Origin of the sequence: Halomonas sp. EF61 (assembly GCF_040147045.1) — a bacterium.
GTDB classification, from domain to species: domain Bacteria; phylum Pseudomonadota; class Gammaproteobacteria; order Pseudomonadales; family Halomonadaceae; genus Halomonas; species Halomonas litopenaei.
Window position 1 is genome coordinate 1,205,724 of sequence record NZ_JAMSHM010000001.1, and the last position, 230,686, is coordinate 1,436,409.

Sequence of the window (230,686 nt, forward strand, 5' to 3'; positions counted from 1 at the left end):
CGTACTCGTACATCGACTCCATCGCCAGATTACGGGTGCCAGCGGGAGTTACGTAACTCCCCCACTCGGTCATCGACTCCTGGTCGTCGTCGCCCATGGCGAAGGACCTTTCAGAGCCCTCCTCGTAGTTGACCACGATATTGACCGCCAGGCGGGCGCCGTTGGGCCAGGCCCCGGTGGGGGGAGTATCGGCGTAGCCGACCAGATCACGCTGCGGGAGCATCCCGTTTCTCCTGAGGTCGCCAAGCATGCGACGACCCTGATTGTTGGTGTTGTTATCGACCGTCTGGCGGCCTTGTTAGGATTGCACGCAATTCTGCGTGCGATGTGAACAATAAAGCACAACCGTACTCGCAGCGCAAATGGCAACTAGCCAATGGTGGGGTATGGGCCGGCTATCCAGCAGTAGATCCCGCTTTTCTGCGAGCCAACGTCCTCGCTCCCGCTTGTCGTTTTTCGTCGTGGCCTTTCCGATCACGGACATGGGTTTTGCCCTGTAATTCGCAACGCTTTAGGGTTTTCATGGGCGGAAAATGTATTTTTCGTTCCGATTTTCTCGTCAAAGCAGGAGCTCCCGATGAAAACCACCGAAGCCGCCGCCCGCCAGCACGGCGACAGCGGCGAACGCCGCTTCTTCGGCCATCCCTGGCCTCTCGCCACCCTGTTCGGCATGGAGGTGTGGGAGCGCTTTTCGTTCTATGGCATGCAGGCGATCCTGTTGATCTACCTGTACTACGAGGCCAGCCGCGGGGGCCTGGCGATCGACCAGTCGGTGGCCATCGGTATCGTCGGTGCCTACGGCAGTTCGGTCTATCTGGCCACCATCCTCGGCGGCTGGTTCGCCGACCGGGTGTTCGGCGCCGAACGCACCCTGTTCTATTCGGGCATCGTGGTCATGCTCGGGCATATCGCCCTGGCCATCCTGCCCGGTGTCTACGGCGTCACCGCCGGCCTGATCCTGGTGGCGCTGGGCAGCGGCGGGGTCAAGGCCACCTGCTCGGCGCTGGTGGGGTCCCTGTACGAGCCCGGCAGCCCCCGGCGCGACGCCGGCTTCTCGATCTTCTATCTGGGTATCAATATCGGCGGCTTTGTCGGCCCGCTGCTGACCGGTCTGCTGCAGCAGAACGCCGGCTTCCACTATGGCTTCGGCATCGCCGCCGTGGGCATGGCGATCGGTCTGGCCCAGTACACGGCGGGACGCAAGGGGCTGCCCGATGATCAGAAGGCCGCGCCGGACCCCATCGCGCCGGCGACCCTCAAACGCTACCTGGGTATCGCCCTGGTGGTGCTCGCCCTAGTGGTCGGCGCGGCCCTGGCGGGCTGGATCCGTGCCGACAATCTGTCCGGGGTGATGCTTGGCATCATCGCTGTGGCGGCGCTCTGCTACTTTGCGGTTATCCTGCGCTCCACCCACGTAAGCCCCGAGGAGCGCAGCCGGGTGCTGGCGTTCATTCCGCTGTTCCTGACCAGCGCCGCCTACTGGGCGCTGTACAGCCAGTCCTACACCGTGATCACCGCCTTCTTCGATCAGCGCGTGGATCGCAGCCTGTTCGGCTGGGAGATCCCGGTGGGCTGGCTGGTGTCGGTGCAGGCGCTGACCATCATCCTGTTCTCGGGGGTGTTCGCCTGGCTGTGGACGACGCTGGGCAAGCGCCAGCCGTCGTCGGCCGGCAAGTTCGTGATCGCCATGGCGATCATCGGCGCTACCTTCCTCGGCTACCTGCCGTTTCTCGGCAGCGAAGGGGCGAGCATGCCGCTGGCCATGCTGGTGCTGTTGCTGCTGGGCTTCACCGCCTCGGAGCTGTGCCTGTCGCCGATCGGGCTGTCGGTGACCACCAAGCTCGCGCCGCGGGCCTTCCAGACCCAGATGATGGCGCTGTTCTTTCTCTCGCTGGCGCTCGGCTTCGCCGCCGGCGGCAAGCTCGGCGCCTTCTATACCGAGGACACCGAAGTCGGCTACTTTATTGCCATGGCGGCCATCGGTGGTGTCAGCGCCCTGCTGCTGGCGGCCTGCCTGCCGTTCATTCGCCGGGCCATGCGCGGCGCGGACTGAGCTACCGCCAGGGTCGGCCAGCGCTGGCAACAAGAAGCTGGCCGACCTTGTCTCTTTCGTCACTCTTTCGTCACTCTTTCGACGCTCTTTCGACACAGGATGTAGGCATGCCTTCCGACCACGCCATCCAGGGCCTTTCCATCAGCGACCATCGCCTCGAGGTGCCGCTGGACTGGTCCCACCCGGACAGCGGCGAGACCCTGAGCCTGTTCTACCGCGAGGTCTGCGCGTCAGACCGTGTCGACGAGGAGCTGCCGCTGTTGCTGTTCCTGCAGGGTGGCCCCGGCGGCAAGTCACCACGCCCCACCGCCAATGGACCGGGTTGGCTGCACGAGGCGCTCAAGCACTATCGGGTGATCCTGCCCGACCAGCGTGGCACCGGGCGCAGTTCGCGCATCACCGAGGCCACCATGGCCGCCTTCGACAGTGACGAGGCCGGCGGTGACTACCTGGCCTGCTTCGACGCCCATGCGGTGGTCGCGGACTTCGAGCACCTGCGCAAGACCCGCTACCAGGGCGCCACCTGGACCACGCTGGGCCAGAGCTACGGCGGCTTTCTGACCCTGACCTACCTGTCCTACGCGCCCCAGGGACTGAGCCGCTGCTATATCACCGGCGGCTTGCCGGCGCTCGACGCCGACCCCGACGAGGTCTACCGGCGCACCCACCGTCGGGTGGAGCACAAGCTTGAGGCGTATCTGGCGCGCTTTCCCGATGATCGCGAGCGGATCGACGCTATCGCCGACCATCTGCTGGACCACGATGTCCGCCTGCCCGACGGCGATCGACTGAGCGTGCGCCGCTTCCAGAGCCTGGGACTGATGCTGGGCATGGGTGACGGCGCCGAGCAGCTTCACTGGCTGCTCGAGGAGGCCTTCACCGACGACACGCGAAGCGCGCTCAACCATCACTTCCTGGTGGAGGTGATGACGCTGACCGGCTTCGACGAGAATCCGCTGTTCGGCGCCATCCACGAGAACATCTACGCCAACCCTGAGCGCCTGTGCGACTGGGCCGCCGAGCGCCAGCAGGGGCCACAGTTCGACGAGCGTCATCGCCCGCTCAGGCTGACCGGCGAGATGATCTACCCCTGGATGTTCGACGAGATTCGAGCCCTCAAGCCCTTCCGTGGGGCGGTACACCAGCTGGCCCGGCGACCTCTGGCCAGCCCCTTCTACGACGCCAGACAGCTCGCCGCCAACCGGGTGCCGGTGGCGGCGCTGATCTACTTCGACGACATGTACGTGGACGCCGAGCTGTCGCTGGCCACCGCCGAGGCGATCCCGCGGCTACGCTACTGGATCACCAACGAGTACGAGCACGACGGGCTGCGCCAGGACCCCGGGGTGTTCCGTCGGCTCAAGGCGATGCTGGACGATTGACACTCATCAAGGACGCTGACCATGACCCCTTCCCACTGCGCGGGTGTCCCCGCCGGCAATCCCTTCAAGACCGCCATGGCCAGTGGCCAGGCCAGAATCGGCCTGTGGCTGTCGCTGGGCGATCCCTACTGCGCAGAGATGTGCGCCAGCGCCGGCTTCGACTGGCTGCTGATCGACGGCGAACACGGCCCCAATGATGTGCGCTCCATGCTCGCCCAGCTGCAGGCGGTCGCCGCCTACGACAGCCACCCGGTGGTTCGGGTGGTGAACGGCGAGACGGCGCGGATCAAGCAACTGCTGGACATCGGCGCCCAGACCCTGCTGGTGCCGATGATCGACACCCCGGAGCAGGCCCGCGCCATGGTCGCCGCCACCCGCTACCCACCGGACGGGGTGCGAGGTGAAGCCTCCGCCATCGTCCGGGCGTCACGCTGGAATGCACGGCCTGACTATGTGCATAGGGCCAACGACGAGATCTGCCTGCTGGTCCAGGCGGAGAGCGTGACCGCGCTGGATAACCTCGAGGCGATCTGCGCGGTGGACGGCGTCGACGGGGTCTTTGTCGGGCCCGCCGACCTGGCCGCTTCCATGGGCCACCTCGGTGACGCGGGCCATCCCGAGGTCCAGGCCGCCATCGACGAGGCCATCGCCCGCATCGTTGCCAGCGGCAAGGCCGCCGGCGTGCTCACCGGTGACCCGGAGCTTGCCAGACACTATCTCTCCCTTGGCGCCAGCTTCGTGGCGGTGGGGCTCGACGTCAGCCTGATGATGCAGGCGGTGCGCCAGCGTGCATCGGAGTTTGCGCTTTGCCCGCAGGCGGCCGATTCGCAGGAAGATTCGTCCTCCAGCGCTGGCCCCGGGTCCCAGGGACCCTACTGACCTGATACCGGCCGCCGGCCGGGGGCCCTGATCACACCGACCGGGGGCCCTGCTGCCACCGGCCGGGGACGTCACCACTCGCCGCCGCCGCGCTCCAGAGCGGCGGCGATGGCCTGGGGAATCGGCTGGCCGCTGCGCTCGCTGGCGAACAGGTACTCGCCGGCCGGATTGACCTCGAAGAACACATGACGCCCCTCGGGTGTGACCCTTAGATCGATGGCGCCGTAGGCCAGTCCGAGCTCTCTCATCAGCGCGCGCAGTCCGGTCTCCACCTCATCCGGCAGGGTATAGGGGAAGACCTCGGCGCTGCCCACGCCACTGCGGTAGTCGACCTCGTACTGCGGCTCGCTCCTGAAGGCGGTCGCGAACATCTCGCCGGCCACCGCGGTGACCCGCAGATCCAGCGCCAGCGGGATGTACTCCTGAAAGATCACCGGCGCCAGACGAACCGCCTCGAGCCTGGCCATCTCGTCCTGGCCGACCTTGAGGGTCTCTCGCGGCGCCTCGACGATATTGCGAAAGGCCTTGCGCACCACTCCACCGTCGCCGTGGCGAGCGATAAACTCGGCGGCGGCGTCCGGGCGATTGGTGATCAGGGTATCGGGAATCTCGAGCCCCAGCCGGTGGGCCAGACGATGCTGGGTCAGCTTGCGCTGGGCGCGTTCGTCGGCCAGCGGATGGTTCATCCAGAAGCTATCCAGGGCATACCACAGACCAAGCACCGCCTCCTGGGTCTCGGACCAGGCAAACAGCCGTTCGGTGCCGTCGCCTAGGGCGGGGTCCAGGTCAAAGGAACGGATACGCCGGTTCCATACCGAGCGCACCTCGTCCAGGGCCAGCCGGCGCCCGTCGCCAAGTTCCAGCCACAGGCTGTCACCACTGGCACCTGCGTAGGCCAGGATTCCCAGGCGCCGGGGGAAGTCGGCGACGTCGATCACCTCCACCGGCGAGTGAAGATGGGGCAGTACCCGCTCGACATGGGCATTGTCGGCAAACGACAGGATCAGGATCATGCTCGGCTCCCTCGAAAAAGGCGGGCACCGACAGGGTGCCCGCGGGTCCTGTCATCGCTCACCGTCCACCAAGCTGCACGTAGGCCGCCCAGGCCTGCTGCCAGGCCAGCATCCCCTGCTGATCGAGCATGCCCTGCTGGTAGAGCTGGGCGTACTGCGCCAACAGTTGAGCGTACTCGCCAAGCAACGCCTGGCTCTGATCCTGCTCGCCTCCGCCATCCGCCACCGGCGGCTTGAGCGAGGCGCCCGACGGCGCTTGACCGGTGGCCAGCACAAAGGGCTGCAGCGGCTGGACTGGTTGCATCGGTTGCATGGGCTGGACGGGCTGGTTGCCCCAGCCCCCCGGTAGCGGATTCTCGAAGGCCTGCTTGCCGCCCACGGGGCCTTCCACCAGTTGCTTGGTCGGCACTTCGAAGATCTGCTTGGGAGGCGGGTCAAGCGGCTTCCATTTGCCCGGCTCCAGGCCTGGATCCTTGCCAAAGTCCTTGGGGTTGTCCTTGGGCAACTCCTTGCCGCCGTCCTTGATGCCATCCTTGATCCCGTCTTTGCCGCCGTCCTTGATCCCATCCTTGATGCCATCCTTGATCAGGTCCTTCGGTCCCTCCTTGACGCTCTCCTTGACCGGCTCCTTGACGAACTCCTTGGGGTTATCCTTGGGCCGCTCTTTTGGCGGTTCCTTGATCGGTTCCTTGGTGAACTCCTTGGGGGTGTCCTTCGGCAGCGCCTTGGGGTGCAACGGCGTGCACGACACCATCTCGCCGATGGCGCTGCGGGGGCCATCCAGGCAGGCCTGCATTCGTGCCACCTGGCCCTCGGTGAACATCACCATGGTGTCGTCGTCGACGTAGTCCATGTAGTTCATGAACATGTCGCCATCGGGGCCGTTGTCGCAGGACACCTTGGGAAAGGTCGGCTTGCCCAGGTTGGCGCCGCCCTGGTTGGGGGTGTCGTCGACGAAGTCCGAGCCGGAGCAGCCGGTGCCGTCGTCTCCCCAGATATGAAAGAGATTGAGCCAGTGGCCTATCTCGTGGGTAGTGGTGCGCCCCAGGTCGAACGGCGCCCGGGCGGTGCCCATGTTGCCGAAGCCGGTGTAGGTCACCACCACGCCGTCGGTGGCGGCGGGTCCGCCGGGGAACTGGGCGTAGCCGAGCAGGCCACCGGAAAGCGGGCAGACCCAGATATTGAGGTATTCGTCTGCGGGCCAGGCATCCTTGCCGCCGCTGGCGTCGGCCTTGACCTTGTCGTCATCGACAAAACCGCTGACGTCGGTGCGGGTGCGGGTGATGCCATCGGTGGGGTTGCCGTCGGGATCGCTGGTGGCCAGCGCAAACAATAGCCTGGCATCGGCGGCCACCGGCGCGAAGGGCGCAGGTACCGTCGAGACGTCGGCATTGGCCTTGCGAAAGTCCTCATTGAGGATCTCGATCTGGCTGTCGATCTGCTCCCGCGAGATATTCTGCTCGTCGGTGTTGTAGACCACGTGGACGACCACCGGGATGCGGGTGCACCCCGGACGCTGGACGATGGTGCCACGCATGGCGCGAAAGGCGTGTTCCTCGATGCGCGATCGCCGCCTGGCATAACCGGGGTCCTGGTCCAGCAGTCGCCGGTGAACCGCCATGGTGCCACAACAGCGACACCGTTCCGGATGGGTGGTGTTATCGGACATGCAAGCCTCCCCGCCGGCCAGCCGGTCGGCGTCGTGAGTACAGGTTCAATGGCCAGCAACTGGCCTCAAGTGGCCCCACAACGCACGGTATTGGCGGCGTTGGAGGCCTCAATGACGGGTAATGATCAGAAGATCGTCCTCCAGCGCATCGATATCGTAGTCACCGTCCCAACCGGGCAGTGTCAGGTGCAGTTGATCGCCATCACGCCGCCACTGGCCACGGGCATCGCAGGCAAGGCGGTCGGCGGCGTCTCCGGTGTGGAGCTCGACGGCGCCGTCCTGGTGCAGACACAGGCGCCTTCGCGGCATCCGCGAGGGGGTGACAGCCGGCGAATCCGGGTGCCGCAGCACCGTGCAGTCGCCGATGCCTTCCTCACGCATCTCGATCCAGTCTCCGCACAGGTCCTTTGGCATCACATCCTCCTGATCGGTCTTGTCTTGCTTTACCTGATCTTGTCTTGCCTGTTCTCGTCTCGCCGGGGCGTCACTCGATCACTGGCTGGGTTAATGGCTGGGTGAGTGGCTGGCTGAGTGGCTGGGTGAGCGGCCTTGCCACTGGCTCGTTCAACGGCCTGTTGACCGAGACCGTCGCTCCCATTCCCTGCGCGAGCGCAGCAACTCCAACCGCTGCCAGGCCTGACGCCAGCCGGCGTCCAGCTGTGCCGACCAGACACCTTGTCCCTGCCAGCGACGATACTGGGCCAGCAGTGCTTCATGGTGGGCCTCGAGCTGGCGCCAGGGGTCGCCCAGGTGGTGGCGCTCGTCGCCACGACAGTGGCATTCCGGCAGGGGCGGGGCGTCGACCGCGTGCAGGCCAGCGCTGGTGGCCACAAACCCCAGGTTCATTGCCACGATCTTCATGGCGTAGGACGGATCCACCGTGGCCAGTACATCGTTCGGTCCGTGGATGGCGTCATTGGCGCCGTCGGCCCCTTCGATGGTCAGCACGGCGGGGATGCCGGCGTCGATAAAGGGCACATGATCACTGGCAAAGGGGTTGAGCGAGACCTGCAGTTCGAGATCGGTGAAGCGGCCTCCCGCCGCACTCAGGCCATCTATCATGTCCTGGCTGAGGGGCGCTCCTTCCAGCAGTACCGCCGCAGGTGTGGCGTTGATCGAGCCGATCATGTCCATATTGAGCACCCCGGCGATGCGCCCCCGCTCGGCAGCGGAGAGTCCCGCCACGAACTGGCGGCTACCGTGCAGCCCCTGCTCCTCGCCGCCGAACAGCACAAAGCTCAGGTCATCATCGAAACGCTGCCCGGCCAGCACCTCGGCCATCAGCATCAGCGCCGCCGAGCCACTGGCGTTGTCGTCGGCGCCCGGCGCCGGTGCGGACGGACCGCCCTGATGGTTGACGCTGTCCAGGTGAGCGACCACCAGCCAGTGACGGGGGCTGGCGGCCTGCCCCGGCAGCCGCGCCAGCAGGTTGATGCTGCTGGCGCCGCCGGGCAGCGATACCTGCTGGCGATCCACGGCCAGCCCCGCCGTGGTCAGCTGAGACTCGGCCCAGTCCACCGCCTGGGCGTACTCGGCGCTCGATGATAGGCGCGTCGGATAGGACACCAGCTGACTCAGCAGGGTGACGTAGCGGGCCTGGGAGGCCGACGCGACGACAGCGTCGACGGCCCGGGATCCTGCGGCGTCGCGACGAGGCGCAACCTGGCGAAACAGACGGGTCGATTCGCGTAAAGGGAACAGGCGGAAGCAGGGCGCTTCACTTTGCTCAAGGGGCTTGTTGATCCTGTTGGCCTCGGACCTGGGCAGGTCCACCACCAGATAGCGCCCCGCATCCAGCAGCACCGGGACCTCGGGATGGGCCTGCTGGAACAGCCGACCCTTCTGGCAGACACCGTGCAGCCTTCCCTGGCCCAGGTCCTGGACCATCGCGTCATCGGCGTCATGCAGGCTCGTGGCCTCGCGGACGGCCCGCCAGCGGGCGTTGGCGGCGACCAGCAGCCGTTTGCGTCCAGCCTCCACCAGCCAGCCACCGGCTTTCTCGACGCGCTCGGTCAGCGTCGCGTCGCCGCTCCTTGCCTGATGCAGTTCGACCTTCATGTCGACTCCCTGCCGTCAGCACGTACACCGAACCATCGGTTTCGGCGTCGCCACGACGACCGCCGCTGAACCGAGGAATGGGGCTCAACGGACTTAGTCGGGTGGTACTGAACTACTAAGGTAGTTCGTTCCTCACTCGCCGCCATCACTCGTCACGACAATCACGCGTCGACATCGGCATGATCACTTGCCGGTGAACACATGCCAGGCTATTGATTTTCAATCAAATGTTAAGCGCAGTGGAGAGTTTTGAAGAGATCAGCCTGCTGGTCGTGTCAAAAAAAGAGCACAGAAAAACAGTACACTGCGTATAGGTGAAACTTCTTCAACAGAAATGCGCTAAAGCTGAGCGCTTTTTCACAGTGGTAAAATTAACAACACGATAGCTCGCCGTGGCGTTGGAGAGCGCCCCGGCTCGACGACACATAACCGTCACTTACCCGCATTTTAGCCCTATCTAATCGACAAGATTGACGTTTTCGGCGCTAGAACCCACCTTTCGGATGCCTTATACTTTTGTCGTAAATTTACGATCTCGACACCCGTCGGGATCGTTTTCGTTTTCCAGGAGGCCCGATGGCAATCTCCATCACCCATCTCAGAGCTCGTCATCCTCGCCTGGCGGAGCTCGCCCTGGCCCTCGGTGGCTTTGGCATCGGTACCAGCGAGTTCGTGATCATGGGCTTGATGGAGCGTGTCGCCCAGGACCTGTCGGTCAGCGCCGCCGACGTCGGCTACGCCATCTCCGCCTATGCCCTGGGGGTAGTGGTCGGTGCGCCGCTGATCTCCGCGCTGGCCGCGCGGGTACCTCGGCGCACCCTGCTGATCTGCCTGATGCTGGTGTTCGCCGTGGGCAACATCGCCAGCGCCCTGGCGACCAGCTTCTGGCCCTTTGTCGGTCTGCGTTTTCTTGCCGGCCTGCCCCACGGCGCCTACTTCGGCGTGGCCGCCCTGGTGGCCGCAGCGGCAGTACCGGTGGAAGAACGCGCCCGAGCCATCAGCCGGGTCATGCTGGGGCTGACCAGCGCCATCGTGATCGGCGCGCCACTGGCCACCTGGGCCGGCCAGTGGTTCGGCTGGCAGTTCGCCTTCTTCGCGGTGGGCGTCGTGGCCTTTGTCACCATGGGCCTGATCAAGCTGTTCGTGCCGCGCCAGCCGCATGACGTCAAGGCCAGCCCCAAGCGCGAACTGACCGCCCTGGTCAAACAGCGGGTGCTCTACACCCTGGGCGTGGCCAGCATCGGCTTTGGCGGCATGTTCTCGGTGTTCAGCTATGTGGTACCGACCCTGCGCGCCCAGGCCGACATGCCCGAGATGGTCGGCCCCTGGGTGCTGGCGATCTTCGGCATCGGCGGCATCATCGGCAATCTGGTGGGCGCCCGGGCAGCGGACAAGAACCTGATGAAGGCGGTGCCGCGTATCCTGCTGTGGTGCCTGGTGGTCCAGGGCGCCTTCTACTTTGCCGCCGACAACCTCTACACCGGCATCCTGTTCGTCGGTCTGGTCGGCACCAGCATGGCGCTGGGTCCTGCGCTGCAGACACGCCTGATGGACGTGGCCGGCGACGCCCAGACCATGGCCGCCTCGATGAATCACGCCGCCTTCAACTGCGCCAATGCGCTGGGCGCCTATCTGGCCGGGGTCACCATCAAGGCCGGTGCGCCCTGGTCCTCCAGTGGCCTGGTCGGCGCCGGGCTCGCCCTTGGCGGCCTGGTGGTGTTCTATATCGGCCTGCGCGCCGAGAAGCGCAGCGACAGGCGCCGCGCCGCGGCCACCGACTGCGCCAGCGAGAGCTGATCGTCCGCCCCGGACTCAGGCGCCGCCTTCGTTGAGCGAGAACCGCAATGACAGGCGCCGCGCCGCGTCCCCAGGCTTAGTTACCGCCTTTGGCAAGGAAACGATGCAGACGCCGCGCCCTTGCCCAGGCGATCCAACCGCCCATGGCGACGAAGCCCACCAGTCCATGCATTGCGCTGTGACGCCACCAGGGCCTCATGCCACCGACCAGAAGTAGCGCACCACGTGGAAGAAGATCGGTGCCGAGAAGATCACCGAATCCAGACGATCGATAAAGCCGCCATGTCCCTCGATCAGGTGACCCCAGTCCTTGATCCCGCGATCGCGCTTGATCGCCGACATCACCAGTCCCCCGACGAAGCCGAGCAGCGCGATCATCAGCGCCAGCAGCGCCGCCTGGCCCATGGAAAAGGGGGTCATCCAGGCCAACCCGGCGCCGACCAGGGTGGCACTGGCCACCCCGCCGAGGAAGCCTTCCAGGGTCTTGGAGGGCGATAGCCTAGGGGCGATACGCCGGCGCCCGAGCAGCTTGCCCCAGACGTACTGCAGGACATCGCTGAGCTGCACCACCACGATCAGAAAGGCGATCAGCAGCACGTTGCGCCCCTCATAGCCGGGGATGTCCAGGCTCAACAGCGCAGGCACGTGAGAAACGCAGAAGACGCACACCATCAGCGCCCACTGGACCTCGCTGACCCGCTCGAGAAAGCCCTGACTATCCCCTCTCAGGGCCGCCACCACCGGCAACAGCAGGAACGCGTAGACCGGAATGAAGATCGAGTACATGCCGTAGTACTGGTGCCAGATGAACAGGTACTGCACCGGCAGCACCACAAAGAACACCAGCGCCAGCGCCCAGTGATCGGCCCGTCGTGACGGCACCAGGCCGATGAACTCGCGCAACGCGGAAAACGAGGCGAAGGCAAACAGCAGCACCACCCCGGTCCTGCCGCCTAGCAGGGCGATACCCATCAACAGCGTCATGATCCACCAGGAGCGGATGCGCTGGTTGAGGTTTTCGATCACCTCGTTTTCGCCCTCGGGCGAATAGCGGCGGGCCAGTACGAAGCCAACGCTACTGGCCACCAGCAAGATCCCGACGATGGCGGCGAGCAGGGTGCCGAGACCGGCGGGAATCACGATATCAGTCATTCGGCGCCCCCTCCCTGGGGCCAGATGCCTCGGTGGCGGAGCCTGGAGTGCTGGTAGCTGGGGTGGTGGTGTCTGGGGTGCTGTTAGCTGGGGTGGTAGCGCCAGGGGTGGTAGAACCTGGATGCGCGGTGTCGGGTGGCGCGGTGTCGGGTGACAAGGGGTCGCTGGGAACGCTGGCCCCGGCCGGCGCCAGTGCCTGCAGCGCTCGCTTCGCCCGGGCGAGAAAATCGGCCTTGTCCTCGCCCTCTATCCGAGCCAGCGGCTCGCCGTAGTTGAGCGTGCATAGCAGCGGCAGCGGTACCACCTCGCCCTTGGGCAGCACCCGATTGAGGTTATCGATCCATACCGGCACCAGTTCTACCTCGGGATAGTCGCGGGCCAGGTGGTAGAGCCCCGGCTTGAACGGCAAAAGGCCCTTGTCATCGGTATTGCGGGTGCCCTCGGGAAACAGAATCAGCGAGTCGCCGCCGTCGAGCGCCTCACGCAGCACCGCCAGGGGGTCAGGTTGGCCGGGCTTGCGCTGGCGGTCGACCAGCACCCCCTTGAAGACGTCGTGGATCAGAAAGCGCCGCAGCCGTGACGCTAGCCAGTAGTCGGCGCCCGCCACGGGGCGGGTGCGTGCCCGCAGGCGCGGCGGCAGGGTGGTCCAGATCAGCACGAAGTCGCCATGACTCGAGTGATTGGCAAAGTACAGCCGCTGACGTGCCACCGGCGCGACCCCCGACCAGATCGGCCTGGGCGCCGTCACCAGCCGTGCCACCAGCCGGATCAGCACCCCCGTCAACGCCGCCCGCCAGGCTGTTCCTTTCATGTCTTATGCTCCCTTGCCCATGCTCGGACGTTGTTCCGCCCCGGCTGAATGACGCTCCCCGGATCCACCGCCGCCATCGGCTTGCCTTTTTCCGATCTCGCCGCCCGTCCAGGCGGTCCCGTTTCCCTCTCCACGGCGCTTTTTCACGGGAGTTCAGGGGGAATTCACGGAGAGTCCAGGGGGAGCGATGGCCCCACCGAGCGACGTCGCGGGTCAGCCTGGGCGGATGCAGGCCCAGGCCCAACTGTGCCATACTTCGCCACCTTGTCGCCCGCGAAGTCGCCCGCGAACGGCGCACGATCCCCAAGGCCTCCAAGTGAAGACCCCGCCCATGTCCCAAGGTACGCTGTTTATCGTTTCTGCCCCTTCCGGCGCCGGCAAGACCAGCCTGGTGCGTGAATTGATCGAGGGTCTCGACGGCATTCAGGTCTCGGTCTCCCACACTACCCGCCCCATGCGCCCGGGCGAGGTCGACGGCGTGAACTACCACTTCGTCGACATGGCCACCTTCGAGGCGATGATCGAGCAGGGTGACTTCTTCGAGCACGCTCGGGTCTTCGACAACTGCTACGGCACCTCGCGCAGCGCAGTGGAAACACTGCTGGCCGCCGGTCAGGACGTGATTCTGGAGATCGACTGGCAAGGCGCCCGCCAGGTTCGCGAGCAGATGCCAGAGGCTGTCTCGGTGTTCATCCTGCCGCCTTCGCGGGAAGAGCTTGAACGCCGCCTGTCGAGCCGCGGCACCGACGACCATCAGGTGGTCAGCGCGCGCATGCGTGAGGCGGTCAGCGAAATGTCCCACTACAGCGAATACGACTTCCTGGTCATCAACGACGACTTCACCACCGCACTGGACGAGCTGCGCGCGCTGGTAGTGAGCCAGCGCCTGGCCACACCACGCCTTGGACAGCGCCATGCCCCGCTGCTCGAGGCGCTTCTGTCCGACTAGAACACGCTATCAAAGGCAAGTCGCCGAGGAGCGCGGGCAACCCACGCCCCCCACGGCTCGCTTTTCGGCGCTGCAACCAGACCCCGGCGTCTTGTCACAGGCGGCGTGACTCGAGTAATCTAGCCTGTCACTTCGCAGGTGCAACCCCCGGGCGCAATCGTCGACGGGGGCACAGTCCGTCTCGCCGACCGCGAAAGGCCAGCACCTGCCCGACACACCGTCTGTCAGATCAGGAAGGGCCCAATGGCGCGAGTTACTGTCGAAGATTGTCTGGAACACGTCGAGAACCGTTTCAAGCTGGTGATGATTTCCACCCAGCGCTCCCGGCAGCTGGCCCGTGGCTCACGCGACGCGCTGCTTCCCTGGGAAAACGACAAGCCCACGGTCATGGCTCTGCGCGAGATCGCCGACGGCCTGATCGACCACAGCGTGCTGGACGAGCCGGTCGAAGCGCCCAGCCGCTTCCGTCCCGAGTACCAGGCCTCGCCCTCCGAGGAATGATCGTGCCGAAGGCGGCCGCGGGTCGCCCTTCGGACCTCTCATCACGCAGTCAGGGCACGCCACATGTTCACGATCGACGATCTGTCTGACCGACTCGGAGGCTATCTGCCCGCCGAGGAAATCCAGCAGGTCAGGCGTGCCTTCTATTATGCCGAACAGGCCCACGACGGCCAGCGTCGTCGCTCCGGCGAACCCTATGTGACCCACCCGCTAGCGGTGGCCAACATCCTCGCCAACATGCACATGGACCATCAGAGCCTGATGGCGGCCATGCTGCACGACGTCATCGAGGATACCGGGGTCTCCAAGGATGCCCTCGCCGGGCAGTTCGGCGAAGCCGTGGCCGAACTGGTCGACGGCGTCTCGAAGCTCACCCAGATCACCTTCGAGGACAAGGCCGTCGCCCAGGCGGAAAACTTCCAGAAGATGGTCATGGCGATGTCCCGGGATATTCGGGTAATCATCGTCAAGCTGGCCGACCGGCTGCACAACATGCGTACCCTGGGCGCGCTGCGCCCGGACAAGAAGCGCCGCATCGCTCGGGAGACGCTCGAGATCTATGCCCGGGTGGCCAGCCGCCTCGGCATCAATACCATCAGGGTCGAGCTGGAGGACCTGTCGTTCCAGGCCATCCACCCGATGCGCGCCGAACGCATCAAGCGCGCCGTGGCCAGCGCCAGAGGCAACCGTCGCTCGGCCATCCGTCAGGTGCAGAACGCGCTGCAGACCCGGCTCGACGAGCACGAGCTCAAGGGCACGGTGATCGGGCGCCAGAAGCACCTGCTGTCGATCTATCGCAAGATGCGCGACCAGCGAAAGTCCTTCGCCGAAATCATGGATGTGTTCGGCTTTCGCATCATCGCCGACGACGTCGACAGCTGCTATCGCATCCTCGGCATGGTGCACAATCTCTACAAGCCAGTCCCGGGGCGCTTCAAGGACTACATCGCCATCCCCAAGGCCAACGGCTACCAGAGCCTGCATACCACCCTGTTCGGCAACAGCGGCATGCCCATCGAGGTCCAGATCCGTACCCGGGAAATGGAGGCGATGGCCAACAACGGTATCGCCGCCCACTGGCTGTACAAGGCCGGGCAGACCTCCCACCCGATCGCCGAAGGCAGCCGCGCCAGGGCCCGGGAATGGGTCAAGGGGCTGCTCGAGATGCAGCGCCATGCCGGCGATTCGCTGGAGTTCATCGAACACGTCAAGAACGACCTGTTCCCCGATGATATCTACGTGTTCACGCCGAAAGGCGACATCATGGAGCTGCCGCAGGGCGCCACCGTGATCGACTTCGCCTACGCCGTGCACACCGAGATCGGCAACACCTGCATCGCCTGTCGCATCGACCGCCATCTGGCCCCGCTGTCATCGCGCCTGGAGAGCGGCCAGACGCTGGAGATCATCACCTCTCCGGGGGGCAAGCCGAACCTCGCCTGGCTCAATTTCGTCGTTACCGCCAAGGCGCGTTCGGCCATCCGCCATGCGCTCAAGCATCAGCAGCATACCGAAGCGGTGCAGCTGGGACGCCGCCTGCTGACCAAGGCGCTGGGCGAGTTTGGCGTGCATCTGGAGGACGTCGGCGAAGACGTCATGGCACGGCTGCTCAAGGAGATGGAGCTGCAGAGCGAATCCGCCCTGCTCGAAGCCATTGGCCTTGGCAATCGCATGACCCAGGTGATCGCCCGTCGTCTGGTGGAACTGCACCGTGGCGAGCGAATCTCCCATAGCGAGGCCGCCGAGGACAGCTCCAGGGTCACCATCAGTGGCGTCGAAGGCATGGTGATCAAGTTTGCCCGCTGCTGCCACCCGCTGCCGGGAGACCCGATCATCGGCCATCTGTCGGTGGGCAAGGGCATCGTGGTACACCGCTCCGAGTGCCGCAACCTGCAGGAATTGAAGAGCGACCCGGAGAAGCTGCTGACGCTCAACTGGTCGGACACCATCGACGAGGACTTCCCCGTGGCGCTGCGCCTCGAGGTCGAAAGTCGTCGCGGCCTGGTGGCCGAGCTGGCCGGCCTGATCACCGACGCCGACGCCAATATCGAGCGCATCGGCATCGAGGAGCGTGACGCCCGTCTCTCGATCGTCAATCTGACACTTTCTGTGCGTAATCGGACCCATCTGGCACGCATCATCAAACGACTGCGTAACCTTTCGCATATCGGCAAGATCTCTCGACTTGGCAATTGAGCCCCGACGCCAGGGCCGTCATCCCGATGACGGCCCTGGTGGTGGTGTTGCTATTTGCCGCTGACACGACATCAGGAGTCAACAATGAGCAACAAGGCTGTCATCAACACCGACCAGGCGCCCGCCGCCATCGGCCCCTACGCCCAGGCCATCAAGGCCGGCAACACCGTCTACATGTCTGGCCAGATTCCGCTGGACCCGGCCACCATGGAGCTGGTTTCCGACGACTTCGAGGCCCAGGCGCGCCAGGTCTTCACCAACCTCAAGGCGGTGTGTGAAGAGGCCGCAGGCTCGCTGCAGGACATCGTCAAGCTCAACCTCTACCTGGTCGACCTGGACAACTTCGCCACCGTCAACAAGGTGATGGAAGAGGTCTTCACCAAGCCGTACCCGGCGCGTGCCGCGGTCGGCGTCAAGGCCCTGCCCAAGGGCGCCCAGTTCGAAGCCGAGGCGGTGATGGTCATCGGCGACTGATGGACGGAGCCTGAGGTCAGGGTCCGAGGCGTCTGGATTTCCGGCCTCGCTCCCTGCCTGGGCAACCCGGGGATGCGACTGTTTCTTGCGCTCACGCCGCCGACTGCGCTGCGCCAACACCTCGGCGGGCTGGCCGACCGGCTGCACGCCGAACTGGGCGGGCGCCGCATCCCCGACGACAACCTTCATCTGACGCTGGCCTTCCTCGGTGAGCAGAGCGACACCTCCGCCTTGAAGCTGCGTCGCTGGGTCCAGCGCTACCCCTGTGCGCCCGGTCGGCTGACCCTCGACCACGTAGGCTACTTCCACCGGCCCGGCATCGTCTGGATCGGTCCTTCCTCTCCCCCCGATTCCCTTCTCAAGCTGCAGAGCGACCTGTCGCGACAGCTCACCCGATGGGGCCTGCCCCACCAACCGCAGCAATTTCGTCCCCATGTATCGTTACTGCGTAGTGCGATGACTCAATCAGCACAACCTTTATCAGAAGATTGTTTCTGCTGGCCTTATACTTCAATTCAACTAATACAGTCATCAATTAGTCATGAAGGCAGCCGATATACCACGCTCGCAACCAGTCGATAACTCGGCATAGGTAGCTCTGCCATCTGACCGATAGTGGCACCCTTGAGCGTAGGCTCCGGCCAGGCACAGGAACACCACCTTTCGTACACCCGGAGGGTCTGCCTGTTGACCGATCTACCTGGGGTTGGTCCATCGACAAGAGCTTTTCCGCTGTGCAGAAACCTCACGGCTATGCAGAAGAATGTGACCTGAATCACGAACGATGGTGGGACCCGGGACTAGCGTATTACAGCACAGCAACGTCAACGATATCCGGGCAAGACGCGACAGTGGCACGAGTGCGAATGCCGGTGTCGAAAGCCATTTGCAAAAGACAATAACGAACAGCGCTCGGGCCAGCCGGATCCACGACCCGAGGACACAACAAGGATAGGGGAATCGCCATGACTACCTCACTCGCCCGCCCGCTGGCCTGCTGCCTGCTCATGGGACTCGCCTCTACCGCCACGGCAGGCCCCACCCTCGGCCTCGGCTCCACCAGCGAGGGCACCGGGGCACTGGATCTGGGCTATGACTGGACCTTCGACCTGAGTCGCTACCACCCCTCACTGGACCTGCGCCTGGGCACCGGGGTGATCCTGTTCGAAGGCGACGACCGTAGCGCCAACCAGGCCTTCTACCTGCGTCCTGCGCTGCGCTACAGCTGGGACCACGTCTTCGTGGAAGGCGGCATCGGTGCCTCGGCCTTTATCGATACCCATATCGAGGACCGTGATCTGGGGAGCTCCTTCCAGTTCGAGGATCGTCTCGCCCTGGGTCTACGGATGGGCCCCTACGGCGATCTTTCGATCAGTGCCACCCACTACTCCAACGCCAGTATCAAGGAGCCCAACGATGGCTTCGAGCTGTATGCGCTCAACTGGCGCCTTGCCTACTGAAGCCTTGCGGGATGTGACCGACAAGGGTCAGACCCTGGCGATGCATTCGGCGCACTCGAGACACCAAAGCGAATACGCTTTTATCGGACAAGACGTGCGCTGCACTATCTTGTCATGCCATTTTTAGCGGTGACTCCCGTTCGTCCTGAACAAGACGGGGCAAGCGATCGCCCCCGCGTTGCCACTACCGCAAAAACAGTCCGCAAGAAAAGTCCGCAAGAAAAGTCCGCAAGAAAAAGTCGCTTAGAAAAAGCCCGCAACCTTGTTGCGGGCTTTTCTGCTACCTGGCCGGCAGTTTTCCGTTGCCGGCCTTGCGCTGTCGGACCTTTTGAAACCCTCGTCGATTTGGTGCTCGACACCGGCCTTACTCCACCACGCCGGCCTTGAGAAAACCGCCTTCCTTCAGCACCTGGGTATAGCCGTCGCGGAAGGTCGGGTAACGGAAGCGATACCCGCTGTCGATCAACAAGCTGGAGTCGCAGCGCTTGCTGGCCCTGCGACGCAGCGGTGACTGAATGGTTTCGGTACATTCCACCTTGAGCTGTTTCGCCAGCCAGGTCATTACCTCGTTGAGCGGGGCCGGCTCGGTGTCACTGGCCAGGTACAGGGGCTCGAGGGTGGCTCCCTCCAGCGCCTTGCCGATCAGATGGGCCAGCACCCCGGCGCAGTCATCGCGGTGGATACGGTTGGAGTACATTGTCGGCGACGCCGGCGCGATGCGGCCCTCGCCCACCTGGCGGATCAGGCGATCGCGACCCGGTCCATAGATGCCGGAGAAACGCACCACGCTGCCGGGCAGATCATGTTCGATCAACGCCTGCTCGGCCTCTCGCATCAGCACACCGGAGAAGCCGGTGGGTTCAGCCGGGCTGGTCTCGTCCACCACCTCGCCGTCGCGCTGGGCGTAGACGCTGGTGGAGGACACGAAGAACACGTGGCGAGGCGCCTTGTCACGGATGGCCATGGTCGCCAGTACCGCCTTAAGGCCCTCGGGGTAGGCGGCGCGATAGGCTTCCTCCTCGAAGCGGTCGGCGCTGACCACGTAGACCAGGATGTCGGCATCGGGCAGCTCAGCCAGCGTCTCGGGGTCGGCAAGATCGACCTTGACGCCTTCGATACCCGAATCCGCCAGGCGCTCGGGCCGGCGACGCGCGCCGATCACCCGGTGTCCACTGGCGAGCAGCTCGCGTCCCAGCGTTATGCCAATGTCGCCACAACCAACAATCAGTGTCGTTGTCTTCACCTTTACCGCGTCCCCCTGATATAAAATCCCTATGAGGCTCCGGCCCGGAGACCCGCGCGTCCAGCGTCTGGCGCCTCGATCAATACCCCGGATAGAGGATGCCGATCGGCACCATCATGACTCTAACAGAACTCCGCTATATCGTAACCTTGGCTCAGGAGCGCCACTTTGGCCGCGCCGCCGAGCGCTGTTTCGTCTCCCAGCCGACCCTCTCGGTGGCGGTGAAGAAGCTGGAAGAGGAGCTGGAGGTTGCCCTGTTCGAGCGCTCCAAGTCCACGGTACAGGTCACACCCCTCGGCGAAAAGATCGTCGAACAGGCCCAGCGCGTACTGGAGCAAAGCAGCGCCATCAAGGAACTGGCCACCGCCGGCCGGGACCAGTTGGCAAGCCCCTTGCGTATCGGTGCGATCTATACCATCGGGCCCTATCTGTTCCCGCACCTGATCCCGGAGCTGACCCGCGGCGCGCCCCAGATGCCGCTGTACATCGAGGAAGGCTTTACCGGCGGGCTGCGCCGCAAGCTCAGAAATGGCGAGCTCGACGCCATCATCGTGGCGCTGCCGTTCACCGAGACCGACGTCGTCACCAAGCCGCTCTACAAGGAAGACTTCGAGGTGCTGCTGCCGGCGGAGCATCCCTGGGCCGAGCGCGAGACCATCGCCAAGGAAGACCTCCTCGATGAACGCCTGCTGTTGCTGGGCGAAGGCCACTGCTTCCGCGACCAGATCCTCGAGGCCTGCCCGGCGATCAGCCACAAGCTCAACAGCCCCAACAATACCCTCACCGCCGAAGGCGGATCGCTCGAGACCATCCGCCATATGGTGGCCTCGGGACTCGGCATCACGGTGCTGCCACGCTCGGCCATCGGCACCAGCCACTACGAGAGCGGCATGCTGATCAGCCGCCCCTTCACGGATCCCCCCGGACGTACCGTGGCGATCGCCTGGCGCGCCAGCTTTCCCCGGCCCAAGGCCATCGATGCGGTGACCGAAGCCATCGCGCGCTGCCGCGCCGCCGAATCGGAGACTCCGTGAGCGGGCTGGCGGACCCGGTCACGACGCTCAAGGGGGTCGGCGAGGCGCTGGCCCTGAAGCTGGCCCGGCTCAAGGTGGAGCGAATCGAGGACCTGCTGTTTCACCTGCCGTTGCGCTACCAGGACCGCACCCGGATCACCCCCATCGCCACCCTGCGGGGGGGACACGAGGCGGTGGTCGAGGGCGAGGTATCCGCCGCCGACGTGGTCCGCGGTCGCCGCCGCAGCCTGCTGGTACGACTGCGTGACGGCAGCGGCATCCTCAGCCTGCGCTTCTTCCACTTCTCGCCGGCGCAGCAGCAGCAGTTTCGCCCCGGCGTGCGGGTGCGCGCCTTTGGCGAGGCCCGCGCCGGCGCGACCGGTCTGGAGATCTACCACCCGGAATATCGTCTGATCGGTGGCAGTGAACCGCCGGTGGAAGACCACCTGACACCGATCTACCCCACCACCGAGGGGCTTGCCCAGGCACGTCTGCGGGCGCTGATCGATCAGGCCATGACGCTGCTCGAAGAGACCCCCGAGGCGCTGCCGGACTACCTGCCGGAAAACCTGCGTCAGCGCTTCGGCCTGGCCTCGCTGCACGATAGTCTCGCCACCCTGCACCATCCGCCCCCCGACAGCGACGTCGAGGCGCTAAGCGACGGGCATCACCCGGCCACCCGGCGATTGGCCATGGAAGAGCTGCTGGCCCACCAGTTGAGCCTGCGCGAGGTGCGCCTGCGCATTCAGTCGGACGGCGCGCCGGAGCTGCCCAGCGGTCGCAGCCTGAAGACTCGCTTTCTGGCCCAGCTGCCGTTTTCGTTGACCGGCGCCCAGCGTCGCGTGCTCGACGAGATCGGAGCCGACCTGGCCAGGCCCGCGCCAATGCTGCGTCTGGTCCAGGGCGACGTCGGTTCGGGCAAGACCGTGGTGGCGGCGATGGCGGCACTGACGGCCATTGCCGGCGGCTGCCAGGCCGCCATCATGGCCCCCACCGAACTGCTGGCCGAGCAGCACTACCGCGCCTTCCGCGACTGGTTTGCGCCGCTGGACATCGACGTGGCCTGGCTGTCGGGCAAGCTCAAGGGCAAGGCGCGCCTGGACACCAAGGCCGCCATCGCCGACGGTCGAGCGCGCATGATCGTCGGCACCCACGCCATCTTCCAGGATGATGTGGTGTTTTCTCGTCTGGGCCTGGCGATCATCGACGAACAGCACCGATTTGGCGTGCATCAGCGTCTGGCGCTACGCGAGAAGGGCGAACAGGGCGGGCTAACGCCCCACCAGCTGGTGATGACCGCCACCCCGATTCCTCGCACCCTGGCGATGAGCGCCTACGCCGACCTGGACGTCTCGGTGATCGATGAGCTGCCGCCCGGGCGTACCCCGGTGACCACCGCTGTGGTGCCGGACGAACGCCGGCCCGAGGTGATTCAGCGCATCCGCTCGGCCTGCGACGAGGGCCGCCAGGCCTACTGGGTCTGCACCCTGATCGAGGAGTCCGAGGCGATGACCTGCCAGGCCGCCGAGGTGACCCACGAGGAGCTGACCGAGGCTCTGCCGGGCCTGGCCGTCGGCCTGGTCCACGGGCGCATGAAGGCGGCCGAGAAGGCCGAGACGATGGCCGCCTTCAAGAGCGGCGAGCTGGACCTGCTGGTCGCCACTACGGTCATCGAGGTCGGTGTCGACGTGCCCAACGCCAGCCTGATGATCATCGAGAACCCCGAACGTCTGGGGCTATCGCAGCTGCATCAGCTGCGTGGCCGGGTGGGGCGCGGCAGTACCGAGAGCTACTGCGTGCTGCTCTACCATCCGCCGCTGTCGGAGTCCTCCAAACAGCGCCTGTCGGTCATGCGCGAGACCACCGACGGCTTCCGCATCGCCGAGCGGGACCTCGAGATTCGTGGCCCCGGAGAGGTGCTGGGCACCCGCCAGACGGGGCTGGCCCAGATGAAGATCGCCGACCTGGAGCGCGATGCCGACCTGTTGCCGCGCATCACTCCACTGGCCGATACCCTGCTCGAGCAGGCAGCGGAGGCCAGCAGGCCACTGATCAGGCGCTGGCTGGGCGAGGAAGCCGGCCGCTATGGCCAGGTGTGAACCGGGTGTGAGCCAGGCGTGGGCCGGGTGTGGATCAGGTGTGCCTCACAGGTGCTTGAGCAGACGCTGCAGCCGATCAAGATCCTGGGCGTCGCCCACCAGTCGAAGCTGGCCGGCCATCATGGCATCGAGGAAGGTGCGCTGGGAGGGGCGCCGGAGTACCTTGATCGCGGTCTGACTGTCCTGGAAGCGTAGTTCCAGATCGAGATCCACCGGCAGTCCGCGCTGACTCTCGATCCCCGTGGGACGCATGCGATAGTGGCGCGCGATGGACAGATCTTCGGTGGCGATGCCCCAGTCGAGCCCACCCCGGTCTTGCAGACGTTCGCGGAATCGCGCCTTGCGCTTGAAGGCCCGCTTGAGCATGACGCCCAGCAGCCACAGCATCAGTCTCAGGGTCATGTTGCCTCACCGGTCGACGGGTAGGCGCGGCCCGCTACCGGGCCGCGATATCGATCCACCGCCTGGAGGACAGGCGGTGGTAGTCGTCACCTCAGCGGGCGACTGCGTCCTTGAGCCCCTTGCCGGGCTTGAAGGCGACTGTCTTGCTGGCGGGAATCTTCAGCGGCTGGCCCGTCTGAGGGTTCTTGCCGGTGCGGGCGGCACGCTCGCGCACGGTGAAGGTGCCGAAGCCGATCAACGACACGTCCTGGCCGGAAGACACGCTACCGGTGATTTCGTCGAGGATGACGTTCAACACCTGGCTGGCCTTGTCCTTGGATAGATCGGCACGCTCGGCAATCGCCGCGGCGAGTTCTGGCTTGCGCATACAGCCCTCCTGGTTTGGCTTGATACTCCGGTGCCGTGACACCGGCATCATTGTTATGGAAACACTGTCCGAGTGTCCACACGGGCAGTCCCCGGCCCTGCGCCGTGACAACAGGATCGTTGACCACGACGATGAACATCACGGTGCGCTCAGCGCTTCCTGACTGTCTTTCGACTAGCGAGAGCCACCGCCGACGGGGCCTTGCCTTCCCTATCGGTACGAAACCGGCGATACGACACCGGCCAGCCACACGTCGTGGCGGTCGTCCCCGATAGAATTGCCCTGCCTCGGTGGCACCTTCAACGACGGCTGTATCGCGTACAACCCGCGCCGTTGACGAACCTAGCCTAGCAACGGCGGTGCCGCCCGCGCCAGTTCGACTTTCCGACGAACGCATTTTCCCGTCAACGCAAAGCCCTGCAGACGCCCTTCGTCATCCTCGGCCAGGGCGCTGATATCCTCGCCGTCGGCCTCGATTCGCCAATGCACCCTGTCGGTCATCGGCGGCAGCGCCACCACCGGCAGCAGCGGCGTCTTGACCAGCACCGGCCAGGGGCCGTAGCGCACCTGGGTGGGACGACCGCACAGGGTCGCGGCCAGCGCCTTGGCCGAAGCCTGCAGCGGCTGCACGTACATGGCATTGACACCGTCCACCGAGGCCACATCACCCAGCGCATGAACACAAGGATCGGAGCTTTTAAGGTAGCGATCGACGACGATAGCATCATTATCTGTCGCGATACCGGCCTCTCGCGCCAGCCGAGAGCGCGGCTTCAGACCGGTGGCCACCAGCACCATATCCGCCTCCAGCTCATGGCCGTCGTCGAGGTGCACACCGATGTCACCACCGGCACCTTCGAGCCTGCTCACCAGACGGCCATGGATGACGTCGATGCCGGCCTCGATGAAGGCCTGGCTCAGGGTCTGACCCAGTCGCCGGGGCAGCAATCTGGGCAGCAACGAGGGTTCAGGGCCGACCAGGCAGACGCGATGACCACCGGCGTGCAGATCGTTGGCAAATTCACAGCCGACCAGTCCGAGGCCGACGATGGCCACCCGAGCCGGGCGCCCCAGCGCCTCGAGGCCTGCCGAAAAACGCCGATAGTCGTCGAGATCATTGATCGAGAACACCCGTCCGGCCAGGGCATCGGGAATCTCGAAGGGCGCCACGGGGCTGGCACCGGTGGCAATCACCAGATCCGACCAGGGCAGGCGTTCCTGGCCCAGGCTCAGGGTGCGCGACGCCAGATCGATGGCATCGACCCTGGTGTGGGGACGTACCACCGCGCCCAGTTGATCGGCCAGTTCCAGCGCCGAGCGCGCGGCCAGCCGATCCGCCGCCAGGCCCTTGGCGAAGCCGGTGGACAGCAGCGGTTTGGAATAGTCATCGCCTGAGTCGGCGCTGATCAGGGTGATCGGTCGGTGGGCGTCCAGCGCCCGCACCTGGCGTGCCAGGCCTATGCCCGCCATGCCGGTACCGATGATGGTCAAGGGTCCTTGCATCGCTTCCTTCGACTCTGCCGACGACCGCCGGGCGGTCGCTGTTGAAGCTGGGCCGGCCCGCACGGGGCCACACCAGCGGGTGAGTGCTGGGCCACATGGTACACTATGCGCCGACCGACCGGAGCACCGCCCTCCGGTGACGACAGCCCTGCCGAGGCCGCATGACACAGCTTCCTTCCACATTCCGCTCCCTGGGGGAGCGCTCGGGGTCCGAACCGGGTAATCCCGCGCCAGCCACAGCCGCTTCGCCGAATGCCGACGCGGCCGATATCGTCGACCCCGGCTGGGTGTCGCTGGCCTCCGGTGGCATCGCGGTGCCCGCTGACTGGCACGCCTGGCTGGCCTCGCGGGACTCCCTGACAGAACGCCTGATCAAGGCGGCAGGCGCCGGGCACTTTCGCGTACGCCTGCTGGCGGAGGCCAAGGGCCTGCCGTGGCCTGACGAGGCCCACGTGCTGGGCCTGGCCAGCGACGAGCAGGCCTGGCTGCGCGAGGTCGCCCTGTGCGTGGACGAGGAGCCCTGGGTGGTGGCGCGCAGCGTGGCACCGATCGTCGAGCGTCACGACGCTCCCTTCGAAGGCCTCGGCGAGACCTCTCTCGGCAGCTGGCTGTTTCGCCAGCCCGATCTCGAGCGCAGCGCCATTCAGATCGGCCGTAACACCAGGCCGATCCACGGCTATACCGGACTGTGGCAACGCCGCTCGGTATTTCGTCACAGCGGCTGGGTGCTGCTGGTGCAGGAGAGCTTTATGCCGACCATGGGCCGAGCGTTGTCGCTGTCGGCCTCTGCCACCGGCTGACTAGCTGTCGCTCACCGGCTGTCACCCCGCCATCGCCCTTCCGTCGCCACCTTCGGAGCGAGCCGCCTGGCTGGTCATGGCCGTCGGCTCGCGCTAGGCTGCGCCAAGGCTTCTCGGCGATGTTTCTCCGAGGAGCGACTGTTGCCCGGCTTACGCCTCATTTTCGCCTGACCTGCGCCAGAGCATGAGAGAGACCGATGGATCGTTCGCTGCTGCGTCCCCCTGGATACCTGAACCGAATTCCCGACTTTCTGGCGCTGATGCGTCTGGACCGCCCCATCGGTACCTGGCTGTTGATGTGGCCGACCCTGTGGGCGCTTTGGGTGGCCTCCGAGGGCATTCCGGCCCGTGACACCCTGCTGATCTTCGTCGCCGGCGTCTACCTGATGCGGGCGGCGGGCTGCGTGGTCAACGACTACGCCGATCGCCACTTCGATGGCCACGTCAAACGCACCAAGAACCGACCGCTGGCCACCGGCCGCATCAGTGAGCGGGAGGCCAAGGTGCTGTTCGTGTGCCTGCTGGGATCGGCCTTCGCGCTGGTCTGGCTGACCAACGGCTTTACCGTGTGGCTGTCGTTGATCGGAGCGGTGCTGGCCGCCAGCTATCCCTTCATGAAGCGCTACACCCACTTCCCCCAGGTGGTGCTGGGCGCAGCCTTCTCCTGGGCCATTCCGATGGCCTTCGGCGCGGTGCTCGGCGAAGTCCCGATGGTCGCCTGGCTGCTGTTTACCGCCAACGTGCTGTGGACGGTGGCCTACGACACCGAATACGCCATGGTCGACCGCGACGACGACCTCAAGATCGGCATCAAGTCCACCGCGGTGCTGTTCGGTCGCTGGGATACCCGCATCATTGCGCTATTGCAGCTGGCCACCCTGGGACTGCTGGCCTGGGCCGGCAGCCTGCTGGCGCTGGGCGGCTTCTACTGGCTCGGCTGGCTGGCCATGGGCGCGACCTTTGTCCACCAGCAGCGGCTGATCAAGAGCCGTGACCGCGACCGTTGCTTCCAGGCCTTTCTCAACAACCACTGGTCGGGCCTATTGCTGTTTGCCGGACTCGGACTGAGCCTCTATCCCTCCCTCGGGTGAGGGAAATGCCCGTCTCGGTCGCTCGACAATGGATACAATGTCATCTAATTGTCACATTGACGTGGTGTCATTTGTCACCGTCGAGTGTAAGACCCTGACCAAGAGGCTCCCGGGATGACCGCCAAGACCGTACTGATCGTCGATGACGAAGCCCCGATCCGCGAAATGATCGCGGTGGCGCTGGAAATGGCCGACTACCGGGTGCTCGAGGCGGACAATGCTCAGGCCGCCCACGCCATCATCGTCGATGACCAGCCAGACCTGCTGCTGCTGGACTGGATGATGCCGGGCACCAGCGGCATCGAACTGGCCCGCCGGCTCAAGCGCGAGGAAACCACCGCAGAGCTGCCGATCATCCTGCTCACCGCCAAGGGTGAGGAGGACAACAAGATCCAGGGCCTCGAAGCCGGCGCCGACGACTACATCACCAAGCCATTCTCGCCGCGAGAACTGGTGGCCAGACTCAAGGCAGTTCTGCGACGCGCCACTCCGCGGGGCGTCGAGGACCCGGTGGAGGTGGAAGGCCTCAAGCTCGACCCGGTCAGCCATCGCGTCAGCGTCGACGGCAAGTCACTGGACATGGGCCCCACCGAATATCGCCTGCTGCAGTTCTTCATGACCCACCAGGAGCGCGCCTACACCCGTGGCCAGTTGCTCGATCAGGTCTGGGGTGGCAACGTCTACGTGGAAGAACGTACCGTCGACGTGCATATCCGCCGCCTGCGCAAGGCCCTGGGGGAACCCCATCAGCAACTGATCCAGACCGTACGCGGTACCGGTTATCGCTTTTCGGCCAAGGTCTGAGCGAGCCATCGACGCAACGCAGCACCAGGAGGGATGAGGTGAACGGAGCCGAGAACTGACGTGGGTCGTCTGTGGAGACGAGAAGTCTGGCGCCTGGCCGTGCTGGTGGGTCTCGGCGCCTTGCTGGGCTGGCCCTTCTCGCTGTCCAGCGTAGGCATCGGCCTGGGCCTGGCGCTTGGGCTCAGCTATCACCTGCGCAACCTGCACGCGATGCACGACTGGCTGACCCACCGCCCCCAGCAGGAACCTCCCACCGCCAGTGGCCTGTGGGGCGAGCTGTTCGATCGCCTCTATCGCTACCAGAAAGGCCAGCGGATCACCCAGCGCCGCCTGCGCTCGACCCTCCAGCGCATCCAGGAGTCGTCCGAAGCGATGCGCGACAGCGTGGTGATGCTAGATCGCCACGGCGACCTGGAGTGGTGGAACAGCTCTGCCGAGCGCATGCTCGGCCTGAAGCCGGCGCTGGACCGCGGCCAGCACATCACCAACCTGCTGCGCGACCCGCGCTTCGTCGGCTACTTCAATGCCCGTGACTACCGCGAACCGCTGAGCCTGCCCTCCCCCATCGACGAGAACATGATCCTGCAGTTCCAGATCACCCTGTACGGTGACGATGAACGCCTGGTCATGGCCCGCGATATCACCCGTCTGCATCGCCTGGAACAGATGCGCCGCGACTTCGTCGCCAACGTCTCCCACGAGCTGCGCACGCCGTTGACCGTGCTCACCGGCTACCTGGAGACCTACAGCGACATGGCCGGCATGCTGCCGGAACGCCTGGGCAAGGGGGTCGCCCAGATGCAGAGCCAGACGCGCCGCATGCAGAATCTGGTCAACGACCTGCTGCTGCTGTCACGACTCGAGAACGACCAGGGCGGCAGCGACCACGTTCGCCTCGACCCCACCACCCTGCTGCAGGCGGTCAAGCGCGACGCCGAGGCATTGTCAGGCGGCCGCCAGCAGATCGAGGTCGTCGTCGAAGAATCGCGCAGTCTCACCGGCAGCGAGAAGGAGATGCACAGCGCGGTCTCCAACCTGGCCTTCAATGCGGTGCGCTACGCCGGTGACGGCGCCCATATCACGCTACGCTGGCGTGCCTACGGCGAAGGCGCCTGCCTCGAGGTGGAAGACGACGGCGAAGGCATCGATCCGAGGCACCTGCCACGCCTTACCGAACGCTTCTACCGGGTCGACAAGGGCCGCAGCACCGCCACCGGTGGTACCGGCCTGGGACTGGCCATCGTCAAGCACGTGCTGCTGCGCCACGAGGCACGCCTGGATATCGACTCCCGGCTCGGCGAGGGCGCAACCTTCCGCTGCATCTTTCCCTCGAGCCGGCTGGCAGCGGCCGACCCGGTGGCGCTCGGCCGCGCCGGCGCTGTGCACTAGGCCCCGCCAGAACGAACCGAGCGTGCTCCCATCAGCTCCTGGGCCCCAGCAGGATGACCGCGGCACCCACCAGACACAGCGCGCCCCCGATCAGGTCCCAGCGATCCGGCAGGCGCTGCTCGACCCACCACAGCCAGCCCAGTGACGCCACGATGTAGACGCCCCCGTAAGCGGCAAAGGCACGCCCGGCGTAGTCGGCATCGGTCTGACTAAGCAGCCAGGCGAAGGCCATCAGGCTCGCCATCGCGGGCAGCAGCCACCATGCCGAGGCGTCATCTCGCCACCAGCGCCACACCGCAAAGCAGCCGGCGATCTCGGCCAGCGCCGCCGCGATATAGAGCAAAAGACTTGGCAACAGCGCCGTCATGGCCACTCCCTGCTATCCCCTTTTGACGCCGCACGTTTATCGACAGCGCCGATAGCGGTGCTCAATCCCGTACGTTCACAGGAAGTGCTGCTCAACGCCGTACAACCATCGACAGCGCCGATAGCGGTGCTCAAACTGCTGCTCAACGCCTTACAACCAACAACAGCGCCGATAGCGATGCTCAACCCCGTACGTTCACAGGAAGTGCTGCTCAACGCCGTACAGCCATCGACAACAGCGCCGACAGTGCCTCTCAACGCCGAACCACCGGCAACTGCCGATAGTGCTGATCCCACATCAGCACCGCGCCGGCCACGGCCCCGGGGATCAGAAACAGGTTGGCCAGCGGGATCCAGGTGATCAAGGTCACCAGGCCACCGAAGCTGAGACTCGGCCACCAGCGCGCCGACAGGCGCTTGCGCATATCGGCGAAGCTGACCTTGTTGTTATCCATCGGGTAGTCGAGGTAGGTGATCGCCATGACCCAGGCGCTGAAGGCCGCCCACAACAGCGGCGCGATCAGGTTGACCACCGGAATCCAGCTCAGGATAAACAGCCCGATCATGCGCGGCAGGATATAGGCCAGCTTCAACAGCTCCCTGCCCAGGGCGTCGAGACCGGTCTTGAGCCAGCCCCGGTCGTCGATGGGCTCGCGGCCGGTCAGCTCGACCTCGGCCCGGGCCGCCAGGAAGCCGTAGAAGGGGGCGGCGATCAGGTGGGTAACCAGGGTAAAGCTGAAGAACACGATCAGCACGAGGCTGACCACAAACAACGGCCAGATCAGCCAGTCGAGCCATTCCAGCCAGCTCGGCACCATGGCCATCCAGCTATCGAGCCAGCCACCGAACTCACCGAGCACGTAGCTGAGCATGCCGGCGTAGACCAGCAGGTTGACCAGAATGGGAAGAAACACATAACGACGCAGGCCCTGGCTATAGACCAGGCGGGTTCCGCGGCGGACCGCCTCGAGGGCATTCAGCATGACATCGATCCTTGGCAGTGGCTGAAGATGACAGTGCCCCAACGACATCGGGCCATCGTCTCGACGATGGCCCGATGCTCAGAGTGCAGGCAACGACCCTGACGGGGCCGGCCTATTGACGCCGCTCAGGGCGTCTAGGTCAAGACGTGCTGCTGTCGTCGAGCAGTTCCTGGTTGAGGTCGTCAGGGGCGATGTGACGGATATCAAGGCCCTTGACCAGATAGATGACGTACTCGGCCAGGTTGTTGGCGTGATCGCCGACACGCTCCAGCGCGCGCAGGATCCACATGATGCCCAGTACCGGAGAGATCGAACGCGCATCTTCCATCATGAAGGTCATCAGCGAACGCATGGCGCTCTGGTACTCGCTGTCGACCCGCTCGTCTTCCTGCACCACCTGCATCGCCAGCTCGGTGTCGAAACGCGCGAAGGAGGTCAGGGCGTCACGCATCATGTGGCGCACGTGCTCGCTGATATTGCGCACCTCGACGAAGCCGCGGGTGCCGTTGTTGCCGTCGACCAGTTCGATGGCGTTGCGCGCGATCTTGCTGGCCTCATCACCGATACGCTCGAGATCCGACGCCGCACGAATCACCGCCAGTACCAGTCGCAGGTCAGAGGCCGCCGGCTGACGGCGTGCCAGCACGCGGGTGCACTCGTCGTCGATCTTGACCTGCATGTCATTGACCGCGCGGTCGTTGTCGACCACACGAGAGGCCAGTGCAGAGTCGGCGTCGAGCAACGAACTGACGGCATCCTGCACCTGCTTTTCCACCAGGCCACCCATGGCCATCAGGTGGGTCTTGAGTTCCTCGAGCTCATGATTGAACTGCCTCGAGATGTGCTGGCTGTGGGTATCGCTGGTGATATCCATGAAGGTCTCCTGAAGAAGCATGGGACGGGACGCTAGCCCACCATGCGTCCAGTGATGTAGTTTTCGGTGCGCCTCAGGCGCGGATGCGTGAACAGGGTGTCGGTCGGGCCGTACTCCACCAGCTCACCGTTGTGCAAAAACGCCGTATAGTCCGACACCCGCGCCGCCTGCTGCATGTTGTGGGTCACCAGCACCAGGGTCAGATGCGGCTTGAGTGTGCGAATCAGCTCCTCGATCTTCAGCGTCGAGATCGGATCCAGGGCCGAGGCCGGCTCGTCGAGCAACAGCACCTCGGGTTCCACCGCCAGGGTCCGGGCGATGACCAGACGCTGCTGCTGGCCTCCCGAGAGCGACCAGGCCGACGCCCGTAGACGCCCCTTGACCTCGTCCCACAGCGCCGCCGACTTCAGTGCCCATTCGACCACATCGTCGATGCGGCGCTTGCTCAAGCCTCCCTGCAGACGCAGGCCAAAGGCGACGTTGTCGTAGATAGACATGGGGAAGGGGTTCGGTGCCTGAAACACCATGCCCACCCGACGCCTGAGCTCGGCCACCGCCACCCTGGGGTCATGGATATCGTGGCCGTCCAGATGAATCTGGCCGTGACGACTGACGTCCTCATTAAGGTCGTGCAGACGATTCAAGGCGCGCAACAGCGTCGACTTGCCGCAGCCCGACGGCCCGATAAAGGCCGTGACCCGATGGCGTGGAATGCGCAGGGTCAGATCCTTGAGCGCCGTCTTGCCGCCATAGGCCAGGGTCAAACCCTGGATATCCAGGCAGGTATCGGCCGCGGAAAACTCCATGACCGCCCCGCGTCGATTTCCCAGTCTTGCCTGGGCCAGCTGACGCTTGGGCAGCTCGCCATCGATGGACATTGCCTCTCCCTGCATCATCGGCGCACCGGGGCACCATGACGCTTACGCAAATAGTGACGCATGAATATTGCAGTCAGGTTAAGCACCAGAATCACCGTGACCAGCAATAGCGCTGTGGCATACACCAGCGGCATCGCCGCCTGGACATCGCTGGAGTGAAAGGCCGCGTCATAGATGTGATACCCCAGGTGCATGAACTTCCTTTCAAGGTGGAGGAAGGGGAACTCCCCGTCCAGCGGCACCTGCGGCGCCAGCTTGGCGACCCCGACCAGCATCAGCGGCGCCACCTCGCCGGCGGCCCGGGCCACCGCCAGGATCAGGCCGGTCAGCATCGCCGGCGTGGCCATCGGCAGCACCACCCGCGTCAAGGTCTCGAAGCGCGTGGCCCCAAGCGCCAGGGCGCCTTCACGCTGGTGCAGCGGGATCCGCGACAGACCTTCTTCGGTGGCCACGATCACCACCGGCAAGGTCAACAGCGCCAGGGTCAGCGAGGCCCACAGCAGTCCGCCGGTGCCGAAGGTCGGCGAGGGCAGCGTCGATTCGAAGAACCAGCGATCGATGCTGCCGCCGATGCCATAGACGAAGACCCCCAGGCCGAACACGCCGTAGACGATGGACGGCACCCCGGCCAGATTGCGCACGCCGATCCGGACCAGTCGGGTCAATCGCCCCTGGTGGGCGACCTCATTGAGGTAGACCGCCGCCAGCACCCCAAAGGGCGTTACCAGAATCGACATCAACAGCACCATCAGGATGGTGCCGAAGATCGCCGGCCAGACGCCACCAGCGGTATTGGCGTCGCGTGGCCCCTGGGACAGAAACTGCCACAGCTCCCGCACCCAGTGGCCGAGTTTTTCATGCCAGGCCATGGCGTTGGGGCGCCAGGCCTCGAGTATCTCGGCAAGGGCTTGTTCCTGACGACGCCCCTGACCATTCTCGAGCACCACCAGGTCACCCTGCATGCGCTGCTGAAGCTCACTGGCCCGGCGCTGCAGGTCGGCCAGACGTCGATCCTCCGAGCGGTGGCCATCCTGGTCTTCCATGCTGCGGATCAGCGGTAATATCTCGTCGTGGGTCAGACGCCGACGTTCGTCGCGCAGGGCATTGATCTCCTTCAGCCGGGACTCGAGCACCGTCCAGGCATCCGGACCGGTCAAGCGCTGATCACCTGACTGCAAGGCCACCAGACGCCCCAGAAAGGTGCCCCAGTGGCGCCGCTCCAGCACCACCAGATCCTCCGGCGTGGTGTCTTCGGTGATCTGGTCATTGGCGAGCCACCGCCAGATGCCACCGCCGTCATCACGATTGGCGGTCAGATAGCGCCGCTCCAGCCCCTGCCCGGAGGGTAGTTCGCGGGTCGCCAGGGGAACCCCTATCACCGTCTCACCGCTCTTCAGGGTCAACTGGTGGACCGTCGCTGGCCAGAAATTGGACAGGCCCTTGACGCTCAACAGCACCAGCAAGGCCCCCAGCATGATCAGCGACAGCGCCACCGAGGCCGCTGCCAACCAGGCCCAGGGGCCCTCTCGAGTGCGCCGCTTGCCGGGCATGCCCACCGCGGTGTGGCCGGGAATCTTCATGCGTCCCCCTTACGCCGGGTAAAACGACGCTTCAGGCGGGCACGCACCACCTCGGCCAGGGTGTTGACCAGAAAGGTGAAGGCAAACAGGGCCAGCGCCGCCAGCAGCAGCAGCCGATAGTGGCTGCCCCCGGGTGCGGCTTCCGGCAGTTCGATGGCGATGCTCGAGGCCAGCGACCTCAAGCCATCCAGCGGGCTCGCCGTCATCAGCGCGCTGTTGCCGCTGGCCATCAGCACGATCATGGTCTCGCCCACGGCGCGCCCGGCGCCGATCATGATCGCCGAAAAGACACCGGGCAGCGCCACCGGCAGCATCACCCGGGTGAGCGTCTGCCAGCGGGTCGCACCCATGGCCTGGGCGCCTTCGGCCAACTCCCGAGGCACATCGCTCAGCGCATCCTCGGCAAGCGCGTAGATGCCGGGAATCACGGCAAAACCCATGGCCAGCCCGACGATCAAGGCGTTGCGTGCCTGCACGTCGAGCCCCCAGGACTCCTCGACCCACAGGCGCAGGTCGCCATCGAACCACCATCCTTCCCACATCGGCGCCACGCTCATCGCCAGCCACACCAGCAGCAACAGGCAGGGTATCAACCACAGGGCCGCCCAGCGTAACGTCAGGGCAGCCTTCAGCCGATCGGGCAGCCACCGGTAGCCCAACGCCAGCAGCACCACCGCCGCGGGCAGCACCACCACAATCGACAGCGACTGCGCCAGGTGACGTTCGACCCAGGGCCCCAGCGCCAGACCGGCGATAAACCCCAGCACCACGCTGGGCATCGCCTCCATCAGCTCCAGCGTCGGCTTGAGCCGTGCGCGCAGGCCGGGAGACATGTACAGGCTGGAGTGCGCCGCAGCACCCAGGGCCAGGGGAATCGCCACCACCAACGCCCAGGCGGCCGCTTCCAGGGTGCCCCACAACAGCGGGGCCAGGCTCGCCTGGGGCACCGCGGCGTCATCCAGCCGATGGGGCAGCCAGCGATATTCGGGCTCGCCGCTCACGTCTGGCGATGACCACAGCGCCTCCAGCGGAAAGCTTGCGCCATCCGGCCAGAACAGCGGCAGCACCTCGACCAGCAGAAATACCGCAATGGCGACCACCGCCAACAGCACGCCAACCCCTCCGGCCGTGATCAGCATGGTCGCCAGGCGGTCACGTCGCTGTCTCGTCTGGTGCAGTGAGGTTATCGGAGAAGGGTCAGACATTGATCTTGGGCCATCGGTATATAGCGAAAGATTACGACAACTTCATGACACCCAGATGACAACCCGACCGGGACCTGGCATCTCTCAAGGCCCGTCCCGTGGCAGTTCAGCCAGCCCCAGGGCATGTCGCTGAGCGGCCAGCACAGACGGCGGCAGCGCCACGAAACCAAGCTCCTTGACCACCCGCTGGCCCGAGGGTGACAGCACCATGTCAAGAAAGGCCCGTTCGACGTCGGGAAGCTCGCCCTCGGGGGGGCGATTGACGTAGATCAACAGGTCCCGTGACAACGGATAGCCGCCGCTTCGCAGCGATTGTCGGCGCGGAAGAATCCCGTCTTCGGCGTTGCCGATCGCTACCGCCTTGACGTCCGCATTCAAGTGATTCAGGCCGGCGTAACCGATGCCTGCGGGATCGTCACCGACGGCGGCCACTACGGCGGCAGAGCCTGCCGACACCATGACCGATACCTTGAATTCGCCGTCACACAGGGCGCGGCGACGAAACAATCCATGGGTGCCGGAGACAGCGTTGCGGCCATACAGGTGAATGGTGCCCCCCGGGCGCTCGAGCCCCAGCTGCTGCCAGCGCTCGATGCTCTCGCTGGCACCGCACGCGAGGGTGTCGGAAAAGATCGCATCGAGCTCTGCTCGAGACAGTCGAGACAAGGGGTTGTGGCGATTGACCACCACCACCAGGGCATCCTTGCCGACCACCACCGGTGTTGGCGCGTAGCCATGGCGCTCGATAAAGGCCGCGGACTCGTCCTCCTGCATGGGTCTGGACATGGGGCCCAGCAGGGTGGTGCCGGCGATCAGGGCAGGCGGTGCACTGGCCGAACCAGCCACCTGAAGCTGCAGCCTGACCCCCGGTCGCTGTTCTTCGAACTGCTCGCCCCATCGCAGCATCAACTCCGCCATGGTATCCGAGCCTATCGCATCGAGAGAGCCGGCCACGTCATGGGCGGCAACCTTGGCCGATACCAGCATGGCGGAAAGCACCAGGCCCGAGACAAGCCTCGACAGCGACTTCGACAGAGTGATCGGCCCCCGGCTGGGAGCCAACAGCGTGCGCTTGAGCGCACCTATGCAACGCGACAACCTAGACATGCGCTCCCCTGGGCGTTTCATGACACCAACGGTAGAGAAAGACTGACCCGGGTGGGTACCATGACGACACAACAACATCCACGACCAGGCGCCGCCCACCATGATGACAGAACTCGATGACGTTCCCGTGCCAAAGGGACAGCTGACGCTCCAGCTGGCCGCGACACGACAGCATACCAATGCCCACGGCGATATCCCGGCAGGTTGGCTGGTGGGCCTGATGGATCAGGCCGCGGAATGGACCGCCAGCCGCGAGGCGATGGGACGTACCGCCACCGTCGCCATCGAAGGCATGGACTTTCTGTGCCCGGTACGAGTCGGCTCGCTGGTCTGCGTCTACACCGAGGTGCGCGATATCGGCCACAGTTCCATCAAGATCGACGTGGAGGTCTGGATCCGGTCCCTCCAGGACGCCGAAGACGCCGACCTGCACAAGGTCACCGAGGCCCGCCATGTGATGGTGGCACTGGATGACAACGGTCGCATACGCGGCGTCCGATCCGACGCCTGAGCGAGGCCTTCGAGAGAGACCAGTGAAAGAGAGGCGCGCCCGTGGCGCGCCTGGTTTTCCGTCGCTAGCCTTCATCACCGCGCCAGGCCCGTCACCGCCGGGACTGCGCCACCACTTTTGAGCCTTGCCTGGCGTCAGGACTCGCCTTGGCCAAGCACGCTATCGCGGGCCTTCAGGTAGGCGAACTCACCGACGTCAGAGAACTTGCGTACCTGGCTCTGGAAATTGCGATAGGACTCGTAGATCCGCGCCGACGCCTCGTCGTTGTCGACCTGCTTCTGCAGCACCTGCTGCGAGGAGTCATGCAGGGCCGCCAGTACTTCCTCCGGAAACGAGCGCAGCTTGACGCCATGCTCGTTGACCAAGGCGTCCAGGGCCTCGGCGTTGCGGAAAGCAAATTCGCTGATCATGGCCAGGTTGGAGGCCTTGGCGGCTTCGTTGACCACCGCCTTGAGGTCATCGGGCAGCGCATTCCAGGCATCCAGGTTGACCGTGCCTTCCAGCACCGCGCTGGGTTCATTCCAGGCCGAGGTGTAGTAGTAGTCAGCCACCTGATGCAGACCAAAGGCCAGATCATTGTAGGGCCCCACCCAGTCGGCGGCATCGAGCACGCCGGTCTGCAGGGAGGTGAAGATCTCGCTACCCGGAATGGTCAGGGTGGTCACGCCGATCCCGGCCATCGCCTCGCCGGCGAGCCCTGGCAGACGCAGCTTGAGGCCCTGCATATCCTCAAGCGAGTTGATTTCTTTCTTGAACCAGCCAGCCATCTGGGTGCCGGTGTTACCCACCGCGAAAGGCTTGAGGTTGTGGTCGGCGTAGAGCTCGTCCCACAGCTCCTGGCCGCCGCCGTAGTACAGCCAGGCGTTGGTCTCGGTGGTGGTCATGCCGAAGGGCACGGCGGTAAAGAACTGAGAAGCCGCGACCTTGCCCCGCCAGTAGTAGGAAGCGGAGTGGCCCATCTCGGCGGTTCCCTGGGACACGGCGTCAAAGACCTCCATCGGCGGTACCATCTCGCCGGCACCATGGACCCTGACCTTCATGCGTCCGCCGGACATCCGCTCGATGCGCTCTGCCAGATCGTTGGCTCCGGTGCCGAGGGCCGGAAAGTTCTTGGGCCAGGACGTCACCATGTTCCAGGTGATGGTTTCCTGTGCGCTGGCGGTATTGACGAAGGGGGCGGCGGCCACGCCGGCGGCGCCGAGGCCGGCTGTCCTGAGGAAGGAACGACGTTCCATGGGGCGAGCTCCTGAAGCTTGTAGTGTCGACGCCGGGAGCGCAGGAAGCCGCGCTGAAGCGCCATTCCCCGCGCTCGGCGTGGTGTCCGCCAAGCAGTATGCGGCAAAGCGAAATTCGCCTGCAAGCCACCACCACGCAGGTCGGCCCGGCGATGGCCGGGCCGGTTTCCTGCGTCTTGCTCAACTCACCTCAGGTCGCCTGCTCGCCCACCGGTCGAGCGCTTCCGATCAGGCGGTAGACAAGCGCACCCAGCACACCACCGATCAGCGGCGCCACCCAGAATAACCACAGCTGCGCCAGCGCCCAGTCACCCACGAACACCGCCACCGCCGTGCTGCGCGCCGGATTGACCGAGGTGTTGGTCACCGGGATGCTGATCAGATGGATCAGTGTCAGACACAGGCCTATCGCGATCGGTGCCAGCGTGGCGGCCGACCGCGAATCGGTGGCACCGAGGATCACCACCAGAAACATCGCCGTCATCACCACCTCGGTAATCAGCGCCGCGGTCAAGCTGTAACCTCCGGGAGAATGCTCACCGAAGCCGTTGGCGGCAAAGCCGCCGGACAGGTCAAATCCGGCCTGGCCGGAGGCCACCAGGTAGAGCACCCCTGCCGCCGCCACGCCGCCGGCCACCTGCGCGATCACGTAGCCTGGCAGCTGAGACACGGGAAAGCGTCCCGCAGCGCAGAGCCCCAGTGACACCGCGGGGTTCAGGTGACAGCCAGAAATGTGGCCGATGGCAAAGGCCATGGTCAGCACGGTCAGGCCAAAGGCCAGGGAGACCCCGAGCAGGCCGATACCGACGTCGGGGAAGGCCGCCGCCAGTACCGCACTCCCGCACCCTCCCAGTACCAGCCAGAAGGTCCCGAAAAACTCCGCTCCCAACTTGTTCATGCCTGCTTCTCCTTCTTCAATGCGAGCGCCAGCTCTCGCAACCTTGCCCGGCCCATGCCATTCGTCGCAGACGAGAGGGAGCCGGGGCGAGTTTGCCTGTCACAGCGGCGCGACGCTGTCCTGATTTCGTCGGCCGACGACTTTGAGCAAGCAATGAATGGTGAAAACAGAGTTAAATAACTTCGCGTTGGAAAAACAATTACCTCGAATGGCAGACTCCGGCATCGGCAAAAAAACATCACCTTAGTACAATAATTTTTTATAAAACACTCGTATGGGGAAAGAAAACCCCCTTTTCTGCCCATTTAATTTGTTTTACCACTCCACGCAATAAAATTAAATCGGCAAAGAAAATCAATCACATAACAAAAAACGAAAAGTATTCACCATCAACCTCCCTACACTTCGTTTATCTTCAGCAACATTGGAGATTTAGCAAATGAGCGAGGCATCGCCATCTCGAAAAACCAGTTATGGTTCGTCTGATATGCTTCTTAGTATTTCATAATAGTTACGGCAAACTACTACTCCTGAATGGCAATAGTTCCGCCAAGGATGCCAGCCACGACCTTTCCGACGAATAAAGAAAGGACGTCACGCCGTTCGAACCGACCCGACACGGCATGACTGAGGCATCCATCTGTTGATACGTTGATCAGGCCAGAGGACTGCGATCAGCCCTCCTCCAACGTTGCCTGAGGGGTACCGGCGAACGCCGGTGCCTCGCCGACAGGGCGAGAACCCCGTTACAGCGCTTCCAGCTTGGCGAAGCCCAGCACCAGCCACTTGTCGCCGTGGCCTTCGAAGCTGACCTGGACACGGGCCCGCTCGCCCTCTCCTTCGGCGTTGAGGATGACCCCCTCCCCGAATACCGGATGGCGCACCCGCTGGCCCAGCGACAAGGCAGGTAGATCGCCGCTCGCCTCCACGGTCGTCTGGGCGAAGCGCGACGGCGCTGGCCGGGCGCTGACCGGACGTGACACCTGGCCACGCAGACGCACTTCCTCGAGCAGTGACTCCGGCAGCTCACGCAGAAAGCGTGACGGGCGCTGAAAGGTCTCCTTGCCGTGCATGCGCCGGATCTCGGCGTGGGTGAGGTAGAGCTTCTGCATGGCGCGCGTGACGCCGACGTAGCAGAGCCTGCGCTCCTCCTCCAGGCGCCCGGGTTCTTCCAGCGACATGCGGTGGGGAAACAGGCCTTCCTCGACCCCGGCCACGAACACGATGGGAAATTCGAGTCCCTTGGCCGAGTGCAGCGTCATCAACTGGACGCTGTCCTCGAATTCGTCGGCCTCGTGCTCGCCGGCGTTGAGGGCAGCTTCGGCCAGAAAGGCTTCCAGCGCGGCCATGCCCTCCCCGGCTTCGACGTTGTCCAGCGTCTCACCCTGGGTGAAGGCACGGGCGGCGTTGATCAGCTCTTCCAGGTTCTCGACCCGGGCCTGCCCCTTTTCACCCTTCTCGCTCAGATGATGGTCGATCAGTCCACTGCGCTGATTCACGTGGGCGATGATCTCGTGAAGCGCCATCCCCGAGGTGTCGTTGTCGAGGCCTTCGATCAAATTGGCAAAGGCACCCACGGCGTTGGCCGCACGCCCCTTGAGCGAGCCTTCGGCCAGGGTGTCGTGGATCGCCTGCCACAGCGACACTTCGGTACGACGGGCACGATCGCGCAGTCCCTCCACGGTGCGGGTACCGATACCGCGGGCAGGGACATTGATCACCCGCTCCAGCGAGGCATCGTCGTCGCGGTTGAGCAGCAGCCGCAGGTAGGCCAGGGCGTTCTTGATCTCGAGGCGCTCGTAGAAGCGCTGGCCCCCGTAGATGCGGTAGGGCATGCCCTGGCGGATCAGGGTCTCCTCGATGACGCGGGACTGGGCGTTGGAGCGATAGAGGATGGCCACCTCCTGGCGCTTGAACCCCTCGTCGACCTTTTCCTTGATGGTGTCGACGATGAAGCGCGCCTCCTCCATGTCGTTGAAACCGGCGTAGACCGAAATCGGTTCGCCACGACTGCCGGCGGTCCACAGCTCCTTGCCCATGCGATCCGAGTTCTGCTTGATCAGGGCGTTGGCGGCGTCGAGGATGGCGCTGGTGGAGCGATAATTCTGCTCCAGGCGCACCGTTTTGGTGTCGCTGAACTCCTGCTCGAAGCGACGAATGTTCTCCACCCGCGCCCCGCGCCAGCCGTAGATCGACTGGTCGTCATCGCCGACCACCGTCATCGGCGTGCGCTGTCCGGTCAACAGCTTCAGCCAGGCATACTGCAGGGTGTTGGTATCCTGGAACTCGTCGACCAGTACGTGGGCGAAGCGCTCCTGATAGTGGGCCAGCAGAGCAGGATTGTCGCGCAACAGCTCGAGGCTCCTGAGCAGTAGCTCGCCAAAGTCGACCAGGCCGCCACGTTCGCAGGTCAGCTGGTAGACGTCATACAGCGCCACCATCTGCTCCACGTAGGCGTCACCGTTGATCCGGACCTGGTGAGGACGCAATCCCTCCTCTTTGCAGCCGCTGATAAACGACTGCACCTGACGGGGCGGAAAACGCTCGTCATCGATCTTGTTGTCCTTCAACAGGCGCTTGATCAGACGTAGCTGATCATCGGAGTCGATGATCTGGAAGTGCTGGGGCAGACGAGCGTCCTGCCAGTGGGTACGCAGCAGGCGGTGGGCAATGGAGTGAAAGGTACCCACCCAGACGTGGCGCAGCGAGATCCCCAGCAACGCCTCCAGGCGAGTGCGCATCTCCCTGGCGGCCTTGTTGGTGAAGGTCACCGCCAGCACCGCGTAGGGCGAGAGACCTTCTGCCTGCATCAGCCAGGCGATGCGATGGACCAGCACGCGGGTCTTGCCGGAACCGGCGCCGGCGAGCACCAGCATATTGCCCTGGGGAGCGCAGACCGCCTCATGCTGCGCCGCATTGAGGCCGTCGATGATCGCCGTGACGTCGTCCATGGAGAAGGCACCGCTCGAGATCGAAAATGGGCGCCCAGTCTATCACAGCGATGCTGGATAAATGGACAGGCAGGGCGCCCTCGGTCAGGAAGGATCGGACTCCGGATAGCGCAGTGGGTTGAGGCTGCGCTTTACCGCCTTGAGCTGCTCGGCGAGCTTGGGGCCCCGGGTCTTCGCCACTCCCACCGCCAGCACGTCGACCAGTACCAGATGGGCGATACGGGAACTCATGGGCGTGTATATCTCGGTGTCTTCGGGCACATCGATGTACAACGGCAGGTCGACTTCGCCCGCCAGCGGGGAGCCGCTGGGACAGAGACCGACCACGGTGGCGCCCGCCTCCCGTGCCAGCTTGACGCTGGCCACCAGTGCCCGGGTGCGGCCGGTCTGCGAGATCGCCACCACCACGTCGCCTTCCTTGAGGGTCACCGCCGACATGTTCTGCATGTGCGGATCGGCGTAGGCGGCGGTGGAAATCTGCAGCCTGAAAAACTTGTGCTGAGCGTCGAAGGCCACCGCACCGGAGGCTCCGTAGCCGTAGAACTCGACGCGATTGGCCATGGCCAGGGCGTTGATCGTCTTGTTCAACGCCTCGTTGTCGAGCCGGTCCCTGATCGACAGCAGGGTTCCCACCGTGGAATCGAAGATGCTGTGGGAAAACTCGGCCACGGAGTCGCTGTCATTCATCGAGAACTGCGCGAACTGGCTGCCCGACGCCAGCATCTGCGCCAACTTCAACTTGAAGTCCTGAAAGCCGTTGCAGCCCAGGGCCCGGCAGAAGCGTACCACCGTGGGCTCGCTGACCTTGGCCTCGGTGGCCAGATCGACGATACGCATGTGGATAACTTCGTCGGGGTTGCGCAATACGAAGCGTGCGACCTTCTGCTCCGACCGACGGAAGTGCTCCATGCGACGTCGCATTTCATCAAACAGCGCGCGACTCACCCTCTACTCCTTTGACTGGCTGGGAGGACCCGGAGCTGGCAGGGCGCAATGCCCGTCGCTATCGATCCGGCCTGGTTCCAGTATGCCCCATGACGGCGTCAAATGCGCCCTGTGCTGCGTCATGCATTGAGCCCCCAGGCCGCCCCTGCGCAACCGGATGGATTTTTTTCTAGCGTTGGCAGAACGTTGCAGGATTGACGTCCACACCGTCATCTTTTTGTCAACTGGGGTATAGTAAAAGGGCAGTGTCGCGCAGCGTCCTGGATGCCGGCACATTCACTGCATAGGAGAATCGATCATGCGTAATGTCGAAAGGTTATCCTCCGTCAAGAGTGAACTCCTCGACATCTTCATGAGCATGGAAGTCGCCGAACACGAAAGGCGCTCCCGCACCGCGGCCCAACGCAACCTGCGAGCCCGCCGCGGCATCGAGCTTCATCGGGAATTCAAGCGTCTATCCGAAGACATCGCCGAACTGCCGGAAGACGGCAACGACGACGAAATGCACTGACCCGGTAGACTGAACCAGCACGCGTGGCCGCCGGCCAGACGTGCGCCAGACCGCCAACAACGCGGGTCTGTACCATATTCGGGGCCTGGCCGCTGGCTCGAGCGACGGCCGGCCCATCCCTTGCGAGAATCGCACCGACGAGACTCGCCATCAGGTGTCTGTCGCCTGAAAGCCCCAGGCGCGTCAGAGGCACCGTCAAGCGTCCCTCCTGGCATGCTCTCCCAAATGCATGTCTTTGGCTGCAGGCATCAATGAACAAGCACTGACGGTCGTTGGACTCCCGCTGAGGCCCCACTGCCACCTCGTTGACCTCCGCCTCTGGTCACTCTGTACGGGCAGTCTTGCCCTGCCGCCCGGTTCCGATGGATCGTCTGGCATTGCCTATCAACGCAGAGACCCGGCACAAGGCCGGGTCTCTGGTCTGGCGTGCAGCAATGGCGCCTGTTACAGGCTGGAGATGAACACCACCGCCACACCGATGGGCGCCACGAAGCGGGTCAACAACACCCACAACGTTTCCTTGCCACCGGACAGACCGAGGTCTTCGGCCACGCCTTTGCGGTTGAGGAACCAGCCCGCAAACAGGATGGCACCCAGGCCGGTCAACGGCAGCATGAACTTGCTGGTCAGCTTGTCCAGCAGGTCGAACACCCCGAGGCCAAACAGTACCGGGTCACTCCACACGTTGAAGGACAGCAGAGCGGCGATACCCAGCGCCCAGGCGCCGATGCCGGAGACCACCGCCGACGCGGAACGCGACAGCGGCGTGCGCTCTTCGACAAACTCGACCACCGGCTCGAGCAGCGAAATGGCCGAGGTCAGGGCGGCGAAGGTCAGCAGCAGGAAGAACATCAGGCCCAGTATCAGGCCACCGCCCATATTGCCGAAGGCCAGCGGCAGGGTGACGAAGATCAGGCTCGGGCCGGAGGCCAGGTCGAGCTGGTTGGCAAACACGATCGGGAAGATCGCCAGGCCCGCGCCGAGTGCGATCACGGTATCCATGATCACCACGGTGCGCGCTGTCTTGATCAGGTCGACCTTCTCGCCGAGGTAGGAACCGTAGGCGATCATGATGCCCATGCCCAGTGACAGGGTGAAGAAGGCGTGTCCCAGCGCTGCCAGTACCACCTCACCATTGAGTGCTGACCAGTCCGGGTTGAACAGATAGTTCAACGCCTCACCGAAGTGGCCCGTGGTCATGCCGTAGCCCACCAGCACCACCAGCAGCAGCGCCAGGGCCGGCATCAATACGTTGACCGCGCCTTCCAGGCCCTTGGTCACGCCGCGAGCAACGATACCGATGACCAGCAGCATGAAGATGGAGTGCCACAGCAGCAGCAGACCGGGGCTTGCCAGCATGCCGCTGAACAAGGCGCCGATACCGTCGGCGTCCTGGCCGCTGAAGTCACCGGTCACGCTGCCGAGGGTGTAGTACAGCGACCAGCCACCGATCACGCTGTAGAACGACAGGATCAGGAAGGCACCGATGACCCCGGCGACGCCGACAAGGGCCCAGACCTTGGGCTGACCGGCCTTGGCCGCGACGCTGGCCATGGCATTGACCGGGTTGCTTTGCCCACGCCGACCGATCATCCACTCGGTGACCAGGATCGGCAGGCCGATCAGGCCGATGCACAGCAGGTAGACGAGCACGAAGGCGGCACCACCGCTCTCGCCCACCATGTAGGGAAACTTCCAGATATTACCAAGCCCGACAGCGGAACCGGTGGCGGCGAGGATAAAGGAAAAGCGCGATGACCACTGCGCGTGTGTCGTTTTGGACATAAATCACCCTTCGGATACGTGTCGTCATCGATCGATCGGATGCAATGACGGCGTTGTGTTTGTAGTCGCCACGTCCTCGATGGTCCGGGTCACGGATCCACCGATGTACAAGGGGTCTGACGGATGTCAGCAGGATCACTGCCGGCACACCACTCTTCCCCAGCGCAGGGTTCGCGCTGGTCGAGACCGGTGGGTCCAGGCGAGTCACCAGCCAAGGATAAGGAGGCGACCGTCTCTGGCCCGTGGCAAGTGACGAACAGCCGACAAAACTAGCGTATGACAATAACAAACGCCAGCCAACAATGGTCAAAGCAGCTGATTCTGTCGATCTCCCGGAAACCCGGGCAATGCCTGCCACCCCATTCTATCGGCGACTCTGGCGTACAGGTTTCTGGCCAGTTCCGGGGCCTGGCGATTATCCGCCATATGCACAAAAAGAAAAGGGGTTTTCCCCTGTTTTATCCACAAGGCGAGCTGGTCTATCCAGGGGGTGAAATAGTGCTCGTTGATGGCGCTGTCAAGATGGCCAATGAAACGTATCACAGGAAATTTTGCTGTAGAGATCACGTGTAGTGGGCGTCTTGGCTTTTCCGCACGAGCCTGGATCAATCCCGAATGGGCCTCGGGCGGTCCGGAAAACAACGGCCTGACATCCAGCATCACGCGATCGACGCCATGACTTATCAACAGGGCGTTGATATCTCTCTCGGCGCTCCCCTTGTGGAAAAATTCACTGTGGCGCAGTTCTACTGCGCAGGGTACGTCTTGTGGCCAATCTCGTAGAACCTTCTCCAGAGCAGGCACCTCCTCAGGACCAAAGTCCCTGGGGAGCTGAATCATGACCGGCCCGAGGCGGTCCTTCAGTGGCCACAGGGCCTCGACGAAGTCACCCACATCGGTCTCGACCTGGCGCAATCGTCTTGCATGTGTCAGCGCCTGGGGCAGCTTGAAGCAGAAGCGAAAGCCCGGTGGCGCCTGGCGAGACCAGCCTTCCACCGTCCGTGGCCTGGGCGCCCCGCTGTAGAAGGTGGTATTTCCCTCGACGGCGTTGAATACGGCGGCGTAGTCGTCGAGCCAACCCTCGCGCCCGGCGTGGGGTGGGTAGAGACCACCACGCCAGTCGGGATTGGCCCACATTGGCAGACCAATGTACATGGGTGGTTGCGCTGATCGATCGTTCAAGAAGGCAGACTCGACGGTTTCAGGGGCGCCAGCATAGCATCGCCCCGCCCGGTGTTGCCGAACGGGGCGATGCTGACAAGCTGCAAGCGGCGCCGAGCGCCGGAGCTTGTTGCCCTCAGCCGGGACTCTGTCCGAAAAGCCGACGGACACAGGGGTTTTTCAGCCTCCTAGAAGTCGTACTTGGCGGAGAACTGAACCCTGTCCAGGTCGAAGGTATCGCCGTCCACCTCATCCAGGTCGTAGCGCTGATACTCCGCCGACAGTGTGGTATTGGCAAAGGGCGACCACATCAGGTTGAGAAAGAAGCTGTCGTAGCTGTCGGTGTCATCGCCGGTACCGTTGCTGTCGAGTTCAGTCGCCGAGTAGGCGATGCTCGAGCGCAGCGTGTCGGTCCAGTAGTGACGATAGATGGCCGAGGCGCCCCAGGACTCCACCATCTTGATCTGGCCGTCCTCCACCTTGGCGTTGGGGTAGGCGCCCAGCGCCATGTAGCGTCCCAGGTTGCCATAGTTGGCCTGCAGCATGAGGTCGTCTTTTTCGAACACCGGGAATCGTCCGGTCAGGCTGTAACCCGCCCCCCAGCGACTGTCGTCGTCCTCGGCGTCATCCAGGCTGAAGCGCCTGACAACGGTGGCCGCTGAAACATGCCCCCACTCCTGGTCCCCATTGACCCGGGCCACCATGTCCGGGGTGTCCTGGTCGTCGTCGCCGTCCTCGGGGTTCTCCACCGCGAACTGCAGGCTGCCCCAATCCAGCGGATAGGTATAGCGAAGCTGTGGCTGGCGCACGAAGATCGAGCCGGTATGGGTACTGAAGGCGTCGATCTCGCCAAGCCCCTTGAGATCCATGAAGGTTGACCAGTACTGCCCGGCCAGCCAGTTGCCCCAGCTCAGGTAGGCGTGGCGCAGCCGCGGCGCGTAGGAGTGCGAAACAAATTCGTTGGCTTCGTCGTCGGCGCCATAGAAGTCCGTCTCGATATAGGTCTTCATGGTATCGCCACCCAGCGGTGTACTGGTACCGAAGCTCAGACGCGTTTCCCGCGCACTGAAACTGACGCGGTTGTCGGCGTCGTCGTCGGTGGCGCGCAACAGCCCCGCCGTCACCGTCTCGTTGGCCTTGCCGTCGCTGAGTCCATTGTCGGAGAACGCCGCCTGAGCCTTGATGTAGCCGCCAAAGGACACCGTGGTATCTCCCACCAGGAAGTCGCCACTGTCGGTGCGCTTGACCACGTTCTCGCTGACGTCGGCGACGTCCTGCTGCATGCTGGCCTGCTGGTTGATCAGGTTATCGATCTGGGCCTGCTGCTGTTCAACCAGTTGCATGGCCGCCTGCTGTTGGGCCTTGAGCTGTTCGATCTGGGCCTTCAGCTCATTGAGTTCCTGCATCGACGTCTGCGCCTCTGCCGCGATCGGCATCAGCAGACAAAGGCCGGTTCCCGTCAGCAAGGCGCTTGTGGATCGCAATCCGCTCATCGCCGTCCCCTTCATTATCGTTGTCGTGGCGGTCGTCATGGCGGCTGTCGCTGAACTGAATCACCGACGCCTGCACGCTCGGAGACCCAGGCATGACCGGCAAACCACTCGCAGGAATGGCGACCACGTATAACCAAGCGCTTACTTACGAATATAGGAATAAAGGTTAGAGAACGGTGTTTGATATTGTGCCCAATGAAGCACGAAAAAGAAGCGTCCGAATTAGCAAAACAATAGAAATATATCTTACAAATTCATAATGCTAGAACCGGAAAATATGTGTGGTGTCTCGGATGTTCAATTGACCAAAAGGAGCTATCCTTTGATAGCCGCCCGAGGGCTTCTCCGTCAGTTCATCCAGGAGCATTGCCATGGAGATCAAGCTTCATAAGCAAGCCACTACAACCCCGAAGATTCGCGCTGAGATCCAGGCGGCTCCTGCTCACATTACCGATACGGCGCTGGCGGAGCGTTTTGGTGTCAGTGACATGACGATACGTCGGTGGCGGCACCGCGATGACGTCTATGATCGCCCCCACACCCGTCACAACCTCAAGGCAACGCTCAACCACGAGCAGGAAGAGGTGCTGATTGCGGCACGCGAATTCCTTCGTCTCGGGCTCGACGACCTGCTCGTCGTCGCCCGGGAGTTCTTGCATCCCACGCTATCCAGAGCGGCGCTCCACCGGATGTTGAAACGCCGCCAGGTGCCCACCTTGGCCCAATTGGCTAAGAGGGATCAGGAGGGCAAGAAGGAAACGCCCAAGCCCTTTCGAGACTACGAACCGGGCTACCTCCATATCGATATCAAATATCTGCCGCAGATGCCTGATGAGACGCAGCGCCGCTATCTGTACGTTGCCATCGACCGAGCTACGCGCTGGGTCTATCTGGAGCTGCGCTCCAGCCAGGCGGCAAGCGATGCTGAAGCGTTTTTCCATCGGGTCGTTGAGAAGGCCCCGTTCAAGGTCCAAAAGGTGCTGACGGACAATGGCAAGAGCTTCACGGATCGCTTCACCTCTGGTGGAGAGCGCAAGCCCACCGGACAGCATCCGTTTGACCAGGCATGTGCAGAGCACCAAGTGGAGCACCGCCTGATTCGACCGGGCCACCCTCAAACCAACGGAATGGTCGAACGCTTCAATGGCCGTATCAGTGACGTCTTGGCGACGCGTCGCTATGTCTCCGGAGAAGACCTGGAGCAAACGCTAAAACGATACTGCTGGCTGTACAATCATCACATCCCGCAGAAGGCATTGAAGCACCAAGCCCCCATTTCAGCGATGAAAGACTGGCAGAACAGGCGTCCTGAGCTATTCACCAAGCGTGTAATTAATCATCCGGGACCTGACAAATATGGAAAATTCCGAGCTTTCTTCTTTATCAAGTATCGGTACAGCATATATCGATAGGCAGTAGAAGCGGCGCCTGGCCGATCTCAAGAAAATACCACTGCATCAACGTGCTGTTTTTGTGATCTGGTTCTCGGACCGGCAGCGCGGAGCCTGTCAACACAGATGACACTTGAAATGATTCTGACTCTTTAACACCCTGCCGCCAGGGGCGCCGCATTCCTCTCGGGATTCAGGTGCACTACCTCTGGCAGGCCGAGGTTTCCGATGTCCCAGGACCAACACTCCGGATAAAGCTGCTTTGTCGCCTCAAGACCTCCCGGCGCTGCGCCAGGATACCTTTGGCCTCGCAGCTATGACGCTGACTCGTCGCGCCGTCGGCGATACCTCGCGGCCGATGTCACTCTGGAAAGAGCTCTTCGTCACTTCATGTAGATTTGGGCTGCCGGCACCGAACGCGTCACGCTTCTAGCGCCTATCTAGAAAAACTGTGTTAATTACCATCAATGACTTGAACATTGATCTATCGAGCTAAGGGGAGCCATACCCCGGTAGACGGAATATCGCGTTGTCCTCGACCGCACCTCCTGGATCTGCGGCGACACTTGAGCCTACGCTTCCCTCAGCACTACACAACAGGAAGGGAACAAGCCCGACCTCGTGAGGCCGGGCAAAGTTGGATGCAGCAAAACGGGGTCAGTCGACGTTGTTGTGCCAGCAGATAGAGCATCTACAACCAAAGAAAGCCGACAGATTTCGCATGATGAGAGGACTCAGCCACCCCGGCGGCGCAACTGACGAAGCTCGCCGTTCAGCGCCTTGATGATGGTGTAGCACATCACAATCATCACCACCGAGAAGGGGATCGCGGTGGCCGTGACTCCGGCCTGGAGCGCCGAGAGCCCGCCGCCGATCAGCAGTACGATGGCAATCAGGCCTTCCACCGTGGCCCAGAACATGCGCTGAGGACGCGGTGCATCGATCTTGCCACCGGCGGTGATGGTATCGATCACCAGCGAGCCGGAATCCGACGAGGTGACGAAGAAGATCAGCGCCAGGATGATGCCCAGGGTCGACATCAGGCCCGACAGCGGCAGCTCGTTGAGCATGGCGAACAGCGACAGCTCGGGACTGTAGCTGTCGATCACGTACTCCTTGACCAGGCTGCCGGCCGGATTGGCATATAGCTGGTCGAGGGCGGTGGCGCCGAACACACCCATCCAGATAAAGATGAACAGACTCGGGATCACCAGCACACAGATCACGAACTCACGCACCGTGCGCCCCCGGGAGACGCGGGCGATAAACATGCCGACGAAAGGCGCCCAGCTGATCCACCAGGCCCAGTAGAAGATGGTCCAGGATTGGCGATAGGCGTCGTCCTCGCGGCCGAAGGGGGCCGACAGCGGGATGAACTTCGTCACGTAGGTCTCAAGGCCGGCCCAGAAGCCGGCGAGCGCTGCCAGGGTCGGGCCGGCGAACAGCACGAAGAAGAAGAACAACACGGCCATTCCCATGTTGATCTCGGAAAGCCGCTTCACGCCACCTTCCAGACCGCGCCACACCGAGACCAGCGCCACAGCGGTGACGGCTGCGATCACGACCACCTGAGTGGTGATGCTGACGTCCAGGCCGAAGACGAAGTTCATGCCGGCGTTGGCCTGCTGAGCGCCGAGGCCGAGCGAGGTGGCCAGACCAAACAGGGTCGAGAATACCGCCAGAATGTCGATGACGTGGCCCCACCAGCCCCAGACGCGGTCACCCAGCAGCGGGAAGAACGCCGAACGGATGGAGAAGGGCAGGCCCTTGTTGTAGGTAAAGATGGACAGCGCCAGCGCCATCACCACGTAGACAGCCCAGCCGTGGATGCCCCAGTGCAGATAGGTGCCGGCCAGCCCCATGGCGGTGGCGTCTGCGATGGCCTCAGCGTTCAGTTCCCCGTCGCTGCCGAAGGGCGAGGGCGTGCCTAGCGGCGAGGAGACGTTGGCGTGATAGACCGGTTCCAACACGCCGAAGAACAGCAGGCCGATGCCAATGCCGGCCGCGAACAGCATCGCAAACCAGGACAGGTAGCCATACTCCGGCGTGGCGTCGGGGCCGCCCAGGCGGACCTTGCCGTATGGCAGCACGACCAGTGCCAGGCAGAACAGGATGAAGCCGTCCACCACGATCATGAAGTAGCTGTCGAGGGTGCCGGTGGAGAAGCTGACAATGGACTGAAAGAGATTACCGGCTCGCTCGGGGAACAGCAGCGTCAGCACGATGAAGACAATCGAGGCCAGCGCCGAGATGGCGAAGACCCGGTTATGTATATCGAAGCCGATAGGCCCCAGGCTGCCCTCGAAGTTGTCCTGCCCGACGGTATAGTCCGTCTGCATGTCGTCCGAAACCGGGGTTGGAGCCTGCTCGCTTTGAGTACTCATGAATGATGCTCCTGTGGATGGAAACACACTGGCCGAGTGAGTCTTGCACACGTCAGCTGTTGCGTGTGACAGGACAAGCGATGAGAGCTGAGGCTCCCTTACCAGTAGCGGAAAGATTGAGCCCTCGGCGTCACTATGTGCACCGGAAACAGCAGCCCTCCCCTGAAACCATCTACCCCGTGCAGGTCAGCACAACAGGGGGGGACCGCAAATAACGCGTGGAAATATCAGCGAAAGCGACGCCGCTTTCCGTTCAGCGCCTTGATGACTGTATAGCACATCAGAATCATCACCACCGAGAACGCAACGAGATATCGTCAAATCCGGTGCCGGGCTATTTGGCGGCAGTCCTGTCTGATTGATCGGTGGCTTGCTCTCCATCCTTGAACTGAAGCGGACCCCATTCCCAGGCAAAAAAGAGAGCGGGACACCGGGGTGTCACCGCACTCTCTTTAGCCACCAAGAACAAGAACGGACTGCATCAACACCTTCTCTGGAGTTGATGGGAAGATTTCCCTTCCGTCACGCCGAGTCTGCGACCGCTGCCATACTCTCTCTAGACGGTATGTCTACTCCACCGTCACCGACTTGGCCAGGTTGCGCGGCTGATCGACGTCGGTCCCCTTGAGCACCGCCACGTGGTACGACAATAGCTGCAGCGGCAGGGTGTAGAGGATCGGCGCCAGTGCCTCGTGGACGTGGGGCAGATGCAGCACCTGGATACCCTCGCTGGCGTTCAGGCCGACATTCTCGTCGGCGAACACGTACAGCTCGCCGCCTCGAGCCCTGACCTCCTGCAGGTTGGACTTGAGCTTGTCCAGCAGTTCGTCGTTGGGCGCCACCGAGATCACCGGCATCTCGCTGTCCACCAGCGCCAGGGGGCCGTGCTTGAGCTCGCCCGCCGGGTAGGCCTCGGCGTGAATGTAGGAAATCTCCTTGAGCTTCAAGGCGCCTTCCTGGGCGATGGGGAAGTGGGCGCCACGTCCCAGAAACAGCGCGTGATGCTTCTCGGCGAAGGCCGTAGACAACCGCTCGATGGCCTCGTCCAGCCCCAGCACCTGGCTGCACAGCGCCGGCAGGGTCCGCAGTGCGGCAACAATGTCCGCCTGCTCGTCCTCGTCCATGCCACGCACCCGGCCAAGCGCCAGGGCGAACAGCATCAGCGCGGTCAACTGGGTGGTGAAGGCCTTGGTGGAGGCCACGCCGATCTCGGGGCCGGCCTGGGTCATCAGGCTCAGGTCGGCCTCGCGCACCAGCGAGCTGCCCGGTACGTTGCAGATACCCAGGCTGCCCAGGTAGTTGTCCTGCTCCATGGCAAAACGCAGCGCAGCCAGGGTGTCGGCGGTCTCGCCGGACTGGGACAGGGTCACGAACAGGGTGCCCTGGGGCACCACCACCTGGCGGTAGCGATACTCGGAGGCGACCTCCACCTGCACCGGGATGCCGGTATAGCGCTCGAGCCAGTAGCGCGCCACCATGCCGGCGTGATAGCTGGTGCCGCAGGCCACGATATGGATCTGGCGGACCTGCTGGAACAGACGCTCGGCGTCGGGACCGAAGCTTTCCACCAGCACCGAGCGGTCGCCCAGGCGGCCTTCCAGCGCCGCGGCGATCACCGCCGGCTGTTCGTGGATTTCCTTGAGCATGAAGTGGCGGTACTCGCCCTTGCTGGCGGCGCCGTCACCATGCTCAAAGGTCTGGACCTCACGCTCGACGGCGGTCCCCTCGGCATCAAAGATCTCGATGCGACCATTGGCGGACAGCCGCACCACGTCGCCTTCACGCAGATAGATGAAGCGATCGGTCACCGGCAGCAGCGCCAGCGGGTCAGACGCCAGGAAGGCCTCGCCGATGCCGACGCCGACCACCAGCGGGCTGCCCTTGCGCGCGCCGACCACCACATCGGGCTCGTCCACCGCCATGACCCCCAGGGCGTAGGCGCCGTCGAGGCCGGCGACAACCCGCTGGAAGGCGCTGAGCAGATCACCGTCCAGGCGAGACTCACGCTCCAGCAGGTGGGCGATCACCTCGGTATCGGTCTCGGACTCGAACACATAGCCCTGATCGGTGAGTTCCCGACGCAGCTGCTCGTGATTCTCGATGATGCCGTTATGTACCACCGCCAGGCGATCACGCGACTGGTGGGGATGGGCGTTGGGCTCGCTGGGGCGACCGTGGGTCGCCCAGCGGGTGTGAGCAATACCGCTGAGCCCCAGCAGCGCCGAATCCTCCAGTCGCGCCTCGAGCGCGGCCACCTTGCCTACCGCGCGCTGGCGCACCAGGGTGCCCTTGGGACTACGCACCGCCATGCCGGCACTGTCATAGCCGCGATACTCGAGACGCTTGAGGCCTTCGAGCAGAATGTTCTGTACGTTGCGCTGGGCCACCGCGGCGACGATGCCACACATAGGGGTCACTCCTTGAGAGGTTCGTTATTGGCTACCGCTGACCAGCAATCGAGAGGGGGCCGCAACGGCAGAAACGGGCGGAAGAGTCCGTCAATCCTCGTCCTTGGTCGGCCGCGGCCAGTTGGCCTTGGCGATCTGACGAGACCTCGTCACCGCCAGGCTATGATCGGCGACGTCGCGGCTGATGGTGGAACCGGCACCGACGGTGGCGCCCTCGCCGACACTGACCGGGGCTACCAGCGCCGAATTGGAGCCGATGAAGGCGGCGTCACCGATCTCGGTGCGGTGCTTGTTGGCACCGTCATAGTTGCAGGTGATGGTACCGGCGCCGATGTTGACCTCGCGTCCCAGGCGGGCGTCACCCACGTAGCTCAGGTGGTTGATCTTGCTGCCCTCGCCCACCTCGGCGTTCTTGGTCTCGACGAAGTTGCCGACCTTGGCCTTGACCGCCAGGCGGGAACCGGGACGCAGGCGGGCGAAGGGACCGATCTGGTTCAGCCCGGCCAATACTGCACCATCGACGATGCTGTGGGCCTCGATGACGCTTTCGGCGCCAACATGGCTATTGCGTATCACCGTGTAGGGGCCGATGCGCACGCCTTCGCCGAGCTCCACCTCGCCTTCGAACACGCAACCCACGTCGATGAAGACGTCATGCCCGCAGCTCAGCTTGCCACGCACGTCGAGACGATCAGGGTCGGCCAGGGCCACGCCCTTCTCCATCAGCGCCTCGGCGATGTCACGCTGGTGAGCCCGTTCAAGCCGCGCCATCTGGGCGCGATTGTTGACGCCTTCGACTTCCATCGGCCGCGACGGCTGGGCGGTGGCCACGGCGATGCCCTCGGCGGCGGCCATGGCGATCACATCGGTCAGGTAGTACTCGCCCTGGGCGTTGTCCGACGACAGCTCAGGCAGCCAGCGCTTCAGCTGGGCGCTGGTCATGGCCATGATGCCGGTGTTGCACTCGGTGATCGCAAGCTCGCTTTCAGAGGCATCCTTCTGCTCGACGATGGCCACCACCTCGCCTTGGTCGTCACGCACGATGCGACCGTATCCCGCCGGGTCGTCCAGGGTAACGGTCAGAAGCCCCATATGGCGCTCGTCCACCTGCTCCAGCAAGGCCGCCAGCGTTTGCCGGCGGATCAACGGCACGTCACCGTAGAGCACCAGTACCTTGCCATCGCCGAGCTGGCCCAGCGCCTGGGCGACGGCGTGACCGGTACCCTTCTGCTCGGCCTGATGGGCAAAGCGAACCTCGGTGTCGGCCAGGGCATCGCGAACCCGCTCGCCACCGTGCCCGATGACCACGTGGGTGCGATCCGCATCGAGACCCCGGGCGGTATCGACCACATGACGGACCATCGGCTTGCCCGCCAGGGTATGCAGCACCTTGGGCAGGCTCGAGCGCATGCGGGTGCCCTGTCCGGCGGCGAGAATCACCACATCGAGGCTCATCGTGACTCCTTGTCTAAAACAAAAGATCGAAGCAAATGTCGCAACAGTACCGAACCGACCTACGGTTTCAGCGATCCGTCGTGAGAGAACAGCGCTTCTATTCTAGCGGGGTGTCGTCGTCCGTCACCACCGTCAGCCCCAGGGTATCGACCATCTCCTGCCCGAAACGGGCAACAAAGGCGGGGCTGACCCGACTTTCCCACCCCTCACCCTGACGCACCAGCATCACCACCGGCAACTCCTGGTCGATGGCGGCCTGCATGCCTTCCTCTTCGCCCATCACGCTCAGCGCGGTGGCCCAGGCGTCGGCCCAGGCATTGGACGGATGCACCACCGTGACAGAAGCCAGCCGATGGGTGATCGGTCGCCCGTTTCGAGGATCGATGGTATGCGAGTATCGCTTGCCATCGGCCTCGAAGTAGTGACGGTAGTCACCGGAAGTCGCCACCGAGACGTTATCGAGACCCACCACGTGCTGAGCCTTGGGGGTACCGTTCTCGGGCACCTCGATACCGATGCGCCACAGTCCCTTGCCGCCGTCACGGCGTCCCTTGACCTTGACCTCTCCGCCAAGATTGACCAGGTAGTTGGCGATACCCTGGCGATCCAGATAGGCCGCCACCTCATCGGTGGCGAAACCCTTGGCCACCCCGGACAGGTCAACGTAGACGTCACGCAGGCGACGAGCCTGGGCCTCGGCGGTATCGATCTCGAGCGCGTCCATGCCGACCTGAGACAAGCGCTGCTCGAGTACCTCTTCCTCGGGGATTTCCCGGGGACGGGCCTCGGGGCCAAAGCTCCACAGATTGACCAGGCTACCGACGGTGACGTCGAAGGCGCCGTGGCTCTGCTGGTTGACCGACTGGCTGATGGCCAGCACCTCCATGAATTCGTCGGAGATCGGCTGCCATTGCCCCAGCGGTGACTGGTTGAAGGCGGACAGCTCCGAATCCTCGCGCCAGGTCGACATGGAGGCGTCGACCGCGTGCATCTCGTCGAGCACGCCCTGCTCGATCTCCTCGACCTGCTCTTGCGTCAGCGGGTCGGCCAGGGTGATCTGGTAGAAGGTGCCGAAGATGTCGCCCTCCAGAGTGACCGGCGAGCGAGTGGTGGCCTCGTCGCTGCAGCCGGACACCAGCAGTGCCATCAGGAGGGGCGCCAGCCAGGTTTTCAGCCATCCACGCCGAGCGAACTTGAATCCAGTCATGAGTGGGTCTCTTCAGGTGTTTCAGCCGAACAGCCAGATCAGGGCGATACCGAGCAGCAGGCGATAGACGACGAAGGGCTGCATGCCGATGCGCTTGATGAACGACAGGAAGAAATGGATGCACAGGTAGGCGCTGACGCCGGACAGCAGCGTGCCGAGCGCCATGTCGCCCCAGTGCACATCGACACCCGTCTGAATCAGCTCGCAGGCTTCGAGCCCTCCCGCCAGCACGATCACCGGAATCGACAGCAGAAACGAGAAGCGGGCCGCGGCTTCGCGCCCCATGCCCAGCATCAGCGCCACCGTGATGGTAATGCCGGAGCGCGAAGTGCCGGGGATCAGCGCCAGCGCCTGGCCGATGCCGATCCACAGGGCGTCACTCCAGCGCAACTGATACTCGCTGCGCGAGCCCCTGAAGCGCCAGTCGGCAAGCCCCAGCAGCAGGCCGAAGAAGATCAGACCGAACGCCAGCACCATGGGCGAGCGCGCATACTGCTCGATGATATCCTTGAACAGCAATCCGGCCAGTCCCACCGGAATGGTGGCGAGGATCACCCACCAGGCCAGCCGGGCGTCCTGGTCGGTGCCGCGACCGACAACGCTGGCACACCAACTCGACAGCATGCGCAGGATCTCTTCGCGGAAATAGACGACCACCGCGCCAAGGCTTCCCAGGTGCAAGGCCACGTCGAAGGCCAGTCCCTGGTCCGGCCAGTCGCTGAACACGGGGACCAGTATCAGGTGGGCAGAGCTCGATACCGGAAGAAATTCGGTGATTCCCTGAATCAGGGAGAGAACGACAATCTGTAGCCAATCCATGGAGTGACCCGTAAGCGAGGGGTAACAGGCAAAACGCCCGCAAGAGCATACACTCCACGGGCGTTCTTGTCCGCTGTCCGGGGCACCCTCCAACCGCACCCGCTGCGGTCGATCAAGTTCCCATCAGTACCAGCGTGGCGATGGAAAAGTAGATGACCACCCCGGAGGCGTCGATCAGGGTTGTGACCAGCGGTGCCGAGGCGGTGGCCGGGTCCCAGCCCAGCCGATCGAGCACGAACGGCAGGCACATGCCGAGCAGGCTGCCGAACAAGACGATGCAGATCATGCTGATGGCCACCACCAAGGCCACCGCCTCACCGCCTCGAATGATCCCGATGGGGGCCACCGCCAGGGCCATGGTCAGTCCCAGCGAGCCTGCCACCAGCAGTTCTCGGCCGAGCAGCTTGCTCCAGTCCTTGATGCCGACGTCTCCAGTGGCCATGCCTCGCACCATCAGGGTGGCGGCCTGGGCGCCGGCGTTGCCACCGCTGCCGATCAACAGCGGCAGAAAGAACACCAGGGTCACCTGGGCGGCGATGGTGTCCTCGAAATGGGCGATGCCGGCTCCCGAGAAGAGGTTGCCGAACACCAGCAATACCAGCCAGATCACTCGCTTGCGATACAGGCTCCACAGCGGCACACGTGACACGCCGCCTTCCAGCTGGCCGATCGACATGCCCTTGTGGATGTCCTCGGTGGCCTCGGATTCGACCACGTCCATGGCGTCGTCGTGGGTGACGATGCCGACCAGTCGCTCGTCGGTGTCCGTCACCGGCAACGCCAGCAGGTCGTAGCGCGCCACCACCCGGGCGACCTCTTCCTGCTCGGCGTCCACACCGATGCTGATGACGTCGTGGATCATCAGCTCGTCGATGATCGCCTGGGGCCGTGCCACCATCAGCTGTCTCAGTGACATGGTGCCGGCCAGGCGGCCGTGCTCGTCCACCACGTACAGCTGGTAGACGGTCTCGGCGTCGGGAGCGGTCTGGCGCACCCGCATCATCGCCCGGGACACGGTAAGCCCCATCGGGATCGCCACATAGTCGGCGGTCATCAGGGCGCCGGCGGTGCCCTCCTCGTAGCTCGCCAGGCGCTTGAGCGCCTCTCGCTCGCGCCTTGCCATGCGCCGCAACAGCGCCTCCTTGCGGTCATCCCCCAGCACCTTGAACAGATCGGCACGTTCGTCCGAGCCCATCTTGTCGAGGATTCGCGACAGCCAGGCGTCCTCGATGCGCGACGCCATCGCGTCCTGGGCCTCGAACGGCAGATGACCAAACACGCTGGCCTGGCGCCCCACCGGCAAACAGGCCAACAGCGCCACGGCGCTGTCCAGGCGGTCTTCATCCTCAATCAGTCGCTCGAGGATCTCGGCCAGATCCGCCGAGCGAATCTCGGGCAGGCGGGCTTCCAGCGTCTTGCTGTCGCGGGGATCGAGGGCACGCAGCAGCACCTGCTTGTGCGCATCCAGGCTGGGGGTCAGATTCATGGGCGTCTCCTCATGGCCAGCGTCCTTGCCGCAAATCGCTGAGGCGCAGTGTCCCCAAGAGACGACCTATCGGGGCTGCTCGAAAAGGCGACATGATGCCATGTCTGGATGAACATTAGACACAAGGCAAGCATCGAAGAAGCGTCAGTCGCGGTTCGCTGCCGCCATCACCAACGAAAACGCCCCCCGAATGTCAGCCATTCGGGGGGCGTGGGGCATCGGCGCCAGGGAACTTAGCCCTTGCCGGCCTTCCTGCGCAGCTGCTGGATGGTACGCAGCTGGGCCAGGGCCTCGGAGAGTTCCGCCGCGGCGCGGGTGTAATCCAGCTCCGCCGACTTGTCCTCCATGGCCTTGATGGCCTGCTTGCGGGCCTCTTCGGCGGCCGCTTCATCCAGATCGGATGCGCGAACCGCCGTGTCGGCCAGCACGATCACCTTCTCGGGCTGCACTTCGATAAAGCCGCCGGAGACGTAGAAGTGCTCCTCGCTGCCTTCGTTGAGCACCCGCACAGGGCCCGGAGCCAACTCGGTCAGCAGCGGCGTGTGGCCGGCCAGGATGCCAAGATCCCCCAGGATGCCAGCCGCCACCACCTGCTCGGCACTACCGGAGTAGACCGAGGCTTCGGCACTGACGATCTCGCATTGGATGGTTTTCGTCATGATGACGTCTCCCGGTTAGAGGGATTACTTCATCTGGTTGGCTTTCTCGACGGCCTCGTCGATGGTGCCGACCATGTAGAAGGCCTGCTCGGGCAGCTCGTCGTACTCGCCGTCCAGGATGCCCTGGAAACCACGGATGGTCTCCTTCAGCGACACGTACTTGCCGGGAGAGCCGGTGAACACCTCGGCAACGAAGAACGGCTGTGACAGGAAGCGCTGGATCTTACGCGCACGTGCCACGATCTGCTTGTCTTCGTCGGACAGCTCGTCCATACCCAGGATGGCGATGATGTCCTTGAGCTCCTTGTAGCGCTGGAGCACGCCCTGAACACCGCGCGCGACGTTGTAGTGCTCGTCGCCCACCACCAGCGGATCAAGCTGGCGAGAGGTGGAGTCCAGCGGGTCGATGGCCGGATAGATACCCAGCTCGGCGATGGAACGCGCCAGTACCACGGTGGCGTCCAGGTGCGAGAAGGTGGTCGCCGGAGACGGGTCGGTCAAGTCATCCGCGGGCACGTAGACGGCCTGTACGGAGGTGATCGAGCCGGTCTTGGTGGAGGTGATACGCTCCTGCAGAACGCCCATCTCCTCGGCCAGGGTCGGCTGGTAACCCACCGCGGACGGCATACGGCCCAGCAGTGCGGACACCTCGGTACCGGCCAGGGTGTAACGGTAGATGTTGTCGACGAACAACAGTACGTCACGACCTTCGTCACGGAACTTCTCGGCGATGGTCAGACCGGTCAGGGCCACACGCAGGCGGTTCCCGGGCGGCTCGTTCATCTGGCCGTAGACCAGTGCCACCTTGTCGAGAACGTTGGACTCCTGCATCTCGTGGTAGAAGTCGTTACCTTCACGAGTACGCTCACCGACACCGGCGAACACGGAGTAACCGCTGTGCTCGGTGGCGATGTTACGGATCAGCTCCATCATGTTGACGGTCTTGCCGACACCGGCACCGCCGAACAGACCGACCTTGCCGCCCTTGGCGAACGGGCACACCAGGTCGATGACCTTGATGCCGGTCTCGAGCAGCTCGTTGGTGGCGGCCTGGTCGGCGTAGCCCGGAGCCTCGCGGTGGATCGGCATGCGCTCCTGCTCGCCGATCTCACCGGCTTCGTCGATCGGCTCGCCGAGCACGTTCATGATGCGGCCCAGGGTTTCCTGGCCGACCGGGACGGAGATGGCCGCGCCGGTGTTATCGGTGTTCATGCCGCGCTTGAGCCCTTCGGTCGAGCCCATGGCGATGCAGCGCACCACGCCGTCGCCCAGCTGCTGCTGGACTTCGAGGATGGTCTCCTTTTCGGTGACCTTCAGCGCGTCGTAGACCTTGGGAACATCGTCCCGCGGAAACTCTACGTCAATCACCGCGCCGATGATTTGTACGATACGTCCGCTCATCTTGGTTCCTCTCTAATACCTGCAAATGAAACCTGCATGCCTTAAACAGCGGCGGCACCGCCAACGATCTCGGAGATTTCCTGGGTAATGGCCGCCTGACGGGCCTTGTTGTACACCAGCTCCAGATCGTCGATCAGATTGCCCGCGTTGTCGGTCGCGCTCTTCATGGCAACCATGCGTGCCGCCTGCTCGCACGCTGTGTTCTCGACCACCGCCTGATACACCTGCGCTTCAACGTAGCGCACGAGCAGGCTGTCGAGCAGCGCCTTGGCATCCGGCTCATACAGGTAGTCCCAGCTGCTGGGACGCTTGTTCTCGTCGTCTTCCTCGACCTGGGCGGTGTCCTCGGTCAGCGGTAGCAGCTGACGGACGACCGGCTTCTGGGTCATGGTATTGACGAATTCGTTGTGCACCACGTAAAGACGATCCAGCTTGCCTTCATCGTAGGCATCCAGCATCACCTTCACGCTGCCGATCAGATCATCAAGACTCGGCGTTTCCCCCAGGCCACTCTTGGCGGCGACCAGGCTTCCCCCATACTTGCGGAAGAAGCTGCTGGCCTTGCTGCCGAGGGCACAGAAGTCGAGCTCGGCGCCCTTCTCGTGCCACGCCTGAGCGTCCTTGACCGTCGCCTTGAACAGGTTGACGTTCAAGCCGCCACAGAGACCACGATCGCTGGAGACGACGATGTAACCGACGCGCTTGGCCTCACGCTCTTCCATCCACGGATGCTTGTATTCCGGGTTGGCCTGGGCGAGATGACCCACCACGTGACGGATCTGTTCGGCGTAAGGCTTGCTCGCCGACATCCGTTCCTGGGTCTTGCGCATCTTCGACGCCGCCACCATCTGCATCGCATTGGTGATCTTCTGCGTGTTCTTGATGCTCGCAATCTGCGTGCGAATCTCTTTTCCGACTGCCATGGCGATCTACCCTTGTTCGGTGACCCTCAGAATCCTGTTCGACCACCTGGCCCGCCTTGCGGCGGGCCAGTGGACGTTTACCAGCTCTGAGAGGACTTGAACTTCTCGAGACCCTGCTTCAGGCCGTCCTTGATCTCGTCGTTGTAGTCGCCAGACTCGTTGATCTTGTCGAGCAACTCGCCGTGCTCGGACTTCATGTACTCGTGGAGTGCATGTTCGAAGTCCAGCACCTTGTTGACGTCGACGTCGTCCAGGAAGCCTTCGTTGGCGGCAAACAGGGAGATCGCCATCTCGGCAACCGACATCGGCGAGTACTGCTTCTGCTTCATCAGCTCGGTGACGCGCTGACCGTGCTCGAGCTGCTTGCGGGTGGCTTCGTCCAGGTCGGAGGCGAACTGGGAGAAGGCCGCGAGCTCGCGGTACTGGGCCAGAGCCAGACGCACGCTGCCGCCGAGCTTCTTGATGATCTTGGTCTGTGCCGAGCCACCCACACGAGACACCGACAGACCGGCGTTGATGGCCGGGCGGATGCCTGAGTTGAACAGGTCGGTCTCGAGGAAGATCTGACCGTCGGTGATCGAGATCACGTTGGTCGGAACGAAGGCAGACACGTCGCCGGCCTGGGTCTCGATGATCGGCAGTGCGGTCAGCGAGCCGGTCTTGCCCTTCACTTCACCGTTGGTGAACTTCTCGACGTAGTCGGCGTTGACACGCGCGGCACGCTCGAGCAGACGGGAGTGGAGGTAGAAGACGTCGCCAGGGAAGGCTTCACGGCCCGGCGGACGACGCAGCAGCAGGGACACCTGGCGGTAGGCCACGGCCTGCTTGGACAGATCGTCATAGACGATCAGCGCGTCTTCACCGCGGTCGCGGAAGTACTCGCCCATGGTGCAGCCGGAGTAGGCGGCGAGGAACTGCATCGGGGCCGGATCGGCGGCGCCGGCGGCGACCACGATGGTGTGCTCCATGGCGCCGTGCTCTTCGAGCTTGCGCACCACGTTGGCGATGGTCGACTGCTTCTGACCGATGGCCACGTAGACACAGGTGACGCCGGTGCCCTTCTGGTTGATGATCGCGTCGATGGCGATCGCCGACTTACCGATCTGACGGTCGCCGATGATCAGCTCACGCTGACCGCGGCCGATCGGCACCATGGCATCGATGGACTTGAAACCGGTCTGGATCGGCTCGTCGACGGACTGACGAGTGATGACGCCAGGTGCGACCTTCTCGACCGCGTCGGTTTCCTTGGTGCCCAGGTCGCCCTTGCCGTCGATGGGGTTACCGAGGGCGTCGACCACACGGCCGCGCAGTTCGGGACCCACCGGCACCTCGAGGATGCGACCGGTACACTGGGCAGTCATGCCCTCTTCCAGCTGCAGGTAATCACCCAGAACCACGGCACCGACGTTGTCGCGCTCGAGGTTCAGGGTCATCCCGAAGATGCCGCCGGGGAATTCGATCATCTCACCGAACATTGCGTCGGCGAGGCCGTGAATCTGCACGATACCGTCAGATACGCTGACGATCGTGCCCTGATTACGGGCTTCGGATGCGACGTCAAGCTTCTCGATACGCTGCTTGATGATGTCGCTGATCTCGGAAGGATTCAGTTGCTGCATGCCATGTCCCTCAGACTCAGGCGGAAAGGGCTTCCTGGAGGCGGTTCAATCGACCACGTACCGAACCGTCGATGACGGTGTCGCCGGCACGCAGGATCACGCCGCCCAGGAGCGTCTTGTCCACCTGAGTGGTAATGGAGATTTCGCGGTTCAGACGCTTGGCCAGTGCACTCGCGAGCGATTGTTCCTGGGCTTCGGCCAGCGGGAAGGCAGAAACGATTTCCACCTCTACCCGCTTTTCCTGCTGGGCCTTGAGCACCTCGAACTGCTCGGCGATGGCGCCGAGCGCCGCCAGGCGACCCTTCTGGCCGACCAGGCGAACGAAGTTCTTGAGGTCGTCATTGACGGCGTCACCACAGACGTCGACGACAACATCAGCCTTCTGTGCGCTGGACAGCTTGGGATTGCCGAGCACCCGGGCGCGCATGTCGTCGTCGCCGACGACCTGCGCGACCCTGGCCAGCATGCCGGACCATTCGTCGAGCGCGTCCTTGGCCACGGCGTGCTCAAAGGCAGCCTTGGCGTACGGGCGAGCGATAGTTGACGTTTCCGCCATGGGGCACCTCCTCAGAGCTCTTTGGCGAGTTTGTCGACGATGGCAGCGTGCTGCTTCTCGTCGATGGAGGACTCCAGGATTCGCTCAGCGCCCAGGACCGCCAGACGGGACACCTGTGCGCGCAGGTCTTCCTTCGCGCGTGCCACTTCCTGCTCGATCTCGGACTTGGCCTTGGCAATCATGCGCTCGCCTTCAAGGCGGGCGTCTTCGCGTGCCTGCTCGAGCTTCTGGTTGGCCTGTTTCTGGGCCTGTTCCAGGATCTCGGCCGCCTCTTGCTTGCTCTTGCGCAGGGTCTCGTCGGCCTCTTTCTCGGCCACCTCGAGATCACGCGCCGCACGGCTGGCAGCATCCAGACCATCGGCGATCTTCTTCTGGCGTTCCTGCAGAGCTTGCATGACCGGCGGCCATATAAACTTCATGCAGAACCAGACGAAGAACGCAAAGGCGATAGCCTGGCCGACTAGGGTAAGGTTCAGGTTCACGCCAGCACCTCTCGCGTTACGGGTTTGGGGTTAACGGATCGACGGCTCGGGACGAGCGGTCGGACATTAACCGACAAACGGGTTAGCGAAGGTGAAGAACAGCGCGATACCAACACCGATCATGGTCACGGCGTCCAGCAGGCCGGCGACGATGAACATCTTGACCTGCAGCATCGGAACCATTTCCGGCTGACGTGCAGCGCCTTCCAGGAACTTGCCGCCGAGGATACCGAAGCCGATGGCGGTGCCGAGTGCACCCAGGCCGATCAGCAGGGACACGGCGATGGCGGTCATACCCAGAACTTGTGCTTCCATGGTGGTCTCTCCAGTTTTTAGTTGAAACTAAGGTTTATCAGTGGGTTAGGGTTAAGGGTTTAGGGTTGAAGCGAAACCGTCAGTGCTTCTCCACCGCCATGCTCATGTAGACGATGGTCAGCATCATGAAGATGAAGGCCTGCAGGGTGATGACCAGGATATGGAACACCGCCCAGGTGAAGTGCAGCGGCAGCTGCCACAGGCCGATCATCGCGATCAGGATGAAGATCAGCTCACCGGCGTAGAGGTTGCCGAACAGTCGCAGGGCCAGGGAGATCGGCTTGGCGATCAGGGTCACGGTCTCGAGCAGGAAGTTGACCGGGATGAACAGCGCCTGGACCAGCTTGTTGGGTGAGTTGAACGGGTGCAGGGTCAGCTCACCAATGAAGCCGGAGAAGCCCTTGGCACGAATGGTGTAGAAGATGATCAGGCCGAACACGGACAGCGCCATGCCGAGGGTGGCATTGACGTCGGTGGTCGGTACCACCTTGAAGTAGACGTGGGCCGGGTCCGCGCCGAACAGGGCGCCGATCTTGGCCGCCAGCAGCGGCAGGAAGTCCACCGGCACCAGGTCCATCAGGTTCATCAGGAAGACCCAGCAGAATATGGTCAGCGCCAGCGGCGCGATCAGCTTGCTCTTGCCGTGGAAGGTGTCCTTGACCGAGTTGTCGACGAACTCGACCATCAGCTCGACAAAGTTCTGCAGCGCACCAGGCACGCCGGTGGTAGCGGTGTTGGCCGCCTTCTTGAACAGCCACAGGAAGATCAGACCGAGACCGACGGACCAGCCGAGGGTATCGAGGTGAACGGCCCAGAAGCCCATGTCGGAAGCTTCCTGGGCGGAATGGGCGATCGACCAGCCATTGTCCGGGTGCAGCCCGAAGGTCAGGTTCTGCAGGTGGTGCTGGATATATTCCGTCGGAGTCGGATTCGTGCCTGCCATGTCTGCCTCGTTGTCAGGTGTGCGACGGTCGTTTCACCAGCCAGGGCCCCAGCCAATGAACGAACAGCGTCACCACATAAGCGCCAAAGAAAAAAGTCGGGTTTGAGGGAGGCACTGCGATGAACACCAGGGTGAACAGCGCCGCCGTCAAACCGAACTTGCCGGCTTCCGCACGATAGAAATTGTTGACGATGGCCTTGGAGTAGCGCGCGCCCTGCGCCCGGAACACACACCAGGCAAAGAACACATTGGGCAAAAAGGCCACCAGCCCGCCCAGGGCCGCCGAGGAAGCGCCGGAGATACCGTCGATGCCAGCCGCCGCGACGCTGGTCAGCGCCAGCACAGCGAGCTGTGCCATCAGCAGGCGCTGCACCTGGGGTCGTTGGATCCTGGCCGCCAAGTGTCTCTCCCGACGCGCCTCTTGGCGCGAACTCGTCATCCATCGTGACCGCCGGCGACAGACCACCGGCAGACTCCGGCGCGATTATAGGGAAGCCCCCTAACGGCTTCAACCAAAGACGTGACGATTTGTCGTCACTTCGCGCTGGCTTACGACCAAATGCGGAGAAAAGGCCGCTAAAGTGATTAGCGACCTAAGTGGTTTACTGCGCTGATACGCGCAACCCGGTCGCTGTCTCTGGTCGTCGCCACTCAGCGGATGTGGCCCAGGATGCCGTCGAGCTCATCGAGGCTCGAGTACTGGATGGTGACCTTGCCCTTGCCAGCCTTGCCGTGGCTGATCTTGACCGGGGCGCCGAGCAGATCTGCCAGACGGGTCTCCAGCCGGGCCACGTCCTGATTCGGCGCAGTCTTGGCGGCCTTTGGCTTGCCATTGGCCAGTTGCTTGACCAGCGCCTCGGTGGCGCGCACGGTCAGGTCCTTGTTGACCACCTCGTGGGCCGCCTTGCGCTGCTTGGCCGCCGGCAGGGTCAACAGGGCGCGGGCATGGCCCATGTCCAGGTCACCGCGTTCGAGCAGCGTCTGCACCTCGGGGTCCAGCGCCAGCAGGCGCAGCAGGTTGGTCACCTGGGTACGCGAACGGCCCACGGCGTCGGCGACCTGCTGCTGGGTCAGTTCGAATTCGTCGAGCAGACGCTTGAGCGCCAGCGCTTCCTCCACCGGGTTGAGGTTCTCGCGCTGGATGTTCTCGATCAGTGCCAGCGCCAGGGCCACCTCGTCGGTCACCTCGCGGATCACCGCCGGGATGACGTCCAGTTCGGCCAGCTGGGAGGCCCGCCAGCGGCGTTCACCGGCGATGATTTCATAGCGGTCGGGACCGATCGGACGCACCACGATGGGCTGCATCACGCCCTGGGCGCGGATCGAGTCGGCCAGCTCCTCCAGCGCCTCGGGCTGGATATCGCGCCTTGGCTGGTAGCGTCCACGGCTGAGCTGGCCCAGCGGCAGGCGCTCCAGACGTTCCTCCGGCGCGGGAGGCGGCACCACCGTGGCGTCTTCGTCTCCGTCGGTCGTCAGCTCGGCATCCACCTCGGGCAGATCGAGGCTCTCGCGGCGGCGGGCACCTGCCCCGATCAACGCATCCAGTCCTCGTCCCAGGGCGCGTTTGCGCGTCATCGATTCATCCTCATCACAGCACGCTCAAAAATTCGACACTGCTGGCCCTTGCCACCCTGGCCGGGGCTACAGCGACAGCCGACGAATCAGTTCCTTGGCCAGCACCCGGTGGGCCTGGCTGCCCCGCGAGAAGCGTGCGTACTTGGTCACCGGCAGGCCGTGACTCGGCGCCTCGGCAACCCGCACGTTGCGTGGAATGGTGGTCTTGAGCAGGGCATCGCCGAAGTAGTCCCGCAGCTGCTTGCTGACGTCCCGGGTCAGGCTGTTGCGGGCGTCGAACATGGTGCGCAGGATCCCGAAGATCTCGAGGCCCGGATTCACGCTGTCCTTGATCTGCTCGACGGTGTCGAGCAGCGCCGACAGGCCTTCCAGGGCATAGAACTCGCACTGCAGCGGTATCAGTACCCCATCGGCGGCGGTCAGCGCATTGACGGTGAGCATGTTCAGCGACGGTGGGCAGTCGATCATCACCACGTCGTACTCGCCGGCGACTTCGTCCAGCGCCTTGGCCAGCGCCCGCTCGCGGCCTTCACCACGATCGAGCAGCTCGACCTCGGCGGCGGTCAGGTCGCCATTGCCCGGCAGCAAGGCGTAGCCCGCCTCGGGGCAGTCGAGGATGACCTCCACCGGGCGCTTGTCGCCCAGGATGACGTCGAGCACGCTGCCCTCGAGGCTGTGCTTGTCGACACCACTGCCCATGGTGGCGTGGCCCTGGGGATCGAGATCGACCAGCAGTACGCGGCGATCCAGCGACGCCAGACTGGCGGCCAGGTTGACGGCAGAGGTGGTCTTGCCGACCCCACCCTTCTGGTTGGTCAAGGCGATGATTTTGGTCACGACGTCATCCTTGCGTGGAAATTCTCGGGTGGCTGGTGGCGGCAAAATCGTGAAACCGAACCCCAAGCCCGAGCCTAGCGGCCCCCGGCCTCGGGTTCCAGCATAACCAGTTCTCGACCCGCTGACTCGTACGGCACCCTCAACGCATGGCGCGAGACACAGCGCACGTCGTCCTCCAGGCGTTCGAGCTCGCCGTCCACCGCCGGCCCTTTCATCGCCAGCCACTGGCCGTGGGGCGCCAGCAGCGGCCGGGTCAGCTCGACGAAGTCCTCGAGGCTGGCAAAGGCCCGCGAGATCAGTTGATCGAACCCGCCGTCGGCCGGGGTATAGGCTTCCACTCGCGCCTGGATCGGGGTCACCCGGGCAAGCCCAAGTTCCATCACCGCCTGACGCTGAAAGCGTACCTTCTTGCCGTTGCTGTCGAGCAGACTGACGTCGAGCTCGGGGTTGAGGATCGCCAGCACCAGGCCGGGCAGGCCAGGCCCCGCGCCCACGTCGAGCACCCGTGGGCCCTTGACCCAGGGCAGCACCGCGGCGCTGTCGAGCACGTGGCGAGAGACCATGTCCAGCGGATCGCGTACCGCCGTGAGGTTATAGGCCCGGTTCCACTTGTGCAACAGACCCACCAGGGCCAGAAGCTGGTCAAGCTGGGCGGCGGTGGCCGTGATCTCGAGGGCGGCAAGGCCCTCGCTCAAGCGCTCGTGCAGTCGCTGCTGCAGGGCCGGGGACATCGCCTGACTCATCCGCTGGCTACCTCGCGATCATCGAGCAACCGGCGTTTCTTGAGGTGAATCAGCAGGATCGATACTGCCGCCGGGGTCACCCCGCTGATCCGCCCGGCCTGGGCCAGGGTCTCCGGGCGCGCCTCGGCGAGCTTCTGGCGAATCTCGTGGGACAGCCCCTCGACTCGGCTGTAGTCGAGATCGGTCGGCAGGGCCATGGACTCGTGACGCTTGAGCTTGTCGATCTCGTCCTGCTGACGATCGATGTAGCCCTGGTACTTGGCCTGGATCTGGACCTGTTCGGCGACCGTCTCGTCGCTCACCGGCTCACCCTTGGCCGCAGCCACGTCGGCATAGCCGAGTTCCGGGCGCTTGAGCAGGTCCATCAGGCTGTACTCGCGGGCCAGAGGCTTGCCGGTGATTTGCTCGATGGTGGCGGCGGCATCGGTCCCGGGCTGCACCCAGGTCGCCTTGAGCCGGGCGCTCTCGCGCTCCACCGCTTCACGCTTGTCGCTGAACCGTGCCCAGCGCTCATCGTCCACCAGCCCCAGTGCGCGACCGTGTTCGGTCAGGCGCATGTCGGCGTTGTCCTCACGCAGCAACAGCCGGTACTCGGCGCGGGAGGTGAACATCCGGTAGGGCTCCTTGGTGCCCAGGGTGATCAGGTCATCCACCAGCACCCCGAGGTAGGCCTCGTCGCGGCGCGGACACCAGGCGTCGAGCGCCTTGGCGCGACGCGCGGCGTTGAGCCCGGCGAGCAGGCCCTGGGCCCCCGCTTCCTCGTAGCCGGTGGTGCCGTTGATCTGGCCGGCGAAAAACAGGTTGTGGATAAATTTGGTTTCCAGCGAGTGCTTCAGGTCCCGCGGATCGAAGAAGTCGTACTCGATGGCGTAGCCCGGACGGGTGATATGGGCCCGCTCGAGACCTTCGATGGAGCGCACCACCTTGAGCTGCACGTCGAAGGGCAAGGAGGTCGAAATACCATTTGGGTATAGCTCATGGGTATCCAGACCCTCCGGCTCGACGAACACCTGGTGGCTGGTCTTGTCGGCGAAGCGGTGGACCTTGTCTTCGATGGACGGGCAGTAGCGCGGCCCGACCCCTTCGATCACCCCGGAGAACATCGGCGAGCGATCGAGATTGTCGAAGATGATCTCGTGGGTGCGCTCGTTGGTATGGGCGATGTGGCAGCTGACCTGACGCGGATGCATGTCCCGTGATCCCAGGTAGGACATCACCGGAGTCGGACTGTCGCCCGGCTGTTCCTCGAGGCGCGAGAAGTCGACGCTCTTGGCATCGATGCGCGGCGGGGTGCCGGTCTTCAGGCGATCGACCCGAAACGGCAAGGCGCGCAGACGCTCGGCCAGGGCGTTGGAGGGCGGATCCCCGGCACGACCACCACGGCTGTTGTCCAGCCCGATGTGGATCACCCCGCCGAGGAAGGTGCCGGTGCACAGCACCACGGTTTCGGCCAGGAATCGCAGTCCGGTCTCGGTGACCACGCCGCGCACGGTGTCCTGGTCGACAATCAGGTCGCCGGCGGCCTGCTGGAACAGCGTCAGGTTCGACTGGTTTTCCAGCATGCCACGAATCGCGGCCTTGTAGCGCACACGATCGGCCTGGGCACGGGTCGCCCGTACCGCGGGGCCCTTGCGGGCGTTGAGCACGCGAAACTGGATCCCGCCCAGGTCCGTCGCCAATCCCATGGCGCCGCCGAGGGCGTCGATTTCCTTGACCAGATGACTCTTGCCGATCCCGCCGATGGCGGGATTGCAGGACATCTGGCCCAGGGTCTCGATGTTGTGGGTCAACAGCAGGGTCTGGCAACCCATGCGGGCAGAGGCCAGGGCAGCTTCCGTTCCAGCATGGCCACCGCCGATGACGATGACGTCAAAGCGGTCGGGATACTCCAAGGTTCACCTCGTTCGGCGCAGCGCGCCAGCGGTCTGGATATTGGGTTCGTACGAAAAATAGCCCGCCAGTATAAACCCTCCTGTGGGTAAACGTCAGGGTTTTCCACACCCCGTCTGTCAGGCAGGAGCTTCACTTACCTACCTATAAAAAAATAAAAGAATAAGAAAGGAAGTTCTGTAGTGGTTGTAACTACTGGTGTGGACACTTTCTGTGGAAAAACCATTTAAACCTACAAAAAACAAATATATACAATGTTGATCCTTTGTTGGACAAGGGACGTACCAGCGTTTGATGGCGTGTTATCTGCCTGTGGACACAATCACGACTTGCCCACAGGCCTCGGCTTCCACCAGTTATCCACCGAGCTCGGGGGCGGTTGTCACCGCGACGGTGAACAACTCGCCGACTTGCCCACAGCCCCCGTGGCAGTGGGCTTTGCAGCCAAATGTGAAAAATCTTGTCCACAGCCCCAAAAAGCCAAAAAAACGCCCTGTCGATGACTCGACAGGGCGTTTGAGAGGCTCGAACGGGCGGTTTTTTCAGTGCTTGAGCACCCGCGCCAGGAAGCTCTGGGTACGTTCATTCTGCGGATTGTCGAAGACTTCTTCGGGCTTGCCCTGCTCGACGATCTCACCCTTGTGGATGTAGATCACGCGGTCGGCGACCTCCCGGGCGAAGCCCATCTCGTGGGTCACGATCATCATCGTCATGCCTTCTCTGGCGAGCTCACGCATGGCGTCGAGCACCTCACCGATCATCTCCGGGTCCAGCGCCGAGGTGGGCTCGTCGAACAGCATCAGACGGGGCTCCATGGCCAGTGCGCGGGCCAGCGCCACGCGCTGCTGCTGACCGCCGGAGAGCTGGGTCGGGTACTTGTCGGCCTGGTCCTTGATGCCTACCCGATCGAGCAGCCGTTCCGCGGTGGCCTCGGCCTTGTCACGGCTTTCGCCGCGCACCTTCATCGGGGCCAGGGTGACGTTGTCACGCACGCTGAGGTGAGGGAACAGGTTGAACTGCTGGAACACCATGCCGACCTCGGTGCGGATGGTCTGCAGCGCCTGGCTGGCCTTGCCGTCGGGCTTGAGGTCGTTGCCGTCGACCCTGAGGGCGCCCTGCTGGAATTCTTCCAGGCCATTGACGCAGCGGATCAGGGTCGACTTGCCGGAGCCACTGGCGCCGATGACGACCACCACTTCGCCCTGGGCCACCTCAAGGTCGATGTTCTTGAGCACGTGCAGCGAACCGAAGTGCTTGTTGAGTTTGTCGATACGGACGATGGGCTCGCCCTGGGCGTGAGAGGCTGGGTTCATGTCGGAATTTTCCATGGGATGTTGCACCTCACTGGCCCACCAGGCCCTTGCGCTCGAGCATGCGCAGGGCGAAGGACAAGGAAAGGGTGATGGCAAGATAGAGCAGCGCCACCATCAGATAGACCTCTAGGGCGGTGAAGGTGGTGGCGATGTAGATCTGGCCCTGGCGCACCAGCTCGCCCACGCCGATGACGGCGAACAGCGAGGTGTCCTTGATGCTGATAATGGCCTGGTTGCCCAGCGCCGGGATCATGCGGCGGAAGGACTGGGGCCAGATGATGTAGCGGAAGGTCTGGCGGCGGGACAGGCCCAGCGACAGGCCGGCCTCGCGCTGGCCGCGCTCGATGGACTGCACACCACCGCGAACGATCTCCGAGATGTAGGCGCCGGAGTTGACGGCGATGGCAGCGATACCTGCGGTGACCGCATCGATGGGGCCACCAAGGATGCTCGGCAGGCCATAGAAGATGAACAGCACCTGTACCAGTACCGGGGTGCCGCGGAAGATTTCGATGTAGGCCACGGCGGGAACACGCAGCCAGGCGCTCGGGGAAATGCGCAACAGGCCGAAGATGATGCCGATGACAAAGCCGATGGCCAGACCGCCGAAGGAAATCAGCAGGGTATAGGGGATGCCGGTCAGCAGCTGGGGGATGGAGGACAGCGCCGCCGACCAGTCGAATTGGAAGTTGACGTCCACGAGTGGGTCTCCGTCATGCACGTGAAATCAGGACAAGGCGAAAGGCCTTGATGCCGGGGTCGAGACAGTGCCTCGGGGTGACGTCCGGGTAACACCAAGGGGGCCGGTCGTGTACCGGCCCCCATGAATCCCAGGTCGGTTGCCCAGGTCGCTATGGACTGCGATCACTCGCTGGTGGAACCAAACCACTTGGCGTGGATCTCGTCGTAGGTGCCGTCTTCCTTCATCGCCGCCAGGGCCTCGTTGACCGGCTCTACCCACTCGCTGCCCTTGACGAAGACGATGCCGTACTGCTGGCCTTCGTACAGCGGACCAACGACCTTGACCTTGCCTTCGCCACGGGTCTGGGAGAAGTAGCCGACGTTGGGGGCGTCGTAGAAGGCGGCATCGACGCTGCCGCCGAGCAGGGCCATGTACATGTCGCTGGTGCCCGGATAGGGGGTGATCTCGGCGTCCTCGCCCAGGTTTTCCTGGAGGAAGTCATAGCTGGTGGAGCCGATCTTGGTGCCGATACGCATACCGGACAGGTCATCGATCTCGCTGACGCCTTCTTCGTCGGCGTTGACCAGGATCTTCAGACCGCTGTCGTAGTAGGGGTCGGAGAAGTCGACGATCTCGGCACGTTCGTCGGTGATGGTGATACCGGCGATGGCGATGTCGACGTTACCGGTCTGGACGGCGGGAATGATGCCGTTGAAGTCCATGGTGCGCAGTTCGTATTCGAAACCGGCACGCTCGGCCAGCTCGGCAATGATGTCCATGTCGAAGCCGACCATTTCGCCGGATTCCTGGTCCATCATCTCGAACGGCACGAAGCTCGGGTCGGTGGCCACGTTCAGGGTCTCGGCCTGAGCGCTGCCGATGACACCGAAGGTGAGCAGGGCGGAGGTAAGAGCGGCAGAAGTAAGGGCGGTTTTCATGATTTTCCCCAGTTGACGTTATTGTGAAATCCTCAACTACCATGGCGAGTTGCGGGGAAGGGGTCAAGTTGGGGGAGAATCCGCTGGGCCAACGCTGGCGGCGCCACAACACAATGCAAGACGCAGCCGGGAGGCTGCGTCGAGGGTGGCATCAAGGGCTGTATCAAGCGCTATCTGGAAAGGCGTGTTGCTGTCGCGTCGGCTGACGCGCAGCAAGGTCGCTACACCATAAAGGAGGCGCCGCAACCACAGGTGGTGGTGGCGTTGGGGTTCTGCACCAGAAAGCGTGCGCCGGCCAGGCCTTCCTCATAGTCGATGGTGGAGCCGACCAGGTACTGGTAGGACAGCGGGTCGACCACCAGCGAGACATCGCCGAAGGAAATCTCGGTGTCGTCGTCGTTGACGCCGTCGGCCACGTCGAAGCCGTACTGAAATCCCGAGCAGCCGCCTCCCGTGACATAGACGCGCAGGGCGATGTTGCTGGCGCCGTCTTCGGCCATCAGTGCCTTGAGTCGGCGCTGGGCGTTGTCGGACAGCAGTAGCGGGGTGGGGACAAAGGATTCGGCACCGCTCATGAGAGCTCCCGGGGTCGAGAAACAGGGTCAAAGCGGTCGATGTCGCCGATCAGCCGACGTCGACCGCATCGGTCATTATCCCCAAGCCAGAGTAAAAGGGTCAACTTTTCCTCGGAGGTAAAGCGCCTGGTACGTCGACATCCCCCCGCAGCAAGCGGGGGGATAGACCTCAGGGCATCATCGCCGGGGCGTCGAGACCAGCGGTCTCGTCGAAGTCGAACATCAGATTGAGGGCGTGGATGGCCTGGCCGGAGGCACCCTTGACCAGGTTGTCGATGACGGCCAGCACCACCACGGTGTCGCTGTTGCCGGGGCGATGTACGGCGATGCGGCAAAGGTTGGCGCCCTTGACGCTACGGGTCTCGGGGTGGCTGCCGGCGGGCATCACGTCGACGAAGGGCTCGTTGGCGAAGCGGTCTTCGAACAGACGCTGGAGATCACCGGGGTCGCCGGTCAGGCGCCCGTACAGAGTGGCATGGATGCCGCGGATCATCGGCGTCAGGTGGGGCACGAAGGTTAGCCCGACCTCACCCCCGGCGGCGTCGCCGAGCCCCTGGCGAATTTCCGGCAGATGACGATGGCCGGAGGCGCCGTAGGCCTTCATCGATTCACTGGCCTCGGCGAGCAGCGAGGGCACCTTGGCGCCACGGCCGGCACCGGTGACGCCGGACTTGCAGTCGGCGATCAGGTGGTCGGCGTCGATCAGCCCGGCTTCCAGCAGCGGCAGAAAGCCAAGCTGCACCGCGGTGGGATAGCAGCCGGGGACGGCGATCAGGCGGGCCTGGCGAATCTGATCGCGGCTGACCTCGGGCAGGCCGTAGACGGCTTCCTCGAGCAGACCCGGGGCGCCGTGAGGCTGGCCGTACCAGTCGGCCCAGACGCCGGCGTCGCGCAGGCGGAAATCGGCTGACAGATCGATCACCCGGGTGCCTCGCTCCAGCAGGTCGCCGGCCAGCGCGTGGGCGACGCCGTGGGGCGTGGCGAAGAACACCGCATCGCAGCGCGCCAGGCGCTCCGGGTCAGGCTCGGAAAAGCGCAGCTCGTCGTAGTGACCTCGCAGGTTGGGATAGAGTTCGGCCACGCCGAGGCCGGCTTCGCTTCGTGAGGTGATCGCGTCCACCTCCACCTCGGGGTGGCGCGCCAGCAGCCTGAGCAGTTCGACGCCGGTGTAACCGGTGCCGCCGACGATTCCAACCTTGATCACGTAACGCTCCTTTGCACTTTGCTGTTTCAGCGCATTGCCATGGAAATGTGGCCGCCCGCAAGGCGAGCCGAATGGCCTGGCCACAGGCCTGCCTGGAGATTCTCGGGCCAGGCGATGGGGGTTCCGAGAGACGACGATGACGGCGGCCTGGGTGCCAAGTCACGTTCTATGATACACAAGAGATAGTCACCTAAGGTAAGCCTGCCTTTCATCTTGCGTCAGGGACTCGACCCTTCGCTCTCAAGGAAGCGACCCACACCTCCATGCGCCTGCCCGATCTCAGTCTTGATGCCTTCCGTCGCCAGCTGGCGAGCGTCGACGCCTTGCCGCAACTGTGCGTGCTGGGGGTGGTGACGGGGCTGATCACCGGCAGTCTGATGGTGGTCTTCCGGCTGGCGTTGATGGTCGGCGCCATGCTGGTGATGCCCTACGACGATCCCGAAGCCTTCGAGCAGTTGTCTACCGGCCTGCGCATGGTGCTGCCGATCATCGCGGTGACGGTGATTGGTGTGCTGCTATGGCGTCAGCCACTGGCTGCCCGCAAGATCGGCGTCAGCCATGTGATCGAACGCCTGACCTATCACCAGGGCCGCTTTCCGCTGCGCAACTGGTTGAACCAGTGGTGGGTGGGGGTGGTGTCGGTGGTCGGGGGGCTATCTGCCGGGCGCGAAGGCCCGGCGATCCACCTGGGCGCCGCCGCCTCCAGTGGCCTCGGCCAACTGCTGCGCCTGCCCCACAACAGCCTGCGGGTGCTGGTGGCCTGCGGCACCGCGGCAGGTATCGCCGCCTCCTTCAATACGCCCATCGCCGGGGTCATCTTCGCCATGGAGGTGGTGATGATGGAATACACCATCGTTGGCTTCATGCCGGTCATCCTGGCGGCCTGCATGGGAGCCCTGGTCTCCCAGCTGGTCTATGGCGCCGACCCTGCCTTCGCGGTTCCCGATCTGTCCATGGGCTCGCTGTTCAATATCTACTGGATCGCCGCCATGGCCTTCGGTATCGGTCTGCTGGCGGGTCTGTTCATCCATGTCTCGCGCTCGGAGCGCATCGCCAGCCTGCCGCTGTGGTGGCGCCTGGCACTGGTCGGTGCCCTGGCGGCGCTGCTGGCCTGGTGCTACCCCCAGGTCCAGGGCATCGGCTACGACAGCCTGTCCGATGCGCTGTTCAATCGTTTGACGCTGGATATTCTGATGGCGCTGGTGCTGGGCAAGCTGCTGCTGACTGCCTTCGCGGTAGGCTGCGGGGTGCCGGTGAGCATCATCGGCCCGGTGCTGGTGGTCGGCGCGGCCGCCGGGGCGCTGTTCGGCATTGCCGGGGGCTGGATGTGGCCGGACAAGGCCGCAGACCCTGGGCTATTCGCGATGATCGGCATGGCGGCGATGATGGGGGCGGTGCTGCAGGCGCCGCTGGCGGCGCTGATGGCCCTGCTCGAACTGACCCATATGCCCCATATTCTGTTGCCGGGCATGCTGGCGGTGGTGGTGTCCTGCCTGACCGCGCGCCAGCTGTGTCGCTGTGACGGCTTCTTTATCAGCGTCAAACGCCATGGTCTGCACCCCCTCCAGCAACCGTTGATGCAGGCGTTGTCGCGGGTGTCGGTGCCGGCGGTGATGGAGCGCAGCCTGGTGCGCACCAGGCGACGGATCTCGGAGACCCAGGCTCGGGCATTGCTCGAGGCCAAACCGGTGTGGATCATCATCGAACGTTCCACCGACGACAAGCCGACCCTGGCGCTGAAGGCGGCCGACCTGGCGCGTTATCTGCTCGAACAACAGGAGCATGAGCAGCAGGAACAGCGGGAGAAACAGGAACACAAGGCGGCGCAGGCGGCGCCGGAAGATCAACGCGAAGCCAGCGAAGACAATGCCGCCATGGACGTGTTGATGGACAAGGGGGGCGCCCCCGGTGGCCAGGCGGATGTCATCGCGGGCAAGAACGTCGATCGCTCGCCACCGCCGGTGTCACCAGCGGCGGCCAGCCCCGATGAAGACAAGGAGGCGTTGCTGGACCTGCTGGAAATCCCCGGCCAGCGACTGGACCTGGTGGCCATCCACTTGCAGGCGACCCTGACCGAGGCGCTGAACGTGCTGAACGAAAGCAAGGTGGATGGACTCTACGTGGAACACGGCTATCGACCGAAGCAGAAGCGAATTTCCGGTATCATCACTCGGGATGCCATTGAGCGGTACTACCGCCTGTCTGATCCATCCACAGCCTGAGGAGTCGCCATGTATCTGTGGATAAAAGCCTTTCACCTGATGTCGATCGTGACCTGGTTCGCCGCCATGTTCTATCTGCCACGGCTCTACGTGTACCACGCCATGGCCCGGGACAAGGGCGAGTACGCCAGCATGGATACCTTCATGGTGATGGAACGCAAGCTCTATCGCGGCATCATGACACCTTCGATGGTGGCGGTATTGCTGCTGGGGGCACTGCTGGTGTGGTTGAACCCGGCCCTGATGAGCCAGGGCTGGCTGCACGCCAAGCTGGCGCTGGTGGTGGCGCTGGTGGCCTATCACCATGTCTGCCTGATCTACCTGAAGCAGCTGGCCGAGGATCGTTGCCGTCGCAGTGCCACCTTCTTTCGTGTGTTCAATGAACTGCCGGTGCTGGCACTGGTGGCTATCGTGATTCTGGCCGTGGTGAAACCCTTTTGAATAGCCTGAGTCCTTCGACTTCGCCCCACCTGCCGATGGTGCTGGTGCTGGCCGGGCATGACCCGACCGGCGGTGCCGGCCTGGTGGCCGATGCCGAGAGCGTGGCCGCCTGCGGAGGCTGGGCGCTGACCGTGCCTACCGCACTGACGGTACAGGACCTCGTCGACGTCCAGGCGGTTCACCCGGTGCCGGCCTCGACCATTCGCCAGGCGGCCGCAGCGCTGGAGAGCCTGCCGATCGCGGCGATCAAGATCGGTTTGATCGCCGACCTCGAGGCGCTGGACGCGGTGGTCGATGTGGTGCGCCGCCGGCCCGGTGTGCCGGTGGTTGCCGATCCGGTGCTCAAGGCGGGGGGCGGATCACCGCTTGCGACCCAGGAGCTGATCGACGCCTACTTCGAGCGTCTGCTGCCGAGGGTCGATATCCTGACCCCCAATCGCGACGAACTGGCACGCCTGGCCGGGCTCGACTACCAGGATGATACCGAGCGCTGTGTCAGTCTGATGCACCAGGGCTGCCAGGCGGTGCTGGTGACCGGCACCGATGATCCCCAGGGCCAGACGGCCAAGGGGCGTGTCGCCCATACCCTGCATACTCCGGACAGCGATCGTCAGTGGACCTGGCCCCGCTTGCCGGCGACCTTCCATGGTTCCGGTTGTACCCTGGCCGCTGCCGTGGCTACGCGACTGGCGGCGGGAGAAAGTCTGGTGCAGGCTTGTGAGCAGGCTCAGGTGTTTGCCTGGCAGGCGCTGGCCCATGGCTGGACGCCCGGCCAGGGGCAGTCGTTGCCTCGCCGGCTGTGGAAAATGCCGACGCCGCGCTTTTCGCCGGACGAGGTCAAGGTATGATGGCGACACGGCAGTCGGCATGAGAGACCCCGATCAGCCCCTGTTGGAAGGTATTGGCGCCCAATTCACCGGGTTATCCCATGCCCTCCACAGGGTTATCCACAGGCGGTGTCGCGCTGAATCGATGTCTGTGGCATCGATGATTGAATTTCACTTTTGGGCAAAGAGGTTGCCATGACCACATCCGCTGAGCTCTTCGAACAGGCCTGTCGGCACATTCCCGGTGGCGTCAACTCACCGGTGCGCGCGTTCAAGGGGCTGCATCGTCCGCCGGTGTTCATGGAGAGCGCAAAGGGCGCCTACCTTTTCGATGTCGAAGGAAAGCGCTACGTCGACTACGTGGGCTCCTGGGGACCGATGATCACCGGCCATGCCGATCCCGACGTGCTGGGCGCGGTGCGCGAGCGCCTCGACAAGGGCCTGTCCTTCGGTACCCCGACCGCGGTCGAGACCACCATGGCGGAGCTGATCTGCGAGATCATCCCGAGCATCGAGATGGTGCGCATGACCAACTCGGGCACCGAGGCGACCATGTCGGCGATTCGCCTGGCCCGTGGTTTTACCGGGCGGGACAAGATCGTCAAGTTCGAGGGCAACTACCATGGCCACAGCGATTCGCTGCTGGTCAAGGCGGGGTCCGGCGCGCTGACTCACGGTGAGCCCAGTTCTCCCGGGGTGCCTGCCGCTCTGGCCGAACATACCATCACGCTGTCCTACAATGACATCGACGAGGTGGAGCGCTGTTTCGAGGAGATCGGCAGTCAGATCGCCTGCATCATCGTCGAGCCGGTGGCCGGCAACATGAACTGCATCCCGCCGAGCGCCGACTTCCTCAAGACCCTGCGCCAGGTCTGTGACCGCCACCAGAGCGTGCTGATCTTCGACGAGGTGATGACCGGTTTCCGTGTCGCCCTGGGGGGCGCCCAGGCGCACTTCGGCGTGACCCCGGATCTGACCTGTCTCGGCAAGATCGTCGGTGGCGGCATGCCGGTGGGTGCCTTCGGTGGCAGCCGCGAGATCATGAGCGAACTATCGCCGCTGGGGCCGGTGTACCAGGCCGGCACCCTGGCCGGTAATCCGCTGGCCATGGCGGCGGGGGTGGCACTGCTGACCAAGCTGAAAGAGCCGGGCTTTCACAAGGCCCTGGCGCAGCGTGTCGAGACCCTGTGCAACGGGCTTGAAAGCCGGGCACGCGAGGCTGGTATCGACATGATCACCCAGCGCGTGGGAGGGATGTTCGGGGTATTCTTCACCGCCCAGAGCAGCGTCGAGAACTTTGCCCAGGCCACCGCCTGTGACGCCGATGCCTTCCGCCGTTTCTTCACCGCCATGCTCGAGCAGGGAGTCTACCTGGCGCCGTCGGCCTACGAGGCTGGCTTCATGTCCAGTGCACACACGCCGGAGGATATCCAGGTGACCCTGGACGCTGCCGAGAAAGCCTTCGCCCAGATGACGACCCAGGCCTGACAGGAGCCGACCATGACTGGCAATGACGCCGCTTCGCCGGACACCGCGCTGGAGCCATTTACCCTGGAAGAACTGCTGGACGCGCTGGCCGAGTTTCACGCCGAGCCGTTGCCGCCGGAGAGCGATTTGCCGGAACCGCTGACGGTGCTCAAGCACCGCAGCGAGGCCGAGTTCTCGGCCTGTCGATCACTGCTGACCGGGGACGAGGACGTCGAGCGCCTGGACGCCCTCAAGGTGTGGCTGGATCAGGAATTCGATCGTCTCGCTCCGATCATCGAGGTGCGCAAGGATCGCCTGCGTCCCAGCCGTTGGTACATGGAGTACTCCGACGTACGTCTGTGTGACAACGGGCGTCTGGTGGTCGCCCAGAGTGCCGCCCAGGATCCCAAGCCCTTCGACTATCCCGAGATGGCAGATCCCGGCCATGACCTGGCGAGTCTCAGGGTGGAACTCGAACTGCGTGGCGAGATGACGCTCTCCCATCAGGCGCTGGATGGCTATCTACGTCGCAGTGGCGACTACGAGCTGGCACGGATCCTGTCACTGTTGCAGGTCATCGAGTCCATGGCGGGCATGCGCCGTGCGCTGCAGCGTCGCCAGGTGAGCGGCCAGGAGCGTCCGTCGCTGATGGCCGAGACCATGAACAGTTTCCGCCGCTACCTGACCCTGGCGGAGCGCCACGCGGAGTTCCGCTTTCCGCCGCTGGTGATCGGCGTCGGGGTGTCGGGCAGCGGCAAGAGCCGCTTCACCCGTACCCTGGTGGGACGCCAGGGTGCGGTGCGACTGAGCTCCGATGTTCAGCGACTGGTGCTGCATGGATTCAATCCACAACAGGGTAGTGACGATCTGCCTGTGGATATCTATACCCGCGAGGCCACCGACAAGACCTACCAGCGCCTGGCCGCCTGCGCCGGGATTCTGCTGGACGCCGGTTACATGGTCTGTGTCGACGGCACCTTCCTCGAGCGCAAGCAGCGCGAGCTGCTGCGCTGGCAGGCCGAGGCCAGGGGACTTCCGGTGCTGCTGGTAAGCTTCGAGGCCGACGACGAGACGCTAAGACGTCGCATCAGCAAACGCGCGGTGCGCAATGAGCGAGACGAATCGTTGAGCCTGGCGGTGCTGGCGGCACAGCAGGACGCCTTCGAAGACTTCACCGACGAGGAACGCCTGCACCTGGTGAGGCTGGACAGCACGGCCGACAATGCGGCGGAGACCTTGGCCAGCCTGATCGAAGAGCACATACGCGTGCTGTGAGAGACCAGCCAGGTATCTTTCTCCACCAACAAGGACGCCGGCGATGCCGGCGTCCTTGTTGGCTGCACCTGTGTTGTCGATGCAGTCGCTTCATTCCGTTGCTCGATCTCGGCCGAGAGGCGTCTGTGCCCCCGTAGGTCCGGGGCTCGGTCGTCGAGCCTTATCGTGTCGCAGTGGAGCGTCGAGGTGGCGGTGCGCCGAGATTCTGGCGTGCCCAGTTGACCGCCTGCAGGCGATTGCTGACGCGAATCTTCTTGAACACGTTGTACAGGTGAGACTTTACGGTGTGTTCGCTGACGCACAGGCGTTCGGCAATTTCCATGTTGGAGGCGCCGGAGCCCAGCAGTCCGATGATCTCCATCTCGCGCTGGGTCAGGCCACAGGCCGGTCGATAGGCATTGAGCTGCTGGCGGCGGGAAAACTCGATCAGGCGAGTCATCAGCGAGCGCGACATCCACAGATCGTCGGTCTCGAACAGCTTGGCGATGCCCTTGCAGATACTGTCGAGGCTGTCCTGACGATAGAAGACTCCTCGCAGATGCATGAAGGACAGCACCTCCAGCGCATGCTCTTCGTCACGCAGGTTGAAGGCGGTGAGTAACAGGCCGCTGTGGCGTGCACTGACGTCCTGCCAATGCTGCATGGCGGCGTCGTCGACGTGGTCGGCGTCCATCAATACCAGCACCTGCTGACTGTCATCGATCTCGATGGTGTCGGCGGGGGCGGCGATGGAGACAGGGCAGTGGAATTGGTCCTTGATATAGTTGATGAAGAGCAGTGACTGAGGGTTGTGGTCAGTCACCAGCACTATCTGTCCTGTGTTGTTGCTCATCGTCGTGTCTCCGTGCACCCGCAGACGCCTGCTGACAGGGATGGGTATGACTAGTAAGTGGTGACCATTATGGGCCTATTTCATTCATTTTGTAAGGTTCTGTAACTACTGCACAGTAAAGTTAGGCTTGATACACGGTTGTACCGAAAAATTTCATACCTTGGTCCTAGAAAATAGCGAATTTTCGGACAGTTTCCCGGTATTTTTTGAATCTTTTTTCCAACTTTGTGCTTAAACGGCATTCAAACCGCGCATGATAGAGTATAGGCAAACATGCCGGCATAGTGCCGACGTGTCTTCTATCGAACTACCCATCAAGAGCGACGCCATGAGTCAACTTACCGAACTGGTGCTGGCCAGTGGAAACGCCGGCAAGCTCAAGGAACTGGGCGCGCTGCTGGCGCCACTGGGCATCAAGGTTCACGCCCAGTCGGAGTTTGCCGTTCCCGAGGTCGAGGAAACGGGACTGACCTTTGTCGAAAATGCCCTGCTCAAGGCGAGGGAAGCCAGCCGTATCAGCGGCCTGCCGGCGCTGGCCGACGACTCCGGGCTCGCCGTGGATGCACTCGATGGTCGCCCCGGTATCTATTCCGCCCGCTTTGCCGGTGAACCCAAGGACGACGGTCGCAATAACGACAAGTTGCTCGAGGCCATGGCCGAGGTGCCCGAAGGGAGTCGTGGTGCCAGCTACTGGTGCGTGCTGGTGCTGCTCGAGCATCCCGAGGATCCAGTGCCACTGATTGTCCAGGCCGACTGGCGTGGCGAGATCCTGGCCCATCCGCGCGGTGAGGGCGGCTTTGGCTATGACCCACTGTTCTGGCTGCCGGATCAGGGCGCCAGCGCCGCTGAACTCGGCGCGGCGGAGAAGAACCGACTGAGTCATCGCGGTCGCGCCCTCTCGGCGCTGCTGCTCGAACTCGAGCGTCGGTCGAGTTCGTGATGGTGTCTCGTCTTCCGCCGCTGGCGCTGTATGTCCATGTGCCCTGGTGCGTGCGCAAGTGTCCCTACTGTGACTTCAATTCCCACGGTGTCGGGCGCGGCGCCGAACTCCCCGAAGAGGCCTATCTGGCGGCGTTGATCGACGACCTGCGCAGCGATGCCAGGCTTGCCGACGGACGCGAGCTGGTCAGCATCTTCATCGGCGGCGGCACGCCGAGTCTGATGTCTGGAGATTTCTATCGCCGATTGCTGGATACGGCGAGCCAGCTGGTGCCTTTCGCCTCGGATATCGAAATTACGCTGGAAGCCAACCCGGGAACGCTGGAGCGTGGCCGCTTTGCCGACTATCGCCGTGCCGGCATAAACCGGCTGTCGCTTGGCGTGCAGAGTTTTCACGACGCACAGCTCTCGGCGCTGGGTCGTATCCATGGCGGCGAGGACGCCGAGCGCGCCTTCGATGAGGCTCGCCGAGCCGGATTCGACAATCTCAATCTGGACTTGATGCATGGCTTGCCGGGGCAGACCCCGGAGCTCGCGCTTGCCGACCTGGAGCGGGCCATCACGCTGGCGCCGGAACACCTGTCCTGGTATCAGCTGACGCTGGAGCCCAATACCGAGTTTCATGCCAAGCCACCGCGGCTACCGGAAGAAGAGGTGCTGTGGGATATCCAGGACCTGGGCCACGAGCGTCTCGAGGCGGCAGGGTTTCAACGCTATGAGATCTCGGCCTACTCGAAGCCCGGGCGTCGGGCGCGTCACAACCTCAACTACTGGCGCTTCGGCGACTATCTGGGGATCGGCGCCGGTGCCCACGGCAAGATCAGCCAGCCGGGCGAGTCGGGCTTCCACATCGAGCGTCGCTGGAAGACTCGCCAGCCCGAGGCTTACCTGCGGCGACATCAGGACCCACGGGGTTTCGTGGCCGGTCACCGGCGGGTGAAGCCCGACGAGGTGGCGCTGGAATTCGCGATGAACGCACTGAGACTGGTCGACGGGGTATCGCTGGATACCTGGTGTGCACACACAGGACGCTCTGTGGCAGAGTTGTCGCCAAAGATCGACAAGGCGCGTGAAAAGGGACTTATTGTGCAAGACGCCGCCAGGGTTCAAGCTTCTGCGCAAGGTCTATTATTCTTGAACGACCTTTTGACCCTGTTCAGCGAAGACTGAAAGGGATGATGTACCACATGGAAGGAGACGTTGACGCCATGAGCAGCAAGACTCGACTGATCGCCCCGCTGGCAGCCGCCGTGATTCTGGCTGGCTGCTCCACAACGGATCCTTACACTGGCCAGACCGATCGCAACAACACCGGCATTGGCGCCGCTGTGGGTGCCGCCGTCGGTGCCGCAGCCGGCGCCATCAGTGGCGACGGCAGTACCAGCAAGCGTGACCGTGCCTTGATTGGTGCCGCCGCGGGTGCCGCCGTGGGCGGTGGCATCGGTGTCTATATGGATCGCCAGGAAGAGCAACTGCGTCAGAGCATGCAGGGCACCGGAATCGGCGTGGAGCGCCAGGGTGACAACATCGTGCTCAATATGCCGAGCAGCGTGACCTTCGGCTTCGATTCCTCTGATCTGACCGGTGGTGCCACCAGTGCCCTCAACGACGTGGCCAACGTACTGACCCAGTATCCGGAAACCCGCGTCAATATCGCCGGCCACACCGACTCTACCGGCGACGCCAGCTACAACCAGCGTCTGTCCGAGCGTCGTGCTCAGTCGGTGGGCAGCTACCTCCAGGGGCAGGGTGTGGCCTCCGGACGTCTGTACGTGAGCGGCTACGGTGAAAACCAACCGATCGCTAGCAACAACACCGAAGAAGGTCGTGCCCAGAACCGTCGCGTCGAGATTACCCTGACGCCGACCGGCCAGCAGGGGTAAGGCGACTCGGCTGCCTGACCTGTATGAGGGAGGCCTGCCCCTCGGCGGGCTTCTCTATTCTCCAGGGGCAGGGTGTTGCCTCCGGTCGTCTGTACGTGAGCGGCTACGGTGAAAACCAGCCGATCGCCAGCAACAACACCGAAGAAGGTCGTGCCCAGAACCGTCGCGTCGAGATTACCCTGACGCCGACCGGTCAGCAGGGGTAAGGCGACTCGGCCGCCTGACCTGTATGAGGGAGGCCCGCCACCTCGGTGGGTTTCTCTCGCTTGCGTCGATAGCCCGTAGCTGAAGTCGCGACGTTGCAGCGACTGCAACGGCAAGGCCCGCACCTCTCGACAGAGGTGCGGGCCTTTTCGATTCCTGCCTATCTCTTCGTTCCCGCCCGGTCTCTCCAGGACCCTCTAGATCTCTCCAGGGCTCGCCAGATTTCTCCTGGCCTGGCCTTGTTTCGCCCAAGCCCTGCTGCTGCCCCAACCTTGGTCACAGCGAAAATTGGCGACGGCTCCATGATGTTCAACGGCTCGGGTTCGTTGGGGGTAAAGCGTACCTACTCGGTTAAAGCCTAATGTCTGTCATGAGTCCATACGTCTGCACGCAGACCCCTACTTGCTGTTATCGTAACGCCATCGACTCGGCGAACGATTTTCGCCCCACGACCAGGTCCTATCATCCATGCTTTCCTATCAGCACGCCTATCATGCCGGCAATTTCGCCGACGTTCATAAACACTTGTGGCTTTACGCCACGATCGATCATCTGTTACGTAAAAATAGCGCTATTACGTTTATAGATACTCACGCCGGGCGAGGAAGCTATCCGTTGGCGGCTGAAGAAACCGCGCGGCTCAAGGAGTACCAGACGGGCGTCAAGCGCTTGTGGGACAGCCGCACCGAGACGGGCAAGGCGGGCGCGCAGAATCCACTGCTGACGACCTGGCTTGAGGCGATCGACTCCGTTCAGCCGCGCCCACAGCAATTGACCCACTACCCGGGCTCGCCCTGGTGGCTGGGTCATCGGCTGCGTGATCAGGACCGATTGACCCTGTTCGAGTTGCACCCGGGTGAGCACGGTCACCTGGCCCGGCAGTCACTGGCAGGCGAAGGGCAGCAGGCGAATATTCGACGCGTGCATGGCGACGGCCTGGCCGGGCTCAGGTCACTGCTTCCGGTAAAGACACCGCGGCTGTGCGTGCTGGTCGACCCGAGTTTTGAGCGCAAGTCGGAGTACCAGGAGGTCGCCGAGACCATGATTCATGCCCTCGGCAAGGTCCGCCACGCGGTGCTGCTGTTGTGGTATCCACTGCTGCCCGCCGGGCGCCACCAGGAGCTGTTGGACAGGCTGCGAGCCAGCGGCGTGCGCAAGCTATGGCGCAGCGAGGTGATCCTGCACCCCCCGGGTGGGGCGAGCCACGGTATGTACGGCAGCGGGATGCTAGTGGCCAACCCGCCCTGGGGTGTCAGCGACAGCATGCAGGCCGCCATCGCTGACTGGCTACCGCTGCTCGGTGACGCAGCGCGCCACGAGCAGCGCTGGTGGGTCGAGGAGTAGCGCCTGGTCGTTGGTCATCTGGCCAGACGCCAATCGGGTCATGGTGCCTCGAACATCAAGCGAAAGCCCACCGGTGAGGTTCGGTCGATGGATGAGAGGCCAGCGATTTCCTGCAAGGCGGCGATGCCGTCCTCGAAGCCCAGCGATTCTGCGCTTAGCCATACCGGCTGATCCGACACCACCAGCCAGCGTGTGTCGGCGAGTCTTGCCACCAGTACCTGGGCCTCCTGCTCGGTCGACGCCGAGCCGAGACTGATATCGACCGGGATACTGGTCGCCAGGGTCTCGCCTACGCCAAGTGAATCGAAGCTGGAGGTATCTACCTGGGCCGAGATCGCGAAGCTGGCCGCGGCCAGCAGGTGCTCGAGCATCCGTTCATCACGGATATCGATGCCCGTGTCCAGCGATTCTGTGGCCACCTCGATGGTGACCTTGCCGCTATCGTCGATACCGCCGGACAGACCGTCCAGGTGGTGGGTCTCACCTATGCTCTGGTTTTTCACCGAGCCGAACCACAGGCGTGAATCGTCACCGGACAGCTGCCAGTCCGCCAGGGCGGAAAGCGAGACGCTGCCTAGCGCCATTGCGACAACCAGGGGAAGAGCTTTCATGGGGACTCCTGTGGGCAAGGGGGCACTGCCCACAGTGTAGCGGGTATGACAGATGCCCTGGACGAGCCCTCGGTCCGGCCGGTCGGGGGGCGGATGCCTGGCACCAGTGATGGCGGACGCCTCAGGCGCCCCATGTCGGCGCCAGGCGTGGCTTCGCCATCACTGAAGGGATGGCGAGGCGATCGCTGGCGCATGAACGTGGGTAAGTACTCGCTATCGGTGTAGCGTCTGCTTTAAAGGCTTTTGTGCATTTTCAGGCATTCACTTGCCGATACAGAAGCTGCCGAAGATCTCACCCAACAGATCGTCGGCGCTGAACTCGCCGGTGATCTCCCCCAGCGCCTGCTGGGCATCACGCAGGTCCTCGGCCAGCAGCTCGCCCGCGCCATAGCCTTCGAGTTGTGCATGGCCGTTGTCGAGGGCCTCTCGGGCGCGGTCAAGGGCGTCCAGGTGACGACGCCGAGCCGAGAAGCGGCCTTCGGTGGTGGACTGAAAGCCAATGATCTCCTTGAGGTGAGACTTGAGGTTATCCACACCCTGACGTGATCTGGCGGAGAGCCGCAGCGTAGGAGGTGTTGTGGATAAATCGAGTCCCGGTGCTTCACCGCTCTGGTCCACCTTGTTGCGCACCAGGGTCAAGCGTGAGGCGTCCGGCAGGCGCTCGACGAATTCCGGCCAGATGGCCATGGGGTCGGTGGCCTCGGTGGTGGTGGCGTCCACCAGCAGCAGGACCCGGTCGGCCTTCTCGATTTCGCTCCAGGCGCGGGCCACGCCGATCTTTTCCACCGCGTCGGGGGTATCGCGCAGGCCGGCGGTGTCGATGATGTGCAGCGGCATGCCGTCCAGATGGATATGTTCTCGCAACACGTCCCGGGTGGTGCCCTCGATATCGGTGACGATGGCGGTGTCCTGTTCGGTCAGCGCATTGAGCAGGCTCGACTTGCCGGCATTGGGCCGTCCGGCGATGACCACGCTCATGCCTTCGCGCATCAGTGCGCCCTGGCCGGCACTGCGACGCACCTCGGCGAGCTCCGTCATGAGCGCGCCAAGCTTGGCCGCGACATGGCCATCGGCGAGGAAGTCGATCTCCTCCTCGGGGAAGTCGATGGCCGCCTCGACGTACATGCGCAGCTCGATCAGGCCCTGGACCAGCGACTGCACGCGGGTGGAGAACTCGCCCTGCAAGGAGCGCAAGGCATTTTCGGCGGCGCCACGCGAGCTGGCGTCGATCAGGTCGGCGATGGCCTCGGCCTGAGCCAGGTCGAGCTTGTCATTGAGAAAGGCGCGCTCGGAGAACTCGCCCGGGCGGGCCAGTCGCGCCCCCAGCGCCACACAGCGCTCGAGCAGCATGTCCATGATCACCGGGCCGCCGTGACCCTGAAGTTCCAGCACGTCTTCGCCGGTGAAGGAGTGTGGCCCTTCGAAAAACAGCGCGATGCCTTCATCGATTACCCCGTTATCGCCCCTGAACGGTCCGTAGAAGGCCTGGCGCGCGTCCGGTACCTGGCCCAGCATGGCGCTGGCAATCGCGCCACAGGCAGGCCCCGAGACGCGTATGATGCCGACGCCGCCCCGACCCGGCGGCGTGGCGAGGGCGCAGATGCTGTCCTGGGTGTAGAGAGGCGTGGTCATGGTCAGACTCCTTGATGATCGGGCGTATTGTCAGGCGCAGCGCCTGGCTTTGCCAGTCCGGCTGGTGTGGCCAACGGCTGTGGCCAGAGGTGCGGGCCCTGAAACGCCAGACCCCCGCCGAAGCGGGGGTCTGGAAGCGTCATGCATGAGGACTTACTTGGTGTTCATGCCCTTGCCGACGCTGGGGTCTTCCTCGATCTTGCGGGTGATCACGTACTGCTGAATGATCGAGATGCAGTTGTTGCACACCCAGTAGATGACCAGACCGGCCGGGAACCACAGGAAGAAGAAGGTGAAGACGATCGGCAGCATCTTCATGATCTTCGCCTGCATCGGGTCCGGAGGCGTCGGGTTGAGCATCTGCTGAACGAACATGGAGGCGCCCATCAGGATCGGCAGGACGAAGTAGGGGTCCTTCACCGACAGGTCCTGGATCCACAGCATGAAGGGCGCGTGACGCAGTTCCACGGACTCCAGCAGCATCCAGTACAGCGCGATGAACACCGGCATCTGTATCAGGATCGGCAGACAGCCGCCCAGCGGATTGATCTTTTCCTTCTGGTAGAACTTCATCATCTCCTGGGACATCTTCTGGCGGTCGTCGCCGAAGCGTTCCTTGAGACGCTGCATTTCCGGGCCCAGCTTGCGCATGCGTGCCATGGACTTGTAGGCCTTGGCAGACAGCGGCCACAGGGCAGCCTTGACCATGATGGTCAGGATGACGATGGACCAGCCCCAGTTGCCGATCAGATCGTGGATGTGATCGAGCAGCCAGAACAGCGGATTGGCGATGAACCACAGCCAGCCGAAGTCGACGGTCAGCTCCAGGTTCGGTGCCACGGCCTCAAGCCGCTCCTGCACCTTGGGGCCCATGTAGAGGGTGGCACCCAGGGTGGCGTCGGCTCCCGGTGCCAGGGTCTGGGCCTGGCCGGCGAAGGCGGCCACGTTGCGGTCCTGACTGTCGGTGGCGGCGTAGAACAGGTTGTCCTGCTGCTGCGGCGGTACCCAGGCGGAGGTGAAGTAGTGCTGGATGATCGCGACCCAGCCGCCCTCGACCTCGCGGTTCTGGAAGTTGCCTGCCTGGATGTCCTCGAAGTCGATCTTCTCGTAGCGGTTCTCCGGTGAGGAGTACGCCGCGCCGAGGAAGGAGCGCATGCCCATCTTGGGGCCGGTGGACGGATCCGGGTTGTTGTCGCGGGCCAGTTGGCCGATGAAGCGTGCGCTGACCGGCTCCTCTCCAGCGTTGGCAAGCAGGTAGCTGACGTCGACTGCGTAGTCGTCACGACTGAAGGTGAAACGCTTGACGATATCGATGCCATTGACGGTGGCGGTCATGTCCACCTGCAGGCTGTCCTGGCCGTCGGCCAGGCGGTACTCGGTCTTCTCGGGCGAGAAGGCGATACGACCGCTGTTGCCGTCAAGCTGCAGTCCAGAGCGAGCGACGTAGCTCAGGGTGCTGTTGTTGGACAGCAGCACGTAGGGCCGATCCCCATCCTGGCTCATCAGATGCTGGGGGAGGGCGGCGTAGACGATGTCGCCACCCTGGGGGTCGATACGCACGTCGAGGACGTCGGTGATGACCGCAATGAGATCTCGACTGTTGGCAGCGGGCTCGCTGCTGCCGGGCAGCTCGCTGCCGACATCATTGGCCGAGCTGGGTGCCGCCAGGCCTTCCGACGTGGAGGCGTCGGCACCGTTTGAGGTCGCGTTGCTGGTGATCGCCGGAGCATCCGGGGTGCTGGGCGGCTGACCGTAGTCCTGGTTCCACTGCACCATGATCAGGTAGGCGAGCACCGCCAGGGGGATCAGCAGGAGTAGTCGTTTTACGTCCATGAAGGGTCTGCCCGAAGGGAAGTGAACATGCCGATGGCGCCACGCGAGACGCCTACATGAGATACACGAAAGCCTGCCGGAGGCAGGCCAGTATTCGTACGGAAACGTTCCGCGTCGCGAGAGGTGACGTCAAGGGGCCGGAAGAGGGACTCATTCATGCTCGGACCAAGTGTGTTCGGCATTGAAGAGCCTCTTGCTGCTAGTTACGGCTTTGCTTCGGCTGTGACCGAGTGTCACCCCGGGTGTCACTCGCGTGGCGAGGTGTCGTCGATGTCCGCGAGGGACGAGTCGACTTCTCGGCCTCGCGCTCGAGACGACGCCACATGCCGAACAGCTGGCGCAGCACGGTGTCGTTGTCGACCTCGTTGACGCCACGCCTGGCCAGCAAGACGATATCCACGGCGGGAAGTCGATGCTGTGCATGCCGAACGGACTCACGAGCCAGTCGTTTCAGTCGATTGCGATCGACGGCCCGGCGTACGTTCTTCTTGCTGAAGACCAGGCCCAGGCGAGGGTGTCCCAAGTCATTGGGAATCGCCAACGCCATCAGGCCCTTGCCGTGAACCTTGTAGACCGCCCCATCGAACACCTGGCGGTAGTCCCCGGCAGTCAGCAAGCGGCATTGCCGGGGAAAGGTCAGACAGGCCACGAAGGACCTGCGCTTAGGCGCTCAGGCGCTTGCGGCCCTTGGCACGGCGACGTGCCAGAACGGCGCGGCCGTTTTTGGTGGCCATGCGAGCACGGAAGCCGTGCGCGCGCTTGCGCTTGAGAACGCTCGGTTGAAATGTGCGCTTCATAACTCGTTAATCCCACAGTGGTTTTTTGGAACGGATAGACATCCAGAGGCTCCCGGAATCCGCTCGGGCCCCCGGGGGTATTCGGCTCAAGACCGGATATTTTAGTGATTTCAAGCCCTGGGTGCAATCTTTTCGCGGGCCAGAAAGCAGGTTTCAGGGTGTTCGCCCCTGCCAGTCCGGCCCAGACGGCTGGGGATAACTCTTGCTCGAGCCGAACCGGCGGGTGAACAAGCCACCAGGGACCGGCCTCGCGACATGACCCACTGCCTACATAACAATAAAGAGAAGTTCTTGACTGATGTTGTTATTACTACTGGGGATAGTTTTTGTGGATAAGCGTGTTCACGTATGAAATTTCAACATGTTGCGTTGCATATAAAAGTGTGGAGAAAACGTTGAGACCGCGGGGAGGAGCGGTGTGGTTCCGGTGGATCAATGATGAGATTGTCCACAGGGACTCGTTCGCCAGCAAGTTGTTCCAGCACAACTCCGAATGGCGTACAAGGGTTTTCCACAGCTAGGTTTCGGTGCCGTTCTCGTGTGGATAACTCGTGGTGACAAGGCTACAATGTGCGGTCGTTCTTCAACCAAGGTAGCTCGCGTGTCGCTCGCTCTCTGGCAACAGTGTCTACAAACCCTTCAGGATGAACTGAGCTCGCAGCAGTTCAACACCTGGATTCGCCCTCTGCAGGCGGAAGAAGGGGAGTCCAATCAGCTCAGGCTGCTGGCACCCAACCGCTTCGTGCGCGATTGGGTCAGTGACAAGTACGCCAAGCGTATCAGTGAACTGATGCGGGAGTTGGCGCCGGCCAAGCCGCCCAAGGTGATGCTGACGGTGGGCAGTCGTCGCGCTGCGCCGGCCCCACCCCAGACTCGCGAACTCGGTGATCCTGTCTCCGCCGCTCCGGCCCGCTCGGCGGCCGTGCACACCAGCTCCCGCGGCGATGTGGGGGATGAGCGCGAGGTCGACCGCCTGCGCGACGAAGGCGGTGAGGCGCCGGTCACGCGTCCACCTGGCGGTGAACGTCAGGTTCAGGTCGAGGGCAGTCTCAAGCACTCCAGTGGCCTGAATCCCAACTTCACCTTCGAGACGTTTGTCGAGGGCAAGTCCAACCAGCTTGCCAGGGCGGCATCCCGCCAGGTGTCGGAGAACCCAGGGGGAGCCTACAACCCGCTGTTTCTGTATGGTGGCGTCGGCCTCGGTAAGACCCACCTGATGCATGCGGTGGGCAATGCCCTGGCGGGGCGTCGCGAGAACGCTCGGGTGGTGTATCTTCACTCGGAGCGCTTTGTCGCCGATATGGTCAAGGCCCTTCAGCTCAACGCCATCAATGACTTCAAGCGCTTCTATCGCAGCGTCGACGCGCTGTTGATCGATGACATCCAGTTCTTCGCCGGCAAGGAGCGCTCCCAGGAGGAGTTCTTCCATACCTTCAATGCCTTGCTTGAGGGTGGCCAGCAGATGATCCTGACCTCGGATCGCTACCCGAAGGAAATCAGCGGCGTCGAGGAGCGCCTCAAGTCCCGTTTTGGCTGGGGGCTGACGGTGGCGATAGAGCCGCCTGAGCTCGAGACTCGGGTGGCGATACTGATGAAGAAGGCCGACCAGGCCAAGGTGGATCTACCCCATGATGCGGCTTTCTTCATTGCCCAGAAGATTCGCTCCAACGTGCGTGAACTGGAAGGGGCGCTGAAGAAGGTCATCGCCGATTCCCACTTCATGGGCAAGTCGATCACCCAGGACTTCATCCGCGAATCGCTCAAGGATCTGCTCGCTCTGCAGGACAAGCAGGTAGGCGTGGACAACATCCAGCGTACCGTGGCGGAGTACTACAAGATCAAGCTGGCGGACCTGCTGTCCAAGCGGCGTTCACGCTCCGTGGCGCGCCCGCGACAGGTCGCCATGGCCCTGGCCAAGGAACTGACCAATCACAGTCTTCCGGAAATCGGCGACGCCTTCGGCGGCCGAGACCACACCACCGTGCTACATGCCTGTCGCAAGGTGCAGGCGCTGCAGGAAGAAAGCGCCGATATTCGTGAAGACTACAAGAATCTGTTGCGGCTTTTGACCAGTTAACGTCTCTACGTCATCAACCGCGTGACCGTCTCACTCTCCCGGACAAGAAGTGGAGCCGACATGAAATTTTCCATCTCCCGCGAAGCGCTGCTGCGCCCGCTGACGCTGGTGGCCGGTGTGGTCGAGCGCCGTCAGACGTTACCGGTGCTCTCCAACGTGCTGATCCAGGTCGAACAGGACGAGGTCGCCTTGACCGGCACCGACCTGGAAGTCGAACTGGTCGGCCGCACCGTGGCCAGCCAGGTGGATGAGCCTGGCGCCATCACGGTGCCCGCGCGCAAGCTGATGGACATCTGCAAGTCCTTGCCAGACCAGTCCGAGCTGGAGCTGTCCATCGAGGACGGGCGGGCCGTGCTGCGCAGTGGCCGTTCACGCTTTACCCTGTCCACGCTTCCGGTCGCCGAGTTTCCGAATATTGAAGATGGTCAGAGCAGTGTCGAACTGGCGTTGCCGCGGGGGACCCTCAAGCAGCTGATCGACGCCACCTCCTTCGCCATGGCGCAGCAGGACGTTCGCTACTATCTGAATGGCCTGCTGCTGGAGTTCGCCCCGAACCTGGTCCGCACCGTGGCTACCGACGGCCACCGCCTGGCGGTCAGCTCTCGCCCCGTGGAGATCAACATTGAGTCGGCCCAGAAGCTGATCGTTCCGCGCAAGGGTGTACTCGAACTGGTACGGCTGCTCGACGATTCCGAAGAGCCTGTCAGCCTGACCCTGGGCTCTACCCATATCCGTGCTCACACTGGGGACTTCACCTTCACCTCCAAGCTGGTGGACGGCAAGTTCCCGGACTACGAGCGGGTCGTGCCCAAGGGCGGCGACAAGGTCTTCATCGCCGAACGTTCGGAGTTGCGTCAGGTGCTGTCGCGTACCGCCATCCTCTCCAACGAGAAGTACCGTGGGGTGCGGCTGAATCTGGAAGAGGGCAACCTGAGGGTGATGGCCAACAACCCGGAGCAGGAAGAGGCCGAGGAAAACATCGCCATCGAATACAGCGGGCCGGCCATGGAGATCGGCTTCAACGTCGGCTATCTGATCGACGTGCTCAACGCCGTGGGTGAGGATCGCGTGCAGATGACGCTGGGCGATCCCAACAGCAGTGCGCTGATGGAAGAACCCGGTGGCGGCGATGCCCTCTATGTCGTGATGCCGATGCGCCTGTGACGGTATTCGTTGCCAGCAAGGCCTTTCCATGGCGCTAGACCGCTTGATGTTTCAAGGCCTGCGAAACTTGCAGGCCTTTGATATTTCACCATCTTCCGGGATCAACCTGATCACTGGAAGCAACGGCAGCGGCAAGACCAGCCTGCTCGAAGGTATCCACCTGCTGGGCATGGGGCGGTCCTTTCGGGCGCGTCGGCTGTCCCAGGTACTCCACCACGATGCTGACGCCCTTGTCCTGCATGGCCGCCTTGCCGGTGATCCCCCTGTATCGATCGGTTTGCGCCGCCTGCGTCAGGAGCGCGAATTGACGCTGCGCATTGGCGGTGAACGACTCGACAGGGTGTCTCGTCTGGTGGAGACCCTGCCCCTGCAGTTGATCAACCCCGACGCCTTCCGCCTGCTGGAGGGATCTCCCGCCGGCAGGAGGGAGTTCCTGGATTGGGGAGTGTTTCACGTGAAACATGACTTCCTGCAGGCCTGGCAGCGTTTCCGTCGCGCCCTGAAACATCGGAATGCCCTGCTCAGGCATGGTAGAATGGAGCCTCAATCCCTGTCAGTGTGGGAGCATGAGCTGGCGCTTTCGGGCGAGCGCATGGACATCCTGCGCAGGGAATGGATCGATACCTTTATCCCGGTATTCGAGGAAACGCTGGAAGGGCTGATTTCACTGCCATCGCTGACGCTACGCTATAGCCGTGGCTGGGATCGACAGCGAGATCTGGCCGAGGTGCTCGAGCAGGGACGCGACACCGATCGTCAGATGGGCTTTACCCAGCAGGGGCCCCAGCGAGCGGATCTGGCGATTCGACTCGGCAAACGACCAGCGGTCGAAGTGCTTTCACGAGGACAACAGAAACTCGTCGTGAGCGCACTGAAGCTTGCCCAGGGACGGTTACTCGAGAAGATGACAGGCAGGACCTGTCTCTACTTGATCGACGATCTGCCCGCCGAACTGGACCAGAACCACCGAAGGATCTTTTGCCAGTGGCTGGAGCGGATGCGCTGCCAGGCCTTCATCACCAGCGTGGATCACGAGGTACTGGCCGACCTGTGGCAACCCGATACGCCGATGGCAATGTTTCACGTGAAACAAGACGCTGACGGCTTCGGCCAGCTGCAGGCCATAGACAGACAGACTTCACGACGGAGTGGTCAATGAGCGAACATGCTTACGACTCATCGAGCATCAAGGTACTGAAAGGCCTGGATGCCGTACGCAAGCGGCCCGGGATGTACATCGGCGATACCGATGATGGTACCGGCCTGCATCACATGGTGTTCGAGCTGGTGGACAACTCCATCGACGAAGCGCTGGCCGGCCACTGTAGCGAGATCAGGGTGATCATCCATCCGGATGAGTCGATCACCGTCAGTGACAATGGCCGTGGCATTCCTACCGATATTCATGAAGAGGAAGGCGTATCGGCGGCCGAAGTGATCATGACGGTGTTGCACGCGGGCGGTAAGTTCGATGACAACTCTTACAAGGTATCTGGCGGCCTGCACGGCGTCGGTGTCTCGGTGGTCAATGCGCTGTCTGAAGAGCTCAAGCTGACCATCTGGCGTGCTGGCAAGGTCCACGAGCAGATCTATCGTCACGGTGTCCCCGAGTCGCCGCTGGCTGTGGTGGGGCAGACCGAGCAGACCGGTTCGCGGGTGCACTTCCGTCCGTCTCCCGAGACCTTCGCCAATATCGAGTTTCACTACGATATTCTGGCCAAGCGTCTGCGTGAGCTGTCGTTTCTGAATTCTGGTGTGGCTATCCGCCTGCTGGACGAGCGTAGCGGCAAGGAAGAGCTGTTTCACTATGAAGGTGGCCTGAAGGCCTTCGTCGACCACCTCAACACCAACAAGACCGTTCTCAACCCCGTCTTCCACTTCAATGTGGAGCGGGAAGATGGCGTGGCGGTTGAGGTGGCGATGCAGTGGAACGATACCTTCGCCGAGAACATCTTCTGCTACACCAACAACATCCCTCAGCGGGATGGCGGTACCCACCTGGCCGGTTTCCGCGCTTCACTGACTCGTACGCTCAATCACTATATTGAAGCGGAAGGGTTGCTGAAGAAGACCAAGGTGAACACCTCCGGTGACGACGCCCGTGAGGGCCTGACCGCGATCATCTCGGTCAAGGTGCCGGACCCGAAGTTTTCCTCCCAGACCAAGGACAAGCTGGTCTCTTCCGAGGTAAAAACTGCGGTAGAACAAGAACTTGGTCGGTCTTTCTCGGAGTATCTGGTAGAGAAGCCCAACGAAGCCAAGGCCATCGTCAACAAGATGCTGGACGCTGCCAGGGCCCGCGAGGCGGCGCGCAAGGCGCGTGATATGACCCGCCGCAAGGGTGCCCTGGACATCGCAGGGCTGCCCGGCAAGCTGGCCGACTGTCAGGAAAAGGACCCCGGTCTGTCCGAACTCTACCTGGTCGAGGGTGACTCGGCCGGGGGTAGTGCCAAGCAGGGGCGTGACCGGCGTACCCAGGCTATCCTGCCGCTCAAGGGCAAGATCCTCAACGTCGAGAAGGCCCGCTTCGACAAGATGCTGTCGTCTGCGGAAGTCGGGACGCTCATCACTGCCCTGGGCTGTGGCATTGGCCGTGAGGAGTTCAATCCGGACAAGCTGCGCTATCACTCGATCATCATCATGACCGATGCTGACGTGGACGGTTCGCATATTCGGACCCTGCTGTTGACGTTCTTCTTCCGTCAGATGGCGGAGTTGATCGAGCGCGGGCATGTGTTTATCGCCCAGCCGCCGCTGTACAAGATCAAGCGTGGCAAGCAGGAGCTCTACCTCAAGGATGAGCAGGCGATGATCGACTACCTGACCACCACCGCCCTGGACGGAGCGCGGTTGTGCGTCAGTGAAGATGCGCCAGGAATCAGCGGGGCTCAGCTTGAGACTCTGGTGAACCAGTACCGTGATGTAATGAAGCGCATCGATCGTCTGTCGCGGGTCTATCCCAGCGAGGTGCTGCGCAAGATCGTCCATGCGGCACATCTTGACGGCGAAAACAGCCTTCGTGATCGCGGCACCATGCAGAACTGGATCGAGTTCCTGCAGAAGGAAATGGACGATCTGGTGGCCTACGAGGGCGGACCGCGTTACACCTTCTCGTTGCAGGAAGACAATGAACGCGGGTTCTTCCTGCCGGCGGTAACCTTGATTGCCCATGGCGTGACCACCGACTACGTCTGGGGCCTGGACTTCTTCACCAGCGCCGACTATCGCGCCATCGCTGGCCTCGGTGAGACACTGGATGGGCTGCTGGAAGAGAGCGCCTATATCGCCCGTGGTGAGCGCAAGAAGCCGGTCAAGACCTTCTATGAGGCGCTGGATTGGCTGATGAACGAGGCACAGCGTGGTCTGTCGATCCAGCGCTACAAGGGCCTGGGCGAGATGAACCCGGAGCAGTTGTGGGAAACCACCATGGATCCCAATACGCGGCGTATGCTGCGGGTTTCCATCGAAGATGCCGTTGCCGCCGACATGATGTTCAACACCCTGATGGGTGATGAAGTCGAACCGCGTCGTGACTTTATCGAGCGCAACGCTCTGGTGGCCAATCTGGACATCTAGTGCAGCAGGAAGTCCCAGGCCCATGGCCTCGATGTTTCATGTGAAACATCACGCGACAAAACCCCGATCTTCAGGATCGGGGTTTTTTCTTTTTTAGTATCAGTAGTTTGCCAGCGGCCGGATGGTTGGATGGCTGGGTGGCTGGTTTCTTGAAAGGCCCGCTATGAGAGGGCGGGGTGCACCAGGCTTCTATTGCCATCCGGCGAGGGTGTATCGCGAATGAGCAGATACACATCTGACCGCACGCCATGGGCTGTGGTCGTCCGATTCTGCTGGCGAACGCGGTGATTGGGTGGTGAGTGGGCGCGTGTGTCGGCAATGGAAGTCAGTGGACGTAGCTGGATGTCAGTAGAGGAAAGACGAAGGCGCGGTGTCACCATGGCGATCGTATGGTGGGCAGGAGCTTGAGGACATCGCGGCGCTGCCTGCACGTTTCACGTGAAACATCTGGCGATATAAGGTCAGCTGCTCAAGCCAGGACTCACGCCTCTTTGATATCAAATGTCTGGTCGATATCAGCATTCGTGCCGAGTACGGGGAGTACCCGAGCTTCAGGCGGATACTCGGAGGAAGGTATCTGGCTTGCGTGCTGACATGTGAAGTGGTCGAAAAGGCGGCGTATCGATACTCCTGGCGTCATCTCAAAGAAGGGGATGGAAGGAGGGAATCAGAAAGGGAGGAATGGAGGTGTTGTTGGAAGGAGCTGTTGGTACGGGGGGGGGGAAGGGATGGTGGGAAGGGGGAGCAGACGAGAGCGTACGGCAAGCCATAATCGAGCTGCGTCCGTGGCCTCGCTCCTCCGCAACGTTTCACGTGAAACATCACGGCATCAGGCCTGAGATTCCAAGGCTGGGACCGTGTCTGGCTATCCGCATCTTGCGATCCGCGTCTTGCCATCTGTGTCTTGCTGCCTGGATCTTGTTACCTGCGTCTTGTTATCCACGTCAGGTGTTCCGCCTCCTGCTATTTGGACTCGAGGAGTCTCACGCTTCAGACTGGATGCCTTGGTTGTCGCGGTATATGGAACGTGCGGGAACCTGTCCGGGGGGCTCTGTGATACTGAAGGGGGCTCTATACATTGCACTCGCAGTCATCACGGAAAGACCGACAGTTGAGCACCACGACCTCCCGGGCGGGTAAGTCGCAAGAGCTTTCCCGTGCTCTAACCTGTTGTTTGGACGTTGATATACGAAAAATGCGTGCGCCCATGTTTCACGTGAAACATGGGGCTCGGCAGTTGCAGACAGATGAAGGGAGAGCCAAGTCGTCGGCCAGGCCTGGAGGCTCGCCGAGGGGTGACGAGGGGGCGAGCCTGATGCAGAGTGCTTTCAGGTATCCAGGTTTCCTTGCAGCAGTTGGTCGACAAAACCAGCCAGATCGTCATGGACCTCTGCCTCGCTGTCTGTCCGGCCAAGTTCTGGATGCTTGGCTAGTGTGCGCCCGCCCTTGCCGGTACGCACCAATGCAAGGCGGCAGCCCATGGCAGCGCCTGCCTCGAGATCTCGGTAGCTGTCGCCCACCATCCAGGCGCCTTCCAGGCTGTCGAGTGCAAGCGCATCCTGTATCTGGCGGAGCAGACCGGGCAAGGGTTTGCGGCAATCACAGCGGTCCTCGCTAATGTGAGGGCAGTAGGCGATATGCTCGATCCGACCGCCCTCGGCCTCCACCAGGCTCAGCATCCTGGTGTGCATGGCTTCAAGCGTTGCTTCATCGTAGTAGCCGCGCGCGATGCCTGACTGGTTGGTGGCAACAGCGACGGTCCAGCCCTGTTGGGACAAACGGGCGATGGCGGTGATGGCGCTGGGGTAGGGGACCCACTCGGCGAGCGACTTGATGTAGTTGTCGGAGTCCTGATTGATCACTCCGTCACGGTCGAGAATGACGAGTCGTGGGGCCATGGGTCTACCTGGTCTGTGCGAAGGGTAAGGGTGGTTGCTGTCACGCAATCGGCCCAGTGTAGGGGCATGTTTCACGTGAAACAATCAGGTGCTGACGAGGCCGTGTCTGTGGCTCTCATTGCAGTTCTTGCCAACCCCGCCGCTGTTGCTGTCTGTCTCACCCTTTGCCAGTGGAAGCTCGTGCTATTCCCCCCATGTCGAGGGCGTAACAAGGGTCTCATGCAAGGGTCTCATGCAAGGGTGTCATGCAAGCCCATTCCAGCGACAATCATCCCAGGTTCCTTTGTATTCGCTGAGCCACGGATCGCTGCGAACCCTGCCCCTTAGCTGTCGCTGACAACACCCTAGTCCAAAAGGGGGGGCGACGTCTTGTCGGTGTGCAAACCTGTCGCGCCGGCTGTCGCCAGTGATGTGGGTATTGAGTCCTTCAGGTGATCGAGCAATTCTCGTACCCGCATTGGAGGATCCCGTCCTGGAAGCAGCGCGTGGATGCTGATGTCTGGCAGCGACCAGTCCTCGAGCACGGGGAGCAACCTGCCGGCTTCCAGCGAGGACCCGACGATGGAACGGGAGGTATGAAGGATGCCGATACCTGCCTCTGCCGCGATCACCAGTGCGTGCCCATAGTTCGCTCTGTAGCTTCCGCTGACCGGCACATTGTGAACCTCGTCGCCACGGCGAAGTGGCCAGCGCTGAATACCCTGGAAACGTGTGTAGTGAAGGCAGTTGTGATGCAGCAGGTCCAATGGGTGACGTGGTATGCCGTGGCGTTGAAGGTAGACCCTCGACGCCACCAGCATGCGCTGATCTGCGGCCAAGGGGTGGGCGACCAAGCGAGAGTTCTCGAGCACCCCGACTCGCACTGCCAGATCGTGCCCGGACGAGGCGATATCGACAAAGCGATCGTCGAAGTCGGCGTCCACTTCAATGTCTGGATGGCGTTCGAGAAATTCGGGGAGGAAGGGCGCAATATGGATTCGGCCGAAATTGACCGGTAGTGATAGGCGGATCAGTCCTCGCGGTCGGTCACTGATGTCCTGCAAGGTATCCGCCGCCTTGTCGAGTAACCGTAGAGCAGGGACAGCGCGTTCCAGGTAGGTGCGGCCCGCCAGGGTCAGGGAAACCTCACGGGTGGACCGGTGCAACAGCTTCGTCCCGAGCCGAGACTCCAGCGCATCGAGGCGACGGCTGACCGCGCCGCTGGTGAGGTTGAGTTGCTCGCCGGCCGCACGCAGTGAGCCATATCTTGCCACTTCAACCAGGGCAAGCAGTCCAGCGACCAGTGTGTCGTGATGGGATGGCATGGTGCACTCTCGTCCAGAGGCAGGGGTTGGTCATTGCACGAGTCGCCATGGGGCCAGGGTCGATGCAGTCGGTTTCGCCCAAGTCTTCCTGCCGACCTCACGCAAACAGAGGCACGTGTGGCGCCACGACGGGCGAACTCCTGGTGTGGATGACCACCTTTCAGAGACCATGACCTTGCTTAGGCGCGGTAAGGTCCAGGCGTCGGCTGGGTGTCGGGGCCTTATTGTTGAGTCTAGCGCAAGACAGTACTCCGTGAGCTTCGCTACTGCGCTGGTCTCGGACGGGCCAGGATAGGGGAAGACCAACGAGGAGGTTGTTCCCATGTTACTGGAAGCTCGTCTACGTCCATTGGTATCGCTACGTCACTTTCGTCAATTCCGCTCTGACAGGGTGGGGCCTGAAGGAATCCATGAATACCAGGTAGCACGCCGTGACCTGGCCAGTGAAGAAGTGCGTGTCAGGGTCGCTGCAGTGGGGCTGAACTACCGCGACAGGGCGCTGCAGGACGGCAGCTATCTGCCGCAGATGCCACGCCCCTTCGTGCCGCTGTCAGAAGGCTCCGGGGTGGTGCTGGAAACGGGAAGGGATGTCGTTGATCTCGAGGTGGGACAACCGGTGCTCGGCCACTACACCATCGATTGGATATCTGGTGCTTTCAAGGAGTCCTATCACGTCTCAAAGCTGGGCGGTCCTGGTGATGGCTGGTTGTCGGAGGAGGTCATCGTTCCCCGTCGTGCGCTGGTTGCCGTGCCAACTGGCTGGCGGCTCGAGGAAGCCGCTGCATTGGCGATCTCCGGCGTCACGGCCTGGAAGTCGCTTGGCGACCTGGATGAGCTGAAGGGCCGTTACCTGCTGTTGGCGGGAACCGGCAACGTGTCGCTGCAGGCCCTGCAGATGGCGGCTGCGGCCGGTGCTCGGCCTATCGTGGTGACGTCGCGACCCGCTCTGGCATCACGGCTCAGGGATCTAGGCGCGGTAGCGGTGATCGGTCGGGAGGGCGGGGCGGCCGACGTGGCGTCCCAGGTGATGGCCATCACCGAGTCCGTGGGCGTAGGGCGTGCCATCGATGTGGTGGGCGGGCAGTTTCTGGTCGATGCCATTCTGCCGTCCATGGCTACCAATGGGCATGTCGCCCTGGTGGGCTTTCTCGAGAGTGGCCGTGTCGAGGGTGATCTGGTGGGACCGGCGATTCGCAAGTTGCTGCATCTGGAAGGGATCAGCGTCGGCAGCCGTGACGATCTGGAGGCCATGCTCCGTTATATGGATCGCCACGGACTCAGGCCCGCTATCGGACGTCGCCTGAGCGCCGACGACTTGCCTGAGTGGCTCGCCAACGGCGCCGCGGTCAGTGGCTTGCGTTCGGGCACCATAGGCGAGCGTCGTCCGAGCGTGGGCCTGTCGGCAACTGACTCGCAGGACAATGATCTCGAACTGGGCAAGACGGTAGTGATCATGGATCAGCGGCTGGCGGAACGTATCGCTGAGTAAAGCGGCGGAGGCGGGGCGCTGAGTAGAGCGGCGGAATCGGGGCGCAGAGTAGCGCGGCGGAGGCGGGGCGCTGAGTAAAGCGACGGAGGCGGGGCGCCAAGAAAAGCAGAGGTCGTGAGGCTCAGGGCTCGCGTCGGGGTACAAGCAACAGGCGGCGTACTGGAGGTACATCAAGCGGGGCGGGTTTCACGTGAAACATGAGAGCCTGCCCTTGCCTGTACTCCTGTATGTTCCACGTGAAACATTGTCGCCGCCGGCGCTTTCTATCTGGGTAATGTTCCACGTGAAACGTCGGTGGCGAGTGTCACTCTGCACGGCCAGGTTTGACTCTCCAGGCGACATCCCATTGGCTCACTCCTGCGTTCGTAGCGGCCGTGGTATCCCCTATGAAGGGCTCAGGAGCTTTGGGGCCGTGGGCCAGGCGGGCTCAACCTGTCGATATAAAAAAGGCCGGCCCCTTGCGGGACCGGCCTCGTTGCCACCAGGGGCTGGATTACTGCTGCAGTTCGGCGATATCCGCTACTTCGAGGAACAGCGCCTGGAGGCTTGCCAGCAGGGCCAGACGATTGGCACGAACGGCTTCGTCTTCGGCCATGACCATCACCTGGTCAAAGAAGGCATCCACCGGTGCCCGAAGGCTTGCCAGCACGTCCAGGGCGTCGCTGTAGCGGGCTTGCTGGAACAGCGGAGCGACCTGCTCCTGGCAAGCTGCCACGGCGTTCTTGAGGGCCTTCTCGGCGTCCTCGGAGAGCAGGCTCTCGTCGACCTCGGTGCGTCCATCGTGATCCTGCTTGGACAGGATGTTGCCGACACGCTTGTTGGCGGCGGCCAGGGCGGCGGCTTCATCACGCGTGGCGAACTGCGCCACGGCGCGCAGGCGACGGGCGAAGTCCAGCGGGCGGGTCACCGGGCGTGCACGCACCGCCAGGTAAACCTCGGCACCGATCCCTTCGTCCTGGGCCCAGGCACGGAAGCGATCGAGCATGTAGCCAAGGACGTCATCGACCAGGCCGTCTGCCTTGGGCAGCGCCTCATGCTGGGCCACGGCCAGCTCGAGCAGCTCGCGCAGGTCCAGATCGAGCTCACCCTTGACCAGGATATTGAGCACGCCGATGGAAGCACGGCGCAGGGCGAAGGGGTCCTTGGTACCGCTGGGGCGCTGGCCGATGCCGAAGATCCCGGTGATGGTGTCCAGGCGATCGGCGATGGCCAGCGCCTGACCGGTCAGGGTCTGGGGGATGGCGTCGCTGGCAAACCGCGGCAGGTACTGTTCTTCCAGCGCGCGTGCGACCTCGGCGTCTTCGCCATCGTGCTCGGCGTAGTAGCGCCCCATGATGCCCTGAAGCTCCGGGAACTCGAGCACCATTTCGGTGACCAGATCACACTTGGCCAGGGCCGCAGCACGGCGAGCGCGGGACTCGTCACCGCCGGTGCGGCTGGCGATGTGCGCGGCCACGTTGGCACTGCGTCTGGCCTTGTCGGCGAGGGTCCCGAGCTGCTTCTGGAACACCACGCTGGAGAGGCCCTCGATGCGCTCGGCGAGCGGGCGTTTGCGGTCGGTCTCGTAGAAGAAGGCGGCATCGGCCAGACGAGGGCGAATCACCTTCTCGTTGCCGGCGATGACCTTGTCCGGCTCGCGGCTGTCGATATTGGACACGGTAATGAAGGCGGGCTTGAGCTTGCCGTCCGCATCCAGCAGGTGGAAGTACTTCTGGTTGGCCTTCATCGACGAGATCAGGCATTCCGCCGGCACCTCGAGGAAACGCTCGTCGAAGCTACCGGTCAGCGCCACCGGCCACTCGACCAGACCGCTGACTTCTTCCAGCAGGTCCTCGTCGATGACGGCGGTGGCTTCGAGCAGTTCTGCCTCGGCCAGTACCTGTTCGCGAATGCGCTCGCGACGCTTGCTGCGATCGGCCAGCACCCAGGCATCCTCCAGGGCACCGAGGTAGTCGTCGGCATGTTTCAGGGCGATGGCCTCGGGGGCGTGGAAGCGGTGTCCGCGGGTCTCGCGGCCGGCCTCAAGGCCCAGCACCGTGGCGGGTACGACCTCGTCGCCGTAGAGCGCCACCAGCCAGTGAACCGGGCGGGAGAACTCGATGCGGGAAGCGCCCCAGCGCATGTTCTTGGGCACCGGCAGGGCCGCCACAGCCTTGTCGATGATGGCGGGCAGCAGGGCGACGGTGGCCTCGCCCTGTTGCTGCTCGCGGTAGCCGAGCCAGGTGCCCTTGTCGGTCTCCAGATGGATCAGTTCATCGACGCTGACGCCGCAGGAGCGAGCAAAGCCCTGAGCTGCTTTGGTTGGCTCGCCATCCTTGAAGGCTGCCGCCAGGGCAGGCCCGCGTTTTTCGACGTCGCGGTCGGGCTGTTTGTCGGCCAGTGCCTCGACCCGTACCGCCAGCCGGCGGGGGGAGGCGTAGGCGGTGACGCCCTGGAAGTCGACGCCGGCATCGGCGAGGCCGCGACGCACGCCCTCGGCGAAGGCGTCGGAGAGAGTGTCGATGGCTCCCGGCGGAAGTTCTTCCACGCCGAGTTCAAGCAAGAGGGTGTGGGCGGCCATGCTTATGCGTCTCCCTGTGCGGCAAGGGGTTCGTCGTCGAGAAGTTCACGTCGCAGCGCTTCCGGGGCCAGCGGGAAACCGGCCGCCTTGCGTGAGGCGTAGTAGGCGTGGGCCACGTCGCGGGCCATGGTGCGCACGCGCAGGATATAGCGCTGGCGTTCGGTGACCGAGATGGCGTGACGGGCGTCGAGCATATTGAAGGTGTGGGAGGCCTTGAGTACCTGCTCGTAGGCCGGCAGCGGCAGGTTGGCGGCGAGCAGCTTCTGGCACTCGCTTTCCTGGTGGTCGAAGTTGCCGAACAGGGCGTCCACGTCGGCATGCTCGAAGTTGTAGGTGGACTGCTCGCGCTCGTTCTGCAGGTAGACGTCACCGTAGGTAACGCGGGAGCCGTCGGGTGCGATGGTCCATACCAGGTCGTAGACGCTGTCCACGTCCTGAAGGTACATGGCGATACGCTCGAGGCCGTAGGTCAGCTCACCGGTGACCGGGAAGCACTCGATGCCGCCGGCCTGCTGGAAGTAGGTGAACTGGGTCACCTCCATGCCGTTGAGCCAGACCTCCCAGCCGAGTCCCCAGGCACCCAGGGTCGGTGACTCCCAGTTGTCCTCGACGAAGCGGATGTCGTGGACCAGCGGGTCGATGCCGAGACGCTCAAGCGACCCCAGATACAGTTCCTGGAGGTTGGCCGGGGAGGGCTTCATGACCACCTGGAACTGGTAGTAGTGCTGCAGGCGATTGGGGTTTTCGCCGTAGCGGCCATCGGTGGGACGGCGAGACGGCTGAACGTACGCCGAGTTCCAGGTTTCGGGTCCGATGGAGCGCAGGAAGGTGGCCGGGTGAAAGGTGCCCGCACCGACTTCCATGTCCAGCGGCTGCATGATCACGCAGCCCTGTTCGGCCCAGTACTGTTGCAGGGCGAGGATCAGGCCCTGGAAGGTTGCCACGTCTGGCGTCGACTGTGTCATTGGGAAGCACCGTTGGCCATGAATTCACGAGCCGTCAAGTATACAATCACAGGCAATTCGGTTATAGGCACAGCGCCAACAGAGGTTTTCCCATGATCGTAGTGACAGGCGGAGCCGGCTTCATCGGTTCAAATCTGGTCAAGGCCCTCAATGACCGGGGGCGCACCGACATCCTGGTGGTGGATGACCTGCGGGACGGCACCAAGTTCGTCAACCTGGCGGACCTGACCCTCGGGGACTACATGGACAAGGACGAGTTCCTGTCCCGGGTGAAGGCCCACATGCGCGGCGAGCTGAACCAGCTTCCGCCCATCGAGGCGATCTTCCACGAAGGTGCCTGCTCGGACACCACCGAGTGGGATGGACGCTTCATGCTGGAGAACAACTTCACCTACTCCAAGGAGCTTTTGCACTTCTGCGAGCAGGAGGGCATTCCCTTCCTCTACGCCTCGTCGGCGGCCACCTACGGCGGCAGCGAGGTGTTCGTGGAGTCCCCCGAGCACGAGAAACCGCTCAACGTCTACGGCTACTCCAAGCTGCTGTTCGACCAGTACGTGCGCTCGCGCCAGGCCGAACTCAAGACCCAGGTGGTGGGCTTTCGCTACTTCAACGTCTACGGCCCCCGCGAGCAGCACAAGGGCAAGATGTCCAGCGTGGCCTTCCATCACCACACCCAGATCAGCGCAGGCGAGAACCTGCGCCTGTTCGGCGCCTGGGACGGCTACGACGCTGGTATGCAGAGCCGTGACTTTGTCTATGTCGGCGACGTGGTCGACGTCAATCTGTGGTTTCTGGACAACCCCGAGGTGTCGGGAATCTACAACCTCGGTACCGGCCGCGCCGAGCCGTTCAAGACCATCGGCGAGACGGTCATCGACTTCTACGGCAAGGGCCGCATCGACTACATCGACTTCCCGGAAGAGCTCAAGGGGCGCTACCAGAGCTACACCCGTGCCGATATCTCGCGGCTGCGCGAGGCCGGCTACGACAAGGAATTCCACACCGTGGCCGAGGGCGTGACTCGCTACCTGGAGTGGTTGAATGGCTGAAGCTGCGCCGGTCATGGCGCAGCCGCGGCTGGCGGGCCAGCGGCTGCTGGTGGTCGGTCCCAGCTGGGTCGGTGACATGGTCATGGCCCAGGGGTTGTTCAAGGCGCTGAAGCAGCAGGGCGCCACCGCCCTGGCGGTGGTGGCACCTGCCTGGTCGAGGCCGATCCTCGAGCGCATGGATGAGGTCGACGAGGTCGTCGAGCTGGCCGTCGGACACGGCGTCTTCGGCTTTTCCGCCCGACGACGGCTGGCCAGGTCGCTCAAGGGACGCTTCGATCATGCCATCGTGCTGCCGCGTTCCTGGAAGTCGGCACTGGTGCCTTTTCTGGCGCGGATACCCAGGCGAACCGGCTTCACCGGGGAGCACCGGTTTGGCCTGTTGAGCGAGCGCCGTGAGCTGCAGCGCGACGTGCTCGACCAGACCGTCAAGCGCTTCGTCTCGCTGGGGCTGCCGGCGGACGCTGCCGCTGCCGGCGACTTCGAGATTCCCCAGCCACGGCTGCGTCAGGATGCGATCAACCTGGCGCGGTTGCATGATGAACATCGACTCGGCGTGCGCCCTGCCATTGGCCTGATGCCAGGGGCGGAATATGGCCCCGCCAAGCAGTGGCCGCTGGCCTACTTCCATCGCCTGGCCGGGGAGCTGATCGCTCAAGGGTTCGAGGTAAGGGTGCTGGGTGGGCCCAAGGATCACGCGGCGGGCGAGGAGATCGTGACCGGTCTCGAGCATGCCCACAACCTGTGTGGCGAGACCCGCCTGGAGGATGCCGTCGACCTGCTTGGCGACTGTCGTCAGGTGGTGACCAATGACTCCGGGTTGATGCATGTGGCCGCCGCGGTAGGGACGCGTATCCAGGCGATCTATGGCTCCTCGTCGCCGGCCTATACGCCGCCGCTGACCGACAACGCCCGGATTCACTATCTGGCTTTGTCCTGCTCGCCCTGCTTCGAGCGACATTGCCCGCTCGGGCATACCAACTGCCTCAAGCAGATCACTGTCGACAGCGTGCTGGAGGCGATCCTGACAGACGAGGCCCCGAACCGGATCGACGCCAGCAACGAGTGATCCGGGGCAAGGTGCCGTCTGTGAAGCCTTGTCCAGTCGTCCTGGCCGTCATCCAGGCGCTCTGTCGCCGCTACTCTTCATATGGGCGCCCAGGCAGGTAGACGCCAAGGTCAAGGCTGCTGGGGTGCCTCGGGTGGGGCGTCGGGCTGTCCGTCGTTGCGATACGCCGGGGCCAGGCCTTGCCACAAGCGCTGCTGCAGCGCGGTTTCTTCACGCATGTACCCGTTGAGCGCTTCCAGGCCGTAGCGTTCGGCCAGGGTCGGATCGTTCGAGAACAGCGAGACGCCGAGTCCGGCGCGGTGCCAGTCGATGGTGAAGCCCATCGCCTCCAGCAGCGTCGGCAGGGTGTCCATGGTGGTGGCGGTGGTCGAGATGCGTTGGGGCGTCAGCGCATTGCCCATCATCATCAGGGTGTTGGTGCGAGGCGTCTGAATCAGCTGATCCCAGGCCGAGACACGCATGGTCAGATGGTCACTGGCGATCACCACCAGAGTGTCCTCCAGCAGGCCCTGGTCGCCAAGGCGCTGGATCAGCCGGCGGGTCAGCCAGGCCGAGCATTTCACCGCGTACAGGATATCCACACCGTCGTGCTCACCCTGATTGGCCTGGCAGGCCCTGGCCGGATAGCCCGCCGGGGCGTGGGCGGTCAGATTGAGCACGGTCAGGTTCCAGGGACCGTCCTGACGATCCAGGCGCTTTGCTTCCTCTTCCGCCATGGCGTACAGACTGTCGTCGTAGAGGCCCCAGCTATTGAGGTAGTCCGGGTCGTCGAGGCGGCCTGCAAGCTGCTCGCGCCCCAGCACGCGGTCGTAGGCGTGGTCCTCGTAGAACAGCCCCTTGCCGGCGAATTCAGTGCTGGCGCCGCCCATGAAGGTCTGGCGGTAGCCAAGCCCCGCGAGCAGATCTCCCAGGCAGGCGACTCCGGGTACCACGTGGTGCAGCGGCTCGAACTGGCTGTCGTGGAGCAGGCCGGCGGGCATCAGCGGCGTGCCGCACTGGCTGGCGATCATGCCGGCCATGGTCCAGCCGGTGTTGTCGAGCTGGCGAACATTGTCGAACACCACTGCATCCGCTTCCAAGGCGGCCAGGTCGGCGTAGGCGTCGCCGAAACGGGCCTCGTCGGCGTAGGTACGCTCGAGGCTCTCCAGGTAGATCAACAGCAGGTTGGGGGGCTGCGGTGGCGCCTTGAGGATCACCGGCTCGACGTAGCGACGCTCCAGCCAGGTGCCGGGGTCGGTGACCACCGCCGCGCCGCGCTGGCCCATGGAGTAGAACATCGGATTGGCGACCAGCAGCACGAAGGCCAGCCAGTGGTCCCAGCGTTGCCAGCGGTAGTCGGCTCGCACCAGCCAGGTGTAGGCCGCCAGAATCAGCAACATGGCTGCGGTGTACAGTATCGCCGCCACGCTGCGCTCGCTGCCGCCGTGCTTGGCAATGCCCGCCTGCAGATGGAAATAGACCGCGCCCATGTCCACCTGGCCGAAGCTGTTGGCCAGGTAGACGTAGATGCCCCAGAAGGCCAGTGGCGCCAGCGCCCAGGGGATCACCTGCACCCGCAGCCGTGGCGGAGGTGGCGCGCCCCAGCGTTTCCATCCGGCCAGGGCACACCACACCAGTGCCGGCAGCGGCAGGCACCAGCCGGGCAGTCGGGTGACCATGACCAGGGCATGGCCCACGGACAGGCCGAGAATCAGATGGACGGCCCAGCGAAGCCAGGTCGAGGTGGCGGGGCGGTGCAGGGGCATGATCGAGGCGCCAGGTGTCGTTCCGTGAAACCGATACGAATCAGCGATCGGCTCGCTCGTTCTCGTACAGTTCGTTCAGCTTTGCATACTTCATGTACGCATGGAATGCCGTTGTGATGGCGACGGTCATGCCATCCTGGCCCTGCAGCAGCCCGCCCTTGAGCACCAGCTTGCGCAGCATGGCGGTCACGGCGTGCAGCGTGGGACGAGTCGACGAGGGGGTGACACCACGTTCCTTCATCGCCCAGGCGTCGCGGGTCGACAGTTGATCGATGCGCTGCATCCAGTGGGACAGGTCACGGTAGGTGAAGTGACGCAGATGGGCGTCCACGTCGACCACCTCCGGTGCCTGGACCGAGGAGTGCGCCTTCTTGGGCAGATAGCCCGAGGTGGTGCGGTTGTACAGCCGGGTCACCGGGTCCGGGTAGAACCCCGCCGCGCGAATCCAGTGGCGGCCGGCGAAGTTGCGACGCTTGAAGCGGTAGGCCTTGCGCGGGTCGTCCAGCGACAGCTCGCGAATCGCCGCCACGGCGTCGTCGTCCAGGCGCTCGTCGGCATCCAGCGCCAGGATCCAGTCATGGGACGCCTGGGGGACGGCGAAGGCCTTTTGCGGGCCATCGCCCAGATAGGGCTGATGGATCACTCTAGCGCCGGCGGCCTCGGCCAGAGCAACGGTGTCATCGCTGCTGCCGGAATCGACCACGATCACCTCGTCGCACACCGGAGCCAGCGAAGCGATGGCCTCCTCGACGTTGTCCTGCTCGTTGAGGGTAATGATGATGCCGGTAATCGGGGTCATGGGGCCTGCCTATACGAAGGGCTTGATGGGGTGCTGGTGCCAACAACCGATACGCTGTGGCGAGTGGGATGCGCCGATACGCTGTTGCTATGCCGTCGACCGATGGTGGTTGACCTTCCTCAGGCGCGCTGCAGTGGCGGCGGCGGCGGCCTCCAGGTCGATGGCCGACATGTCCTGGTGAGCGGCATCCGTCGGTGGATGAAACGCCAGTCGCCGATCGGCGTCGTTGCAGGTCTGCCAGCGCAGCGGGGTGGCCGAGCGATGGGACGGGTAGAAGCCGACGGTGATCAGGTTGAGACAGCCTGCCACGTGCAGCGGGCCGGTGGAACCCGCGATAAAGGCGTCGCCCGCCGCCAGACTGCGAGCGAAGTCGGCGAGCCCTGCGCAGGCCGGCTGTCGGTAAGCACTTAGCCCAGCCTCGTCCAGCGTCTTGACCAGGGCCTCGGCCACGGCTTCTTCGCCGGGGCCGGCGGTAAGTATCCAGTGGGGCGGACGCTCACCCGACTCGGCCAGGCGCCGATCGATACCCTGTGCAAGCCCGGCGTAAGCCTCGGGAGTCAGGTTGACCGCCGAGCCGCCGCTGCCCGGGTGCAGGAACACCCAAGGGCGCGTGTCGTCGAGTCCCAGCGCCTGGCCCAGCGCGCTACGCTGAGCGTCACGTTGTTGCGGGGCCAGGGGCCAGTAGGGGGGCGCGGGGTGCTGTTGCGACGGCTGTCCTGACGAGAGTCCCAGCGCCTGAATCATGGCCTCGGCCAGTTCCAGGTTGTAGATGTATTCAGGCTTGGCCGAACGGGATCTGCGCTGGGTGACGCGACGGTTGTAGAATAGCTGGGCCCACTTGGTGGCTGGCGCCATGCGCAGGGGGATCCCCGAGCGAAGGCCAAGCCAGCCGATGCGGGTGGTGGAGTAGAGCGTCAGCATCGCCGTGAAACCGCCCTGGCGCAGCGTCGCCAGCAGGGCACGCTGGGCATCCTTCGGCGCCTGTTCACCCGGGTCGATGACGACGTCGTCGATCCACGGACAGAGCCTTGCCATCGGCGCCGTATAGGCGGGTACCAGCACGCTGACATGAGGGGCGGGCTTGGCCTTCTTGAGGGCGGCGAGTGCTGGCCAGGCGAGCATGAAATCGCCAAGCTTGTCGTTGCGTACCACCAGCAGTCGAGGGGCACGAGCGTCGGCCGAGGCCGTCGTTGCTGTCATTTGGGCTCCCGAGCCCCGCTATCGGAAAGGAGACCACCTTGAGTCACAAGGTCATGCACATCTGCCTGTCGGACGGCTGGGGCGGACTGGAAATGTATCCTTCGAGGATTATACCGGAGCTTGCCGCTCAGGGGTGGCAGGTGCATGCCCTGGCACTGGGCGGGTCGCGGGTGGCCAGGAGCCTCGATGATGCCGGGGTGCCGACGCTGACTGCCCGCTCCAGAGGCTCGGCGCTTTTCGGTGTGCGCCGGTGGCTTGAGTACCTGGCCCGTCACGACATCCGCCTGTTGCACTGCCACAAGTCCAGCGACCTGCGCCTGGCAGCTCTGCTGGCGACCTTGCGGCCGCGGCTAAAGGTGGTGTTCACCGACCATATGGGGGTCACCCGGCCGAAGAAGGACCTGTATCACCGCTGGGCCTACGGACGGGTGTCGCGGCTGTTGTCCATCAGCGAGGCGACCCGGCGACGTAACGTCAAGGCCTTCGCCCTGCCGGCCGAGCGTATCCAGCGACTGTACCTGGGGATCGATCCGGCGCCGCTGGCGCCGCGTCTGGACGCCGGCGAGCGGCGCGCCCTGCGCGCAAGCCTCGGGCTGCCGGCGTCGGCCACCACCATCGGGGTGGCGGGGCGACTGACGCCTGGCAAGGGCCAGCGGGTGTTCGTCGAGGCCCTGGCGAGACTGATCGCCGAGCATCCGGCGCTCGATGTCCATGGGGTCATCATCGGTGGACTCAGCGCCGAGGAGGGCAGTCGTGAGGAGTACGTGGCCGAGCTCGAGGCGCTGGTCGCCGAGCAGGGACTGTCGCAGCGCATCACCTTTACCGGCTTTCGGCGTGACCTGGCGCGGTTGTTCGAGGTGCTCGACGTGGTCTGTGTGCCGTCGCGCAACGAGGCCTTCGGCCTGACCGTGATCGAGGCCATGGCCGCCGGCAAGGCGGTGATCGGTTCGCGTAGTGGCGCCATCCCCGAGTTGATCGACGCTCACAGTGGCCGCCTGGCAGACCCCGAATCCGCCTCCGAGTGGGCCGCCGCCATGCTGGAATTGGCGCAAGATGACGAGCTCAGGCGACGTCTGGGTGAAGAGGCGCGACGTCGGGTCAAGCAGCACTTCCTGCTGTCGCAGCATGTGCAGGGGCTGACTCAGGTCTATGACGACGTGCTCGCTGGCCGGCCTGCCGTCTGACGAGCGACACCGCTTGCTCAGAGAAGTGAGTAAGCGGTCGCTATCACTGTAGACGTTGCTGCAAAAGTGTTCTGGAGCCGAGAACCGATTACAGGCCGCTATCGATCAAGGCCGCTATCGATTACAGGCTAGGCGTCGCTATAGCCGCGGCGGATCTCTTCGAGCGCCTGCTGGGCCGACGTCTCGTCGACGCAGAAGCGGACCAGCGAACGTCCCAGTCGCGCCAGATTGCCCTCGCGCCATTTGCCAGGGGCGCGCAGACGACAGCGGTCCAGGTCGATCAGCCAGACCCGGTCGCTGTCGTCGACCAGCAGGTTGCGGGCGTTGAGGTCGACATGGTCGAGGCCATGGTCGTGGAAGCGTCGGATGACCTGGCCCACTTCATGGAGCAGGCCCGGGGCCAGATCACCGCTGCCGAGATGCTCTGCCAACGCTCGGGTGGCCGGCAGGCGCTCGGTAATCAGCGCGGCCTCGTAGCTTGGGCCATGACGAACGACGCCTCCCAGCACCGGCCGTGGCACCGGCAGGCCGGCCTGGTAAAGCCGCGCCGTCAGACGCACTTCGCGAAAGGCGCGACTGCGTTCGAGTCCGGTCCACAGGTAACGGGAGGTCGATAGCCGGGCGACGAGACCGCCGCGGCGGTAGGGTCTCAGCACCCACTGACGATCGCCCACCTCGACAAACAGACTCTGGCCGCGACCCGGCGCCTGTCCGGTCACCAGGCCTGCCTCGCGCCAGTATTCTGGCGCCAGCAGAGCGGGTCCGATTTGTGGCCGCGGTACAGCGTCACATAAACTGGTGGCATCGTATAAAATGCCCACCTTTCCTGACTGATACGTTGCCAACCGCATGAAGCATCCTCTGCCCGCTCGTCCTGCCCGCATCGGCGTGCTGCGTCTCTCTGCCCTGGGAGACGTGTGCAATCTGGTGCCCACGGTTCGAGCCCTGCAGCGCCAATGGCCCGAGGCGCGGATCACCTGGATCGTCGGCAAGGGCGAATACAGTCTACTGACCGGCCTGTCAGGGGTCGAGTTCGTCGTCTACGACAAGTCGACCGGCCTCAAGGGCATGCGGGCGCTGTGGCGCGAGCTGGCCGATACCCGCTTCGACGTGCTGCTGCACATGCAGCAGGCACTCAGAGCCAGCGTGCTGTCGCTGGGACTCAAGGCCAAGGTGCGGGTGGGCTTCGACCCGGCGCGGGCCAAGGACCGCCAGTACTGGTTCACGCATCGTCAGCTGGCCCCGCGTGAGCGGGCCCACGTGCTGGAGTCGTTCATGGACTTCGCGCGCCTGCTGGGAGTCGAGGATACCTCGCTGGAGTGGCGACTGCCGGTGCCGGACAGCGCCTACGCCGAGGCCAGGGAGCTCACCGGCGACAGCGCCTACCTGTTGATCAGTCCATGTGCCAATCCGCGCCTGCGCAACTTTCGCAACTGGTCGGCGGAAGGCTACGCCGCCGTGGTGGAGCACGCCTGGACCCAGTTTGGCCTGAAGACGGTGATGACCGGGGGCGGCAGTACCCAGGAGCGCGAGATGGGCTCGCGCATTCAGTCGCTGTGTCACCCCGAGGCGGTGATCGACGCCATCGGCGCCACCTCGCTCAAGGGACTGCTGGCGCTGATCGATCGCGCCCGGGTGGTGATCGCCCCGGATTCCGGGCCGGTGCACATGGCCAACGCCCTGGCTACCCCGGTGGTGGGCCTGTTTGCCACCACCAACCCCGATCGCGCCGCGCCCTACCTGTGGCGCGACTACGTGGTCAATCGCTACCCTGACGCCGTCCGGGAGTTCCTCCAGGCGGATCCCGACACCATCACCTGGGGCCAGCGGGTCCGCCATCCCGATGCGATGTCGCTGATTCGCGCCGACGACGTGATCGAGCGACTCGATACCCTGCTCGCCGACACCGCCTCGCAACACCGCTCCGACCTCGATAGGGAGTCACCCGATGAAGCTTGATCTGACCGCGCTTGAGCGCTCCCGCGTGCTGGTGGTGGGCGACGTCATGCTGGACCGCTACTGGCACGGCGGCACCTCCCGGATATCGCCGGAGGCCCCGGTGCCGGTGGTGCGCGTGGAAGAGTGCGAGGATCGTCCGGGCGGCGCCGCCAACGTGGCGTTGAACATCGCCTCCCTGGGCGCCCACGCGGCGTTGGCCGGACTGGTCGGTGACGACGACAATGCCGACCGTCTGACCGCGCGCCTGGAGGAGGTGGGGGTGAGCACTCACTTTCACCGTACTCCCGGCATGCCCACGATTACCAAGCTCAGGGTGATGAGCCGTAACCAGCAGTTGATCCGGCTGGATTTCGAGGATGGACTCGACAAGATCGACACCTCGGAGCTGGCGCCCAGGCTGATCGAGGCCACCGACAACTTCGACCTGATCATCCTGTCCGACTACGGCAAGGGCACCCTGGCCAACGTCGAGATGGTGATCCCGGAAATGCGCCGGGCCGGCAAGCGGGTGCTGGTGGACCCCAAGGGCAGCGATTTCCGGCGCTATCGTGGCGCCAGCGTAATCACCCCCAACCTGGCCGAGTTCGAGGCGGTGGTCGGGCCCTGCCCCAGCGACGACATCCTGGCCACCAAGGGCGAGGCGCTGCGCGAGGAGCTCGAGCTCGAGGCGCTGTTGATCACCCGCAGCGAGAAGGGCATGACGCTGATTCGCGAAGGCCATGACCCCTTGCACCTGCCGACCCGGGCCCGTGAGGTCTACGACGTCACCGGCGCCGGCGACACCGTGATCGCGGTGCTCGGCCTGGCGCTGGCCGCCGGCCACGGCTTCGCCGAGGCCATGACCCTGTCCAATCTGGCGGCGGGTCTGGTGGTGGCCAAGCCCGGCACCGCAACGCTGTCCATCGCCGAGCTCTACACCGCGCTGCACGGCGACAAGCTGGCCGAATTCGGCGTCATCGAGGAATCACCGCTGGTGCTGGCGGTGCGCGCCGCCCAGGCCCGTGGCGAGCGGGTGGTGATGACCAACGGCTGCTTCGACATTCTTCATGCCGGCCACGTGGCCTACCTGGAGCACGCCCGCCAGCTCGGTGACCGGCTGATCGTGGCGGTCAACGACGACGCCTCGATCCGTCGGCTCAAGGGCCCCAAGCGGCCGATCAATCCGCTCAATCGCCGCATGCAGGTGCTGGCCGGGCTCGGCGCGGTGGACTGGGTGGTGCCCTTCGCCGAGGATACGCCGGCTCGCTTGATCGAATCGGTGCTGCCGGACGTGCTGGTCAAGGGCGGGGACTACCGGCCCGAGGATATCGCCGGCGGCGAAGCGGTGCGTGACGCCGGGGGCGAGGTCAAGGTGCTCGGCTTCGAGGATGGCGTCTCCACCACCGCCATGATCTCGACCATCCTCGATCGCGAGAGCTGAGGGTGAGCTGGCCACGGCTCGCCTATTCAGGTGCCATCGGGCTGCTGTCGCCGCTGATCTGGCGACGGGTCTGGCGCGAACAGCTGCCGGATCGCGCTCGTGGCGAGCGGATGGGCTGTCTGCGGCCCTTCGCCGACGAGCGTCCGCGGCTATGGCTGCACTGCGCCTCGGTGGGCGAGGTGGTGGCGGCACGCCCGCTGATACGCGCCCTGCGCCTGCGCCATCCTGATCACCGACTGGTGGTCAGCACCATGACCGCCACCGGTGCCGAACGAGTGCTCTCGCTGGTGGACGACGTTCCCGAGGCGGAGGCGGCCGCTCCCCTGAGCCATGTCTTCGTGGCGCTCGACTTTCCCGGCGCCGCGCGCCGCTTTGTCCAGCGTCTGGCCCCTCGCCAGGCGATCTTCTTCGAGACCGAGCTGTGGCCGAACCTGCTGAGAGCCTGCGCCAGGCGGGGTATCCCGGTGGCGGTGGTCAATGGCCGCCTGTCGCCCCGTGCCTTTCGTGGCTATCGGCGCCTGCGCCCGCTGATGGCCGAGTCGCTGGCCTGTGTCGACTGGCTGGCGGCCAAGTCCGGTGAGGATGCCGAGCGTTTCGTCGAACTGGGCATGGCGTCCGACCACATCCAGGTCGTCGGATCGATGAAGTTCGACATGGCCCTTGATGATGCATCCCTGAGGGTGAGTGAGCGCTTGCACGCAGCCATCGGCCATCGCCCGATCTGGGTCGCCGGGTCCACCCATCCCGGTGAGGATGAGCTGCTGCTCGGGGTCCAGCGACGCCTACAGGCGCGCTTTCCCGATATCCTGCTGGTGCTGGTGCCGCGCCATCCGCAGCGCTTCGAGGAGGTCGCCAGGCTGTGCCAGGAGGCCGGCTTCGAGACCGTCAGGCGCTCCCGGGGGCGCGTCCCCAGCGCCAGGGCAGAGATCTATCTTGGCGACAGCATGGGGGAGCTGCAGGCGCTCTACGGCACTGCGGACCTGGCCTTCGTCGGCGGCAGTCTGGTGCCCATCGGCGGCCACAATCTGCTCGAACCCGCGCTGATGGGTGTGCCGGTGGTGACCGGCCCGCATCTCGACAATTTCGAGGACGTGGCCCAGCTGCTGAGAGACGCCGGCGCGCTAGTCGAGATCGCCGACGCCGACGAGCTGGTCGAGCGTGTCGCCGCGCTGCTCGAGGATGCAGAACAGCGCAAGCGGCTGAGCGAGGCCGGGCAAGGTGTCATCGACACCCACCGGGGTGCGCTGGAGGCCACCCTCGCTGGCCTGGATCGGCTGCTGGCGTCCTCTCGCGGTTGACCTGGCCCCTCGCCTTCCTCTCTTCCTTTCTGGCCGTTTCCGTGGGCTCTCGGGTGTTTGCGAGCACTCACTTTTTCAGTGTTTGTCGACCGACCGGATACCCGGTTTCAGCGCCGACGCATAAAGGTATGGAAGGTCAGACGCTGGAATTCCCGGTCCAGGCGCAACAGGCCGATGACGGCGACCAGCAGCAGGGACAGGGCATAGCCGTAGCCGTAGTAGTCGGGCCCCAGGTGCTGGGTGATCAGGGTAAAGCCCAGATTGCTGGCGCAGAAGGCGACGCATAGCCACAGGGCTGGTGTCAGCCGGTCGAGATAGAACAGTACGTTGAGAATCGCCAGGAACAGCACCTGAATGGCGACCGCGACCAGCAGCAGGTTGAAGATGGGCAGGTTCCAGTCCGAGAAACCGAGCGCCTCGAGCAGGTGCGGACCCGCCAGCAGCAGGGCCGCCACGGTGACGCCCTGAACCTTGATGATGTCATATATGCCGCGTCGCACGCTGATCACCATGGCCCGGCGCCAGGACTCTATTTCTTCCAGCGAGCGGCCGCTGCGAATGGCCTGGTCGTAGTGCTGGCTGTTCAGCGCAAAGTCTGTCTCGATGCGCATCAGGAAGATCGCCATGCCGGGCACGATGGACAGATAGGCCAGGAACAGCGGCAGGTCGTACAGCGGGGCCGCGCGCAGGGGGGGGATCATCGGCACCGAGGTGGCGGGGTGGAACCAGAACGCCAGCTTGTCGATCCATACGCCCAGGTTGTAGAACAGCCCGATCGCCACCAGCTTTGGTTGCCACTGACCGTGGATCAGCAAGGTCAGCGACCAGGGCCGCTGGCTGGGGTAGTGGCGGGTTACCATGGCCAGCAGCACGAACAGCAGCAATGCCTGTCCGATGACGAAGGCACCGAGTAGACCGGTGATGCCAAGGCCTTGCCAGCATAGGCCGAGGCCGAGCGTGGTCGCATAGCCGAGGGCGAAGGCCGCCAGCACCTGCCGGTAGTGCTTGACCCCGGCGACAAAGACGGCCACGCACCATAGGTTGCACAGCAGCACGAAGCCCATGACCATCAGTACGCGATAGGCCAGCGGGCTGGCATCGGCCAGGGTCGAGGCGATGGTGATCGCAGCCAGCAGCGAGGCGACGGTGGTCAGGGTCAGCACCGCCTTGAGGCTGGGCAGCACCTCGTCGTCACGGCCTTCGTATAGCCGGTCTGCGGTAAAGCGAGTGAAGGTCAGTTGCAGTGGCCCGGTAAAGATCAGCGAGCCGGCCACCAGCCAGGTCACCGAGACCAGAAAATCGGTGATATACACCGGGGAGTCGCCCTGGCCCGCGGCCGCCAGGATGCCCAGCGTCATCACCGCCAGAATCGATATCACCCAGGGGCCTGAGCCGATCAGGGCGGCGTAGCCGTAGGCGCGCAACAGACCAAGATAGCTGTCCTGCCTGAGCAGCCGCCGCAATTCGAAACCGATACCCGCCATGATTACCCCTCAATTGAAAGTCGTGCCGCTGTCCTGGCCACCCGGTAGCGCTCAAGCGTCAATGTTTTGCCCATGTCGCGCTGTTGCGCAGGCCGGCTCCTCGCTGTCGGCCATGGCATCCTGCATGGCCACCTGGTAGCGCTCGGCGTAGCGCTCGAGCATCAGTTTTTCCGTGTAGTGCTGTTCGACCCTTTCGATACCCACCTCCCGCGCCGCCTGCCAGGCAGCCGGATCCTTCAGCAGCGCAGCCGCCGCTGCCGCGGTGGCCTGTGGGTTGGCGATCGGTACCACCTGGCCTGCGGCCTGTTCGGGGGATCCATCTCCCAGCACCATTTCGCGACAGGCGCCGACGTCGGTAGTCACCACGGGGACTCCGGCGGCGAGGGCCTCCAGTACCACCAGCGGCTGCGCTTCGCTAATTGAGGTCAGCACCACCAGGCGTGCCTGGGCGAGGATGTCTTCGGTCTTCTGGAAACCGAGAAACCGCAGGTTTTCGCCGAGCTTGAGCTGTTCGGCAAGGTCGCGGCATTCCTGGGCGTACAGCGGGTCCTCATCGTCCGGACCCACCACCCAGGCCTCCAGCTCCGGCAATTGGAGCTGGAGCTGGCGGGTGGCCCGCAGGAAGGTCTTGATGTCCTTGATTGGTGTCACCCGCCCGAGCAGCACCATCACCGGTCGGATATTGGCCTGGGTGGCCTCTCGCAGCGGGCGAAAGCGTTCGATGCGAATGCCGTTGGGGATCACTCGGGAGCGGGTTGCCGGTGCACCGTCGTTGAGCTGTCGGCGACGATTGCCGTCGTACAGGGTGGTGATATCGCTGGCGGCCTGATAGGTCATGCGCCCCAGACTGTGGAAGAAGCGGATCCACAGGCGTCTCAGGTAACCACTCTCGGCCTTGAGACCATGGCTCAACGGATCTGCCGGGGCATGAATCCAGTCTGCCTCCAGCAGGTCGATGTGGCGTTCCTTGGTGTAGATGCCGTGCTCGGTAACCATCAGTGGTGTGCCCGTCTGGTGGCGTGCCAGGGCGCCGAGAAAACCCGCATAGCCGGTAGAGATGGCGTGCAGGCAGCGACCGCGGGGGAGGCGGTTGGCCAGGTCGGCCAGCATGAACAAGGGCGAGTGCATGTTGCGTACTGACCAGAAGTAGTCGAGGAAGGACGTCTCGTCGTAGCAGGAGGTGTAGCGTTCGACGATCTCGTCCCAGGCCAGCTGACTTTCCTCGAAGTCGTTGCGGCTCAGTCCCGACCCTTGTCCCACCAGGGCGGCGACCTCTGCCAGGGCCTCGTCGATATCCAGGCCGCGCTGGCCGAGTCGGTCGTGCAGCGCACGGGAGCGTTCGAAGGCTCTCGGGCAGCCGCCGGGGCGGCGGCCCGATCGTGTGAGCGTCGAGCCCATCAGATAGTGGCACTCGAGATGCACCACATTTTCGGCCAGCTCATACTTCAGACCGTCGTAGTCCTCGGGGCGGCTGCCGAGAAACACCACGGCAAAGCGATACCGTGGCAGGCCACGGATCAACTGGTCGAGCCAGCCCGCCACGCCACCCCGTACCATGGGATAGGTCCCTTCGAGCAGCAACACCACGTCGGCGGGATCGTCGGTAGCGGAAAGTCGAGGGAAGGTCATTGCCAGAACTCCCGAAGTGATTGCAGGCGCGGCGGAACATGACGATGGTCGTCGAGTGTTGTCAGCGCTTCACGCAAGCCGACAGTGTTGCGTTCCAGATAGGCAAGCTCTGCCGACAACGTGGTCATGGACAGGGTGGGCATGCCCTGTTTGGCGGCCTTGCCGAGGTCGATGCGCGCCTGCTGCGGACGTCTCTGGAGCAGTCCCAGCCTGGCGCGTTGGCGCCACCGTTCGGGGCTGGGGGCGCGGTCGATGGCATGGTCGAGGCTGTCCAGTGCCTGCTTGAGCATCAGTTCGCAGGCGCTTCCCTGGGCGAGCTCCAGATAGGCGTACTCGGCGTACAGGCAGGCCAATGCCTCATGGGCTCGGCCCGTAGTGTCCCCCTCTTTGTCGATGACCTGGTGCAGGTGCGCAATCCGCTGTTCGAGCTGGCTTTCGAGGCGGTTGAGCATCGAGTAGCCGAGCAGTCGAATATCGTCGGCATCGTCGGCCAGACCTCGCCGCATCAGCGAGATGGCGGTGCGCATGGGCAGGTGCTGGCTCTGTAGCAGGGCCTCCTGGCGCAGGTGGCTGTCCCGACTCTGCGCCAGTACGCTGGCGAGTCCTTCTCGCAGCGCCTGGCCGCTTTCGTCCGGTGGTGTTACCGGGCTGTCGGGCAGTGGTGGCATGGGGTGCCGGCGCCACGCTGGCTGACGGTCGTCCTGCCGAGGCAGCAGTACGATAACCGACGTCAGCAGCAGGCCTAGCCCTCCCACCACCGGTAGTGCGGCTGTGGTTGTGGTGAAATAGCGCCAGTCACCGGGTTGGCCCAGGCGGCGAAGGCCGAAAGACAATGCCAGGGCGCCGCCGCAGTGCAACAGGAACCCCTGCGCGATGGGCGATCCGATCAGTCCTTCGGGCAGTGTCGCCGCGACACTTCCCGGAGCCAGCCAGAGGGACAGCGCCAATGCCTGGGCGCTCAGACCAATCAGGGTGGCCATGGTCGGCAACGGTCTAGGCCACGGCATGCGGGGTACCTCGTGGCCACAGCGCGTCGAGCAGGTCGCTGCTGGAGCGGGAGCCATCGATGGACCAGCTCTTCCAGTTCAACGGGTCCACCATCGTGGCGTCATCGAGATACGCCTTGAGCACGGCTGACAGTCGTTGTTGCAGTGCGCGTCCAGCCTCTGGACCCGCCAAAGGCATCAGGATCAGCAGTCGATGGTGCCCGTCGGGCAGAGCCAGCGGCCAGGCCTCGTCGATGCTACGGCGACGGCCATCGAAGTGCTGCACGATCTCGGGCAGGCGTGGGGCCAGCGTGGGGGGCAGGTCGAGTGCGACAATCAATGAGGGCAGGCGCTGATGACGGGCGTGCCTGATCCACTGTTCCAGGCTGCGGGCCAGGCTGGGGGCGGGCAGGCAGCGGCGAGCGATCATCTCGCCGAGACTTGCGCCGATGATCGCCAGTAGCTGCATCTGGCCTTCATCCATATCGATGAAAGGCAGGTCCAGGACCAGTAACAGGGCATGAATACGCTCATCCAGGTCGATCAGCGGGATCACCGCCACCGGCGCATCCAAGGAAGCGGTGACGACATCACGCAGGGAAACGAGCTGACCACGCTCGAGACACGCCTGGATCATCGGATGCTCCAGGTCCAGCTCCCCGGGACTGCCCAGCCAGGCCAGAGGTGTCGACGACGGCTTGCCGTCGGCCACTTGAATCAGCGCAGCGCGCTGCACCCGACTATGCAGGGCGATAAAGGTCACAAGCTCGCTGGCGATCTGCTGCAGCCCTTGATCCTCGGCAGCCGCAGATGGTGTGCCAGAGCCTTCGGCGAAGTCGCGTTCCAGTTGAATCAGGGTGTCACGTAGCGTGAAGGGGGCCGCAGCCAGCCGCTCGGTCAACTGGTCATGGGAGACGCGCAGCACGTGGTAGTGACGCAGAAACGCCCTGTGACGATGGAGCTGTAGCCGACACAGGGTGTGCATTTGATCGAGACGGCGGCGCAGGCGCGAGCACATCTCGCCACTGACCAGCCCGACCAGCGCCAGCCCGAAGGCGGTGACCAGTGGCGGTGCCCCCGCGAATGCCAGGGCGCCTGGTGGCTGGGTGGACAGCAGTGTCGGCCCCCAGAAGGCCGTTGCGCTGCCGACGACGGCAGCCAGAGTGCCGTAGCCGCTGCCGTAGCGCAGCCCACACAACAGAGGCGCTACCAGCAGCCACCAGGGCACTCCTGGCGACAGCATCGGCGTTGCCTTCATCATCAGCAGCTGCCCCAGGGCGGCGAAGATCACCGTCATCAACAGCGTCTCGATCATGCGCCGAAGGTGGCCCGGCGGTCTGACATAAAGATCATCGAGGCCGCTCACCGGAGTGCCGTCGATGGGTGTCAGTGGTTCGTGGTCGATCAAAGGCGTGCTCATGAGTCGCTCACCTGGCCAGGGGCAGGGCGTCGACCAGCTCGGCCAGCAGGTCGCTGGAAATACCGCTCAAGGTGGTGAACCCCCAGCCACCGCGGCTGCCACTGGCACTCCATAGAAGCTCCCCCGTATTGGCGTCGCGCACCTGGAGGCTGATGCCCACGGCGGGTTCGCCGTCCAGCCCTGTCTTGTAGTGCCATTCGTCGATGGCACCGGTGACCACATAGGCCAGCTCCTGCTGCTGGGCCCAGCCGAGCGCTGCCTGGCGGTCGGCGCCATTGTCCAGCGCCAGGGGATTGACCGGGCCGCTGTGAGGCACTTCTCGTAGAGGCATGACGCCGTGGCGGTGCAGCAGGGTCAGCAGGGTGCCCTGGGCCCGCTCGCCGGCCAGGGGCGTCTCCGAGTGGTTGGACAGCGGTGCCAGTGCCCAGCCGGCGCTGGCATTCAGAGGCGTCGTCGTCTGTACGTGGGTGGTGGAAGCGCAGGCGGACAAGGTCAGCGTGAGCACGAGAGGGAACAGCCAGGAACGCATCGTCATGGAAAACTCCTTGGTAAACTGGGCGCTCAAGGCCCGAAAAAGTACTGGTAGTTCAGGGAGGCATTCAGCCGGGTGCTTTCATCGGCACCGGTCCCGTGGTCGAACCCGGCCTCCAGGGACAGTTCGTCACTTCCGAACACCCGTGTACCGACCATCAGCGAGGCACTGCCCGCCAGCTCGCCGCCGGGCCAGCGATGGCCGCCGGACAGGTCCAGTTGCCAGCGCGGGGAGGCTACCTGGGGGTAGGGAGCGCCAGGGGCGCCACGAGACAGGCTGAGACCGAGCCCGAGCACACTGGCGTCATCGTTGAACAGGGCGTCGGAATCGACGCCTGCAGCAAGGCGGTCGGCAAGCACACCTGGCAGGCGACCATCGGGGTCCTGGCTCTCGTGGGTGGCGAAGAGACGCACGCCGAGGCGCCGAGTCTCTCCCTGGAGCAGCGCGTGTTCCCAGCTGGACTCGAAGTAGCGGCCACTACCCAGTCCACTTTCATCGAAACGCTCGTGATAGCGGGTATGGCGAGCATCCAGGCTGAGTCTGTCACGCCGCGTTGGCGTCCAGTCCAGGCCGATGCCCAGCCGGTCTTCGGTGGCCAGCAGGCGAAGCCTGTCGTTGGCCGTGGATGGCTGTTGCCAATCGGCCTTGAAGCGTGTGCTGAGGTGGCTGGAGAGGTTGTAGCGATGGCTGAGCTGGGCCTCTAGATGGTTTTCGGCGTCGCTGTCACGGCTACCCACGGAGAGTCGGGTGCTGGAGCGAATTCCGCGATGGGTCGCGCTCACGGACACCAGCCGCTCCTCGTCCAGGTCGTGGCCGGACAGGGGGAGCGAGACATCATCCTCGTCCAGGGAAATCCGGCCGATGGCGAGCTCTGCGCCCCAGCGTTCACCGGTGAGCTCGAAGGCAGCCTGGGTGTGCTCCAGGCCCAGTTCGCCGATTTCCTGGTAGCGATGGCCGATACCGGCGCGTTGCGGCACCTTGCTCGCCAGACTGACGATTTCCCCGCTCCGATCGGCGCCGCGATGATGCGAGAGCAGGGCGTGCTGCATGGCATCCCCACGCCGCTCCAGGGCCATGGCGCCGGCCAGTCGATCACTGGGTGCCAGGGGCAGGTCGGGGTCGTCCAGCATCTGGCCAATGGTGGCATGGTCCAGTTGGGCGATGGCGACGTTCAGACGATGATAGCTGGGAGTCGGCAGGCCCAGGTGGTGCCGCTGCAGCCACAGATAGCGGTAGCGCGCCTGCCACCCCAGCAGCGCCAGCAGATCAAGAGTGCGGACGCCGTTGGTGGTGGCGTCTGTATCCAGCAAGGGCAGATGAGTCGCCAGCGCCTGATACCAGTCAGCGGCGGGCTCGGTACCGATCTGCGGTGCCGACCAGATCAGCCCTTCCAGCTGTCGACCCAGGATCGCGGTGTCCAGGCGGTGCGCCGGTTCCAGCTGGCTGGCAAGACGAGGCGCCAGCAAGGTCACCGCTCGCCTGCGTAGTCCAAGCGCGACCCCAGGATGTCCGGACTGGTCGAAGGTATCGGCGATTTCCATCAATACCTCGGCCCCGGGAGCCGGGCCTTCAGCGCTGCGGCGATACCACAGCCGTGCTCGGCGGGTGTCGCCGATGGACTGGTAGCCGCCGGCCACTGCAAGAGTCAGTTGCTGGCTGGTCGATGCCAGGGGGGCCGCCTCGGCCAGACGCTGTGGCAGTTCTCGGTGCTGGAGCATGGTCAGGGCATAGATTTCGCCGGCCCTCAGACTGGGATCGGCCGGTGCCAGGCGCAGCCCTTTGCGAATCGCCGTCAATGCATCCCGGGGATTGAGGTTTTTCAGTTCGCTGTCGGCGACCAGGCCCCAATAGGCGGGGGAGTCGGCGAAAGGCTCGGGGTCCTGGCGAGCGAGCGTCAGCAAGCGGCGCGCGATGTCGGGGCGTCGCTGTTCTTGTGCGGTATGAAAGCCCGCCAGGATGGCGTCGGTATCCTTGAAACGCTGCCAGCGCTGTATGGCCAGGGTTTCCACCAGCACGGCGTCGCCGTCGATGACGGCAGCGTGGAGCAGACGCAGGCTTTCCTGACGGCTCAGCGGTTGCCGGGTGGCCAGTTGCTGGTAGGACTCGATCACTTCCTTGGCGTGGCCTGCTGACCAACCCAGTTCGGCGCGTTGCTGCCAGGTGCTGGGGCTATCGGCAGGCAGCACCGCGAGGGCGTCGGACAGTTGCCACTGGCGCCGCAGCAGCCGGCCTTGCTGGCGTGCCGCCTCATCGTGATCGAAGGAGGAGGCCTGACGCAGCGCCGCCCACTGGGCCTCGGCGTCGGCCAGTGCTCCGGTCTGCTCCAGCAGGGTGGCCAGGCGTACCTTGAGCAGAAGAGAGAGGCGTTCCTGGCGGTCCCAGCGGCGCAGGTGGGCAATGGCCGCGTCGGGGTCGCCGAGATCGTTGAGCACATCGACGAACTGGCCTCGCTCCACGGCGGTCAGCTCGTCCCTTGCGTTCAGGCGCTCGAGGGCGGCGCGGGCCCGAACACGGTCGTAGCCGGCCAGGGCCATGGCCACCAGCTGGCGATCTGCCGCTGCATCCGGATGTGACGTCGCCAGGGCTTCCAGGGTTGCCACAGCGCCGGGCGTATCGCCTGACCAGCGTTGGGCATTGGCCAACTGATGGGCGTAGGCGGCCGGATCGGCGGCGTTCAGTCGCTGTAGCGGCGCTACCGCCAGTTCTGGCTTGCCTGCCGCCAGGGCAACCGCCGCCAGTCGTTCGAGGCGCTCGGGATCGTCTTTATCCAGCGCCTGCAATCGGGTGGCCCAGGCGAGTGCCTGGTCCACGTCATTGACGGCCAGCGCCAGGCGAATGGCCAGGTCAAGCAGTTCCGCGTCGTTGGGATAGACGTCCAGATACTGGCGTGCGTAGTTCATGCCCTGCTGACTGTCGCTCTGGAATGCCGCCTCCAGGGATTGCCTGGCGACTTGCCGGTCAGGGCTTTCGATCTGGTCCGCGGCCTGGGCCGGCGGGATGACAAGGTCGAGCCAGCCAAGCACAGAGGCACGCATATCTCGCGCCAGCCAGGCCCGGTGCCAGGCGGATGAGGCGCGTATCGGTGAACCCGCCTGCATCCAGCTGCGTCCGGCTTCCCTTAGCCAGTGAAAGCGTCGATCCTGATCGCGCTGGGCCAGCGCCTCGAAGCATTCTGCGGCTTCCCAGGGGTGTTCGAGGGACAGCCAGCGATGTGCCATCAGCGTCAACCGTTCGATCGACAGGCGCGGATCGGTCTCACCCGGGCCATCGATGCCGGCCCAGGCATGGATGTCGTAGAAGCGTTCGACCAGCTGACGGCGCAAGTTCGCGTCATGGGGGTCGCCCGGTTCCAGGGCATTGATGGCCTGCCAACGCTGTTCCAGCAACCACCACTGGACCTCGGGATCGGTATCGCCCTCGAGGGGGGCCAGAGTCTCGCCGGCGGCGCCGGGTTGCTGCGCCTCGAGCTGAAGCCGGGCCAGAGCCAGGCGAAGGTCCCGACGCTGAGGGTCCGCATCCAGGCGTGCCTTGGCCAGCAACAAGGCAGCGTGGCGATCGTTTTCGGCATTCATGCTGGCCTGGGACAGCAGGTGTCGCGCTGGCTGGAAACCGATCAGCACCAGCACCAGCCCAAGCACCAGTAACCTGAACGCCCAGGGCGGCAGCAGCGCCTCGCGCGACTTATCCACAGGACACCTCGATGGTGGCGGGCCCGGGGGCCGAGTAATCGAGCACGAGGCTGTCGCCATGGCGACGCTGGCGAGCACCGGGTGCCTTCACGTGACACTGACCGAGCCCGGTCAGCTCGGCTTCAAGGGCGACCTGTTCGGCTTCCAGGGTCAGCGAGAAGCCGCCATCCGTGGCCCTGTGCCAGGCCGTCGTTCGCCCATTGGCACGACGCAGGCGGGGCAGTCGGGGGGATGCTTGACCAAGCCAGAGGATCTGGCGCTGTTGCCCGTCCAGCGACAGGTAGCGCCCCTGCTCGATGTCGGTGACGCTGACGACCCCGGTGGAGCGCCCCAGGTCAGGCCAGCCAAGGGACGCGGGCAAGCGCAGGGTGCGCAGGCTCGAGCCGCCGGTAATCTGCCAGGCGCCGTCCAGTCGGCGGGCGACGCCCAGGTCGTACCAGTGGGTGGCGATGTCGCTGTAGGTGCTGGCGTAGAGCGGCAGGGTGTCCATCTCCTGTACGGCGTCGTAGACCTCTTCCAGGGCGCGCAGCGAAGCGGGGTACGCCGCGCTGTAGAAGTGGTAGTAGATATTGATGGGTTTCAGCCGCCGCGGCAGGTCGGTCAGTTCGAAGGTCTCGAGTACCCGCCGGTACCCCCACTTGGGCGTGGTCATGTGATCGGTGTAGACGTTTTCGTTGATCTCGGGCGCAAGCACCTGCAGGTAGCGTCCGATGGGTCTGAGCATCGGCGATACCTGGGTCAGAGAGGGGTTGTCGCGAGTGATATGGGTGTTGCCGCCGTTGAGGTTGGCCAGTCCCAGGCGTTCGCTGATCGCCAGGGCCTTCTCGGGCGGCACGGCGTCGCCACTCCACAGGATCGTCGTGACCTTCTTGCCCGGGGGGGCGAGATCACGATTGATATAGGCGGTGGAGCCTGCGACTTCACGCTCCAGCGAGAAGTGATAGCCGTCCAGCGGCATATTGAAGGGAAAGCCCGCCGGCGTTCGGCCTTGGCCGGCAAGTTCGCCTTCCTTGAGATCGAGCCAGTCGAAGGGGTGGCTGTAGGTATGGCTGGCGATCTCGACCCAGGGCAGGGCAAAGATTTCCCGCGCCAGGGGCTCCAGTTGCGTTCTCAGTTCCGGATGGGTGCCGCCTTCGCCGAATTCGCCCTCGATGATGGAGACCGTGGTGGGCACTTGGTAGCGCTTGAGGATCCGGTCGAGCATCACTTCTCCGGTGAAGGGAGCCCCAGGCCATTCACCGCGGCTGATAAAGGCATCACCGTCGATATGGGTAAGCCACAGGCGTGAGCCGTTCTCCGTGGTGGCATCGGGGATCGGGAAATCCTCCATGCCGAGGCTCTTGGCAATGAAGGCAAAGGGATCGAGGATCCAGCGTTGCTGGCTATCGCTTGCCTCCTGAAACAGCCAGGGGCTCAGCGCCACCCCGCCCCATGGCCCTGTGACCACCGGTGACAGTTCGATACCGTTGCGGTCGGCCAGGATCAGGTGGGCGGTGTTGGTATCGGTCAGCAGACGATAGCCGGCGGGATAGATGCCTGGCCCTTCCGGCATGCCCTCGAAGCCGACCAGCGTATCGTGGTGGTGAATCGTCAGACTGGTGGCATCGATCCTTTCGACGTTGATGATGCCGAGTTGCTGCCCCAGTCCCTGAGAGAAGTCGATCCCTTGATCGCCCATCAGGATCAGCCGAGCGCCCGACGAGACCTGGGAGGACAGCCAGGAGGAAAAGACGGTCGTGTCGCGCTCTGGCGGGGAGGGAAACCAGCTCAGGATGGCGGCGTAGCGACCATGCATGGTACCGGGGGGAGGAGGGGTGCCGATGTCTCGATACTCTGCCGAGTAGCCGAGGTAGTCGAGGATGGGCGTCAGGTAACGAAAGGCATCCAGGTTGCTGATGTCGCCATTTTCGGCAGTATCGGCGTCATAGAAGATCAGGATCCTTCTGGGGATCGGCTCGATCAGGCCGACGCCGATCTGGTCGAGACCGGGCGTCGTGACCCACGGAATCACGCCGGCATCGAGGATGCGCCGAGCGGTCTGACGCGCCAGTGCTCGGTCCTCAGCGGGGACATAGTCGATGGCAATCGCCGGAAGACCATAACCACGAACACGCTCGAACTGCTGCTGAAGCCACTGCTGACGGGAGGGTGTGACGCCACCGTAGACGCCGGTGGCAGGTGTCCATTCGCGGAACAGGGACTCGGCGGCGACACCGGCGATCTTGTCATGGACCTGGTCGAGCACCTCGAAGCCCCGGTTGAGCAGCAGTTTGAGGTGCGGATGACGTCGATGGATCTCGTCGATCAGTGATACCAGTGCCAGTTGCTGAGCCTGGGCGGCTGGGCCATCCGGCGCAAACCGCCGGTAGCTGTCCAGGGTATCCAGGAAAAGACCATCGTAGCCGGCATCGATCAGCACCTCGACACGCTGGTCCAGGAGATGGTTACGCCAGCCCTCGTTGCTCAGGTCGGCGATACGGGTGTCCCAGTCGGGGTTCTTCCCGACCAGCGCCGCCTGGGGGGCCTGGGTGCCCGTGGGCCAGCCGGCGTCCCACTCGCCCACACTCAGGTAGGCGAAGACCTCGGCGCCACGTGCCGCCAGACCTCGGCGTTCGCGTTCGGTGACAGCGTCGGCGTCCACCACCACCCAATCGAACTGGTCGAGCAGTTCCACGGGTGGACTGGCTTCGTAGTAGAAGGCGACGCTGGGCTGGGTGTCTGCCTGGGCGGCCAGCCCCAGCAATGACGTGACCAGAGCCGCCACCCAGGTACAGGCATGGCGGAATCCAGCCGAAGTTCGGGTACCGCTCATGCCATCTGGCCCTCCTGAGGCCCCTGTGCAGTCAAGCGTGCGTCGTGCTCGATCAAGGCCTTCAGGCCGTCTTCCAGCGAGCGCGGCTCCGTAAGGCCGAACCATTTATGCAGACGAGCGGTGGCGCCCAGGGAATGGCGAATATCCTCGCTGCGAGGGGGGGCAAAGCGGGGAACCTGCTGGCTTTCCAGCAGTGTGTTCAGAGCCGCAATCAGCTCCAGAAGTGACGAGGCCTTGCCTGAAGCAAGGTTGCAGACCCCCTGGTGATCGCTGAACAGCGCGCGGGCATTCATTCGCGCGACGTCTGCCACGAAGACGAAATCGCGGGTCTGGCCGCCATCGCCAAAGACCGTGGGGGCGTGGTTGTGACGCAGGGCATCGACGAACAGCGCGATGACACCGGCGTAGGGAGACTGGGGGTCCTGGCGCGGACCATAGACGTTGAAGTAGCGAAAACCTAACGATGAGAGTCCGTGGAGCTGGTGTTGGAGACTGGCGTAGCGCTCGTTGATCCACTTTTCGAGGCCGTAAGGGGACAGCGGACGGAGTCTTGCTCCCTCGTTCAGCGGCAGGGATTCGGGGGTGCCATAGACCGCCGCAGACGAGGCGTAGACCACCCGTGACAGCCCATGCAGGCAGGCAGCGTGGAGCACTTGTAGCGTCCCCATGACATTGTGCTGAGCCGACTCGTCGGGGTGGCTGACGGACCGTGCCACTGACACCTGAGCGGCGAGGTGCAGACAGCGCTCGACGCCATCCATGGCACGCTCCACATCGGCCCGGTTGCGTACATCACCGGTTACTATCTCGAGGCGGGGATGCTCCGGCAGATTGTGCCGCTTGCCACTGGAAAAGTTGTCCAGGACACGCACATGGTGTCCTTCCGATAGCAACTGGTCGACGCTGTGGGAGCCAATAAAACCTGCTCCACCGGTGACAAGGATGGTCGCTGACATTGCCTGGTTCCCCCAGATGGTCTTCGAAGGTGGCGTTCGGGGACGGTCTGGACGAAGTAGAATGTTGCTTGTCGTATGCCGTTAACGAAGCGGTCACTGTCAGGCTCGATACGCTTCGTCAAATTTCCCGGACCCATGTGAAGCACCATATTTGTCGCCGTGAAAGCGACACAATGCCCGAAGGTACATGATGGCTAGATAAGCAAAAAAGGATTTAAAGTGCTTCATTATAACAAGAGTTTAAAATAACTGTTGTATAAATTTTTGTTGTTTTTATTGTCTTTTTTATTGATTTAATATGAGGCTTTCTATTTAGGGTTTATGAATTTGTTCTGTGCTTGTTTGTAGATGGCTATTGGAGATGCTTTTCCTGAATGGTGTTTCAAGCGTCTTTCACGTAGCCGAAATGACATTTTTGCCTTATTTAACCAAAAGAACGTCAAGGTATATCGTCAGGACAGGCCTGCAAGTGGTGAAGGCGAGACGCGAAGGGCATGGTTTGGCGGGCGTGCAAAGAATGTTGGCTATCAGGTGGTCATTTCAAGGAACGCGACCCCGTGTCTCCGGAAACGGAGACATCCAGCCAGGCTTCAGCAGGGGATACAACAAGGGGCGCCGACAATAACAAGCAAGAAGTACGCAGCAAGAAGCGAGGCGCGACCCGGGTCCCAGGACTGCGATCCCGCCCACGTGCACAAGTGAGATGACGTGGACGGGAAGGCTCGGTCAGCAAGGCTCAGGCAGGAAGATGCCGGCTGATGCCGTCGGCGCCGCCGATCAGCAGGATGTCCGCTGGACGAGCGGCAAACAGGCCGTTGGTCACCACCCCGACGATCGCGTTGATGCGGGTCTCCAGGGCGACGGGGTCATCGATGTCGAGGCCGTAGCAGTCGATGATCTGATTGCCGTTGTCGGTGACCACGCCCTCGCGGTAGACCGGATCGGCGCCAAGCTTGACCAGTTCCCGGGCGACGTAGGAACGGGCCATGGGAATCACCTCGATGGGCAGCGGGAAGTCGCCCAGGCGCTCGACCCGCTTGGAGGCGTCGGCGATGCAGATGAAGGTCTTGCAGCAGGCCGCCACGATCTTCTCGCGGGTCAGCGCGGCACCCCCACCCTTGATCATCTGTAGGTGAGCGTTCACTTCGTCGGCGCCGTCGACGTAGACCGGCATGGTGCCGACTTCATTGAGCTCGTAGACGTCGATGCCGTGCCCCTTCAATCGTTGGGCGCTGGCCTCGCTGCTGGCCACCGCTCCGCGGAAGTCCCCGCGCAGCTCTGCCAGGCGGTCGATGAAGCAGTTGGCGGTGGAGCCGGTACCGACACCGATCACGATGTCACGGCCGAGCATCGGGCGGACCTCGTCGATGGCGGCGGCAGCGACGGCGTCCTTGAGTTCGTCCTGGGTCATGGAATACCTGCGATGGGGAGCGTGAGAAGAGGAAAGCTGCGGCCATTATAGGGCATCGCGAAAGACGGAAGAAACGCTGTCTGGCGTGTCACCGTGGTGCCTGGGCTCCGCCCGTTTCCGCCTTCATCGCGGTTGCGGCAGCTCGGCACCGAGGCAAGCAATGTCTGCCTGGGGTGGCTGGCGCTGGACGTTGGGCGTGAGGCGATGCTAACAATAGGGGTTTTGCCCGCCTCCCTCACGCTGGATACCAGAATGCTCGAAGCTACCGTCAAGAAGATTCTCCAGGCCCGGGTCTACGAAGCCGCCCGAGAAACGCCGATCTCACCTGCGCCCATGCTGTCGCGACGGTTCAACAATCAGATTCTGATCAAGCGTGAAGACCTTCAGCCGGTGCACTCCTTCAAGGTGCGCGGTGCCTACAATCGCATGGCTCACCTGACCGATGAGCAGAAAGCCAAGGGCGTGATCGCCGCCTCCGCCGGGAACCATGCCCAGGGCCTGGCGCTGGCGGCCAAGCAGATGGGCGTCAAGGCGGTGATCGTGATGCCTCGCATCACCCCGGAGATCAAGGTGGCTGCGGTACGCGGCTGGGGCGCCAAGGTCATCCTCAAGGGCGACGCCTTCGCTGCCGCAGCAGAGCACGCTCAGGAGCTGGTCGAGGCCCACGGCTACACCTATATCCCGCCGTTTGACGATATCGATGTGGTCGCCGGACAGGGCACCGTGGCCATGGAGATCCTGCGTCAGCACAGCGGCCCCATCGATGCTGTGTTTATTCCGGTGGGCGGTGGTGGCCTGATCGCCGGCATGGCGGCCTACATCAAGTACCTGCGCCCGGAGATCAAGGTGATCGGGGTGGAAGCCGAGGACAGCGCCTGCCTGAAGGCCGCGCTGGAGGCCGGTGAAAGGGTCATCCTTGAACAGGTCGGGGTGTTCGCCGAGGGTGTGGCGGTGGCGCAGATCGGCGAGATTCCCTTTTCCCTGATGCGTGACCTGGTGGACCAGGTGATCACCGTCAACACCGATGAGATGTGTGCGGCGGTGAAGGATATCTTCGAGGATACCCGGGCGGTGTCCGAGACCTCCGGCGCGCTGTCGCTGGCCGGTCTCAAGAAGTATATCCAGGAGACCGGGGCCGAGGGCCAGACCCTGATATGCATCAACTCTGGCGCCAACACCAACTTCGATCGGCTCCAGCATATCGCCGAGCGCACCGAACTCGGCGAACAGCGCGAGGCGATCCTGGCGGTGACCATTCCCGAGCGACCTGGCAGTTTCAAGAAGTTCTGCCGCACCATCGGCAAGCGCATGGTCACCGAATTCAACTATCGCTACGCCGATGCCGACCAGGCCCACATCTTCGTCGGCATACAGGTCAAGCCGGGCGGCGAGGATCGCCAGGCGCTGATCGGCAAGCTGATCGAGGCGGGCTACCCGGTCGAGGATCTGACCGACAACGAATTGGCCAAGCTGCATATCCGTCATCTGGGCGGCGGCCGGCCCCGTACCGAGTTCACCGAGGAAGTCTATCGCTTCGAGTTTCCCGAGCGCCCCGGCGCGCTGATGAACTTCCTGACCCACCTGCCCCAGGACTGGAATATCTCGCTGTTCCACTACCGCAACCACGGCGCTGCCTATGGTCGGGTGCTGGTCGGCATGCAGATTCCCAACGGGGACCGTTCCCACGTCGAGGAACATTTTGACGCCATTGGCTATCGCTATTGGAAGGAAAGTGACAATCCCGCCTACCAACTGTTCATGGCATAGCCATGGCGGGATGACGTCTTGGAAGTCGAGGCAAAGCGGCGTATCCTGCGCGCGCAAGCGCTGACTTACTTGCTGGGCATGATGACGCCTGGCTGGCGGGTTTCATCGTGGAAGCGTGATGATTGCCATACATGGGTGATCACCCTATAGTCTGAGTCAGTCGCTTTGACCACAACATCAAGACAATACGGCAAGCGGCCGTATGAAGGGAGTCAGGAATGAAACGCAAGCCCGATCTGATCATGTCACTGGTGCTGGTGTTCGGCCTGGGAGTCGTGGCAACCGGCTACGCCCAGGCGCTGGTGGGAGGTTGACGCACCAGGCACCATGGTCACGACATCGGCATAGATCCAACTCCGGCCGCCCTCAGGGGCGGCCGGAGGCGTTTCAGGCAGGGCGGATCACTCTTTGATCACTGACGATGGCGTTCAGCGGCACGTCCCAGGAGGCCACCGGCAGGCGTTCGACGCGCTGGACGTCATGGGCCAGGCCGATCAGGCGTGGCCTGGGGCCGCCCTGCCCGCTGTCGGGATGGGCGAAGGCCAGGGTGCGATCGTAGAAGCCTCCACCCATGCCCAGGCGCTGGCCGGCGTCGTCGAAGCCCACCAGCGGTAGAAGGATGGCGTCCAGCGCCCAGGACGGCAGACGACGCGACGGATGGGCGCCGTGACGGCTGCAGGGTTCGCTGATGCCGAAGCGATTGGCGACCATGGGGGTGTGCTCGTCGTAGCGGACGAACCACAGGCGATTGTCGCTCAGGGGGCGCAGCACCGGAAGATAGGCCTGGGCGCGCCGCTGGCGTAGCCAGTCGAGCAGGGGGCGAGGATCGATCTCCCCGTCATTGGGCAGGTAAAGCGCCACGCGACGGGCACTCAGCAGTTCTGGAAGGCGACGCAGGCGAGCCAATAGTGACTGGCTGGCGGCCTGCTGCTGGCGCGGGCTCAGGGCCCGGCGGCGGCGTCGCAGTTCGCGCCGCAGCTCGGTACGTGACAAGTGTCCGAGCGTCATCTGTGCGTCAATGGAAGAGCGCAGATCGTTCATTCGAGGTTCCCCAGAGTGCCGCTGTCGTTCTGGCCCTTGAACCCATAGGTTCAAGGTGGGTGGCCGCAGCCGAGCCGTCAGGCTTTCCGTCGCACGGACTTGCACACAGGCCCGGCTAGCATTTGGCCCCCTGGGTACTGCGCATAGGCTCGAGGGACTGTAACGACTGGCGCACACCCCAGGGAACTCCTCCATGCTACCAGACCGGGGCCTGGCGCCAAAGTGAAGATGCCTTCGAGTGCTTGGGGAGGCAGTGTCGACCAGGCGCGCTGGTCGCGAGACACCAGCAAGGGGATGAGGTGCTGGCACGGCTCTCGCAGATGAGGCGGGGCGCGGACCACCGGGGCGGTGCGGGACGTGATGCGGGCTCAGGTACCGAAAGCCCAGATCAGCCTTGATCAGACGTCGGAATCGCGACTCGGCGCCTTGGCGAGCGCCTGTTCCAGGCGGGTGTTCAGCTCGCTCAGACTGGCTTCGCCTGCTCGCTTCTCGTCACGCAGGCCAAGCAGTTCGTGGGCCAGATTGAGTGCAGCCATGATGGCGATCTTCTCCCGATCCACCACCTTGCCCTGGGCGTGGATCCCCTGCATGGCCTGGTCCAGATAGCGGGCAGCACGCTCCAGTCCCTCCTGCTCCTCGGGGGCACAGGCGATGGTGTAGGGGCGTTCTAGCAGCGTAATGTCGGTGGTATGCCGCTTGGTGTCATTCATGGGCCTGGCTCCGGGGCGGGCCTTGGCTAACGCAGCGCCGAACGGGCAGGATGCGTTACCATCGGGGATCGATTGCGAGTCACTATAAGAGAGCCTTCAGCGGGGGGTCAACGCGACACCTCAAGACGGGATCACCGACGGCGCTTGCCTATGCCATGGGCAAGCGGCTTCTGGTCACCCCGGGGGCGCCGCGGTATTGCCACCCTGAACCTCTTCTTCAGCGGATATCATCATGTCTTTGATCAACGAACGCCAGGACTTCTCCACCATCGCCGACACCTTTTTGCTGCATGGCAGCATGCAGTCGCCGGCCTTTCTCGACGGGCGCCTGTGCGCGGCACTCGGCCTGCACGACCTCACCGCCGAGGCCTGGCTCGAGGAGGTCTGCCTGACCCTCGGGGTCGACCAGCCCAGAGACGAGCCCAGCGCCGAACGCCTGCTCGGCTGGCGCCGCCAGACCCTGGACGCCCTGGCCAGCACTGAGCTGAACTTCGAACCGCTGCTGCCTGACGAGATGTTCTCGCTGGCCGAGCGTGCCCAGGGCCTCAAGGAATGGACCCTCGGCTTTCTCGAAGTGGTGGAGGATGCAGGCGACGCGCCCAGAAAGAAGTGGTCCGAGCCGCTCAGGGAGGCCATCGAGGATCTCGCGGGTTTGGCCGCCATCGAGACCGATATCGACGACAGCGCCGAGAACGAAAACGACCTCTTTGCCCTGACCGAACACGCCCGCATGGCGGCGATGCTGCTCTATACCGAACAGCACCCTGGCACCCCGCAGGTCGAGCAGGTCGACGAGACGCCTCCCACCACCCACTGACGCTTGCCAAAGTCCCGAACGATGCCTGCAAAGTTCGGGATTTTTCCCTCCTTTTCCCGTCGCCATAGCCTGCTATGCTGGATGGTGTGATCGATCCGGCAGCGCACTTCTGGGCTCGGGTCGCCGGCGAATCGGCCGCTTATCTATCCTTGGGGATCATGCCTTTCTCGGCGATCACACCTTTCTCATCGGTGCGTGCCCCTGGTGTGATGGACTCTTCTCGCCGCCGCCCGGGGCGCCGCCGCTGGTCGACGACCGAATAGTCGAGGATCGGGTCGTCGTGGACCGGATGATCGTCGGATTACCGCGCACATGGGTGCGCCAATTTTCCAGAAGAGTGTCGTGTCACAGGTCCTGCAAGGGAGGGATGCTGGTGGTTGAGGTATAAATCAGGGTGCTGTTTCGCCAGGGCAGTTGGTGGTTTTATAGCCAACTAGCACGCTAATAAATGTTTGATTACGTAAAGTTATTACAGGAATACAGTAATGCCGCAAGACACCCCCGAGAGCACTGTGGAACCAACGGCAAGCCGCCTTTCAGCGAACGTCCCTCAGGGGTCTTGCCAGGAAGGTGGCCATGCGGTCGAGCGGGTCGACGTGGCGATCATCGGCGGGGGGCTGGTGGGGGCGAGCCTGGGGGCGGCCCTGGCGGAATTGATCGAACATTCCGGCCTCAAGGTCGCGGTGGTTGAGGCCGCACCGATGGCACCGCTCGCACCGTCGGCGCAGGAAGCGCCTTCGGCGGGAGAAGACGACGCCTGGCAGCCAAGCTTCGACGCCCGCGCCAGCGCCATTGCGGCGGGGTCCGCCGCGCACTTTTCGCGCCTCGGGGTGTGGTCGGCCATGGCCGCGAAGGCCAGCGCGATCTCGCTGATCCATGTCAGTGAGAAGGGGCGCCTTGGTGCGACGCGACTGCGTGCCGACGAAATGGGCGTCGAGGCGCTCGGCTACGTGGTACCCAACGCCTGGATGGGGCGGGTGCTGCATCGCCGCCTGGCCGAACTGCCGCTCGACTGGCACTGTCCGGCTCGGGTGGAGCGTATCGAACCCGTGGCCGCAGGCCATCTTCTGTGGTTGTCCAGCGGCAGCGTGCTGGAGGCGGGCCTGACCGTACTGGCCGACGGCGGTCGCTCTGGCCTCAAGGAGGCGCTGGGGATCGAGAGCGATGCGGCCCCCTACGATCAGGTGGCAATGATCGCCAATGTCGCGGTCGGGCGCCCCCACCAGGGCGTTGCCTACGAGCGCTTCACACGGCAAGGCCCGATGGCGCTGCTGCCGCTGCCGGGCCAGGCCATGGAGCTGGTGTGGACCCATGAAAAGGGCAGCGAACAGCGCCGACTGGCATTGTCGGACCGCGCCTTTCTCGAAGAGCTGCAGGCCGCCTTTGGCGATCGAGCCGGCGCCTTCGTCAAGGTCGGCCAGCGTCACGTTTACCCGCTGTCGCTTGTCACCGCGCGGGAGACGACACGGCCGGGGCTGGCGGTGCTGGGCAACGCCGCCCATGCCCTGCACCCGGTGGCGGGCCAGGGCTTCAACCTCGCGCTGCGAGGGGTGATCGACCTGGTCGAGGCCATCGAGCAAGGGCTCGAGGCCGGCCAGGCGCCTGGCAGCGCGGCGACCCTGGCCTCCTTCGAGCGACGCCGCGAAGCGGACCAGCGCAATGTGGTGCGCTTCAGCGACGGTCTGATTCGGCTGTTCGGCATCGACCAGTCACTGCTGTCCCACGCCCGTGCCGCAGGACTGATTGGCCTGAACCTCGCAGGGCCGCTGAGGCGGGGCCTCGCCAGGCGGGCCATGGGCAGCGAACGATAATTGGGTAGGGGCAACCCTGGCCCGCTGGTGTCATCTGGCCCACAGGGCCTTCCCATGGCGTCAGGCAGACTTCAGGCACTGCCCCTGAAAGCCTGGCGGTCGAGCATAGGATTGCCCTTGGCGGTACACTGGGTGCGCTGCGTTGCCGAGACCCTGAGGGCGAATCCGCAAAGGCACGTGGTGCAAGCGAGTCAGTGATCGTCAGGAAGACTGGGAGAGCGAGACGCCGATGAAGGAGCAGGCAGAGGGTTCAGCCGCCAAGGCAGCGCCGACGGGAGTCGATGTGGTGATCGCCGGTATCGGCATGGTAGGTGCCGTACTGGCCGTGCTGCTGGCACGGGAAGGCTGGACGGTCGCCATGGTGGACCCGCGTCCGGGCCCGCTGGACTCGGATGACCTGCCGGGCAGTGTGCCGGCCCCCCGCGTCAGCGCCCTGACCCCGGTGTCTCGACGGTTGCTGGAAGGCCTCGGTGCCTGGCCGCGCATCGACGCCTGGCGCGTCACGCCCTACACCGCCATGCAGGTGTGGGACGCCGACGGCTCCGGCGAGGTCGGCTTCCGCGCCGATCAGGCCGGGGTGCCGGTGCTTGGCCATATCGTCGAGAACGATGTGATTCTGGCGGCGCTGGAAGCCGAACTGTCGAGGCTGCCTCAGGTGCAACGCCTGCATGGTCGCAAGGTGGTGGCGTTGGACGACGGCGCAGTGCGTCGGCGGGTGACCCTGGATGATGGCAGCGTGCTGGCAGCCCCGCTGGTGGTCGGCGCCGACGGTGCACGTTCACCGCTGCGCGAGCTGGCCGGGATTGCGGTACGTGAACAGGACACCGGGCAGTGCGCGCTGGTGACCACGGTGAAGACCGAGCGGCGTCATGGCGGTGTAGCCCGTCAGGCCTTTCTGGCCACCGGCCCCCTGGCCTTCCTGCCGCTGACGGTGGCGGGAGACAGCCACTACTGCTCGATCGTCTGGTCCACCACCCCGCAGGAAGCCGAACGTCTTGCGGCACTCTCGCCGGCGGCGCTGGGCCAGGCCATGGCCGAGGCGCTGGATCATCGCCTGGGGGCGGTGGAGGTGCTGGATGAGGCCAGGAGTTTCCCGCTCAGCCAGCGCCACGCCGAGCGCTACCACCTGCCGGGGCTTGCGCTGATCGGCGACGCCGCTCACAGCATTCACCCCCTGGCCGGCCAGGGGGTGAATCTGGGCTTTCTCGATGCGGCGGTACTGGCCGAAGAGTTGCTGAACGGGCGCCGTCGCGGTGTAGCGCCGGGCCATCTGAGCTTGTTGGCACGCTACGAGCGGCGCCGGCGTGGCGATAACGCCATGATGCTGGCGCTGATGGAGGGCTTTCGGCGCCTGTTCGGCAGCCGCCATCCGGGGCTGACGCTGGCGCGCAATCTGGGGCTTTCCGGCGTCGACCGGCTGTCTCCGATCAAGCGCCTGATCATGCAGCAGGCCACCGGCTCACGCGGACGCCTGCCGCTTAGCTGTCGCTAGGGGGCAGGCCGAGTGCGGGCCAGGGCCTTGTCGCCCGGCCTAGGCGCTGTCCGAAAAGTCGACGAGCGAAGGTTAGACAAGGCAAAAATCGGTGAGAAAGCGCAGTTTACGGGGTGTAAATGAGCATTTTGATCCGATTTTTAACGCCGTATTACCGAGCGCAGGCACTTTTCAGACAAGCCCTAGCGCGTGTCGCGCTGACTGATCACATTCAGCGCCTTCAGCAGATTCAGTGCCTCGCCCAGCTGGTAGTCGCCGTCCAGCCGATCGCTGCGGCTGCTGCCGGCGCGATCTCCACCATCGCCAAGATGTCCTTCCAGGTCAGACTCGCGAATGCGCAGGTTGCTGGTATCGGCGACCTCGAGCCGGCCGCGCACGACCTCGACGTCGGGCTCGATGCCCTGGGCCTGGATCGAGCGACCGTTAGGGGTGTAGTAAAGCGCGGTGGTCAGCTTGAGCCCTTCACCATTGCCCAGCGGCATGATCTGCTGCACCGAGCCCTTGCCGAAGCTTTCGGTGCCCATCACCACGCCTCGGCGCTGGTCCTGCAGGGCGCCGGCGACGATCTCTGCGGCGGAGGCGCTGCCGCCGTTGATCAGCACCACCAGCGGCACGTCCGGCGCCGCGGTGCGTTGGGTCGCCGAAAAGCGCATGTCGCTATCGGACAGGCGCCCCTCGGTGTAGACGATCAGGCCTCGGTCAAGGAAGGCGTCGGCCACGTCCACCGCCGACTGCAGTACGCCGCCGGGGTTGTTGCGCAGGTCCAGCACGATGCCTGACAGAGCCCCCTGGTCGCGCAGTTCGGTCAGGGCATCTTCTACCTGCTCGCCGGTGCGGGCCTGAAACTGACTGATGCGCAGATAGCCGTAGCCGGGCTCGAGGATGTCGCTCTTCACGCTGTCGGTACGGATGATTTCCCGGGCCAGGGTGACCTCGCGTGGAGCACCATCGCCGGCGCCGACCACGGTCAGGCGAATCTCGGTGCCTGGCTCGCCACGCATCATGTCCACCGCTTCCTGCAGGGATAGCCGATCGGTGGGGGTCTCGTCGATGCGCAGGATGGCATCCTGAGCCTGAAGTCCCGCGCGCTCGGCCGGGGTGTCGTCGATCGGCGAGATCACCGTGAGCTGGCCGTCGTCGAGCCCGACCTCGATGCCGATCCCGCCAAACTCGCCTTCGGTGGTCTCCCTCAGGTTGCGATAGGCCTCGGCGTCGAGGTAACTGGAGTGGGGGTCTAGCTCCGAGAGCATGCCGCGCATGGCGTTCTTGAGCAGGGTCGCATCATCGACCTCTTCCACGTAGCCGCGCTTGATCCGCTCGAACACCTCGGAGAAGGCCTGGATCTCGCTGATCGGCAGATCATCGTCGGTCGCCTGGGCGCTGGCCAGCGAAGGCCAGGCCAGGGTCGCGGCGAGGCACCACGCAAGGCAAGTCCCGGTCAGTGTCTTGAGGCGCGAGGGACGGTGGGCGGCTCGGGGTTCGGTCATGCGGTCTCCGCTCGACGTAGGGGCAAGGTTCAAGCATAGCCTTAGGCCGGATGGTTGAAAATGGCGTGTGCTCAGCGCCGCGCGATCCAGCCACCAGGATCGATGGGGTCTCCGCCTCGGCGTACCTCGAAATACAGCCCCGGAGCGTCGCGGCCTCCGCTGACGCCGACGCGGCCCAGTGTCTGGCCACGCTCCACACGGCTGCCGACCTCCGTCTCGAAGCGTTGCAGGTGGGCGTAGAGGGTCATCACCTGGTCGCCGTGGTCGACGATCAGCAGATTGCCGAAGCCGCGCATCCAGTCGGCGAACACCACCCGGCCGGGGTGAACCGCTTCGACCGAAGTCCCGGATGGCGCCTGAATCAGGATGCCGTTGCGGTGGACGCCGCGGGATTCGCGAAAGCGCGACAGCATCATGCCCTGCACCGGCCACGGCAGGTCGCCTCGGGTGCGCTCGATGGCGGTGGACGGCGGCGGGCGCTCGAGCCGTGCCATGGTTTCCTGCACCTCTCGCAGCACCCGCTCGGCGTGGGCCCGGTCCTGGTCCAGCGAGGCCAGCTTCGAGGCCTCGGTGTCGTAGCGTTGGTCGAGCTGTGCCACCAGCGCCTGACGCTCGCGGCTCTGCCTGGCCAGGGCCTGGCTACGGGACGCCACATCGGCCTCCAGGGAAGCCAGCTCCTCGCTGCGGTGTTCGAGCTCGCGGCGGTTGTCATCCAGACGCTGGTCCAGTTCAGCGAGCAGATCGAGGCGCTCGTTGCGGGCGTCGGCAAGATGGTTGAGATAGGCCTGCAGGCGGTCCAGTCGTGCTGGGTCGTCCTGATTCAGCAGCAGCTTCAACTGTGGTGTCAGGCCCATGCGATAGAGCGCATCGAGTTGACGACCCAGGGCTGCCCGCTGCTCCTGGCGTTCGGCTTCCATCAGTTCTCGACGATGCGCAAGCTCGGCCATCTCCTGGTCGAGCCGGCGGCGTTCGGCCTGCAGCGTATCCAGGCGCTGGTGGGTCTCGGCCAGCGCCGTTTCCACCTCGCGCAGGGCTTCGCTGGCCTGGTCGCGGGCGCTATCGATGCTGGCCAGGCGCTGACTGGCCTCTTGAATACGCTCGCCGATGGCGTCGAGCCTTTGCCTGGCCTGCTGCTCGCTGGGACTGGCCTGAGCGAGCGGCAGGCCGGCCTGTGTCACAGGAGTGAGCGGCAGGCCTCCCAGCCACAGGACCGCTGCGCCCAGGGCGACAGCCGCGCGGACAAACCCACAACGCCGCCCCGGGCGGGACGGCGTCGTACGTGGTGGTGGGCAGCTGCCGGGCTGGCGCCTCGATGGCGCGACTGGGGCTGCGGTGCGAAGAGGCTTCACGACAGCTCGATCAGTACCTCGCCGGTCATCTCCTCCGGCACCGACTCGCCCATCATGGTCAGCAGGGTCGGCGCCAGGTCGCACAGGCGACCGCCGTCCTTTAGCCGGGCCTCGCGGCTGCCCACGTACACCAGCGGCACCGGGAAGGTGGTATGCGCAGTCTGGGGGTTGCCGGTCTCGGGGTGCACCATCTGCTCGGCGTTGCCGTGATCTGCGGTGATCAGGCAGGCACCACCGGCGCGCTCGATCGCTTCGACCACCCGGCCCACGCACTTGTCTACCGCCTCGATGGCGGCCTTGGCGGCGTTGAAGTCACCGGTATGGCCGACCATGTCGCCGTTGGCGTAGTTGCAGATGATCAGGTCGAAGCTGCCGCCGTCGATGGCGTCGACCAGGGTGTCGGTGAGCTCGAAGGCGCTCATCTCGGGCTTCTCGTCGTAGGTCTTGACGTCCTGGGGTGAAGGAATCAGCTCGCGCTTCTCGCCCTGGAATTCCTTCTCGCGGCCGCCGGAGAAGAAGAAGGTGACGTGGGCGTACTTCTCGGTCTCGGCGATGCGCAGCTGGGTCTTGCCGCGCTTCTCCATGACCTCGCCCAGGGTGTTGTTCAGGTCGGCTGGCGGGAAGGCCGAGGGCGCGGGAATATCCGCGGCATACTGGGTCAGCATGACCAGACCGTCGGCGGCCAGCGTCGGCTGTACTTGACGGTTGAAGCCGTCGAAGTCCTCGAGCACGAAGGCACGGGTCAGCTCGCGGGCGCGGTCGGCGCGGAAATTCAGGAACAGCACGGCATCGCCGTCTTCGGCAGCGACCGGCTTGCCGTTCGGGCGCACGCTGGTGGCGGCGACGAATTCGTCGGTCTCGCCACGCTCATAAGCAGCGTCGAGGCCGGCTTCGGCGCTCTCGGCCTGGTGCTCGCCATGGCCCTCGGTGATCAGGCGATAGGCCTTCTCGACGCGGTCCCAGCGGTTGTCGCGGTCCATGGCGAAGTAGCGGCCGATGATCGAGGCGACGAAGCCGTTGTCCTGACCCACCAGCTCGGCAAGCTTGGCGTTGGCGCGCTCGATGGAGGCTCTGGCGCTCTTGGGCGCGGTGTCGCGGCCGTCGAGGAAACCGTGCAGGTAGATGCGCTTGGCGCCACGCCGTGCGGCCATCTCGGCCACCGCCAGCAGGTGATCCTCGTGGCTGTGAACGCCACCGGGGGACAGCAGGCCGAGCAGGTGGACCGCCTTGTCCGCCTTCACCGCCGCGTCGATGGGCGCGGTCAGCACGGCATTGTCGTCGATCTCGCCGTCTTCGATGGCCTTGGTGATGCGGGTGAAGTCCTGGTAGACGATGCGCCCGGCGCCGAGGTTCATGTGACCGACCTCGGAGTTGCCCATCTGACCGTCCGGCAGGCCCACGTGGCGGCCATCGGTGTGGATCAGGGTGTGCGGGCGTTGCTGCCACAGGCGGTCCATGTTGGGGGTGTCGGCGGCGGCGACGGCGTTGGACGCGGCGTCTTCATTGTGTCCATAGCCGTCGAGGATGATAAGCGCCACCGGGCGCGGTGCGGTCGCAGTATCCGTCATGAGGAATTGCCTCTAGCTCAAGATGACCTCGCCCGGCATCCTTTTGTTGGCGCTCGACGCCTGGCGTCGTCGCCGGATGTCCTGGGGTGTCGTGGGTAAACGCTGGTGCCTGGCGATTCGGGAAGCGCGCCCGACAATAGAATCGGCGCGTCTTCGTGAGTCTCGTGGCTTGCGGTTTCAGGCTCGCGACACGATCCTCCTTGCGGCATCATATCGCACGCTGGCAGCGGTCGTCATTGACCCGACGAGGCAGTGTCCGGAGGCAGGCGGCATCGCCCCCGAGTCGTGTATACTGGCCGCCCTGCGGCGGGTAGCGGTGATCGAGCGCGGGCAACGTACCTGCGTCTCGCGTCGTCCGGTCTGTAGACTGGACTCGCAACACCGGCCTTGAGACACAGGTCTTGTGACATAGATCTTGTAACAAAGGCCATGGACGCCGATTTCGCCACCCAGGCCACCACCATTTTTGCATCCGACGAGAGTTAGCCGACCCCATGATCGATCAGCTGTTCGAATTTGTGCAGAATCACCCGTTGCTGGTGGCTGCCTTCCTGGCCGTGCTGACGGCCTGGCTGCTGTATGAGCTGCGCAACGCCAACGCCGGTGGCGTCACCACCAGCGAAGCGACCCAGATGGTCAACCGCGAAGACGCGGTAATTCTGGACGTTCGCGACAAGAACGACTTCAAGGCGGGACACATCGCCGGCGCTCGCAACATTCCCCAGAGCAGCCTCGATTCCCGTATCAACGAGCTCGACAAGGTCAAGGCCTCGCCCATCGTGGTGGTGTGCAAGCACGGCCAGAGCTCAGGTGCCGTGGCGGCCAAGCTCAAGAAGGCTGGCTTCGAGCGCGTGTTCAAGCTCAAGGGTGGCATGACCCAGTGGCAGACCGATAACCTGCCCATCGTCAAGAAGTGACCGTCCGCACGATTTCTGATTACCCGATTCAAGGATCTTTCTCATGGCAGACGAAAACAACCAGAACGCTGGCGCCCAGGCCGCCGGTCAGCAGGATCAGGAAAAGCCGCAGGTGCAGTTCTCGCTGCAGCGCATCTACGTCAAGGACATCTCCTTCGAGGCGCCGAACTCACCTGGCGTCTTCGGTCAGCCGTTCAAGCCCAAGGTCGGCCTCGACCTGGACACCCGCAGCACCAAGGTCGCCGACGGCCTTTTCGAGGTGGTGATCAAGGTCACCGCCCAGGTCACCCACAGCGAGAGCGGCACCACCTGCTTCCTGGCCGAGATCGAACAGGCCGGCCTGTTCCGCATCACCGGCATCGAAGGTGACCAGCTCGACCACACCCTGGGTGCCTTCTGCCCCAACGTGCTGTTCCCGTACGCCCGCGAGTGTGTCGACAGCCTGGTCAATCGCGGCGGCTTCCCGCCGCTGATGCTGGCACCGGTCAACTTCGAGGCGCTCTACGCCCAGAAGAAGCGCCGCGAGGCCGAGCAGGGCGATGCTCAGGGCACTGCCCAGGGCGAGCAGGCGCCGACCGCCCACTGATGAGCGACGCCGCCTTCCAGGGCCCCCGCATCCACGTCGCCGCCGCGCTTGTCGCCGGCGGCGACGTCGTTCTGCCCGAAGGAGCCGCGCGACATGTGGGGCGCGTGCTGCGGCTCAAGCCCGGTGATCCCCTGGTGCTGTTCGACGGTCAGGGTCGCGAAGCCCGTGCCGACATCGCCGAGTCCGATCGCAAGAAAGTAAGCGTTCACATACTCGAAGTGCGCGATGGTAAGGGCGAATCGCCCTTGTCCGTCCATCTCGGGCAGGCGATCTCCAAGGGCGATCGCATGGACTACGCCATCCAGAAGGCGGTGGAGCTCGGCGTCGCCGCGATCACTCCGCTGTACACCGAGCACGGCGATGTGCGCCTCAAGGGCGAGCGTGAGGCAAAGAAGCTGGCCCACTGGCAGGCGGTGGCGGTGAGCGCCTGCGAGCAGTGCGGCCGCGCCACGGTGCCCGAGGTCAGGGCCCCGCAGTCGCTGAGCGAGTGGCTGGGCCAGCGTGACGAGGCGCTCAGGCTGGTGCTCCACCCGGGTACGCCAGGCGTGCTCGAGCGCGCCGAGCGCGTCGCCAGCGCCTGCGTGCTGATTGGCCCCGAGGGTGGTCTGTCCCCGCGCGAGGTCGAGGCGGCGACGGCACAAGGGTTTGCGGCGCTGACCCTGGGACCACGGGTCCTGCGTACCGAAACCGCCCCGGTGGTGGCGCTGACGCTTCTGCAATCACGCTTCGGGGATATGTAAGTGCTTACTATGGACGACCTGCGTTGTTCCGGCTGACCCGATCCGGCATCCTGATCCGCGTGTTGAAAAAGGCCCGGCTCCTGTTTCGAGGAGTCGGGCCTTTTTTGCGCTAGTGGCAGAGATCAGTTCAGCCATCTCGTTTCAGTCTTGTTTGTCCTTGCTGGGTTCTCGCCGCTTTCGCTCCATTCGCCCCTTGTCGCCCAGGCCCCCGCGCTGACTGCCTGGCAAGCGCGATGCGCATCAGGCGCTGAAAGGTGGGGCATTCAAGGTGGCGAGGTGCGGTGCAGGTCATGGCGTGGCGCAGTCCATCGCGGATCGCGCTCAATTGCTTGATGCGCCGGTCCAGGGCGTCCGCCTTGGCACCCAGTCTTTCGCGGTCGATGTCGGGTTTGCCTTCCTGGCCAAGCATGTCGCCTATCTCGGCCAGCGAAAACCCGGCTGCCTGTCCCAGGGCGATCAGCGACAGGCGTGACAGCACGTCCGGCGCAAAGACTCGCCGCAGCCCACTACGTCCGATCGAGCGGATCAGCCCGATCTCTTCGTAATAGCGCAGTTTCGAGGCGGCGACGCCGCTTTGCCGGGAGACCTCGGAGATGTCGAGCATGGCGCTTGACCTCAAGTTTACTTGAGGTCGTAAGCTACTTCGGCTTTGCCTGAATCTGCAAGAGAGCGCGCGACCTTGCCGTCTCTTGCCCCTCAGGACGCGTTTCTCTTCGATCGGCTCGACAGCGGGCTCTCTCTGTTGGAGGAGTAGTGCAGTGGCAGAACTTCTGGTTGATGCCCTTTGGCTTGGCGTGGGGGCGACCGCCTTCATGGATGTCGTCGCGTTGGCGCAGCGCCGGGTACTCGGCATTCCCTCTCTGGACTACGCCCTGGTGGGGCGCTGGTTGGGTCACCTGGCGGGAGGCACTGTCGTCCATCGCCCCATCTCGGGAAGCGCGCCGATACGCGCAGAGGCGGCGCTGGGGTGGACGTTTCACTATCTTACGGGCGTGGTGTTCGCCCTGGTGTTTCTGGTGCTTGTCGGATCGGATTGGCAGCAACGACCGGCGTTCGTGTCCGCGCTGGTGTTCGGTGTGGTGACGGTGCTCGCCCCTTTTCTGGTACTGCAACCGGGGTTGGGCGCAGGCATCGCCGCGCGCAGGACGCCTCGGCCAAACATCGCCAGGCTTCGCAGCCTGACGGCACACGCAAGCTTTGGTATTGGCCTTTGGGTATCCGGGCTTGGGGGCATGCTCGCCTTCTAGGGCTTGTCTGAAAAGTGCCTGCGCTCGGTAATACGGCGTTAAAAATCGTCTGGTACGCCAGCCCGGTCAAAATACTCATTTACACCCCGTAAACTGCGCTTTCTCACCGATTTTTGCCTTGTCTAACCTTCGCTCGTCGACTTTTCGGACAGCGCCTAGGGCGTGTATGACGAGCGCCTGAGCTCTGCAATACCGGCTTGAAAATTCGTGATAGTGAGCGCTTACATGCTGGCTGGGAGTGGTTGTCCAGCCTTTCCCCCGCAGGACGCCAATAGCCTCTCGTGAATAGCCCGGCTCATGTGAGCCGGGCTTATGTGAGCCGGGCTTATGTGAGCCGGGCTATCCAGGATGCCGGGACGAGGGACAACGCCCTGGTTCATTCGTCCCTGGCGCAGCATTGCGGTCAGCCTTGATGGCTCAAACGTCCAGGGTTCCTTTCAATGACGAATCCTCGATGGCGCTGCGAAGCTCTGCGACCACTTCGCCGGGAAGCGGGATGCCCTGATCGAGAAACTCGGTGCGACGCCGGAGCCCCGATTGCCCTGGTAGACGCACGGGGCGTTCGGGGTCAACGGGCTTGGCTTGCAGACAGGCTTCGACCAGGTGGTCGGTTTCGTCGAGGAAGTCGCGGCTCCCTGCAAATAGTGCCGGATCGATCACCATGACGGTCACCGAGGCCCCCCACCCACTTGGATCGTCCTTGCGTCCGAAGCCACCAAGGGCCGAGGTCAGTGCCTCGACCATCAATCCCATGGCAAAGCCCTTGTGGCCAAACTCGCGCCCACCAAGCGGGAGAATGCTGCCCTGAGGGTCCGTAAAGTAGTCAGCGGGGTTATCGCTGACGACTCCCTGGTTGCTGAGAATGACCGGATGATCGAGCCTTGAGCCCTCGGCCCTGGCCTTGGCCACGCTGCCGTTGGTGACGGTGGACATGCTGACGTCCAGCATGATCGGCTGGATTCGGCTCGGGATTCCCATGGCGATCGGGTTGGGTGTGTAGACTGGGTCGAGCCCACCGTATGGAGCCACCGACTTTACCGCCGGGTCAGACGTCATGATGATCGGCATCAGCCCCTGATCGACGAAGGGCTTCAGATAGGAGGCCAGGCAGGCAATGTGGTGGGATCGCTTGATGCTGACGATACCGATCCCCGACGTCCTGGCCGCATCAGCACTTTGCTCAAGCGCCTTCTGGACCAGGTAAGGGCCGAGGATATAGTGTCCGTCGTAGGCCGCCGCCACAGGGCTGATCTGGCGGGATTCGAGCAGCGACGCATCACCACGTGCATGGCCGGACTTCAAGTCCTTGAGGTAGCCGTTGGCCAGTTTTACCCCATGGGTATGGTGCCCCAGCAGGTCTCCCTCGATGAGGATGCTGCTGGTCGTCCGACTGACTTCTTCGGATGCGCCGGCTTCTCTGAAAAGTGTCACCAGGACATCTTCCAACCACGGTGTCGTATAGCGTCTCATGATAATTCCTGTGCCTTGTTGGAGTTGGCGTGCTTGAACTTCTTGTAGGCCATGGTCAGCAACGGCGAGAGCCACAGCAGAATGACGAGGGCGCCTAGCCCTGCGCTGATCGGGCGTGAAAAGAAGGCCAGCAGGTCGCCATTGCTCTTGAGCATGGAGCTCATGAAGTTATTTTCCAGGGTAGTGCCCAACACCAGCCCCAGGATGGCGGGCGCCATCGGGAAATCGCACCTCGCCAGGATCGATGCCACCGCGCCGATAATAAGCATGATCCAGACATCGGTAATCGAATTGTTGATCGAAAATGCGCCAACGATGCAGAAGCAAAGGATAATCGGCATAAGTACCTTCCTTGGCGTCAGGATAAATACTTTTGCCGACCGTATTGCGGCGTATCCAATGGGCAGCATTACCAGGTTAGCCAGGAAAAAGACGACAAAAAGCGCATAGATCAATCCACTGCCATCCATGAAGATGGTGGGGCCGGGGTTCATGCCCTTCATGTACAGCACCCCGATGACGATGGCCGTGATGGAGTCTCCCGGGATGCCGAACACCAAAGCCGGCACCCAGGCGCCGCTGATGCCAGAGTTGTTGGCGGAGCTGGCATCGACAATGCCTTCAATATGGCCCGTCCCGTATGCCTCCTTTTGCTTTGAGCGACCTTTGCCCACTGCGTAGGAAATCCAGGCGGCTATGTCGGCACCGGCGCCAGGGAGTGCCCCGATCAGGGTACCGATCGATCCTCCGCGAAACATGTTGGGCCAGTAGGCCTTCAGGTGTCCTGGAACTTGGCTGAAGACGCTATCCTTGGAGAGCGACGGCATTGCTCTACCATCGCCACGTGAACCATAGAAGAGCATCAACTCGTTGAGCGCGAACATGCCGATCATGACCGGTATGAAGTTGATGCCGGCCATGAGGTCCGGGATGCCGAAGGTAAAACGAGGAGCACCGCTCATCATGTCCAGCCCGACAGTGGACAAGAGAAGGCCAATCATCAATGACAGGAAGGCCTTTACCCTGGAGCCGATAGCGATAAAGATCGAGCAGCTCAAACCCAGCAAGGCCAGCCAGAAATACTCAAATGAACTGAACTGAAGAGCGACCTCCGCCAGTGACGGAGAAACGAAGACAAGAATAATGGTGCCGAAGATTCCACCAAATACCGAGCAAACCAGGTTGACGCCAAGGGTTTCCCGGGCCCGTCCGGACCGCGCCAGAAGGTGGGAGTCACCTACATAAGCAGCGGAGGATGGTGTTCCAGGAATGTTCAGATAGGTCGCAGGAATGTCGCCGGAGAATATCGCCATGGCAGATGTGGTCACGATCGCCGCGATAGCCGGAACCGGATCCATGTAAAAGGTGATCGGGACCAGCAAGGCCACCGCCATGGTAGCCGTAAGACCTGGTACAGCACCGACGAAAACACCAAAGACGGAGGCGGCTAGAATGACGAGCAATGTCTCGACATTGAAGACTAGCTGTAACCCTAGAAGAATGGTATCCATGACTTATCCCCAGAATCTCATCAACCCTTCGGGAAGGGGAATCATTAGGTAGGTGGAGAAAATAAAATATATGGTTAGTGATGCGAGTATGGATACGGCCAGGGATAGAAGAAGCGAAGCCTTCCTGGAAAGCATAAGAACGAAAATACCAATGGCGAGGCTAACCGCTGCGCCCAGGAATTCACTGGTGAGGATATAGAAGATAATCATCACGCAGGGAAGAAGTGACGCCAGGAGCGACCGGATAGGAAGCGGCCGGTTATTGCCCGGAGTGTTGCTGGCATACTGGGTCTTTAAAATGGGGACCTGCTTTACCGAAAGGAACAAACCACCTATAAGAAACCCTCCCCCAATGAGGGAGGGAAACAGAGATGGCCCAAATTGCAGGCTAGCCATCGTCGGGTACTGTTGGGCTACATAGATGACGATGCAGCCCGACAGCATGAAGGCTAGCCCCAAGATGAAATCTCTCATCTAGCAATCCTTACTTGCCCAGACCGACGTTCTCGATGATCTCACCGTAGACCGCGTCCATCTCGACCATCAGCTGGCCGAACTCTTCCGCGTTACGCCACTCGGTGCCGAACCCCTGCTGGGACATGAAGTCCTGATAGGTATCGCTGTTGTAAGCTGCTTCCAGTGCGGTCTCCAGCGTAGCGACGACCTCGGGATCCATTCCCTTTGGCCCAGCAATGCCGCGCCATTCGCCGACAAGATAGTCGCTGCCGATCGCCTCCTGGATAGTCGGAACGTCAGGGAAGCTCTCGATGCGCTCCGGTCCCATCACGCCCAGGCTCTTGGCACGTCCCGCTTCGATCATCGAACGTGCTTCAGGAACAGAGCTCGGAACGATCTCCAGGCCGCCAGCGGCAAGTTCGGTCATGGCCGGTGCGGCGCCCTGACTGGGAATCCAGGTGACGCGGTCAGCTTCCATACCCTGATCCATCAGGAAACCGGCGAAGGCCAGGTGCCAGACGCCCCCCAGACCGGTACCGGATGCCTGGAAGGTTCCCTTGGGTTCTTCCCGGATGGCTGCTACCAGGTCTTCCAGAGACTCATAGGGAGCATCTGCGCGGACCTGAATCCCCGGGTAGTCGAAGTTGATCTGCCCGATCGGGGTGTAGTCTTCGTAGGTCAGGTTAGTCAGCCCCTGCCAGTGCATCATGTTGAGCTCGCCAGTCACCAGGCCCAGCGTGTAGCCATCGGGGCGAGCCGTGGCCATGGCGCTATGACCGACGACGCCGCTGCCGCCTGTGCGGTTGACGACGTTGACCGTCTGGCCAAGTTCCTCTTCGAGTGCGGTGGCAATGGTCCGCGCGGTGGCGTCTGTGCCTCCACCGGCCGCCCAGGGGACGATGATGGTGATGGGCTTTTCCGGATAGGCAGCAAAGGCAGAACTGGAGGCTGCGAGCAACAGCGTTGCGGTGACGGTCTTGACGGTTTTTGTGTTGATTATGGCTTTCATTGGCATGCCTGGATCGTCTAATTATGGATTGTAGGGAGTAACGAATCTAGCACGCTGTGTTCATTGCGTACAATGAACGTTTTTTAGACTTTAGTTTAGTTCCCGGCCGAAAAAGGGCTCTTTTGTGAGCCACGGATTTACGCGGAAGAAAAGGCGATAAGTGCTCGGGTCGGCCAAGCAAAAGATACCCGTGGCGAGGCCGCAGAGAGGCAGAAAAGACTATAAAATCATTCAATAACAGATGGTTGCTAGCCGTCTCAATTGGCGGTGGACCATTGCTCTACCCTGGCCGACAGACACAATGGTGGACTCTTGTTGGCCACCAGCGGCTCAGATCGCCAGAAAGATGACGGCTATAAGGGAGGGTAGGCAAGAGTCATCGCCGTCTAGAAATTGGCTTTGTTGATGAAAATCCGGAATGGAAAGACGACCCGATGCATGGCGAACCTGGTTGGAGGAGCATGGCGGTAGCAAGGCTACAAGGAGGTCCCCCAGGTGCGCGAGAGTCAGGCGCCGGTTGGGGCAGGGCACCTGGCATTGGTAGACCCTGCTTGTCGAAGACAATTCGTCGTCGTCCAAGCCCCTACAGCAATGACTTCTCTATCCGCCGGGGCTGCGAAGATATTCCGGGATATCGACTTCCGGGTTATCGCGAAACTGCTCCAAACGATGCTGTACCTTGGACTCTGACGCCGTGAGATGCCTGAACAGGGAATGGCGAGCCTGAGTCGGCTTCCGCGAAAGCATCAAACTGAAAACTTCGCGATGCTCGTCAAAGAAGGGATCGCTCTGAGGAAAGTCGATCTTGCTCCCGAGAAGGTGCTTGCTTATCAATAGTATGGGGCGGGTACGTTGAAGCATGGTAACGATTTCATCGTTACCTCCCGCTATCATGGCATGTTGATGCAGGTCGTTTTCCAGCTCGTCGAGAAGCTCTCCCCGGATGTTCGGGTATTGGTTTTCTGCACTATCGAGCCGGTCAATGTAGCGTTTGATATCGGCACTGGGTAGTTTTTCGGTGGCTTGGGCGATCATGAAGGGCTCAAGCTGTTGTCGAGCCTCGTATAGCTGATGCAGTCTGTCATCATCCAGTGGTACCACTGTCCAGCTACTGTACTTGTTGTTTTCAACAACACCCAGGGACTGAAGGTGAAGGAGAATCTTTTGAGTCGTGGTTCGGCTAACATCGAGAAACTTTGCCAGTTTTAGTTCGTTTAGCTCCATACGACCTAGCATGGAGCAGAGAACGATATCACGTTCGATTTCTTCGGCAAACTTTCGCCAGGAGTCGGTCCGGCGGACCGCCATCTTTCCGCTGGATTGTGCGAAGTCCTTCTCGGTGAGTTGGCGTCTGATAACGTCAGAAGGCTGACTCCCCACCAGGTAGCCCCTGCCATCAAAGCGGCTGATCTTTCCTTCATTGTGAAGCCGTTCCAGTGTCTGACGCACAGGGGAACGACTAATCTTGAAAAGCTCGGAAATATTGCTTTCCAGCAGAACAAGCCCCGTTTCGAGGCTACCGCTTTCCATGCTCTCGGTTAATATGTGGTAGAGCTGATCCTTTAGCGTACCCATCTCGACTCTCCAATACCGTGTCGCAACAATTCTTTTTAGCTTTTGTTGTGGTGGTTTTCCGGCCTTGCGCTTGAAGCTTGCCACGATGAGATGGCGATAGTGTCAATGGAGGGGTCTACCCTTCAAGAAACCGTATTCGCTTGGCTCAGATCATTGTTCGTCGGCTTGCCTACCGCTAGCGCCAAAGGGCCTGAAGCCGAGCGCTGTAAGACTGATGGCCTGGCATCGGGCCTCGCAGGGGCGGTCTTTTCGTCGTCGGACAGACTGTCCTCGACCCATTTGGCCTTGGCCCCCCGGGGCCCGCAATACCCTGGCCGGCTAGCGTAAAGGACTGCATCGGCTGGACGTACATCCCCTGCCTGCGTATCGCTGTCAGGCGCAGGGGGCACTCGCGGCAAGCTTTCGTTGCGCTGGTGTCCGTGACCCATGGCCGCTGCAGTCAAGGCGTCGGCCTAGGTCACGGCGCCGACCATCCACGGGACGAACTCATTGTTGCCATACCCCAGGGTTTCGCTAGCGCTGGATTCGCCCGATGCGACCGCGATGATACGCTCGAAGATCATCTCGCCGACCTCTTCGACACTCGCCATGCCGTCAGCGATAACGCCACAGTTGATATCCATGTCTTCGGACATGCGTTCATACATGGCGGTATTTGTCGCGAGTTTGATGGACGGTGCCGGCTTGTAGCCTGATACCGAACCCCGCCCCGTCGTGAAGCACACCATATTGGAACCGGATGCGATCTGCCCTGTCACCGATACCGGGTCGTAGCCCGGGCTGTCCATGAAATTGAACCCCGGCTGCGTGCGTGGCTGGGCATACTCAAGTACGTCGTTGAGACTGGTCGATCCGCCCTTGGCGACGGCACCCAGCGATTTTTCCAGGATCGTCGACAGACCTCCGGCCTTGTTTCCCGGAGACGGGTTGTTATTCAGCTCGGCACCATTGATCTCTGTGTAGTGCTTCCACCAGGCGATGCGATCCAGGAGCTTGCTTGCCACGTCCTTGCTGATGGCTCGATCCAGGAGAAGATGCTCGGCGCCATAGATTTCGGGAGTTTCGCTGAGGATCACGCTCCCACTATGCTTGACGATGAGGTCCGCAGCGTGTCCGAGGGCTGGGTTCGCGGTGATGCCCGAGTAGCCGTCTGAACCGCCGCACTGAAGCGCCACGGTAAGGTTGCTGAGAGGGCTGGGTTGGCGCTCGGCTCTTGGATGGCTACGGGCCATATCGAGGATCTTCTCGCGCGCCAGTTCGATACTTGCCCTGGTGCCACCAACATCCTGGATATTGAAGTAGTAGAGACGAGATGTATCGGTCAATCCCGATTTTTCCACCAATTGCTTGACCTGATTGGTCTCGCAGCCGAGACCAATGATCAACACGAAGGCGAAGTTCGGGTGTCTTGCATAGCCTGCGATGACGCGCTCTAGAAAGGCGAAGCCTTCTGTTTCGGTATTCATGGCACAGCCGGAGCCATGGGTTACCGGAACGACTCCGTCATAGCCCAGGGCTTCGACCTCTCCGGATGCATTGAGCTGTTCTGCGGCCATTTTTGCGACCGTTGCCGAGCAGTTCACCGTGGAGAGGATGCCAATATAGTTTCTTGTTCCCGTCTGGCCGTCCGAGCGTAGGTAACCATTGAAATGCCGCTCGCTCTCGTCGGCGTTGGTCATCGCTGCCGGCGAAAATCCTTCCAGAGAAGTGGTCCGCTCGAGCATCGAAACGTTGTGCGTATGCACATGCTCGCCTTGAGCAATGTCACTGCTGGCGTTGCCGATGACCTGGCCATATTTGGTGATGCTGTCGCCAGCAGCGATTGCCTTCAAGGCAACCTTGTGGCCCGCGTCAATATTCTGCAAGGACAGGTTCGAATCGTCGTCAATCGGCATACCTTTCGGCAGGGCACGAGTGGCGACCCCGACATTGTCCTGGGGATGCAAACGAATGACAGCAGGCGTGTTGTTAATTAGCTGCATGGACGGCCTCTGGAAGAGAAATCACAAACTGGCGGAAAGCCTATCAGCTTTGGCAATCGTGGCGATTAGACTATAGTCTCACAAAATGGTCATTGCGCGCAATGACCATTTGCTTTAGCTTTGGCCCCGCATGCTGCCCGGTCGCCCTCACCAGGGCCGATAAAAAACAGCGACAACAGGTGACTCGATGAAACAAGCAAAAGCATTATTGACCGCTGCAACCTTCACGCTTTCAACAGGCGCCATGGTGTTTGCCGCTGGTACCGCTCACGCAGCGACCACGCTGCGACTTGGCCATACTTTCAATCCTGGTGAAGCTAGCTATGAATTGCTGGGTGAGCTGGGCGAACGGGTAGAAGAAAGGACCGATGGCGAGCTCAAGGTTCAGGTCTTCCCGAGTGAGCAGCTAGGTTCCGAGGTACAGCTGCTCCAGCAGTCCAAGAACGGCTCCATCGACATTGTCGTGCCGGGGTACTCCGGTGCCAGTACGCTTCTCCCCGCGATGGAGATTTCAAACGCGCCTTTCATCTTCCAGAGCTGGGATGAAGCAAGGCATATCCTCGAGGGGGAGGCCTATCAGCCGATCTTTGACGAGCTGAAGGAGCAGCATAACCTGGTACCTCTGGCAAAGACCTGGTACTGGGGCTGGCGCAACCTCACGTTCAACGGTGATGAGGTGCATAGCGTCGAGGATATGAAGGGCCTCAAGGTGCGCGTGCCCGAGTCGCCGGCGTGGGTAGAAATGGTAAAAGCCTTCGACGCCTCACCCACCCCGATTCCGTTCAGCGAGGTCTACCTGGCGCTCCAGCAGGGGACTGTCGATGGACAGGAGAATCCGATTCCCACCATCTATTCCCGCAAGTTCTATGAAGTTCAGGATCAACTGGTCATGAGCAGGCACATGCTGCAGAGCCAGGTTGTCCTGATGAACTCGCAGAAGTTCGAGTCACTGTCGGAAAGCCATCAGGAAATTCTCCAAGAGGTCGTTCAAGAGCTTGCCCAGGAGAACTACGAGCTGCAGACCGAGCGTGAAGGTTCCATGCTCGAAGAGCTTCGTGCGGGTGGCAACATCAACGTCATCGAAGATATCGACCGTGCCTCCTTCGAGGAAGCCGCAGTGCAAGCCAGGGAAAACCTGGTCGATCGCTGGGGTGAAGAAGACTATCGTCGCGTCATGACCGCGATTGAAAACTATCGCAACTAACTACTGCTACCTCCCGCCTTGCCTCGCCGAGTTGACGCGCTGGGCAAGGCGGCGATTGGTCAATGGTGATACATGACTAGTTTTCTCGTAAAAGTGAACAGCGGTCTGCTTGCGACCGAGAAGGTGTCCATCGGCGTGATCCTCGGTGTGATGGCACTGCTTCTCACACTGGGGGTGGCATTTCGATACATTCTTGGTGCTCCCTTTGTCTGGAGCGAAAGTGTGTCGAAACTATTGATTGTCTGGCTGACATTTGTCGGTACCAGTGTGGCTTTTGCTGAAAAGCAGCATATCACCGTAGATTCAGTGGTAGCTGCGATGCCGAGAAGCATAAGAAGTGTGGTACATACGCTGGTGCTCGTCCTTTCTATCGTGATTCTTGGCGCCATGGCGTTCCTCGGATACGAGTACTGTCAGACGGTTGCCAGCAGTACCTCTCCTATTCTGGGGATCTCGCTTGCCTGGTTCGCCTATGCGATGCCGATATTCTTTGTGTTCAGTGTTTTTCATTTAATGGTGAACGCTGTGGTCGAATGCTCTTTCAATGCATTCGAAACCGACATGGAAAATGTATAGGTGTGAAATGCTGATTATTATACTCGCTATACTATTTTCCCTGATCCTCCTTGGTATGCCGATCGCCCTGGCGATGCTCGGCGCCTCTGTCGTATCCATTATTTCTCTGGATATTCCGCTGAATGTTCTGGCTCAGCGGGTTTCTTCCGGGGTCGAATCCTTTCCACTGTTGGCAATACCGCTGTTCATGCTCGCCGGCGGCATCATGAACAAGAGTGGCATCAGCGAACGGCTTTTTGACTTTACACGGTCGCTGGTAGGCCACTTGAGAGGCGGGCTCGCCCACGTCAACGTTCTCTCCAGCGTCTTGATGGCGGGCATTTCCGGGTCTTCTCTTGCCGACTGTGCAGCCACCACGCGGGTCATGGTCCCGCAGATGGAGCGAAACGGCTACGATCGGGGGTTCTCGGTTGCGCTGACCGCCTCTTCTGCCACGCTGTCGCCGATCATTCCGCCTTCGATCCTGATGGTGGTGTACGGCTGGCAGGCCAATATCTCCATCGGCGATCTTTTCATTGCGGGCATCTTGCCAGGCCTTCTGATCGCCCTGCTGCTGACCCTTCTTATCACCGGTATCAGCGTCGTCAAGCAATACCCGAAGGATGAAGGCTTCCAACGTTCTCGCGTGGCCAGCTACTTCAAGAAGTCGGTATGGGCGCTACTGATGCCCGTGCTGATCATCGTTGGCTTTCGGATGGGGATCTTTACGGTTACCGAAGTTGCCGCTGTCGCTGTCGCGTATTCCTTCTTCGTCGGAAAGTTTGTCTACAAGACATTAAGCTGGAAGGATATGGGCGGGCTGCTTGTTTCAACATCTCGTGAAGCTGCTTCCATCCTGATTATTATCGCTGCCTCGGCCCCCTTGGCCTGGTCGCTGAGCATTCTGCAAGCGCCGCAGGAGGTGGTTACATGGATTACAGGGCTGACGGACGATCCGTTGATGGTGCTGTTGCTGCTTAACCTTGCGTTGCTGGTTATCGGCATGTTCATGGAAACCATCGCCGTGATCATCGTCCTCGTTCCGATCTTGATTCCGCTGCTGAACGCTCTGGATATCAGTCTCGTCCATTTCGGCGTCATCATGCTCTTCAATCTCTTGATCGGGCAGATCACTCCGCCTCTCGGGGTGCTGATGTTCGTGAGCTGTAATATCGCCAGGCTGAACACCTTGCAATTCCTGAGGTCCTCGCTTCCCTTCTTCCTGGTGCTGCTGCTTGCGCTGCTGGTTATTACTTATATTCCTGGCTTGTCCCTTGCGTTTATTAATTAACAAGGTAGATATTCATGCATATTGTACAAGTGGTAAACGATAGTAACGAGGTCGTTGCGGCTATCGTCAACGGCGATGAGCTTGAACTGCTGGCACAACCTCTCTACACCATTGCGCTTCATGCGGCGAACCAGGAGCGTAAACTGGACGCTGTGCTGTCCGAATTTCGCACGGATGCCACCCTGTCCTACGACAAGGCCATCAGCGATGGCCGTCTTCGCGCGCCGATCACCCACCCCGAGCCTGCCAACCTGCTGTTGACCGGGACCGGTCTGACCCATCTTGGCAGCGCGGCTCCGCGTAGCCAGATGCATGAAGGCGAGAACGTCGAGGCGAAGACGGCACAGCCCACCGATACTCAGCGCATGTTTGACCTGGGTGTCGCCGGAGGGAAGCCCGCAGCAGGCGAGGTCGGTGCGCAGCCTGAATGGTTCTACAAGGGCACGGGTCATACGCTACGCGCCCCTTTTGCCGAGATCACGATGCCGGACTTCGCCCTGGATGGTGGGGAGGAAGCCGAGCTTGCCGGGATTTACATCGTTAATGACCAAGGCCGAATCTTCAGAGTCGGCTTCTCCCTGGCAAACGAGTTTTCCGATCATGTGACGGAAAAACAGAACTACCTGTATCTGGCGCATTCAAAACTGCGCGATTGCAGCATCGGTCCCGAGATCTTCGTTGGCGAACTCCCCGAGGAGATCAAGGGAAATGTGTCATTGCATCGGGGTGGCGAACAGCTTTGGCATCGCCCCTTCATGAGCGGTGAAAAGCACATGTGTCACTCGGTGAGCAACCTTGAATACCACCATTTCAAGTATGCAACCTTTTGTCAGCCGAACCAGTTGCATGTTCACTTCTTTGGCGCCGCGGTACTGAGCTTCGGTGATGATATTGCCCTTGAAGATGGTGATGAAATGCGTATCGAGTGTGATATCACCACGCGCCCGTTGAGCAATGTGCTGAAGCGCGTGTCAGCTTCAAAGCCGGTAATCGAGTCGCTTTAAGGCAAATTTTCAAGGAGTTTTTATGTATTCATTGGAAGGAAAGCAGCTGATCGGCAGCCAGGCCATCGAGGCCAAGGGCGAGCCCATCCACGCCGTCAACCCGGCCACCGGCGAGACCCTCGAGCCTGGCTACAAGGCAGGTTCCAAGGCCGAGGTCGAGCGCGCCTGCGAACTGGCCTGGGCGGCCTTCGATAGCTACCGCGAGACCGGCCTCGAGGCCCGTGCGACCTTTCTCGAGACCATCGCCGAGGAGATCGAGGCGCTCGGTGACGCCCTGATCGAGCGCGCCATGGCCGAGTCCGGCCTGCCCCAGGCACGTCTTGAGGGCGAACGTGGCCGCACTTGCGGTCAGCTACGTCTGTTCGCCTCGGTGGTGCGTGCCGGCGAATGGCTCGACGTGCGGCACGATCCGGCCCTGCCGAACCGTGAACCGATGCCGCGGGTCGACCTGCGCCAGCGCCACATCGCTCTGGGTCCGGTGGCGGTGTTCGGCGCCTCCAACTTCCCACTGGCGTTCTCGGTGGCCGGCGGCGACACCGCATCCGCCCTGGCTGCCGGCTGCCCGGTGGTGGTCAAGGCCCACTCGGCCCACCCCGGCACCTCCGAGCTGGTCGGCCGCGCGCTGCAGAAGGCGGTGGCTCGCTGTGAACTGCCGGAAGGTGTGTTCTCGCTGCTGTTCGGTTCCGGTCGCGAGGTCGGCCAGGGCCTGGTCAGCGACGCGCGGATCAAGGCGGTGGGCTTCACCGGCTCGCGCAGCGGTGGCACCGCCCTGATGAAGACCGCCCAGGCGCGTCCCGAGCCGATCCCGGTGTACGCCGAGATGAGCTCGATCAATCCGGTGTTCCTGCTGCCCGAGGCGCTCAAGGCCCGTGGCAAGGCGCTGGGCGAGGCCTTCGTCGGCTCGCTGACCATGGGTGCCGGCCAGTTCTGCACCAACCCGGGGCTGGTGATCGCGGTCAAGGGCGAGGCGCTCGACGGCTTCGTCGAGGCCGCCGCCGAAGCGGTCAAGGGCGCAGGTGCCCAGACCATGCTGACGCCGGGCATCCACGACGCCTACACCCAGGGCGTCAACACCCTGGGCGGCAGCGACAAGGCCCGTGAAGTGGCGCGCGGCCCCCAGGGCGACGGACCCAACCAGTGCCAGGCCGGCCTGTTCGTGGCCAAGGCCAGCGACTTCCTCAATGATGAGGCGCTGCAGGCCGAGGTGTTCGGTTCGACCTCGCTGGTGGTCGAGTGTGCTGACCTGGACGAAGTCAAGGCACTGGCCGAGGGGCTCGAGGGCCAGCTGACCGCGACCCTGCAGATGGACGACGGCGACATCGACGCGGCCCGTGGCCTGCTGCCGATCCTCGAGCGGCGTGCCGGTCGGGTGATGGCCAACGGCTGGCCCACCGGGGTCGAGGTGTGCCACGCCATGGTCCACGGTGGCCCCTATCCGGCCACCTCTGACTCGCGCACCACCTCGGTCGGCAGCGCCGCCATTTACCGCTTCCTGCGCCCGGTGTGCTATCAGAACCTGCCGGACGCCCTGCTGCCGCAAGCGCTCAAGGACGGCAATCCGCTGAACGTCAGCCGCCTGGTGGATGGCAAGCGCGAGAGCTGAGCCTTTCCCATCAGTCGCTGTCGATGAAGAAAATCACCATCATTGAGGTGAGCGCTGGGCGCCCGGATCGAGTAGCTTGTAAGGGATAGCGTCTACCCAACTACCCTGAAATGGGTATTCCTGCCCGCTGATGAAGGAGAAGGATGATGGCGAGACGTCGTGCAGCCTCCCCGATGGCTCAATGGGGTACGCCCCTTGGCTACTGGATGATGGGGATGAAGATGACCCAGATGCTGGTCGAGGCCCAGATGGTGATCGGCATGCGACTGATGGGGATGAAAGGGTTCTGGTCGGTGGCTCCCGGCGAGGACCTGCGCATGGTCACCGAGAAGATGACGGCCTTTACCCAGGCCGCCATGGCCGCCCAGCGGGCGGCGATCAGTGGCCGCAGCCCCGACCAGGTGCTGACGGCGGCGATCAAACCCTTGGGGCGCAAGACATCCTCCAACACCCGGCGGTTGAGCAAGCGAGGGCCGAGCTGGCCGACCTGAGCGTCGTTGCACAGGCGTTCGTCTCAAAGGCAGGGTACAGGCCGTCTGTGGACCTGACCATTTGGGTGTGAGCTTGCGGGTATGAGCTTGCAGGCGTCAGCTTGCAGGCGTCAGCAAGGCAAGTGCCGCGGGCTGTATCATATGCCCGCGGCAGTCGCCATAATGGGGCTGCACATTCTTGCGGAACCCCTCTCCATGTCCGATTCCCGCCGTCGCGGTACTCCGCCGCGCTCCAGCAACGACAAGCCGTCTTCGCATCGCTCTTCGAACAGCGCCTCGAACGACGCTGCGAACAGCCGCTCTCGAAGTGCTGCCGGCAAGTCCTCGCGGTCGACCTCGTCGGGACGATCTCGTCAGGGCCACGGCTCACCCAAGGTCGCCATGGGTGAGGTGGCGGATCTGCGGGTGGTGCAGGTCACCGACTTCGGCGCCTTTCTCGACTGGGGCCACGAGCGTGACCTGCTGCTGCCACTCAGCGAACAGCGCCTGACGCCGGCCGTGGGCCGGCGTGTACTGGTCAAGGTCAGCGAGGACCGCAGTGGACGGCCGGTTGCTTCCCAGCGTCTCGAGCGCTACATCACCGATCACAGCGATGACCATCGTGCCGGCGATGAGGTCGCCCTGGTCATCGCCGACACCACCGACCTGGGGGTCAAGGCGGTGGTCGATCACCGCTGTTGGGGGCTGATCTATCACGATGAGATCAGCCGCCCGCTGCGCCGCGGCCAGCGCCTGACAGGCTACGTCAAGCGGGTGCGCGAGGATGGCCGGCTGGACTTGTCGCTGCTGCCGCCGGGCTCGGCCCGTCTGGACGTGGTCGGCGAACAGGTGCTCAAGGCACTGCGCGACGCTGGCGGCTACCTGCCGCTGTCGGACAAGAGTCAGGCCGCCGAGATCAAGGCGCGCCTGGGCGTCAGCAAGAATGCCTACAAGCAGGCCATCGGTCGGCTCTACAAGCGACGCCTGATCATCATCGAGGACAGCGGGGTGCGCCTGGCGCCCAGGGACTCAGGCGCCACCGCGACCAGCGACGGCGACTGAAGTGAGTCTGAATCGGCGTGTCGCCGGGTGAAGGCAAGCGGCCGACAGCGACTGACCTTGGTGGTGCCTGGGGTGTCGGGCATACTTGACGGCATCTACCGCTAGCGGACGACCCCCGAATGACCAATCGCCTCCTTCGTGTCGGCGTGGTGATGGACCCCATCGACCAGCTGACCTACAAGAAAGACACCAGTCTCGCCATGCTGTGGTCCGCTCAGGATCGCGGCTGGTCGCTTTCCTACATGGAACAGGAAGACCTGTTCCTCAAGGAAGGCCGCGCCTTTGCCCACCAGCGCCCGCTGAAGGTCCACCGCGACCCGCAGCACTGGTTCGACCTGGGCGAGGTCGAGTCGCGGCCGCTGGCGGAGCTCGACGTCATCCTGATGCGCAAGGACCCGCCGGTGGATGGCCACTTCCTCAACGCCGTGCATCTGCTGGCCTTCGCCGAGCGCGAGGGCGTGCTGGTGGTCAACCCGACCCGGCCGCTGTTCGAGTGCAACGAAAAGCTGTTCGCCCAACAGTTCCCGCAGTGCTGCACACCGACCCTGGTGTCCTGTCGCGACAGCGAGATCCGCGCCTTCCAGGCCGAGCACGGCGACGTCATCTTGAAGCCGCTGGACGGCATGGGTGGCAGCGGCATCTTCCACATCGGCCCCGAGGGGCGGAACCTGGGGGCGGTGATCGAGACCCTGACCGAACGTGGCCGGCGCCAGATCATGGCCCAGCGTTTCCTTCCCGAGATCAAGGACGGTGACACCCGCATCCTGCTGGTGGACGGCGAACCGGTGCCCTATGGTCTGGCGCGGATCCCTTCCGCCGGCGAGACCCGCGGCAATCTGGCCGCCGGCGGTCGCGGCGTCAGCCGCGAGCTGACCGATCGCGACTACTGGCTGGTCGAACAGGTCAAGCCGGTTATCAAGGAGAAGGGCCTGATGTTCGTCGGCCTCGACGTGATCGGTGACTACATCACCGAGATCAATGTCACCAGCCCGACCTGCGTGCGCGAGATCGATGACCAGCGCGGCACAGACATCGCCGGCCTGCTGATGGACGCCATCGAGCGTCGCCTGGCGGCGCGCGGCTAGACCGTCGATCACGTCGAGTTTTCCCCACAGTCACTGAGCGCCATGCCCCCGGATGGTACACTGGGGGCATCCTGCCGGGCCGTCGGGGCGACGACTCGCCCTGAGGCCTGGCCACGCATCTGGACGGCGCGCAAGACCGCCTGGGAGTCACATGCAAAGCTTGAAGAACCATTTCCTGATGGCCATGCCCCATCTGGAAGACCCGAACTTCGCCGGGACGCTCAGCTACCTGTGCGACCACGACGAGAACGGCACCATGGGCGTGATCGTCAACAAGCCCACCGACCTGACCCTCGACGCCCTGTTCGAGCAGCTCGAGATCAGCGTGGAAGAAGCGGCCAACGCCCAGGCCCCGGTGTACTACGGTGGCCCGGTGCACAAGGATCGCGGCTTTATCCTGCACTCGGGCTCCGCCGAACCCTGGGATTCGAGCATCCAGGTGACCGACGATATCGCCCTGACCACCTCCATGGACATGCTCCAGGCGCTGGCCAAGGGCGAGGGCCCCGAGCGCTTTCTGGTGTGCCTGGGCTGCGCCGGCTGGGAGTCCGGTCAGCTCGAGAACGAGCTGATGGACAACGCCTGGCTGACCGTGGAAGGCCGCGCCAACGTGCTGTTCGAGACGCCGCCGGAGCAGCGCCTGTCGGCCAGCGCCGGGATCCTCGGCATCGATCTCAACCTGATGACCCGCGAGGCCGGGCACGGCTGATGGCCAGTCGCAAGCGTGAGGCGGGAGAGCGCCTGATCCTGGCCTTCGACTTCGGCACCCGGCGCATCGGCGTATCGGTGGGCAACGAGCTGTTGCGCAGCGCCAGGGAGCTCGAGCCGCTGCCGGCCCGGGATGGCATTCCCGATTGGCAACGGGTGAGTGCGCTGGTCGAGGAGTGGCAGCCCGATCGTTTTGTGGTCGGCCTGCCGCTCAACATGGACGGCAGCGAGAGCGAGATGAGCACCCGCGCGCGCAAGTTCGGCAAGCGGCTGTTTGGCCGCTACGGGGTCGAGTGCGAGATGTTCGACGAGCGCGGCACCACCCGGGAGGCCAAGGCCATCGCCCGGGAGCAGGGACACGGGGGAAATTACCGCAAGGAAAGTGTCGACGGCATCGCCGCGGTGCTGATCCTGGAAGGCTTCTTTGCCCGGGAGGAAGGGTTGCCGAGCCGCTGAGGTCGCCACTGTTGCACCGAACTTGTGAAGCATCCAAAAAGCCCGAGGTCTTGGCCTCGGGCTTTTTTCGGGGCAATCGACCCAGGCAGGTTCAACCCTCCAGGCTTAGCTCCGGTGTCGCCTGGCGGAAGCCGCGGGTCAGCCAGGCCAGCCACGCCAGGCCGCAGGCCAGCCAGATCCCGCCCAGCATCAGCGCGGAGCGGTCCAGGCTGGCCATCAGCCACAGGATCGCCAGCAGACCGATGGTCGGCGCGACGAGGAAGTACAGGCTGTCGGCCAGGCCGCGTCGGCCCTGCTTGATGTAGTAGTGGGCGATCACCGACAGGTTGACCAGGGCGAAGGCCAGGAAGGCCCCGAAGTTGATGAAGGAGGCCGCCGAGAGCACGTCCATGGTCAACGCCAGCAGCGCCACCACGCCGCTGAGTATCAGGCCACCGGTAGGCGTGCCGAAGCGTCCCAGGCGCCCAAGCAGGCGGGTCGACAGGACGCCGTCGCGGCCCATGGCGTAAAGCAGTCGCGAGCCGCTGGCCTGGGCCGCGATGCCGGAGGCAAACTGGCCGACGACCAGGCCGATCAGAAAGATCGAGACGAAGACGTCTCCGCCGATATTGCGGGCGATCTCGTAGGCGGCGGCGTCGGCATTGGCGAACTCGTAGCCCGGCGCGGCGAGCTGCACGAAGTAGGACACCAGGATGAAGATCAGGCCGCCCAGCAGGGTGATCAGCAGGATGGCACGGGGCAGGGTCCGCTCGGCGTCGCGGGTCTCCTCGGTCAGGGTGGTCACCGCGTCAAAGCCGAGAAAGGAGTAGCAGGCGACGGCGGCGCCCGCCATCAGCAGTGGCATCTGGGGGCTGTCGGCGCTGCCGAGGAAGGGCGTCAGGCTCCACAGCGGCTGGCTGGGGTCCCCGAGCACGTAGTGCACCGCCAGGGCGACGAAGGCGGCGATCACCAGCACCTGAACCAGCATCAGCACGCTGTTGACCAGGCTCGCTAGTTTGAGGCCGATGATATTGATGAAGGTGGTGACCGCGATAAAGGCGATCAGCCACACCGGCACCGGCACGGACGGAAAGGCCGAGTGCAGATAGGCGGCACCGATCAGCCAGATCACCATGGGCAAAAACAGGTAGTCCAGCAGGATGGCCCAGCCGGCCATGAAACCCAGTCGATCGTTGATGGCGTGGCGCACATAGGCGTAGGCGGAGCCGGCCACCGGGTAGGCGCTGGCCATGCGGCCATAGCTGTGGGCGGTGAACAGCATGGCGATCAGTGCCGCCGCGTAGGCGCCGGATACCGCGCCTTCGGAGACCACCGCCAGCACGCCGAAGGTGCCGAGGACGATGATCGGTGTCATGTAGGCAAGGCCGAATAGAACGACCTGCCACAGGCCGAGTTGGGGCTTGGAGTGAGACATCTTGGGGCTCGCGTTATGGTTGTTGGTGATGGACAGTCGGGTCAGGCAAACATGGTCAGGCAATCATGGTCAGGAAGGCCGGGTCAGATGAGGCGGAAACCGGGGCCTCGCGAGTCGTCGTCGCGCTGAAGGTCCAGCGAGACGCGTCGATCGGCCAGGTAGTCATAGTCCCGCCGGGCACGATTCAATAGCTCGAGGTCGAGCGATACCAGGTGGACCCCCGCGTCGCGATCGGCCTCGAACAGGGTCTCGCCAAGCGGCGAATACGCCGCGCTGTGGCCGGCGAAGGTCAGGCCGGCGCCCTCACCGCAGCGGTTGGCCATGGCGACAAAGCACTGGTTGTCCTGGGCGCGGGCCTGGGCGGCGCGGGCGTGTACCGGGCCGTAGGGGTCCATGTTGCCGTTGGTCACCAGCATCAGGTCGGTGCCCAGCGCGCCCAGGGCCCGTGCGGTCTCGGGGAATTCGATGTCGTAGCAGATCATCAGCCCCAGGGTCAGCCCGCGCCAGCGGGTGACACCGATGCGCTGGCCCAGGCCGACCAGCTCCCGCTCATCGGGCCACAGGTGGGTCTTGCGATAGGTGAGGGCGATGCCATCTTCCGGGGTGATCAGTAGCGTGGTGTTGTAGACACCATCGGCGGCCCGCTCGAGCAGGCCGATGGCCAGGGCGCAGTCGTGGTCACGGCTGGCCTGGATCAGACGAGCCACCTCCGGGCCATCGAGCGCCAGGGCACGATCGTCGACGTGGTCTTGTTCGGCGAAGCCGCTGAGATGCGTTTCGGGAAAGACCACCAGCGACACCTGGTCGCCGTGGCGTTCCAGGGTGCTCAGGGCGGCGTCCAGGTTGGCCTCGATGTTTCCCTCGATGCCGGGAAGTTGTGCCAGGGCTATCTGCATGGAAGACTCCACAGCCGTTGTTGTCGGTTGGCGTTTTATAGAATGTCAGTATCCTCTATTCACCGAGGCTGCCTATTCCATGGCAGGGTTACCCCCATAGGGTGAGGCGCCGTCAGATGTCGCAGAACAGTGAGGAAGGAACCACGGGAATGCTCGAGGCGATGGGCTGGCATCGCGACTTCGCGCGCCTGCTGGCACGCCTGGAAAGTGAAGACTTCTGGGAGGCCGTCAGCCGCACCCTGGCGCGCCACATCGTCTACAACACCTGGGTGGCGCTGGTCTTCCACGCCGACCAGCCGCCGACCATCCTGGCCGAAAGCGACGAGGACGACGGCGCCGATGAAGGCCTGTTCGAGGACTACCAGCGCGGCCTGTATCTGCTGGATCCCTTCTATGTCGCCGCCCGTGACAATGGCCTCGATGGCCTGGTAACGCTGGATGACGTGGCCCCGGCACGGTTCACCGCGACCGAGTACTACCGGCGTTACTTCCGGCGCAATATCGTCAGTGACGAGGTGCAGATCAATCGGTCACTGGGCGCTGGTCGTACCCTGTGCCTGTCGCTGGGTTCCACCCGAACCTTCCTGCACAGCGAAATCGGCCTGCTGCAGCTGGTCGAGCCCTGGCTCGGTGAGCTGATGCGACTGCGCATGCACTTCGAGCGCTGCGGCGAGACGCCCGGCCCACACCCCTGGCATCCGCACCGAGGTGGCGTCGAAGAGACGGCGACCCGCTTCGGGCTGACCGATCGCGAGCGCGAGGTAAGCCAGTTGATGCTGGGCGGCGGGTCGACCAAGGAGATCGCCCGACGCCTGTCCATCTCGGTGGAGACCGTCAGGGTCCACAAGAAGCACCTGTACGCCAAGCTCGGGATCAACACCCAGGCCGAGCTGTTCTCGCGCTTCTGGCAGGAGCGCCCCTGAGCCTGTGGCGCCGGCGCCAGGCTCCCGCCTGGCACCGCCGCAGCTAGAACTTGGCGTCGTCGACACCGACGCTGCCCGGCACAAACCAGGGCACGTCGCGCAGGTCGCGCTCGATCAGGTGCTCGACCTTGAGCAGGGTGGCGAAGATCGCCATGCGCACCGGAATGCCGTTGTCGGTCTGGCGGAAGATCGCCAGGCGCGGGTCGCCGTTGAGGTCGACGTCCAGATCATTGGCCTCCGGACGGCTGTCCCGGGGCAGCGGGTGCATGATGATGGTGGACGGATTGCAGCGGCTGTCCATGAAGGCGCGGTGGACGGTGAAGTCCCGCGACAGGTTGAAGCCTTCGCTCATCTCGGCGGTGAAGCGCTCCTTCTGGATGCGGGTGGTGTAGACCACGTCGACATCGGAGAAGTCCCCGGCCAGGCTCTCGCGTACCTCCACGTCCAGGCCCTGGCGGCTGACCCGCTCGATCAGGTGGTTGGGCATCTCGAGCCCCGGCGGCGCCACCAGGGTCACGCGCATGGGCGCGTAGAGCGCCAGCAGCTTGATCAACGAGTGCACCGTACGGCCGTACTTCAGATCGCCGGTCATCAGCACATGGGCACCCTTGAGGGTCTTGCCCTGGCGGCTGAATTCCTTGTCGATGGTGTAGAAGTCCAGCAGCGCCTGGCTCGGGTGCTCGCCGGGGCCGTCACCGGCGTTGATCACCGGCACATGGGTGGCGCTGGCGAACTCGGCCACCGAGCCCTGATCCGGGTGACGCATGACGATGGCGTCGCAGTAGCCGGCCATCACGCGGCTGGTGTCGTAGAGCGATTCGCCCTTGGCCATCGACGAGAAGGTGAAGCCGGTGGTGTCGCAGACGCTGCCGCCGAGCCGCGAGAAGGCGGTGTGGAAGCTGACGCGGGTACGGGTGCTGGCCTCGAAGAACAGGTTGCCGAGCACCGCGCCTTCCAGCACCCGGGTGACCTTGCGTCGCTGGGCGACGGGTTCCATGGTGGCCGCCACCCGCATCAGGTGATCGATATCGTCGCGGGACAGGGAGTCGATGGAGAGCAGGTGGGACATCACGGCGGCCTCGGCAGTGGGAACGGGCGCTAGTGTACCGCTGGTGCACACTGAGTTCAGCCTTGGCCGCCCTCCCGTCGCCAACTTCATGACCCCGGCCCCGTTCTCGCGTCATCACCACAGGCCGAACAGATAGCCCCGCTGATGGGCCATGCCGGTGCGCTCTTCCACCAGCTGGTTGCTGACGGTGACACGACCACGTCGTTGCCTGGCCCAGTCTCCCAGCGCCCTGTGCAACTGCTCGCGCACTTCGTGCAGGTGCTCTGCCGTGCCCAGATCGTCGAGCTCCTGCGGGTCCTGGGCAAGGTCGAACAGCTGAGGCCGGTGGTGGGCGTAGTGAATGTACTTCCAGCGGCCATCGGTCACCATGAAGGCGCGGGCCTGGTCCGGCTCCAGCGCCAGCGAGCGTCTGGCCGGTCGCCAGGCGAAGTCTGCCTCGCTGAAGGCGTAGTGGCGCCAGTCGGCCGGTGTCTGGCCCTGGACCAGCGGGGCTAGCGAGCGCCCCTCCAGGCGATGATCGAAGGTGTGGCTGTCGCCACCGGCAAAGTCGATGAAACTGGGCACCAGGTCGATGGCCTCGACCAGTCGTTCACAGGTTTGACCGCGTCCGCCGTCTGCCTGTGGGCGGGGGTCGACCACGATCATCGGGATGCGCGCGCTGGGCTCATGGAACATCTCCTTCTCGCCCAGCCAGTGGTCGCCAAGGTAGTCGCCGTGATCCGACGTCAGCACGATCACGGTATTGTCGCGCTCGCCGCGTTCGTCCAGAAAGCGCATCAGCCGACCGATGTGATCATCGAGCTGAGTCACCAGGCCCATGTAGGTTGGCACCACGCCTTGGCGGACCTCGTCCCGGGCGAATGCCTGGGACTCCGAATGCTGCATGAAGGCCTCCAGCACCGGGTGTGGCTGCTGGCGCTCGTGCTCGGCGCGGACCGCCGGGAGCATGTCCTCGGGGGAGTAAAGGGCATGGTAGGGCGCCGGTGCCATATAGGGCCAATGGGGCTTGATGTAGCTGAGATGAAGGCACCAGGGCTGGTCCGACGCCTCGGCAATGAATGCCATGGCGCGATCGGTGGTATAGGCGGTTTCCGAGTGTTCTTCCTTGACCCGGGCGGGCAGATGACAGTGGCGCATGTACCAGCCGCTGAGGGGCTCGCCGTCCTCTCCCTCGGCGGAGTTGGCGGCGTCATGCCAGGGATTGTCGCCGGCGTAGCCGTTGCGCCTCAGGTAGACGTTGTAGGGCAGGTCGGGGTCCGCCGACTGGTCGGGGTGCAGGCCGTCGTCGCGTTCATAGGGTTCGAACCCGCATTCACTGATCAGGACGCCTCGGGAAGATTGCGGATCCAGTCCCAGGCGGCGCATGCCTTCGTCGTCGCGCCGCATATGGGTCTTGCCGATCAGTGCGACCCGGTAGTCCAGCGGCCGCAGGTAGTCGCCCAGGGTATGTTCGTCGACCCGCAGGGGCACGTTGTTGTAGCTGGCGCCATGGCTGCTGGCATAACGGCCGGTATAGAACGACATGCGAGAAGGACCACACACCGGAGCCTGACAGTAGGCACGGGTGAAGTTGACGCCTTGCCTTGCCAGGGCATCGATGTTGGGGGTTCTGATGGTCGGATGACCATTGCAGCCCAGATAGTCGGCGCGCAACTGGTCGGCCATGATGAAAAGCAGGTTGGGTCGTGAACGCATGGGCAGGCTCGCGATAGAGTGGAAGGGCATGGCTCTACTGTTGACTCTGAATCACGCCGCGTGCAATTTCGCTTTTCACCAGGTGAAATCCAACGCAGACGCCGGACCCCTTGTCATGACCAAGCAGATTCGTGCTCTCTCCCGCGGGCTGGAAGTGGTCCAGGCCATTCATGACGCCGGGACGCCGCTGTCCCTGGGGGAGCTGCACCGGGCGACCGACATCGATCGAGCGACCTTGCTGCGTATCCTCGCCACCCTGGCCCAGGCCGGCTGGGTCTATCGGGGAATGGGGGATCGATGTTATCGACTGACCTACAAGCTGCACGACATGGGCATTGGCGTCAGCGTGCACGACGCCATCGCTGAAGTGGCCGCGCCGGTACTGGATCGCTTGCAGTGCGACCTGCACTGGCCGTCGGATGTCGGCGTCTACCATCGAGGTGGCATGACCATCATCGAGACGTCGCGGCGTCGCAGCGTGCTGGTGGTCAATCGAGAAGTCGTGGGCTACCGCCCGGGTATGCTCAAGTCGGCCATGGGGCGCGCCTATCTGGCTTACTGCGAGCCTAGGCGGCTGGAGAGCATTCTGGCCGGTCTGCGCCAGCAGGGCGGTGAAGACGCGGTGCTGGCCGCCGATGGTGACTACGTGACCCGGACGCTGTCGGAGGTGCGCCGGCGTGGCTTCGCGGTCAGGGACCCTTCCATCGCCACCGCGGCCGAAGATGTGGATGACGAGTTTCGTGCCATTGCGGTACCGATCGTGGTGCTGGGCGAGGTGCAAGCCACCCTGAACCTTGTGTGGCTGGCTACCGCCCAGTGGGCGCCGGAGACCGAGGTGCAGTATGCACAGCGGCTGAAGCCCGCCGCCGAGGAACTGGCCCAGCTATTTTACGAGCACCAGCTCTATTGAGTGGCGAGGTCGCGCCTAATGATACGTTGGTCGAAATTTTCACCCAGTGAAAAGACCGGCTGTGACGGGGGTCGTCGGGCGGCTAGAGTCGAGGGCATAACGATAATGACCCGGGATACGTCCCAGGAGAGCCCATGACTGTTGCACGCCACTCGACGGCCCTGCCTCTGGCAGGCCGCCTCAGAGCCTTTCTGTTTTTCGTCTTTGCCCTCGCGCTGGTTGGCGGTGCGCTCTATACCGCGCGCTTCGGCATCTACAACGAGACGCTTTCCCGGGTCGGTGGGCTCGGGCTCGGCATCCTGCTGCTGCTGACTCGTCCCGGTGCCGACCGAACCCTGCCGCGGTTGCTGTTCGACCTGCTGTTGACGGCAATCTTCAGCGCTGCGCTGGTGCGCTACGCGATGATCGCTCCCGAGCTTGAATTCGGCCTCTACTTTCTGGTGCCCATCGATGTTGTGCTGGGGGGCGGCGCGATGCTGGTGCTGCTCGAGATGGCCAGGCGCGCGGTGGGGCTGCCGCTGGTGCTGGTATGCCTGGTGGCCATCGGCTATGCCCTGGCCGGCGATTGGCTGGGAGGCGCCATCGGCCACGCCGGGGTCGACCTCAGTGGGCTGATGCTGACGTTGTGGTACAGCTTTGATGGGGTCTTCGGCCGGCCGCTTGCGGTGGTGGTCGGGACCATCGTGGTGTTCATCATCTTTGGCGTGCTGCTCGAGGCGCTGGGGGCGGGGGATGTGCTGCTCAAGCTGGCCATGCGTGGGCTGGGCCGGATCAGAGGAGGCGCGGCCCACGCTGCGGTGCTCGCCAGTGCGCTGTTCGGCTCGGTTTCCGGCAGCGCGGTGGCCAACGTGGTCGGCACCGGCGTGGTCACCATTCCGATGATCAAGCGACTGGGTTTTTCCGCCCGCTTCGCCGGGGCGGTGGAGGCCGCGGCGTCCAGCGGGGGGCAGATCATGCCGCCGATCATGGGCGCGGTGGCCTTCATCATGGCGGACCTGACCGGTATTCCCTATCTGTATATCTGTATCGCCGCGCTGCTGCCGGCGCTGCTTTACTATCTCAGCCTGTTTGCGTGCATCTCTGTCGAAGCCCGGCGTGCCGGGATTCCTCCCCTGGCAAGCGACGAGTTGCCGCGCATGGGGCGATCCGACCTCGGCATGCTGGCGGTGTTCCTGTTGCCGCTGGGGTTGATCATCGTCATGTTGATCGCGGGTAGCTCACCGGCCATGGCCGGGTTCTGGGCGGTGGTCGTCGCCGTGCCGCTGGGGCTCCTCGCCAACCCCCAGGCACGCAGGCTGTCGACCTTTGGTGAAGCCTTGTCGGGTGCCGCCACCGCCAGTGCCAAGATTCTGGTCGCCGTGGCGGCGGTCGGTGTGGTGGTCGGGGTCATGAACCTGACCGGGCTGGGGCTGCGCTTTGCCTCGGCGGCCCAGGCGCTGTCCGAGGGATCGCTGCTGCTGTCATTGCTGGTCATGGCGCTGGCCTGCCTGGTGCTGGGCATGGGCATGCCGACGGTCCCCGCCTACCTGATCATCATCCTGGTCATGGGACCTGCGGTGCAGGCCCTTGGCGTGCCGACGGTGGCCGCTCATCTGTTTGTCGTCTACTTCGCCGTGATGTCATCGATCACGCCACCGGTGGCGCTGGCCGCCTACGCCGCGTCACCGATCGCCGGCGCCAATCCAATGGGTATCAGCGTCAGCGCGGTCCGCCTGGCCTTGATGGGGTTCCTGGTGCCTTTCGCCTTCGCCTACAGCCCCTCGTTGCTGCTGATCACCGAGTTCTCGCTGCTCGAGCTGTGCTGGGTGCTGGTGCGTCTGGGCATCGCGATGTGGATGCTGGCGGTGATGATCGGCCGTGGCGTCTGGTGGGCCGCCGCTGCGGTGGTCGGTGCGGTGGTTCTGGTGCTGCCCTGGTTCTGGCTTCAGCTGGCGGTGGTGGCGGCGCTGCTGGCGTGTGAACTGCCGCGTCGACTGATCCGCCGTAGCCCGCCGCGTATCGCGCCATGAGCCGAGGGGCTCTGGTTCATCGTCTCAGCCCGCGCGATGCGGGCGTTTTTACCCGTGCTGTCGAGGAGTCTCCCATGTCGCTGTCTCGTCTCTCGCTACTTGCTCCGCTCGGAGCGGCGCTGGTGCTGTCCTCCAGTGTCCTGGCCGCTGAAAATCTGCGCCTTTCCACGCTGGGGCCCGGCACCTCGCCCTATATCGTCATGAACACCTTTGCCACCCTGGTCAACGAGCAGGTGGAGGGGTATCAGGTACAGGTCAATGCCACCGGTGCTGCCACTCGACATGCGGTGGAAACCGCCCAGGGGCGTTCGGACTTCTTCATGTCTTCCCCCAACCTGTTTCACATGCTGGCCACCGAGACCGGACCCTACCGAAGCGTTGCCGGGGTGGGGCAGTTCGCCGACAAGCTGCGTACGGTGTTCAATTTTCCCATGGGCTACTACCACGTGGTGACCCATGCCGACGATGGCATCGAATCCTTTGCCGATCTGGCCGGCAAGAAGGTGTTTCTGGGTCCGCCAGGCGGGGCTGCCTACCAGACCTCGCGCATGTTTATCGAAGGCATGGCAGGGCTTTCGCCCGAGGACGACTACGATGTGGTGAGCCTGGGTTGGGATGCGGCGGCCCAGAGCTTTCAGGACGGCCACATCGATGTCTATTTCAACCCGACCTTGCCGCCGAGTCCGGTGATTACCCAGTTGACGTTGACGCAGCAGGTGCGGTTGCTGGGGATACCCGATGACAAGCTCGAGGATCCAGCGATGGCGCCGGTGCTCGAACGTCCCGGCTTCCGGCTGGGCGCCATCCCGGAAGGCACCTATGGCCCCAATCAACTCGCCAAGGGCGATATCCGTACCGTGGGGGTGACGGTGGGGCTGGTCACCCGCGAAGATATGCCCGAGGAGGCGATCTACCGCATGACAAAGGCTTTCTGGGAAGGGCTCGATGAACGCGCGGGACAGATCCCGGTACTCAAGAACATTCGCCTCGAGGATGCCTTTCTCGACATCAACACTCCCTTGCACCCCGGCGCCCTGCGCTACTACCGCGAGCAGGGCATGGAGATTCCCGAGGTGGCCCTTCCGCCGGAGGCATGAGTGGGCCCGGAAGGGTGAATGGTGCTGGCGTCGCGGGCGCCATCGACGGCTCGACATCACTGCGTTGACTTTGCCGTAGAGGGGTTTGCCCGTTCGCGCGCTGGCAAGGTGGACGCCGGGGCCTCTATGCTGGAAGGCGCCACCGGTGTCGGGCGCCTGTTGCCTGGCCCGGGTCTACCAAGTCCAAGTGGAGCCGCCTATGCTGCCGTCCCTGACCCGCTACTACCTGCTCGATGTGTTCACCGACCAACCGTTCGCCGGGAATCCACTGGCGGTGTTTCTCGACGCCGACGGTATCGCGGGGGAGCGCATGCAGGCCATCGCCAACGAGCTGAACCTGGCCGAGACGGCCTTCGTCGGGCGGGCCCAGGCGAGCCGGCATTTTCCGGTACGTATCTTCACTCCTCACCGCGAGCTGCCGTTTGCCGGCCATCCGAGCATTGGCGTGGCTCATCTTATCGCCGCCCAGGGGCTGGTGAATGCTGGCGAGGTCAGCGCCGATAGCCCGGTCATCCTGGATCTGGCTGGCGGGCCGCTCAAGGTGACCTACGAGGGCGACCTGGCACGCTTCAAGATGGCGCGCGCGCCGGAGGTCGGCACCAGCACGCTGGGCCAGTCCAGCGCAGCGGAGCTGGCCGGGCTCGAGCTCGATGACGTCGCCGCGGACCCGGTCCAGGCCTCCTGCGGACTGCCGTACCACCTGGTCGAGCTGGCCAGTGCCCAGGCGCTGGCGCGGCTGGCGCTGGACGGCGAAGCCTGGCAGCGCCATGTGTCACCCAGCGCCGTGGAGCAGGTCTACTTCTATGTGCGCGAGGCCAAGGAATCCGGCGAGATTCACGCACGCATGTTCTCGCGCCACGCCGGCAGCTTTGTCGAGGACCCCGCCACCGGCAGCGCGGCGGCGGCGCTGGCGGGCTTTCTGGGACAGCAGTCGAAGAGCCAGGGCAACAACTGGCGCATCCACCAGGGCGAGGCGATGCACCGCCCAAGCCAGATCCACGCCCGCGCCACCCGCGACGACAAGGACAAGGTCACCGTCGAGATCGCGGGGCAGGCGGTGCTGATGGGCGAGGGCGGTCTCTATCCTCGTGACTGAGGCATCGTCCTTGGTGATCGAGGCGTTACCGAAGCTCGCGCCTTTACTACCCAGTCACTGCACTTTCTGGAGTCTTGCATGACCCGTCATCTGGTCCTGGCCTTCGTTGCCGGCTTTCTCGCCGTGCTGTGCTTCCACCAGCCGGTAGTGGGGCTGTTGCACGCCTACGGGGTGATCCCCTTTGCCCCCTATTCCACCTCACCCGCTGCCCCCCTGGGCGTGCCGGCCTGGTTTTCGGCAAGCTTCTGGGGTGGCGTCTGGGGGCTTGTGATGATGCTGGTGTTCGCGCTCAGACGGATCGATCAGGGGGGCTGGTGGAAGGCAGGGTTGTTTGGCGGCATCGCCCTGACCCTGGTGGCCATGCTGGTGGTGTTCCCGCTCAAGGGGCGCGGCATCGACCCGGCGATCTTCCCCATCGGCTTTCTGGTCAACGGCGCCTGGGGCCTCGGCACCTGGATGTTCGTGCGCGCCTGGCGTCAGTAGATACGTTCCTCTGGAACGACAGCGGCCCCGTCTGGAAACAGGCGGGGCCGCTGTCGTTGATGACTGATCGGGGTCGTTACGGAGTGACTGCGGACTACTCGAAGACGTCACCGTCATCGGCCAGCTCGACCGCGCCCGGGTAGGCAGCGGTGATCTCGTCGATCAAGGTCTGCTCGGAGGCGCCCAGCAGCAGCGGGTGGATCATCACCAGCAGGTCCGGGTCGACCTGACGGGCAACCTCCGCCAGTTGGCTCGGTGAGGTGTGGGCGTGCAGCATGTACTCCTGCCATTGTTCCGGCAGCGATTCCAGACCGCTCTGGGACATGACCTCATGCAGCAGAATGTTGGCACCCTGGGCATGCTCGATCAGGCTCTCGCTGTAGGAGGTGTCGCCGGAGATGACGATGGTCTTGTCCGGGGCCTCGATGCGATAGCCGAAGGCCTCGCCGGCTTCCCAGCTGCCGTGGGGCACGTCGAAGGCGCTGATGGTGACGTAGTGGTCTTCATAGACCACCCCGGGTTCGGAGCCGATTTCGGTGACAACGCCGGTATAGGGTGCCTCCTTGCCGATCGGCAGGCTGCCCAGGCGATGCTGGATATCCGGCTGATAGGCCTCGATCACCCCGTCGACGATCTGCCGGGTGCCCCTGGGGCCCCAGACCTGTACCGGAGTGGTGCGCTCCAGCACCCAGCCGCGCAGCAACAGCTCAGGAATCCCCAGCACATGGTCCGAGTCCAGGTGAGTCAGGAACAGGGTGTCGAGAAAGGTCGGGTACATGAAAGTCGGGTATTCCGGCGAATCCGGAAACAGCCCGGCCTTGTCGCCGCTCTGGAACTGACTGAGGGTCTCCATGAAGCCGGCCCCGGCGTCGAACAGGTAGACCTCGTCACGATTGACGATGACCGCCGTGGCCGTACCCGCGCGGTCAGGCAGGATGTTGGGCGTGCCGGTACCCAGGGTGACGACCCGGGTCGGGGCCTCGAGGGCATCGGCGCTGACCTTCTCGATCGGGCCATCGCTGTTGCTGCCCTGGGCCACCGAGGGGGAGCTCAGCGCCAGACCGGCGAGCAGGGGCAGGGCGGGCAGACAGAAACGGATAAGGGGAGTGGGCATGGGGCACCTCTTGTTGATACGGCATCTTGTTGTTGGTCGCTTCCTGTCGTCACCGAAGCCGCGTCGTCCGTAGCGCTCGAACCTGACTCGGTATCGCGTGCAACCGTTATCCTCGAGCCTCGCCCAGCCTGGCAGTGCTGTCTTGCCTGTACCTGCCGAGCGACTTGTTCATATCTGCCAGAGGAAGGTTTTTTACGCGCTCGGGCGGTCGGGCACGGTCAGTACTGGCTGTCACGGCAATGGCGACGCACAATTCCCTTGAGAATGAAACTTTCCCAGAACCAACAACAATGATCCGGCGAGAGCCTGCCTGCGCCTGGAGTGGTAGATGACCACAATGACAAGATCCGGTGGCGATGATGTCGGTTTCGATGGCTGGTTGCATCGGCTGAGGGGAATCTGCGGTGCCTTCGAGGCGCAGCGCAGCGAGGAGCGCTTTGTCGGCCAGGTGGCGAGCCTTGAATCCGGCCCGCTGGCAATCGCCCGGGTCCGCTCCAACGCCGGTGCGATCTGGCGCGGTAGACCCCGGGCCGATCGTGAGCGGGACGACTGCTGTTTCTTGATCCTGCAGCGACGGGGAAGGGCAGAGTTCGTGCAGGATGGACGCCTGCTGGCACTGTCGCCCGGCGAGCTGGTGCTGCTGGATGCCGCTCGGGCCTGCGAGATCAAGCCTATTGGGGCGGTCGAGCACCTGTCCTTCCATCTACCGCGGGCCCCGCTGCTGGCTGGACTCGCCCTGGGGCGGGTGCCCTTCGCCAAACCCAGTCTGCAGGGCCCCAGCGCCAATTTACTGACCATCGCGATCGAGCAGGTGGCGAGTCGCTGGCACCAGCGGCTCGATGATCCCGCCGAGGGCGAGGCGCTCGGCGGTGCCATGGTGGCGCTGCTGGCGCCGTTGCTGCGCGGCCAGGTCACCCTGGATGCGCCCCGTCAATGGCGTTTCGAGGCGGCCTGCCGATTGATCGAGAAGGCCCTGGCGGACCCCGCGCTAGGTCCGGAGCGTATCGCCGCACACCTGGGCATATCGCTGCGCCAGCTCTATCGTCTTTTCGAGCAGGAGGGCGAGAGTGTGGGGCGTTACCTGCGGAGGAGGCGCCTCGAACGGGCCGCCGAAGCGCTGGCCAGCCCCGAACTTGCATCACGCAGTGTCACCGATATTGCCTACGCCCACGGCTTTTCCGACTCGGCGCATTTCAGTCGCGTATTCAAGAAGGCTTACGGCCTCTCGCCGAGGACCTATCGCCAGGCCGCCAAGCGGTAAGTCCTGCGTGCTGTTCGATGGCCTGGAGTCACCGGCTGCACAGCGCTACCAGGCCATCCTTGCTGGACACCCCCAGCTTGGCATAGGCCCGCTTGCGATAGGTTTCTGCCGTGGACGGGGCGATGTCCAGCGTCCTGGCCGCGCTTTTCAGGCTGTGGCCGCGCAGCAGATGCAGGCACAGTGCGCGCTCGCGCTCGGACAGCGCCGCCAGGGCCCGAGCCTCCGCCGGGCCGGCGGTCAGGCGTGTGGGTCGAGTCAAGCCATAGTGGCGGCGCACCAGGGAGGCCAGTGCTGGTCTGAGGGCATCCAGTTCCGCCACCTCCTCGGGAGAGAAGGCAAGCTGCTCCCGCCCGCGATAGAGATTGAGGTAGCAGACCCCTTCGGCGACAGGAACCGCCAGCGATACCTTGTCGACCAGTTCAGGAAAGTCGAACAGATGACGCTGATAGGCGGGTGACATGTCGGCTTCGCGCATCGGTGCCAGAGTCGCGCCTCGGGCCTCCTCGGTTGCGAGTCGTCTGAGCGTCGAGTAATTGGGGTCCAGGCGATAGAGCCCCTCGGCGTAGCGCTGGGCCAGCCGCCGGGCGAGCAACGGCTGGCGCTCGTTGCTGGCCAGCAGACATTCGAGGCGATCGTCGCGGTCCAGCGCAAAGATCATGCACTGCTCGATACCGAAGGTGGCCCCCAGCAGGACCAGCAGGGACGCCTCGAAGTCGTCACTGCCGAGGGCATCGATGCAGCCCGCCAGACAATCGAGCAGGGCGCTGGACGAGGCACCGGGGCCGGTGGGCAGAGGCATGCTCATGGCGGTCGCTTCTCCTGATGTTCGTTGGTGCCAACACGGCGGGCGTTGTCCGACCTTGGTTGTACCGGTGGCTGGGGGACAGGTTGGGTGGGTCTTCCGTGCCAGCATGGGGACGGCCCCGTTCACAGAAGGAAGATGCCATGCGCCCTGCAGGTCGTGATGCCACCGAGTCACTGTACTTTACCTACCCTCGTTATCCCTTTGTCACGCCAGTAGAGCTGAAGGGAGACGCTCCCTGTCATTCTGTGGTCATCGTCGGAGGTGGCCCGGTGGGGATGACGGCGGCGCTGGAACTCGCCCGTCATGGAGTGGCATCGGTGGTGCTGGATGACAAGGACACCGTCAATGATGGCTCCCGGGCGATCTGCCTGTCACGCCATAGTCTCGAGATCTTCCAGCAGTTGGGTGTCGAGTCCCCGTTCGTCGACAAGGGGCTCGGCTGGACGTGCGGACGTACCTACTACCGCGATCGCGAGATCCTGCGCTTCGAGATGCCGCACTCCGACGATGAACGTTTCGCACCGATGATCAATCTGCAGCAGCAGTACATCGAGCACTTTCTGATCGACGCCGCCGAACAGAATCCGCTGATCGAGCTGCGCTGGCAATCGGCGGTGGCGTCGCTGGTCCAGCACGACCATGAGGTGATCCTCGGCGTGGAGACGCCACAGGGACGCTATTCAATGCGTGCCGATTATGTGCTGGCGGCCGATGGTGCCCGCAGCCTGGTGCGGCGCGCGCTTGGCCTGAAGCTGCACGGCGAGGCCTACGAAGGACGTTACGTGATTGCCGATATCCGCATGGCGTCGTCCTTTCCCACTGAGCGACGCGCCTTGTTCCATTGCTCCGGGCTTCCTGAAACCACCGTTCTGATCCACCGGCAGCCCGACAACATCTGGCGCATTGACTATCAGCTGCAGGACGGCGAGGACGCTGAGGCAGCGGTGGCGGAAGAGGTGATTCGCGAACGCGTTGGGCGTATCGTCGCCTCGCTGGGCGAGGACACTGGCTGGGAACTCGAATGGTGGAGCCTTTACAAGGCCCACACCTTGGCGCTGGACGATTACCGTCATGGACGGGTGCTGTTTATCGGCGATAGTGCCCATCTAGTGCCGATCTTTGGTGTGCGAGGGCTCAACAACGGTCTGGCCGATGCGGCCAACGCCGGCTGGAAACTGGCCCAGATGATCCAGGGGTACGCCGACGAGTCGCTGCTCGACAGCTACAGCCCCGAACGACGCGGCGCGACTCTCGATGTCTTCGCCAACGCCGGCAAGAGCACGCGCTTCATGACGCCACCCACTCCTGGCTGCCGGCGTCTGCGAGACGCCGCCCTGAGTCTGGCGCTGGACCACGACTACGTGCGTGAGTTCGCCAACCCTCGCCAGGTCACGCCCTACACCTACGCCGATAGCCCGCTGACTCAGGGTGACGTCGATCATTGGACGCGAGGGCCGGCGCCGGGTTCGCCGCTGACCAACCTTCGCCTGGCAAAGGACGACTTTCTGCTGGACCACCTGGGGCGTGGATTTACGCTTGTCTGGTTCTCGCCGGAGCGGGCACAGATCGCGCAGTTGGGTCAGATCCTGGCCACGGGCGATGGGCGCCCCATGCTGGATGTGCTGGCGATTCACGCCGGTTCGACTTCGCCATCCGCGCCCGCCACGTTCCAGCCTGGCACGACCGTGAGCCGCTGGCTGCTCGACCGAGGGGGGCGACTGAGCGCGGCCTACGACGCAACGCCGGGGAGTCTCTATCTGGTTCGTCCCGACCGTCACGTAGTGGGCCGCTGGCGTCATCTGGACGTCCAGGCCGTGATGGCTGCCTGGGACCGCGCCCTGGGCAGAAAGGTTGATTCCGCAGGTGCGGACGCCCGGGCTCAGGCGCCGCTGACTCCGCCCCAGCCTGCCGCTGCGGCTATCGATCCTCCTCGCCTGCCCTTTGCCGACCTGGAACGAGTCTACGACCGACTGGCGGAAAGCCTCGACGCCAGACCTGCTGGAGAGCAGGCCGACTTGCTGACGCGACTGGCATTGGCGCTGGCGCACCGAACTTCGTCGCTCGACGATGCCCTGGCCGCCATCGCCGAGGCCGAGGCGGCGGGGACCGGCGGCCTAGATCGGTGACAGGTGGAGTTGTCGAACGCCGAGGACCACAGGATGGGGGCTGCCCCGAACAGCCGCTGATCTGGTACATCGCGGGCATGCCTCGCCACGACACGGGAGGCTTCACCGGGAGGCATCGACAAGATAGCGTGTCGTTATCCTCAGCCATACCGTTCCACACCGGAACGGTGGCAGTGAAAAGGGCGATAACGTCTACAGGGGGCGGGGTAAGACCGGGCCCTTTATTGCGTCGGCGATGACCGCATTAAGGGATAAGTGTGTGCGCCATTGGTCTAAGGGCGAACGACGAAAGTCGTAGCCGAAAAGCCATCAATAGGCCGATCTTTTTTCTTCTTAATGTTTGAAAAAAAAGATTTTATTAAAAATGCGTTCCTTTTGGGAATGTTTCGCCTGAGGATCGTGCACTGTTGCCTGTCTGAGGAGGCTCCTAGAGTCGCTGTAACACGACGACTTCCCGGAGATTCTCATGTCTTCCCCTTCGAACCGCCCTGCCATCATCAGTGAGGTTGGCCTGCGTGATGGCCTGCAAAGCCTCTCCATGACGCTGCCCACCGAGCGCAAGCTCGCCTGGATTCAGGCTGCCTACGACGCTGGACTTCGAGAAATCGAGGTGGGCTCCTTCGTGCCTCCTCGGCTGATGCCCCAGTTGGCCGATACCGCTGAGCTGGTGGCGTTCGCCAGGACGCTGGAGGCGCTGTTCGTCACGGTGCTGGTGCCAAACCTGAAGGGCGCTGAGTTGGCCATCGCCAGTGGCGCGGACTTGATGTTGCTGCCGCTGTCGGCCAGCCATGCGCACAGCCTGGCCAATGTGCGCAAGACGCCGGATGCGATGATCGAGGAAGTGGCGCGGATCCGTGAAGCGCGCGACGCAGCGGCGAGCGACATCCTGATCGAAGTGGGGATCGGTACCGCTTTTGGCTGCACCCTGCAGGGGGACGTCCCGCGAGATGAAGTGCTCCGGCTGATGGAAGCCGCGCTGGCGGCAGGTGCCGAGCGGGTCAGTCTGGCCGACACAGTGGGCTATGCCGACCCACACGGGGTTCGAGAATTGTTTGTCGCGGCTCGAGAACTGGCCGGCGATGCGCTCTGGCGAGCCCATTTTCACGATACCCGGGGCCTTGCCCTGGCCAACACCACGGCCGCTCTCGACGCCGGCATCACCCGTTTCGATGCCTCGCTGGCCGGCATCGGCGGTTGCCCCCACGCCCCAGGTGCCAGTGGCAACACCACCACCGAAGACCTGGTCTTCATGCTCGAAGCCATGGGGCTGGCTACCGGTGTCGACATCGACAGGTTGCTTGACCTGCGCGCCGATCTCGTCGGCTGGCTGGACGGTGAAACCACCCATGGAACCCTTTGGCGGGCGGGCTTGCCAAGAACCTTTTGCTCCGCTTCGTCGTCGCTGGCCTAGCCTTCCTCGCCGTTGTGCTGCGATCACCATTCTTCCACTCGTTCTGCTTTCGCAGGGCGTCGCCAAGGACCTCGACATGACAACTGCTAACGACGCTCGCCTGCCGCTATCGGGCATCAAGGTTATTGAATTCAGCCACATGGTGATGGGCCCGACCTGTGGCTTGATCCTTGCCGATCTCGGCGCCGAGGTCATCAAGATCGAACCACCTTGCGGCGACAAGACCCGCAGGATGAGTGGTGTGGGCATGGGGTTCTTTCGAACCTACAACCGCAACAAGAAGAGCGTGGTGCTGGACATCAAGTCGGATGCCGGCCGGGAGGCGTTGCATGCCTTGCTGGAAGACGCCGATGTGATGATCGAGAACTTTCGTCCAGGCCTGATGGAGCGACTCGGATTCGGCTACGCCAGCCTTTCGGCGCGCTATCCCGAGCTGATCTACGTGTCTCACAAGGGCTTTCTCCCAGGCCCCTACGACAACCGCCTGGCTCTCGACGAGGTGGTGCAGATGATGGGGGGCCTGGCGTACATGACGGGCCCGGAGGGTCGCCCGCTTCGGGCCGGCGCCTCGGTCAACGACATCATGGGCGGCATGTTTGGCGCCATCGGTGTCTTGGCTGCCTTGATGGAGCGAAGCCACACTCGGCGCGGCCAGGAAGTCCAGAGCGCGCTCTTCGAGAACTGCGTCTTTCTCAGTGCTTCGCATATGCAGCAGGCCGCGATGTCGGGAGAGGTGCCACCACCGATGCCGTCCAGGGTGTCGCCATGGACCGTTTACGACGTCTTTACGCTGGCCAGGGGTGAACAGCTTTTCATCGGTGCGGTCAGCGACAAGCAGTGGGTTCAGCTGTGTGAAGTGCTGGGTCGGCAAGACCTGCGGGATGATCCGGCGCTGGCCACCAACGAGCAGCGACTGCCGGTACGCCGCGATCTGCTCGATGCTCTCGGCGAGACCCTGGCGCAACTGGAAATCGAAGATGTCAGCCGCCGGCTGGATCAGGCCGGTCTGCCCTACGCACCGATCACCCGGCCCGACGAGCTGCTCGACGACCCCCACCTCCGGGCCAGCGGTGGGCTTGTGCCACTTGCCAACGACGAGGGGGGAACTACCCAGACCGTGCTGCTGCCGCTGCTGATGGGCGGCAAGCGCCCCCAGGTGCGGATGCCGCTGGCCAGCATCGGTGAGCATACCCAGGAGGTGCTGGGAAAGCTCGGCCTCGCTACCGACCGATCGCTGTGATCTGCCTGCGGTTGTTTACCTGCCGCGAGGTCTGGCAGCGAACCAGGCGCTTATGCACGAAGCACAGCAAGACAAGGCTAAACCACAACAAAGAGAGCCCAGCCATGACTATCCATCGCCTACGCCTGACCACCCTGGCCGCTGCCGTCGCCTTGCTCGGGGCTTCCGATGCGTCGCTGGCGGCCGACTACACCTTGCGTCTGGCCCATCAGTTGCCGGCATCCCATCATGTCGCCCAGGCCCTCGAGTCCTTCGCCAGTGAGGTCGAGGCAGGCAGCGACGGGCGCCTCGATGTCGAGATCTTCGGCGGGGCCCAGCTGTATGGGCCGACCCAGTTCCACGCTGCGGTGGCTCGCGGACAGATCGAGGCCGCATCGATGCTCAACCTGCTGTGGGGAGGGACCATCCCCGAGATGCAGGTATTCAATATTCCCTACCTGATCACTCATCCGCAGGACCTGGAGAACTTCGCCGACTCCGAGGCCGCCGCCTGGCTCGATCAACGTCTGGCTGAAAAGGGCGTGACCAATCTCGCCTGGCTGGTGGACGCCAACAATCTTGTCTACACCTCGGCTCAGGCGCCGCTGGTGGAGCCTGACGATTTTCAGGGCATCAAGATTCGTGGCCTCAGCAAGGTCTTCGACGCCGGTCTTATCGCCATGGGCGCCTCTCCGTCGACCATGCCTGGTTCTGAGGTCTATCAGGGGCTCCAGACAGGGGTCATCGACGCCGCCATGAGCAGCGCGAGTGCCGTCTACGCTCGCCGCTATTTCGAGGTGCAGGCCTATGGCGTGGGCACCAACCTGATCACCGTGTACCAGAACATCATCGTCAACCCGCGCTGGTGGAGCGAGCTGCCGGATGAGTTGAAGGGCGTGGTGACGACGGCGCTGGAGCGTGCCGAGCAACAATTGCTGCCGCGCTCCGAAGGCATCTCCTCGGAACAGATCACGCGGCTGGAAGACAGCGGCATGCAGATCACGCTGCTCGACGACGCGCAGCAGCGGGTTCTGGGAGAGGCTATGCGACCGGCGGTTGTCGCTGCCTTCCTCGAGACAACTCCTCGCGGGCAGGAACTGCTGGATTTGATCGAACAACGCTGACACGGCCTTCGGCGAGGCAGACGCCCACCGCCGGAAAGGAGAGTGACATGCCTATCGAGACATCAACCGGCTCCACCGAGCCCTGTTTCGACAATCGAGCGGCGCGCCTTTGCCGCCGTCTATCGCCGGTGGTCGCGGCTTTGACCACCCTGTTCATGGCGGTATCGGCGCTGGGCGTACTGGTCGCCATGCTGCTGATCGGCTATTCGGTCATCGCCCGCTATCTGTTGGGAAGTCCTTCGCTATGGATCGATGACGTGGTCACCTTCGTGCTGGTGGGGATCGTCATGTGCGCTACCGCCTCAGCGCTGCGCGAGGGACGACACCTCAGCGTCGACTTGATGACCGAACGCCTGGGACAGGGACGCCGACGCTGGGTTCAGGCCTGGTCGATGGTGGCGGTGCTGGTGGTCGCGCTGTTTCTGATCATCGACGGCTGGCAGACGGCGATGTTCTCGAAAATGCTGGGCATGACCACCATCGGCTACGTGCAGGTGCCGCTGTATCTGCTGCAGTTGATGATCCCCTTCGGTGGAGTAATGCTTGCCATGGTAGCGCTGGAGTCGCTGCTGCGCCTGGCCGGAGGAGGACAGGCCTTCGTCGTCGTGGACGCTGACCACAGCCATGCCAGGGAGGTGCGCTCATGATGTCGGTCGCTGCCATCCTGCTGGGTCTGGTGCTGCTGCTGTTCACCGGGCTACCCATCTTCGCGGGGCTGTCGCTGTTCGGTGGCGGGCTGCTGATTGGCTCCGGGGCCGGGGTGGTCGGGGTTTCCGAGGTCATCTTTCACAAGATCAGCCTCTACGTGCTGCTGGCCATCCCCCTGTTCGCCTATATGGCCCATATCATGATTCGTGCACGGATCATCGATGACCTCTACAACACGGCCTATACCCTGACGCGGCATATGCCGGGAGGCGTCGGTATCGCCACCATCCTGGCCTGCATGATCTTCTCTGCGATTTCCGGGTCGAGCGTGGCCACGGCGCTGACCATCGGCGCCGTGGCGATACCGCAGATGATCCGTTTCGGCTACGACCCCAAGGTCGCCTACGGGCTTGTGGCCGCCGGGGGCACCCTGGGCATCCTGATTCCGCCTTCGGGGCCGATGATCATCTACGGCGTGGCCACCGATACCTCGATCGGTGGGCTGTTCATGGCCGGACTGATCCCGGGGCTGATGCTGGCGCTGATCTTCATGCTGTCCACCGCCTTTCAGCAGCGCCACCGTCAGCGCGAACCCAGAGCCAGCCTCAAGGAGGCGCTGGTCGCCATTCGTGGTTCCGGCTGGGCGCTGGCCTTGCCGACCCTGGTGCTCGGCGGCATGTACGTGGGCGTGTTCACGGCCACTGAAGCGGCGGCGGTGGGGGCGCTGCTGGCGCTGGCGGTCGGCAGCCTGATCTACCGCACCGTCGGGCCCCGGCAGATCTGGGCGTCGGCCATAGATGCCAGCCGTACCTCGGCCATGCTGTTCATGATTCTGGCCGGCGCCGCAGTCTTCAGCCATGCCCTGACCAAGCTGATGATTCCTCAACAGATCGTGGGTCTGGTATCGACCATGGAGATGGGGAACTTTGGCTTCCTGCTGGCGATGATGGCACTGATCTTCGTGCTCGGCATGTTTCTCGAGTCCATCGCCATCATCCTGATCACCTCACCGGTGGTGCTACCGGTGCTGACGCTGCTCGATATCAGCCCCATCTGGTACGGCGTCATGCTGGTGATCAACCTGGAGTTGGCCATGATCACCCCGCCGGTGGGCATGAACCTCTTCACCATCAAGGCGGTTACCGAGGCGCCGATCGGTCAGATCATCCGCGGCTCGCTGCCCTTCGTGGTGTTGATGCTGCTGGGCCTGGCTCTGGTGATGGTCTTTCCAGGCCTGGCGCTGTGGCTGCCCGGGACCATGCTGGACCTGGGGCCTTGAGCCGGAGACACGCGGCATAGGTTGCTGGTCAGCATTAGGCGCTGTCCGAAAAGTCGACGAGCGAAGGTTAGACAAGGCAAAAATCGGTGAGAAAGCGCAGTTTACGGGGTGTAAATGAGCATTTTGACCGGGCTGGCGCACCAGCCGATTTTTAACGCCGTATTACCGAGCGCAGGCACTTTTCAGACAAGCCCTAAGGCGACGGCGAGGCTGACTCGGTCAGGTAGTCGAACAGGTGGCGGGCGGGGGCGCTCAGGGCGTCGAGGTCGCGGACGAAGGCGACGAAGCGTCGGGTGGCCCATTCGTCGACCAGGGGAATCGCACGAATGTCCATGGCCTTGGCGTAGAGACCGGCGGCGTCCATGGGCACCACCGCCACCGCCAGACCCGAATCGACGATGCGAAAGGTCGCGTCGAAGGTGGTGACATGGACGCGAAAGCGAATCGCCCGACCCAACAGCGTCGCCTCGCGCTGCAGGGTCAGACTGACCAGGCTGCCGGGCAGAATCTCTACATGGTCGTAGGCGAGTGTTTCCTCGAAGCGCAGCTGATGTCGCTCGGCCAGAGGGTGGTCCGGCTTGACCACCAGACCGAGCTGGTCGGTGTGGTAGTGTCGATGGTGCAGGTGATGGGTGCGAGCGTTTTCCCAGCACAGGCCGATATCGGCTCGGCCTTCCTCGATGCCACGGGTGATCAGCGCGCTGATCTTTTCCTCCAGATTCACCTGAACCCGGGGGTGCTCTTTCATGAACTGACTGATCTGGCTCGGCAGAAACTGGCACACCGCCGACAGGCTGGCGAGGATACGAAGGTTGCCCTGCAGGCCATGGCTGAATTCACTTAATTCCGCCTGCAGGCGCTCCATCGAAGAGAGCGTCTCGCGAGCTGCACGCAGCATCACCTCACCGGCCGGTGTCACCACCACACCGCGCTTGCGGCGGATCAGCAGGCGGACCCCCACCTGATCCTCCAGTGCCGTCATGCGCTTGCTGATGGCCGAGGGGACGATGGCCATCTGCTCGGCGGCGGCGGCGATGCTGCCCTGGTCGCACACGGCGATGAACAGTGCCAGGGATTGGGGATCGAAATGTCGCATCGGCTCTGGCCTGTCAGGGACGAAATGGATCCAGGTAACGACGCTGCGCATTGCAGCTGGATGGATCGACTATAGCGAGTCTTGGCGAGGCCTGCTGGAGGCTCCTTCGCGTGGTCTTGACGGTATCGGTCTGGCATGTCCGCCTGACAGCCCTTTTACTTACCACGGTTTTTTCGATGTCAGGCCGAGGTCCTGCCCTGACTCGAGTCCTCGGCCGATGCTGCCAGCGCTTCCAGGTCGCCCTTGTCGGTGACGATAAAGTGGTAGCAGACCAGCGCCAGCACACCGGACAGGCCGATGGCGATGGCCATGCTGTGGGAGGTACCGTCGTGGAACTGGCCGACCAGGGCGCCGACGCCGGCGGCGATGCTCATCTGGATAAAGCCGAACAGCGCCGAGGCCGAGCCTGCGCAGTGGGGGTTGGGCGCCAGGGCGCCGCCCATGGTCTGCGGCATGATGATGCCGAAGCCGATCATGTAGGCCATGTGGGGGCCGATGACCGCCCAGGGGGTATGCACCCCGGCCAGCGCGAGCAGCGCCATGGCAGAGCCGCCGAGGGCGGCGATCAGGCTGGCGGCGACCAGCAGCTGGTGGCGGCTGCGGCGACGGCTGAGCTTGGCGCTGGTCAGCGAGCCGATGAAGAAACCGAGCACGATGGCGGCGAACAGGTAGCCGTAGACGTCGGGGCTGACCCCCATATAGTCGATCAGCACAAACGACGAACCCGACAGAAAGGCGAACAGGCCGGAGAAGGCGGCCGCGTTGGCCAGGGTATAACCGACGAAGTCGCGCTGGCCGAGCAGCGAGCGGAAGGTGATGGCCAGCGCCGAGGGCTTGATCGACTGGCGTCGGTCCCGTGGCAGCGGCTCGGGCATCATCGCGATCAGCCCCAGCATGGCGGCGGCGTAGAGCGCCAGCAGCAGGAAGATGGCGTCCCAGCCGAACCACACCAGTAGCCCCGCACCGACCACCGGGGCCAGCGCCGGGGCCAGCGCCATGACGCTGGCCATGTAGGAGAGGATGCGGCTGGCCTCGAAGGGGCCGTGGATGTCGCGCACCGCGGCGCGGCCCAGCACCGGCCCCGCCGAGCCTCCCAGGGCCTGGAAGAAGCGCGCCACCAGCAGCGTCTCGATATTCGGCGCGAAGGCGCAGACCAGGCTCGCCAGCAGAAACACCCCCATCCCGAGTGCCAGCACCGGCTTGCGACCGAAGCGATCAGACAGCGGACCGCACAGCAGCTGCGCCATGGCGAAGCCGATCAGATACAGCGACAGGGTCAGCTGGATCTGATCGGCTCCGGTGCCCAGCGCCTCGCGCATGGCTGGCATGGCCGGCAGGTACATGTCGGTGGCCAGGGGGCCCAGGGCGGTCAGCGCCGCCAGCAGGGCCACGGTGGCGCGGGAGGTCGGGTTCAGCACACGCAACTCCTTGTGTCAGTGACGGTTGGGTCAGGGAAAGCGAAGGGAGCGCGAAAAGCGCTCCCTTCGCGGTGTCGATGCTGCTGCTTGGAGGCAGACATCGTTCCGTCAGTGTTTCCTTAGTCGGCTTATTGTAGCCGATCTCAGGTAGCGTCTGGCTGAACACCCGGTGCCGCCCTGGCGAAGGCCGGCAGCGCCCGCGCCTGTTCCGATACCGCGCGCACTCGCGCAAAGGGCGCGAGGTCACACTCGAAGCGCTCGGCGTTGAACACCTGGGGCACCAGGCAGACGTCGGCAAGGGTCGGCCCGTTGCCGACGCAGAAGTCGCCCATGGTGTGCTCAAGCATCGCCTCGACGGCGGCCAGCCCTGTCGCAACCCAGTGGCGGTACCAGGCCAGTCTGGCGTCATCCGATAGCCCGAGCTCGCCGGTCAGGTGCTTGAGCACCCGCAGATTGTTCAGCGGGTGGATCTCGCAGGCGACGGCCTGGGCCAGTGCCCGGATCTGCGCCCGATGCTCGGCGGAGCCGGGCAGCAGCGGCGGTTCGGGGTAGCGCTCGTCGAGGTATTCGCACAGCGCCAGGGATTGGGTCAGCGCCTGTCCCTGGTCGGTGACCAGGGTCGGCACCAGGCCCTGGGGATTGCGCGCCAGATTGTCGGCATCACGCTGCTCGCCCTTGACCAGATTGACCGGGTGATGGTCGAGGGTGATGCCCTTGAGATTGGCGACGATGCGCACGCGATAGGCCGCCGAAGAGCGAAAGTAACCGTAGAGTTGCATGGCAGGTTCCAGAAATTGGCGGGGGCGGGCCCGGTAATCCGAGTCAGGTCCTGGGGCTGGGTCTAGGGCTTGTGGCGTGTGCTCACATCTCCCGCTCAGACCCGATGCTCGTGTGGCGGTCCGAGCGGCGTCGAGGGCCGAGGCGTCGACGGTGGTGGACGTCCGCCCCAGGACTCAAGGGGGCTGGCTCAGTCCTTGGGTTGGTACTTCACCACCCGCTGGTCGATGGCGCCGAAGATGCTCTGGCCGGCCTTGTCGAACATCTCGATGCGCACCCGGTCACCAAAGCGCAGGAAGGGCGTCTTGCTGTCGCCGTGCAGGATCTTCTCGACCATACGCACCTCAGCCAGGCAGCTGTAGCCGACGCCGCCGTCGGCCACCGGTTTTCCGGGACCGCCATCCGGGTCCGGATTGGACACGGTGCCGGAGCCGACCACCGCACCGGCGCCCAGGTAGCGGGTGCGGGCGGCGTGGGCCACCAGTTGCGGGAAGTTGAAGATCATGTCCGGGCCGGACTCGGGCTCGCCGAACTTGTCGCCGTTCAGATGAACGGTCAGCGGCAGGTGCACGCGGCCATCCTTCCACGCCTCGCCCAGCTCGTCCGGGGTGACGCAGATCGGCGAGAAGCTCGAGGCCGGCTTGGCCTGGAAGAAGCCGAAGCCCTTGGCCAGCTCCCCGGGAATCAGGCCGCGCAGACTGACGTCGTTGACCAGCATCAGCAGCTTGATGTGGCCGGCTGCCTGTTCGGGGCTCACCGCCATCGGCACGTCGTCGGTGATCACCGCGATCTCGCCCTCGAAGTCGATGCCGTGGTCTTCGCTGACCGCCTCGATATCGTCATAGGGACCGATGAAGCTGTCGCCGCCGCCCTGGTACATCAGCGGGTCGGTCCAGAAGGTCTCCGGCATCTCGGCGTTGCGCGCCTGGCGCACCAGTTGCACATGGTTGAGATAGGCCGAGCCGTCGGCCCAGTGGTAGGTGCGCGGCAGCGGCGAGTGCAGCGCGCTGGGGTCGAGCTCGAAGGCCTCCTCGGCGGCGCCGTCGTTGAGGCGCTGGTAGATCTCTTCAAGGCGCGGGGCCAGCTCGTCCCAGTCTTCGACGAGCTGTTGCAGGGTGGTGGCAATCTGCGGCACGCGTACGGCGTGGGTCAGGTCGCGGGAGACGACGATCAGCTCGCCGTCGCGTCCGCTCTTGAGGGTGGCCAGTTTCATCAGAGGGTTCCTTGTGGTCAAAGCAGAGGTCGGTCAGGGCCGCGTCGGATCGAAGTGGGACTTGAGTCCCTTCCACACATCCACGTAGTCGCGCTGGCGGAAATCGGCGGCCAGCGCCTTTTCGGTAGGCTGGAAGACGTAGCGGCTCTCGAACATGAAGGCCAGAGTCGCCCCCTGATACTGAGGCTCGAGGCTGGCGTCGGAGGCCTTCTCGAAGGTTTCGGCGTCGGGGCCGTGGGGCGACATGCAGTTGTGCAGGCTGGCGCCGCCGGGCAGGAAACCTTCGGCCTTGGCGTCGTACTCGCCGTGGATCAGGCCCATGAACTCGCTCATCAGGTTGCGATGGAAGTAGGGCGGGCGGAAGGTGTTGTCGGCCACCATCCAGCGCGGCGGGAAGATCACGAAGTCGATGTTGGCCATGCCCTCGGTGTCCGACGCCGACGTCAGCACGGTGAAGATCGAAGGATCCGGGTGGTCGAAGCTGACCGTATTGATGGTGTTGAAGTTGGCCAGGTCGTACTTGTAGGGCGCCACGTTGCCGTGCCAGGCGACCACGTCCAGCGGCGAGTGGTCCAGCCGGGTCGCCCACAGTGCCCCGGAGAACTTGGCCACCAGTTCGAAGTCGCCCTCGAGGTCCTCGTAGGCGGCCACCGGCGACTGGAAGTCGCGCGGGTTGGCCAGGCCGTTGGCGCCGATAGGGCCGAGCCCCGGCAGCTCCAGGGGACTGCCGTAGTTTTCGCAGACATAGCCCCGGGCCTGGTCGCCCTCACTGATGCGGACCTGGAACTTGACCCCGCGCGGGATCACCGCGATCTCGCCGTTGCCCACCTCGAGCGCGCCGAACTCTGTGCCCAGGCGCAGGGTGCCCAGCTGAGGCACGATCAACAGTTCGCCGTCGGCGTTGTAGAAGAAGCGTTCGGTCATGTCCTGGTTGCAGGCATAGACATGGACACCGCAGCCGGCCTGGGTGCCGGCGTCGCCATTGACCGCGATGGTGGCAAGACCATCGATGAAGTCGGTGGCCGCCTCGGGCAGGGGAGCCGGGTCCCAGCGCATCTGGTTGGGGTCCGCGGCGGGACGTGACAGCGGCGCGGTGGCGAGACCGCCGTGCTCCAGCGGGCGGTAGGCGCTCTGGGCCACCGAGGGGCGGATGCGGTAGAGCCAGCTTCTCAGGTTATGGCTGCGCGGCGCGGTGAAGGCCGAGCCGGTGAGCTGCTCGGCGTAGAGCCCGTAGGCGCAGCGCTGGGGCGAGTTCTGCCCCTGGGGCAGGGCGCCGGGCAGCGCTTCGCTGGCGAAGTGATTACGAAAACCGCTTTGATACGCAAGCGGCGTCTGGTCGAGACGTCGGGACATCGGGAAATCCTCCGCTCAGGATGATGAGGTGTCGTGTCGGGGCAGCTCGCCGGCAAGGCGCAGCGCCTCGTCGAGCACGTTCTGGTCGCCGATATGGTTGGCCAGCAACAGGATCAGGCGGGCATTGATGCGTTCGCTGTCCTGCTCGCTGACGTCACGATGCAGCTCGGTGAGCGCGGCGTAGAAACGGTCCGCGTCGGTGAAGTTGGGGCCGAGTTCAAGCGCTGGCATGACGTACCTCCGGCATCGACAGGGACTGCCCCAGGGCGCGCTCGAGACAGGCCTCGACGCGGTCGGCATCGAACCTTCGCCAGCGGGCGCTGACGTGCTGGTCCGGGCGCCACAGGTAGGCGCCGTCGCTGGCGAGACCATAGCGGCTGGCCACCAGGCCATCGCAGTCCTCGACCAGGGTGGTCCGGGGCATCGAGGCTAGCGCCTCGCTCGGCGCGACCTCCGGCGCGGACACGACCAGCAGACGCAGATCGTCGCGCCGCTCGAGCAGGTCACGCAGGCCGCCCAGCGACTGAGTTTGCCGGGCATCGAGCATCAGCACGAAGTCGCCACCAAGCTGGTTGAGCAGCCAGGCTGGCCTGCCGCCAAGGCGGACCGGCGCGTCGCTGGCGCAGCTACCCGGAGCACGGTCCCGCGGCAAGCTCGAGTCATCGTCACCGTTGAGCGGCGAGTCGTTGTAGCGGCAGGGCAGTGACAGACGACCGGAGTTGACCAGGCTGCGGGCAAAGTCGAACTCTTCTGCCAGCTCCAGGGTGGTATCGCGGAACAGTCGGCTGACCCGACTCTTGGGGGTGATGAAGTCGGTAGCGCGGGTGGAGTTGAGGATGTTCTCCGCCGCCCCGTACTGGCGTTCCTGATTGTAGGTAGCGATCAGCTCCAGCGGCGCTTCCCCCTTGACCACCCGGGCCAGCTTCCAGGTCAGGTTCTCGACGCTCTGGATGGCGCCATTGGCGCCGCGGGCGCCGAAGGGTGAGACCTGATGGGCCGAATCGCCGATGAAGTAGACCCGGCGATGGATGAAGTCATCCATCTTGCGGCAGCGAAAGGTGTAGACGCTGGCCCACTCCAGTTCGAACTCGACGTCCTCACCGAGCATGGCCTGGACGCGGGGGCGGATGTTCTCTTCCTTTTTCTCTTCCTCGGGATCGGCGTCCCAGCCAAGCTGGAAGTCGATGCGCCAGACATTGTCCGGCTGCTTGTGCAGCAGCACCGACTGCTCAGGATGGAAGGGCGGGTCGAACCAGAACCAGCGTTCGGTGGGGAAGTCGGCCTGCATGATCACGTCGGCGATCAGAAAGCGGTCCTGGAAGACCTGGCCCTTGCTCTCGAGCCTGAGCATGTCGCGAATCTTCGAGTTGGCACCATCGGCCACCAGCAGGTGATCGCAGCGCAGTCGATAGTCGCCGTCTTCGGTGGTGACGGTGATCAGACTGTGATCGTCATGGCTCTCGACCGCGGTGACCTTGTGCATCCAGCGCAGGTCGATCAGGTCGTCGAGCTGCATGGCGCGATCGACCAGGTACTCCTCGAAGTAGTACTGCTGCAGGTTGATGAAGGCCGGCACCCGATGGCCGGTCTCGGGCAGCAAGTTGAATTCGTAGACCTGGCGCTGCTGAAAGAACACCTTGCCGACCTGCCAGGTGACGCCCTTGTCGAGCATCGGCTGGGCGCAGCCCAGCCGATCCATGATCTCCAGGGTACGCTTGGCGAAACAGATGGCGCGGGAGCCGACGCTGACGGTGTTGTTGTCGTCGAGCACCACGCTGGCCACGCCCTGCTGGGCCAGGTCAACCGCCGCGGCAAGGCCGCTGGGGCCGCCGCCGACGATGACCACCGGGCAGTGATGGGGCGCCCCAGCGTCGAGCTCCCTGGCGCGGCGATAGGGGTAGACGGGATTGTTGTAGGTTGTGAGCATGAGTATCTCCCGGGAAGCCGCGGGTGCGGCTTCCCCAGTCCGGCGACGAGGGTTACTGGGCGGCGACCACGTCCTGCAGCGAGTGCCACATCTCGGTGTCGCGCTCGGCGGTCCAGATACGCGGATCCGGATGCTCGCCGCCGGCCTCGTCGTAGCAGCGAGTGATATCGAAGGGCAGGCAATGTTCGAAGATGACCCAGTGACCGTACTTGGGCTTGAGCTTGGCGTAGGTCTCTGAATAGCACTCGGCCAGCGACTTGCCGGCTGCCTTGCCGGCCTTCACCGACTCGTACATGTCGGCCAGGAAGTGGCGTGTGCCTTCGATGCCCTCGCGGCACTGCTCGGGGGTGGCCAGCGCCTCGCCGCGACCCGGCACCAGTTTTTCGGGCGCGAACTCGAGCAGGGCGTCGAGGGTGGTCGGCCAATGTTCGTGGTAGGCATCGCCGGTGTAGGGGGTGGCGCCATACTCGACCAGGTCACCGGCAAACATCACCTTTTCCTCGGGCAGCCAGACGATGGTGTCGCCCTTGGTGTGGCCGCGACCGACGTGCAGCAGTTGTACTTCGCGCTTGCCCATGTACAGCGTCAGCTTGCGGTCGAAGACGATGGTCGGCCAGGTCAGGCCCGGGACCGAATCGACGCCCTTGAACAGGCGCGGGAAGCGACCGACCTCGGACTCGTAATCCTGCTGGCCACGCTCCTGAATCAGCTCGTAGGTGTTCTGGCTGGCGTAGATGTGTTCGGCGTTGTAGGCCGAGGCGCCGAGCACGCGCACCGCGTGGTAGTGGGTCATCACCACGTGCTTGATCGGCTTGTCGGTGACTTCGCGGATTCGACGGATGACATCCTCGGCCATGATCGGTGTGGCCTGGGTGTCGATCACCATGACGCTGTCGTCGCCGATGACCACTCCGGTATTGGGGTCCCCTTCCGCGGTGTAGGCGTAGAGGCCTTCGGCCAGCTTGACGAAGCTGACCTGCTTTTCTTCGGTGTCGGCGTGTGAGGCGAACTTCTTGGTCATGGGTCCTCCGGGGTCATCGGTGGTCCGCCCCTGTCGGGATGGGGACGGTGTGTCAGGAGAATAGTTTCTGATGAAACTAAAAGTCCAGCACGTCTTGACCTATGTCAGCATGTCGGGGCCCTTTCCGGAGTTTTAGTGACGGAATTTCATTGATTTATCGTTGTTTTAGACATAGGTCTACCTGTCTCTGTTTCACTTCATGGTTTCATTGGAGACTAATTGTCTGTCGGGTTCCGGGGTCATGTGTCAGCCGCCGTTGTGCTATTTCGCCGAATCCCTCAGCGCCGTGTAACCAGCCTGTGCCCGTGTTGCCTCCTGGCAGTGACCGGCAGGCGATCTCCCATGTCGAGCACCAGCGTTCTCGAACGCGTTGCCGGCAGAATCGAGGAAGAAACCGATGAACTGGCCCCTCTTGTGAGCCTGGAGCAGGGCAGGCCACTATCACTTGTGCGTATCGAGGTTGATGCCGCCTTCGCCTGGACCCGGGCCAGCGTACTGTGGACATGCCGGTCAAGGATATCGAGGACTCCGAGCACAAGCGTATCGAGCTGTACCAGCAGTCTCTGTGTCGCGAAATGGAAGCGCAGAGAATTTCTGTATTTTGTTATTTTCTAATATAGTGATCTGGTTTTCGCCGGTAACGTAAAGATTCGTGGTAGATATTTATTTCAATGATAATAATAAGTTCTCCAAGGCGAGAGAGCCTTGAGATGCGTTGGATCGGCGCCCCTCAGAAGATAGCCACCGAGAACAGCTGGTCTCTGGTTACCCATCGGTATCCTCCGGGGGACCTATACAGGGAGAACGTATGTTTTCGATGGTCAAGACACCGAGTCAGATGCACTGGATGACGGGACAGTTTCGCGAGCGTGATCGAGAGGCCGTATACCGCAGGACGATCAAGCGTAGAGTGCGCCTCGAGTCGCGGCTGGCAATTATGCTGTCTGCCATGATTTTCGGCATGTTCACGCTGTCGGATTACTTCTACGTCGGACTGACCCGAGAGTTTTACTACCTTTTGACGATGCGCATCGTGGTGGTCGTCAGCTGTTTGCTGCTGGCCCTGGCGATAGGCCGTCTGGGCTGTTACTCCCGCAGGCCCTGGCTGCATGCATTGCCGCTGTGGGTGCTGGCCACGGGGATCATCCTGATCGTTCCACTGCGTCCGGAGTCCCTTTCGACGCAACTGGTAGCGGTGATCGTGGCGATCATGGCCTTCTACCTGCTAATCCCCAACCTGCTGACGGTGGTGGCGGCGGCTAGCCTCTACCTGAGCTTCGGCTTTCTGGCTGCCGCGGTGGTGTTCTCCGATATTTCAGTGGTGGTTGCCCTACGCATTGGCCTGCTGTTGGTCATGGCCAATCTGGTGGGTTTCTTTGCCTTGCTGAGAGTGGAGCTTTTGCAGCGCAAGCAGTTCGCTTTGCTACATGAGGAGCGCGGCCACAATCGTCGACTGCTCAAGGAGATGGCTCACCGTCAGTCGCTGGAAATCCAGTTGCGCGAGCTGGCTGAGCGCGATGCCCTGACAGGATTGGCCAATCGTCGCCACTTCATGAAGCGGGCACAGGTGATGCTCCATCGGGCGCGGGTGGAAGAGGCGCCGTTTTGCCTGTTCATGCTGGATGTTGATCATTTCAAGACTATCAACGACACCTGGGGCCATAGCCAGGGGGATCGGGTCTTGATCGATATCGCCGAGGTCTGTGTGGCGTCGCTGCGGCCAAGCGACCTGATCGGACGCTTCGGAGGGGAAGAGTTCGTGGGAGTGTTGCCCGACACCTGTCTCGACGATGCCCGAGCGGTGGCCGAACGCCTGCAGCGCGCGGTCGCGGCGCTGCCCCCACAGGATGAGGGACAGACGCTGGCGCTGACCGTCACTATCGGTATCGTCGAGGCGCGGCCTGAGGACGCCGATCTGGAGGCCCTGATCAAACGCGCCGATGAGGCGCTCTATGTCGGCAAGCGTCAAGGCAGGGACCGAGTGGTGGTGTGCGAGGAATCGGTCAGCAATTGCGCGGGGGTACTGATGAGTTCGCCGCTCAGTGATCCGGCCTCGCCGCCGCCGGAAAACCTGAATTCAGGAAGCTGAGCGCAGCGATTGAATGGGAAGGGCGGCGATCAGTGGTGCCTTGGCTGTAACGGGCGCGCCGAAGTCGCCAGCACAAAATTCGCCACGCCGTGGGGGGCAGCGTCAAGCGGGGGCGAGGGACCCTACCGCTTTTCGCCAGGGTGATGTCCGACATGGGAGATCGTGATGTGTTCTCATGATAGTTGAGGTAGAAACGAAATTCCCAGGATGCACTGCGCCAGATCAAGTGCCCTGCTTGGTTGTGTGGATAAAAAATTATTTAAAAACAATAGACGCATAATTTATGCGACCTATGTCTAATCCGGTTTTCATGATGGTTTAGTTGCTGTAGATACTAAATGCCGGGCAAGGTGAGTACCACGCTTACCTGGTAGAGAAGGAAACATACCTTCCACGTTCCGGGTGTGGCGTCCAACGACAACAATGGCACCCGTGACGACGGAGACACCCCATGAAAGCGCCTACCTCCCTGTTGGCGGCCGGCCTGGCCAGTGTGGCCCTGGCCGGTCCCGCCATCGCCGCCGAGACTCTGACCGTCAGCTCCTGGGGCGGTCCCAACCACGGCATCAATACCATCGTCTGGCCGACCTGGAAGGCCTGGATCGAGGAGGCCACGGAAGGTCGGGTGACGCTGGACGTCGTCCACGATATGGGACCGCCGGCGGCGCAGATGGCGCTGGTAGCCGATGGGGTAGCGGATGCCAGCTGGATCTTCCATGGCCATATGGCGGGGCGCTTCGAGCTGACTCGCCTGCCCGAATTTCCGACCTTCGAAGACTTCACGTCGGAAATCGCTTCCGCCGCCTACTGGCGCACCTACGAGACCTATCTAGCCGAGCAGGGCGAGCATCGCGGCGTCGACGTGCTCGCCGTGGGGGTACACGGCCCGGGGCAGATCTTCACCGCCGACAAGGCCGAGTCCTTCGCCGATTTCGAAGGCCAGCGGCTACGTGTCGGAGGCGGGGTGATGAGTGACCTGGCCAGTGCCATGGGTGTCACCGGGGTAGCGTTACCGCCCACCGGCGTCTATGAATCAGCGTCCCAGGGCGTCATCGACGGCGCCATGCTGACCCTGGAGGGGCTGCGCAGCTTCCGGGTGGCCGAGGTCGCGCCCTACACCCTGACGGTGGATGGCGGCTTCTATCGCGGTAGCTTCGCGATCGTCGTCAACCCCTACTTCTGGGATCGGATTTCGGCCGAGGACAAGGCCGCTATCGAGGATGTCTCCGGCGAGTCACTGTCGCGTCTGTTCGGCTACATGATGGATGTTTCCGACGAGCGAGGCGTGGCCTTTGCCGAGGAACTTGGACACACCTTCACCGAGGCAACGGCAGAGGACATCGCCATGCTCAGGGAGGTCAGCGATGGGCTGATCGACGAGTGGGCCGACAAGGTGTCGAGTGGTGAGCTGGACGCCCGAGAAGCGCTCGAGTTCTTCCGTGACCAGCTTGGTCAGGTCGACGCCGAGGCTGGCATCGTCGATCGCGTCGTCACGACCGAAGGCTGAGTCCCACCATGTCCATGTCGAATGCTCCGGGACAGTGGCTGTCGACAGCGCTCGAGAGAGGTCTCGAGACGCTGGCGGGGGCCACCCTTTTCGTGCTGATGTGTGTGACCACGGTGGATGTGGTTGGGCGCTACTTCTTCAATACGCCCTTGACCGGTAGCGTCGAGCTGACCCAGCTGATGCTGGCTGCGGTGGTCTTTCTGGCGATGCCGGTGGTGTGCTGGCGAGAGGAGCACGTCAGCGTCGACCTGCTCGACGGTGTCTTTCCGGCGAAGCTGGTATGGATCCGTCAACTGATCGTCAATCTCTTGATGACGGCGGCGCTGTGGCTGGTGGCAGGCCGCATCTGGGCGCTGGGCCTGCGTTCGCTGGAGTGGGGCGACGTCACCGAGTTTCTGCGCATTCCGATCGGTTACCTCACCTGCTTGATCGCGGTGATGCTGTTTGTCTCGGCCGGGCTGACGCTGCTGCGTGCTCTTGCCTATCTGCTGGAGGGCATCGGGGTGATCGATCGGGGCGGGCCGCTGAGCGCTTCCGCTGACATCGGTGCTAGCACGAGGGAGCAGGAGGGCGCCGATCATGATTGAATCCCTCTATGGTTTTGCCGCCCTGCTGGCGCTGGCTTTTCTGCGGGTACCGCTGGCCTTCGCCATGGGTATCGTCGGCACCCTGGGCTTCTACTTTCTTACCGGCAATCCCATGGCGGCGGAGTCCATGGCCGCGCGACGGGTGGTGGACACCGCCATGGACTACGGCCTGTCGGTGATCCCGCTGTTCATTCTGATGGGCAACTTCGTCTCACACGCGGGGCTATCCGATGCCCTGTTCAGAGCCTCCAACGGCTTTCTCGGACACCGCAAGGGCGGCCAGGCCATGGCCACCATCGTTGCCTGTGGCGGTTTCAGCGCGATCTGCGGCTCTAGCCTGGCCACCGCCGCCACCATGGGGCGAGTGGCGATGCCGCAGATGCGCAAGTATGGCTACAAGGACTCCCTGGCCAGCGCCTCCATCGCCGCCGGTGGAACCCTGGGTATCCTGATCCCGCCGAGCGTGATGCTGGTGATCTACGGCATCCTCACCGAGACCAGTATCCGTGAGCTTTTCGCCGCCGGATTCATTCCGGGGATGCTCGGCATCCTTTTATACCTGGCGGCGGTGAAGTGGGTCATGTGGCGTGACCCCAGTGCCGGGCCTGCAGGGGAGGTGGTGCCCTGGCGCGAGCGCTGGGCGGCACTGAAGAGCGTGGGCAGCACCCTTGCGCTGTTCGTGCTGGTCATCGGCGGCATCTATCTGGGCGTGTTCACTCCCACCGAGGCCGCCGGTATCGGGGCCATGGGCGCCTTCGTCATCGCCCTGCTGCGCCGTGCCCTGACTTTCTCGCTGTTGCTGGAGGTGCTGCGTGACACCGTGCGCACCACCGCCATGCTGTTCGCCGTGGTGCTGACTGCGCTGATCTTCGCCAATTTCATCAACCGGGCGGGGCTGCCCAATGACCTGCTGGCCTTCGTCAACGGTCTCCAGCTGTCGCCCTTTCTGGTGATTCTGGTGATCCTTGCCATCTATGTGGCATTGGGTTGCGTGTTCGAGAGCATGTCGATGCTGCTGCTGACGGTGCCGGTATTCTTCCCGGTGGTGGCGGGCCTGGGTTTCGATCTGGTGTGGTTCGGCATACTGGTGGTCATCGTCATCGAGATCAGTCTGATCACGCCGCCGGTGGGCATGAATGTCTTCGTGCTCAGGGCGGTGTTGCCCGACGTGACCACCGGCACCATCTTTCGAGGCGTCACACCCTTCTGGGTGGCGGGCATGGTGCGTGCGTTGCTGGTACTCGTATTCCCCGGTATTGTGCTGTTCTTGCCGAGGTTGCTCTACTGACGGTGGCTGTATTGGCCGTTTCTGAGCTGACAGCCGCTCGGCCGGGGTGATCGATGCATTCTGGAAAGACGAGCGTTGATCGAATCGTCGACGGGGAAGACGCCATGGGCTCGCGACAGCGAGAAACACCGACCACCACCGCCAAGGCGGAGCTGGATCTCCAACAGTTTCTGCCGTACCGGCTGAACAGCCTGGCGGACCGCCTGAGTCAGGCGCTGGCGCGCATGTACGCCGAGCGCTATCAGCTCAATATTGCCCAGTGGCGGGTGCTGGCGTGGCTGTCGCACCTGGATGAGCTGTCGGCCAAGCAGATCGCCCAGGCCACCCGCATGGACAAGGCGCGAATCTCCCGGGCGGTACAGTCACTGGAAGAACGCGGACTGATCCAGCGGACCCCTTCGAGCCGCGACCAGCGTGTGCAGGATCTGCGGCTTACCGAGGCAGGACAAGTCCTGCTGGCCGAACTGGTCCCCGAGGCCCAGCAGTGGGAGGCCGATGTGGTCGCGACCCTCTCCGTCGGCGAGTATCGCGACCTGATGAGCGTGATGGGCAAGCTCGAGCGCCAGCTCGACCGGCTGGAGCAGGGCAGTGGCCCCTGGTCCCAGGACCGCTCCGGCGATCCCATGGAGACACCGGGTTCTCCCGAGCTCGATCAGGATCGCTAGGGCTTGTCTGAAAAGTGCCTACGCTCGGTAATACGGCGTTAAAAATCGGATCAACATGCTCATTTACACCCCGTAAACTGCGCTGTCTCACCGATTTTTGCCTTGTCTAACCTTCGCTCGCCGACTTTTCGGACAGAGCCTAGGGCCTGTTCGCGCACTGCTCAAGGTACTCGGCCAGCCACACCTCGATGATCGATTGGCGAGTCACTCCCAGGCGGCTGGCTTCCTTGTCGAGAGACTCGATCATCCACACAGGAAAGTCGACGTTGCCCCGTCCTTGTGACTGATTGGGGCGCCGAGCCCTGGACAGGCAGAGGGCTTCGGACACGTCTTTGCCATCATCGAACTCTGTAAGATGCGTAATATCTTTTTAGCTTGGTAAGTCGGTGTAAGGTCTGCTTAAACACTGACGTGACGAGCGGCGCAGCTCCCCGCTCCACTGTCTTCTCGCGAGCCCCTCGGCGCTCCGTTTTCCCTGGCAGCCGTCATTCGACGATATACAACGGCGCTCGTCGACAAGATGCTCTCCGACGTCCGACCCAGTCAACGCCCTTCAGATTTGCCCGGTACCCACCTCAATGACATCCGGGTGGATGGATACCCTCTGGATCTGTCGGTGGGCACACGTCAGCAATCGGTTCGATACCTGTTTGCGCCTCGACATGTCGCCACCGCCAACTGGCTGGCGGCGATGCTGCCTGCTCTCAAGTACTTTTCGGCGGTCAGCGCGATGCTGAGAGGCCTCACACCTGACCTCATGATGTGGACCCCTCGAAGGAGGGGCTGCCAGAGCTTGCGGGTGTGAGATGACATGATACTGTTAACAGTTGACGATACTGAGTGCACGGAGACCGATATGGACTCGACCAAGGATCGGATTGGCCAGCGACGCTCCAGTACGCTGACGTCCATTGCCCGCGATGCCATCGAGCAGTTGATCATTTCTGGCGAGCTGTCCGCCGGCGACCGTATCAACGAGAGTGCGTTGGCCGCCAGGTTTGATATCAGTCGCGGACCGATTCGCGAGGCGTGCCGCAGTCTCGAGTACGCTGGTCTGATCCGCAATGTCGCCAATCACGGCGCCTACGTACGCGAAATGAGTCTGGACGAAGCCCGCGAACTGTACGAGGTGCGGCGTGCCTTGACCGCTCTGGTAGGGGAGCTGCTGGTCGAGCGGGCCACCCAGGAGGTGATCGAAGAACTGGAGGCTCTGGTTGACAGAATGGGCGAGGCCGCCGAGCGCGAGGATCTCGATGACTACTACCAGCTCAACTTGCGTTTCCACGACGCCATGATGACCCACACTGGCAATAGTGCTCTGGCTCGTTACTATGACGACACGATCAAGCAGCTGCACTTGTTCCGTCGTCGCGGATTGGTGCAACGCGGCAACCTGAAGGCTTCGAACGCCGAGCACGTGACGATCGTCAGGGCGATCTCGGCACGTGACGCTGATGGGGCGTCCAGGGCACTGCGTGATCACGTGATGGCCGGATGGCGTCGGATGGAGCAGGCACTCGCTGCGGCCCCGGACGACGATCGACAGGCTTGACGCCTGAGACGTCGACCGGCCCCTTTTCGTTCTTGTTCCTTCTGATTGGCGTATCGCCAGCGAGTCAGTGGCGTCGCGATTGGAACGTCTGACCAACGCCATCTGCCAGTACGACACGCAGACAGCGCTTCGTGGTGTCTAGCTTCACGCCTCGGTCCGAGTGATGCGTGCGTCAAAGGCGCAGGTGGCATCGCTTCGACCAGCGGGGCTCGCTGAGTCGATGCTCCTTTACCCACCAATCCGCATAAGCAATAGACCAACGTCTACTTAATGGGACGTGATCCGCTCTGCTAGTTTACAGGCTGTAAACTGTTAACAGTTTACAATGCACCTCCAGACGCAGCAGGTCATGCAGTGACTTCTCAACAACGACTCCAAAGGAGAACCACCATGCGCCATTGGTTCACGATCCGCATGCTGGCGGTAGGCATCGCCACGAGCCCCCTCGCCATGCTCTCCGCCTCCGCCTTGGCGGCGGACGACTTCCCTGTCGATCCGATAGAGATTGCCGTACACACCTCGCCCGGTGGCGGCACCGATACCACTGCCAGAATGGTGGCCCTGTCGACCCAGGAGCAACTCGACAGCAATGTCTTCGTCCAGAACAAGAAGGGCGGCGGGGGCTCCGTGGCGATGAGCTATGTCAGTGGCAAGCCAGCAGACGGCTATACCCTCATGGCCATCACTCCGACCCATCTGTTCACCATGCTGCGCGGCAATGCCCCGATCGGTATCGATGACATTCGTGGCGTAGTTCGGGCGACCGACGACCCGATCATCGTCATGGTTCGCGGCGACAGCGATTACGCCTCCATCGATGATCTGATCGAGGCTGGGCGGTCCGGCACGATCAAGTGGGGCGGAACCCAGATTGGCGGTGTCGACCATATCGCCGCCATGAGCTTCGCCAACGAGGCCGACATCAGGGTTTCCTACGTACCGTTCGATAGTGGTGCGGAGTTTGCCGCCGCCCTGTCTCGCGGTGATATCGACGCCGCCGGTCTCAATATCTCGGAAACCCAGGACCAGATTGCCGATGGAGAATTCCGTCCTCTGGCGGTGATGGCCGACGAGCGCATGGGGGCCCTGCCGGAGGTGCCGACCTTGGCCGAAAACGGCATGGACGTGTCCTTCTCCACCGTTCGCGGCTACGTGGTGCTCAAGGACACCCCCCAGGAGCGCGTCGACGCGCTGGAACAGGCCATGCTCGATGGCATGCAGAGCGAGCGCTATCAGGAGTATCTCGACGGCATTGGCCTGGATAGCGCCAGCGTCGCCGGTAGCGAGGCCTGGGACCAGCAGATCCGCCGCATGTACGAGGCGGGCAAGATCACCATGACTGACCTGGGGCTGCTCCAGTGAATCGTCAGGCTGGACGCGGGGCAGGGCTGAAACCAGGGCTGAAAACAGGGCATGAGACAGGGAGCGTCTCGGCTGCCATCGATGGGGTCGTTTCCCCAGGCCCGGCTTCGGTCCAGGCCCACGGGGCATCAACATCAAGAAGGAGTCGCACATGATTCGTCACTGGCGAGATCTGCTTCCCGGGTGCGCCCTGCTGGTACTGGCCGGCGGGCTGTACCTGATCACTACCGACTTCGACAGCGTACCTCCGTCCTTCGCCCAAGGCATGCAGGCGGCAGACATGCCACAGCTGATCCTGGGAGTGATCGCCGTGCTTGCGTTGGTGATGATCATCCAGGGGCGGGGCCACGAGGAAGAAACCAAGCCGGTCATCTCCTGGCGCATGTGGACCACTGCGCTGGTGCTGCTGGTATCGGTATTCCTGTTCGGTGTGCTCGGCCTGACCCTGACCACCGTGCTGACCTGCCTGGCCATCCCGTTGCTGTGGGGTGAGCGGCGTCGGTTGGCCGTGGCGATCTACGCCATCGGCGTGCCGGCGTGCATCTACCTGCTGTTTACCCACGCCTTGCAGCTCAGATTGCCCCAGGGCGTGCTGAGCCCCTGGCTGTCCTGAACAAGGAGACGACCATGGATCCTATTCTAACGGGGCTTGGCATCCTCACCGACCCGGTCTCACTCGGTGTCATCCTGCTTGGCACCATCATCGGTGTGCTGGTAGGAGCGCTGCCGGGATTGAGCTCATCGATGGCGGTGGCCCTGCTGCTGCCCTTCACCATCTATCTGGAGCCAGTACCGGCGATATCGATGCTGGCGGCGCTCTACTGCGCCGGTACCTTCGGTGGTTCCATCACCGCTATTCTGATCAACGCCCCCGGCGCTCCGCCTGCCGCCGCCACCGCCTTTGACGGTTTTCCCATGGCGCAGCGGGGCGAGGCCGGTCGCGCACTTGGCATGGCGGCGGTATCCAGCGTCATCGGCGGCATCATCTCCTTGATCGTGATGGTGCTGGCGGCCCCGGCGCTGGCCCGAATCGCCCACTCCTTCGGCCCACCTGAGTACTTCGCGCTGGCAATCTTCGGGCTGTCGATGCTGGCCTCGATCAGCGGCAAGTCGCCGGTCAAGAACCTGATCGGCGGGGCTCTGGGGCTGTTGATCGCCACCGTCGGGGTAGACCTGACCACCGGCGTCGAGCGCTTTACCTTCGGCGTGCCGGAGCTCTACGAAGGCATCAGCTTCATTCCTATCCTGATTGGCCTGTTCGCGGTGTCGGAGCTGTTGTCCCAGTCCGACATCATCGACCGGGCCAAGGAGCGCATCTCGCTCACCGCCATCAAACTGCCGTCCCGGGAAGACTTCAAGCGGGTGTGGAAGACCATTCTGCGCTCGTCCGGTATCGGCACCTTCATCGGTATCCTGCCGGCGGAGGGCAGCACCATGGCGGCCATGATCGGCTACAACGAGGCGCGCCGCTGGTCGAAGAACGGCGACAAGTTCGGTACCGGCGAGATCGAAGGCATCGCCGGCCCGGAGGCGGCCAACAACGCCGCCACCGGTGGCTCCATGGTGCCTACCCTGGCGCTTGGCATCCCTGGCTCAGCCACGGCGGCGGTGATTCTCGGTGGCCTGCAGATTCACGGCATTCGCCCGGGCAGCTATCTGTTCGAGAACCAGCCCCACCTGCTGTACTCGATCTTTGCCGCCATGCTGGTGGCCAACCTGGTCTTTCTGGTCTTCGGGCTGGCCGGCGCCAAGCTGTTCTCCCGCATTTCGCTGATCCCGCGCACCTTCCTGTGGCCGGCGGTGTTTGCGCTGTGTGTGGTGGGCGCCTACGGCGTCAACCAGAGCCTGGTCGATGTCACGATCATGCTGATTGCCGGCTTCATCGGCTTCTGGCTCAAGCGCTACGGCTTCGGCGCGGCGCCGATCATCATGGGTGTGGTGCTGGGCTCGCTGGTGGAGAACTCTCTGGCCCAGTCGCTGATCATCTTCGATCAGGACGCAAGCCGCTTCCTCGAGCGTCCGGTGGCCCTGCTGTTCTTCGTGCTGGCCGCACTGAGCATCTTCTACAAGCCATTGTCCGATGCAGTGCGTCGTGTACGCAGTGGCCCGAGTACGACCCCGGGAGGTGAATGACATGACCGGGCCCAGGACAGAACCCTTGTCGGGACGTGTAGCGCTGGTTACCGGCGGCAGCCGGAATATCGGTCGTGCGGTGGCACTGGGACTCGCCGAGCAGGGTGCCGATGTGGTGATCATCGCCAGTCATCACGGCCAGGCGATGGATGACACCCTTGCCGAGATCGAGGCACTGGGACGTCAGGGACTGGGTTTGGCCGCCGATATTGCCGACCCCGAAGCCGTCGATGCCGCCGTGGCAAGCGTCGGTGAGCGCTTCGGCCGGCTCGATAGCCTGGTGTGCTGCGCCGCCATTCGTCCCCATAAACCCTTCGCCGAGCTGACCTTCGATGACTGGCGTCGGGTCATGGCGGTCAACCTTGACGGGCCTTTTCTTGCCGCCAGGGCCTGCCTGCCGCTGCTGCTGGCCTCCGACCAGGCCGCCATTGTCACCTTCGGTGGCGTCAGCGCTCATCTGGGTGCCGCCGAACGGGCCAACGTGATCGCCTCGAAGATGGGTGTGGTGGGGCTGACCCGGGCGCTGGCGGTGGAATACGGCGAGCGCGGCGTCACCGCCAACTGCATCGTACCGGGACAGATCGATACCGAACGGGCGGCAGGCTCGCCGCCGCCCAGGTTGAGTGGCGGTAAGGGGCCGCTGGTTGGCCGACTGGGCATGCCCGAGGAGGTGGCCGCGCTGGTGTGTCATCTGGTCGGGCCGGCGGGGCGCTACAGCACCGGCCAGACCTTCCATCTCAACGGCGGCAGCTACCTCGGTTAAGCCATGACCATCTACCTGAAACCCGAACCCGACCAGGGCCGAATGGCCCACTGGTGGCGCAGTTTCCTGCTGCCGGCGATGGTTGCCGTCATCGGTGGCGGTAGCTGGAGCGCTCTCGGTCTGCCGCTGGGCTGGTTGCTGGGGGCGGCCATCGCCATCGGCATCTGGGCGGGGCTGGGCCTGCCGGCCCGGGCTCCCAGACCGATCCAGCGCGCCGGCCTGATGGTGGTGGGGGCAAGCGTCGGCTTGTGGGTGACACCGGAGGTGGCCCGCCAGTTGGTTGGCTGGTTGCCAATGATGCTGGCCTCCGCGGCCCTGGGGGTGACCCTGGCTATCCTGTGCACGCCGCTTTTCGCACGCCTTGCAGGGCTCGACAAGGCCACCGCCTATTTCTGTCTGCTGCCCGGCGGGGTGATCGAGATGGCCGAGATCGGCGAGGGCTACCGCGCCAACCGGGCGGCGATCGCCGCCTTGCACGCCATTCGCGTCGGGCTGATCGTCACCCTGCTGCCGTCGGTACTGCTGCTGACAAGCGGTAACGGTCAGCCGATGACACAGGCGTTCGGCTCGGGCGTCCAGCTTGGGCCGTGGTGGCTGATCGGAATGCTGGCGCTGTGTGCCCTGGCCAGTTGGGGGACCGCGCGTCTGGGCATGCCCTCGGCCTGGTTCCTGACGCCGCTGGTGGTCGCCGGCGTGTTGTCCGGCGCCGAGCTGCTGCCTGTGTCTCCGCCGCAGGTGCTGCATCTGCCCCAGTGGGTGCTGATCGCCGCCCAGGTGGTGGTGGGATTTGGCCTGGGAGCCAAGTTCCAGCGGGCCAGCTTGCTGGCCCTGCCGAGGGCTATCGCCAGCGGCATTCCGATCCTCCTGCTGATCGGTCTGATGGCGGCGGTGGCGGCGCTGCTGGTGGCCGGGATGTCGGGCTCGGAGGAGAGTCGGCAGACCCTGGTGCTCGGCTTTTCCGTGGGGGGTATGGCCGAGATGACCCTGACCGCCCAGGCCCTGGGCCAGAACGCCGCCCTGGTGGCGGGCTTTCATGCCATCCGCGCCCTGTCGGTAAACCTTTTCGCAGGGCCCTTGTGGGCTCGCTTGTCACGCCTGCCTTTGTTTCACGAATCCTCGAGCTCATGCTCACGACGATCCTGATAAGGAGACTGCGTCATGTCTGTCGCAACCAACGTCTTTGCCAAGATGCCCACCAACACCCGCATTACCGCCGAGGCTGCCGAATTCATCGAATCGGTCCGCTTCGAGGAGATTCCCGAGGAAGCGCTGCGCATCGGGACCCGCTGCGTACTGGATGGAGTGGGCCTGTTTGTCGCCGGCTCGGAGGAGCATTCGGTCCAGATCCTGGCCGAGGAGGCTGTGGAGTCCGGCGGTCGCGCCGATGCCCTGGTTCTGGGACAAGGCGATGCCCGAGCGCCGGTCGCCCAGGCCGCCCGCGTCCTTGGCACCGCCGGTCACGCCCATGACTGGGACGATAGCCAGGTCAGCAAGGACCCGGCCCACATCTATGGACTGTTGACCCACCCTACCATTCCGCCGCTGAGCGCCAGCCTGGTGGTCAGCCAGCGGCTCGGCGGGGTCGATGGCAAGCGCTTCATGGAAGCCTTCCTCACCGGCTTCGAGGTGGAAAGCAAAATATCCGAGTGGATGTTGCCCCAGCACTACATGCAGGGCATGCACTCAAGTGGCACCGTGGGCACCTTTGGCGCCTTCGCCAGTGCGGCCAAGCTGATGGGGCTTCGTGGCGAAACCTTGCGCCATGGCCTGGGTATCGCGGCGAGCCTGGCCGCTGGTATCCGCTGTAACTTCGGCACCATGACCAAGCCGCTGCACGTAGGCCGCGCGGCGGAAAATGGCGTGACTGCGGCACTGCTGGCAAGTCGTGGCTTTACCGCCGACCCCGAGGCGCTGGACGGCCCCTGGGGCTTCATGGCGGTGCAGGGCGGCGGCGCCAGCGAGGACAAGCTGACCCAGGGCTTCGGCAAGACCTGGTCCATCGTCGAGCCTGGGGTGTCGATCAAGCCTTACCCCTGCGGCGTGCTGACCCACCCGACCATCGACTTGATGCTACGCCTGGTGCTCGAGGCCGACGCCAGTGCTGACGATATCGAGGAGGTGATCGTCCACGCCGGCTCCAACATTCTCAATCCTATCCGCTACCCGATCGCAGCCAATCACCTCCAGGCCAAGTTCTCGTTGCCCGCCGCACTGGCGATGATTGCGCTCAACCGTCAGGCGGGCAAGGTCGAGTTCTCGGACGAGTTCGTGGCTTCCAGTGCCATGCAGGACATGCAGCGGCGCATCCGCACCGAGTTCGATGAACAGATCGAAGCCCAGGGCTTCGACAAGATGCGCTCGCGCATCACCCTGCGCCTGAAGGGGCGCGAAGACGTCAGCGGCTGGGCTGACGAGCGTTATCGTGGCGGCCCGGAAAACCCGCTGAGCGATGAAGAAGTCGAACAGAAGGTGCGTTCCTGTTGTGACGGCGTTCTCGATGAGCAGGCTCAGAGCGAGCTGATCGCCGACGTGTGGAAGGTGCTGGAACTCGACGATGTCAGCGTGCTGGCGCAGCGCTTGAATGGCTGAATGTCCGGTTTGGACCCTTTGACGTGGTAGCAAAAGACAGAAGGGGAGCTGGTTCCCCCTCTGTCTATCTGCGAGACACGTGTTGCACGAGTTATTTTAGTAAGGAGTGGACACTGCGGACTTCGCTTTCGCGGCTCATGCTTGATTCATTCGCTTCGCTTTTTAGAGGGCTAGCTGTAGTGTCTAGGAGAATAGAATCTGGCAGGGTGTTAGGCACGCTCATCTAGCCTTGATGGTGAAGTATCTTCTTACGTACGTGTCAAGCAATGAGTTTAGTTCTTTGTCAAGCGCATCGTGTTTCTGGGGGTTTCGTAGTTTTTTGAGATGTTTTTCAAGGAATTTACAAGAAATTTTTATGACAACTTTTTTATGTTCTGAATATAGTTCTTTCGCCCAATTCAGCTCTTTTCCTTTCTCCAGGTTGTTGTTTGGTGCGCGGGTGACGATAAAAGCGAAAGCGCCATAGTCATTGCATAGGTAAGAATTTATCTGCCTGTACTCACTGGCACTCAGGTCTTTATAGTTTTTAATTTCAAAAATGACTTGTCTGGTTTTATAATCGTTGAGGACTCTTTTCCAGAATTTGCTCTCCCCAAGATTGGTACCTACTACATCCCGTTGCTGGAGTGATATTTTATTGGGATGTGCCTCGATGTTGCATAGAGTCCCGGCAAAGACGATTTTTAACGCATTGACGCACCATGACTCAAAGTCATATGCTCCTTTCATTCCTTCATCTATATCATTTAGCTCTTGGATTAATGACTCGATTCTCTTGTTTCGTATGCTCCTTGACTCTGAAGTTACCTCTATTTCGTATTCGTCATGTATCTCTTCAGCTTCTTCTAGCTTGATTCTTGTTTTACTTGTTGCTAATGCTAACCAGTAGCAAGGGTGGACTAGTATCCTTGTTTCACCAGAAAATTCTCGATCCGGATCTTTGCCGTCATGACAAAAAACAAAAGATGCAGATTGTTCGTTGTGAATTCCTATAAATCCAACACTGTAAAGCCGCTGGAGAACTTGTCTTGAGTCGTTGAAAAGAAATATGTCTTGTTGTTTGCTTCGTTCAAACCTATCTTGGTCAAGGACTTCTTGCAATAATGGACTTGCATCACCAACCGCCATTTCAGACTCACGGCCATAGAAGACCTTCGTAAATTCTTCTATCGAAGGGAATATGTACTCGTATTCTTTATGAAGGTCGTTTAGCCTGTTACACGAAATAGTTTTTGCAGTATATGTCAGGTCCCGGATGATTAATTACACGCTTGGTGAATAGCTCAGGACGCCTGTTCTGCCAGTCTTTCATCGCTGAAATGGGGGCTTGGTGCTTCAATGCCTTCTGCGGGATGTGATGATTGTACAGCCAGCAGTATCGTTTTAGCGTTTGCTCCAGGTCTTCTCCGGAGACATAGCGACGCGTCGCCAAGACGTCACTGATACGGCCATTGAAGCGTTCGACCATTCCGTTGGTTTGAGGGTGGCCCGGTCGAATCAGGCGGTGCTCCACGTGGTGCTCTGCACATGCCTGGTCAAACGGATGCTGTCCGGTGGGCTTGCGCTCTCCACCAGAGGTGAAGCGATCCGTGAAGCTCTTGCCATTGTCCGTCAGCACCTTTTGGACCTTGAACGGGGCCTTCTCAACGACCCGATGGAAAAACGCTTCAGCATCGCTTGCCGCCTGGCTGGAGCGCAGCTCCAGATAGACCCAGCGCGTAGCTCGGTCGATGGCAACGTACAGATAGCGGCGCTGCGTCTCATCAGGCATCTGCGGCAGATATTTGATATCGATATGGAGGTAGCCCGGTTCGTAGTCTCGAAAGGGCTTGGGCGTTTCCTTCTTGCCCTCCTGATCCCTCTTAGCCAATTGGGCCAAGGTGGGCACCTGGCGGCGTTTCAACATCCGGTGGAGCGCCGCTCTGGATAGCGTGGGATGCAAGAACTCCCGGGCGACGACGAGCAGGTCGTCGAGCCCGAGACGAAGGAATTCGCGTGCCGCAATCAGCACCTCTTCCTGCTCGTGGTTGAGCGTTGCCTTGAGGTTGTGACGGGTGTGGGGGCGATCATAGACGTCATCGCGGTGCCGCCACCGACGTATCGTCATGTCACTGACACCAAAACGCTCCGCCAGCGCCGTATCGGTAATGTGAGCAGGAGCCGCCTGGATCTCAGCGCGAATCTTCGGGGTTGTAGTGGCTTGCTTATGAAGCTTGATCTCCATGGCAATGCTCCTGGATGAACTGACGGAGAAGCCCTCGGGCGGCTATCAAAGGATAGCTCCTTTTGGTCAATTGAACATCCGAGACACCACAAGTATACTCTATGTCCTCTAATATTATTTCTTTTCTGTCATTTGAATTTGCTTTTAGAAAAGCTTCGTTCAAGAGAACTAAAATGTCTCTAGGCCTGTATAGTGTAAGTTTCAGTGCTATTCTAAAACCTTCCCTTCCTTTTAGTTCTTTTGCTGCAAATTGATTCCATATTCTCACGCTGTTTTCGTGATCTGAATTGAATGCCGACTTCAATCTATAGCACACTAGGTTGAATAGATTATATTCATCCCAGTGAAGTCGTAAAGTTTGCCCTTCTATGTTTCTAGTGAAGTCAGGATCAAGTTTCGATATGGCCCTGTATATGTTGTCTCTGACGAAAGTGAAAGCGACGACCTTCTCGTTCATTCTTGATTTTATATCTATGGCAGCTTGGATAAAGCCATCAATTATTCCGACACCGAGGTTGTCAGGGCTGTAACCTTCGTCCAGACGGTCCGCAAAAACAACGTATTGCACTTTGGATTTTTCCAACGCTTCGAAAAGCACTTCTTCAATTAGCTCTAACTCTAGATTGTCAGAAAGATCCGCTATTCTGGACTGTGGGGAATCTGAAGGTGCTGTGATGTTCTTTAGTTTTTTTCTTATCTTGGTAGATATCGATTGTCTTCGGCTTCCCCATGTTGAATAATGGTCTCTTATTTGGCTTAGATCCAGGTTGTTTTTGTACTTATAGTGGTCTCCTAATTCTACTAATATTTCCATATATATAGCGTAGCGCCAAGCCATTTTTGTCCCGGCTTTTATGTGTAGATATTTTTCTCCAAATTGATCAAATATGTCTCTTAGGCCAATCACCTGTTCTTCTTCGGGAGAAATGGACAAAACAAGTGTTTTAGGTTTTGACTTCCAGTGTTTAGAAAGTCGATAGGCTAAAGCACTTTTTCCTGTTCCTCTTCGCCCTACAATTATGGGGCGATCATAAGATTCAAGAAGTGATCGGTAATCCGCCGACTCCCAAAAAGCGGTATCTAGCATTGTTCGGTCCTGTTCAGCACGGATGTCGCCTAGTACATTTCCTTTCATGTTTTTCCTTAATATGTTGATTGTGAGGTTGTTGGGTGATGTGCGAGAATAATTAAGAGCCATGTAATAAATTTAATGTGCGGGCAATTCGGCTTACGTATTTGTTATGTTTTGTGATCTCAGGTCCATTGATTGTGGCGTAAAATTTTTTCTCTCAGACTTTCATAAGTCACGCTAGATATAAGAACAGTTAGTGTTGCTCATGGAGGCTTGTGGTGACTCGGAGAGAGGTCTTAGTTTTTGATTTTATTTTGCGACATGATAGTCTCGTAAGTTGGTGATAGTGGCTCCGAAGTGCCGCGCTGTGCTGGCACTCCAAGTCCAGATTTACTATTTTCACGCTGTATAGAGAAAATGTCGATAGTGGAAGGGCGTTTTTTTGCATAGTAGATGTGCGATTACTTGTGAAGGTTGCGTCGAGATTAATTCGAATGACTGGCGATGGTGCACTTTTTTCGTTTAATGGAGCATGGAATTTATGTTATCTGTGCGGTTTGATAACATCATGTTATCGGCATTATTTGGAGGGAAAGAGTTTCTCGCCCCCCTCACTCCCCGATCACCCACCAGCCATCGACCTCTTCCACCGGTACCGGGTCCAGCGCTTCGCCCTGGGCGGGGCCGGAGATGCCCTCGCCGCTGTCGAGACGGAAGCAGGCCTGGTGGTGGGTACAGATCAACAGCTCGCCGTCGCGGCTGAGGATGTTGCTGCCGCGGCCGTCCAGCGGCAGGTACTGATGGGGGCAGGCGTTGACGTAGGCGTGCACCCGGCCATCGGCGTGGCGGGCGAGGATCAGCGGGAAGCGGCCGTTGTCGCTCTCGATATTGAGGCAGCGGCTCTCACCCGGGGCCAGGCTGGTCGATTCCAGCACGGCGGTCCCGGGCGGTGGTGCGCTCTTGTACTTGCGCCAGGCGTCGGTCATCGGGGGATCTCTTGAGGGAGCCGGTGAACCCGGGCGTCAGGGCTTGAAGTCCTCGGCGGCGGGAATGCGTCCGCCTAGCTGGGCGGTAATTTCTGCGGCGGTGGCGCGCACCAGCTCGCCGAGCTGGGACAGGCGTTCGTCGGGGATACGCGCCACCGGCCCGGAGACCGAGATGGCTGCGAGTGGCGTGCCCAGTTCATCGTGGATGCAGGCGGCCACGCAGTGCAGGCCGATGGCATGCTCTTCGCGGTCGCAGGCGTAGCCGCGTTCACGGATCTCGGCCATGGCGCGACGCAGCTCGGATGGACTCGACAGGGTGTTGACGGTGACGCGGTCCAGACCGCGTTCGGCCAGTACCCGCTCCAGGTCATCGTCGGGCAGCCAGGCCATCAGCGCCTTGCCTACGCCCGAGGCGTGCAGCGGGGCACGTGAGCCCAGACGGGTGATCATGCGCATCATCTGGGGCGATTCGCTCTGCGCCAGGAACACCGCCGTGGTGCCTTCACGCACGCCTAGATTTGCGGTCTCGCCGGTCTCACGGGTCAGTCGGCGCAGGTAAGGACGGCTGGTGGCAACGAAGTCGCGTGCCTCGAGAAAGCTGTTGCCGATGCGAAAGGTCTTGACGTCGATGCGCCAGACGCCGAGTTCCTCGTCCTGGGTGATAAAGCCCTGGCTCAGCAGGGCCTGCAGCAGGCGATGGGTCGTGGACGGTGCCAGATCGGCCTGCTCGGCGATGTCGGACAGCGCCAGGCCGCCCGGGTGCATCGCCAGCAATTCCAGCAGGTTGAGTCCCCGCACCAGCGACTGGCTGTGGCCTCCGCTGGCCTTGCCGCTGGCCGGTCGGCCGGCCGTTCTGCGCTTGCTTTCCGTCACCTTGCATCTCCTGGGTCAACCGTTTGGCACAGTCCTTAGCATACCTGTTGGCGCGGCCGCTTGTCGCGTTTGCGGAAAAGGCTTCCACAAGCGGCCCTGCCTTGGCTGAGCCTGGTCCGGCGCTCAGCGATGGCGCCAGTGGGGGGCGCGCTTGGCGACGAAGGCGTCGATGCCTTCGGCCACGTCTTCGGCCATCATGTTGGCGGCCATCACCTCGCCTGCGTAGGCATAGGCCTGGCCCAGCGGCAGGGCTCGCTGGCGGGCCAGCATGGCCTTGCCGGTGAACAGCGCCACCTGACTCTTGGCGCGCAGGCTGTCGAGCAGCACCTCGAGACTGTCGTCGAGGGCGTCGTCCTCGGCGACCCGGTTGACCAGGCCCCATTCCAGCGCCTGATCGGCGTCGATGAACTCGCCGGTAAACAGCATCTCGGCGGCCTGCTTGGGACCGATATTGCGGGTCAGCGCCACCGCCGGGGTGGAACAGAAAAGCCCGACCTTGATACCGGAGACGGCGAAGCGCGCCGAGCGGGCGGCCACCGCCATGTCACAGCTGGCTGCCAGCTGGCAGCCGGCGGCGGTGGCAAGCCCCTGAATTCGAGCGATCACCGGCACCGGACAGTCCTGCAGGCGCTGCATGACCCGGGAGCACTGGGCGAAGAGCTGTCGATAGGCGTCCTCGTCGCCGAGCTCGCGCATCTCCTTGAGGTCATGGCCGGCGCAGAAGGCGCGGCCCTCGGCAGCGATCACTACCGCCCGCAACGAAGGATCGGGGTCGATTGCGGCAAAGGCATCATCCAGTGCGGTGAGCATGTCCCGGGACAGGGCGTTGAAGCTTGCCGGGCGGTTGAGGGTCAGATGGACGACCCCACGATCATCGTGACGCACCACGGCGAGGTCACCGGTGTCAGGCTGGGCGGAAGGTGAGGCGGGCATCGTCATGGCTCCAACGAGGGAAAACTTCGCAAGCCTAGCGCGTGATGACGCCTTTTCGGGGCCTGCTTCGACCAAAGGGGAAGAGTGGCCTGGCCTCCCTGGTTGACGCCAGGGCGGCGCCAGAGCGGCGTCAGAGTAGCGCCAGGACGACGACAGGGGCGGCTTGCTGGCGGCCAGCGTCCGTGGTCATGGCCGTGGAGGATGGCGTACATTCGCACAAGCGATCCACGACGCGAGAGGCGCATGATGCAGGACGACAGGCTGAGGCCCAGGCCGATGCAGGGCGACGTGCTGGCCACGCCGCGTAGCCGGCTGCGCCCGCTAGAGCGCTATGATCTGCCTGGCTTGAGCCGACTGCTGGCCGATCCCCGGGTGATGCGTCACTCGCTCCACGGTGTGCAGGACATGGCGGGGAGCCGTCGCTTTCTCGATGCCTGTCGCGCGAGCTACGCCGACAAGGGCTTTGGCTACTGGGCGGTGGTGCACCCGGTATCGCGAGCGTTGATGGGCTTCTGCGGCTTCGATCACGAGATCCTCGACGGCGAGCGGGAGTTGGCCATCGGCTATCGTTACGCCGTGCATCATTGGGGTAGAGGGCTTGCCACCGAGGTGGCCCTGGCGGTGGTGGCCCACGCCTTTGCCATCACCCACTGCGAGTCGCTGGTGGCGGTGGTCGATCCCACCAATGTGCCGTCGAGCCGAGTGGCACAGAACGCGGGCTTTGTGTGGGAAGGGATGACGACGCTCGAGGGCCAGCGAGTGAAGGTCTACAGGCGTCATCGCTACCGTGAAGTCAGAAGCTGCTGAGCCTGGGCTGCGTCCCTGTCCTGGGGAAACGAAGCGGGCCCGCGTGGCGGGCCCGAAAGTGGCGTCATGGTGTCCTCGAGGGGACGGTGTGGCGTGTCAGACGCTGTCGCGGAAGACCCGATCGGCCTTGGGCAGTACCAGATTGAGCACGATGGCAAACAGCGCGCCGGGGATCAGCCCTGACTCGATGATGGCCTGGAGGTTGTCGCTCAGATTGGCGTAGAGCCCTTCCTGGGCCGGCAGGCCCACCGCGGCGGACAGCGAGACCCCGATGATCACCATGTTGCGCTTGTTGAAGTCGATATGGGAAAGCATCTTGATGCCGGCGCTGGCGATCATGCCGAACATGATCAGTACCGCCCCGCCCAGCACCGAATTGGGGATGCTGGAAACGATGGCACCCAGCTTGGGGATCAGGCCCGCCAGCAGCAGGAAGGCGCCGCCGATGGCCACCACATAGCGGCTGACCACACCGGTCAGCGCCACCATGCCCACGTTCTGGCTGAAGCTGATCTGGGGGAAGGCGTTGAAGATCGCGGCGAACACGCTGGACAGGCCGTCGGCCATGACCCCACCGGAGAGCTCCTTGTGGGTCGGCTCGCGGTCCATGCCGCCGGCGGTGGTGCCGACGATGTCGCCGATGGACTCGGCGCAGGTGACCACGGCCAGCAGCACCACCGGCAGGATCGCCGCCAGATGGAATTCAAGCCCGATGGTCAGCGGCACCGGCAGTGACAGCCAGTCGGCGTCACCGATGGTGGAGAAGTCGATATAGCCGAACATGGTGGCCACTACGTAACCGGTGATCAGGCCGATCAGCGGCGCCGCTTCGGACCAGATACCGCGGCCGTACTGGTGCAGGCCCAGGGTCACCACCAGTACCAGCGCCCCCAGCAGCAGGTGGTGGGTGGCGCCGAAGTCGGCGGCGCCGAAGCCTCCGCCCCAGTAGGCGAAGCCTACCGGCATCAGCAGGGTGCCGAGCATGACCACGAAGGTGCCGGTGACCACCGGCGGGAACAGAAACCGGAACACCGGCAGAAACATGCCCACCAGGGCCATGGCGACCCCGCCACACAGGGCTGCGCCAAGGGCCGCCGGAAGCCCCATGCCCACGGCAATGGGAATCAGCACCGGGACGAAGCCGAAGCTGGTGCCCATGACGATGGGCAGGCGGGCGCCGATGGGGCCTATCCCCAGCGACTGCACCAGGGTGGCGACACCGGCCACGAACATCGCCGCCTGGATCATGAAGGCGGTCTGGTCCGCCGGCAGGTCGGCGGCGCCGGCGATGATGATCGGCACCGTGACGTTGCCGACGAACATCGCCAGCACGTGCTGCAGGCCCAGCGGAATGGCGCGCCCCAGGGGCGGCATGGCGTTGACGTCATGGGTCGAGCGCACAGATGCGCTTTCCAGGGTGTCCCCGGAGGAGTCGTGGGTGGGCATGGCAGGGTTTTCTCCTGTTGTCGTTGTAGCACCGGCGTCCTTGTCGGAGCGTCGGCGGCGAAACCCCGGAGACCGTGACAGGTGTCAGACCGTCTGTGCTGACTGCCGTGGCACGGCGACCGTTGTCAGGGGGCGGCAGCGTCGGCCCTGGCCCGTGGTGCCGCGCTGCGCTCGAGATCCGTTCGTCGTTCGCTGTTGTTGCCTCTTGTCTTCCCGTCGTCCTGTTCGAAGGTGTGCGTCCAGGCGCGCCCCGAGCCTCCTAGACCGCACGCCTTAGCCGCACCGCCGCCGCGTTGTGGCGGGCCATCAGCTCGCCCAGATCGACGTCGAGCGGCTGGCCGTCGGCCACCCGCCACTGGCCGGCCACCATCACTCGGTCGGCACGGTGGGCACCGCACAGCAGCAGCGCGGCCAGCGGGTTCTCGGCGCCCGAGAAGCGCGGCTCGTCCAGCCGGAACAGCGCCAGATCGGCCTGTTGGCCAACCTTCAGTCCGCCGATGTCGCTGCGCCCCAGACAACGCGCGGAGCCTTCGGTGGCCCAGCGGATGACGTCCTGGTGACGTACCTGGCTGGGCGAGTAGCGCAGGCGGCCGATCAGCATCGCCTGGCGCATCTCCTCGGCCAGGTTGGAGTGATCCGCCGAGGCCGAGCCGTCCACCGCCAGGCCTACCGGGCAACCAGCGGCCTCGAGTTCTAGGGTGCGGCACATGCCAGAGCCCAGCACCATGTTGGATGAGGGGCAGTGGGCGATGCCGGTGCCGGCTTGGCCGAGGCGGGCGACCTCGTCGTCGTTGAAGTGGATGCCGTGGGCCAGCCAGGTGCGATCGCTGAGCCAGCCGGTGGCCTCGAGGTAGTCCAGCGGTCGCATCCCGAACAGCTTCTGACAGTACTGCGTCTCGTCCTCGGTTTCTGCCAGGTGGGTGTGCAGGCGCACGTCCTTCTGCTCGGCCAGACGAGCGCTGTCGACCATCAGCTCACGGCTGACCGAGAAAGGCGAGCAGGGCGCCAGCGCCAGGGTCACCATGGCCCCCTCGCCGCGCTGATGGTAGGCGTCGATCAGACGGGTGCTCTCGTCGAGGATGGTCGCCTCGTCCTGCACCACCGACTGGGGCGGCAGCCCGCCCTGCTCGCGCCCCACGCTCATCGAGCCGCGGGTCAGGGCGGCGCGCACGCCGAGCCGACGCGCGGTCTCCACCTGGACGTCGATGGCGTGCTCGAGCGCGCCGGAGAACACGTAGTGATGGTCGGCCACGGTGGTACAGCCGCTCATCAGCAGCTCCACCATGGCCAGCTCACTGGCCAGCGCCAGCTGGGCCTCGTCGAGGTTGGCCCAGACGTCGTAAAGGGTGGTGAGCCAGGGAAACAGCTCCTTGTTGAGCGCCGGCGAGTAGGCCCGGGTCAGGGTCTGGTAGAAGTGGTGGTGGGTGTTGACCAGGCCCGGCAGCAGCACGTGGCGGGAGGCATCGAAGGTCTGCTCGACGCGGGTTCGGGGTGTCTGGCCGGCGGCCACGGCTTCGATGATCCGGCCGTCCTGAACGACGACACCACCGGCCGCGTCAGGGTCGCTGGCGGCCAGTGGATGCTTGATCCAAGTGACGGGGGGATGTGAGCTCATGCAGTTCTCCTGGGTTGGCTTCGCCGAGCGAAGGGTTACCCAAGCATCGTGCCCTGCTCCCGACGCCATCCCTTGGTCAAGGAGGGTGAGGGCTCGTCGCGTAGCGGATACCTGGTTCAGGTGCCTTCAGAAACAGCCGCCGAGGGCGGTGAGCGTCATCAGTATCACGGTTCACGCTGCACCGATATCGAGCGACCTGTGTACCATTGTGGTGCGCAATATATGACCGTTATTGTGTACAAAATGGCCGTGACGTCAGGGCTTGTCAAGTGTCCCTCTGCTTCAGGGCCTGGCGGCCGCGCGGGCGGCTCGGCGCCGGCTCAGTCGGTCCCCGAACAGGTAGGCACCCAGCGCCACCAGAATCAGTAGCGCGCCCAGCAGCATCGAAGGCGAAGGGGTTTCCTGATTGAGCAGCATGCCGAGGGTCAGCGCCAGTACCGGGGTGATCAGGGTCACCAGGGCGACGCTGGCGGCGTGCAGCCGAGACAGGATCAGGTAGTAGCAGAGGAAGCCGATCAGCGAGCCGAACAGCGCAAGGTATAGCACCGCCCACAGCCCACGGGGGCTGAGTGGAATCATCAGCGGTTCGCCGCTGGCGAGCCATAACACCAGAAAGCAGGGCATGGAGCCGGCCAGCGCCCCCACGGTCTGTTGCAAGGGGTCGAGCCCGGCGGCCACCCGCTGCACGGCGATGCCGCTGGCGCTGAACAGGGTCACCGCCGACAGCATCATGGCCAGTGCCAGCACCTGGGCGCCGCCGCCGAGCGTCAGGCTGTCGGCGAACACCACCGCCAGCCCCGCCACCCCCAGGCCGCAGCCGATCCAGTGCCAGCGCCTGAGCCGGGTGCTGCCGGGCAGGGCCTGCAGGATGAAGCCGGAGATCAACGGCGCCATGCCGAACATCACCGACAGCAGGCCCGAGGGCAGAAACTGGGAGGCGTGGTAGCTCAGCGCCATGGCGCCGAACACCCCCGGCACCGCGGCGGCGTAGCTGGCAAGGGCGCGGCGATCGAGGCGGACGCCGCGTCTCAGCACCAGCAGGATCAGAGCGCCGGCGATCAGCGCCAGGCCCATGCGCAGCATCACGCTGCCGATGGGGGCGCCGGCCTCGGCGCTCCACTTGATGGCCAGCGGGGTGGAGGCCCACACCAGGACCACGATCAGATAGGCCAGTCCGGTTGGCATCGTGCATCCTTTGAAGAGGTCATCGGGAAGACGCTCAGGATAGGCGTTTTCTCGCTGCGCCACAGGCTTTTGGGCGTCGGCTTGTGATGGTCGGGAACGGGGGCCGTGAGCGTGCAGCGAGTAAAAAGGCCTGCGAGTAAAAAGGCGCCGCCCTCCCGAAGGAGAGCGGCGCCTCATCGTCATCCCGAGCGCGATAGCTGCGTGCGGGATAGCTCGCCGCATGCAGGCGCTACGTCAGCCGCTCAGTCGGCGTAGTTGGTCTCGGAGTACAGCACCCGGGTGCGCAGGGTGTGGTTCACCTCGCGCAGGGCTTCGAGCGCCTGGCCGCCGTAGGCCTTGTCGACGTCGATGACCACGTAGCCGACCTTTTCATTGGTCTGCAGGTACTGGCCGGAGATGTTGATGTCGTTTTCCGACAGCACCCGGTTGATCTCGGACATCACGCCGGGCACGTTCTCGTGGATGTGCAGCAGGCGGTGCTTGTCCGGGTGGGCCGGCAGCGCGACCTCGGGGAAGTTGACCGAGGTGATGCTGGTGCCGTTGTCGGAGAAGGTCACCAGCTTCTCGGACACCTCGACGCCGATGTTCTCCTGGGCCTCCAGGGTGGAACCACCGATGTGCGGGGTGAGGATGACATTCTCGAGGCCACGCAGCGGGCTTTCGAACTCGTCGGCGTTGCCCTTGGGCTCCACCGGGAAGACGTCGATGGCGGCGCCGTTGAGTCGACCTTCCTTGATCGCCTCGGCCAGGGCCTCGATCACTACCACGCTGCCACGGGCGGCGTTGATCAGGATGGCGCCGGGCTTCATCAGGCTGATCTGCTCCTCGCCGATCATCCAGCGGGTGGACGGCAGGTCGGGCACGTGCAGGCTGACCACGTCGGAGCGGGCGAGCAGCTCCTCGAGGCTGGCGACCTGGCGCGAGTTGCCCATGGCCAGCTTGGTGATGACGTCGTAGTAGATGACGTCGAAGCCAAGCGCCTCGGCCAGCACCGACAATTGCGAGCCGATGCTGCCGTAGCCGACGATACCGAGGGTCTTGCCGCGGGCCTCGTGGCTGTTCTTGGCGCTCTTCAGCCAGCCGCCCTGGTGGGCACGGGCGTTCTTCTCGGGAATCCCGCGCAGCAGCATGATGGCCTCGGCCAGCACCAGCTCCGCCACCGAGCGGGTGTTGGAGTAGGGGGCGTTGAACACCGGAATGCCGCGCACCAGCGCCGCCGTGAGATCGACCTGATTGGTACCGATGCAGAAGCAACCGACCGCCACCAGCTTCTCGGCCGCCGCGAACACCCGCTCGGTGAGCTGGGTGCGGGAGCGAATGCCGATGAAGTGAACATCACGGATCTTCTCGATCAGCGACTCTTCGTCGAGCGAGGTCGGCATATGCTCGATATTGGTGTATCCGGCGTTGAGAAAATTGTCCACTGCACTCTGGTGGACGCCCTCGAGCAGCAGGATCTTGATCTTGCTCTTGTCCAGGGACGTTTTGGCCATGGTCGAATCAACCTCTTGGAGTTGGCGGCAGCCAGCGGCTGTGTGGTGGGGCAGGCGAAAAATCAGGGTCCATAGAGTACCACAGGGCGGCATTTTCACGTTGAAAATCCTTGCACCGCAGCATGAGCCATCTGCATGTACCGCCGTCCTTTCGAGGGGCGCTTCGCGGGCCGCGGATAAGGGCCAGGGCAGACGACCCCGGGGGGAGAGCGTGTATACTGTCGCCCTTTGGGGAAAGGCCGGACATCGTCAGCGAGCCTGCGTTTCCCGGGTGGCCCATCGTCGGCCGTGAACTCGCAATCTCGGGTCAGCCTTTGACCCGCCGCCTGGAGGGGCGCATGGCAACGCAGGACCGCCAGCCAACACAGAAAGATGACGAGTCGCTCGACTTCGCCTCGGCCATGACCCAGCTGGAGACACTGGTCGAGCGCCTGGAGTCCGGCGAGCTGACGCTGGAGGAGTCGCTCAAGGCCTTCGAGCAGGGCGTGGCCTTGACGCGAGATGCCCAGAAGCGGCTCGACGAGGCCGAACTCAAGGTGCGCAGCCTGACGGAGAACGCCGACGGTGGCATGCAGCTGTCGCCTTTTGATATCGGGGAGGAACCGGGTGAACGCTGACACCATGCTGGCCCGCCTGGCCGCAGACCGGGCGCGGGTAGACCGCTGCCTCGAGGGACTGTTTGAACAGCGCCACGTCGTCGAACCCCGGCTCGAGGCGGCGATGCGCCACGGCCTGCTGGTCGGGGGAAAGCGCCTGCGTCCCATCCTGGTCTACGCCGCGGGGCGTGCGCTGGGGGCCGACGACGACGAGCTGGATATCCCCGCCGCCGCGATCGAGCTGATCCACGCCTACTCGCTGGTCCACGATGACCTGCCGGCGATGGACGACGACGACCTGCGACGTGGCCAGCCCACGGTGCACAAGGCCTTCGACGAGGCCTCGGCGATTCTCGCCGGTGACGCCCTGCAGACGCTGGCGTTCGAACTATTGGCGAGCTCTCGCTCGCCCCGCCTGGGCGCCCTGGTGGCGACCCTGGCCAAGGCGTCTGGTCGCGACGGCATGGCCGCCGGCCAGGCGCTGGATCTGGCGGTGGTGGGCGAACGTCCCGACCTGCCGATGCTGGAAACCATGCACCGCCACAAGACCGGTGCGCTGATTCGCGCCGCGGTTCGCCTCGGTGGACTGGTGGCGGTGGCCGAGGACGATTCGCGTCTGGGGGCGTTGGACACCTATGCTGCGGCCATGGGCCTGGCGTTTCAGGTGCATGACGACGTGCTGGACGTCACCGGCGACACCGATACCCTCGGCAAGACCTCGGGGGCCGACGCGGCCCGCGACAAGCCGACCTATCCCGCCCTGCTCGGGCTTGACGGCGCCCGAGCCAAGGCCGGTGCGCTGATCGACGAGGCACTCGACGCCATCGCCCCGCTGGGCGAGGCGGCGGCGCCTCTGGCCGGGCTTGCCCGCTACATGATCGAGCGCGATCACTGACGACCACAGGGCTAACATGAAGCTGTTCGACACGATTCCCACCGAGCGGCCGGCGACACCGCTGCTCGATACTCTGGATACCCCGGCTGCGCTGCGTGCCATGACCGCAGAGCAGCTCAAGCGCGTGGCCGATGAGCTGCGCGCCTACCTGCTGTATAGCGTCGGCGTTTCCGGCGGCCACTTCGGCGCCGGCCTTGGTGTGGTCGAGCTGACCGTGGCGTTGCACCACGCCTTCCGCACGCCCCACGATCGCCTGGTGTGGGACGTGGGCCACCAGGCCTATCCCCACAAGATCCTGACCGGCCGCCGCGAGGCCATGACCAGCATTCGTCGCTACGGTGGTCTGGCCGCCTTTCCCCGGCGTGCCGAGTCGGAGTACGACACCTTTGGCGTCGGCCATTCCAGCACCTCCATCTCGGCGGCCCTCGGCATGGCCCTGGCGGCGCGCACGCAGAAGCAGGAGCGGCGCGTCTGTGCCGTCATCGGAGACGGCGCCCTGACTGCGGGCATGGCCTTCGAGGCCCTGGCCCACGCCGGCCACGTCAACGCCAACCTGCTGGTCGTGCTCAATGACAACGAGATGTCGATCTCCGAGAACGTCGGGGGCGTGGCCAGCTACCTGGCACGGATTCTGGTCAGCAAGCCCTATCTGAGCATGCGTGAGAACGGCAAGCGGGTGCTGTCCCATCTGCCGGGCGCGCTGGAGCTGGCGCGGCGCACCGAGGAGCACGTCAAGGGCATGGTCAGTCCGGCCACCCTGTTCGAGGAGATGGGCTTCAATTATGTCGGGCCCATCGACGGCCACGATATCGACGCCCTGACCGATGCCCTCACCAGCATGCGTGAGCTGGACGGACCTCAGTTTCTGCACGTGAAGACGTGCAAGGGCCGGGGCTTCCTGCCGGCGGAGTCCGATCCCATCGGCTACCACGCCATCACCAAGCTGGAGACGCCGGAGGCCGCCAAGGCCAAGCCCCCGGCGACCGCGTCGAATGCGCCGCCGAAGAAGAAGTACTGCAGCGTGTTCGGCGACTGGATCTGTGACATGGCCGCCGCCGACGAACGTCTGATCGGTATCACCCCGGCCATGCGTGAGGGGTCGGATTTAATCCGTTTCTCTAGGGAGTACCCCGAGCGCTACTACGACGTGGCCATCGCCGAGCAGCATTCGGTGACCCTGGCCGCCGGCATGGCCTGCGAGGCAATGAAGCCGGTGGTGGCGATCTACTCGACCTTCCTGCAGCGTGGCTATGACCAGTTGATCCACGACGTGGCGGTGCAGGAGCTGGACGTGACCTTTGCCATCGATCGTGCCGGCCTGGTCGGTGAGGATGGGCCCACCCACCACGGCGCCCTGGATTTGACCTACCTGCGCTGCGTACCGGGCATGGTGGTGCTGGCACCGGCGGACGAGGCCGAGTGTCGCGCCATGCTCAGCGCCGCCTACCATCATCCGGGCCCAGCGGCGGTACGCTATCCCCGCGGTACCGGTCCCGGTGTGCCCATTCCCGCCGACCTCGAGCCGCTGCCCATCGGCGTGGCCGAGCCGCGGCGCCAGGGCAAGGGCGTGGCGCTGCTGGCCTTCGGTAGCCTCAATGACCCCGCCGGGGTGGTGGCCGAGCGGCTAGACGCCACCCACATCAATATGCGCAGCGTCAAACCACTGGATCGTGAAGCCGTGCTAGAGGCCGCCCGCGGCCACGACCTGCTGGTCACCCTGGAAGAAAACGTGGTGGCCGGAGGCGCCGGCAGTGGCGTCAACGAACTGCTGCTGGCCGAGGGTGTCGCCGTGCCGGTGCTCAACCTGGGCCTGCCCGATGTCTTTGCCGAACACGGCAAGCCAGCGGAGCTGCTGCGTGACTGTGGCCTCGATGCCGAGGGTATCGAGGCGGCGATTCGTCGCCGTCTGGACAAGCACCGAAAGCGCTGAGCGAGGGTGCCTGCGTCGCGCACGGCGCAAGTATGTCCGTCATGCCATCGGCCCCCGCTCCAGGGGGCCGATGGCGTATGGGAGCAGGCTCAGCGATGGCTGGCGCTTTCGACCAGGCGTTCGATGACGGACCTGGCAGTGTCAGATGGCGGCGTGTCCACTCCCAGCAAGCCCTGCCAGGGGAATACCGAAGCATTGGAAGCCAGACTGACGCTGATGCTGGCGGAAGCGATGGCGCCGACGATGGCAAGGCGCGTGATCGATAGTCGCATGGGAGTGTGAACCGAGCGGCTTGAAATGGCGTGCAGTGTCGCGCTTGCAGATGACCATTCGATGAAACAGCGAAGGCTGGACCTTCGCCGCCGGCTCGACGGCGATGGTATGCTGCCTGCTCATACCCCTTTGGCGGGACCTGGCATAGCCGTGATGGTTGGCCAGGGCCGAAACAGAAAAAGACGTGGCGCCGCCGCTTGGCGACGTAGCGCACAAGAGAGGATTTTATGCTGACCATCATCGTGATTGGCGCGGTAGTGGGCTTCCTGGCCGGTGGGCCGCTGGGCATGCTGATCGGCGGCGGTATCGGCTGGTGGCTGGGCGGGCGCCTGCGTGGCGGTCTGATGCTCAGCAAGGGCCTGGCCGAGATGCAGCGTCAGTTCATGGACTCCACCTTCGCGGTGATGGGGGCGGTGTGCCAGGCCGATGGTCAGGTCAGCGGCGAGGAGCGCCAGGTGCTGGAGCAATTGCTGGTGCGTCTGCGTCTGCCGGAAAGCACCCGTGCCAGCGCCCGCGCCGCCTTCGAGCGCGGGCGCGCCAGTGACTTCGACCTCGACGGCGAGATCGCACGGGTGGCCCGGCTGACGCGCGGGCGCAGCGCGCTGCGCCAGATCTTCCTGCAGGTGCAGCTTTCCGCCATCGCCGCCGATGGGGTGCTGCACCCGGCCGAGCACAGCATGCTGATGCGGGTGGCTCGCGGGCTTGGCTGCAGCGAGGCCGAGATCGCCCAGATCGAAGCCATGCTGCGGGGCGGCGCCTCCCACGGTGCCGGCGCGACCCAGGAGAGCCAGAGCCCGCTGGAAGATGCCTACAAGGTACTCGGTGTCAGCGACGAGGCCAGTGACGCCGAGGTCAAGCGTGCCTACCGCAAGCTGATGAGCGAGAACCACCCGGACAAGCTGGCCAGTCGTGGCCTGCCCGACAGCATGCGCGAGGTCGCCGAGGCCCGCACCGTCGAGATCGGCAACGCCTACCAGCGTATTCGCCAGGCCCGCGGTCAGGCCTGAGGGCCCCAGGGCCAAGTGGCGCTGGCCTGGCTCGCGGGGGCTATTGCTGTACGGGGGTGTGCTCTTGCAGAGCCTCGGCCAGTCGCAGCGCGATGTTCCGGGCATCGTCATTGTCACGCCGCCAGGCGATGGCGATGCGGGTGGTCAGTTCCGCCCAGCGGGCCGACAGGGGCCGGGCGATGACACCGTCTCGGCGCGTGGCCAGAAAACTCTGCGGCACCAACGCGATGCCTTCGCCGGCGGCCACACGGGCCAGTAGCCGGTGGTGGTCCTGTGGCTCTTCCCGTCGTGGCGGTCGATAGCCAGCGCGTTGAAACAGACGTTCGCAGTGATCGAAGTACTCGGGGTTGTCGCGCCGGGGAAACCAGAACAGCGGAGTGTCGCCCAACTCGCATAGCTCGACAGGCGAAGCCTGGGCACTGGCCTGGTAGCTGCCCTTACCGTCCAGCCCTGCCTCGGGCAGGATTACCCACAGCGGGTCACGTCCCACCTCCACACTTTCCACCTGCGGCGGCAGCTGGCTCGGCAGGCCGATCAGGGCCAGTTGCAAGGTGATTGCAGCGTCGTAGTCCTGTTTGGCCAGTCTTGTCAGCAGTTCCCGCGAAGAGCGTCGTTCGATCTCGACGCTGCGTCCCAGCTGTGCCTCCAGCCAGCTGCGCGAGGGAAGCACGCTATCATCCAGTGCCGGGGTCATGCCGATAACCATGGGAGCCGTGGTCTGCCGACTCATCCGGGCTTCCTGGCAGGCGGCCTCAATTTCGTCGAAGCAGGGCCGCAGGCGTCGGGCCAGTTGTTCGCCTGCCGGCGTCAGGGCCACGCGGCGAGTGGTACGGGTGAACAGCGAGACGCCAAGTTCCTGCTCCAGCGCCTGGATGCGGCGGGTCAGCGGTGGCTGCGAGATGTGCAGCCTCGCCGCCGCCTCGCGAAAGTGCCCGGTATCGGCGACGGCCAGAAAGCTCACTAGAAGATGGTGGTTCCTGAATTCAGGGTTCACGGCGGCGCTCCTGGCGGACAAGATTGATACTTTCAGAGTATCAAAATATCGGCAATTCTCCTGATCGGCACCCGAGATGAAGATGGTGGT

At 63.5% G+C, this 230,686-nt stretch carries 199 protein-coding genes and 1 other RNA gene (1 of these 200 running past the window's edge); 88 read left to right on the plus strand and 112 right to left on the minus strand.

The window, feature by feature from the left end:
- On the minus strand, window positions 1-223 hold the 5' end (the start) of the coding sequence (locus NFI08_RS05235) for an allantoinase PuuE (RefSeq protein ID WP_108131988.1). It extends 692 nt beyond the left edge of the window; 223 of the gene's 915 nt are visible here — the first part of the coding sequence; the start codon lies at window positions 221-223; its stop codon lies off the left edge, out of view.
- A 354-nt stretch (window positions 224-577) separates the two neighbouring features.
- On the opposite strand from NFI08_RS05235, the gene NFI08_RS05240 reads away from it, so the two are divergent.
- From NFI08_RS05240 to hpaI, 3 genes are all read left to right on the plus strand, one after another.
- The gene (locus NFI08_RS05240) at window positions 578-2,053 is read left to right on the plus strand and encodes a peptide MFS transporter (RefSeq protein ID WP_349587769.1); all 1,476 of its coding nucleotides are present in this window, start codon (window positions 578-580) and stop codon (window positions 2,051-2,053) included.
- Window positions 2,054-2,160: 107 nt separating this feature from the next.
- Window positions 2,161-3,435, plus strand: coding sequence for an alpha/beta fold hydrolase (locus tag NFI08_RS05245; RefSeq protein ID WP_349587772.1), 1,275 nt, complete (start codon window positions 2,161-2,163; stop codon window positions 3,433-3,435).
- Between the two features lie 21 nt (window positions 3,436-3,456).
- Window positions 3,457-4,314: a 4-hydroxy-2-oxoheptanedioate aldolase gene (hpaI, locus tag NFI08_RS05250; RefSeq protein ID WP_349587775.1), complete on the plus strand. Its 858-nt coding sequence runs from the start codon at window positions 3,457-3,459 to the stop codon at window positions 4,312-4,314.
- Window positions 4,315-4,385: 71 nt separating this feature from the next.
- Here hpaI and NFI08_RS05255 read toward each other — a convergent pair whose 3' ends face one another.
- From NFI08_RS05255 to NFI08_RS05270, 4 genes are all read right to left on the minus strand, one after another.
- A complete protein-coding gene (locus NFI08_RS05255; RefSeq protein ID WP_045991663.1) occupies window positions 4,386-5,327 on the minus strand; it encodes an ATP-grasp domain-containing protein in 942 nt (313 codons plus the stop codon).
- Between the two features lie 58 nt (window positions 5,328-5,385).
- The gene (locus NFI08_RS05260; RefSeq protein WP_349587780.1) at window positions 5,386-6,996 is read right to left on the minus strand and encodes a M43 family zinc metalloprotease; all 1,611 of its coding nucleotides are present in this window, start codon (window positions 6,994-6,996) and stop codon (window positions 5,386-5,388) included.
- A gap of 108 nt (window positions 6,997-7,104) precedes the next feature.
- Entirely contained in the window at window positions 7,105-7,410 is a 306-nt protein-coding gene (locus NFI08_RS05265; RefSeq protein ID WP_045991662.1) for a hypothetical protein, read from the minus strand.
- 150 nt (window positions 7,411-7,560) lie between these two features.
- Window positions 7,561-9,054, minus strand: a complete 1,494-nt coding sequence (locus NFI08_RS05270) for a M28 family metallopeptidase (protein ID WP_349587783.1) — start codon at window positions 9,052-9,054, stop codon at window positions 7,561-7,563.
- A gap of 576 nt (window positions 9,055-9,630) precedes the next feature.
- On the opposite strand from NFI08_RS05270, the gene NFI08_RS05275 reads away from it, so the two are divergent.
- Complete coding sequence (locus tag NFI08_RS05275; protein WP_045991661.1) at window positions 9,631-10,851, plus strand: MFS transporter; 1,221 nt, start codon at window positions 9,631-9,633, stop codon at window positions 10,849-10,851.
- 195 nt (window positions 10,852-11,046) lie between these two features.
- Here the strand turns inward: NFI08_RS05275 and NFI08_RS05280 are convergent, their stop codons facing one another.
- Together NFI08_RS05280 and NFI08_RS05285 are read right to left on the minus strand one after the other, a co-directional pair.
- Window positions 11,047-12,003, minus strand: coding sequence for a phosphatidate cytidylyltransferase (locus NFI08_RS05280; RefSeq protein ID WP_108131982.1), 957 nt, complete (start codon window positions 12,001-12,003; stop codon window positions 11,047-11,049).
- Window positions 11,996-12,814, minus strand: coding sequence for a lysophospholipid acyltransferase family protein (locus NFI08_RS05285; RefSeq protein WP_349587788.1), 819 nt, complete (start codon window positions 12,812-12,814; stop codon window positions 11,996-11,998). Before NFI08_RS05285 ends, NFI08_RS05280 begins: the two co-directional genes overlap by 8 nt.
- A gap of 331 nt (window positions 12,815-13,145) precedes the next feature.
- On the opposite strand from NFI08_RS05285, the gene gmk reads away from it, so the two are divergent.
- The 6 genes from gmk (at window position 13,146) to NFI08_RS05315 (ending at window position 18,394) form a co-directional block, all read left to right on the plus strand.
- Complete coding sequence (gene gmk / locus NFI08_RS05290) at window positions 13,146-13,763, plus strand: guanylate kinase (protein ID WP_045991659.1); 618 nt, start codon at window positions 13,146-13,148, stop codon at window positions 13,761-13,763.
- Between the two features lie 243 nt (window positions 13,764-14,006).
- Window positions 14,007-14,264, plus strand: a complete 258-nt coding sequence (gene rpoZ / locus NFI08_RS05295; RefSeq protein ID WP_349587792.1) for a DNA-directed RNA polymerase subunit omega — start codon at window positions 14,007-14,009, stop codon at window positions 14,262-14,264.
- Between the two features lie 63 nt (window positions 14,265-14,327).
- Window positions 14,328-16,460 carry a RelA/SpoT family protein gene (locus NFI08_RS05300; RefSeq protein WP_045991657.1) on the plus strand — a complete coding sequence of 711 codons (2,133 nt, stop codon included), beginning with the start codon at window positions 14,328-14,330 and terminating at the stop codon, window positions 16,458-16,460.
- An 84-nt stretch (window positions 16,461-16,544) separates the two neighbouring features.
- On the plus strand, window positions 16,545-16,934 hold the full coding sequence (gene ridA / locus NFI08_RS05305; RefSeq protein ID WP_108131980.1) for a deaminase RidA: 390 nt from the start codon (window positions 16,545-16,547) through the stop codon (window positions 16,932-16,934).
- Between the two features lie 72 nt (window positions 16,935-17,006).
- Window positions 17,007-17,516, plus strand: a complete 510-nt coding sequence (gene thpR, locus NFI08_RS05310) for an RNA 2',3'-cyclic phosphodiesterase (RefSeq protein WP_348815091.1) — start codon at window positions 17,007-17,009, stop codon at window positions 17,514-17,516.
- A 383-nt stretch (window positions 17,517-17,899) separates the two neighbouring features.
- Window positions 17,900-18,394 (plus strand): acyloxyacyl hydrolase, encoded by a 495-nt coding sequence (locus tag NFI08_RS05315; RefSeq protein ID WP_052704262.1) that lies wholly within the window; start codon window positions 17,900-17,902, stop codon window positions 18,392-18,394.
- A gap of 364 nt (window positions 18,395-18,758) precedes the next feature.
- Here the strand turns inward: NFI08_RS05315 and NFI08_RS05320 are convergent, their stop codons facing one another.
- Window positions 18,759-19,637: an SDR family oxidoreductase gene (locus NFI08_RS05320; protein WP_124804545.1), complete on the minus strand. Its 879-nt coding sequence runs from the start codon at window positions 19,635-19,637 to the stop codon at window positions 18,759-18,761.
- Window positions 19,638-19,753: 116 nt separating this feature from the next.
- Here NFI08_RS05320 and NFI08_RS05325 point away from each other — a divergent pair, with 116 nt between their 5' ends.
- A complete protein-coding gene (locus NFI08_RS05325; RefSeq protein WP_108132191.1) occupies window positions 19,754-20,671 on the plus strand; it encodes a hydrogen peroxide-inducible genes activator in 918 nt (305 codons plus the stop codon).
- A complete protein-coding gene (gene recG / locus NFI08_RS05330; protein WP_349587799.1) occupies window positions 20,668-22,749 on the plus strand; it encodes an ATP-dependent DNA helicase RecG in 2,082 nt (693 codons plus the stop codon). The genes NFI08_RS05325 and recG overlap by 4 nt, the downstream gene beginning before the upstream one ends.
- A 45-nt stretch (window positions 22,750-22,794) precedes the next feature.
- On the opposite strand, the gene NFI08_RS05335 is transcribed toward recG, so the two are convergent.
- From NFI08_RS05335 to NFI08_RS05345, 3 genes are all read right to left on the minus strand, one after another.
- A complete protein-coding gene (locus NFI08_RS05335; RefSeq protein WP_045991653.1) occupies window positions 22,795-23,151 on the minus strand; it encodes a hypothetical protein in 357 nt (118 codons plus the stop codon).
- A gap of 91 nt (window positions 23,152-23,242) precedes the next feature.
- Complete coding sequence (locus NFI08_RS05340; RefSeq protein ID WP_045991652.1) at window positions 23,243-23,518, minus strand: HU family DNA-binding protein; 276 nt, start codon at window positions 23,516-23,518, stop codon at window positions 23,243-23,245.
- Window positions 23,519-23,860: 342 nt separating this feature from the next.
- Window positions 23,861-25,021 carry an FAD-dependent oxidoreductase gene (locus NFI08_RS05345; protein ID WP_349587804.1) on the minus strand — a complete coding sequence of 387 codons (1,161 nt, stop codon included), beginning with the start codon at window positions 25,019-25,021 and terminating at the stop codon, window positions 23,861-23,863.
- Between the two features lie 161 nt (window positions 25,022-25,182).
- On the opposite strand from NFI08_RS05345, the gene NFI08_RS05350 reads away from it, so the two are divergent.
- The 4 genes from NFI08_RS05350 to phoR all read left to right on the plus strand — a co-directional run bounded on the left by NFI08_RS05350 (window position 25,183) and on the right by phoR (window position 29,105).
- On the plus strand, window positions 25,183-25,821 hold the full coding sequence (locus tag NFI08_RS05350; RefSeq protein WP_349587807.1) for a chorismate--pyruvate lyase family protein: 639 nt from the start codon (window positions 25,183-25,185) through the stop codon (window positions 25,819-25,821).
- Between the two features lie 197 nt (window positions 25,822-26,018).
- Window positions 26,019-26,912: a 4-hydroxybenzoate octaprenyltransferase gene (gene ubiA, locus NFI08_RS05355; RefSeq protein WP_348815094.1), complete on the plus strand. Its 894-nt coding sequence runs from the start codon at window positions 26,019-26,021 to the stop codon at window positions 26,910-26,912.
- Window positions 26,913-27,026: 114 nt separating this feature from the next.
- Window positions 27,027-27,716, plus strand: coding sequence for a phosphate regulon transcriptional regulator PhoB (phoB, locus tag NFI08_RS05360; RefSeq protein ID WP_045991649.1), 690 nt, complete (start codon window positions 27,027-27,029; stop codon window positions 27,714-27,716).
- 60 nt (window positions 27,717-27,776) lie between these two features.
- The gene (gene phoR / locus NFI08_RS05365; RefSeq protein WP_045991648.1) at window positions 27,777-29,105 is read left to right on the plus strand and encodes a phosphate regulon sensor histidine kinase PhoR; all 1,329 of its coding nucleotides are present in this window, start codon (window positions 27,777-27,779) and stop codon (window positions 29,103-29,105) included.
- A gap of 31 nt (window positions 29,106-29,136) precedes the next feature.
- On the opposite strand, the gene NFI08_RS05370 is transcribed toward phoR, so the two are convergent.
- The 7 genes from NFI08_RS05370 to NFI08_RS05400 all read right to left on the minus strand — a co-directional run bounded on the left by NFI08_RS05370 (window position 29,137) and on the right by NFI08_RS05400 (window position 36,098).
- Window positions 29,137-29,472 (minus strand): YnfA family protein, encoded by a 336-nt coding sequence (locus NFI08_RS05370; RefSeq protein WP_349587813.1) that lies wholly within the window; start codon window positions 29,470-29,472, stop codon window positions 29,137-29,139.
- 253 nt (window positions 29,473-29,725) lie between these two features.
- Window positions 29,726-30,454, minus strand: coding sequence for a sulfate transporter CysZ (gene cysZ / locus NFI08_RS05375; protein ID WP_108449564.1), 729 nt, complete (start codon window positions 30,452-30,454; stop codon window positions 29,726-29,728).
- 139 nt (window positions 30,455-30,593) lie between these two features.
- Entirely contained in the window at window positions 30,594-31,328 is a 735-nt protein-coding gene (phoU, locus tag NFI08_RS05380) for a phosphate signaling complex protein PhoU (RefSeq protein WP_108131973.1), read from the minus strand.
- Window positions 31,329-31,360: 32 nt separating this feature from the next.
- Window positions 31,361-32,134, minus strand: coding sequence for a phosphate ABC transporter ATP-binding protein PstB (gene pstB / locus NFI08_RS05385; RefSeq protein WP_045994491.1), 774 nt, complete (start codon window positions 32,132-32,134; stop codon window positions 31,361-31,363).
- 86 nt (window positions 32,135-32,220) lie between these two features.
- Entirely contained in the window at window positions 32,221-33,786 is a 1,566-nt protein-coding gene (gene pstA / locus NFI08_RS05390; protein WP_240184278.1) for a phosphate ABC transporter permease PstA, read from the minus strand.
- Window positions 33,783-34,991 carry an ABC transporter permease subunit gene (locus NFI08_RS05395; protein ID WP_045994486.1) on the minus strand — a complete coding sequence of 403 codons (1,209 nt, stop codon included), beginning with the start codon at window positions 34,989-34,991 and terminating at the stop codon, window positions 33,783-33,785. Before NFI08_RS05395 ends, pstA begins: the two co-directional genes overlap by 4 nt.
- Before the next feature lie 84 nt (window positions 34,992-35,075).
- A complete protein-coding gene (locus NFI08_RS05400; RefSeq protein ID WP_240184279.1) occupies window positions 35,076-36,098 on the minus strand; it encodes a PstS family phosphate ABC transporter substrate-binding protein in 1,023 nt (340 codons plus the stop codon).
- A gap of 103 nt (window positions 36,099-36,201) precedes the next feature.
- On the opposite strand from NFI08_RS05400, the gene NFI08_RS05405 reads away from it, so the two are divergent.
- Window positions 36,202-36,609, plus strand: coding sequence for an acyl-CoA thioesterase (locus NFI08_RS05405; protein ID WP_083970605.1), 408 nt, complete (start codon window positions 36,202-36,204; stop codon window positions 36,607-36,609).
- Window positions 36,610-36,743: 134 nt separating this feature from the next.
- Here NFI08_RS05405 and NFI08_RS05410 read toward each other — a convergent pair whose 3' ends face one another.
- The 4 genes from NFI08_RS05410 to hexR all read right to left on the minus strand — a co-directional run bounded on the left by NFI08_RS05410 (window position 36,744) and on the right by hexR (window position 42,638).
- Complete coding sequence (locus tag NFI08_RS05410) at window positions 36,744-37,844, minus strand: TRAP transporter substrate-binding protein (RefSeq protein ID WP_108449565.1); 1,101 nt, start codon at window positions 37,842-37,844, stop codon at window positions 36,744-36,746.
- 190 nt (window positions 37,845-38,034) lie between these two features.
- A complete protein-coding gene (aqpZ, locus tag NFI08_RS05415) occupies window positions 38,035-38,742 on the minus strand; it encodes an aquaporin Z (protein ID WP_349587820.1) in 708 nt (235 codons plus the stop codon).
- A 746-nt stretch (window positions 38,743-39,488) separates the two neighbouring features.
- A complete protein-coding gene (gene uvrD / locus NFI08_RS05420; RefSeq protein ID WP_108449567.1) occupies window positions 39,489-41,693 on the minus strand; it encodes a DNA helicase II in 2,205 nt (734 codons plus the stop codon).
- Window positions 41,694-41,777: 84 nt separating this feature from the next.
- Window positions 41,778-42,638 carry a transcriptional regulator HexR gene (gene hexR, locus NFI08_RS05425; protein WP_108449568.1) on the minus strand — a complete coding sequence of 287 codons (861 nt, stop codon included), beginning with the start codon at window positions 42,636-42,638 and terminating at the stop codon, window positions 41,778-41,780.
- 298 nt (window positions 42,639-42,936) lie between these two features.
- Between hexR and NFI08_RS05430 the strand changes: the two genes are divergently transcribed.
- Complete coding sequence (locus tag NFI08_RS05430; protein ID WP_045994480.1) at window positions 42,937-43,149, plus strand: PA3496 family putative envelope integrity protein; 213 nt, start codon at window positions 42,937-42,939, stop codon at window positions 43,147-43,149.
- Window positions 43,150-43,593: 444 nt separating this feature from the next.
- Here the strand turns inward: NFI08_RS05430 and NFI08_RS05435 are convergent, their stop codons facing one another.
- The 3 genes from NFI08_RS05435 to NFI08_RS05445 all read right to left on the minus strand — a co-directional run bounded on the left by NFI08_RS05435 (window position 43,594) and on the right by NFI08_RS05445 (window position 47,588).
- A complete protein-coding gene (locus NFI08_RS05435) occupies window positions 43,594-44,934 on the minus strand; it encodes a sodium-dependent transporter (RefSeq protein ID WP_045994479.1) in 1,341 nt (446 codons plus the stop codon).
- A 306-nt stretch (window positions 44,935-45,240) separates the two neighbouring features.
- Window positions 45,241-46,089, minus strand: a complete 849-nt coding sequence (locus NFI08_RS05440) for a DUF72 domain-containing protein (protein ID WP_349587826.1) — start codon at window positions 46,087-46,089, stop codon at window positions 45,241-45,243.
- 194 nt (window positions 46,090-46,283) lie between these two features.
- Window positions 46,284-47,588: a DcaP family trimeric outer membrane transporter gene (locus NFI08_RS05445; protein ID WP_349587829.1), complete on the minus strand. Its 1,305-nt coding sequence runs from the start codon at window positions 47,586-47,588 to the stop codon at window positions 46,284-46,286.
- A 371-nt stretch (window positions 47,589-47,959) separates the two neighbouring features.
- Between NFI08_RS05445 and NFI08_RS05450 the strand changes: the two genes are divergently transcribed.
- Entirely contained in the window at window positions 47,960-49,000 is a 1,041-nt protein-coding gene (locus NFI08_RS05450; RefSeq protein ID WP_349587832.1) for an IS481 family transposase, read from the plus strand.
- 713 nt (window positions 49,001-49,713) lie between these two features.
- On the opposite strand, the gene NFI08_RS05455 is transcribed toward NFI08_RS05450, so the two are convergent.
- From NFI08_RS05455 to argC, 24 genes are all read right to left on the minus strand, one after another.
- Window positions 49,714-51,363, minus strand: a complete 1,650-nt coding sequence (locus NFI08_RS05455) for a BCCT family transporter (RefSeq protein ID WP_108131965.1) — start codon at window positions 51,361-51,363, stop codon at window positions 49,714-49,716.
- 569 nt (window positions 51,364-51,932) lie between these two features.
- On the minus strand, window positions 51,933-53,771 hold the full coding sequence (gene glmS / locus NFI08_RS05460) for a glutamine--fructose-6-phosphate transaminase (isomerizing) (RefSeq protein ID WP_108449572.1): 1,839 nt from the start codon (window positions 53,769-53,771) through the stop codon (window positions 51,933-51,935).
- A 90-nt stretch (window positions 53,772-53,861) separates the two neighbouring features.
- Window positions 53,862-55,226, minus strand: coding sequence for a bifunctional UDP-N-acetylglucosamine diphosphorylase/glucosamine-1-phosphate N-acetyltransferase GlmU (gene glmU, locus NFI08_RS05465; RefSeq protein ID WP_349587836.1), 1,365 nt, complete (start codon window positions 55,224-55,226; stop codon window positions 53,862-53,864).
- A gap of 97 nt (window positions 55,227-55,323) precedes the next feature.
- Window positions 55,324-56,433 (minus strand): FAD:protein FMN transferase, encoded by a 1,110-nt coding sequence (locus NFI08_RS05470; protein ID WP_349587839.1) that lies wholly within the window; start codon window positions 56,431-56,433, stop codon window positions 55,324-55,326.
- A gap of 21 nt (window positions 56,434-56,454) precedes the next feature.
- Entirely contained in the window at window positions 56,455-57,252 is a 798-nt protein-coding gene (locus NFI08_RS05475) for an undecaprenyl-diphosphate phosphatase (RefSeq protein WP_349587841.1), read from the minus strand.
- 112 nt (window positions 57,253-57,364) lie between these two features.
- Window positions 57,365-58,738 carry a magnesium transporter gene (mgtE, locus tag NFI08_RS05480; RefSeq protein WP_349587844.1) on the minus strand — a complete coding sequence of 458 codons (1,374 nt, stop codon included), beginning with the start codon at window positions 58,736-58,738 and terminating at the stop codon, window positions 57,365-57,367.
- Between the two features lie 233 nt (window positions 58,739-58,971).
- The gene (locus tag NFI08_RS05485) at window positions 58,972-59,397 is read right to left on the minus strand and encodes a F0F1 ATP synthase subunit epsilon (protein WP_045992706.1); all 426 of its coding nucleotides are present in this window, start codon (window positions 59,395-59,397) and stop codon (window positions 58,972-58,974) included.
- 24 nt (window positions 59,398-59,421) lie between these two features.
- Entirely contained in the window at window positions 59,422-60,798 is a 1,377-nt protein-coding gene (gene atpD, locus NFI08_RS05490) for a F0F1 ATP synthase subunit beta (RefSeq protein ID WP_045992707.1), read from the minus strand.
- A 41-nt stretch (window positions 60,799-60,839) separates the two neighbouring features.
- A complete protein-coding gene (atpG, locus tag NFI08_RS05495; RefSeq protein WP_349587849.1) occupies window positions 60,840-61,721 on the minus strand; it encodes a F0F1 ATP synthase subunit gamma in 882 nt (293 codons plus the stop codon).
- A 77-nt stretch (window positions 61,722-61,798) separates the two neighbouring features.
- Window positions 61,799-63,343, minus strand: a complete 1,545-nt coding sequence (gene atpA, locus NFI08_RS05500; protein WP_045992709.1) for a F0F1 ATP synthase subunit alpha — start codon at window positions 63,341-63,343, stop codon at window positions 61,799-61,801.
- 16 nt (window positions 63,344-63,359) lie between these two features.
- Complete coding sequence (locus NFI08_RS05505; RefSeq protein ID WP_045992710.1) at window positions 63,360-63,899, minus strand: F0F1 ATP synthase subunit delta; 540 nt, start codon at window positions 63,897-63,899, stop codon at window positions 63,360-63,362.
- 11 nt (window positions 63,900-63,910) lie between these two features.
- The gene (locus NFI08_RS05510; RefSeq protein ID WP_045992711.1) at window positions 63,911-64,381 is read right to left on the minus strand and encodes a F0F1 ATP synthase subunit B; all 471 of its coding nucleotides are present in this window, start codon (window positions 64,379-64,381) and stop codon (window positions 63,911-63,913) included.
- Between the two features lie 66 nt (window positions 64,382-64,447).
- Complete coding sequence (gene atpE / locus NFI08_RS05515; protein WP_045992712.1) at window positions 64,448-64,696, minus strand: F0F1 ATP synthase subunit C; 249 nt, start codon at window positions 64,694-64,696, stop codon at window positions 64,448-64,450.
- A gap of 79 nt (window positions 64,697-64,775) precedes the next feature.
- The gene (atpB, locus tag NFI08_RS05520) at window positions 64,776-65,639 is read right to left on the minus strand and encodes a F0F1 ATP synthase subunit A (RefSeq protein ID WP_045992713.1); all 864 of its coding nucleotides are present in this window, start codon (window positions 65,637-65,639) and stop codon (window positions 64,776-64,778) included.
- Between the two features lie 13 nt (window positions 65,640-65,652).
- Window positions 65,653-66,012 carry an ATP synthase subunit I gene (locus tag NFI08_RS05525; protein ID WP_231498561.1) on the minus strand — a complete coding sequence of 120 codons (360 nt, stop codon included), beginning with the start codon at window positions 66,010-66,012 and terminating at the stop codon, window positions 65,653-65,655.
- 278 nt (window positions 66,013-66,290) lie between these two features.
- The gene (locus NFI08_RS05530) at window positions 66,291-67,214 is read right to left on the minus strand and encodes a ParB/RepB/Spo0J family partition protein (protein WP_045992715.1); all 924 of its coding nucleotides are present in this window, start codon (window positions 67,212-67,214) and stop codon (window positions 66,291-66,293) included.
- Window positions 67,215-67,280: 66 nt separating this feature from the next.
- The gene (locus tag NFI08_RS05535; protein WP_045992716.1) at window positions 67,281-68,051 is read right to left on the minus strand and encodes a ParA family protein; all 771 of its coding nucleotides are present in this window, start codon (window positions 68,049-68,051) and stop codon (window positions 67,281-67,283) included.
- Between the two features lie 74 nt (window positions 68,052-68,125).
- On the minus strand, window positions 68,126-68,782 hold the full coding sequence (gene rsmG, locus NFI08_RS05540; RefSeq protein WP_260425357.1) for a 16S rRNA (guanine(527)-N(7))-methyltransferase RsmG: 657 nt from the start codon (window positions 68,780-68,782) through the stop codon (window positions 68,126-68,128).
- An 8-nt stretch (window positions 68,783-68,790) separates the two neighbouring features.
- Window positions 68,791-70,686, minus strand: a complete 1,896-nt coding sequence (mnmG, locus tag NFI08_RS05545) for a tRNA uridine-5-carboxymethylaminomethyl(34) synthesis enzyme MnmG (RefSeq protein ID WP_349587856.1) — start codon at window positions 70,684-70,686, stop codon at window positions 68,791-68,793.
- 540 nt (window positions 70,687-71,226) lie between these two features.
- A complete protein-coding gene (locus NFI08_RS05550; RefSeq protein WP_045992719.1) occupies window positions 71,227-71,997 on the minus strand; it encodes an amino acid ABC transporter ATP-binding protein in 771 nt (256 codons plus the stop codon).
- A gap of 28 nt (window positions 71,998-72,025) precedes the next feature.
- The gene (locus NFI08_RS05555) at window positions 72,026-72,697 is read right to left on the minus strand and encodes an amino acid ABC transporter permease (RefSeq protein ID WP_045992720.1); all 672 of its coding nucleotides are present in this window, start codon (window positions 72,695-72,697) and stop codon (window positions 72,026-72,028) included.
- A 164-nt stretch (window positions 72,698-72,861) separates the two neighbouring features.
- On the minus strand, window positions 72,862-73,617 hold the full coding sequence (locus NFI08_RS05560; protein WP_045992721.1) for a transporter substrate-binding domain-containing protein: 756 nt from the start codon (window positions 73,615-73,617) through the stop codon (window positions 72,862-72,864).
- Window positions 73,618-73,838: 221 nt separating this feature from the next.
- A complete protein-coding gene (gene erpA / locus NFI08_RS05565) occupies window positions 73,839-74,192 on the minus strand; it encodes an iron-sulfur cluster insertion protein ErpA (RefSeq protein WP_045992722.1) in 354 nt (117 codons plus the stop codon).
- A gap of 169 nt (window positions 74,193-74,361) precedes the next feature.
- Complete coding sequence (gene argC / locus NFI08_RS05570) at window positions 74,362-75,396, minus strand: N-acetyl-gamma-glutamyl-phosphate reductase (protein ID WP_045992723.1); 1,035 nt, start codon at window positions 75,394-75,396, stop codon at window positions 74,362-74,364.
- 263 nt (window positions 75,397-75,659) lie between these two features.
- Here argC and NFI08_RS05575 point away from each other — a divergent pair, with 263 nt between their 5' ends.
- The 5 genes from NFI08_RS05575 to NFI08_RS05595 all read left to right on the plus strand — a co-directional run bounded on the left by NFI08_RS05575 (window position 75,660) and on the right by NFI08_RS05595 (window position 81,628).
- Complete coding sequence (locus tag NFI08_RS05575) at window positions 75,660-77,618, plus strand: chloride channel protein (RefSeq protein WP_349587863.1); 1,959 nt, start codon at window positions 75,660-75,662, stop codon at window positions 77,616-77,618.
- 9 nt (window positions 77,619-77,627) lie between these two features.
- Window positions 77,628-78,059 carry a protoporphyrinogen oxidase HemJ gene (gene hemJ, locus NFI08_RS05580; RefSeq protein WP_045992725.1) on the plus strand — a complete coding sequence of 144 codons (432 nt, stop codon included), beginning with the start codon at window positions 77,628-77,630 and terminating at the stop codon, window positions 78,057-78,059.
- A 35-nt stretch (window positions 78,060-78,094) separates the two neighbouring features.
- Complete coding sequence (gene thiD / locus NFI08_RS05585; RefSeq protein WP_108449583.1) at window positions 78,095-78,907, plus strand: bifunctional hydroxymethylpyrimidine kinase/phosphomethylpyrimidine kinase; 813 nt, start codon at window positions 78,095-78,097, stop codon at window positions 78,905-78,907.
- A gap of 174 nt (window positions 78,908-79,081) precedes the next feature.
- Window positions 79,082-80,374: a glutamate-1-semialdehyde 2,1-aminomutase gene (gene hemL / locus NFI08_RS05590; RefSeq protein ID WP_045992727.1), complete on the plus strand. Its 1,293-nt coding sequence runs from the start codon at window positions 79,082-79,084 to the stop codon at window positions 80,372-80,374.
- 12 nt (window positions 80,375-80,386) lie between these two features.
- Window positions 80,387-81,628, plus strand: coding sequence for a P-loop nucleotide/nucleoside kinase family protein (locus NFI08_RS05595; protein WP_045992728.1), 1,242 nt, complete (start codon window positions 80,387-80,389; stop codon window positions 81,626-81,628).
- 160 nt (window positions 81,629-81,788) lie between these two features.
- Here the strand turns inward: NFI08_RS05595 and NFI08_RS05600 are convergent, their stop codons facing one another.
- Window positions 81,789-82,460: a LuxR C-terminal-related transcriptional regulator gene (locus NFI08_RS05600; protein WP_045992729.1), complete on the minus strand. Its 672-nt coding sequence runs from the start codon at window positions 82,458-82,460 to the stop codon at window positions 81,789-81,791.
- Between the two features lie 328 nt (window positions 82,461-82,788).
- On the opposite strand from NFI08_RS05600, the gene rdgB reads away from it, so the two are divergent.
- The 5 genes from rdgB (at window position 82,789) to NFI08_RS05625 (ending at window position 86,830) form a co-directional block, all read left to right on the plus strand.
- On the plus strand, window positions 82,789-83,400 hold the full coding sequence (rdgB, locus tag NFI08_RS05605) for an RdgB/HAM1 family non-canonical purine NTP pyrophosphatase (protein WP_045992730.1): 612 nt from the start codon (window positions 82,789-82,791) through the stop codon (window positions 83,398-83,400).
- Entirely contained in the window at window positions 83,400-84,569 is a 1,170-nt protein-coding gene (gene hemW / locus NFI08_RS05610; protein WP_222516264.1) for a radical SAM family heme chaperone HemW, read from the plus strand. Before rdgB ends, hemW begins: the two co-directional genes overlap by 1 nt.
- 38 nt (window positions 84,570-84,607) lie before the next feature.
- Entirely contained in the window at window positions 84,608-85,282 is a 675-nt protein-coding gene (locus NFI08_RS05615) for a YiaD family glycine zipper/OmpA-like lipoprotein (RefSeq protein WP_222516263.1), read from the plus strand.
- Between the two features lie 23 nt (window positions 85,283-85,305).
- Window positions 85,306-85,488, plus strand: coding sequence for an OmpA family protein (locus NFI08_RS05620; RefSeq protein ID WP_502881031.1), 183 nt, complete (start codon window positions 85,306-85,308; stop codon window positions 85,486-85,488).
- Window positions 85,489-85,954: 466 nt separating this feature from the next.
- Window positions 85,955-86,830: a 23S rRNA (adenine(2030)-N(6))-methyltransferase RlmJ gene (locus tag NFI08_RS05625; RefSeq protein ID WP_349587870.1), complete on the plus strand. Its 876-nt coding sequence runs from the start codon at window positions 85,955-85,957 to the stop codon at window positions 86,828-86,830.
- Between the two features lie 38 nt (window positions 86,831-86,868).
- Here NFI08_RS05625 and NFI08_RS05630 read toward each other — a convergent pair whose 3' ends face one another.
- The 5 genes from NFI08_RS05630 to rpmH form a co-directional block, all read right to left on the minus strand.
- Complete coding sequence (locus NFI08_RS05630; protein ID WP_124804526.1) at window positions 86,869-87,441, minus strand: YceI family protein; 573 nt, start codon at window positions 87,439-87,441, stop codon at window positions 86,869-86,871.
- Between the two features lie 261 nt (window positions 87,442-87,702).
- Window positions 87,703-89,073, minus strand: coding sequence for a tRNA uridine-5-carboxymethylaminomethyl(34) synthesis GTPase MnmE (gene mnmE / locus NFI08_RS05635; protein WP_349587874.1), 1,371 nt, complete (start codon window positions 89,071-89,073; stop codon window positions 87,703-87,705).
- Window positions 89,074-89,226: 153 nt separating this feature from the next.
- Entirely contained in the window at window positions 89,227-90,906 is a 1,680-nt protein-coding gene (gene yidC, locus NFI08_RS05640; RefSeq protein ID WP_108131947.1) for a membrane protein insertase YidC, read from the minus strand.
- Between the two features lie 199 nt (window positions 90,907-91,105).
- On the minus strand, window positions 91,106-91,555 hold the full coding sequence (gene rnpA, locus NFI08_RS05645) for a ribonuclease P protein component (protein ID WP_083970680.1): 450 nt from the start codon (window positions 91,553-91,555) through the stop codon (window positions 91,106-91,108).
- 13 nt (window positions 91,556-91,568) lie between these two features.
- A complete protein-coding gene (gene rpmH, locus NFI08_RS05650) occupies window positions 91,569-91,703 on the minus strand; it encodes a 50S ribosomal protein L34 (RefSeq protein WP_008959105.1) in 135 nt (44 codons plus the stop codon).
- 601 nt (window positions 91,704-92,304) lie between these two features.
- Here rpmH and dnaA point away from each other — a divergent pair.
- From dnaA to gyrB, 4 genes are read left to right on the plus strand one after another with little or no spacing between them, the layout of a single operon-like run.
- On the plus strand, window positions 92,305-93,780 hold the full coding sequence (gene dnaA, locus NFI08_RS05655; protein ID WP_045995088.1) for a chromosomal replication initiator protein DnaA: 1,476 nt from the start codon (window positions 92,305-92,307) through the stop codon (window positions 93,778-93,780).
- Window positions 93,781-93,840: 60 nt separating this feature from the next.
- On the plus strand, window positions 93,841-94,944 hold the full coding sequence (gene dnaN / locus NFI08_RS05660) for a DNA polymerase III subunit beta (RefSeq protein ID WP_045995089.1): 1,104 nt from the start codon (window positions 93,841-93,843) through the stop codon (window positions 94,942-94,944).
- Window positions 94,945-94,972: 28 nt separating this feature from the next.
- Window positions 94,973-96,103, plus strand: a complete 1,131-nt coding sequence (recF, locus tag NFI08_RS05665; protein ID WP_045995090.1) for a DNA replication/repair protein RecF — start codon at window positions 94,973-94,975, stop codon at window positions 96,101-96,103.
- The gene (gyrB, locus tag NFI08_RS05670) at window positions 96,100-98,520 is read left to right on the plus strand and encodes a DNA topoisomerase (ATP-hydrolyzing) subunit B (RefSeq protein ID WP_045995091.1); all 2,421 of its coding nucleotides are present in this window, start codon (window positions 96,100-96,102) and stop codon (window positions 98,518-98,520) included. Before recF ends, gyrB begins: the two co-directional genes overlap by 4 nt.
- Before the next feature lie 1,328 nt (window positions 98,521-99,848).
- On the opposite strand, the gene gmhB is transcribed toward gyrB, so the two are convergent.
- Together gmhB and NFI08_RS05680 are read right to left on the minus strand one after the other, a co-directional pair.
- Window positions 99,849-100,418: a D-glycero-beta-D-manno-heptose 1,7-bisphosphate 7-phosphatase gene (gene gmhB, locus NFI08_RS05675; protein WP_108449591.1), complete on the minus strand. Its 570-nt coding sequence runs from the start codon at window positions 100,416-100,418 to the stop codon at window positions 99,849-99,851.
- A gap of 344 nt (window positions 100,419-100,762) precedes the next feature.
- Window positions 100,763-101,722 carry a LysR family transcriptional regulator gene (locus NFI08_RS05680; protein ID WP_349587885.1) on the minus strand — a complete coding sequence of 320 codons (960 nt, stop codon included), beginning with the start codon at window positions 101,720-101,722 and terminating at the stop codon, window positions 100,763-100,765.
- Window positions 101,723-102,044: 322 nt separating this feature from the next.
- On the opposite strand from NFI08_RS05680, the gene NFI08_RS05685 reads away from it, so the two are divergent.
- Window positions 102,045-103,211, plus strand: a complete 1,167-nt coding sequence (locus tag NFI08_RS05685; protein WP_108449593.1) for a zinc-binding dehydrogenase — start codon at window positions 102,045-102,047, stop codon at window positions 103,209-103,211.
- 493 nt (window positions 103,212-103,704) lie between these two features.
- Here the strand turns inward: NFI08_RS05685 and glyS are convergent, their stop codons facing one another.
- Together glyS and glyQ are read right to left on the minus strand one after the other, a co-directional pair.
- Window positions 103,705-105,771 carry a glycine--tRNA ligase subunit beta gene (gene glyS, locus NFI08_RS05690; protein ID WP_108449594.1) on the minus strand — a complete coding sequence of 689 codons (2,067 nt, stop codon included), beginning with the start codon at window positions 105,769-105,771 and terminating at the stop codon, window positions 103,705-103,707.
- Between the two features lie 2 nt (window positions 105,772-105,773).
- Window positions 105,774-106,736, minus strand: coding sequence for a glycine--tRNA ligase subunit alpha (gene glyQ, locus NFI08_RS05695; RefSeq protein ID WP_108131941.1), 963 nt, complete (start codon window positions 106,734-106,736; stop codon window positions 105,774-105,776).
- A 92-nt stretch (window positions 106,737-106,828) separates the two neighbouring features.
- Here glyQ and rfaD point away from each other — a divergent pair, with 92 nt between their 5' ends.
- Both rfaD and waaF read left to right on the plus strand, forming a co-directional pair.
- Window positions 106,829-107,785, plus strand: coding sequence for an ADP-glyceromanno-heptose 6-epimerase (gene rfaD / locus NFI08_RS05700; RefSeq protein ID WP_108131940.1), 957 nt, complete (start codon window positions 106,829-106,831; stop codon window positions 107,783-107,785).
- On the plus strand, window positions 107,778-108,851 hold the full coding sequence (gene waaF / locus NFI08_RS05705) for a lipopolysaccharide heptosyltransferase II (protein WP_485477607.1): 1,074 nt from the start codon (window positions 107,778-107,780) through the stop codon (window positions 108,849-108,851). The genes rfaD and waaF overlap by 8 nt, the downstream gene beginning before the upstream one ends.
- 110 nt (window positions 108,852-108,961) lie before the next feature.
- Here waaF and NFI08_RS05710 read toward each other — a convergent pair whose 3' ends face one another.
- From NFI08_RS05710 to NFI08_RS05720, 3 genes are all read right to left on the minus strand, one after another.
- Window positions 108,962-110,596 (minus strand): sulfatase-like hydrolase/transferase, encoded by a 1,635-nt coding sequence (locus NFI08_RS05710; protein ID WP_045990972.1) that lies wholly within the window; start codon window positions 110,594-110,596, stop codon window positions 108,962-108,964.
- Between the two features lie 40 nt (window positions 110,597-110,636).
- Window positions 110,637-111,395: a glycosyltransferase family 2 protein gene (locus NFI08_RS05715; protein ID WP_349587892.1), complete on the minus strand. Its 759-nt coding sequence runs from the start codon at window positions 111,393-111,395 to the stop codon at window positions 110,637-110,639.
- A gap of 87 nt (window positions 111,396-111,482) precedes the next feature.
- Entirely contained in the window at window positions 111,483-112,595 is a 1,113-nt protein-coding gene (locus tag NFI08_RS05720) for a glycosyltransferase family 9 protein (RefSeq protein WP_045990974.1), read from the minus strand.
- 38 nt (window positions 112,596-112,633) lie between these two features.
- Here NFI08_RS05720 and NFI08_RS05725 point away from each other — a divergent pair, with 38 nt between their 5' ends.
- Window positions 112,634-113,779 (plus strand): glycosyltransferase family 4 protein, encoded by a 1,146-nt coding sequence (locus tag NFI08_RS05725; RefSeq protein ID WP_349587895.1) that lies wholly within the window; start codon window positions 112,634-112,636, stop codon window positions 113,777-113,779.
- Window positions 113,780-113,907: 128 nt separating this feature from the next.
- Here the strand turns inward: NFI08_RS05725 and NFI08_RS05730 are convergent, their stop codons facing one another.
- Window positions 113,908-114,630 (minus strand): 3-deoxy-D-manno-octulosonic acid kinase, encoded by a 723-nt coding sequence (locus tag NFI08_RS05730; RefSeq protein ID WP_349587898.1) that lies wholly within the window; start codon window positions 114,628-114,630, stop codon window positions 113,908-113,910.
- Here NFI08_RS05730 and NFI08_RS05735 point away from each other — a divergent pair.
- The 3 genes from NFI08_RS05735 to waaA are packed head-to-tail and all read left to right on the plus strand — an operon-like array spanning window position 114,629 to window position 118,456.
- On the plus strand, window positions 114,629-115,738 hold the full coding sequence (locus NFI08_RS05735) for a glycosyltransferase family 9 protein (RefSeq protein ID WP_349587901.1): 1,110 nt from the start codon (window positions 114,629-114,631) through the stop codon (window positions 115,736-115,738). The genes NFI08_RS05730 and NFI08_RS05735 overlap by 2 nt on opposite strands.
- A complete protein-coding gene (hldE, locus tag NFI08_RS05740; RefSeq protein ID WP_045990977.1) occupies window positions 115,728-117,158 on the plus strand; it encodes a bifunctional D-glycero-beta-D-manno-heptose-7-phosphate kinase/D-glycero-beta-D-manno-heptose 1-phosphate adenylyltransferase HldE in 1,431 nt (476 codons plus the stop codon). Before NFI08_RS05735 ends, hldE begins: the two co-directional genes overlap by 11 nt.
- Window positions 117,159-117,160: 2 nt before the next feature.
- Complete coding sequence (gene waaA / locus NFI08_RS05745; RefSeq protein WP_349587904.1) at window positions 117,161-118,456, plus strand: lipid IV(A) 3-deoxy-D-manno-octulosonic acid transferase; 1,296 nt, start codon at window positions 117,161-117,163, stop codon at window positions 118,454-118,456.
- Between the two features lie 107 nt (window positions 118,457-118,563).
- On the opposite strand, the gene pelG is transcribed toward waaA, so the two are convergent.
- The 9 genes from pelG to rpiA all read right to left on the minus strand — a co-directional run bounded on the left by pelG (window position 118,564) and on the right by rpiA (window position 133,375).
- Window positions 118,564-119,940 (minus strand): exopolysaccharide Pel transporter PelG, encoded by a 1,377-nt coding sequence (gene pelG, locus NFI08_RS05750; protein ID WP_349587907.1) that lies wholly within the window; start codon window positions 119,938-119,940, stop codon window positions 118,564-118,566.
- 51 nt (window positions 119,941-119,991) lie between these two features.
- Window positions 119,992-121,569: a GT4 family glycosyltransferase PelF gene (gene pelF, locus NFI08_RS05755; RefSeq protein WP_349587910.1), complete on the minus strand. Its 1,578-nt coding sequence runs from the start codon at window positions 121,567-121,569 to the stop codon at window positions 119,992-119,994.
- A complete protein-coding gene (locus tag NFI08_RS05760) occupies window positions 121,566-122,576 on the minus strand; it encodes a tetratricopeptide repeat protein (RefSeq protein WP_349587912.1) in 1,011 nt (336 codons plus the stop codon). The genes pelF and NFI08_RS05760 overlap by 4 nt, the downstream gene beginning before the upstream one ends.
- Complete coding sequence (locus tag NFI08_RS05765) at window positions 122,563-123,975, minus strand: PelD GGDEF domain-containing protein (protein WP_349587915.1); 1,413 nt, start codon at window positions 123,973-123,975, stop codon at window positions 122,563-122,565. The genes NFI08_RS05760 and NFI08_RS05765 overlap by 14 nt, the downstream gene beginning before the upstream one ends.
- Before the next feature lie 7 nt (window positions 123,976-123,982).
- Window positions 123,983-124,510 (minus strand): hypothetical protein, encoded by a 528-nt coding sequence (locus NFI08_RS05770; RefSeq protein ID WP_108449602.1) that lies wholly within the window; start codon window positions 124,508-124,510, stop codon window positions 123,983-123,985.
- 26 nt (window positions 124,511-124,536) lie between these two features.
- Window positions 124,537-128,196, minus strand: a complete 3,660-nt coding sequence (locus NFI08_RS05775) for a tetratricopeptide repeat protein (RefSeq protein ID WP_349587918.1) — start codon at window positions 128,194-128,196, stop codon at window positions 124,537-124,539.
- Window positions 128,189-131,008 carry a bifunctional glycoside hydrolase/polysaccharide deacetylase family protein gene (locus tag NFI08_RS05780; protein ID WP_349587921.1) on the minus strand — a complete coding sequence of 940 codons (2,820 nt, stop codon included), beginning with the start codon at window positions 131,006-131,008 and terminating at the stop codon, window positions 128,189-128,191. Before NFI08_RS05780 ends, NFI08_RS05775 begins: the two co-directional genes overlap by 8 nt.
- On the minus strand, window positions 131,005-131,964 hold the full coding sequence (locus tag NFI08_RS05785) for an NAD-dependent epimerase/dehydratase family protein (RefSeq protein WP_349587924.1): 960 nt from the start codon (window positions 131,962-131,964) through the stop codon (window positions 131,005-131,007). Before NFI08_RS05785 ends, NFI08_RS05780 begins: the two co-directional genes overlap by 4 nt.
- Window positions 131,965-132,700: 736 nt before the next feature.
- Window positions 132,701-133,375 (minus strand): ribose-5-phosphate isomerase RpiA, encoded by a 675-nt coding sequence (rpiA, locus tag NFI08_RS05790; RefSeq protein WP_045990979.1) that lies wholly within the window; start codon window positions 133,373-133,375, stop codon window positions 132,701-132,703.
- A gap of 204 nt (window positions 133,376-133,579) precedes the next feature.
- Between rpiA and ilvA the strand changes: the two genes are divergently transcribed.
- Window positions 133,580-135,142, plus strand: coding sequence for a threonine ammonia-lyase, biosynthetic (gene ilvA, locus NFI08_RS05795; RefSeq protein WP_260425355.1), 1,563 nt, complete (start codon window positions 133,580-133,582; stop codon window positions 135,140-135,142).
- A 387-nt stretch (window positions 135,143-135,529) separates the two neighbouring features.
- On the opposite strand, the gene NFI08_RS05800 is transcribed toward ilvA, so the two are convergent.
- The 3 genes from NFI08_RS05800 to NFI08_RS05810 form a co-directional block, all read right to left on the minus strand.
- On the minus strand, window positions 135,530-136,183 hold the full coding sequence (locus NFI08_RS05800; protein WP_108449607.1) for a 5-formyltetrahydrofolate cyclo-ligase: 654 nt from the start codon (window positions 136,181-136,183) through the stop codon (window positions 135,530-135,532).
- Window positions 136,184-136,186: 3 nt separating this feature from the next.
- A non-coding RNA gene (gene ssrS, locus NFI08_RS05805) (6S RNA) lies at window positions 136,187-136,371 on the minus strand.
- 210 nt (window positions 136,372-136,581) lie between these two features.
- A complete protein-coding gene (locus tag NFI08_RS05810; protein ID WP_045990982.1) occupies window positions 136,582-136,893 on the minus strand; it encodes a cell division protein ZapA in 312 nt (103 codons plus the stop codon).
- A 232-nt stretch (window positions 136,894-137,125) separates the two neighbouring features.
- On the opposite strand from NFI08_RS05810, the gene NFI08_RS05815 reads away from it, so the two are divergent.
- The 3 genes from NFI08_RS05815 (at window position 137,126) to NFI08_RS05825 (ending at window position 141,013) form a co-directional block, all read left to right on the plus strand.
- Complete coding sequence (locus NFI08_RS05815) at window positions 137,126-137,710, plus strand: UPF0149 family protein (protein ID WP_045990983.1); 585 nt, start codon at window positions 137,126-137,128, stop codon at window positions 137,708-137,710.
- A gap of 485 nt (window positions 137,711-138,195) precedes the next feature.
- A complete protein-coding gene (gene ubiH / locus NFI08_RS05820) occupies window positions 138,196-139,521 on the plus strand; it encodes a 2-octaprenyl-6-methoxyphenyl hydroxylase (RefSeq protein WP_349587930.1) in 1,326 nt (441 codons plus the stop codon).
- A 229-nt stretch (window positions 139,522-139,750) separates the two neighbouring features.
- The gene (locus NFI08_RS05825; protein ID WP_349587933.1) at window positions 139,751-141,013 is read left to right on the plus strand and encodes a UbiH/UbiF/VisC/COQ6 family ubiquinone biosynthesis hydroxylase; all 1,263 of its coding nucleotides are present in this window, start codon (window positions 139,751-139,753) and stop codon (window positions 141,011-141,013) included.
- Window positions 141,014-141,195: 182 nt separating this feature from the next.
- On the opposite strand, the gene NFI08_RS05830 is transcribed toward NFI08_RS05825, so the two are convergent.
- From NFI08_RS05830 to gpmI, 3 genes are all read right to left on the minus strand, one after another.
- Complete coding sequence (locus NFI08_RS05830) at window positions 141,196-142,500, minus strand: S41 family peptidase (protein ID WP_349587935.1); 1,305 nt, start codon at window positions 142,498-142,500, stop codon at window positions 141,196-141,198.
- A gap of 71 nt (window positions 142,501-142,571) precedes the next feature.
- The gene (locus NFI08_RS05835) at window positions 142,572-143,678 is read right to left on the minus strand and encodes a murein hydrolase activator EnvC family protein (protein ID WP_349587938.1); all 1,107 of its coding nucleotides are present in this window, start codon (window positions 143,676-143,678) and stop codon (window positions 142,572-142,574) included.
- Window positions 143,679-143,845: 167 nt separating this feature from the next.
- Entirely contained in the window at window positions 143,846-145,417 is a 1,572-nt protein-coding gene (gene gpmI / locus NFI08_RS05840) for a 2,3-bisphosphoglycerate-independent phosphoglycerate mutase (protein ID WP_349587941.1), read from the minus strand.
- Between the two features lie 494 nt (window positions 145,418-145,911).
- On the opposite strand from gpmI, the gene NFI08_RS05845 reads away from it, so the two are divergent.
- Genes NFI08_RS05845 through NFI08_RS05855 form a run of 3 tightly spaced genes read left to right on the plus strand, consistent with a single transcriptional unit; the run spans window position 145,912 to window position 147,660 of the window.
- Window positions 145,912-146,334 (plus strand): rhodanese-like domain-containing protein, encoded by a 423-nt coding sequence (locus tag NFI08_RS05845; protein WP_045990988.1) that lies wholly within the window; start codon window positions 145,912-145,914, stop codon window positions 146,332-146,334.
- 43 nt (window positions 146,335-146,377) lie between these two features.
- On the plus strand, window positions 146,378-146,920 hold the full coding sequence (gene secB / locus NFI08_RS05850) for a protein-export chaperone SecB (protein WP_108131927.1): 543 nt from the start codon (window positions 146,378-146,380) through the stop codon (window positions 146,918-146,920).
- The gene (locus NFI08_RS05855) at window positions 146,920-147,660 is read left to right on the plus strand and encodes a 16S rRNA (uracil(1498)-N(3))-methyltransferase (protein WP_213227495.1); all 741 of its coding nucleotides are present in this window, start codon (window positions 146,920-146,922) and stop codon (window positions 147,658-147,660) included. Before secB ends, NFI08_RS05855 begins: the two co-directional genes overlap by 1 nt.
- Window positions 147,661-147,787: 127 nt before the next feature.
- On the opposite strand, the gene NFI08_RS05860 is transcribed toward NFI08_RS05855, so the two are convergent.
- Entirely contained in the window at window positions 147,788-148,264 is a 477-nt protein-coding gene (locus tag NFI08_RS05860) for a helix-turn-helix domain-containing protein (protein WP_349587945.1), read from the minus strand.
- Between the two features lie 154 nt (window positions 148,265-148,418).
- Between NFI08_RS05860 and NFI08_RS05865 the strand changes: the two genes are divergently transcribed.
- On the plus strand, window positions 148,419-148,907 hold the full coding sequence (locus NFI08_RS05865; protein WP_349587948.1) for a DUF2938 domain-containing protein: 489 nt from the start codon (window positions 148,419-148,421) through the stop codon (window positions 148,905-148,907).
- A 417-nt stretch (window positions 148,908-149,324) separates the two neighbouring features.
- Here the strand turns inward: NFI08_RS05865 and NFI08_RS05870 are convergent, their stop codons facing one another.
- From NFI08_RS05870 to NFI08_RS05895, 6 genes are all read right to left on the minus strand, one after another.
- Window positions 149,325-150,377, minus strand: coding sequence for an Ldh family oxidoreductase (locus NFI08_RS05870; RefSeq protein WP_349587951.1), 1,053 nt, complete (start codon window positions 150,375-150,377; stop codon window positions 149,325-149,327).
- Window positions 150,374-151,888 (minus strand): tripartite tricarboxylate transporter permease, encoded by a 1,515-nt coding sequence (locus tag NFI08_RS05875; protein ID WP_045995208.1) that lies wholly within the window; start codon window positions 151,886-151,888, stop codon window positions 150,374-150,376. Before NFI08_RS05875 ends, NFI08_RS05870 begins: the two co-directional genes overlap by 4 nt.
- 3 nt (window positions 151,889-151,891) lie before the next feature.
- A complete protein-coding gene (locus tag NFI08_RS05880) occupies window positions 151,892-152,362 on the minus strand; it encodes a tripartite tricarboxylate transporter TctB family protein (protein WP_045995209.1) in 471 nt (156 codons plus the stop codon).
- A 10-nt stretch (window positions 152,363-152,372) separates the two neighbouring features.
- Window positions 152,373-153,353, minus strand: a complete 981-nt coding sequence (locus NFI08_RS05885; RefSeq protein ID WP_045995210.1) for a tripartite tricarboxylate transporter substrate binding protein — start codon at window positions 153,351-153,353, stop codon at window positions 152,373-152,375.
- A gap of 600 nt (window positions 153,354-153,953) precedes the next feature.
- Complete coding sequence (locus NFI08_RS05890; RefSeq protein ID WP_239452634.1) at window positions 153,954-155,012, minus strand: GntR family transcriptional regulator; 1,059 nt, start codon at window positions 155,010-155,012, stop codon at window positions 153,954-153,956.
- Window positions 155,013-155,380: 368 nt separating this feature from the next.
- The gene (locus NFI08_RS05895; protein WP_349587956.1) at window positions 155,381-156,910 is read right to left on the minus strand and encodes a UxaA family hydrolase; all 1,530 of its coding nucleotides are present in this window, start codon (window positions 156,908-156,910) and stop codon (window positions 155,381-155,383) included.
- Between the two features lie 187 nt (window positions 156,911-157,097).
- Between NFI08_RS05895 and NFI08_RS05900 the strand changes: the two genes are divergently transcribed.
- The 10 genes from NFI08_RS05900 to ruvX all read left to right on the plus strand — a co-directional run bounded on the left by NFI08_RS05900 (window position 157,098) and on the right by ruvX (window position 166,348).
- Window positions 157,098-158,114 (plus strand): TRAP transporter substrate-binding protein, encoded by a 1,017-nt coding sequence (locus tag NFI08_RS05900; RefSeq protein ID WP_348827372.1) that lies wholly within the window; start codon window positions 157,098-157,100, stop codon window positions 158,112-158,114.
- 72 nt (window positions 158,115-158,186) lie between these two features.
- The gene (locus NFI08_RS05905) at window positions 158,187-158,690 is read left to right on the plus strand and encodes a TRAP transporter small permease (RefSeq protein WP_045995214.1); all 504 of its coding nucleotides are present in this window, start codon (window positions 158,187-158,189) and stop codon (window positions 158,688-158,690) included.
- Window positions 158,691-158,697: 7 nt separating this feature from the next.
- Window positions 158,698-159,960, plus strand: coding sequence for a TRAP transporter large permease (locus NFI08_RS05910; protein WP_052704569.1), 1,263 nt, complete (start codon window positions 158,698-158,700; stop codon window positions 159,958-159,960).
- A gap of 14 nt (window positions 159,961-159,974) precedes the next feature.
- A complete protein-coding gene (gene araD1, locus NFI08_RS05915; RefSeq protein WP_349587960.1) occupies window positions 159,975-160,964 on the plus strand; it encodes an AraD1 family protein in 990 nt (329 codons plus the stop codon).
- Window positions 160,965-160,986: 22 nt separating this feature from the next.
- A complete protein-coding gene (locus NFI08_RS05920; protein WP_349587963.1) occupies window positions 160,987-162,567 on the plus strand; it encodes an aldehyde dehydrogenase (NADP(+)) in 1,581 nt (526 codons plus the stop codon).
- A gap of 146 nt (window positions 162,568-162,713) precedes the next feature.
- Window positions 162,714-163,058 carry a hypothetical protein gene (locus tag NFI08_RS05925; protein ID WP_083970522.1) on the plus strand — a complete coding sequence of 115 codons (345 nt, stop codon included), beginning with the start codon at window positions 162,714-162,716 and terminating at the stop codon, window positions 163,056-163,058.
- Between the two features lie 381 nt (window positions 163,059-163,439).
- The gene (locus tag NFI08_RS05930; protein WP_249742752.1) at window positions 163,440-164,099 is read left to right on the plus strand and encodes a CvfB family protein; all 660 of its coding nucleotides are present in this window, start codon (window positions 163,440-163,442) and stop codon (window positions 164,097-164,099) included.
- Window positions 164,100-164,218: 119 nt separating this feature from the next.
- A complete protein-coding gene (gene gshB / locus NFI08_RS05935) occupies window positions 164,219-165,184 on the plus strand; it encodes a glutathione synthase (protein WP_349587967.1) in 966 nt (321 codons plus the stop codon).
- A 151-nt stretch (window positions 165,185-165,335) separates the two neighbouring features.
- Complete coding sequence (locus tag NFI08_RS05940) at window positions 165,336-165,893, plus strand: YqgE/AlgH family protein (RefSeq protein ID WP_045993847.1); 558 nt, start codon at window positions 165,336-165,338, stop codon at window positions 165,891-165,893.
- Complete coding sequence (gene ruvX / locus NFI08_RS05945; protein WP_349587969.1) at window positions 165,893-166,348, plus strand: Holliday junction resolvase RuvX; 456 nt, start codon at window positions 165,893-165,895, stop codon at window positions 166,346-166,348. Before NFI08_RS05940 ends, ruvX begins: the two co-directional genes overlap by 1 nt.
- Window positions 166,349-166,439: 91 nt before the next feature.
- On the opposite strand, the gene NFI08_RS05950 is transcribed toward ruvX, so the two are convergent.
- The gene (locus tag NFI08_RS05950) at window positions 166,440-167,762 is read right to left on the minus strand and encodes an APC family permease (RefSeq protein ID WP_045993849.1); all 1,323 of its coding nucleotides are present in this window, start codon (window positions 167,760-167,762) and stop codon (window positions 166,440-166,442) included.
- A gap of 83 nt (window positions 167,763-167,845) precedes the next feature.
- Entirely contained in the window at window positions 167,846-168,658 is an 813-nt protein-coding gene (locus NFI08_RS05955; RefSeq protein WP_045993850.1) for a carbon-nitrogen hydrolase family protein, read from the minus strand.
- 116 nt (window positions 168,659-168,774) lie between these two features.
- On the opposite strand from NFI08_RS05955, the gene NFI08_RS05960 reads away from it, so the two are divergent.
- A complete protein-coding gene (locus NFI08_RS05960) occupies window positions 168,775-169,581 on the plus strand; it encodes a helix-turn-helix transcriptional regulator (RefSeq protein ID WP_253029286.1) in 807 nt (268 codons plus the stop codon).
- Window positions 169,582-169,624: 43 nt separating this feature from the next.
- Here NFI08_RS05960 and pyrB read toward each other — a convergent pair whose 3' ends face one another.
- Both pyrB and NFI08_RS05970 read right to left on the minus strand, forming a co-directional pair.
- The gene (gene pyrB, locus NFI08_RS05965) at window positions 169,625-170,653 is read right to left on the minus strand and encodes an aspartate carbamoyltransferase (RefSeq protein WP_108449436.1); all 1,029 of its coding nucleotides are present in this window, start codon (window positions 170,651-170,653) and stop codon (window positions 169,625-169,627) included.
- Window positions 170,654-170,764: 111 nt separating this feature from the next.
- A complete protein-coding gene (locus NFI08_RS05970; RefSeq protein WP_349587975.1) occupies window positions 170,765-172,345 on the minus strand; it encodes a sulfatase-like hydrolase/transferase in 1,581 nt (526 codons plus the stop codon).
- Between the two features lie 115 nt (window positions 172,346-172,460).
- Here NFI08_RS05970 and NFI08_RS05975 point away from each other — a divergent pair, with 115 nt between their 5' ends.
- The 5 genes from NFI08_RS05975 (at window position 172,461) to NFI08_RS05995 (ending at window position 177,940) form a co-directional block, all read left to right on the plus strand.
- Complete coding sequence (locus NFI08_RS05975) at window positions 172,461-173,255, plus strand: helix-turn-helix domain-containing protein (RefSeq protein WP_162816502.1); 795 nt, start codon at window positions 172,461-172,463, stop codon at window positions 173,253-173,255.
- 134 nt (window positions 173,256-173,389) lie between these two features.
- Complete coding sequence (locus tag NFI08_RS05980; protein ID WP_349587979.1) at window positions 173,390-175,264, plus strand: TRAP transporter permease; 1,875 nt, start codon at window positions 173,390-173,392, stop codon at window positions 175,262-175,264.
- 74 nt (window positions 175,265-175,338) lie between these two features.
- A complete protein-coding gene (locus tag NFI08_RS05985; RefSeq protein WP_349587982.1) occupies window positions 175,339-176,361 on the plus strand; it encodes a TAXI family TRAP transporter solute-binding subunit in 1,023 nt (340 codons plus the stop codon).
- 199 nt (window positions 176,362-176,560) lie between these two features.
- Window positions 176,561-177,457, plus strand: a complete 897-nt coding sequence (locus NFI08_RS05990; RefSeq protein WP_349587985.1) for a PhzF family phenazine biosynthesis protein — start codon at window positions 176,561-176,563, stop codon at window positions 177,455-177,457.
- A 78-nt stretch (window positions 177,458-177,535) separates the two neighbouring features.
- Window positions 177,536-177,940: a hypothetical protein gene (locus tag NFI08_RS05995; RefSeq protein ID WP_222516236.1), complete on the plus strand. Its 405-nt coding sequence runs from the start codon at window positions 177,536-177,538 to the stop codon at window positions 177,938-177,940.
- A gap of 94 nt (window positions 177,941-178,034) precedes the next feature.
- Here the strand turns inward: NFI08_RS05995 and NFI08_RS06000 are convergent, their stop codons facing one another.
- The gene (locus NFI08_RS06000; protein WP_349587988.1) at window positions 178,035-179,054 is read right to left on the minus strand and encodes an MBL fold metallo-hydrolase; all 1,020 of its coding nucleotides are present in this window, start codon (window positions 179,052-179,054) and stop codon (window positions 178,035-178,037) included.
- A gap of 328 nt (window positions 179,055-179,382) precedes the next feature.
- Between NFI08_RS06000 and feaR the strand changes: the two genes are divergently transcribed.
- Window positions 179,383-180,315, plus strand: a complete 933-nt coding sequence (gene feaR / locus NFI08_RS06005) for a transcriptional regulator FeaR (protein ID WP_349587991.1) — start codon at window positions 179,383-179,385, stop codon at window positions 180,313-180,315.
- 28 nt (window positions 180,316-180,343) lie between these two features.
- Here feaR and NFI08_RS06010 read toward each other — a convergent pair whose 3' ends face one another.
- On the minus strand, window positions 180,344-181,120 hold the full coding sequence (locus NFI08_RS06010; RefSeq protein ID WP_349587994.1) for a helix-turn-helix transcriptional regulator: 777 nt from the start codon (window positions 181,118-181,120) through the stop codon (window positions 180,344-180,346).
- Window positions 181,121-181,260: 140 nt separating this feature from the next.
- Here NFI08_RS06010 and NFI08_RS06015 point away from each other — a divergent pair, with 140 nt between their 5' ends.
- The 6 genes from NFI08_RS06015 to NFI08_RS06040 all read left to right on the plus strand — a co-directional run bounded on the left by NFI08_RS06015 (window position 181,261) and on the right by NFI08_RS06040 (window position 188,927).
- Window positions 181,261-183,246 (plus strand): FAD-dependent monooxygenase, encoded by a 1,986-nt coding sequence (locus NFI08_RS06015; protein ID WP_349587997.1) that lies wholly within the window; start codon window positions 181,261-181,263, stop codon window positions 183,244-183,246.
- 466 nt (window positions 183,247-183,712) lie between these two features.
- Window positions 183,713-184,657 (plus strand): hydroxymethylglutaryl-CoA lyase, encoded by a 945-nt coding sequence (locus NFI08_RS06020; RefSeq protein ID WP_349588000.1) that lies wholly within the window; start codon window positions 183,713-183,715, stop codon window positions 184,655-184,657.
- Between the two features lie 76 nt (window positions 184,658-184,733).
- A complete protein-coding gene (locus tag NFI08_RS06025) occupies window positions 184,734-185,897 on the plus strand; it encodes a CaiB/BaiF CoA transferase family protein (protein ID WP_349588003.1) in 1,164 nt (387 codons plus the stop codon).
- A 104-nt stretch (window positions 185,898-186,001) separates the two neighbouring features.
- Window positions 186,002-187,000, plus strand: a complete 999-nt coding sequence (gene dctP, locus NFI08_RS06030) for a TRAP transporter substrate-binding protein DctP (RefSeq protein WP_349588006.1) — start codon at window positions 186,002-186,004, stop codon at window positions 186,998-187,000.
- A 47-nt stretch (window positions 187,001-187,047) separates the two neighbouring features.
- Complete coding sequence (locus NFI08_RS06035; protein ID WP_349588009.1) at window positions 187,048-187,647, plus strand: TRAP transporter small permease; 600 nt, start codon at window positions 187,048-187,050, stop codon at window positions 187,645-187,647.
- Complete coding sequence (locus NFI08_RS06040; RefSeq protein ID WP_349588012.1) at window positions 187,644-188,927, plus strand: TRAP transporter large permease; 1,284 nt, start codon at window positions 187,644-187,646, stop codon at window positions 188,925-188,927. The genes NFI08_RS06035 and NFI08_RS06040 overlap by 4 nt, the downstream gene beginning before the upstream one ends.
- Before the next feature lie 193 nt (window positions 188,928-189,120).
- Here the strand turns inward: NFI08_RS06040 and NFI08_RS06045 are convergent, their stop codons facing one another.
- The 8 genes from NFI08_RS06045 to NFI08_RS06080 form a co-directional block, all read right to left on the minus strand.
- Window positions 189,121-190,023: a LysR substrate-binding domain-containing protein gene (locus NFI08_RS06045; protein WP_349588015.1), complete on the minus strand. Its 903-nt coding sequence runs from the start codon at window positions 190,021-190,023 to the stop codon at window positions 189,121-189,123.
- Between the two features lie 179 nt (window positions 190,024-190,202).
- On the minus strand, window positions 190,203-191,441 hold the full coding sequence (locus tag NFI08_RS06050) for a multidrug effflux MFS transporter (RefSeq protein WP_349588017.1): 1,239 nt from the start codon (window positions 191,439-191,441) through the stop codon (window positions 190,203-190,205).
- Between the two features lie 143 nt (window positions 191,442-191,584).
- On the minus strand, window positions 191,585-192,220 hold the full coding sequence (maiA, locus tag NFI08_RS06055; RefSeq protein WP_349588019.1) for a maleylacetoacetate isomerase: 636 nt from the start codon (window positions 192,218-192,220) through the stop codon (window positions 191,585-191,587).
- A 188-nt stretch (window positions 192,221-192,408) separates the two neighbouring features.
- Window positions 192,409-193,431: a fumarylacetoacetate hydrolase family protein gene (locus tag NFI08_RS06060; protein ID WP_349588021.1), complete on the minus strand. Its 1,023-nt coding sequence runs from the start codon at window positions 193,429-193,431 to the stop codon at window positions 192,409-192,411.
- Window positions 193,432-193,464: 33 nt separating this feature from the next.
- Window positions 193,465-194,784, minus strand: a complete 1,320-nt coding sequence (hmgA, locus tag NFI08_RS06065; protein WP_045993882.1) for a homogentisate 1,2-dioxygenase — start codon at window positions 194,782-194,784, stop codon at window positions 193,465-193,467.
- Between the two features lie 15 nt (window positions 194,785-194,799).
- On the minus strand, window positions 194,800-195,015 hold the full coding sequence (locus tag NFI08_RS06070; RefSeq protein ID WP_108449450.1) for a DUF2783 domain-containing protein: 216 nt from the start codon (window positions 195,013-195,015) through the stop codon (window positions 194,800-194,802).
- A complete protein-coding gene (locus NFI08_RS06075; RefSeq protein WP_349588023.1) occupies window positions 195,002-196,711 on the minus strand; it encodes an FAD-dependent oxidoreductase in 1,710 nt (569 codons plus the stop codon). The genes NFI08_RS06070 and NFI08_RS06075 overlap by 14 nt, the downstream gene beginning before the upstream one ends.
- Window positions 196,712-196,763: 52 nt before the next feature.
- Entirely contained in the window at window positions 196,764-197,732 is a 969-nt protein-coding gene (locus NFI08_RS06080) for an MBL fold metallo-hydrolase (RefSeq protein WP_108449452.1), read from the minus strand.
- 808 nt (window positions 197,733-198,540) lie between these two features.
- Between NFI08_RS06080 and NFI08_RS06085 the strand changes: the two genes are divergently transcribed.
- The 5 genes from NFI08_RS06085 (at window position 198,541) to NFI08_RS06105 (ending at window position 203,868) form a co-directional block, all read left to right on the plus strand.
- Window positions 198,541-199,821, plus strand: coding sequence for a diguanylate cyclase (locus NFI08_RS06085; protein WP_349588026.1), 1,281 nt, complete (start codon window positions 198,541-198,543; stop codon window positions 199,819-199,821).
- Between the two features lie 451 nt (window positions 199,822-200,272).
- Window positions 200,273-201,328, plus strand: coding sequence for a TRAP transporter substrate-binding protein (locus NFI08_RS06090; protein WP_349588028.1), 1,056 nt, complete (start codon window positions 200,273-200,275; stop codon window positions 201,326-201,328).
- Between the two features lie 8 nt (window positions 201,329-201,336).
- A complete protein-coding gene (locus NFI08_RS06095; protein WP_349588031.1) occupies window positions 201,337-201,915 on the plus strand; it encodes a TRAP transporter small permease in 579 nt (192 codons plus the stop codon).
- Window positions 201,908-203,203: a TRAP transporter large permease gene (locus NFI08_RS06100; RefSeq protein ID WP_349588034.1), complete on the plus strand. Its 1,296-nt coding sequence runs from the start codon at window positions 201,908-201,910 to the stop codon at window positions 203,201-203,203. The genes NFI08_RS06095 and NFI08_RS06100 overlap by 8 nt, the downstream gene beginning before the upstream one ends.
- A gap of 104 nt (window positions 203,204-203,307) precedes the next feature.
- Window positions 203,308-203,868, plus strand: a complete 561-nt coding sequence (locus NFI08_RS06105; protein WP_240184263.1) for a MarR family winged helix-turn-helix transcriptional regulator — start codon at window positions 203,308-203,310, stop codon at window positions 203,866-203,868.
- Window positions 203,869-204,007: 139 nt separating this feature from the next.
- Here NFI08_RS06105 and brnA read toward each other — a convergent pair whose 3' ends face one another.
- Complete coding sequence (brnA, locus tag NFI08_RS06110; protein ID WP_502881053.1) at window positions 204,008-204,232, minus strand: type II toxin-antitoxin system BrnA family antitoxin; 225 nt, start codon at window positions 204,230-204,232, stop codon at window positions 204,008-204,010.
- A 492-nt stretch (window positions 204,233-204,724) separates the two neighbouring features.
- Here brnA and NFI08_RS06115 point away from each other — a divergent pair, with 492 nt between their 5' ends.
- The 7 genes from NFI08_RS06115 to NFI08_RS06145 all read left to right on the plus strand — a co-directional run bounded on the left by NFI08_RS06115 (window position 204,725) and on the right by NFI08_RS06145 (window position 212,267).
- Entirely contained in the window at window positions 204,725-205,420 is a 696-nt protein-coding gene (locus tag NFI08_RS06115; RefSeq protein WP_348827381.1) for a GntR family transcriptional regulator, read from the plus strand.
- 390 nt (window positions 205,421-205,810) lie between these two features.
- Complete coding sequence (locus NFI08_RS06120; protein ID WP_349588040.1) at window positions 205,811-206,782, plus strand: tripartite tricarboxylate transporter substrate binding protein; 972 nt, start codon at window positions 205,811-205,813, stop codon at window positions 206,780-206,782.
- Between the two features lie 151 nt (window positions 206,783-206,933).
- Window positions 206,934-207,395: a tripartite tricarboxylate transporter TctB family protein gene (locus NFI08_RS06125; RefSeq protein ID WP_108449460.1), complete on the plus strand. Its 462-nt coding sequence runs from the start codon at window positions 206,934-206,936 to the stop codon at window positions 207,393-207,395.
- A gap of 14 nt (window positions 207,396-207,409) precedes the next feature.
- Window positions 207,410-208,915, plus strand: coding sequence for a tripartite tricarboxylate transporter permease (locus NFI08_RS06130; protein WP_349588043.1), 1,506 nt, complete (start codon window positions 207,410-207,412; stop codon window positions 208,913-208,915).
- 25 nt (window positions 208,916-208,940) lie between these two features.
- Entirely contained in the window at window positions 208,941-209,678 is a 738-nt protein-coding gene (locus tag NFI08_RS06135; RefSeq protein WP_349588046.1) for an SDR family NAD(P)-dependent oxidoreductase, read from the plus strand.
- 3 nt (window positions 209,679-209,681) lie between these two features.
- Window positions 209,682-210,821 carry an AbrB family transcriptional regulator gene (locus NFI08_RS06140; protein WP_348827383.1) on the plus strand — a complete coding sequence of 380 codons (1,140 nt, stop codon included), beginning with the start codon at window positions 209,682-209,684 and terminating at the stop codon, window positions 210,819-210,821.
- 15 nt (window positions 210,822-210,836) lie between these two features.
- Window positions 210,837-212,267, plus strand: coding sequence for an MmgE/PrpD family protein (locus NFI08_RS06145; RefSeq protein WP_349588049.1), 1,431 nt, complete (start codon window positions 210,837-210,839; stop codon window positions 212,265-212,267).
- A gap of 219 nt (window positions 212,268-212,486) precedes the next feature.
- Here the strand turns inward: NFI08_RS06145 and NFI08_RS06150 are convergent, their stop codons facing one another.
- From NFI08_RS06150 to NFI08_RS06175, 6 genes are all read right to left on the minus strand, one after another.
- Window positions 212,487-213,395, minus strand: coding sequence for a hypothetical protein (locus tag NFI08_RS06150; RefSeq protein ID WP_349588052.1), 909 nt, complete (start codon window positions 213,393-213,395; stop codon window positions 212,487-212,489).
- Between the two features lie 88 nt (window positions 213,396-213,483).
- Window positions 213,484-214,491: an IS481 family transposase gene (locus NFI08_RS06155; RefSeq protein ID WP_349588055.1), complete on the minus strand. Its 1,008-nt coding sequence runs from the start codon at window positions 214,489-214,491 to the stop codon at window positions 213,484-213,486.
- Window positions 214,472-215,626 (minus strand): P-loop ATPase, Sll1717 family, encoded by a 1,155-nt coding sequence (locus tag NFI08_RS06160; protein ID WP_349588058.1) that lies wholly within the window; start codon window positions 215,624-215,626, stop codon window positions 214,472-214,474. Before NFI08_RS06160 ends, NFI08_RS06155 begins: the two co-directional genes overlap by 20 nt.
- 548 nt (window positions 215,627-216,174) lie before the next feature.
- Window positions 216,175-216,549, minus strand: coding sequence for a Rieske (2Fe-2S) protein (locus NFI08_RS06165; RefSeq protein ID WP_349588061.1), 375 nt, complete (start codon window positions 216,547-216,549; stop codon window positions 216,175-216,177).
- 36 nt (window positions 216,550-216,585) lie between these two features.
- Window positions 216,586-217,422, minus strand: coding sequence for an IclR family transcriptional regulator (locus tag NFI08_RS06170; RefSeq protein ID WP_108131892.1), 837 nt, complete (start codon window positions 217,420-217,422; stop codon window positions 216,586-216,588).
- 123 nt (window positions 217,423-217,545) lie between these two features.
- The gene (locus NFI08_RS06175) at window positions 217,546-218,355 is read right to left on the minus strand and encodes an enoyl-CoA hydratase (protein WP_045993886.1); all 810 of its coding nucleotides are present in this window, start codon (window positions 218,353-218,355) and stop codon (window positions 217,546-217,548) included.
- 243 nt (window positions 218,356-218,598) lie between these two features.
- Between NFI08_RS06175 and NFI08_RS06180 the strand changes: the two genes are divergently transcribed.
- Window positions 218,599-219,162, plus strand: a complete 564-nt coding sequence (locus NFI08_RS06180; protein ID WP_349588065.1) for a GNAT family N-acetyltransferase — start codon at window positions 218,599-218,601, stop codon at window positions 219,160-219,162.
- Between the two features lie 96 nt (window positions 219,163-219,258).
- On the opposite strand, the gene NFI08_RS06185 is transcribed toward NFI08_RS06180, so the two are convergent.
- The 4 genes from NFI08_RS06185 to serA all read right to left on the minus strand — a co-directional run bounded on the left by NFI08_RS06185 (window position 219,259) and on the right by serA (window position 224,901).
- A complete protein-coding gene (locus tag NFI08_RS06185) occupies window positions 219,259-220,608 on the minus strand; it encodes a uracil-xanthine permease family protein (protein ID WP_052704445.1) in 1,350 nt (449 codons plus the stop codon).
- A 259-nt stretch (window positions 220,609-220,867) separates the two neighbouring features.
- On the minus strand, window positions 220,868-222,223 hold the full coding sequence (locus tag NFI08_RS06190) for an 8-oxoguanine deaminase (RefSeq protein ID WP_222568036.1): 1,356 nt from the start codon (window positions 222,221-222,223) through the stop codon (window positions 220,868-220,870).
- Window positions 222,224-222,505: 282 nt separating this feature from the next.
- Window positions 222,506-223,408, minus strand: a complete 903-nt coding sequence (locus NFI08_RS06195) for a DMT family transporter (protein WP_349588070.1) — start codon at window positions 223,406-223,408, stop codon at window positions 222,506-222,508.
- 242 nt (window positions 223,409-223,650) lie between these two features.
- Entirely contained in the window at window positions 223,651-224,901 is a 1,251-nt protein-coding gene (gene serA / locus NFI08_RS06200) for a phosphoglycerate dehydrogenase (RefSeq protein WP_108449470.1), read from the minus strand.
- A 338-nt stretch (window positions 224,902-225,239) separates the two neighbouring features.
- On the opposite strand from serA, the gene NFI08_RS06205 reads away from it, so the two are divergent.
- From NFI08_RS06205 to dxs, 3 genes are read left to right on the plus strand one after another with little or no spacing between them, the layout of a single operon-like run.
- Window positions 225,240-225,518 (plus strand): exodeoxyribonuclease VII small subunit, encoded by a 279-nt coding sequence (locus tag NFI08_RS06205; RefSeq protein ID WP_045993891.1) that lies wholly within the window; start codon window positions 225,240-225,242, stop codon window positions 225,516-225,518.
- Window positions 225,519-225,522: 4 nt separating this feature from the next.
- Window positions 225,523-226,392, plus strand: coding sequence for a (2E,6E)-farnesyl diphosphate synthase (gene ispA / locus NFI08_RS06210; protein ID WP_253029327.1), 870 nt, complete (start codon window positions 225,523-225,525; stop codon window positions 226,390-226,392).
- A 16-nt stretch (window positions 226,393-226,408) separates the two neighbouring features.
- Complete coding sequence (gene dxs, locus NFI08_RS06215; protein WP_253029317.1) at window positions 226,409-228,322, plus strand: 1-deoxy-D-xylulose-5-phosphate synthase; 1,914 nt, start codon at window positions 226,409-226,411, stop codon at window positions 228,320-228,322.
- A gap of 89 nt (window positions 228,323-228,411) precedes the next feature.
- On the opposite strand, the gene NFI08_RS06220 is transcribed toward dxs, so the two are convergent.
- Entirely contained in the window at window positions 228,412-228,594 is a 183-nt protein-coding gene (locus NFI08_RS06220; RefSeq protein WP_108131886.1) for a hypothetical protein, read from the minus strand.
- Between the two features lie 228 nt (window positions 228,595-228,822).
- On the opposite strand from NFI08_RS06220, the gene djlA reads away from it, so the two are divergent.
- Window positions 228,823-229,602 (plus strand): co-chaperone DjlA, encoded by a 780-nt coding sequence (gene djlA, locus NFI08_RS06225; protein WP_045993894.1) that lies wholly within the window; start codon window positions 228,823-228,825, stop codon window positions 229,600-229,602.
- Window positions 229,603-229,642: 40 nt separating this feature from the next.
- Here the strand turns inward: djlA and NFI08_RS06230 are convergent, their stop codons facing one another.
- A complete protein-coding gene (locus NFI08_RS06230; RefSeq protein WP_287163618.1) occupies window positions 229,643-230,596 on the minus strand; it encodes a LysR family transcriptional regulator in 954 nt (317 codons plus the stop codon).
- Between the last annotated feature and the right edge of the window lie 90 nt (window positions 230,597-230,686).

Bases quoted from the DNA above. Each gene is read 5' to 3' on its own strand.
- NFI08_RS05240 (WP_349587769.1), top strand. From the start codon at position 578: ATGAAAACCACCGAAGCCGCCGCCCGCCAGCACGGCGACAGCGGCGAA.
- NFI08_RS05245 (WP_349587772.1), top strand. From the start codon at position 2,161: ATGCCTTCCGACCACGCCATCCAGGGCCTTTCCATCAGCGACCATCGC.
- hpaI (WP_349587775.1), top strand. From the start codon at position 3,457: ATGACCCCTTCCCACTGCGCGGGTGTCCCCGCCGGCAATCCCTTCAAG.
- NFI08_RS05255 (WP_045991663.1), bottom strand. From the start codon at position 5,327: ATGATCCTGATCCTGTCGTTTGCCGACAATGCCCATGTCGAGCGGGTA.
- NFI08_RS05260 (WP_349587780.1), bottom strand. From the start codon at position 6,996: ATGTCCGATAACACCACCCATCCGGAACGGTGTCGCTGTTGTGGCACC.
- NFI08_RS05265 (WP_045991662.1), bottom strand. From the start codon at position 7,410: ATGCCAAAGGACCTGTGCGGAGACTGGATCGAGATGCGTGAGGAAGGC.
- NFI08_RS05270 (WP_349587783.1), bottom strand. From the start codon at position 9,054: ATGAAGGTCGAACTGCATCAGGCAAGGAGCGGCGACGCGACGCTGACC.
- NFI08_RS05275 (WP_045991661.1), top strand. From the start codon at position 9,631: ATGGCAATCTCCATCACCCATCTCAGAGCTCGTCATCCTCGCCTGGCG.
- NFI08_RS05280 (WP_108131982.1), bottom strand. From the start codon at position 12,003: ATGACTGATATCGTGATTCCCGCCGGTCTCGGCACCCTGCTCGCCGCC.
- NFI08_RS05285 (WP_349587788.1), bottom strand. From the start codon at position 12,814: ATGAAAGGAACAGCCTGGCGGGCGGCGTTGACGGGGGTGCTGATCCGG.
- gmk (WP_045991659.1), top strand. From the start codon at position 13,146: ATGTCCCAAGGTACGCTGTTTATCGTTTCTGCCCCTTCCGGCGCCGGC.
- rpoZ (WP_349587792.1), top strand. From the start codon at position 14,007: ATGGCGCGAGTTACTGTCGAAGATTGTCTGGAACACGTCGAGAACCGT.
- NFI08_RS05300 (WP_045991657.1), top strand. From the start codon at position 14,328: ATGTTCACGATCGACGATCTGTCTGACCGACTCGGAGGCTATCTGCCC.
- ridA (WP_108131980.1), top strand. From the start codon at position 16,545: ATGAGCAACAAGGCTGTCATCAACACCGACCAGGCGCCCGCCGCCATC.
- thpR (WP_348815091.1), top strand. From the start codon at position 17,007: ATGCGACTGTTTCTTGCGCTCACGCCGCCGACTGCGCTGCGCCAACAC.
- NFI08_RS05315 (WP_052704262.1), top strand. From the start codon at position 17,900: ATGACTACCTCACTCGCCCGCCCGCTGGCCTGCTGCCTGCTCATGGGA.
- NFI08_RS05325 (WP_108132191.1), top strand. From the start codon at position 19,754: ATGACTCTAACAGAACTCCGCTATATCGTAACCTTGGCTCAGGAGCGC.
- NFI08_RS05335 (WP_045991653.1), bottom strand. From the start codon at position 23,151: ATGACCCTGAGACTGATGCTGTGGCTGCTGGGCGTCATGCTCAAGCGG.
- NFI08_RS05340 (WP_045991652.1), bottom strand. From the start codon at position 23,518: ATGCGCAAGCCAGAACTCGCCGCGGCGATTGCCGAGCGTGCCGATCTA.
- NFI08_RS05345 (WP_349587804.1), bottom strand. From the start codon at position 25,021: ATGCAAGGACCCTTGACCATCATCGGTACCGGCATGGCGGGCATAGGC.
- NFI08_RS05350 (WP_349587807.1), top strand. From the start codon at position 25,183: ATGACACAGCTTCCTTCCACATTCCGCTCCCTGGGGGAGCGCTCGGGG.
- ubiA (WP_348815094.1), top strand. From the start codon at position 26,019: ATGGATCGTTCGCTGCTGCGTCCCCCTGGATACCTGAACCGAATTCCC.
- phoB (WP_045991649.1), top strand. From the start codon at position 27,027: ATGACCGCCAAGACCGTACTGATCGTCGATGACGAAGCCCCGATCCGC.
- NFI08_RS05370 (WP_349587813.1), bottom strand. From the start codon at position 29,472: ATGACGGCGCTGTTGCCAAGTCTTTTGCTCTATATCGCGGCGGCGCTG.
- cysZ (WP_108449564.1), bottom strand. From the start codon at position 30,454: ATGCTGAATGCCCTCGAGGCGGTCCGCCGCGGAACCCGCCTGGTCTAT.
- phoU (WP_108131973.1), bottom strand. From the start codon at position 31,328: ATGGATATCACCAGCGATACCCACAGCCAGCACATCTCGAGGCAGTTC.
- pstB (WP_045994491.1), bottom strand. From the start codon at position 32,134: ATGGAGTTTTCCGCGGCCGATACCTGCCTGGATATCCAGGGTTTGACC.
- pstA (WP_240184278.1), bottom strand. From the start codon at position 33,786: ATGAAGATTCCCGGCCACACCGCGGTGGGCATGCCCGGCAAGCGGCGC.
- NFI08_RS05395 (WP_045994486.1), bottom strand. From the start codon at position 34,991: ATGTCTGACCCTTCTCCGATAACCTCACTGCACCAGACGAGACAGCGA.
- NFI08_RS05400 (WP_240184279.1), bottom strand. From the start codon at position 36,098: ATGTCTAGGTTGTCGCGTTGCATAGGTGCGCTCAAGCGCACGCTGTTG.
- NFI08_RS05405 (WP_083970605.1), top strand. From the start codon at position 36,202: ATGACAGAACTCGATGACGTTCCCGTGCCAAAGGGACAGCTGACGCTC.
- NFI08_RS05410 (WP_108449565.1), bottom strand. From the start codon at position 37,844: ATGGAACGTCGTTCCTTCCTCAGGACAGCCGGCCTCGGCGCCGCCGGC.
- aqpZ (WP_349587820.1), bottom strand. From the start codon at position 38,742: ATGAACAAGTTGGGAGCGGAGTTTTTCGGGACCTTCTGGCTGGTACTG.
- uvrD (WP_108449567.1), bottom strand. From the start codon at position 41,693: ATGGACGACGTCACGGCGATCATCGACGGCCTCAATGCGGCGCAGCAT.
- NFI08_RS05430 (WP_045994480.1), top strand. From the start codon at position 42,937: ATGCGTAATGTCGAAAGGTTATCCTCCGTCAAGAGTGAACTCCTCGAC.
- NFI08_RS05435 (WP_045994479.1), bottom strand. From the start codon at position 44,934: ATGTCCAAAACGACACACGCGCAGTGGTCATCGCGCTTTTCCTTTATC.
- NFI08_RS05440 (WP_349587826.1), bottom strand. From the start codon at position 46,089: ATGTACATTGGTCTGCCAATGTGGGCCAATCCCGACTGGCGTGGTGGT.
- NFI08_RS05445 (WP_349587829.1), bottom strand. From the start codon at position 47,588: ATGAGCGGATTGCGATCCACAAGCGCCTTGCTGACGGGAACCGGCCTT.
- NFI08_RS05450 (WP_349587832.1), top strand. From the start codon at position 47,960: ATGGAGATCAAGCTTCATAAGCAAGCCACTACAACCCCGAAGATTCGC.
- NFI08_RS05455 (WP_108131965.1), bottom strand. From the start codon at position 51,363: ATGAGTACTCAAAGCGAGCAGGCTCCAACCCCGGTTTCGGACGACATG.
- glmS (WP_108449572.1), bottom strand. From the start codon at position 53,771: ATGTGTGGCATCGTCGCCGCGGTGGCCCAGCGCAACGTACAGAACATT.
- glmU (WP_349587836.1), bottom strand. From the start codon at position 55,226: ATGAGCCTCGATGTGGTGATTCTCGCCGCCGGACAGGGCACCCGCATG.
- NFI08_RS05470 (WP_349587839.1), bottom strand. From the start codon at position 56,433: ATGACTGGATTCAAGTTCGCTCGGCGTGGATGGCTGAAAACCTGGCTG.
- NFI08_RS05475 (WP_349587841.1), bottom strand. From the start codon at position 57,252: ATGGATTGGCTACAGATTGTCGTTCTCTCCCTGATTCAGGGAATCACC.
- mgtE (WP_349587844.1), bottom strand. From the start codon at position 58,738: ATGAATCTGACCCCCAGCCTGGATGCGCACAAGCAGGTGCTGCTGCGT.
- NFI08_RS05485 (WP_045992706.1), bottom strand. From the start codon at position 59,397: ATGACGAAAACCATCCAATGCGAGATCGTCAGTGCCGAAGCCTCGGTC.
- atpD (WP_045992707.1), bottom strand. From the start codon at position 60,798: ATGAGCGGACGTATCGTACAAATCATCGGCGCGGTGATTGACGTAGAG.
- atpG (WP_349587849.1), bottom strand. From the start codon at position 61,721: ATGGCAGTCGGAAAAGAGATTCGCACGCAGATTGCGAGCATCAAGAAC.
- atpA (WP_045992709.1), bottom strand. From the start codon at position 63,343: ATGCAGCAACTGAATCCTTCCGAGATCAGCGACATCATCAAGCAGCGT.
- NFI08_RS05505 (WP_045992710.1), bottom strand. From the start codon at position 63,899: ATGGCGGAAACGTCAACTATCGCTCGCCCGTACGCCAAGGCTGCCTTT.
- atpE (WP_045992712.1), bottom strand. From the start codon at position 64,696: ATGGAAGCACAAGTTCTGGGTATGACCGCCATCGCCGTGTCCCTGCTG.
- atpB (WP_045992713.1), bottom strand. From the start codon at position 65,639: ATGGCAGGCACGAATCCGACTCCGACGGAATATATCCAGCACCACCTG.
- NFI08_RS05530 (WP_045992715.1), bottom strand. From the start codon at position 67,214: ATGACGCGCAAACGCGCCCTGGGACGAGGACTGGATGCGTTGATCGGG.
- rsmG (WP_260425357.1), bottom strand. From the start codon at position 68,782: ATGTCCCCGGCCCTGCAGCAGCGACTGCACGAGCGCTTGAGCGAGGGC.
- NFI08_RS05550 (WP_045992719.1), bottom strand. From the start codon at position 71,997: ATGAACCCAGCCTCTCACGCCCAGGGCGAGCCCATCGTCCGTATCGAC.
- NFI08_RS05560 (WP_045992721.1), bottom strand. From the start codon at position 73,617: ATGAAAACCGCCCTTACTTCTGCCGCTCTTACCTCCGCCCTGCTCACC.
- erpA (WP_045992722.1), bottom strand. From the start codon at position 74,192: ATGAGCGGTGCCGAATCCTTTGTCCCCACCCCGCTACTGCTGTCCGAC.
- NFI08_RS05575 (WP_349587863.1), top strand. From the start codon at position 75,660: ATGCGCCTGCCCGATCTCAGTCTTGATGCCTTCCGTCGCCAGCTGGCG.
- hemJ (WP_045992725.1), top strand. From the start codon at position 77,628: ATGTATCTGTGGATAAAAGCCTTTCACCTGATGTCGATCGTGACCTGG.
- thiD (WP_108449583.1), top strand. From the start codon at position 78,095: ATGGTGCTGGTGCTGGCCGGGCATGACCCGACCGGCGGTGCCGGCCTG.
- hemL (WP_045992727.1), top strand. From the start codon at position 79,082: ATGACCACATCCGCTGAGCTCTTCGAACAGGCCTGTCGGCACATTCCC.
- NFI08_RS05595 (WP_045992728.1), top strand. From the start codon at position 80,387: ATGACTGGCAATGACGCCGCTTCGCCGGACACCGCGCTGGAGCCATTT.
- NFI08_RS05600 (WP_045992729.1), bottom strand. From the start codon at position 82,460: ATGAGCAACAACACAGGACAGATAGTGCTGGTGACTGACCACAACCCT.
- rdgB (WP_045992730.1), top strand. From the start codon at position 82,789: ATGAGTCAACTTACCGAACTGGTGCTGGCCAGTGGAAACGCCGGCAAG.
- hemW (WP_222516264.1), top strand. From the start codon at position 83,400: ATGGTGTCTCGTCTTCCGCCGCTGGCGCTGTATGTCCATGTGCCCTGG.
- NFI08_RS05615 (WP_222516263.1), top strand. From the start codon at position 84,608: ATGAGCAGCAAGACTCGACTGATCGCCCCGCTGGCAGCCGCCGTGATT.
- NFI08_RS05620 (WP_502881031.1), top strand. From the start codon at position 85,306: ATGAGGGAGGCCTGCCCCTCGGCGGGCTTCTCTATTCTCCAGGGGCAG.
- NFI08_RS05625 (WP_349587870.1), top strand. From the start codon at position 85,955: ATGCTTTCCTATCAGCACGCCTATCATGCCGGCAATTTCGCCGACGTT.
- NFI08_RS05630 (WP_124804526.1), bottom strand. From the start codon at position 87,441: ATGAAAGCTCTTCCCCTGGTTGTCGCAATGGCGCTAGGCAGCGTCTCG.
- mnmE (WP_349587874.1), bottom strand. From the start codon at position 89,073: ATGACCACGCCTCTCTACACCCAGGACAGCATCTGCGCCCTCGCCACG.
- yidC (WP_108131947.1), bottom strand. From the start codon at position 90,906: ATGGACGTAAAACGACTACTCCTGCTGATCCCCCTGGCGGTGCTCGCC.
- rpmH (WP_008959105.1), bottom strand. From the start codon at position 91,703: ATGAAGCGCACATTTCAACCGAGCGTTCTCAAGCGCAAGCGCGCGCAC.
- dnaN (WP_045995089.1), top strand. From the start codon at position 93,841: ATGAAATTTTCCATCTCCCGCGAAGCGCTGCTGCGCCCGCTGACGCTG.
- recF (WP_045995090.1), top strand. From the start codon at position 94,973: ATGGCGCTAGACCGCTTGATGTTTCAAGGCCTGCGAAACTTGCAGGCC.
- gyrB (WP_045995091.1), top strand. From the start codon at position 96,100: ATGAGCGAACATGCTTACGACTCATCGAGCATCAAGGTACTGAAAGGC.
- gmhB (WP_108449591.1), bottom strand. From the start codon at position 100,418: ATGGCCCCACGACTCGTCATTCTCGACCGTGACGGAGTGATCAATCAG.
- NFI08_RS05680 (WP_349587885.1), bottom strand. From the start codon at position 101,722: ATGCCATCCCATCACGACACACTGGTCGCTGGACTGCTTGCCCTGGTT.
- NFI08_RS05685 (WP_108449593.1), top strand. From the start codon at position 102,045: ATGTTACTGGAAGCTCGTCTACGTCCATTGGTATCGCTACGTCACTTT.
- glyS (WP_108449594.1), bottom strand. From the start codon at position 105,771: ATGGCCGCCCACACCCTCTTGCTTGAACTCGGCGTGGAAGAACTTCCG.
- glyQ (WP_108131941.1), bottom strand. From the start codon at position 106,736: ATGACACAGTCGACGCCAGACGTGGCAACCTTCCAGGGCCTGATCCTC.
- rfaD (WP_108131940.1), top strand. From the start codon at position 106,829: ATGATCGTAGTGACAGGCGGAGCCGGCTTCATCGGTTCAAATCTGGTC.
- waaF (WP_485477607.1), top strand. From the start codon at position 107,778: ATGGCTGAAGCTGCGCCGGTCATGGCGCAGCCGCGGCTGGCGGGCCAG.
- NFI08_RS05710 (WP_045990972.1), bottom strand. From the start codon at position 110,596: ATGCCCCTGCACCGCCCCGCCACCTCGACCTGGCTTCGCTGGGCCGTC.
- NFI08_RS05715 (WP_349587892.1), bottom strand. From the start codon at position 111,395: ATGACCCCGATTACCGGCATCATCATTACCCTCAACGAGCAGGACAAC.
- NFI08_RS05720 (WP_045990974.1), bottom strand. From the start codon at position 112,595: ATGACAGCAACGACGGCCTCGGCCGACGCTCGTGCCCCTCGACTGCTG.
- NFI08_RS05735 (WP_349587901.1), top strand. From the start codon at position 114,629: ATGAAGCATCCTCTGCCCGCTCGTCCTGCCCGCATCGGCGTGCTGCGT.
- NFI08_RS05730 (WP_349587898.1), bottom strand. From the start codon at position 114,630: ATGCGGTTGGCAACGTATCAGTCAGGAAAGGTGGGCATTTTATACGAT.
- hldE (WP_045990977.1), top strand. From the start codon at position 115,728: ATGAAGCTTGATCTGACCGCGCTTGAGCGCTCCCGCGTGCTGGTGGTG.
- pelG (WP_349587907.1), bottom strand. From the start codon at position 119,940: ATGGCGGGTATCGGTTTCGAATTGCGGCGGCTGCTCAGGCAGGACAGC.
- pelF (WP_349587910.1), bottom strand. From the start codon at position 121,569: ATGACCTTCCCTCGACTTTCCGCTACCGACGATCCCGCCGACGTGGTG.
- NFI08_RS05760 (WP_349587912.1), bottom strand. From the start codon at position 122,576: ATGCCGTGGCCTAGACCGTTGCCGACCATGGCCACCCTGATTGGTCTG.
- NFI08_RS05765 (WP_349587915.1), bottom strand. From the start codon at position 123,975: ATGAGCACGCCTTTGATCGACCACGAACCACTGACACCCATCGACGGC.
- NFI08_RS05770 (WP_108449602.1), bottom strand. From the start codon at position 124,510: ATGACGATGCGTTCCTGGCTGTTCCCTCTCGTGCTCACGCTGACCTTG.
- NFI08_RS05780 (WP_349587921.1), bottom strand. From the start codon at position 131,008: ATGAGCGGTACCCGAACTTCGGCTGGATTCCGCCATGCCTGTACCTGG.
- NFI08_RS05785 (WP_349587924.1), bottom strand. From the start codon at position 131,964: ATGTCAGCGACCATCCTTGTCACCGGTGGAGCAGGTTTTATTGGCTCC.
- rpiA (WP_045990979.1), bottom strand. From the start codon at position 133,375: ATGACCCAGGACGAACTCAAGGACGCCGTCGCTGCCGCCGCCATCGAC.
- ilvA (WP_260425355.1), top strand. From the start codon at position 133,580: ATGCTAACAATAGGGGTTTTGCCCGCCTCCCTCACGCTGGATACCAGA.
- NFI08_RS05800 (WP_108449607.1), bottom strand. From the start codon at position 136,183: ATGAACGATCTGCGCTCTTCCATTGACGCACAGATGACGCTCGGACAC.
- NFI08_RS05810 (WP_045990982.1), bottom strand. From the start codon at position 136,893: ATGAATGACACCAAGCGGCATACCACCGACATTACGCTGCTAGAACGC.
- NFI08_RS05815 (WP_045990983.1), top strand. From the start codon at position 137,126: ATGTCTTTGATCAACGAACGCCAGGACTTCTCCACCATCGCCGACACC.
- ubiH (WP_349587930.1), top strand. From the start codon at position 138,196: ATGCCGCAAGACACCCCCGAGAGCACTGTGGAACCAACGGCAAGCCGC.
- NFI08_RS05825 (WP_349587933.1), top strand. From the start codon at position 139,751: ATGAAGGAGCAGGCAGAGGGTTCAGCCGCCAAGGCAGCGCCGACGGGA.
- NFI08_RS05830 (WP_349587935.1), bottom strand. From the start codon at position 142,500: ATGACCGAACCCCGAGCCGCCCACCGTCCCTCGCGCCTCAAGACACTG.
- gpmI (WP_349587941.1), bottom strand. From the start codon at position 145,417: ATGACGGATACTGCGACCGCACCGCGCCCGGTGGCGCTTATCATCCTC.
- NFI08_RS05845 (WP_045990988.1), top strand. From the start codon at position 145,912: ATGATCGATCAGCTGTTCGAATTTGTGCAGAATCACCCGTTGCTGGTG.
- secB (WP_108131927.1), top strand. From the start codon at position 146,378: ATGGCAGACGAAAACAACCAGAACGCTGGCGCCCAGGCCGCCGGTCAG.
- NFI08_RS05855 (WP_213227495.1), top strand. From the start codon at position 146,920: ATGAGCGACGCCGCCTTCCAGGGCCCCCGCATCCACGTCGCCGCCGCG.
- NFI08_RS05860 (WP_349587945.1), bottom strand. From the start codon at position 148,264: ATGCTCGACATCTCCGAGGTCTCCCGGCAAAGCGGCGTCGCCGCCTCG.
- NFI08_RS05870 (WP_349587951.1), bottom strand. From the start codon at position 150,377: ATGAGACGCTATACGACACCGTGGTTGGAAGATGTCCTGGTGACACTT.
- NFI08_RS05875 (WP_045995208.1), bottom strand. From the start codon at position 151,888: ATGGATACCATTCTTCTAGGGTTACAGCTAGTCTTCAATGTCGAGACA.
- NFI08_RS05880 (WP_045995209.1), bottom strand. From the start codon at position 152,362: ATGAGAGATTTCATCTTGGGGCTAGCCTTCATGCTGTCGGGCTGCATC.
- NFI08_RS05885 (WP_045995210.1), bottom strand. From the start codon at position 153,353: ATGAAAGCCATAATCAACACAAAAACCGTCAAGACCGTCACCGCAACG.
- NFI08_RS05895 (WP_349587956.1), bottom strand. From the start codon at position 156,910: ATGCAGCTAATTAACAACACGCCTGCTGTCATTCGTTTGCATCCCCAG.
- NFI08_RS05900 (WP_348827372.1), top strand. From the start codon at position 157,098: ATGAAACAAGCAAAAGCATTATTGACCGCTGCAACCTTCACGCTTTCA.
- NFI08_RS05905 (WP_045995214.1), top strand. From the start codon at position 158,187: ATGACTAGTTTTCTCGTAAAAGTGAACAGCGGTCTGCTTGCGACCGAG.
- NFI08_RS05910 (WP_052704569.1), top strand. From the start codon at position 158,698: ATGCTGATTATTATACTCGCTATACTATTTTCCCTGATCCTCCTTGGT.
- araD1 (WP_349587960.1), top strand. From the start codon at position 159,975: ATGCATATTGTACAAGTGGTAAACGATAGTAACGAGGTCGTTGCGGCT.
- NFI08_RS05920 (WP_349587963.1), top strand. From the start codon at position 160,987: ATGTATTCATTGGAAGGAAAGCAGCTGATCGGCAGCCAGGCCATCGAG.
- NFI08_RS05925 (WP_083970522.1), top strand. From the start codon at position 162,714: ATGGCGAGACGTCGTGCAGCCTCCCCGATGGCTCAATGGGGTACGCCC.
- NFI08_RS05930 (WP_249742752.1), top strand. From the start codon at position 163,440: ATGGGTGAGGTGGCGGATCTGCGGGTGGTGCAGGTCACCGACTTCGGC.
- gshB (WP_349587967.1), top strand. From the start codon at position 164,219: ATGACCAATCGCCTCCTTCGTGTCGGCGTGGTGATGGACCCCATCGAC.
- NFI08_RS05940 (WP_045993847.1), top strand. From the start codon at position 165,336: ATGCAAAGCTTGAAGAACCATTTCCTGATGGCCATGCCCCATCTGGAA.
- ruvX (WP_349587969.1), top strand. From the start codon at position 165,893: ATGGCCAGTCGCAAGCGTGAGGCGGGAGAGCGCCTGATCCTGGCCTTC.
- NFI08_RS05950 (WP_045993849.1), bottom strand. From the start codon at position 167,762: ATGTCTCACTCCAAGCCCCAACTCGGCCTGTGGCAGGTCGTTCTATTC.
- NFI08_RS05955 (WP_045993850.1), bottom strand. From the start codon at position 168,658: ATGCAGATAGCCCTGGCACAACTTCCCGGCATCGAGGGAAACATCGAG.
- NFI08_RS05960 (WP_253029286.1), top strand. From the start codon at position 168,775: ATGTCGCAGAACAGTGAGGAAGGAACCACGGGAATGCTCGAGGCGATG.
- NFI08_RS05970 (WP_349587975.1), bottom strand. From the start codon at position 172,345: ATGCGTTCACGACCCAACCTGCTTTTCATCATGGCCGACCAGTTGCGC.
- NFI08_RS05975 (WP_162816502.1), top strand. From the start codon at position 172,461: ATGACCAAGCAGATTCGTGCTCTCTCCCGCGGGCTGGAAGTGGTCCAG.
- NFI08_RS05980 (WP_349587979.1), top strand. From the start codon at position 173,390: ATGACTGTTGCACGCCACTCGACGGCCCTGCCTCTGGCAGGCCGCCTC.
- NFI08_RS05985 (WP_349587982.1), top strand. From the start codon at position 175,339: ATGTCGCTGTCTCGTCTCTCGCTACTTGCTCCGCTCGGAGCGGCGCTG.
- NFI08_RS05990 (WP_349587985.1), top strand. From the start codon at position 176,561: ATGCTGCCGTCCCTGACCCGCTACTACCTGCTCGATGTGTTCACCGAC.
- NFI08_RS05995 (WP_222516236.1), top strand. From the start codon at position 177,536: ATGACCCGTCATCTGGTCCTGGCCTTCGTTGCCGGCTTTCTCGCCGTG.
- NFI08_RS06000 (WP_349587988.1), bottom strand. From the start codon at position 179,054: ATGCCCACTCCCCTTATCCGTTTCTGTCTGCCCGCCCTGCCCCTGCTC.
- feaR (WP_349587991.1), top strand. From the start codon at position 179,383: ATGACCACAATGACAAGATCCGGTGGCGATGATGTCGGTTTCGATGGC.
- NFI08_RS06010 (WP_349587994.1), bottom strand. From the start codon at position 181,120: ATGAGCATGCCTCTGCCCACCGGCCCCGGTGCCTCGTCCAGCGCCCTG.
- NFI08_RS06015 (WP_349587997.1), top strand. From the start codon at position 181,261: ATGCGCCCTGCAGGTCGTGATGCCACCGAGTCACTGTACTTTACCTAC.
- NFI08_RS06020 (WP_349588000.1), top strand. From the start codon at position 183,713: ATGTCTTCCCCTTCGAACCGCCCTGCCATCATCAGTGAGGTTGGCCTG.
- NFI08_RS06025 (WP_349588003.1), top strand. From the start codon at position 184,734: ATGACAACTGCTAACGACGCTCGCCTGCCGCTATCGGGCATCAAGGTT.
- dctP (WP_349588006.1), top strand. From the start codon at position 186,002: ATGACTATCCATCGCCTACGCCTGACCACCCTGGCCGCTGCCGTCGCC.
- NFI08_RS06035 (WP_349588009.1), top strand. From the start codon at position 187,048: ATGCCTATCGAGACATCAACCGGCTCCACCGAGCCCTGTTTCGACAAT.
- NFI08_RS06040 (WP_349588012.1), top strand. From the start codon at position 187,644: ATGATGTCGGTCGCTGCCATCCTGCTGGGTCTGGTGCTGCTGCTGTTC.
- NFI08_RS06045 (WP_349588015.1), bottom strand. From the start codon at position 190,023: ATGCGACATTTCGATCCCCAATCCCTGGCACTGTTCATCGCCGTGTGC.
- maiA (WP_349588019.1), bottom strand. From the start codon at position 192,220: ATGCAACTCTACGGTTACTTTCGCTCTTCGGCGGCCTATCGCGTGCGC.
- NFI08_RS06060 (WP_349588021.1), bottom strand. From the start codon at position 193,431: ATGAAACTGGCCACCCTCAAGAGCGGACGCGACGGCGAGCTGATCGTC.
- hmgA (WP_045993882.1), bottom strand. From the start codon at position 194,784: ATGTCCCGACGTCTCGACCAGACGCCGCTTGCGTATCAAAGCGGTTTT.
- NFI08_RS06070 (WP_108449450.1), bottom strand. From the start codon at position 195,015: ATGCCAGCGCTTGAACTCGGCCCCAACTTCACCGACGCGGACCGTTTC.
- NFI08_RS06075 (WP_349588023.1), bottom strand. From the start codon at position 196,711: ATGCTCACAACCTACAACAATCCCGTCTACCCCTATCGCCGCGCCAGG.
- NFI08_RS06080 (WP_108449452.1), bottom strand. From the start codon at position 197,732: ATGACCAAGAAGTTCGCCTCACACGCCGACACCGAAGAAAAGCAGGTC.
- NFI08_RS06085 (WP_349588026.1), top strand. From the start codon at position 198,541: ATGTTTTCGATGGTCAAGACACCGAGTCAGATGCACTGGATGACGGGA.
- NFI08_RS06090 (WP_349588028.1), top strand. From the start codon at position 200,273: ATGAAAGCGCCTACCTCCCTGTTGGCGGCCGGCCTGGCCAGTGTGGCC.
- NFI08_RS06095 (WP_349588031.1), top strand. From the start codon at position 201,337: ATGTCCATGTCGAATGCTCCGGGACAGTGGCTGTCGACAGCGCTCGAG.
- NFI08_RS06100 (WP_349588034.1), top strand. From the start codon at position 201,908: ATGATTGAATCCCTCTATGGTTTTGCCGCCCTGCTGGCGCTGGCTTTT.
- NFI08_RS06105 (WP_240184263.1), top strand. From the start codon at position 203,308: ATGGGCTCGCGACAGCGAGAAACACCGACCACCACCGCCAAGGCGGAG.
- NFI08_RS06115 (WP_348827381.1), top strand. From the start codon at position 204,725: ATGGACTCGACCAAGGATCGGATTGGCCAGCGACGCTCCAGTACGCTG.
- NFI08_RS06120 (WP_349588040.1), top strand. From the start codon at position 205,811: ATGCGCCATTGGTTCACGATCCGCATGCTGGCGGTAGGCATCGCCACG.
- NFI08_RS06125 (WP_108449460.1), top strand. From the start codon at position 206,934: ATGATTCGTCACTGGCGAGATCTGCTTCCCGGGTGCGCCCTGCTGGTA.
- NFI08_RS06130 (WP_349588043.1), top strand. From the start codon at position 207,410: ATGGATCCTATTCTAACGGGGCTTGGCATCCTCACCGACCCGGTCTCA.
- NFI08_RS06140 (WP_348827383.1), top strand. From the start codon at position 209,682: ATGACCATCTACCTGAAACCCGAACCCGACCAGGGCCGAATGGCCCAC.
- NFI08_RS06145 (WP_349588049.1), top strand. From the start codon at position 210,837: ATGTCTGTCGCAACCAACGTCTTTGCCAAGATGCCCACCAACACCCGC.
- NFI08_RS06150 (WP_349588052.1), bottom strand. From the start codon at position 213,395: ATGGCGGTTGGTGATGCAAGTCCATTATTGCAAGAAGTCCTTGACCAA.
- NFI08_RS06155 (WP_349588055.1), bottom strand. From the start codon at position 214,491: ATGGAGATCAAGCTTCATAAGCAAGCCACTACAACCCCGAAGATTCGC.
- NFI08_RS06160 (WP_349588058.1), bottom strand. From the start codon at position 215,626: ATGAAAGGAAATGTACTAGGCGACATCCGTGCTGAACAGGACCGAACA.
- NFI08_RS06165 (WP_349588061.1), bottom strand. From the start codon at position 216,549: ATGACCGACGCCTGGCGCAAGTACAAGAGCGCACCACCGCCCGGGACC.
- NFI08_RS06175 (WP_045993886.1), bottom strand. From the start codon at position 218,355: ATGCCCGCCTCACCTTCCGCCCAGCCTGACACCGGTGACCTCGCCGTG.
- NFI08_RS06180 (WP_349588065.1), top strand. From the start codon at position 218,599: ATGATGCAGGACGACAGGCTGAGGCCCAGGCCGATGCAGGGCGACGTG.
- NFI08_RS06185 (WP_052704445.1), bottom strand. From the start codon at position 220,608: ATGCCCACCCACGACTCCTCCGGGGACACCCTGGAAAGCGCATCTGTG.
- NFI08_RS06190 (WP_222568036.1), bottom strand. From the start codon at position 222,223: ATGAGCTCACATCCCCCCGTCACTTGGATCAAGCATCCACTGGCCGCC.
- NFI08_RS06195 (WP_349588070.1), bottom strand. From the start codon at position 223,408: ATGCCAACCGGACTGGCCTATCTGATCGTGGTCCTGGTGTGGGCCTCC.
- serA (WP_108449470.1), bottom strand. From the start codon at position 224,901: ATGGCCAAAACGTCCCTGGACAAGAGCAAGATCAAGATCCTGCTGCTC.
- NFI08_RS06205 (WP_045993891.1), top strand. From the start codon at position 225,240: ATGGCAACGCAGGACCGCCAGCCAACACAGAAAGATGACGAGTCGCTC.
- ispA (WP_253029327.1), top strand. From the start codon at position 225,523: ATGCTGGCCCGCCTGGCCGCAGACCGGGCGCGGGTAGACCGCTGCCTC.
- dxs (WP_253029317.1), top strand. From the start codon at position 226,409: ATGAAGCTGTTCGACACGATTCCCACCGAGCGGCCGGCGACACCGCTG.
- NFI08_RS06220 (WP_108131886.1), bottom strand. From the start codon at position 228,594: ATGCGACTATCGATCACGCGCCTTGCCATCGTCGGCGCCATCGCTTCC.
- djlA (WP_045993894.1), top strand. From the start codon at position 228,823: ATGCTGACCATCATCGTGATTGGCGCGGTAGTGGGCTTCCTGGCCGGT.